This is a genomic window from Paenibacillus sp. NPDC057967, from assembly GCF_042887015.1.
Lineage (GTDB): Bacteria > Bacillota > Bacilli > Paenibacillales > Paenibacillaceae > Pristimantibacillus.
The window spans coordinates 575,998-806,683 of the sequence record NZ_JBHVQB010000001.1; the positions used below are offsets into that span (position 1 = coordinate 575,998).

208 protein-coding genes and 1 pseudogene (1 of these 209 cut by a window edge) are annotated in these 230,686 nt (G+C 51.6%); 60 read left to right on the top strand and 149 right to left on the bottom strand.

Annotation, left to right across the window (positions count from 1 at the left end):
* Window positions 1-170: 170 nt before the first annotated feature.
* Window positions 171-482: a hypothetical protein gene (locus ACFVSO_RS02395; RefSeq protein ID WP_387469708.1), complete on the top strand. Its 312-nt coding sequence runs from the start codon at window positions 171-173 to the stop codon at window positions 480-482.
* The gene (locus ACFVSO_RS02400; RefSeq protein ID WP_387469710.1) at window positions 479-742 is read left to right on the top strand and encodes a hypothetical protein; all 264 of its coding nucleotides are present in this window, start codon (window positions 479-481) and stop codon (window positions 740-742) included. Before ACFVSO_RS02395 ends, ACFVSO_RS02400 begins: the two co-directional genes overlap by 4 nt.
* A gap of 50 nt (window positions 743-792) precedes the next feature.
* On the opposite strand, the gene ACFVSO_RS02405 is transcribed toward ACFVSO_RS02400, so the two are convergent.
* The 3 genes from ACFVSO_RS02405 to galU form a co-directional block, all read right to left on the bottom strand.
* On the bottom strand, window positions 793-1,905 hold the full coding sequence (locus tag ACFVSO_RS02405; RefSeq protein WP_387469712.1) for a S1C family serine protease: 1,113 nt from the start codon (window positions 1,903-1,905) through the stop codon (window positions 793-795).
* 16 nt (window positions 1,906-1,921) lie between these two features.
* Window positions 1,922-3,169, bottom strand: a complete 1,248-nt coding sequence (locus ACFVSO_RS02410) for an FxLYD domain-containing protein (RefSeq protein ID WP_387469714.1) — start codon at window positions 3,167-3,169, stop codon at window positions 1,922-1,924.
* Window positions 3,170-3,319: 150 nt separating this feature from the next.
* Window positions 3,320-4,204, bottom strand: coding sequence for a UTP--glucose-1-phosphate uridylyltransferase GalU (galU, locus tag ACFVSO_RS02415; RefSeq protein WP_387469716.1), 885 nt, complete (start codon window positions 4,202-4,204; stop codon window positions 3,320-3,322).
* A gap of 245 nt (window positions 4,205-4,449) precedes the next feature.
* Here galU and trxB point away from each other — a divergent pair, with 245 nt between their 5' ends.
* From trxB to ACFVSO_RS02435, 4 genes are all read left to right on the top strand, one after another.
* The gene (gene trxB, locus ACFVSO_RS02420) at window positions 4,450-5,391 is read left to right on the top strand and encodes a thioredoxin-disulfide reductase (RefSeq protein WP_387469719.1); all 942 of its coding nucleotides are present in this window, start codon (window positions 4,450-4,452) and stop codon (window positions 5,389-5,391) included.
* A gap of 223 nt (window positions 5,392-5,614) precedes the next feature.
* On the top strand, window positions 5,615-7,543 hold the full coding sequence (locus tag ACFVSO_RS02425; RefSeq protein WP_387469721.1) for a glycoside hydrolase family 13 protein: 1,929 nt from the start codon (window positions 5,615-5,617) through the stop codon (window positions 7,541-7,543).
* Window positions 7,544-7,637: 94 nt separating this feature from the next.
* Window positions 7,638-8,570, top strand: a complete 933-nt coding sequence (locus ACFVSO_RS02430) for a LacI family DNA-binding transcriptional regulator (RefSeq protein ID WP_387469723.1) — start codon at window positions 7,638-7,640, stop codon at window positions 8,568-8,570.
* Between the two features lie 184 nt (window positions 8,571-8,754).
* A complete protein-coding gene (locus ACFVSO_RS02435; RefSeq protein ID WP_387469725.1) occupies window positions 8,755-10,026 on the top strand; it encodes an MFS transporter in 1,272 nt (423 codons plus the stop codon).
* Window positions 10,027-10,250: 224 nt separating this feature from the next.
* On the opposite strand, the gene ACFVSO_RS02440 is transcribed toward ACFVSO_RS02435, so the two are convergent.
* The 4 genes from ACFVSO_RS02440 to ACFVSO_RS02455 form a co-directional block, all read right to left on the bottom strand.
* Window positions 10,251-11,906: an alpha-amylase family glycosyl hydrolase gene (locus ACFVSO_RS02440; protein ID WP_387469727.1), complete on the bottom strand. Its 1,656-nt coding sequence runs from the start codon at window positions 11,904-11,906 to the stop codon at window positions 10,251-10,253.
* The gene (locus tag ACFVSO_RS02445) at window positions 11,903-12,739 is read right to left on the bottom strand and encodes a sugar ABC transporter permease (protein ID WP_387469729.1); all 837 of its coding nucleotides are present in this window, start codon (window positions 12,737-12,739) and stop codon (window positions 11,903-11,905) included. The genes ACFVSO_RS02440 and ACFVSO_RS02445 overlap by 4 nt, the downstream gene beginning before the upstream one ends.
* A complete protein-coding gene (locus ACFVSO_RS02450) occupies window positions 12,736-14,049 on the bottom strand; it encodes a sugar ABC transporter permease (RefSeq protein WP_387470535.1) in 1,314 nt (437 codons plus the stop codon). Before ACFVSO_RS02450 ends, ACFVSO_RS02445 begins: the two co-directional genes overlap by 4 nt.
* 95 nt (window positions 14,050-14,144) lie before the next feature.
* Window positions 14,145-15,449: a sugar ABC transporter substrate-binding protein gene (locus ACFVSO_RS02455; RefSeq protein WP_387469731.1), complete on the bottom strand. Its 1,305-nt coding sequence runs from the start codon at window positions 15,447-15,449 to the stop codon at window positions 14,145-14,147.
* Between the two features lie 525 nt (window positions 15,450-15,974).
* Here ACFVSO_RS02455 and ACFVSO_RS02460 point away from each other — a divergent pair.
* The 4 genes from ACFVSO_RS02460 to ACFVSO_RS02475 all read left to right on the top strand — a co-directional run bounded on the left by ACFVSO_RS02460 (window position 15,975) and on the right by ACFVSO_RS02475 (window position 21,437).
* Window positions 15,975-17,006: a LacI family DNA-binding transcriptional regulator gene (locus tag ACFVSO_RS02460; RefSeq protein ID WP_387469733.1), complete on the top strand. Its 1,032-nt coding sequence runs from the start codon at window positions 15,975-15,977 to the stop codon at window positions 17,004-17,006.
* A gap of 4 nt (window positions 17,007-17,010) precedes the next feature.
* A complete protein-coding gene (locus tag ACFVSO_RS02465; protein WP_387469735.1) occupies window positions 17,011-18,975 on the top strand; it encodes a glycoside hydrolase family 15 protein in 1,965 nt (654 codons plus the stop codon).
* A gap of 323 nt (window positions 18,976-19,298) precedes the next feature.
* Window positions 19,299-20,468 (top strand): acyltransferase family protein, encoded by a 1,170-nt coding sequence (locus ACFVSO_RS02470; protein WP_387469737.1) that lies wholly within the window; start codon window positions 19,299-19,301, stop codon window positions 20,466-20,468.
* Between the two features lie 531 nt (window positions 20,469-20,999).
* Entirely contained in the window at window positions 21,000-21,437 is a 438-nt protein-coding gene (locus tag ACFVSO_RS02475) for a Dps family protein (RefSeq protein WP_387469739.1), read from the top strand.
* Window positions 21,438-21,561: 124 nt separating this feature from the next.
* Here ACFVSO_RS02475 and ACFVSO_RS02480 read toward each other — a convergent pair whose 3' ends face one another.
* From ACFVSO_RS02480 to ACFVSO_RS02495, 4 genes are all read right to left on the bottom strand, one after another.
* Window positions 21,562-22,197, bottom strand: coding sequence for a fumarylacetoacetate hydrolase family protein (locus ACFVSO_RS02480; RefSeq protein WP_387469741.1), 636 nt, complete (start codon window positions 22,195-22,197; stop codon window positions 21,562-21,564).
* A gap of 87 nt (window positions 22,198-22,284) precedes the next feature.
* On the bottom strand, window positions 22,285-24,219 hold the full coding sequence (locus ACFVSO_RS02485) for an ABC-F family ATP-binding cassette domain-containing protein (protein ID WP_387469743.1): 1,935 nt from the start codon (window positions 24,217-24,219) through the stop codon (window positions 22,285-22,287).
* 187 nt (window positions 24,220-24,406) lie between these two features.
* The gene (gene fumC, locus ACFVSO_RS02490; RefSeq protein ID WP_387469745.1) at window positions 24,407-25,792 is read right to left on the bottom strand and encodes a class II fumarate hydratase; all 1,386 of its coding nucleotides are present in this window, start codon (window positions 25,790-25,792) and stop codon (window positions 24,407-24,409) included.
* A gap of 118 nt (window positions 25,793-25,910) precedes the next feature.
* Window positions 25,911-26,579, bottom strand: a complete 669-nt coding sequence (locus ACFVSO_RS02495) for a bifunctional 2-keto-4-hydroxyglutarate aldolase/2-keto-3-deoxy-6-phosphogluconate aldolase (RefSeq protein ID WP_387469747.1) — start codon at window positions 26,577-26,579, stop codon at window positions 25,911-25,913.
* 148 nt (window positions 26,580-26,727) lie between these two features.
* On the opposite strand from ACFVSO_RS02495, the gene ACFVSO_RS02500 reads away from it, so the two are divergent.
* On the top strand, window positions 26,728-27,930 hold the full coding sequence (locus ACFVSO_RS02500; RefSeq protein WP_387469749.1) for a winged helix DNA-binding domain-containing protein: 1,203 nt from the start codon (window positions 26,728-26,730) through the stop codon (window positions 27,928-27,930).
* Between the two features lie 272 nt (window positions 27,931-28,202).
* Entirely contained in the window at window positions 28,203-28,877 is a 675-nt protein-coding gene (locus ACFVSO_RS02505) for a methyltransferase domain-containing protein (protein ID WP_387469751.1), read from the top strand.
* Between the two features lie 527 nt (window positions 28,878-29,404).
* Here ACFVSO_RS02505 and ACFVSO_RS02510 read toward each other — a convergent pair.
* A complete protein-coding gene (locus tag ACFVSO_RS02510) occupies window positions 29,405-30,628 on the bottom strand; it encodes a multidrug effflux MFS transporter (protein WP_387469753.1) in 1,224 nt (407 codons plus the stop codon).
* A gap of 122 nt (window positions 30,629-30,750) precedes the next feature.
* Here ACFVSO_RS02510 and ACFVSO_RS02515 point away from each other — a divergent pair, with 122 nt between their 5' ends.
* Both ACFVSO_RS02515 and ACFVSO_RS02520 read left to right on the top strand, forming a co-directional pair.
* Complete coding sequence (locus ACFVSO_RS02515; protein WP_387469755.1) at window positions 30,751-30,921, top strand: DUF1648 domain-containing protein; 171 nt, start codon at window positions 30,751-30,753, stop codon at window positions 30,919-30,921.
* Window positions 30,922-30,966: 45 nt separating this feature from the next.
* On the top strand, window positions 30,967-31,242 hold the full coding sequence (locus ACFVSO_RS02520; protein WP_387469757.1) for a hypothetical protein: 276 nt from the start codon (window positions 30,967-30,969) through the stop codon (window positions 31,240-31,242).
* Between the two features lie 223 nt (window positions 31,243-31,465).
* Here ACFVSO_RS02520 and ACFVSO_RS02525 read toward each other — a convergent pair whose 3' ends face one another.
* Together ACFVSO_RS02525 and ACFVSO_RS02530 are read right to left on the bottom strand one after the other, a co-directional pair.
* On the bottom strand, window positions 31,466-32,647 hold the full coding sequence (locus tag ACFVSO_RS02525; RefSeq protein ID WP_387469759.1) for an MFS transporter: 1,182 nt from the start codon (window positions 32,645-32,647) through the stop codon (window positions 31,466-31,468).
* Window positions 32,647-33,459 carry an undecaprenyl-diphosphate phosphatase gene (locus ACFVSO_RS02530; protein ID WP_387470537.1) on the bottom strand — a complete coding sequence of 271 codons (813 nt, stop codon included), beginning with the start codon at window positions 33,457-33,459 and terminating at the stop codon, window positions 32,647-32,649. The genes ACFVSO_RS02525 and ACFVSO_RS02530 overlap by 1 nt, the downstream gene beginning before the upstream one ends.
* A 175-nt stretch (window positions 33,460-33,634) precedes the next feature.
* On the opposite strand from ACFVSO_RS02530, the gene ACFVSO_RS02535 reads away from it, so the two are divergent.
* The 7 genes from ACFVSO_RS02535 (at window position 33,635) to ACFVSO_RS02565 (ending at window position 41,831) form a co-directional block, all read left to right on the top strand.
* On the top strand, window positions 33,635-34,546 hold the full coding sequence (locus ACFVSO_RS02535; RefSeq protein ID WP_387469761.1) for a 3'-5' exonuclease: 912 nt from the start codon (window positions 33,635-33,637) through the stop codon (window positions 34,544-34,546).
* Window positions 34,547-34,909: 363 nt separating this feature from the next.
* Window positions 34,910-35,830 (top strand): DMT family transporter, encoded by a 921-nt coding sequence (locus tag ACFVSO_RS02540; RefSeq protein ID WP_387469763.1) that lies wholly within the window; start codon window positions 34,910-34,912, stop codon window positions 35,828-35,830.
* 145 nt (window positions 35,831-35,975) lie between these two features.
* Window positions 35,976-37,508: a PTS transporter subunit EIIC gene (locus ACFVSO_RS02545; protein ID WP_387469765.1), complete on the top strand. Its 1,533-nt coding sequence runs from the start codon at window positions 35,976-35,978 to the stop codon at window positions 37,506-37,508.
* 17 nt (window positions 37,509-37,525) lie between these two features.
* Window positions 37,526-38,365 (top strand): PRD domain-containing protein, encoded by an 840-nt coding sequence (locus ACFVSO_RS02550; RefSeq protein WP_387469767.1) that lies wholly within the window; start codon window positions 37,526-37,528, stop codon window positions 38,363-38,365.
* Between the two features lie 254 nt (window positions 38,366-38,619).
* A complete protein-coding gene (locus ACFVSO_RS02555; RefSeq protein WP_387469769.1) occupies window positions 38,620-39,981 on the top strand; it encodes an extracellular solute-binding protein in 1,362 nt (453 codons plus the stop codon).
* Window positions 39,982-40,058: 77 nt separating this feature from the next.
* The gene (locus ACFVSO_RS02560; protein ID WP_387469771.1) at window positions 40,059-40,967 is read left to right on the top strand and encodes a carbohydrate ABC transporter permease; all 909 of its coding nucleotides are present in this window, start codon (window positions 40,059-40,061) and stop codon (window positions 40,965-40,967) included.
* Between the two features lie 12 nt (window positions 40,968-40,979).
* Entirely contained in the window at window positions 40,980-41,831 is an 852-nt protein-coding gene (locus tag ACFVSO_RS02565) for a carbohydrate ABC transporter permease (RefSeq protein WP_387469773.1), read from the top strand.
* Between the two features lie 81 nt (window positions 41,832-41,912).
* On the opposite strand, the gene ACFVSO_RS02570 is transcribed toward ACFVSO_RS02565, so the two are convergent.
* The 10 genes from ACFVSO_RS02570 to ACFVSO_RS02615 form a co-directional block, all read right to left on the bottom strand.
* On the bottom strand, window positions 41,913-43,685 hold the full coding sequence (locus tag ACFVSO_RS02570) for a sensor histidine kinase (RefSeq protein ID WP_387469775.1): 1,773 nt from the start codon (window positions 43,683-43,685) through the stop codon (window positions 41,913-41,915).
* Window positions 43,682-45,250, bottom strand: a complete 1,569-nt coding sequence (locus tag ACFVSO_RS02575) for a response regulator (protein WP_387469777.1) — start codon at window positions 45,248-45,250, stop codon at window positions 43,682-43,684. The genes ACFVSO_RS02570 and ACFVSO_RS02575 overlap by 4 nt, the downstream gene beginning before the upstream one ends.
* A gap of 117 nt (window positions 45,251-45,367) precedes the next feature.
* Window positions 45,368-47,044, bottom strand: a complete 1,677-nt coding sequence (locus tag ACFVSO_RS02580; RefSeq protein WP_387469779.1) for an extracellular solute-binding protein — start codon at window positions 47,042-47,044, stop codon at window positions 45,368-45,370.
* Window positions 47,045-47,114: 70 nt separating this feature from the next.
* Window positions 47,115-48,011 carry a carbohydrate ABC transporter permease gene (locus ACFVSO_RS02585; protein WP_387469781.1) on the bottom strand — a complete coding sequence of 299 codons (897 nt, stop codon included), beginning with the start codon at window positions 48,009-48,011 and terminating at the stop codon, window positions 47,115-47,117.
* A gap of 32 nt (window positions 48,012-48,043) precedes the next feature.
* Window positions 48,044-49,015 (bottom strand): ABC transporter permease, encoded by a 972-nt coding sequence (locus ACFVSO_RS02590; protein WP_387469783.1) that lies wholly within the window; start codon window positions 49,013-49,015, stop codon window positions 48,044-48,046.
* A 283-nt stretch (window positions 49,016-49,298) separates the two neighbouring features.
* On the bottom strand, window positions 49,299-50,219 hold the full coding sequence (locus tag ACFVSO_RS02595; protein WP_387469785.1) for a proline dehydrogenase family protein: 921 nt from the start codon (window positions 50,217-50,219) through the stop codon (window positions 49,299-49,301).
* A gap of 663 nt (window positions 50,220-50,882) precedes the next feature.
* Window positions 50,883-51,542: a hypothetical protein gene (locus ACFVSO_RS02600; RefSeq protein ID WP_387469787.1), complete on the bottom strand. Its 660-nt coding sequence runs from the start codon at window positions 51,540-51,542 to the stop codon at window positions 50,883-50,885.
* Window positions 51,543-51,840: 298 nt separating this feature from the next.
* Window positions 51,841-53,241, bottom strand: coding sequence for an aldehyde dehydrogenase (locus ACFVSO_RS02605; protein ID WP_387469789.1), 1,401 nt, complete (start codon window positions 53,239-53,241; stop codon window positions 51,841-51,843).
* A gap of 89 nt (window positions 53,242-53,330) precedes the next feature.
* Window positions 53,331-54,692 (bottom strand): MATE family efflux transporter, encoded by a 1,362-nt coding sequence (locus ACFVSO_RS02610; RefSeq protein ID WP_387469791.1) that lies wholly within the window; start codon window positions 54,690-54,692, stop codon window positions 53,331-53,333.
* 201 nt (window positions 54,693-54,893) lie between these two features.
* Entirely contained in the window at window positions 54,894-56,777 is a 1,884-nt protein-coding gene (locus ACFVSO_RS02615) for an LTA synthase family protein (RefSeq protein WP_387469793.1), read from the bottom strand.
* Between the two features lie 125 nt (window positions 56,778-56,902).
* Here ACFVSO_RS02615 and ACFVSO_RS02620 point away from each other — a divergent pair, with 125 nt between their 5' ends.
* From ACFVSO_RS02620 to ACFVSO_RS02635, 4 genes are all read left to right on the top strand, one after another.
* Window positions 56,903-57,583: a response regulator transcription factor gene (locus ACFVSO_RS02620; RefSeq protein WP_387469795.1), complete on the top strand. Its 681-nt coding sequence runs from the start codon at window positions 56,903-56,905 to the stop codon at window positions 57,581-57,583.
* On the top strand, window positions 57,580-58,956 hold the full coding sequence (locus tag ACFVSO_RS02625) for a sensor histidine kinase (RefSeq protein WP_387469797.1): 1,377 nt from the start codon (window positions 57,580-57,582) through the stop codon (window positions 58,954-58,956). The genes ACFVSO_RS02620 and ACFVSO_RS02625 overlap by 4 nt, the downstream gene beginning before the upstream one ends.
* A gap of 77 nt (window positions 58,957-59,033) precedes the next feature.
* Window positions 59,034-61,271 carry an MMPL family transporter gene (locus ACFVSO_RS02630; RefSeq protein ID WP_387469799.1) on the top strand — a complete coding sequence of 746 codons (2,238 nt, stop codon included), beginning with the start codon at window positions 59,034-59,036 and terminating at the stop codon, window positions 61,269-61,271.
* A gap of 25 nt (window positions 61,272-61,296) precedes the next feature.
* Window positions 61,297-61,734 carry a hypothetical protein gene (locus ACFVSO_RS02635; protein ID WP_387469801.1) on the top strand — a complete coding sequence of 146 codons (438 nt, stop codon included), beginning with the start codon at window positions 61,297-61,299 and terminating at the stop codon, window positions 61,732-61,734.
* A gap of 227 nt (window positions 61,735-61,961) precedes the next feature.
* On the opposite strand, the gene ACFVSO_RS02640 is transcribed toward ACFVSO_RS02635, so the two are convergent.
* Complete coding sequence (locus tag ACFVSO_RS02640) at window positions 61,962-63,731, bottom strand: ABC transporter ATP-binding protein (protein WP_387469803.1); 1,770 nt, start codon at window positions 63,729-63,731, stop codon at window positions 61,962-61,964.
* A complete protein-coding gene (locus ACFVSO_RS02645) occupies window positions 63,728-65,485 on the bottom strand; it encodes an ABC transporter ATP-binding protein (RefSeq protein WP_387469805.1) in 1,758 nt (585 codons plus the stop codon). The genes ACFVSO_RS02640 and ACFVSO_RS02645 overlap by 4 nt, the downstream gene beginning before the upstream one ends.
* Before the next feature lie 119 nt (window positions 65,486-65,604).
* Here ACFVSO_RS02645 and ACFVSO_RS02650 point away from each other — a divergent pair, with 119 nt between their 5' ends.
* Window positions 65,605-66,000 carry a DUF4190 domain-containing protein gene (locus tag ACFVSO_RS02650; protein WP_387469807.1) on the top strand — a complete coding sequence of 132 codons (396 nt, stop codon included), beginning with the start codon at window positions 65,605-65,607 and terminating at the stop codon, window positions 65,998-66,000.
* 29 nt (window positions 66,001-66,029) lie between these two features.
* Window positions 66,030-66,785 carry an exodeoxyribonuclease III gene (locus tag ACFVSO_RS02655; RefSeq protein ID WP_387469809.1) on the top strand — a complete coding sequence of 252 codons (756 nt, stop codon included), beginning with the start codon at window positions 66,030-66,032 and terminating at the stop codon, window positions 66,783-66,785.
* A 74-nt stretch (window positions 66,786-66,859) separates the two neighbouring features.
* Here the strand turns inward: ACFVSO_RS02655 and ACFVSO_RS02660 are convergent, their stop codons facing one another.
* Window positions 66,860-67,543, bottom strand: a complete 684-nt coding sequence (locus ACFVSO_RS02660; protein ID WP_387469811.1) for a TIGR00266 family protein — start codon at window positions 67,541-67,543, stop codon at window positions 66,860-66,862.
* Window positions 67,544-67,795: 252 nt separating this feature from the next.
* On the opposite strand from ACFVSO_RS02660, the gene ACFVSO_RS02665 reads away from it, so the two are divergent.
* From ACFVSO_RS02665 to ACFVSO_RS02675, 3 genes are all read left to right on the top strand, one after another.
* Window positions 67,796-68,629 (top strand): aminoglycoside adenylyltransferase domain-containing protein, encoded by an 834-nt coding sequence (locus ACFVSO_RS02665; protein ID WP_387469812.1) that lies wholly within the window; start codon window positions 67,796-67,798, stop codon window positions 68,627-68,629.
* A 340-nt stretch (window positions 68,630-68,969) separates the two neighbouring features.
* Complete coding sequence (locus ACFVSO_RS02670; protein WP_387469814.1) at window positions 68,970-70,751, top strand: ABC transporter ATP-binding protein; 1,782 nt, start codon at window positions 68,970-68,972, stop codon at window positions 70,749-70,751.
* Window positions 70,751-72,592 (top strand): ABC transporter ATP-binding protein, encoded by a 1,842-nt coding sequence (locus tag ACFVSO_RS02675; RefSeq protein WP_387469816.1) that lies wholly within the window; start codon window positions 70,751-70,753, stop codon window positions 72,590-72,592. Before ACFVSO_RS02670 ends, ACFVSO_RS02675 begins: the two co-directional genes overlap by 1 nt.
* Before the next feature lie 85 nt (window positions 72,593-72,677).
* On the opposite strand, the gene ACFVSO_RS02680 is transcribed toward ACFVSO_RS02675, so the two are convergent.
* Complete coding sequence (locus ACFVSO_RS02680; RefSeq protein WP_387469818.1) at window positions 72,678-73,826, bottom strand: saccharopine dehydrogenase family protein; 1,149 nt, start codon at window positions 73,824-73,826, stop codon at window positions 72,678-72,680.
* Between the two features lie 133 nt (window positions 73,827-73,959).
* Between ACFVSO_RS02680 and ACFVSO_RS02685 the strand changes: the two genes are divergently transcribed.
* Window positions 73,960-75,018: a helix-turn-helix transcriptional regulator gene (locus tag ACFVSO_RS02685; RefSeq protein ID WP_387469820.1), complete on the top strand. Its 1,059-nt coding sequence runs from the start codon at window positions 73,960-73,962 to the stop codon at window positions 75,016-75,018.
* 99 nt (window positions 75,019-75,117) lie between these two features.
* On the opposite strand, the gene ACFVSO_RS02690 is transcribed toward ACFVSO_RS02685, so the two are convergent.
* The 6 genes from ACFVSO_RS02690 to ACFVSO_RS02715 form a co-directional block, all read right to left on the bottom strand.
* Complete coding sequence (locus ACFVSO_RS02690; protein WP_387469822.1) at window positions 75,118-76,692, bottom strand: alpha/beta hydrolase; 1,575 nt, start codon at window positions 76,690-76,692, stop codon at window positions 75,118-75,120.
* A gap of 21 nt (window positions 76,693-76,713) precedes the next feature.
* On the bottom strand, window positions 76,714-77,742 hold the full coding sequence (locus ACFVSO_RS02695; protein WP_387469824.1) for a FecCD family ABC transporter permease: 1,029 nt from the start codon (window positions 77,740-77,742) through the stop codon (window positions 76,714-76,716).
* The gene (locus ACFVSO_RS02700) at window positions 77,735-78,742 is read right to left on the bottom strand and encodes a FecCD family ABC transporter permease (RefSeq protein ID WP_387469826.1); all 1,008 of its coding nucleotides are present in this window, start codon (window positions 78,740-78,742) and stop codon (window positions 77,735-77,737) included. Before ACFVSO_RS02700 ends, ACFVSO_RS02695 begins: the two co-directional genes overlap by 8 nt.
* A gap of 36 nt (window positions 78,743-78,778) precedes the next feature.
* The gene (locus tag ACFVSO_RS02705; protein WP_387469828.1) at window positions 78,779-79,807 is read right to left on the bottom strand and encodes an ABC transporter substrate-binding protein; all 1,029 of its coding nucleotides are present in this window, start codon (window positions 79,805-79,807) and stop codon (window positions 78,779-78,781) included.
* 103 nt (window positions 79,808-79,910) lie between these two features.
* Complete coding sequence (locus ACFVSO_RS02710) at window positions 79,911-81,572, bottom strand: AraC family transcriptional regulator (RefSeq protein ID WP_387469829.1); 1,662 nt, start codon at window positions 81,570-81,572, stop codon at window positions 79,911-79,913.
* Between the two features lie 254 nt (window positions 81,573-81,826).
* Window positions 81,827-83,758: an FAD-dependent oxidoreductase gene (locus ACFVSO_RS02715; RefSeq protein WP_387469831.1), complete on the bottom strand. Its 1,932-nt coding sequence runs from the start codon at window positions 83,756-83,758 to the stop codon at window positions 81,827-81,829.
* Window positions 83,759-83,860: 102 nt separating this feature from the next.
* Between ACFVSO_RS02715 and ACFVSO_RS02720 the strand changes: the two genes are divergently transcribed.
* Window positions 83,861-85,057, top strand: coding sequence for an acyltransferase (locus tag ACFVSO_RS02720; protein ID WP_387469833.1), 1,197 nt, complete (start codon window positions 83,861-83,863; stop codon window positions 85,055-85,057).
* 73 nt (window positions 85,058-85,130) lie between these two features.
* On the opposite strand, the gene ACFVSO_RS02725 is transcribed toward ACFVSO_RS02720, so the two are convergent.
* The 3 genes from ACFVSO_RS02725 to ACFVSO_RS02735 all read right to left on the bottom strand — a co-directional run bounded on the left by ACFVSO_RS02725 (window position 85,131) and on the right by ACFVSO_RS02735 (window position 86,514).
* Window positions 85,131-85,259 (bottom strand): hypothetical protein, encoded by a 129-nt coding sequence (locus tag ACFVSO_RS02725; protein ID WP_387469835.1) that lies wholly within the window; start codon window positions 85,257-85,259, stop codon window positions 85,131-85,133.
* A 111-nt stretch (window positions 85,260-85,370) separates the two neighbouring features.
* Window positions 85,371-85,730 (bottom strand): Lin0512 family protein, encoded by a 360-nt coding sequence (locus ACFVSO_RS02730; protein ID WP_387470539.1) that lies wholly within the window; start codon window positions 85,728-85,730, stop codon window positions 85,371-85,373.
* Window positions 85,731-85,749: 19 nt separating this feature from the next.
* Window positions 85,750-86,514: an SDR family NAD(P)-dependent oxidoreductase gene (locus tag ACFVSO_RS02735; protein WP_387469837.1), complete on the bottom strand. Its 765-nt coding sequence runs from the start codon at window positions 86,512-86,514 to the stop codon at window positions 85,750-85,752.
* Between the two features lie 188 nt (window positions 86,515-86,702).
* Here ACFVSO_RS02735 and ACFVSO_RS02740 point away from each other — a divergent pair, with 188 nt between their 5' ends.
* The 3 genes from ACFVSO_RS02740 to ACFVSO_RS02750 are packed head-to-tail and all read left to right on the top strand — an operon-like array spanning window position 86,703 to window position 88,820.
* On the top strand, window positions 86,703-87,227 hold the full coding sequence (locus tag ACFVSO_RS02740; protein ID WP_387469839.1) for a PadR family transcriptional regulator: 525 nt from the start codon (window positions 86,703-86,705) through the stop codon (window positions 87,225-87,227).
* The gene (locus tag ACFVSO_RS02745; protein WP_387469841.1) at window positions 87,227-87,994 is read left to right on the top strand and encodes a CPBP family intramembrane glutamic endopeptidase; all 768 of its coding nucleotides are present in this window, start codon (window positions 87,227-87,229) and stop codon (window positions 87,992-87,994) included. The genes ACFVSO_RS02740 and ACFVSO_RS02745 overlap by 1 nt, the downstream gene beginning before the upstream one ends.
* A 52-nt stretch (window positions 87,995-88,046) precedes the next feature.
* Window positions 88,047-88,820: a MerR family transcriptional regulator gene (locus ACFVSO_RS02750; RefSeq protein WP_387469843.1), complete on the top strand. Its 774-nt coding sequence runs from the start codon at window positions 88,047-88,049 to the stop codon at window positions 88,818-88,820.
* A gap of 136 nt (window positions 88,821-88,956) precedes the next feature.
* Here ACFVSO_RS02750 and ACFVSO_RS02755 read toward each other — a convergent pair whose 3' ends face one another.
* Complete coding sequence (locus tag ACFVSO_RS02755; protein WP_387469845.1) at window positions 88,957-89,424, bottom strand: hypothetical protein; 468 nt, start codon at window positions 89,422-89,424, stop codon at window positions 88,957-88,959.
* Window positions 89,425-90,012: 588 nt separating this feature from the next.
* Between ACFVSO_RS02755 and tlp the strand changes: the two genes are divergently transcribed.
* On the top strand, window positions 90,013-90,228 hold the full coding sequence (tlp, locus tag ACFVSO_RS02760; RefSeq protein WP_387469847.1) for a small acid-soluble spore protein Tlp: 216 nt from the start codon (window positions 90,013-90,015) through the stop codon (window positions 90,226-90,228).
* A gap of 84 nt (window positions 90,229-90,312) precedes the next feature.
* Here the strand turns inward: tlp and ACFVSO_RS02765 are convergent, their stop codons facing one another.
* From ACFVSO_RS02765 to ACFVSO_RS02835, 15 genes are all read right to left on the bottom strand, one after another.
* Window positions 90,313-90,867, bottom strand: coding sequence for an NADPH-dependent FMN reductase (locus tag ACFVSO_RS02765; protein ID WP_387469849.1), 555 nt, complete (start codon window positions 90,865-90,867; stop codon window positions 90,313-90,315).
* 58 nt (window positions 90,868-90,925) lie between these two features.
* Entirely contained in the window at window positions 90,926-91,375 is a 450-nt protein-coding gene (locus tag ACFVSO_RS02770) for a MarR family winged helix-turn-helix transcriptional regulator (RefSeq protein ID WP_387469851.1), read from the bottom strand.
* 92 nt (window positions 91,376-91,467) lie between these two features.
* Window positions 91,468-91,890, bottom strand: coding sequence for a hypothetical protein (locus ACFVSO_RS02775; protein WP_387469853.1), 423 nt, complete (start codon window positions 91,888-91,890; stop codon window positions 91,468-91,470).
* 56 nt (window positions 91,891-91,946) lie between these two features.
* Window positions 91,947-93,017 (bottom strand): hypothetical protein, encoded by a 1,071-nt coding sequence (locus ACFVSO_RS02780; RefSeq protein WP_387469855.1) that lies wholly within the window; start codon window positions 93,015-93,017, stop codon window positions 91,947-91,949.
* A 12-nt stretch (window positions 93,018-93,029) separates the two neighbouring features.
* Window positions 93,030-94,436 (bottom strand): ABC transporter permease, encoded by a 1,407-nt coding sequence (locus ACFVSO_RS02785; protein ID WP_387469857.1) that lies wholly within the window; start codon window positions 94,434-94,436, stop codon window positions 93,030-93,032.
* A complete protein-coding gene (locus tag ACFVSO_RS02790; RefSeq protein WP_387469859.1) occupies window positions 94,433-95,170 on the bottom strand; it encodes an ABC transporter ATP-binding protein in 738 nt (245 codons plus the stop codon). The genes ACFVSO_RS02785 and ACFVSO_RS02790 overlap by 4 nt, the downstream gene beginning before the upstream one ends.
* A 103-nt stretch (window positions 95,171-95,273) precedes the next feature.
* On the bottom strand, window positions 95,274-96,947 hold the full coding sequence (locus ACFVSO_RS02795) for an alkaline phosphatase (RefSeq protein WP_387470541.1): 1,674 nt from the start codon (window positions 96,945-96,947) through the stop codon (window positions 95,274-95,276).
* A 258-nt stretch (window positions 96,948-97,205) separates the two neighbouring features.
* Window positions 97,206-97,364, bottom strand: a complete 159-nt coding sequence (locus ACFVSO_RS02800) for a hypothetical protein (RefSeq protein WP_387469861.1) — start codon at window positions 97,362-97,364, stop codon at window positions 97,206-97,208.
* A gap of 113 nt (window positions 97,365-97,477) precedes the next feature.
* Complete coding sequence (locus tag ACFVSO_RS02805) at window positions 97,478-97,600, bottom strand: hypothetical protein (RefSeq protein WP_387469863.1); 123 nt, start codon at window positions 97,598-97,600, stop codon at window positions 97,478-97,480.
* 210 nt (window positions 97,601-97,810) lie between these two features.
* Window positions 97,811-98,155 (bottom strand): hypothetical protein, encoded by a 345-nt coding sequence (locus tag ACFVSO_RS02810; RefSeq protein WP_387469865.1) that lies wholly within the window; start codon window positions 98,153-98,155, stop codon window positions 97,811-97,813.
* 72 nt (window positions 98,156-98,227) lie between these two features.
* Window positions 98,228-98,896 carry an HD domain-containing protein gene (locus ACFVSO_RS02815; RefSeq protein WP_387469867.1) on the bottom strand — a complete coding sequence of 223 codons (669 nt, stop codon included), beginning with the start codon at window positions 98,894-98,896 and terminating at the stop codon, window positions 98,228-98,230.
* Window positions 98,877-100,172 carry an MFS transporter gene (locus ACFVSO_RS02820; RefSeq protein ID WP_387469869.1) on the bottom strand — a complete coding sequence of 432 codons (1,296 nt, stop codon included), beginning with the start codon at window positions 100,170-100,172 and terminating at the stop codon, window positions 98,877-98,879. The genes ACFVSO_RS02815 and ACFVSO_RS02820 overlap by 20 nt, the downstream gene beginning before the upstream one ends.
* A gap of 138 nt (window positions 100,173-100,310) precedes the next feature.
* On the bottom strand, window positions 100,311-101,084 hold the full coding sequence (locus ACFVSO_RS02825) for a class I SAM-dependent methyltransferase (RefSeq protein ID WP_387469871.1): 774 nt from the start codon (window positions 101,082-101,084) through the stop codon (window positions 100,311-100,313).
* Window positions 101,085-101,184: 100 nt separating this feature from the next.
* A complete protein-coding gene (locus ACFVSO_RS02830) occupies window positions 101,185-102,177 on the bottom strand; it encodes an acetylxylan esterase (protein ID WP_387469873.1) in 993 nt (330 codons plus the stop codon).
* A gap of 98 nt (window positions 102,178-102,275) precedes the next feature.
* A complete protein-coding gene (locus ACFVSO_RS02835) occupies window positions 102,276-102,983 on the bottom strand; it encodes a helix-turn-helix domain-containing protein (protein WP_387469875.1) in 708 nt (235 codons plus the stop codon).
* Between the two features lie 261 nt (window positions 102,984-103,244).
* Here ACFVSO_RS02835 and mgsA point away from each other — a divergent pair, with 261 nt between their 5' ends.
* The 3 genes from mgsA to ACFVSO_RS02850 all read left to right on the top strand — a co-directional run bounded on the left by mgsA (window position 103,245) and on the right by ACFVSO_RS02850 (window position 105,637).
* The gene (gene mgsA, locus ACFVSO_RS02840) at window positions 103,245-103,679 is read left to right on the top strand and encodes a methylglyoxal synthase (protein ID WP_387469877.1); all 435 of its coding nucleotides are present in this window, start codon (window positions 103,245-103,247) and stop codon (window positions 103,677-103,679) included.
* A gap of 151 nt (window positions 103,680-103,830) precedes the next feature.
* A complete protein-coding gene (locus tag ACFVSO_RS02845) occupies window positions 103,831-104,442 on the top strand; it encodes a TetR/AcrR family transcriptional regulator (protein WP_387469879.1) in 612 nt (203 codons plus the stop codon).
* Window positions 104,432-105,637, top strand: coding sequence for an Acg family FMN-binding oxidoreductase (locus ACFVSO_RS02850; protein ID WP_387469881.1), 1,206 nt, complete (start codon window positions 104,432-104,434; stop codon window positions 105,635-105,637). Before ACFVSO_RS02845 ends, ACFVSO_RS02850 begins: the two co-directional genes overlap by 11 nt.
* Before the next feature lie 95 nt (window positions 105,638-105,732).
* On the opposite strand, the gene ACFVSO_RS02855 is transcribed toward ACFVSO_RS02850, so the two are convergent.
* From ACFVSO_RS02855 to wsfD, 16 genes are all read right to left on the bottom strand, one after another.
* Window positions 105,733-106,398 carry a GntR family transcriptional regulator gene (locus tag ACFVSO_RS02855; RefSeq protein WP_387469883.1) on the bottom strand — a complete coding sequence of 222 codons (666 nt, stop codon included), beginning with the start codon at window positions 106,396-106,398 and terminating at the stop codon, window positions 105,733-105,735.
* 294 nt (window positions 106,399-106,692) lie between these two features.
* Window positions 106,693-107,838: a Ger(x)C family spore germination protein gene (locus ACFVSO_RS02860; RefSeq protein WP_387469885.1), complete on the bottom strand. Its 1,146-nt coding sequence runs from the start codon at window positions 107,836-107,838 to the stop codon at window positions 106,693-106,695.
* Window positions 107,835-109,313, bottom strand: a complete 1,479-nt coding sequence (locus ACFVSO_RS02865) for a spore germination protein (protein WP_387469887.1) — start codon at window positions 109,311-109,313, stop codon at window positions 107,835-107,837. Before ACFVSO_RS02865 ends, ACFVSO_RS02860 begins: the two co-directional genes overlap by 4 nt.
* Entirely contained in the window at window positions 109,310-110,407 is a 1,098-nt protein-coding gene (locus tag ACFVSO_RS02870) for a GerAB/ArcD/ProY family transporter (protein WP_387469889.1), read from the bottom strand. Before ACFVSO_RS02870 ends, ACFVSO_RS02865 begins: the two co-directional genes overlap by 4 nt.
* A gap of 200 nt (window positions 110,408-110,607) precedes the next feature.
* Complete coding sequence (locus ACFVSO_RS02875) at window positions 110,608-111,717, bottom strand: GerAB/ArcD/ProY family transporter (protein WP_387469891.1); 1,110 nt, start codon at window positions 111,715-111,717, stop codon at window positions 110,608-110,610.
* Between the two features lie 32 nt (window positions 111,718-111,749).
* Entirely contained in the window at window positions 111,750-111,959 is a 210-nt protein-coding gene (locus tag ACFVSO_RS02880; protein ID WP_387469893.1) for a hypothetical protein, read from the bottom strand.
* Between the two features lie 21 nt (window positions 111,960-111,980).
* Window positions 111,981-113,165: a Ger(x)C family spore germination protein gene (locus ACFVSO_RS02885; RefSeq protein WP_387469895.1), complete on the bottom strand. Its 1,185-nt coding sequence runs from the start codon at window positions 113,163-113,165 to the stop codon at window positions 111,981-111,983.
* Between the two features lie 12 nt (window positions 113,166-113,177).
* On the bottom strand, window positions 113,178-114,755 hold the full coding sequence (locus ACFVSO_RS02890; RefSeq protein ID WP_387470543.1) for a spore germination protein: 1,578 nt from the start codon (window positions 114,753-114,755) through the stop codon (window positions 113,178-113,180).
* 112 nt (window positions 114,756-114,867) lie between these two features.
* Window positions 114,868-116,472, bottom strand: coding sequence for a response regulator transcription factor (locus tag ACFVSO_RS02895; RefSeq protein WP_387469897.1), 1,605 nt, complete (start codon window positions 116,470-116,472; stop codon window positions 114,868-114,870).
* Window positions 116,447-118,288: a cache domain-containing sensor histidine kinase gene (locus ACFVSO_RS02900; RefSeq protein WP_387469899.1), complete on the bottom strand. Its 1,842-nt coding sequence runs from the start codon at window positions 118,286-118,288 to the stop codon at window positions 116,447-116,449. The genes ACFVSO_RS02895 and ACFVSO_RS02900 overlap by 26 nt, the downstream gene beginning before the upstream one ends.
* Before the next feature lie 24 nt (window positions 118,289-118,312).
* The gene (locus ACFVSO_RS02905) at window positions 118,313-119,146 is read right to left on the bottom strand and encodes a carbohydrate ABC transporter permease (protein ID WP_387469901.1); all 834 of its coding nucleotides are present in this window, start codon (window positions 119,144-119,146) and stop codon (window positions 118,313-118,315) included.
* Window positions 119,146-120,027 (bottom strand): carbohydrate ABC transporter permease, encoded by an 882-nt coding sequence (locus ACFVSO_RS02910; protein WP_387469903.1) that lies wholly within the window; start codon window positions 120,025-120,027, stop codon window positions 119,146-119,148. Before ACFVSO_RS02910 ends, ACFVSO_RS02905 begins: the two co-directional genes overlap by 1 nt.
* A gap of 135 nt (window positions 120,028-120,162) precedes the next feature.
* The gene (locus tag ACFVSO_RS02915) at window positions 120,163-121,545 is read right to left on the bottom strand and encodes an extracellular solute-binding protein (protein WP_387469905.1); all 1,383 of its coding nucleotides are present in this window, start codon (window positions 121,543-121,545) and stop codon (window positions 120,163-120,165) included.
* Between the two features lie 271 nt (window positions 121,546-121,816).
* On the bottom strand, window positions 121,817-122,440 hold the full coding sequence (locus tag ACFVSO_RS02920; protein WP_387469907.1) for a hypothetical protein: 624 nt from the start codon (window positions 122,438-122,440) through the stop codon (window positions 121,817-121,819).
* Window positions 122,441-122,583: 143 nt separating this feature from the next.
* Window positions 122,584-123,543, bottom strand: coding sequence for an alpha/beta hydrolase (locus tag ACFVSO_RS02925; RefSeq protein ID WP_387469909.1), 960 nt, complete (start codon window positions 123,541-123,543; stop codon window positions 122,584-122,586).
* Between the two features lie 191 nt (window positions 123,544-123,734).
* Complete coding sequence (wsfD, locus tag ACFVSO_RS02930) at window positions 123,735-125,165, bottom strand: glycan biosynthesis hexose transferase WsfD (RefSeq protein WP_387469911.1); 1,431 nt, start codon at window positions 125,163-125,165, stop codon at window positions 123,735-123,737.
* A 168-nt stretch (window positions 125,166-125,333) separates the two neighbouring features.
* On the opposite strand from wsfD, the gene ACFVSO_RS02935 reads away from it, so the two are divergent.
* Window positions 125,334-126,179, top strand: coding sequence for an ROK family protein (locus ACFVSO_RS02935; protein ID WP_387469913.1), 846 nt, complete (start codon window positions 125,334-125,336; stop codon window positions 126,177-126,179).
* An 81-nt stretch (window positions 126,180-126,260) separates the two neighbouring features.
* Here the strand turns inward: ACFVSO_RS02935 and ACFVSO_RS02940 are convergent, their stop codons facing one another.
* The 4 genes from ACFVSO_RS02940 to ACFVSO_RS02955 all read right to left on the bottom strand — a co-directional run bounded on the left by ACFVSO_RS02940 (window position 126,261) and on the right by ACFVSO_RS02955 (window position 133,107).
* The gene (locus ACFVSO_RS02940) at window positions 126,261-126,944 is read right to left on the bottom strand and encodes a PspA/IM30 family protein (RefSeq protein WP_387469915.1); all 684 of its coding nucleotides are present in this window, start codon (window positions 126,942-126,944) and stop codon (window positions 126,261-126,263) included.
* Window positions 126,945-127,033: 89 nt separating this feature from the next.
* The gene (locus ACFVSO_RS02945) at window positions 127,034-128,368 is read right to left on the bottom strand and encodes an ABC transporter substrate-binding protein (protein WP_387469917.1); all 1,335 of its coding nucleotides are present in this window, start codon (window positions 128,366-128,368) and stop codon (window positions 127,034-127,036) included.
* Complete coding sequence (locus ACFVSO_RS02950; protein ID WP_387469919.1) at window positions 128,365-131,019, bottom strand: putative bifunctional diguanylate cyclase/phosphodiesterase; 2,655 nt, start codon at window positions 131,017-131,019, stop codon at window positions 128,365-128,367. The genes ACFVSO_RS02945 and ACFVSO_RS02950 overlap by 4 nt, the downstream gene beginning before the upstream one ends.
* A gap of 351 nt (window positions 131,020-131,370) precedes the next feature.
* Window positions 131,371-133,107: an ABC transporter ATP-binding protein gene (locus tag ACFVSO_RS02955; protein WP_387469921.1), complete on the bottom strand. Its 1,737-nt coding sequence runs from the start codon at window positions 133,105-133,107 to the stop codon at window positions 131,371-131,373.
* A gap of 222 nt (window positions 133,108-133,329) precedes the next feature.
* Between ACFVSO_RS02955 and ACFVSO_RS02960 the strand changes: the two genes are divergently transcribed.
* The 5 genes from ACFVSO_RS02960 (at window position 133,330) to ACFVSO_RS02980 (ending at window position 139,606) form a co-directional block, all read left to right on the top strand.
* The gene (locus ACFVSO_RS02960) at window positions 133,330-134,772 is read left to right on the top strand and encodes an ABC transporter permease (RefSeq protein WP_387469923.1); all 1,443 of its coding nucleotides are present in this window, start codon (window positions 133,330-133,332) and stop codon (window positions 134,770-134,772) included.
* A 14-nt stretch (window positions 134,773-134,786) separates the two neighbouring features.
* Window positions 134,787-136,295: an ABC transporter permease gene (locus tag ACFVSO_RS02965; protein ID WP_387469925.1), complete on the top strand. Its 1,509-nt coding sequence runs from the start codon at window positions 134,787-134,789 to the stop codon at window positions 136,293-136,295.
* Window positions 136,296-136,426: 131 nt separating this feature from the next.
* Window positions 136,427-138,256 carry an ABC transporter substrate-binding protein gene (locus ACFVSO_RS02970; protein WP_387469927.1) on the top strand — a complete coding sequence of 610 codons (1,830 nt, stop codon included), beginning with the start codon at window positions 136,427-136,429 and terminating at the stop codon, window positions 138,254-138,256.
* 99 nt (window positions 138,257-138,355) lie between these two features.
* Entirely contained in the window at window positions 138,356-138,814 is a 459-nt protein-coding gene (locus tag ACFVSO_RS02975) for a hypothetical protein (RefSeq protein ID WP_387469929.1), read from the top strand.
* Window positions 138,815-139,135: 321 nt separating this feature from the next.
* Window positions 139,136-139,606: a hypothetical protein gene (locus tag ACFVSO_RS02980; RefSeq protein WP_387469931.1), complete on the top strand. Its 471-nt coding sequence runs from the start codon at window positions 139,136-139,138 to the stop codon at window positions 139,604-139,606.
* A gap of 42 nt (window positions 139,607-139,648) precedes the next feature.
* On the opposite strand, the gene ACFVSO_RS02985 is transcribed toward ACFVSO_RS02980, so the two are convergent.
* The 3 genes from ACFVSO_RS02985 to ACFVSO_RS02995 all read right to left on the bottom strand — a co-directional run bounded on the left by ACFVSO_RS02985 (window position 139,649) and on the right by ACFVSO_RS02995 (window position 141,941).
* Window positions 139,649-140,098 (bottom strand): hypothetical protein, encoded by a 450-nt coding sequence (locus ACFVSO_RS02985; protein WP_387469933.1) that lies wholly within the window; start codon window positions 140,096-140,098, stop codon window positions 139,649-139,651.
* A gap of 205 nt (window positions 140,099-140,303) precedes the next feature.
* Window positions 140,304-141,380, bottom strand: coding sequence for a DUF1835 domain-containing protein (locus ACFVSO_RS02990; RefSeq protein ID WP_387469935.1), 1,077 nt, complete (start codon window positions 141,378-141,380; stop codon window positions 140,304-140,306).
* A gap of 78 nt (window positions 141,381-141,458) precedes the next feature.
* Window positions 141,459-141,941 (bottom strand): DinB family protein, encoded by a 483-nt coding sequence (locus ACFVSO_RS02995; protein ID WP_387469937.1) that lies wholly within the window; start codon window positions 141,939-141,941, stop codon window positions 141,459-141,461.
* A 201-nt stretch (window positions 141,942-142,142) separates the two neighbouring features.
* Here ACFVSO_RS02995 and ACFVSO_RS03000 point away from each other — a divergent pair, with 201 nt between their 5' ends.
* The gene (locus ACFVSO_RS03000) at window positions 142,143-143,702 is read left to right on the top strand and encodes a class I adenylate-forming enzyme family protein (protein ID WP_387469939.1); all 1,560 of its coding nucleotides are present in this window, start codon (window positions 142,143-142,145) and stop codon (window positions 143,700-143,702) included.
* Window positions 143,703-143,836: 134 nt separating this feature from the next.
* On the opposite strand, the gene ACFVSO_RS03005 is transcribed toward ACFVSO_RS03000, so the two are convergent.
* The 5 genes from ACFVSO_RS03005 to ACFVSO_RS03025 all read right to left on the bottom strand — a co-directional run bounded on the left by ACFVSO_RS03005 (window position 143,837) and on the right by ACFVSO_RS03025 (window position 150,815).
* Window positions 143,837-144,946 (bottom strand): threonine aldolase family protein, encoded by a 1,110-nt coding sequence (locus ACFVSO_RS03005; RefSeq protein WP_387469941.1) that lies wholly within the window; start codon window positions 144,944-144,946, stop codon window positions 143,837-143,839.
* Between the two features lie 73 nt (window positions 144,947-145,019).
* A complete protein-coding gene (locus tag ACFVSO_RS03010; RefSeq protein WP_387469943.1) occupies window positions 145,020-145,415 on the bottom strand; it encodes a ribosomal maturation YjgA family protein in 396 nt (131 codons plus the stop codon).
* Window positions 145,416-145,534: 119 nt separating this feature from the next.
* The gene (locus ACFVSO_RS03015) at window positions 145,535-146,269 is read right to left on the bottom strand and encodes a class I SAM-dependent methyltransferase (RefSeq protein ID WP_387469945.1); all 735 of its coding nucleotides are present in this window, start codon (window positions 146,267-146,269) and stop codon (window positions 145,535-145,537) included.
* 118 nt (window positions 146,270-146,387) lie between these two features.
* Window positions 146,388-146,975, bottom strand: a complete 588-nt coding sequence (locus ACFVSO_RS03020) for a GNAT family N-acetyltransferase (protein ID WP_387469947.1) — start codon at window positions 146,973-146,975, stop codon at window positions 146,388-146,390.
* A gap of 363 nt (window positions 146,976-147,338) precedes the next feature.
* On the bottom strand, window positions 147,339-150,815 hold the full coding sequence (locus ACFVSO_RS03025) for a choice-of-anchor I family protein (RefSeq protein ID WP_387469949.1): 3,477 nt from the start codon (window positions 150,813-150,815) through the stop codon (window positions 147,339-147,341).
* Between the two features lie 196 nt (window positions 150,816-151,011).
* On the opposite strand from ACFVSO_RS03025, the gene ACFVSO_RS03030 reads away from it, so the two are divergent.
* Complete coding sequence (locus ACFVSO_RS03030; protein ID WP_387469951.1) at window positions 151,012-151,512, top strand: DUF2062 domain-containing protein; 501 nt, start codon at window positions 151,012-151,014, stop codon at window positions 151,510-151,512.
* A 15-nt stretch (window positions 151,513-151,527) separates the two neighbouring features.
* Here the strand turns inward: ACFVSO_RS03030 and ACFVSO_RS03035 are convergent, their stop codons facing one another.
* The 4 genes from ACFVSO_RS03035 to ACFVSO_RS03050 all read right to left on the bottom strand — a co-directional run bounded on the left by ACFVSO_RS03035 (window position 151,528) and on the right by ACFVSO_RS03050 (window position 153,859).
* Window positions 151,528-152,094: a dihydrofolate reductase family protein gene (locus tag ACFVSO_RS03035; protein ID WP_387469953.1), complete on the bottom strand. Its 567-nt coding sequence runs from the start codon at window positions 152,092-152,094 to the stop codon at window positions 151,528-151,530.
* The gene (locus tag ACFVSO_RS03040; RefSeq protein WP_387469954.1) at window positions 152,084-152,647 is read right to left on the bottom strand and encodes a dihydrofolate reductase family protein; all 564 of its coding nucleotides are present in this window, start codon (window positions 152,645-152,647) and stop codon (window positions 152,084-152,086) included. Before ACFVSO_RS03040 ends, ACFVSO_RS03035 begins: the two co-directional genes overlap by 11 nt.
* 239 nt (window positions 152,648-152,886) lie before the next feature.
* Window positions 152,887-153,432: a DUF6199 family natural product biosynthesis protein gene (locus tag ACFVSO_RS03045; RefSeq protein ID WP_387469956.1), complete on the bottom strand. Its 546-nt coding sequence runs from the start codon at window positions 153,430-153,432 to the stop codon at window positions 152,887-152,889.
* Window positions 153,433-153,520: 88 nt separating this feature from the next.
* Window positions 153,521-153,859 (bottom strand): VOC family protein, encoded by a 339-nt coding sequence (locus ACFVSO_RS03050; RefSeq protein WP_387469958.1) that lies wholly within the window; start codon window positions 153,857-153,859, stop codon window positions 153,521-153,523.
* A gap of 249 nt (window positions 153,860-154,108) precedes the next feature.
* Here ACFVSO_RS03050 and ACFVSO_RS03055 point away from each other — a divergent pair, with 249 nt between their 5' ends.
* A complete protein-coding gene (locus tag ACFVSO_RS03055) occupies window positions 154,109-154,894 on the top strand; it encodes a carbohydrate-binding protein (RefSeq protein ID WP_387469960.1) in 786 nt (261 codons plus the stop codon).
* A 100-nt stretch (window positions 154,895-154,994) separates the two neighbouring features.
* Here the strand turns inward: ACFVSO_RS03055 and ACFVSO_RS03060 are convergent, their stop codons facing one another.
* The 7 genes from ACFVSO_RS03060 to aroC all read right to left on the bottom strand — a co-directional run bounded on the left by ACFVSO_RS03060 (window position 154,995) and on the right by aroC (window position 162,031).
* Window positions 154,995-155,744, bottom strand: coding sequence for an N-acetylmuramoyl-L-alanine amidase family protein (locus ACFVSO_RS03060; RefSeq protein ID WP_387469962.1), 750 nt, complete (start codon window positions 155,742-155,744; stop codon window positions 154,995-154,997).
* Window positions 155,731-156,969 (bottom strand): CapA family protein, encoded by a 1,239-nt coding sequence (locus ACFVSO_RS03065; protein WP_387469964.1) that lies wholly within the window; start codon window positions 156,967-156,969, stop codon window positions 155,731-155,733. The genes ACFVSO_RS03060 and ACFVSO_RS03065 overlap by 14 nt, the downstream gene beginning before the upstream one ends.
* Window positions 156,966-157,733: a M15 family metallopeptidase gene (locus ACFVSO_RS03070; RefSeq protein WP_387469966.1), complete on the bottom strand. Its 768-nt coding sequence runs from the start codon at window positions 157,731-157,733 to the stop codon at window positions 156,966-156,968. Before ACFVSO_RS03070 ends, ACFVSO_RS03065 begins: the two co-directional genes overlap by 4 nt.
* Window positions 157,734-157,884: 151 nt before the next feature.
* Window positions 157,885-158,664 (bottom strand): hypothetical protein, encoded by a 780-nt coding sequence (locus tag ACFVSO_RS03075; RefSeq protein ID WP_387469968.1) that lies wholly within the window; start codon window positions 158,662-158,664, stop codon window positions 157,885-157,887.
* Window positions 158,661-160,100, bottom strand: a complete 1,440-nt coding sequence (locus ACFVSO_RS03080) for a sensor histidine kinase (RefSeq protein ID WP_387469970.1) — start codon at window positions 160,098-160,100, stop codon at window positions 158,661-158,663. The genes ACFVSO_RS03075 and ACFVSO_RS03080 overlap by 4 nt, the downstream gene beginning before the upstream one ends.
* 3 nt (window positions 160,101-160,103) lie before the next feature.
* Window positions 160,104-160,760, bottom strand: a complete 657-nt coding sequence (locus ACFVSO_RS03085) for a response regulator transcription factor (protein ID WP_387469972.1) — start codon at window positions 160,758-160,760, stop codon at window positions 160,104-160,106.
* Window positions 160,761-160,975: 215 nt separating this feature from the next.
* Window positions 160,976-162,031 carry a chorismate synthase gene (gene aroC / locus ACFVSO_RS03090; RefSeq protein WP_387469974.1) on the bottom strand — a complete coding sequence of 352 codons (1,056 nt, stop codon included), beginning with the start codon at window positions 162,029-162,031 and terminating at the stop codon, window positions 160,976-160,978.
* Between the two features lie 180 nt (window positions 162,032-162,211).
* On the opposite strand from aroC, the gene ACFVSO_RS03095 reads away from it, so the two are divergent.
* Window positions 162,212-162,829, top strand: coding sequence for an NUDIX hydrolase (locus ACFVSO_RS03095; protein ID WP_387469976.1), 618 nt, complete (start codon window positions 162,212-162,214; stop codon window positions 162,827-162,829).
* 54 nt (window positions 162,830-162,883) lie between these two features.
* Here ACFVSO_RS03095 and ACFVSO_RS03100 read toward each other — a convergent pair whose 3' ends face one another.
* On the bottom strand, window positions 162,884-163,330 hold the full coding sequence (locus ACFVSO_RS03100) for a YdeI/OmpD-associated family protein (protein WP_387469978.1): 447 nt from the start codon (window positions 163,328-163,330) through the stop codon (window positions 162,884-162,886).
* Window positions 163,331-163,470: 140 nt separating this feature from the next.
* Window positions 163,471-163,866: a winged helix-turn-helix transcriptional regulator gene (locus ACFVSO_RS03105; protein WP_387469980.1), complete on the bottom strand. Its 396-nt coding sequence runs from the start codon at window positions 163,864-163,866 to the stop codon at window positions 163,471-163,473.
* 142 nt (window positions 163,867-164,008) lie between these two features.
* Between ACFVSO_RS03105 and ACFVSO_RS03110 the strand changes: the two genes are divergently transcribed.
* On the top strand, window positions 164,009-165,220 hold the full coding sequence (locus tag ACFVSO_RS03110; protein ID WP_387469982.1) for an MFS transporter: 1,212 nt from the start codon (window positions 164,009-164,011) through the stop codon (window positions 165,218-165,220).
* Window positions 165,221-165,283: 63 nt separating this feature from the next.
* On the top strand, window positions 165,284-166,126 hold the full coding sequence (locus ACFVSO_RS03115; protein ID WP_387469984.1) for an aldo/keto reductase: 843 nt from the start codon (window positions 165,284-165,286) through the stop codon (window positions 166,124-166,126).
* Window positions 166,127-166,386: 260 nt separating this feature from the next.
* Here the strand turns inward: ACFVSO_RS03115 and ACFVSO_RS03120 are convergent, their stop codons facing one another.
* From ACFVSO_RS03120 to ACFVSO_RS03160, 9 genes are all read right to left on the bottom strand, one after another.
* A complete protein-coding gene (locus tag ACFVSO_RS03120; RefSeq protein WP_387469986.1) occupies window positions 166,387-166,950 on the bottom strand; it encodes a hypothetical protein in 564 nt (187 codons plus the stop codon).
* Window positions 166,951-166,990: 40 nt separating this feature from the next.
* The gene (locus ACFVSO_RS03125) at window positions 166,991-167,968 is read right to left on the bottom strand and encodes an ABC transporter ATP-binding protein (protein ID WP_387469988.1); all 978 of its coding nucleotides are present in this window, start codon (window positions 167,966-167,968) and stop codon (window positions 166,991-166,993) included.
* Window positions 167,965-168,960 (bottom strand): ABC transporter ATP-binding protein, encoded by a 996-nt coding sequence (locus ACFVSO_RS03130; protein WP_387469990.1) that lies wholly within the window; start codon window positions 168,958-168,960, stop codon window positions 167,965-167,967. The genes ACFVSO_RS03125 and ACFVSO_RS03130 overlap by 4 nt, the downstream gene beginning before the upstream one ends.
* 25 nt (window positions 168,961-168,985) lie before the next feature.
* Complete coding sequence (locus ACFVSO_RS03135) at window positions 168,986-169,831, bottom strand: ABC transporter permease (protein WP_387469992.1); 846 nt, start codon at window positions 169,829-169,831, stop codon at window positions 168,986-168,988.
* A gap of 5 nt (window positions 169,832-169,836) precedes the next feature.
* Window positions 169,837-170,745 carry an ABC transporter permease gene (locus ACFVSO_RS03140; protein WP_387470545.1) on the bottom strand — a complete coding sequence of 303 codons (909 nt, stop codon included), beginning with the start codon at window positions 170,743-170,745 and terminating at the stop codon, window positions 169,837-169,839.
* 88 nt (window positions 170,746-170,833) lie between these two features.
* Window positions 170,834-172,414, bottom strand: coding sequence for an ABC transporter substrate-binding protein (locus ACFVSO_RS03145; protein WP_387469994.1), 1,581 nt, complete (start codon window positions 172,412-172,414; stop codon window positions 170,834-170,836).
* Between the two features lie 150 nt (window positions 172,415-172,564).
* Window positions 172,565-173,017 carry a MarR family winged helix-turn-helix transcriptional regulator gene (locus ACFVSO_RS03150; protein ID WP_387469996.1) on the bottom strand — a complete coding sequence of 151 codons (453 nt, stop codon included), beginning with the start codon at window positions 173,015-173,017 and terminating at the stop codon, window positions 172,565-172,567.
* A gap of 195 nt (window positions 173,018-173,212) precedes the next feature.
* Entirely contained in the window at window positions 173,213-174,985 is a 1,773-nt protein-coding gene (locus ACFVSO_RS03155; RefSeq protein WP_387469998.1) for a glycerophosphoryl diester phosphodiesterase membrane domain-containing protein, read from the bottom strand.
* Window positions 174,986-175,064: 79 nt separating this feature from the next.
* Entirely contained in the window at window positions 175,065-176,165 is a 1,101-nt protein-coding gene (locus tag ACFVSO_RS03160; RefSeq protein WP_387470000.1) for a branched-chain amino acid aminotransferase, read from the bottom strand.
* 319 nt (window positions 176,166-176,484) lie between these two features.
* Between ACFVSO_RS03160 and ACFVSO_RS03165 the strand changes: the two genes are divergently transcribed.
* Window positions 176,485-177,390 (top strand): LysR family transcriptional regulator, encoded by a 906-nt coding sequence (locus tag ACFVSO_RS03165; protein WP_387470002.1) that lies wholly within the window; start codon window positions 176,485-176,487, stop codon window positions 177,388-177,390.
* A 23-nt stretch (window positions 177,391-177,413) separates the two neighbouring features.
* Here the strand turns inward: ACFVSO_RS03165 and ACFVSO_RS03170 are convergent, their stop codons facing one another.
* The 10 genes and pseudogenes from ACFVSO_RS03170 to ACFVSO_RS03215 form a co-directional block, all read right to left on the bottom strand.
* Window positions 177,414-178,007, bottom strand: a complete 594-nt coding sequence (locus ACFVSO_RS03170; protein ID WP_387470004.1) for a TetR/AcrR family transcriptional regulator — start codon at window positions 178,005-178,007, stop codon at window positions 177,414-177,416.
* Window positions 178,008-178,167: 160 nt separating this feature from the next.
* Window positions 178,168-178,395 carry a hypothetical protein gene (locus ACFVSO_RS03175; RefSeq protein ID WP_387470006.1) on the bottom strand — a complete coding sequence of 76 codons (228 nt, stop codon included), beginning with the start codon at window positions 178,393-178,395 and terminating at the stop codon, window positions 178,168-178,170.
* A 134-nt stretch (window positions 178,396-178,529) separates the two neighbouring features.
* On the bottom strand, window positions 178,530-179,417 hold the full coding sequence (locus ACFVSO_RS03180) for an AraC family transcriptional regulator (protein ID WP_387470008.1): 888 nt from the start codon (window positions 179,415-179,417) through the stop codon (window positions 178,530-178,532).
* Between the two features lie 111 nt (window positions 179,418-179,528).
* Window positions 179,529-179,990, bottom strand: coding sequence for a PA14 domain-containing protein (locus tag ACFVSO_RS03185; protein ID WP_387470547.1), 462 nt, complete (start codon window positions 179,988-179,990; stop codon window positions 179,529-179,531).
* Window positions 179,970-180,728, bottom strand: a pseudogene (gene bglS, locus ACFVSO_RS03190) (beta-glucanase); the annotation flags it as partial. The gene ACFVSO_RS03185 and the pseudogene bglS, both read right to left, overlap by 21 nt.
* A gap of 61 nt (window positions 180,729-180,789) precedes the next feature.
* Entirely contained in the window at window positions 180,790-181,941 is a 1,152-nt protein-coding gene (locus ACFVSO_RS03195) for a family 16 glycosylhydrolase (RefSeq protein ID WP_387470010.1), read from the bottom strand.
* Window positions 181,942-182,172: 231 nt separating this feature from the next.
* Window positions 182,173-182,634, bottom strand: coding sequence for a hypothetical protein (locus tag ACFVSO_RS03200; RefSeq protein WP_387470012.1), 462 nt, complete (start codon window positions 182,632-182,634; stop codon window positions 182,173-182,175).
* 68 nt (window positions 182,635-182,702) lie between these two features.
* Window positions 182,703-183,344 carry a DUF2306 domain-containing protein gene (locus ACFVSO_RS03205; RefSeq protein ID WP_387470014.1) on the bottom strand — a complete coding sequence of 214 codons (642 nt, stop codon included), beginning with the start codon at window positions 183,342-183,344 and terminating at the stop codon, window positions 182,703-182,705.
* Between the two features lie 200 nt (window positions 183,345-183,544).
* Window positions 183,545-184,546: a phosphotransferase enzyme family protein gene (locus ACFVSO_RS03210; RefSeq protein WP_387470016.1), complete on the bottom strand. Its 1,002-nt coding sequence runs from the start codon at window positions 184,544-184,546 to the stop codon at window positions 183,545-183,547.
* A 123-nt stretch (window positions 184,547-184,669) separates the two neighbouring features.
* Window positions 184,670-187,312: a discoidin domain-containing protein gene (locus tag ACFVSO_RS03215; RefSeq protein ID WP_387470018.1), complete on the bottom strand. Its 2,643-nt coding sequence runs from the start codon at window positions 187,310-187,312 to the stop codon at window positions 184,670-184,672.
* Window positions 187,313-187,610: 298 nt separating this feature from the next.
* Here ACFVSO_RS03215 and ACFVSO_RS03220 point away from each other — a divergent pair, with 298 nt between their 5' ends.
* From ACFVSO_RS03220 to ACFVSO_RS03235, 4 genes are all read left to right on the top strand, one after another.
* On the top strand, window positions 187,611-188,192 hold the full coding sequence (locus ACFVSO_RS03220) for a TetR/AcrR family transcriptional regulator (RefSeq protein ID WP_387470020.1): 582 nt from the start codon (window positions 187,611-187,613) through the stop codon (window positions 188,190-188,192).
* Between the two features lie 61 nt (window positions 188,193-188,253).
* The gene (locus ACFVSO_RS03225) at window positions 188,254-190,089 is read left to right on the top strand and encodes an alpha/beta fold hydrolase (RefSeq protein ID WP_387470022.1); all 1,836 of its coding nucleotides are present in this window, start codon (window positions 188,254-188,256) and stop codon (window positions 190,087-190,089) included.
* 193 nt (window positions 190,090-190,282) lie between these two features.
* Window positions 190,283-191,191 (top strand): amidoligase family protein, encoded by a 909-nt coding sequence (locus tag ACFVSO_RS03230; RefSeq protein WP_387470024.1) that lies wholly within the window; start codon window positions 190,283-190,285, stop codon window positions 191,189-191,191.
* Between the two features lie 122 nt (window positions 191,192-191,313).
* The gene (locus ACFVSO_RS03235; RefSeq protein ID WP_387470026.1) at window positions 191,314-192,069 is read left to right on the top strand and encodes a DUF975 family protein; all 756 of its coding nucleotides are present in this window, start codon (window positions 191,314-191,316) and stop codon (window positions 192,067-192,069) included.
* Between the two features lie 65 nt (window positions 192,070-192,134).
* Here the strand turns inward: ACFVSO_RS03235 and ACFVSO_RS03240 are convergent, their stop codons facing one another.
* From ACFVSO_RS03240 to ACFVSO_RS03265, 6 genes are all read right to left on the bottom strand, one after another.
* Window positions 192,135-192,740, bottom strand: a complete 606-nt coding sequence (locus tag ACFVSO_RS03240) for a response regulator (protein ID WP_387470028.1) — start codon at window positions 192,738-192,740, stop codon at window positions 192,135-192,137.
* A 3-nt stretch (window positions 192,741-192,743) separates the two neighbouring features.
* Window positions 192,744-193,853: a sensor histidine kinase gene (locus ACFVSO_RS03245; protein WP_387470030.1), complete on the bottom strand. Its 1,110-nt coding sequence runs from the start codon at window positions 193,851-193,853 to the stop codon at window positions 192,744-192,746.
* Window positions 193,854-193,882: 29 nt separating this feature from the next.
* Window positions 193,883-195,037 (bottom strand): DUF418 domain-containing protein, encoded by a 1,155-nt coding sequence (locus tag ACFVSO_RS03250; RefSeq protein WP_387470032.1) that lies wholly within the window; start codon window positions 195,035-195,037, stop codon window positions 193,883-193,885.
* Window positions 195,038-195,247: 210 nt separating this feature from the next.
* Window positions 195,248-195,685 carry an NUDIX domain-containing protein gene (locus ACFVSO_RS03255; RefSeq protein ID WP_387470034.1) on the bottom strand — a complete coding sequence of 146 codons (438 nt, stop codon included), beginning with the start codon at window positions 195,683-195,685 and terminating at the stop codon, window positions 195,248-195,250.
* A 31-nt stretch (window positions 195,686-195,716) separates the two neighbouring features.
* Complete coding sequence (locus ACFVSO_RS03260; protein ID WP_387470036.1) at window positions 195,717-195,998, bottom strand: hypothetical protein; 282 nt, start codon at window positions 195,996-195,998, stop codon at window positions 195,717-195,719.
* 322 nt (window positions 195,999-196,320) lie between these two features.
* Entirely contained in the window at window positions 196,321-197,226 is a 906-nt protein-coding gene (locus ACFVSO_RS03265; protein WP_387470038.1) for a DMT family transporter, read from the bottom strand.
* Window positions 197,227-197,438: 212 nt separating this feature from the next.
* On the opposite strand from ACFVSO_RS03265, the gene ACFVSO_RS03270 reads away from it, so the two are divergent.
* Window positions 197,439-197,951 (top strand): GyrI-like domain-containing protein, encoded by a 513-nt coding sequence (locus ACFVSO_RS03270; RefSeq protein ID WP_387470040.1) that lies wholly within the window; start codon window positions 197,439-197,441, stop codon window positions 197,949-197,951.
* 106 nt (window positions 197,952-198,057) lie between these two features.
* Here the strand turns inward: ACFVSO_RS03270 and ACFVSO_RS03275 are convergent, their stop codons facing one another.
* The 6 genes from ACFVSO_RS03275 to coaW form a co-directional block, all read right to left on the bottom strand.
* Window positions 198,058-199,338 carry a methyl-accepting chemotaxis protein gene (locus ACFVSO_RS03275; RefSeq protein ID WP_387470042.1) on the bottom strand — a complete coding sequence of 427 codons (1,281 nt, stop codon included), beginning with the start codon at window positions 199,336-199,338 and terminating at the stop codon, window positions 198,058-198,060.
* A 208-nt stretch (window positions 199,339-199,546) separates the two neighbouring features.
* Entirely contained in the window at window positions 199,547-200,575 is a 1,029-nt protein-coding gene (locus ACFVSO_RS03280) for an ABC transporter substrate-binding protein (RefSeq protein WP_387470044.1), read from the bottom strand.
* 80 nt (window positions 200,576-200,655) lie between these two features.
* The gene (locus ACFVSO_RS03285) at window positions 200,656-201,429 is read right to left on the bottom strand and encodes an ABC transporter permease (RefSeq protein ID WP_387470046.1); all 774 of its coding nucleotides are present in this window, start codon (window positions 201,427-201,429) and stop codon (window positions 200,656-200,658) included.
* Window positions 201,359-202,201, bottom strand: a complete 843-nt coding sequence (locus ACFVSO_RS03290; protein ID WP_387470047.1) for an ABC transporter ATP-binding protein — start codon at window positions 202,199-202,201, stop codon at window positions 201,359-201,361. The genes ACFVSO_RS03285 and ACFVSO_RS03290 overlap by 71 nt, the downstream gene beginning before the upstream one ends.
* Before the next feature lie 224 nt (window positions 202,202-202,425).
* Complete coding sequence (locus ACFVSO_RS03295; RefSeq protein WP_387470049.1) at window positions 202,426-202,845, bottom strand: hypothetical protein; 420 nt, start codon at window positions 202,843-202,845, stop codon at window positions 202,426-202,428.
* A 133-nt stretch (window positions 202,846-202,978) separates the two neighbouring features.
* Window positions 202,979-203,794, bottom strand: coding sequence for a type II pantothenate kinase (gene coaW / locus ACFVSO_RS03300; RefSeq protein WP_387470051.1), 816 nt, complete (start codon window positions 203,792-203,794; stop codon window positions 202,979-202,981).
* Between the two features lie 296 nt (window positions 203,795-204,090).
* Here coaW and ACFVSO_RS03305 point away from each other — a divergent pair, with 296 nt between their 5' ends.
* A complete protein-coding gene (locus tag ACFVSO_RS03305) occupies window positions 204,091-205,005 on the top strand; it encodes a class I SAM-dependent methyltransferase (protein ID WP_387470053.1) in 915 nt (304 codons plus the stop codon).
* Between the two features lie 76 nt (window positions 205,006-205,081).
* Here the strand turns inward: ACFVSO_RS03305 and ACFVSO_RS03310 are convergent, their stop codons facing one another.
* From ACFVSO_RS03310 to ACFVSO_RS03360, 11 genes are all read right to left on the bottom strand, one after another.
* Window positions 205,082-205,930 (bottom strand): cupin domain-containing protein, encoded by an 849-nt coding sequence (locus ACFVSO_RS03310; RefSeq protein WP_387470055.1) that lies wholly within the window; start codon window positions 205,928-205,930, stop codon window positions 205,082-205,084.
* A gap of 184 nt (window positions 205,931-206,114) precedes the next feature.
* The gene (asd, locus tag ACFVSO_RS03315; protein ID WP_387470057.1) at window positions 206,115-207,203 is read right to left on the bottom strand and encodes an aspartate-semialdehyde dehydrogenase; all 1,089 of its coding nucleotides are present in this window, start codon (window positions 207,201-207,203) and stop codon (window positions 206,115-206,117) included.
* Between the two features lie 459 nt (window positions 207,204-207,662).
* Window positions 207,663-208,217 (bottom strand): GNAT family N-acetyltransferase, encoded by a 555-nt coding sequence (locus ACFVSO_RS03320; RefSeq protein WP_387470059.1) that lies wholly within the window; start codon window positions 208,215-208,217, stop codon window positions 207,663-207,665.
* A 78-nt stretch (window positions 208,218-208,295) separates the two neighbouring features.
* On the bottom strand, window positions 208,296-209,171 hold the full coding sequence (locus tag ACFVSO_RS03325) for a hypothetical protein (protein ID WP_387470061.1): 876 nt from the start codon (window positions 209,169-209,171) through the stop codon (window positions 208,296-208,298).
* Window positions 209,164-209,703, bottom strand: coding sequence for an RNA polymerase sigma factor (locus tag ACFVSO_RS03330; protein ID WP_387470063.1), 540 nt, complete (start codon window positions 209,701-209,703; stop codon window positions 209,164-209,166). Before ACFVSO_RS03330 ends, ACFVSO_RS03325 begins: the two co-directional genes overlap by 8 nt.
* A 273-nt stretch (window positions 209,704-209,976) precedes the next feature.
* Window positions 209,977-210,912: a TauD/TfdA dioxygenase family protein gene (locus tag ACFVSO_RS03335; RefSeq protein ID WP_387470065.1), complete on the bottom strand. Its 936-nt coding sequence runs from the start codon at window positions 210,910-210,912 to the stop codon at window positions 209,977-209,979.
* Window positions 210,913-211,101: 189 nt separating this feature from the next.
* A complete protein-coding gene (locus ACFVSO_RS03340) occupies window positions 211,102-212,454 on the bottom strand; it encodes an LLM class flavin-dependent oxidoreductase (protein ID WP_387470067.1) in 1,353 nt (450 codons plus the stop codon).
* A 42-nt stretch (window positions 212,455-212,496) separates the two neighbouring features.
* On the bottom strand, window positions 212,497-212,871 hold the full coding sequence (locus tag ACFVSO_RS03345) for a hypothetical protein (protein WP_387470069.1): 375 nt from the start codon (window positions 212,869-212,871) through the stop codon (window positions 212,497-212,499).
* Between the two features lie 66 nt (window positions 212,872-212,937).
* Window positions 212,938-213,771 (bottom strand): ABC transporter permease, encoded by an 834-nt coding sequence (locus ACFVSO_RS03350; protein ID WP_387470071.1) that lies wholly within the window; start codon window positions 213,769-213,771, stop codon window positions 212,938-212,940.
* The gene (locus ACFVSO_RS03355) at window positions 213,764-214,639 is read right to left on the bottom strand and encodes an ABC transporter ATP-binding protein (protein ID WP_387470073.1); all 876 of its coding nucleotides are present in this window, start codon (window positions 214,637-214,639) and stop codon (window positions 213,764-213,766) included. Before ACFVSO_RS03355 ends, ACFVSO_RS03350 begins: the two co-directional genes overlap by 8 nt.
* Before the next feature lie 13 nt (window positions 214,640-214,652).
* On the bottom strand, window positions 214,653-215,711 hold the full coding sequence (locus ACFVSO_RS03360) for an ABC transporter substrate-binding protein (protein WP_387470075.1): 1,059 nt from the start codon (window positions 215,709-215,711) through the stop codon (window positions 214,653-214,655).
* Window positions 215,712-216,101: 390 nt separating this feature from the next.
* Between ACFVSO_RS03360 and ACFVSO_RS03365 the strand changes: the two genes are divergently transcribed.
* Window positions 216,102-217,376, top strand: a complete 1,275-nt coding sequence (locus tag ACFVSO_RS03365; RefSeq protein WP_387470077.1) for a helix-turn-helix domain-containing protein — start codon at window positions 216,102-216,104, stop codon at window positions 217,374-217,376.
* A gap of 116 nt (window positions 217,377-217,492) precedes the next feature.
* Here the strand turns inward: ACFVSO_RS03365 and ACFVSO_RS03370 are convergent, their stop codons facing one another.
* The 3 genes from ACFVSO_RS03370 to ACFVSO_RS03380 all read right to left on the bottom strand — a co-directional run bounded on the left by ACFVSO_RS03370 (window position 217,493) and on the right by ACFVSO_RS03380 (window position 219,417).
* Window positions 217,493-217,666, bottom strand: a complete 174-nt coding sequence (locus ACFVSO_RS03370; RefSeq protein WP_387470079.1) for a hypothetical protein — start codon at window positions 217,664-217,666, stop codon at window positions 217,493-217,495.
* Window positions 217,667-217,820: 154 nt separating this feature from the next.
* Window positions 217,821-218,594, bottom strand: a complete 774-nt coding sequence (locus ACFVSO_RS03375) for an SDR family NAD(P)-dependent oxidoreductase (RefSeq protein ID WP_387470081.1) — start codon at window positions 218,592-218,594, stop codon at window positions 217,821-217,823.
* A 433-nt stretch (window positions 218,595-219,027) separates the two neighbouring features.
* Window positions 219,028-219,417, bottom strand: a complete 390-nt coding sequence (locus ACFVSO_RS03380) for a winged helix-turn-helix transcriptional regulator (protein WP_387470083.1) — start codon at window positions 219,415-219,417, stop codon at window positions 219,028-219,030.
* Between the two features lie 113 nt (window positions 219,418-219,530).
* Here ACFVSO_RS03380 and ACFVSO_RS03385 point away from each other — a divergent pair, with 113 nt between their 5' ends.
* Window positions 219,531-220,547 carry a zinc-dependent alcohol dehydrogenase family protein gene (locus ACFVSO_RS03385; protein ID WP_387470085.1) on the top strand — a complete coding sequence of 339 codons (1,017 nt, stop codon included), beginning with the start codon at window positions 219,531-219,533 and terminating at the stop codon, window positions 220,545-220,547.
* Here ACFVSO_RS03385 and ACFVSO_RS03390 read toward each other — a convergent pair.
* The 10 genes from ACFVSO_RS03390 to ACFVSO_RS03435 form a co-directional block, all read right to left on the bottom strand.
* Window positions 220,544-221,353: a response regulator transcription factor gene (locus ACFVSO_RS03390; protein ID WP_387470087.1), complete on the bottom strand. Its 810-nt coding sequence runs from the start codon at window positions 221,351-221,353 to the stop codon at window positions 220,544-220,546. The genes ACFVSO_RS03385 and ACFVSO_RS03390 overlap by 4 nt on opposite strands.
* Complete coding sequence (locus ACFVSO_RS03395) at window positions 221,325-223,040, bottom strand: sensor histidine kinase (RefSeq protein WP_387470089.1); 1,716 nt, start codon at window positions 223,038-223,040, stop codon at window positions 221,325-221,327. Before ACFVSO_RS03395 ends, ACFVSO_RS03390 begins: the two co-directional genes overlap by 29 nt.
* 120 nt (window positions 223,041-223,160) lie before the next feature.
* Window positions 223,161-224,816 (bottom strand): ABC transporter permease, encoded by a 1,656-nt coding sequence (locus tag ACFVSO_RS03400; RefSeq protein WP_387470091.1) that lies wholly within the window; start codon window positions 224,814-224,816, stop codon window positions 223,161-223,163.
* Window positions 224,813-225,919 (bottom strand): ABC transporter ATP-binding protein, encoded by a 1,107-nt coding sequence (locus ACFVSO_RS03405; RefSeq protein ID WP_387470093.1) that lies wholly within the window; start codon window positions 225,917-225,919, stop codon window positions 224,813-224,815. Before ACFVSO_RS03405 ends, ACFVSO_RS03400 begins: the two co-directional genes overlap by 4 nt.
* A gap of 40 nt (window positions 225,920-225,959) precedes the next feature.
* Window positions 225,960-226,991: an ABC transporter substrate-binding protein gene (locus ACFVSO_RS03410; RefSeq protein WP_387470095.1), complete on the bottom strand. Its 1,032-nt coding sequence runs from the start codon at window positions 226,989-226,991 to the stop codon at window positions 225,960-225,962.
* A gap of 249 nt (window positions 226,992-227,240) precedes the next feature.
* Entirely contained in the window at window positions 227,241-227,519 is a 279-nt protein-coding gene (locus tag ACFVSO_RS03415; RefSeq protein ID WP_387470097.1) for a hypothetical protein, read from the bottom strand.
* A gap of 370 nt (window positions 227,520-227,889) precedes the next feature.
* The gene (locus tag ACFVSO_RS03420) at window positions 227,890-228,702 is read right to left on the bottom strand and encodes a MerR family transcriptional regulator (protein ID WP_387470098.1); all 813 of its coding nucleotides are present in this window, start codon (window positions 228,700-228,702) and stop codon (window positions 227,890-227,892) included.
* A 122-nt stretch (window positions 228,703-228,824) separates the two neighbouring features.
* On the bottom strand, window positions 228,825-229,268 hold the full coding sequence (locus tag ACFVSO_RS03425) for an NUDIX domain-containing protein (protein WP_387470099.1): 444 nt from the start codon (window positions 229,266-229,268) through the stop codon (window positions 228,825-228,827).
* Between the two features lie 20 nt (window positions 229,269-229,288).
* Complete coding sequence (locus ACFVSO_RS03430; protein WP_387470101.1) at window positions 229,289-230,428, bottom strand: hypothetical protein; 1,140 nt, start codon at window positions 230,426-230,428, stop codon at window positions 229,289-229,291.
* A gap of 12 nt (window positions 230,429-230,440) precedes the next feature.
* Window positions 230,441-230,686, bottom strand: the end of a protein-coding gene (locus tag ACFVSO_RS03435; RefSeq protein ID WP_387470103.1) for a serine hydrolase domain-containing protein. It continues 759 nt past the right edge of the window; 246 of the gene's 1,005 nt are visible here — the last part of the coding sequence; the start codon falls outside the window, past its right edge — the gene reads right to left on this strand; the stop codon is at window positions 230,441-230,443.

Here is a 230,686-nt window from a genome sequence, read left to right on the forward strand (position 1 = left end):
TCATGGACACGGACCATGGGGGCCCGGAGGGCCAGGCGGACCTCATGGACACGGGCCCGGATCTGGCGGTCACCACGGCCACGAACCGCGACCGCTAGAGCTGTCTGACTTCCGGCCGCCTGGTCATCCTCCCGGACAGCACGGCTCGGGTCAGCATGGATCAGGGCAGCATGGACAGCACGGTTCAGGGCATCATGGTTCAGGACAACATGGACAGCACGGTTCAGGGCAACATGGTTCAGGACAACATGGGCATCATGGTTCAGGGCATCATGGTTCAGGGCAACATGGACAGCACGGTTCAGGGCATCATGGTTCAGGACAACATGGGCATCATGGTTCAGGGCATCATCCGCATCACCATGGGCCATGGCCTGGTCCGGGACCCTGGGGAGGACCATTTGCGCTGCCGCTGGCAATTCCCGTCCCTGTACCCGTTCCAATTGGACCAGGACAACAAGGATTCATATCGGTTGTCGTGAACGGAGGTAATATTTATCCTGCCATCTCCAATAGCTATACCATCGTCTTCCGTCCAGGCCTTACGATTGGCGGCGCACTGGCCGAATCCGGCGTGATCGCATTCGCTGCCGACGGCACGATCGTCACAATCAGCGGGTACCCGATTTCCGGCAATATCGGCTATCAGCTGCGGCTGAACGGACGTATCATTCCGGCTGCCAGCATCCATCTTCCAATCCAGCCATCCGATACCGTTACGGTAGATATTGTATACAGATAAGTGCTATCCATGAAAAACGCCGAGAGCCTCTTGCGCTCTCGGCGTTTCTATTATTTGCGAATCGCTTTTCCTTTGCCGGACAACAGCTTCAGCTGATCGTTCTCGTATCCGACCTTATACGTAACCTGATATTTGCTAAGCACATTCTCGCTGTTTTTGCGTTCATCGACCGACAGCACTGCTGTAACCGTCGCCTCTTCTCCGCTGCTCGATACATGCAAATTATCGATAACGACATTGCGGGTCGTCAGATAGCCCTCGCGGAACTTGATATAGCTTGTCCCTTCCTTCCAATTGCCGCCAAGCAGGGAATAAGCGTACACATAGTCCCGGCTGTTCAAGCTGTCGTAGAAATGCCGGACCAAGTAATCCGCCAGCTGATCCAGCGTCGCCTCCTGCTGATGATCCTCTCTGTCTTCGGCAAGTGACAGATTGGGCAGCATCTCCATCGGCTCCCGTGACCAGCCTTCCACCATCGCCAGCACACTTGAGATCGGTATGCTGAAGCCGATCGTGCCCTCTTCCAGACCGGCGGAATTAATGCCCAGCACGGCGCCTGTCTTCATATCGACAAGCGGTCCGCCGCTATTGCCCGGCGCGATCGGCGCGGAAATCTGATACAGATCATTGTACGTATAAGGCTCAATGTGGAAGCTGCGGCCGACCCCGCTAATGATGCCGGTCGTTACCGTATTCTGAAAGCCGAGCGGACTACCGACAGCCAGCACGTCATCCCCCACTTCTCCCCGCTCGTACTTGACAAGCGTGAGCGGCTCTAAGCCCGCCAGCTCCGGCACGCGCACGACAGCAATATCCGTGTCTGTGCTAATCCCGATAACCTCTCCTTCAAGCTCGCGCGCATCCGAGGTTTTCACTCTTACATGCCGCACGCCTGAGACGACATGAGCGTTCGTAATCAGATCGCCTTCATGATTGTAGAGAAACCCCGAACCTTGTGAGCCCGTATCCGTCTCGATCATAACGACGAGCTTCTGCGTCTCGAATATGACATCCTTCAGCAGCTTCTTCACTTCGCCCACAGCGAGCAAGGGAGCCCCCTCCAGTTGCTTCGGCATCTCCGCCCGTACGGCGTATCCGGCAGCTGTACCAGCGCCTATGATCAGGAAGGAGCCCAGAATGCCGATCCATATGCGTTTGTTCATTCTGCTACTCCCCCCTTTAATCCAGGTACCACTCTGCTTTATCCACCACAACGGTCGTATCTTCGGAATAAATGCCGTAGACGGTTGTCGTGAATGTCATCTGCTCGCCAGCTTCGATATACTCCGGCGTTACGGTTGCTTTTCCCCGGCTTAACACAGCACCGTCCTTGGACTGAACGATCACCTCAACAACGACAGAATAGATCGCTCTTGTGGCTATGTTCTTGAGCGTTCCTTCGATCGTCAGATCGCCGAATTCATCCAGCGTTTTCTCCACGCTTACGACTTCGACAGCAGACGTGCGGTTGATCAGATCCTCTTCCGCGGCCCGCTGCATCGCTTGCTCGATCCGCTGCTGCTCCAGCCGCTCGTATCTGGTCTGCTCGTCCTTGATCTTGTTGAGCAGCGCAAGCAGCTCCTTGTCCTCTCTAGCCCATGCCAGAGAGCGGTTCACAGCAGCGGTTGCTCCTGTGAAGTTTTTGCGGGCAAGCAATTGCTCGACCTCTCTGGCGGTAATATCTTGTATAGAGACGATGATCTGTCCACGAAGCTCGGCGGCTTCCTCTCCTATTAACCCATTCACAACGTTGAGCATCTCGCCCAGCTCTTTGACTGTCGTCAAAGCCTCATACTCTTTTGTAAGCTTCTGAAGCGTCAGCTTCATATTAAGCTCGTCCAGCTTCTCCCTGAGCTTGTCGTAGATCGGCTCCTTATGACCGCCAAACTCGGTTTTCAGCCGGTTCAGCCCCGTCTCCGCTTCATCGATCATGCCGATGGATAGCCTCGTCTCGATCTGCCCCGTCATCCGCTCAAGCTCCAGCACATGCTGAATAATCTCCACATCGGCGGCAAGCGCCTTGAAAGCAGGACGAGCCTCCAAGGCATCCTCCAGCTTCTCAAGCGCTACGATGTATTCGCCGCTCAGGGCAGCCGTCCTGGCTTCCGACTGAAGCCGAAGCACGGTCTCGTTCACGCCTTTTTCATATTGATAATATAGGATGACAGCCATAATGGCGACAAAAGCAAGCCCCGCAAGCGCAAGCGGAACTGTCCATCCGAGGCCTTGCTTGCCCTGCACCGCACTTGGCGTCGTACGTCCCGCAATGACGGCTTCCTCCGCCAGCTCAAGCGACGCCGCTCCTTCGGAGAGCGCCTCTTCCCAGTCGGCTGTCTCGATTATTCTATGGGAATGCAGCCTTCTTCCGCATTGACTGCAATATCTGGCATCCTCCGCATAGCTTCTTACGCAATGATGGCAATACACCTGCGTTCAACTCCCAGCCCTATCTACTTCTCTCTATGAATCCAGACTCTATTCTATAACAAATAGTAAATAATCTCCATTTTAAAATAGTGGAAGATATAAAAAAACGCCGCCCCCCGATCAGGAGACCGAGGTCGACGCCCCCTATCATCAGCCTTGGCTCATAAGGCCAAGACGCTCCAGCATATATTTTCGCACATCCGCAGCCAAATCTTCCCGTTCCAGGGCGAAATCGATCGTCGCCTGCACGAAGCCCAGCTTATCTCCTACGTCATGACGACGCCCGCCGAACCGGAAGGCGTCCAGCCCGATCGTCCGGTTCAGCTCCTGCAAACTGTCAGTCAGCTGAATTTCCCCTGCCTTGCCCGGCTTCGCCTGCTCCAGCAACGCAAAGATCGCGGGATGAAGCACATAACGACCGACGACCGCATAATTGGAAGGAGCGAGGCCAGGACCGGGCTTCTCCACAATATCCCGGACGGGCGCAAAGGGACTGGTTCCATGATCAATATCGACGATACCGTATTTATGAGTCTGATCCCACGGCACTTCCATGACCGCTACGACCGAAGTTTGCGATTGCTCATACGCATCCATCATTTCTTTCAGGCAGGGCTTCTGGGATGTCAGAATATCATCTCCAAGCAGCACGGCGAACGGCTCGTCTCCGATGAACCGCCTTGCGCACAACACGGCATGACCAAGGCCAAGCGGCTCTTTCTGCCGAACATAATAGATATCCGCTAATTGGGAGATCGCCCTCACAGTGGACAGCATCTCTTCGTTATGCCTTGCTTCTAGCTCCGCCTCCAGCTCCACCGACTTGTCAAAGTGATCTTCAATCGCCCGCTTATGTCTGCCGCTTATGATGACGATGCTCTCAATGCCGGACTCGACGGCTTCCTCTACAATATATTGAATGGCCGGCTTGTCGATGAGAGGCAGCATCTCCTTCGGCTGCGCCTTCGTCGCGGGTAGAAACCTTGTGCCGAGACCGCCTGCAGGAATGACCGCCTTTCTGATTTTGTTTGCCATGACTACGTATGCCCCTCTCTCTTCGCTTAGGAGTAGCGCCTTTCAACTATCATATCATTTCCGGGGGCCGGGAGCCATTGGAAGACGCCTATCTTATAGAATGACAGACGCTCATTTCCGCATATCCCCAGCTCTTGCATGAAGGTTCGATGAACTGTATTGACATTCGTTACAGTTTATAATAGCTTTGAATTATACAATGATGTTAAGACTCATGATTTCATATCATATTGGGGGATTATCCTATGCACAAGACGATTATCATCGGAACCGGCCCTGCCGGATTGACAGCCGCAATCTACCTGGCCCGCGCGAATATGGAGCCGCTTGTCATCGAAGGCTGGCAGCCTGGCGGACAATTGACCACTACAACGGAAGTCGAGAACTTCCCCGGCTTCCCTGACGGCATTCTGGGCAGCGAGCTCATGTCCAATATGCGCAAGCAAGCGCAGCGCTTCGGTGCCACGTTCAAGACTGGCTCTGTGAAGAGCGTTGATTTCAGCAAGCGCCCTTATACGCTGGAGGTTGAGGGGCTTGGCCAGCTGCAAGCCGACTCCATTATTATATCCACTGGCGCTTCGGCCAAATATTTGGGTATCCCGGGCGAACAAGACAATCTGGGACGCGGCGTCAGCACTTGCGCAACCTGCGACGGCTTCTTCTTCCGCGGCAAAAAGCTGATTGTGATCGGCGGCGGCGACTCCGCAATGGAGGAAGCAAGCTTCTTGACCCGCTTCGCGACAGACGTGCGTCTGGTCAATCGCCGCGAGGAGCTGCGAGCATCGAAGATTATGCAGGACCGCGCCCGCGACAACGAGAAAATCTCCTGGAGCCTGAACCGCACGCCGCTTGAGGTGGTTGGCGGCGAGATCGGTCTGAAAGGCCTGCGCGTTCTCAACAACGATACGGGCGAAGAGGAATGGCTGGAGGCGGACGGTGTGTTCGTCGCGATCGGACATACGCCGAATACCGGATTCCTCGGCGGACAGATCACAACGGACGAACAGGGCTATATCATCGTAAAGCCCGGCACGACAGAGACGAACATCCCTGGCGTATTCGCATGCGGCGACGTACAGGATAAGATCTACCGCCAAGCGATTACAGCAGCCGGCAGCGGCTGCATGGCGGCTCTCGACTGCGAGAGATATCTGGAGGCGCTGGCGCATGAAATGATAAATTCCTAATTTTTTTCGCCCAAGCTACTGGCGTAAAATGTACAATTAATGTATAATTATACCCGTTGAGAGTTCAAAATATAAAGGCACTGCTACCGCATACCTATTGTTCGATATACGCTTCGCGAGAGCGGCGCTGAACATTTTTAGGAAAAGGTACAACCTCGGCTGAGCAAGCAGAGGTTGTGCCTTTTTTCGTTTTTTCATCACACTTTTGGAAGGGGAAATCACCATGTTATTAGAAGCCATGTATCATCGTCCCAAGCAAAACTGGGCATACGCCTACGACGGACAAACCATCCACCTGCGCGTTCGTTCCAAACGCAATGATGTCACTCGCGTGGAAGCCATCGTCGGCGACAAATACGCCTGGAATCAAACGATCATCTCCGTCGATATGCGTCTGCTCAGCTCCGACGAGCGATTCGATTATTGGGAGACATCGGTCAAGCCGCCCTTCCGTCGTCTGCGTTACGCCTTCCGCTTCCATAGCGGCGAAGAAACGATCATCATGACGGAGAAAGAATTCACGCGCGAGCTTCCCGACAATCCGAACACGTTTTTCGACTTTCCGTTCATCAATCCGGTCGATGTCTTCGAGCCGCCGGCTTGGGTGAAGGATGCGGTCTTCTATCAAATCTTCCCGGAGCGCTTCGCGAACGGCAAGCCTTCGCTTGATCCGGACACCGTCGAGCCATGGGGCGGCAAGCCGACTCCGAGCAACTTCTTCGGCGGGGATCTGCAAGGGGTTATCGATCATTTGGACCATCTGAGCGGCCTTGGCATCAATGCGATCTACTTTACGCCGCTGTTCGAAGCGACCACCAACCATAAATACGATACGCAAGACTACTTGAAGGTCGATCCTCAATTCGGCAGCAATGAGAAATTGAAAGAGCTGGTGGACGCCTGCCACAAGCGCGGCATCCGTGTGCTCCTTGATGCGGTGTTCAATCATTCCGGCCGGACGTTCGCTCCGTTCGTGGACGCGCAGAAGAACGGCCAAAAGTCCAAGTATGCGGACTGGTTCCACGTCAGAGAGTGGCCGCTGCAAGTTGTGGACGGCGTGCCTAGCTACGACACCTTCGCATTCGAGCCGCTTATGCCAAAGCTCAATACGGAGAATCCGGAAGTGAAAGCTTACCTTTTCGAGGTAGCCCGTTACTGGATCGAAGAGATCGGCATCGACGGCTGGCGCCTGGACGTAGCCAATGAAGTCGACCATCAGTTCTGGCGCGAGTTCCGCCAGGTCGTCAAGTCGGTTAATCCGGAAGCCTATATACTCGGCGAGATTTGGCATGACTCCATGACATGGCTGCAAGGCGACCAATTCGATGCGGTCATGAACTATCCGTTCACGAATGCGGTGCTGGACTTCTTCGCTTACGGCACAATTAACGCCTCGACCTTCGCACACGCAATCGGAACCCAGCTTGCCGCCTATCCGCAGCAAGTAACAGAAGCGGCGTTCAATCTGCTGGACAGCCACGATACGCCGAGATTGCTGACGATCTGCGAGGACAATGTCGACAAGCTGAAGCTGGCCGCCCTGTTCCAATTCACGTACCCCGGCACACCTTGCGTCTATTACGGCGATGAAGTCGGCATGAACGGCGGAGGCGACCCGGACTGCCGCAAGTGCATGGTATGGGAAGAGGAAGATCAGGACCGGGAGCTGCTTCGCTTCTATCAGGATACGATCGGCTTGCGCCATAATCACGAGGCGCTTCGCTCGACCGAGCTGGCTTTCACTTATGCGGGACAAGAAGACGGGCTGCTGGCTTATGAGCGCCGCTCGGATGGCGAGCGTATCATTATTGCCCTTAACGCGCGCGAAGGAGCGGCAACACTCGCTCTCTCCCTCCCTTCTGCTGTAACGGCAGACGCCCTGCCGCTAGACATTCCGTTCCGCGGCTTTGCAGCCGCTGCTGAAGCGGCCGCAGATGCAGCTTCTACTGTAGCGATTGAAGAGGCTGCTGTTGTAGTCGAAGCTGCATCCAAAGCGTCGAGCGTGCCTGCAAGCCTGAGCTCCTCGAAGTGGACCGTCCTGCACTCCAATGTGGGAGCCATTGCAAAAGGCTCCGAGCTTAAGACAGGTGAAGACGCTCAGCTTCAATTGAAGCTTGACGGCTACGGCTTTGTTGTTCTGAAGCAAAAATAATGACTGTGCAAAGAGCCGTCTTGTCATAGACAGACAAGACGGCTTTGTGCCATAATCAACTTAAACGATTAAGTCAATGAATGGAGCTATGTTCATGAACAAATCCGGCGGCAAAAAAGCAACGATGAAGGATATCGCCAAAGCGGCTCAGGTATCGGTCGCTACGGTTAGCTACGTGTTGAACAACGTATCGGGCCAAACGATTCCCGGTGAGACCAGGCAACGCGTGCTGGATGCTGCTAGCGAGCTGAATTATGTGCCGAATCTGGCTGCCCGCTCCCTGAGTAAGCGGCAATCCGGGCTGGCAGGTATTCTCGTCAACCGCCAACCTGACGAGCAATGGTGGGAGCGCGCTGCTTATACTCCGTTCATCGATGCGATGGAACGAGAGTTGACCTCGCTCGGCTATCACGTCGTCTTATCCAGTCTGGATGCCAAGGCACCGAATATGGATATCATCGCGGAGAGAAAGCTGGATGCTGTCTTTGTGCTGGGAGCGCTGCAGGATACCTTCCATCAAATCTCCCGTCACTTTCCTACCGGAGTGCCGCTTGTCGCCATTGACAGCCCTATCGAAGATCCGTTGTTCTATCGCGTTCAATATGATTATGAACGAGCAGCATTAGCCGCAACCGAACAGAACAGCAAGCCTTGCAGCTTCCTTGTCGCTGACCGCGGTTCCATGGACGCAGCCGCTCAGTTAGGGACGCTGCTCTCCCTGCCTCCATCCCAAGTGCTGGTGTTGGAGACGGAGGATCAATTGCAGCCCTTTCTCGCCAGGCAGACAGGAGATGGAATCATCCTGAATGAATATGTCGGTCTGCTCGCTTCCCGGTGGATGAATCCAACCCGTTATACCGTTCTCTGCACAGCGGGAACTCCGGAATTGCTTCATTCGCTCCCCCGCTCTTCCTCTGTCTTATTCGAGGATCGGAAGCACCTTGCGGCGCTGGAGCTTATGCAGTCGCTGCGGAATGACAGTTATTCCGGTCCGCCGGACAAATGCGTCCTGATAAAGCCGCGTTAACACTTTTAATCCGGTTGCATATCTAGTTGCTGCTAACTCTGTTGTACTTGTTCGCGCCATCCCTCACACATCAACTCATGCAGAGCAGTCCGCTCTGCCTATTTCTTCAACTACTTAAACGTTTAAGTGTATATTAGTTTTACATTTTCCCTTATCTAAAATTGAGCCATTAGGAGGAGCTTCTATGAGCGAATTAGCAAGAAGCATGCCGGACCATCGTCCTGTTCAATCGGTGCCGGAAGCATCAAGCATCTGGCGCAATCGTACCTTCCGGACGGTATTCGCCAGCTATAGTCTGTCGCTGCTAGGCAATACCTTTCACAGCATTGCGCTGAACCTGTGGGTGCTACAGATGACGGGCAGCGCCAAGTTAATGTCGCTTGTCCTCATCACGCATCTGGTTATTAGCATGCTCTTCGGCTCTATAGCAGGAACGGTGGCTGACCGTGTTAATCGCCGCCGACTGATGGTTGCTACTGACTTATTCCGCTTTATCATCGTCGGAGGGATCGCTCTCTGTATGGCGCTCCCGGAAATCCCGTTTTTTCTTATCCTGCTCCTGACCGCTATTGTTGCCTTGGCCGGGGCGTTCCGAGGCCCTGCCTTCCAAGCCTCCTTGATTGAGATTGTTGGGAAAAACGGCGTTTCGCAAGCTGTAGCCGCTATCAGCGTATCCGACAACCTGATCCGCATTGCCGGATTTGCCGCCGGAGGAACCGCAGTTGCCATGTTCGGGGGCGTCTTTGCCGTGGCGATTGACGCCTCCACCTTCCTCCTGTCCGGCATGCTGCTTTTATTCGCCGGGCGCTTCCCTTATGCGGCGCCAGATCGGCAGGATAAGGTGAAAACCTCCTTCCGCACCGATTTTATCGAAGGCTTCCGCGTTGTCTGGAACAATCGTTTTGTGCGGGGGGCCGTCATGCTGCTGCCGCTCGTTATGTTTTTCTTTTTGTCCACGTTTATGCTGATTCAGGTCATGGCTGTGCAAGTATGGCAAGCTTCCCCGATTATATTCGGGCTGCTCGAAGCCTGCATTCCTCTTGGCTATGTGATCGGCTCTATTATCATTATGAAGTTCGACAAACGGATGCGTCATCGCGGCAAGCTTGCGCTTATTAGCATTGCGCTTATGGGGCCGCTCTTCGTAGCGATATCTCTGCTTCAATCCGCAGCTGCCGCGCTCCCATTAATCGGGCTGGTTGGCATACTGTTCTCCTTCAGCACAACGATTCTTTTCATTTTGCTCAGAGTCGCTGTCGATCCGTCCCTTCAAGGACGCGTGTTCGGCCTGCTTGGCACGCTGACTAGCATCGCCCCGCCTGTCGGGCTAGCCGTATTCTCCGCTTTGTCCGATCACTACGGACCGGCCATCATTATGACGTACAGCGGCATTGCCATGCTAGTCGCAGGGCTTGCAGCCTATATCGGCTTGCGATCGATGCGGGAATACAGCTAGTTATTGATTGATTCTACTAGTATCATGAATCGGATCAAATCAATGAACATGCCAAGCTTAGGCTGGTCTGCATTGATGATCAAGGCGACAATCAGCGGCAACCAACGCGCTATTCACATTTCTCTCAAACATGATCATGATCAATTCACAATCCATGGTCGCAGCTATCTATAAGCTGCAACATGACAAAGGGCATTCCCGCATAATCGGGAATGCCCTCTTCCTTATTTCAACACCGCCGTGCTGTATGGAGGAAGCGTCAGCTTCGTACCTTCAAGCTTCGCATCGTCCGCTGTGCTTCGGGCAAGTTGCGTAAACTCGCCGTACACATCGGAGGCAGCCAGCTCTGCTGTCTGCGCTTCGCCCGACAGATTATGAACGACGAGCACACGCTCCGTCTTCGTGACGCGAACGAAAGCACTCAGCTTGCCGCCCACAGTCTCCAGCTTATACTCCCCGATCGTACCATTGCGAAGAGCCGCCTCTTCGTTCCGCCAGCCGATCAACGTCCGGTAATGCTCCAAAAGCGAACCATCCTGCCCAAGCTGCGCCTCGACAGATACTTCTCCCGCTTCCTTGTTATGCTTGGAGGCTATCCACTTCGTCTGCCCTTCTCCGCCTGCGGGATCGCGATGCCACAGCATCGGTTCGCGGATATATTCATCCGGCTTCACGCCTTGCATGCCAATCTCTTCTCCGTAGTAGAGGTATGGCGTGCCAGGCAGCGTGAGCAGCAGAGCCGCCGCCATCTTCGCATGGTCGGTATTGCCGCGAAGCTCGCTCATGACCCGGTTCTGGTCATGATTGCTCAGGAACGGCGCATCGACGAATGTGCCGCCCGAAGACTTCTCATAGACTTTGTATGCACGCTCCAGCGAAAAGGCAAGATCAGGGTCTCTTTCGTTCCTCGTCCCCCCGATCAGCTTGTCGGCCAGATCGAAGTGGAACGCAGAGTCGAGCGCTTGATCGAAGTATGGCGCGATAATCGCCAGCGAGTCCCACACTTCTCCTATTAAATAGGCATCGGGATTGACTTCATTCATGCCTGTCCGGAACTCCTGCCACCACTTCTTGTTGGCAGCCTGCACCTCTGGCGAGCCCACTGTCGACTTAAAGTCGCCGTAAATATGCTTGGCCGCATCCAGCCGGAAGCCGTCAAGCCCTTGCTCCAGCCAGTACTGTCCGATCTTGATCATTTCTTCGCGTACCTTCGGTTCATCGAAGTTCAGGTCCGGCATGCCGTTCCAGAAGATGCCCAGATAGCGCAAGCTTCCGTAGCTGTGCCAAGGATTGCCGTCCACCGCACCATTCGTCTGCAGCTTGTCGCCGGCTTCGGCGAACGAATACCAGCTGCGATACGGGCTGCTCGCATCCGCAAGCGCCTCCTTGAACCAGGGATGCTCGCTGCTCGTATGGTTCACAACAAGGTCCATAATAACTTTGATATCCCGTTTATGCGCCTCGTCCAGCAATCGCTTCAGATCGTCCAACGTGCCGTATTCCGGATTGATCGCATAATAATCGGTTACGTCATAGCCATGATAGCTTGGCGACTCGTTAATGGGCATCAGCCAGATGCCCCCGATGCCAAGCTCCTTCAAGTAATCAAGCTTGGCCGTTACGCCGTTCAAATCTCCGATGCCGTCCCCGTCCGTATCGTAGAACGACCGGACGAAGATTTCGTAGTAGACCGTGCCCGGCTGCTCGTCGGCTTCGTAGGTTGCCTGCACCGCCGCATCTCCGCCCGCGCCCCCGTCATCCGGCAACGGCGAAGAATCGCTGCTGCTCGAACCGGCTGTACAAGCTCCAAGCGTCAGCAGTAGAACCAGTGCCGTCGCCAGCAAAGACGCAACCGTACTGCTTCTGCTTACGACGGTCATCCTTTCATCGCTCCGGCCGTCAGACCTTGCACGAGGAAGCGCTGCAGAATGAGGAACAGAATCGTAATCGGGATGGCGATAATGACGCTGCCAGCAGCAAACAGCGTAAAGTAGCTATTGGTCTGCGAGGCAATCAATTCGTACATGCCGACGGCCACCGTATAGTTGTCCTTTGATCGAAGCACGAGACGGGCGAATATAAAGTCACCCCATACGCCCGTAAACGACGTCAGCGCCACGAACGTCAAAATCGGCTTCGACAAAGGCATCATAATTTTCAGAAACACCTGCAGATGGCTGGCCCCGTCGATACGCGCCGCTTCGTCCAGGCTGCGGGGAATCGTATCAAAGTATCCTTTGACGATAAAACCTCCGAGTGCAGCCCCCGCCGAATAAACAAGAATCATCGCGATATGGGTATCCAGCAAATTAAGCTGCAGCAAAATGATGTATATTGCGATCATGCTCATAAAGCCCGGGAACATGCCAAGAATGAGCATAGCGCTGAGCATCGTCTTGCGTCCGCGGAACCGGAATCGGGACAACGCGTACATACTGAGCGTCATTAGAAATACGGAGCAAATCATCGTAAAAAAGGCGATTTTCAGCGTATTCATATACCAGATGTCGAACGTGTACTGCGTACCGGTAAACAGCGTTACGTAATGATCAAGCGTCCATTTTTCCGGAAAAAAGTTTTTGCTGTACAGGGACCCGCCTGGACGGAAAGAGGAGACGACAACCCATATCGACGGATAAAGAGCGCACACCGACAAGATGATCAAAATCAAATAACTGAGCGACAGCCGCACGAAGCTGTTTTTTTGACTCATGACAGCATATCCTCCTCTTTGAATGATTTGGTCCGGCGGAAGCTCCAGATCGAGATCGTCGCGATCATAATGAAGATCAGAATGCCGATAGCTGCGGACATATTGTATTTGTTATTGACGATCGTCAGATTGAACAGCCAGGTGACAAGCAAATCGGTCGAGCCCGCAAATTGATAATCCCCGTTAGCGGGACCACCTCCGGTCATCAGGTAGATGACGTTAAAGTTGTTGATGTTGCCTGCGAATTGCGTAATGAGAATCGGAGCCGTCGCAAACAGCAAATATGGCATCGTAATAATTTTGAACTTCTGAAAATTTGACGCTCCGTCCACTTCGGCAGCCTCGTACAGATCGCGCGGTATGGCCGTCAGGACGCCAAGCGCCAGCAGCATACTGACCGGAATGCCGATCCACATGTTGACGAGTATCAAGGTAACTTTGGCCCAAAACGGATCCGTCAGCCACGGCAGCCCTTCCAGACCGAAATAGGCAAAATATTGGTTAATGGGACCGAATTTGGCGTTAAACAGGTTGCGCATGACGAGCAGTGATATGAGCTGCGGGATCGCATACGGAATGATGAAAATCGTCTGCCACATTTTTTTGAATCGGATGCCCCTCGATTGAACGAGCAGCGCGACAAAAATGCCTCCAAAGTAACAAGTGACGGTGGCAAGCACCGCCCAAATGATCGTCCAGACGAGCAGGCCGTAAAACGTCTTGCTCCACGACTTCATTTGCAGCAAATCAATAAACGATTGGAATCCGACCCAGTCGACGAGCTTGGCCGGTGGTATATGGTTAGGCGCCGAGTAATTCGTAAACGCCAGCATAATCGAGAATAAGATCGGCATGATCGTAAAAAACAATACGCCGAGCACTGGGAGAGCCAGCATAAAATAAGGAAAATGGTTAACCGTTACATGATTCCACGAATTCGCAAAATCGCGTACCGCCTTGCCTTCGTCCCGCTTTTTTCCGTTTTGATATGCATCATAAATATTCAACGCATAAATCAACAAAAATACGAGGAACACCAGAATGACGATAATGCCCTCCAGCATCAAAAAAATGGAATGGTCGCCCTTGACCAGTTCGGTGGTCTTTCCTACCTTCACAAATTTCTGCGTCGTTTCCCCAAGCGTTACCAATCCCCAGATGGCGTGCCCTAGACGGGGAACCAGATAATAAAGCCCTAATGCTTGAACACAAAGGAAAAAAATCCCCTTCAGCCACTGCCGGTTGTACAGTTGGCCAAGCCCTTGCAGCGCTACCGAAAGTATGGCCGCGGTATTACGATGCCGCTTCATCATTGTCCGGCTCCTCTCTTTCATGAACGGAATGAACGGCTTCCCCGCTAATGGCGGGGAAACCGTACAGCATTCCAAGTTTGCATGTGCTGCTCTTAGTTCGTTCCGATGCTGTCCTTAATTTGAGCGACGGCATTATCGAGCGCTGTTTTCGGATCCTTGCCCTCATTCCATATTTCGGAAATCGCCGAAGTAATCGGATTCCATACACTGCCCATTTCCGGAATGGAAGGCATTGGAGTCGAGTTCTCAAATTGTTGAAGGAACGCTTTGACGATTTCGTCATTGGCAACCGCTGGATCACTAGCGGCTTCTTCATTCGATGGAAGCAAGCTGTTCATCTCAAAGTTTTTCATTTGCATTTCCTTTGTCGATAGGAATCGCGCCAGCAATTGCGCCGCTTGCGGATACTTCGAGTTGGCATTGACGTAATAGGCTTGAACGCCGGAGAACGACGTCATCGGATTGTCGCCGATTTTCGGCAGCGGAGCTACTCCGAAGTTAATTCCTTCACTCTTGTAATCGGCTAGCGCCCAAGGGCCGTTAAGCTCCATCGCGAGCGTTCCGTCGAGGAACAAGCCTTTTTTGATATCGAAGTCAATATCGCCGGTATTCAATGGAAGAAGCTTTTCTTTGATTTCCACCATCAGATTTGCGCCAGCAATCGCACCATCGTTATTTAAGCCGATGTCCGCGCTGTTCGTATTGTCGTCTCCGAACATGTATCCGCCTTGCGAAGCCAGGAATGCAAAGTTGTAGAAGAATTGCTGCAATTCCCAAGCAAACGCAAATTTGTTCTTGGACGGATCATTGAATGTTTCCGCAAAGGTGAAGATATCCTCAAACGTCGCGGGTGCTTCCGGGATCAAGTCTTTATTGTAGAACATGGCATACGTTTCAACTGAACGGGGATAACCGTACAAAATACCGTCGTAGGTAACCGCTTTGACCGTTTTTTCGGCGTTTTCGCTAACAACCTCTTCCTCGAATGCCGTATTCGGCAGCAGAAGTCCGGCGGAGGCAGCGCTGCCGATATGGTCGTGCGGGAACAGAAGCACGTCGGCCGCGAGACCTGCAGGTCCATCAGTCATCAGCTTGGCCACTTGGTCCGTATTGCCCACTTCTTCGAATTTGACCGGCACACCGTATTCCTTTTCGAACTCGGCGCCCATTTCCTGAAGGAATGCCGCTTGGTTGTTGGCGTCCCAAATAACCAGGCTCGCTCCGGCTTCAGGCGTCAACTGCGTATCATCGCCTCCCGAATTGCCTGGATCCTCCGTCGGCGTGTTGTTGCTGCCGTTTGCGGTCGGACTTGGGTTGCCGCCGCCTCCGTTGTTACCGCTGCATGCGGCTACGACAAACAAAGAAACGATCAGCGTCATGACAAACCATTTTTTCATTCTAATGATCCCCTTCCCCTGTACGTGGATATGTTCGAATGAATTCGCTTTCATATTCGTTGCGGCTTCAAACGTTCATTTTCATAAAATGCGGGTTTTTCCGGCATCTTATGCGATTCGCTATGACATTCAGCATGAGAACTCCGATATACGGAATGCCTTGCTTCATTCATGAAGCGAATATGCGCAAACGTTTGTACACTTTTCTCAAAAAATGGCGATTTCAATACATATCAGGATTGAAATCGCTTATTTTTCGGAAATCGGCTTTTTGAAAGCGTTCTATTCGTGTATTCAATATACAACATGCCCTATCATTTGTTAAAACGTTTGCACAGTTCATTTCGATCCATCTTTACAGAGAATACTCCGTTTTTCTTTCATTTAAACTCTATTACTCAGTTTTTCGTCATTTGTGAAAGTTGACGCCAGGATATATATTTACATATGAGCAAAAGTTGCATTAGGATGAACATAATATTCATTATTAGCGCAGTCAATTCAGGTTGCTCATTGGGGGCTCGCATGATGGTTACAATAAAAGACATAGCGAAGGCCGCGGGAGTATCGCCTTCCACGGTGTCCAGGGTGGTCTCGAACCATCCGCGAATTAGTAAAGCGACATCTATGAAAGTTAAAAAAATTATGGATGAGATGGGCTACCATCCGAATCTCATGGCGAAGAGCCTTGTGTCCAAGACGACAAGGACGCTTGCGATCATGCTTCCGCGCCCTGCCGAGGAGCTGTTCCAGGACTTCTTCTTTGGGGAGTTGTTGCGCGGCATTCTGACGCAATCCACGAGAGCGGGATATGACATGCTGCTTGCAGCCGCCACTTCTCCGCAGGATGAGAACGAAACGATCTCCCGTCTTGTTCTTGGCCGCAGAGTCGATGGCGTTATTTTGCTATCTGCGAGAACGAATGACCCGCTCATCGATATCTTAAACAATCATAACTTCCCTACTGTCCTCATCGGACGTTCGGAAGGCCATCAGAATATTCTTTCGGTGGACAATGACAACGAACAAGCTGCCTACGATGCAACCCAACATTTGATTATCCAAGGCCATGAGAGAATTGGCTTCGTCAGCGGACCGCCGAATTTGACGGTATCCCATGACCGGATGTCCGGCTATCGGAGAGCGATGCGCGAAGCAGGACTGTCGATGCGCTCTGAATGGATTGTGGAAGGCGAGTTCCTGCAGCAAAGCGGATACCGCGCCATGTCCTTCATGATGAGCTTGCCCGAGCGTCCCAGCGGACTTGTCGTCATCGACGATGTGGTCGGCTTCGGCGTGCTGAGAGGTCTTAATGAGCTTGGCTATACCGTACCTGATGACATCAGCCTCGTAAGCTTTAACAATATCGCATTATCCGAGCTTGCCACGCCGCCGATCAGCTCTATTGACATTGGCACCTATCAATTGGGATACACTGCCTCTCAACTGCTTATCCGTCGCATCATGGAAGAAGATATTCATCAACCTCGCATGATCATTCCGCACAGGCTGATCGTACGCGATTCCTCCATCCAAGCCGTAAACAAAAGGAGCTAAATTAATGACAAACAACAAGCCCTATTTGGTAGACGCCATTATCGGCAATTCCTCTTTCCTGGCCTCGCTTGGCCGCACCGGACGCATGTACCGGCTGTGGTGGCCGAATATTGACACGCCTCAGCATGTCGATGCCATGCGCACCGGACTGCAGGTCGAAGGTAAAGCGCTCACATGGTTCGACGGCGAGCAAGACGGCTGGCAGCATGAAGTTGCCTACATCAAGCGCAGCAATGTGCTTCGTGTGGACGCACGTTCTTCGGAGCAGCCGATTTCGGTGGAAAGCCTGCATTTTGCCGTACCGGAGAGCAATGTCATCGTGCGCCAGTACACATTCAAAAATGACAGTTCCGTTGCCCAAAGCTTCCGATTCCTGCTTCACTCCTGCTTCCTGATTAGTGAAAACGGGCTGTATAATACGACAATGTTCCAGCCTTCAGCCGATGCCTTGATTCATTTCCGCAACGGGTACTTTTTTTCGCTTTCAAGTGCAAACGTATGCGCAAAGTTCCAGGCCGGATTGTCCTGGGATGCGGTGCAAAACAGCGAGCTGAACGGCAATATGATCGATATGCGCCCTGATGGCGCAATGGCGTGGAATGTGTGCGACTTGCAGCCGGGTGCGAGTGTTACGATCCCTGTATACATTGCGGCGGGGCACAATGAGGAGCAAGTGCTTGAAGAGCTTGCGACGGCGAAAGGGAAAACAAGCGAGGAGCTTGCTAGTCTTACAAATGCATACTGGAACGCATACGTGGATGCTGCTGCGCCTTGTCCGATTGAAGGCGAGGATGTGAAGGAGCTGTATGAGCGCTCCTTGCTGATGTTCAAGCTCATGTCCGACGAGAAGACCGGCAGCATCATCGCCGCTCCCGAGTTCGACGAGAACTTCTCCCGCTGCGGCGGCTACTCCTTCTGCTGGGGCCGGGACGCCGCCTTCATTACGACTGCGCTGGACAAAGCCGGCCTGAATGAGCTGTCCGACCGCTTCTACGCCTGGACGCTGACCGCTCAATCTCCTGACGGCTCCTGGCAGCAGCGCCACTATCACGATGGCGGCCTTGCGCCTTCATGGGGCTTGCAGATTGACGAAGGCTCCTCCATCCTCTGGGGCATGTGGCAGCACTATCTGGAGAAACAGGATGTGGCGTTCGCCAACCTGGTATGGCCGTCTGTCGAGAGAGGCGCAGGCTTCCTGATGTCGTTCATCGATTCAGAGAGCGGCTTGCCGAAACCAAGCATCGATCTATGGGAAGAGCGTGAGGCATCCCATACGTACTCCTCTGCCGCTGTATACGGCGGCCTGACGTCCGCTGCGAGCTTCGCCGAGCTGCTGGGCCATGGTGCGCTGGCGAAGGACTGGAGAAGCGCTGCAGCCCGCATTGCGTATGTGATCATGGACGAATGCTGGAACGAGGAAGGCAGCAGCTTCTACCGCGGCCTTAACCTGAAAGTAAGCAAAGAGAAGTATGATGCTGCTGTCTCCGCTGGCTTCACCGGCCATATTGAGCAGCTCGACAAAGGTTACGAGAAGCATGTGCTGAAGCATGATCCGATCGTCGATATCAGCTTGCTAGGCATCTCTGTGCCATTCGGTGCAGTAGCTCCTGAGCATGATCGCATGCGCCGCACGGCTGACACGATCGAAGCGGCTCTGACCGTGCCGGGCGTAGGCGGGATCAAGCGCTATGAGGACGATATCTACATTGGCGGCAATCCTTGGATTCTGACGACGCTGTGGCTTGCCCACTACCGCGTAGCGACAGGCGACCTGGCCGCTGCCCGCAAGCTGCTGGGCTGGGTGATTGCTCATCGCACCGAGACGGGCTTGCTGCCTGAGCAGATCGACAAAGTAACCGGAGAAACCGCATGGGTGGTGCCGCTGACATGGTCGCATGCCATGTTCGTACTCACCATCTTCATGCTCGCTGAAGCGGAGCAGAAAGCTGCTGTCGCAGTTTCGAACTAATTGGATAGCGGAGGCAAGTTGGTCTGACCGACTTGCCTCCGCTATTTTTATGGCGGCGAGGGAACAAGTCTCGATCGAAGTGATTTCTTTATGCTTGTTAGTCAATTTAGAGAAACAACGGCAAATTAGTCACCCAACTCTATTTGTACCGTACTGTCAATATTTCGATAAAACTTCAGCTGCTAGCGACAAACAGATTGGTGGAATGGAGTTAACTGGATTGATAACACTGTAGCCATTGCATAGTTTGGATAATAATTCATTTAATGCTTTAATCCTATGTGGTATTCTTTACTATAAAAAGGACTACATAGGGGGACATAATGAATAATAGGTACGAGCAACTAGATTCAATTCGCGGCTTAGCTGCACTTACAGTTCTATTTGGACATGTTATGTATATTATTCCAGCCATAGCTGAAGGAATGGGAGATAGTTTTTTAGTAACCCTATTAAAATACTCACCGATTCATGCACTTTGGTCCGGTCATGAAGCTGTTATTGTCTTTTTTATACTTAGCGGCTTTGTCTTGTCACTGCCTTTCTATTCGGGGAAACAGCCAAGTTATTTACCATACATGGCAAAAAGATTTTCCCGAATATATATTCCATACATCATAGCGGTATTAGTTGCAATACTATCAAGCTCGTTTTTTTATTCAGGCAATGTGGCTTATGCAAGTTCTTGGTTTAACGGAATGTGGGGAAAAGATTTGACAGTAAGTAGTGCGCTTAATCATTTATTTTTGCTTGGAGACTTTGATCCAACTCCATTTAATACCGTTATATGGTCCCTAGTCCACGAAATGAGAATATCAATATTGTTTCCTCTCATAATGCTGATCATTCTAAAGTTAAACTGGAAGGCTGGTCTTGGTATTGGGTTCTTTTTATCGTGTTGCTTTGCTATATTGGGATTTCTACTAAAGCCGGAATATGGGACTAACATTTATATCACTCTGCACTATATCTTCATGTTCATCATTGGAGCATTGCTGGCTAAACATCGAGATTACCTTATTAACAAGTTCCAGGACATAGGAAGAAATTACAAGTTACTATTACTTTTTATTTCAGTAGGTGCTTACACATACCCGTGGTATTTTTATGATATCAAAATTCTACATCTTACCGTTATAAATGACTGGGTCGTATCCATTGGGGCTTCGCTTTTTATAGTCATTGGTTTATCTAGTCGTACTGTGGCATCATTTTTGGTGAAAAAACCATTGATATTCTTGGGAAAAGTCTCGTACAGCCTGTATCTTTATCACATTATTATCGTATTCTCATTAGTTCATATTCTAAATGATATTGTTCCATTGTATATTGTCTTACTGATTTCATTGCCAATTTCATTGATGTTTGCATATTTGGCTTGGCTATTGGTCGAACGACCATCAATGAATCTAGGCAGATCATGGGCCAGCTTTATTGTTAAGAGACAGCCTGCTCAATCAGTAAGCCAGCAAAGAGTACCACATAATTCATAACAAAGTGATTAAGATGGTTAATTTATAAATTACATAAAGCAATGATGTTTCTTGCAAAAAAAGAGGGCGCGTGGCAAACGCGCTCTTTTATGTACCATCGAAAGAAGTAACACAGTACAAAAAGAAGCAACTTATTCGTCCTTTGCTTCCAGTTCAGGAAGCAGTCCCATCCCTCATCTTCGTTTTCACACTTCCCGTCGTTTCAATCCTCCCCCATTCGGGTAATCAATAAAAGCGCCATAAACCATTATCAACAACCATGACTTCCCTGCACGCTTCTTAGCGTTTATCCAATAATGAGTATGAAAAAAGACTTTCCGCGTATCCTTGACAAATGACTATCACTTTGTAATAATTATAAATAAGGAATTGATCTAAATTACTTTATCCCCTTATATTCATTACCAGTCACCGTATCCCCTTTCCCGTTTTGGTACAAACTAGCGGGAGAACGAAACACGATACGACTTGTTAAGCTGAATGAATTCGTCATTCTACCATTGAAATTCAACTTACGAAAGGATGATTATCATGCATAAAGTACAACAACATCTGAACCGTCAAATCGCCAACTGGAGTGTACTTTATATCAAGCTCCACAACTACCACTGGTACGTCAAAGGCTCGCAGTTTTTTACGCTGCATGAAAAGTTCCAGGAATTCTATGAGGAAGCGGCACTTCACGTCGATGAAATTGCAGAACGTCTCCTTGCGGTAAAAGGCCAGCCAATCGCCAAAATGAGCGATTACCTGGAAGAGTCCAGCATCAAGGAAGCGGAAGGCAATGAGACAGCCGTCGAAATGGTTGATCAATTGATCAATGACTTCACTGTTATTATCGACGAGTTGAAGCAAGGCATGGAAGTCGCGCAGCAATCCGGTGACGAGACGACAGCCGACATGCTGCTCGCTATCCACACTTCGCTAGAGAAACATGTCTGGATGCTGAGCGCATTCAACGGCAGATAAACGCGGGGTACGCCCTGTATACAAACAGTTCCCCCAAAAAAAGCGGACCAGTTCACACTGGCCCGCTTTTTTCAGTAAATTAAATGGTTACTCTGAACTGCGTTGGATATTTGATATTCCGTCATTACCGCATCACAATTCGGCAATCGCCCAGCTTCTCTTCTGCCCAGATCGCTTCCAGCACATCGCCGTCATGAAGCGCCGCTACGCCTGCTGGCGTGCCTGTATAGATCAGGTCTCCGCCGCCAAGGCCGTAATGCTCTTCAATATAGTGCACAAGCTCTGTTATGCCGAACAGCATGTCTTTGGAGCAGCCGACTTGGACAGGTTCTCCGTTGCGCATCAGCTTGAAGGTGCTCTCTGCAAGCGCAGCCTCGCCCGGATATGGAATCCAGCGACCAAGCGGAGCGGAGTTTCTGAAGCCTTTGGCCGCAAGCCAAGGCTGGCCCTTCGCCTTCAGCTTGGATTGCACGTCGCGCAGCGTCATATCCAGTCCAAGCGTCATCGCATCGAAGCATTCGCTATCCGCCGCTCCCGGGCGATAGGATTCGCTTACGCGCAGTACGATCTCCAGCTCGAAATGCACCTCGCCGACATGAGCGGGCAATACAACTTCGTTGCCATCCATAGCCGCCACCGCATGGGACGGCTTCGTGAAGACGAGCGGCTCCGACGGCACCTCGTTGCCTAATTCGAGCGCATGCAGCCGATAATTGCGGCCGATGCAATAGATGTTCCGAATGCTTGTGTTGTTTGCCATGTCCGTATGACCACCTTGTCGTCTATATTGTGAACATCCCATTCCTTGATGAACAAACGTAATAACGGGTATACTCCCGAACTCCAACTAGCCGCGCTTCTGCGCTTCGATCTTCTCTGCGAGCTCATTTAGCTCCGTCCAGCGGTCCATCAGCGCCTCCAGCTTCTCTTCCGCTTGCTGTTGCTCAGCCGTCAGCTCTTGGAGCCTCGCGGAGTCGCTGCTGGCTGCCTCCATCGCCGCGGCAATCCGGGTCAGCTCTCCCTCGGCCTCTTCAATCCAGCCATCAATTGCTTCGAAGTCCTTCTGATCCTTGTACGACATTTTGAGGGCGCGTTCCCTTGGCTGCTGCTTGGACGCTTCTGTCTGACCGGCCGCCGCTGCACCTTTGCCGGCCCCCGCCTTGTCTACCGCTGGTTCTGCTTGCTCCCGCTTCGCCGCGCTGGACTGATAATCCGAATAATTGCCCGTATGATGCGTAATAACGCCGTCTTCAAACGCAATGATTTTCTCCACCGTACGGTCCAGGAAGTAACGGTCATGAGAAACCACGAAGACAACGCCCGGGAAATCGTCCAAATAATCTTCCAGCACGGTCAGCGTCGCAATATCCAGATCATTCGTCGGCTCATCGAGCAGCAGCACATTAGGCGCGCTCATCAGAACCCGCAGAAGCTGAAGCCTCCGCTTCTCACCGCCCGACAGCTTGGCAATCGGCGTCCACTGCATCGTCGGCGAGAACAGGAACCGCTCCAGCATCTGGCCGGCAGGAATGGCTGTACCATCCGCCGTCTTCACCTGATCTGCTTCCTCGCGGATATATTCGATCACCCGCAGCGTCTCATCCATCTCTTCACGCTCCTGGGAGAACCAGCCCAGCTTAACTGTCGGCCCCAGATCTACCGTACCGGAGTCCGGCGCGAGCTTGCCCGCAATGAGCCTGAGCAGCGTCGACTTGCCGCTTCCGTTCCGGCCTACGATGCCGACCCTGTCTTCAGGTACCGCTATGTAGCTGAAATCCGAAATAAGCGTGCGGTCCCCATAGCTCTTGGAGATTGCTTCGACTTCTACGATTTTTTTGCCCAGGCGTGAAGAAGCGACGGACAGGTCAAGCTTGCCGTCGGATGCCTTCGGCCCTGCCGCTTTCAAAGTCTCGAACCGATCGATGCGCGCCTTCTGCTTCGTCGTCCGCGCTTTGGCGCCGCGGCGAATCCAGGCCAGCTCGTTGCGCAGCAAATTTTGCCGTTTTGACTCGGAAGCAGCTTCGCGCTCCTCCCGCTCCAGCTTCAGCTCCAGGAAGCGGCTGTAGTTCGCTTGATAGAAATACGCTTCGCCGCGATCAAGCTCGATGACCCGATTGCTGACCCGGTCGAGGAAATACCGGTCATGCGTAATCATAAGCAGCGCGCCTCTGCGCTTCTGAAGCATCCCCTCCAGCCATGCGACAGAATCATTGTCGATATGGTTGGTCGGCTCATCCAGAATGAGCACATCGGACGGCAGCAGCAAAGCAGCTGCCATCGCAACACGCTTCCGCTGACCGCCGGACAGCGTCTCAACTTTGGCCTCATACTGCTGAATGCCCAGCTTCGAGAGAGCCGTCTTCGCTTCGTTCTCAAGCTGCCATGCGTCCAGCTCATCCATACGTTGGTTCGCGGCAATAAGCGCGGACTGAAGCTCCTCACTCTCAGGTTTCAGCGCAATGGCCTCCATCGCTACGGCATAGCCCTGAACAGCTCTGAGCTGGGGCGAATCGCCGCCCAGCACATGCTCCAGCGCCGTCTCTCCGGGCTGGAATACCGGGTCCTGCGCCAGCATCCGCACGACAACCCGGTTGCCGATGGAGATGGAGCCGGAATCCGCTTGCTCGACGCCAGCGATCACTTTCAGAAAGGTCGATTTTCCCGTTCCGTTGACGCCGATGATGCCGATCTTGTCGCCATCTTCTACGCCGAACGTCACATCCCTGAACAGTACTTTTTCGCCATACGTTTTCGTTATATGTTCAACTGATAATAAATGCATGTCGCTACCCTACTTTGTCCACATGATAGAGCCGCAAGAAACGGCTATCTGTATCATAGCACAGATCGACTTTCTTCCGCACCGAAACTGCCCTCTAAGAACGTCTAACACCACCCGTATCAAAAAAAGACCATCCCCTGAGGCGCGTACGCTTCAGGAGATGGCCACAATCTTTTCTATCGTTTAATTACCGCTTGCCGATCATGTTCTCAGGACGAACATACTCATCGAATTGCTCCGAAGTGAGAAGGCCGCTGGCAATCGCCGATTCCTTCAGCGTCAGGCCTTGCTTATGTGCATTCTTCGCAATTGCCGCCGCATTCTCATAGCCGATATACGGGTTCAGCGCCGTAACCAGCATTAATGATTGATCCAGGTTGCGTTTGATCACCGCTTCGTTCGGCTCGATGCCTACTGCGCAGTTGTCGTTGAAGGAAATCATCGAGTCCGCCATCAGCGCAACGGATTGAATGAAGTTGTACAGAATTACCGGCTTGAACACGTTCAGCTCGAAGTTGCCTTGGCTTGCCGCCATGCCGATTGCCGCGTCGTTGCCGATTACCTGGCATACCGCCATCGTCATCGCTTCGCTTTGAGTCGGATTGACTTTGCCCGGCATAATGGAGCTGCCCGGCTCGTTCTCCGGAATCGACAGCTCGCCGATGCCGCAGCGCGGACCGCTTGCCAGCCATCTGACGTCGTTGGCGATTTTCATCAGGTTCGCTGCAAGCGCCTTGATTGCGCCGTGCGTGTAGACCATTTGGTCATGACTCGTCAAGGAATGGAACTTGTTTCTCGCCGTAATGAACGTTTTGCCAGTCAGCGCCGTTACTTCCTCAGCTACTGCAACCGCATAGTCCGGGTGCGCGTTAAGCCCCGTGCCTACCGCTGTTCCGCCCAGAGCCAGCTCACGCATCGTATCTACGCTTTGAACCAGCATCGCGCGCGTATTGTCCAGCATGGAGTACCAGCCGCTGATTTCTTGGCCAAGCGTAATAGGAGTCGCATCTTGAAGATGGGTACGGCCGATTTTAACCAGATCGTTGAACTTCTCTGCCTTCGCATACAGCGTGCCGTTCAGCAAGTCCAGTGCCGGAAGCAGCCGGTCCTCTACTGCGATAACGCCTGCGATATGCATAGCCGCCGGGAACGTATCATTGGAGCTTTGGGAACGGTTCACATCATCGTTCGGGTGGATGCGTGTCGCGCTGCCTCTTGCTTCAAGCAATTGGTTCGCACGGCGTGCCACCACTTCGTTCACGTTCATGTTCGTCTGCGTGCCGCTGCCTGTCTGCCATACCACAAGCGGGAATTCGTCATCCCACTTGCCGCTCAAAATCTCGTCTACCGCTTCACCGATCACAACAGCCTTCTCTTCATCCAATACGCCCAGCTTGTGGTTAGCAAAAGCGGATGCTTTTTTCACGATGGCCATTCCGTATACGACTTCGATCGGCATACGTTCGCCGCTAATTTTGAAGTTTTGCAAGCTGCGCTGCGTTTGCGCGCCCCATAGCTTATCCGCAGGAACTTTGATTTCGCCCATTGTGTCCTTTTCAATCCGGTAATCCATTCAACAAACGACTCCTTTACCTAAGTAATATTAGTCCATGCTTGTACATCCTGTTTCTTTTATAACCCGAATCGCCACTCGAAGCAAGCGCTCCCAGACTCATCCGTGCCGGGAAGGACTAGACGCCCTTCGCATCCCGGTATGCCGCGATATAGGCGGCAGCTTTCTGCTCAATAATGGAGAAGTCTCCCGTCTTCACGGCTTCCTTCGTCAGATCGGAACCGATACCGACCGCAACCGCGCCGGCCTTGATCCAATCCTTCAGGTTGTCCAGCGAAACGCCTCCAGTCGGCATAATGTTCGCTTGCGGCAGCGGTCCTTTGATGGACGGGATGACGCTAGGCGAATACAGGTTGCCCGGGAACAGCTTCACGACGTCAACGCCAAGCTCAAGTGCCGTCTGAATTTCCTGAATCGTCATCGTACCCGGCATAACCGGAATCGCATAACGGTTGCACATCTTGATGGTATCGGCACTCAGCGAAGGAGCGACCACATATTCTGCTCCTGCCAGGATGGCAGCGCGAGCCGTCTCCGGATCAAGCACAGTTCCCACGCCGATAATCGCGTAATTATCAGCATCCGGCGAGACATCGCTGGAGTATTCTTTGGACAATTGCTCGATCGCTCTAAGCGCGAACGGTACCGTCATCGTAATTTCAATCGCCTTAATTCCGCCTTTGATGGCGCGGCGGGCCATCTCCGCTACTTCTTCCGCCGAATCGGCGCGCAAAACCGCAACAACACCCGCTTCCGTCAGCTGCTGCAGCACTCTAAGCTTTTTCATGATCCAATCCCTCTTCCCTTTATGTGGTTCTATGTTCGATAATAGACTTAACCTACGGCCCATTATAGACCTTTTCGGGAAGCGCATCAATCCGAAGACGTGCGCAACTTGTCATGCCGTGGAAAAACGATAGGTAAGGATGCGAGGAATGATGGGTGATATACTTCCGACTAACCGTACGCTTTCATTAAAAAGGCTGAACCGCGCGCTGCTGGAACGTCAGCTGCTGCTGCGTCGAAGCCGAATTTCTCCGCTTGAAGCGATCGAGCGTCTGGTCGGCATTCAAGCTCAAGCGCCGATGCCGCCTTATTACGCTTTATGGAGCCGATTGGACAATTTCGAACCGGAGTCGCTTGCGAATTTGCTGAGTAACAGGCAGGCAGTTCGTATTGCCCTTATGCGCTCTACGATTCATTTGGTAACCGCACGGGATGCCCGATTATTCCGGGCTGCGCTTGCCCCGATGTTGGAACGTACCATCATTAGCTATAACGGCAAAAAGCTTGGCGGGGTAGATCTGGCTCAACTAGCCCTGGCGACAGTCAAGCTTGCCACAGAGCAACCTATTACATTTGAAGAGCTGGGCAAGCAGCTGCAGCAGGATTGGCCGGGGCATGAGCCTTCCGTACTCTCTTCGACCGCACGCAACCTCGTTCCACTCGCTCAAATTCCGCCCCGAGGGCTCTGGGGGCAAGGCGGGGCTGCCAGACATGTGCCTTTGGCGCATTGGCTCGCGACCGGCCCTAACCATCAGGAAATTGGCGGAATCGGCGACTTACAAGAATATGCGAATGGCGGAATTAACAGCTCAGGTAAAGCTGGGGACGATATTGATGCAGCTATCAAGTCGATACTGTTCCGATATTTAGGTGCATTCGGTCCCGCTTCTGTTAAGGACATGCAGGCATGGTCGGGTATGACCCGCTTAAAGCCGTATATCCAGGAATGGGCATCGGAGCTTGAATGCTTCAAGGATGAAGCAGGCAATGAGCTGTATGATCTGTCCGGCGCTCCGCTTCCGCCAGAAGATATGCCTGCTCCCGTGCGTTACCTGTCCGAATTTGACAACATGCTGATTTCCTACAGCGACCGTACACGGATTATGCCTGCGGTGTACAAGTCAAGAATCATCACGATCAACGGTCTTGTCCGATCGACGTTTTTGATAGATGGCTTCGTTCGCGGCACTTGGACGATTGAGGAGAACAAAGAATCGGCGAACTTGCGGCTTCAGCCGTTCGAGCCCATTAGGGATGAAGATATGGAATCGCTCCGGGATGAAGGAGCTCGATTGCTCCATTTCGCCGCACCGGACAAGCAGCATCGCTTTTTAGTTGACCCTGTAAGTTGATCAGCGAAATAAATTAGAGTCCTCTATGTCACTTTGTAAAATGCGAAGCTCCTGCTCGATTCGCAGCCTGGATATGGCATGGATTTCATAATTCCATGCCATATCCAGGCTGCTACTCCACTGTTTATAGGTATAAACTATATAGATTATTTGTTTTATATATTTCAACTATGGCGATTAGACCGTTAAGATGAAGGTATCGAATCGATTCGACATCCAAAGGGCTAGTCTTTAGAAAAAATACGACTGTCAGATGACGAGGAGGGTTTCACATGGAGAACAATGTAAAAAAGCAATTTGATCAAGCCGCGCCAAGTTATGATGACAAACATGGTAAGCTGATCCCCTGCTATGAGGATTTCTACGGAGCTGCGGTAACTTGGGCAGATGTGGCTAATGATGCGCCTTATATTCTGGATTTGGGTGCTGGTACCGGCAGGCTCTCCGCCATGATGCTGGAGAAATATCCCGGCGCACATGTAACAATGGTCGATTTCAGCGAGGATATGCTGGAGAAGGCCAAGGCCCGTTTTGCCGGCCATCCCAATCTGGAATACATTGCTGCAGACTATTTGACCTATGAGTTTGAACGTTCTTATTGCGCTATCGTCTCATCACTCTCCATCCACCATCTGACTCATGAGGACAAACAGGTTCTATTCCGCAAAATCCATTCCATGCTGAAGCCGGGCGGCGTATTCGTCAATGCCGACCAGGCAGCGGGCTCCTCTCCCGCTTTCGTCGCCGAGTTCAAGCAGTTATGGCTTGAGGCGGTAACCGACACCGATCTGGAGCCGGAAGATATTGAGGCTTCGAAGAAGCGCAGATTGCTGGACATTGACGCCACACTCACCGACCAGTTGCAATGGCTGTGCGACGCTGGCTTCGCCGAGGTCGATTGCGTATACCGCAACCGCGAGTTCACGGTGTTTGTGGCCAGAGCTTGATGATGGTTGTGTCGGGATTAGCCGTGTGTCACAACGGTAATTCGCCATTTGGAGCGCTGAGGGACGTTTAATGGTTTCTCGCAACACTAATTCGCCATTTGGAGCGCTGACGAACGTTTAATGGTTTCTCACAACACTAATGTGCCATTTGGACCACTGACGAACGTTTAATGGTTTCTCGCAACACTAATGTGCTATTTGGACCACTGACGAACGTTTAACGGTTTCTCACAACACTAATTCGCCATAGGGAGCGCTGAGGGACGTTTAATGGTTGTCTCGCAACACTAATTCGCCATAGGGAGCTCTACCGAACAATTAGGCGTCTCTCACAACGCTATTTCGCCGACCCATCGCAATCCGTAACCGAGTCAGCGCCAATTTCCTGTAATAGTAGAACAAGCCGCGCCATTCCGGCGCGGCTTGTTCTACATACATACTAATTAGTCCATTCGACTTCCGACCGCATTCCTGCGTACATCTTCCACCGGCGATGGTGCAACTTCGGGTGGCAACCGTACACACAATTACTTCCGCTTCGTCAGCAACATGTTGCTGATGAAGGCTGCAAGCACGAGCGACGAGATGACGATAGCAAGCGGTACCGCCGTACCCTCGCCGCCAAGTCCGACGAGCGGCGCGGCAAGGCCGCCGAAGATAAAGGACAGCATGCCAAGCATAGCTGACGCGCTGCCTGCAGTTTGCCCTTGATCCTGCAACGCCAGTGAAGTAGTGGTAGCGGATGTGATGCCCAAGCTCGACACGACCAGGAAGAACCCTGCGACGATCATCGGCAAATCCAGCTTCAAGAAAGCCGTCGCAAGCAACAGCACAGAGCCGCATCCCGCCATTATAAGTCCGCTTATGAGCAGCTTGCGCGCTTCCACCTTGCCTGCCAGGCGCCCAGCGATTTGGCTGGCAATAATAATGCCGATCCCGTTCAGGCCAAAGATATAGCTGTACGTTCTTGGCGTGACGTTGTAGATTTCTTGCAAAACAAAGGACGAGCCCGAGATGTAAGCGAACATCGCAGCCATCATAAAGCCCTGCGTCATGGCATATCCCATGAAGACGCGATCGCCCGCCAGCCTGCGGAAGATCCGAAGCGTGTTGCTGAGGCCCCCGGATTGGCGGCGCTCCATCGGAAGCGTCTCTTTCAAGCCGAAGTAGATCGCGGCCATCATTAGCAGCCCGGACACGCTAAGAACCGCGAATACGCCTCTCCACGAAGTGAAGTTCAATATTTCCGCTCCGATCATTGGAGCGAGAATCGGGGCAGCCCCGTTAATGAGCATCAATAAGGCAAAAAACTTCGTCAGTTCTACGCCGGAATACAAGTCCCGCACGCTTGCACGGGCAATAACGATACCCGCCGCCCCGGCAAGACCTTGCACGAACCGAAGTGCGATAAATGTCCATATATTCGGAGAGATGACACATAGCAACGATACAACCGCATATACGGCTATACCAATTAAAAGCGGCTTCCTTCTCCCTGTCACATCGCTTATGGGGCCAACGATCAGTTGACCAAGCGCGATGCCGAGCAAGCAAGCAGTAAGACTGAGCTGCGCCACTGAAGCCGAAGCTCCAAGCTCTCCTGCAAGCGTAGGCAATGCAGGCAAATACATATCAATAGATAGTGGTCCAATCCCTGATAGCGCTCCTAATATCAACGCAATCCATAACCGCTTGGATCGACCGACTGGTGTAGTTGTCGCCTGGTTAACGGCGGACTTAGCGGTATTCATGATGGCAACCCTTCTCTCTTCTCTATAGCAGCACAAAAAACATAAGTCCAATTGTACTCCCGAAACTTTATTCTGACAACCGCGTAAAGGGATTAAACCCATTCCAGAAAGAAGTGATTTTCATGACCAATCGACCAATCATACCCATTTCTAGGACGAAGCTCGAATGGCTGCTCGACGGATTATCTCTGCTGGCTTTGGCAGTGCCTACTATCAATCTGTTTCTGGTGTGGGGAGATCTTCCGGCAAAGGTGCCAATCCATTTCAACGCGGCTGGCGAAGCGGACGGCTAGGGTGGTAAAGGCACTTCTCTGATCCTGCCGATCATCGGATTGCTCTTGTTCCTCGGGCTTTCGCTGCTGCGCAAAATCCCTCATCATTTTAACTATCCTACTGCGCTGACAAAGGAGAATGCAGAGAAAAAATACCGTCTCTCCATTCAAATGCTCAGCTGGATGAAATTCGAAATTTCACTGCTGTTCGGCATCATCCTGTGGAATCTCGTCCGTTCCGCGCAAGACCACACCAATGGCATGGGCTGGCTGATGCCAGTCGCTCTTGCTGCTATAATAGGCACCACAATCTACTTCACCATACAACTCGCCAAAAAGTAAGCAGATGCCGAGAAGCTTTCCCCCATGATGTTCGCGGCTTCCATGACGGGGAGACATTTCACCCGGTCAGGACCATCCCCCTTGCACATTACGACACGGATGCAAAGTTCCGGGTTGCCGATACTAATACGCTCATCCTCAGTGCAGCAATAAGCCACAACAAAAGAAGCTCGCCTCTCCCACTACAACAAGGAGAGACGAGCTTTTTGCCATGCACGCAGGATTAACCTGCCGACACTCCGTCCGCAGCAACACCTGAACGGCGCACCATGCCGTACAGAGCAACAAAGCCGGCTACGCCGACCAAAGCCATGATGGCTCCGGAGATGTACATCGACTGCGCGCCCAGGTTCTGGAACAGCCAGCCCCCGATGACGCCTGCCGCCATGCCAGACACACCGCCATAGATTAGCGCGTACACAGCTTGTCCCGAGGCGCGGTATTGCGCCGGCACTAGCAGCGCCGTAAGCTGCGTGCCGATATAATAGAAGCCGCCGAACGTGACACAGTGGAGCAATTGCACGAATATAATTTGCAAGCCGCTATCCGCGCCCGCCATCAGCGCCCATCTCAGCGTGAATAACAGGCTGACGAAGATCATGCAGTACATCATCGTTTTGGTATTGCGCTTCAAATAGCGGTCCAGCAGCAAAAATACCGGAATTTCAAAGATGGATGAGAAAAACGCCGCCCAGCCGATCATATCTGCTTGTCCGCCAAGCTCGGCGATATACAGCGCAATAAAGGTCTGGTTCATCGAATTGGGAATCGATAATACCAGGCCGAGCAGCAAGAAAAGCAGAAACGCCCTGTTGGCAAAGATGGAGCGATAATTCGTCTTCTCCGCCTTGACCGCAACCTTGGATTCTCCCTTCGGCAAACCCAGCGCGAACAGAATCGACATCAGCATCATCGCCGTATACAAAATCCATAACCGCTCGATGCCAATGTGTCCGATGACCGGACCGGATGCAGCCGCCAGAACGGCCCAGCCCATCGACCCCCATAACCGGAACGAGCCGAATTTGTATTTCGTACCCTCAATCGCATTCAGAATCAAGCTGTTGCTTTGCGAGAACATCGGCATTTGGAAAAAGAAGAAAAACAGCATCGCCGTATAAATAACCGTATCAGACTGTGCCAGAAAAACGATTTGCATAATGACCGTTGCGCCAGCCATCATAATAAGAATAACGAGCCGGATATTGCGGAATCGGTCACTTAAGTATCCCCATAACGGGTTGGCAACAATCGATACGATAGGGCCGCCTGCCAGCAGCGCGCCGATTTCCAGCGTCGACCATCCGATCTTTTGCAGATAGAGGGCAAAAAACGTGCTGTACACCGACAGAGCGCCATAGATAAAAAAGTTGAACGCCTTAATGACGTTGTAAGAACCTTTCATTAGAGGAATAGAAGCAACAAAATACCTGCCGCGAAGCAATAGTAAGCGAAATATTTCAGGTTGCCTTTCTCCATGATGTTCATGAGCCATTTCATTGCAAAATAAGTAAGTACGAGCGTAGCCAAGAAGGCAATCGCATAAGGGCCGACCAAGGATGACGAGATCGGATCACTGGAGAAGTCTTTCAGCCCCAATACGACACCGCCAAGGCTAATCGGAATATACAGCATGAAGGAGAATCTGAGTGCCGTCTCCTGTCTCATGCCTACTGCAATGGATGCGATAACAGTCGAACCCGATCTGCTGATACCCGGGATAAGCGCCACAGCCTGAGCCAATCCAACGATTAAAGCGTCCTTCGCGCTCAGATCGCCATCACGTTTTTTCCCTCTAAGGTTACGGATCAGCCATAAGGCAATACCCGTCACAAGCAGCGATATCGCTACCATCTTGGCATGCGAGAAGAGTCGCTCGATGTCCTCTTGAAACAAGAAGCCGATCAGGCCTGCCGGGATGGTGCCCAGCACAACATAAACAATAAACATAAAGTCCGATTTGTACTCCGCCTTGCGGGTACGGATGAAGCGGTATCCGTTCACGATCAACCGCCCGATCATCGCCCTGTAGATGAATAAAATCGCGATTAACGATGCCGTGTTCAGGAATACTTCGAATGAAAGTCCTTCTTGTTCCATTCCCATTAACTCACGGGCAATGATGACATGGCCGCTCGACGAGACCGGAATCGGCTCCGTGAAGCCTTGCACCGCGCCCAGCACCAAATACTTCAGCCACAAAATAAACTGTTCCATATGCTTTTTCGCTGCCTCCACTCTCTGTCTCTTAAGCTTTCTACCGTTCCTAGTATATACGATTTCCATAGTCATTGAAATTACAATACTGTCACATTGCTATCCGCGAGCTACGCATTCACGGCGCAAATCTGCTAGAATGAATAATGCATGCCATTAACCGGAGGTCATCGAATTGGATTACATCGTGTTGGACATTGAATTTAACGGGCGCAAATTCGCCAGCGATCTGCCCATGGAAGTTATCGAGATCGGGGCTGTGCGTCTCGACGCCTCGCTTCAACCTATAGACGAATTTACCGCATTTATTAAGCCGGTCTACTTTCCGAAGCTGAATTCCTTTATTCAGAAAAAGACAGGCATTCCGCAAGAATCCATTAATACCGCAGCCGGATTTCCGAAGGTCATTCGTGAATTCCTGGCATGGCTCGGCAAAAGCGAGCAGCCCGTGCTTGTTACGTGGGGCGGCGAAGACTTGAAGCGGATTGTGCTTGATACGCGCATGCATAAGATGGATGATGCCTACTGGCTAGCCATGCCTTATTATGATTTGTTGAAAGGCTATATCCGTGTAAAAGGCCTGACCAACGATGTCAGTGTGGAAGCCGCCTTAACCGAGCTGGGATTGTCTTCGGACGGTTCCGCGCACCGGGCGCTGGATGATGCCCGCATGACGGCCGATATCTTCCGCAGCGTATATGGTCAGCTGGACTTCAGTTATACGCAGCATTATAAGGATTTGTTCACAAACGCCAAGGAACGCAGGCTGGTGAAAAACGCAATCCGGCTGCTCCGCTCCCAGAAGCTGGAGCCGACATGGGAGTCATTTGTCCTGCACGTGCTGAAGGAGAAGGTGAAGCTGGATGATCCGCGCAAGGAAGCGGAGATGAAGAGCTACTTCCAGGCAGAGCTGGAGAAGCAAGCGAGCAAGCCCATACCTGCAGCCAAGCCGGCGAAAGCCATATCTTCTTCGCCAACCGATGCTCCTTCAGAAGATAAAGCTACCGACTCTAACCATTCTTCGCCACAGGACATACCCGCGCAAGCAACTGCCGAGACGGAGACATCAGATACAGAGCATCAATAGCAGCAATGGTCGCTTATAGATGAAAAAAGATCGCAGATCACGCCTCTTATCGGCGCATCTGTGATCTTTTTTGATTTAGCATACCTAGTCGTTAAACCTTTAATCAGAGGTTAGCATGAGCCTCATTTCGCAAGCATTTTTTAATTCGATTTCAGCATTTGTTGGCGCATATTTTGTGCAATCCGCACAATGCTCAGATTTGAATGGCTTCCCTGCCCTTTTCCCCAAAAATGCCTTTGACAGCGGGTGGCGGCGGGAGTATGATCTTCGTTGTATGCATGTTAACTTGGGGCCTTTATTCCCCCTTCCTACATCCTCTTAATAAACGAATTTATTGTGAAACGACTGGAGAGAGCATCACCTATGACACGCAGCTTGAAAGGCTTTACCGGTATTGAGCTTCTATATCTAATCGGTATTGTCGCCATATCTTTTTCGTCGATCTTTGTCCGGTGGTCTGAAGCCGATGTAGCGGTGATCGCCATGTACCGGCTTTATCTAACGAATATACTTCTGCTTCCTTTTGTATGGAAGTACCGTTCATCGCTGTTCCGGCTGAGCAAGCGGCAATGGGGCTGGCTCGCTGCTTCCGGCGCGATGCTGGCTCTTCATTTTCTGTTATGGATGGCATCGCTTCGCTATACGACCGTAGCTAGCTCGACCGTCATCTTGACGCTTGAGCCGCTTATGGTCATGCTGGGCTCGTACTGGCTGTTCCGCACGAAGGCCAACAGCATGATGTTATGGGGAATGGGCATCGCCATTGCCGGTTCGTTCGTGATTGGCGCTGGTGATTTCCGGTTGTCCGGCACCGCTCTGTATGGAGACGCCTTGTCCTTCTTCGGCACCGTCGCAGTCGCGCTTCATATGCTCATTGGCAAGAAGCTGCGTGATGACATGGATGCTTTTCCGTATAACTTCTGGGTATTCGCCTTCGCCGCATCCTTCCTCGCCGTCTATAACGTCGTTCAAGGGCACGCTTTCACGGGTTACGAAGCCCGCGAGTGGGGCATCTTCCTGCTTCTTGCAATTGTCCCTACGCTCTTCGGACATTACTTGTTCAACTGGCTGCTGAAGTATATGAACGCAACCGCCGTCTCCATGTCGGTGCTTGGCGAGCCTGTCATTGCCTCCCTGCTGGCATGGGTGCTGCTGAAGGAAGCACTGACCGCGTATCAGCTCGGAGCCGGCATCTTTATTTTGTTTGGCGTATGGCTGTTTCTTCGTTACGGAGACAAGGCCGAACCGCCTAAAGCCACACCTGTTAAGCAAAGTTTGCTTTGACAGGAACTAGGACAAAATAGTATAATTTTTGTGAATAATCGTATAAAATTCGAACGTGTTACCGCGAGGGCATTAGTTCAAGAAGAGATAGCGTTCTTGAGCTATGCCCTTTTTCTTTTCCATAAAATGGGGTGTATGACAACAAATGAGTTACATTCAGCGTATTGGTCGTTCATTTATGATTCCCATTGCTGTCATGCCTGCTGCTGCCATTCTGTACCGGTTCGGCAAGATCGAGTTCGACCATCCTTTTCTGATCAAGCTTGCAGCGATCTGCGAAGCCGCTGGCGGAGCGATCTTCGACCATCTTCCCCTGCTTTTTGCCATCGGCATTGCGATTGGCTTAACGCAGGGAAAAGGCGTTGCTGCTCTGTCCGCAGCCGTAGGCTACATGGTGTTCCAGGAAGTGATGCGCACGTTCGAAGTGATGCAATCCAGCGATCTGGCGGGGACGAATATGCAGATGGGCGTCCTTGGCGGTCTGATTACAGGGGGCATTACTGCCTACCTCTACAACCGATTCAAGGATATCCAATTGCCCCAGGCATTAGGTTTCTTTGCAGGCAGGCGATTCGTACCGATCATTACCGCTCTTACCATGACGGTGCTGGGAGGACTGCTCGGCTTCATCTGGATGCCGATTCAAGATGTCATCCAAGGCTTCGGACTATGGCTGGAATCAACGGGCGGCATCGGAACGTTCCTGTACGGTACGATTAACCGGCTGCTTATCCCTACCGGCCTCCATCATATCGTGAACCATATCTTATGGTTCCAGATCGGCGAGTTCGCGGAAGCCGGCGGGAAGATCGCACAGGGCGACCTGACACGGTTTTATGCGGGAGATCCTACGGCGGGCACTTATATGACGGGCTTCTTCCCGATCATGATGTTCGGCTTGCCGGGCGCCGCTATTGCCATGGCAAGATGCGCGAAACCGGAGAACCGCAAAGTCATTATGTCCATTATGCTAAGCGCCGCCTTCACCTCATTCCTAACAGGCATTACAGAGCCGATCGAATTTGCCTTTATGCTGGTTGCTCCCGCATTGTTCATCGTGCATGCCTTTCTGACGGGTTTGTCGATGATGATTATGCATCTGCTCGAGGTGAAAGTCGGGTTTGGGTTTTCTGCAGGCTTCATCGACCTTGCCATCAATTGGAGCCAATCAACTAACCCTTGGCTGGTATTCCCTGTTGGCGCCGCTTACTTTATCGTCTATTATTTTGTATTCTATATCCTGATCCGTGCGTTCAACTTCGCAACGCCAGGCAGGGCAGACGATAAAACGGAAGCGCTTGCGGAAGTGGGGCCGTCACCGGATGCCCCTACTCCCGAGCCTATTCACGAGGCCTTCTCCGAGGCCTCGGCTACCGTATCCGCACCTGCGGTCACGGCGCTTAGAACACCCAATATCAAGCTGATTGCGTACAAAGCGTCCGAAGTAACCGAGCTTATCGGCGGGTACAAGAATATGGTCGATATCGACGCGTGTATTACCCGGCTGCGTCTGACGCTGCATGATTCCGGTCTTGTCCAGGAGCAGAAGCTGCGTGAGCTGGGTGCTGCAGGTATCATCCGCATCGGAAAAAATGGCGTTCATATCGTCTTCGGGACGGACTCCGAGCTGATCAAGGAAGAGATTCTGAAGGCGCAAACCAACCAAAACGCTGATTGAATGGAGGGTAAGTGAAGATGGCCGCAATTGAAAGAAAGATCATTCATGTGCTTTCGAACAATGTCGTGATGACTAAGCTATCCTCCGGTAAAAATTCCATTGCATTCGGCAAAGGAATCGGCTTCAAACGGCAGCCTGGCATGGCCATTGGCGAATCCGAAATTACACAGGAGTTTTTATTGCATACCATGGAAACCATTGAACACTATGAACAAATCCTAAACAATGTCGATACGCGCATCGTAGGCGTGACGGAGGAAGTGATCGCTATGGCCCAGCAGCGGCTGGAGGGCGAGTTCTCCGAGCGGATTCACGCTGCGCTTGTCGATCATATCAACTTTGCCATCGAGCGCTGCCGCCAAGGCGTGCTGATTACCAATCCGTTCTCGTATGAGATCAGGCTCATGTACAAGGATGAATACGACGTAGCCTCCGAGGCAGTCAGCTACTTGAACGAGAAGCTGGATGCAGGGCTTCCCGAGGATGAAATTGCGTTTTTGGCCATGCACTTTCATGGCGCGCGCAACCGCGAGCGCGGTACGGAGACGCTTGCCGTCGTCAGGCTTGTCGCCAAAATAATGGACGAAGCGAAGGAGCTCGGCCTTTACTTCAGCGACTCCTTCTCCTCCCTCCGTTTTATTTCGCATCTCAAGGGATTGATTGACCGCGTCCGCAAGGAGGCGCATATCAAAAACCCGTTGCTGCACAAAATCAAGGTCGAATATCCGCTGTCGTACAGCCGCTCGCTCACGCTTAGTGCCATTCTGGAGGAGCAGCTCAAAAAGCCCGTTCCGGACGATGAAATCGGCTTTCTGACCTTGCATATTGAACGTCTGAACCAGCGCGAGCAAACCTGATTAAAAATAAAAGATTGACAGATCAGTAATTATTTATTAGTATTTGACACGTAAAACAAACCTCATACATTTCACGATAATGTGTTACCGAAAGGGCATTAGTTATCGAAGCAGGCAAGACGCGCTTCGTTTCTAATGTCCTTTTTTGGCATAAGGAAAGGAGGATCGTGAAATGACAGGCATTTCTGCAGCATGATTAACCCGCACTGCAAGCGCTTTCTACCACAAACATATTTTAAGGGGAGATTGAATCTATGAACACTTGGAAAAACAAGTCTTTGCTGGTCGCTTTGATTCTCGCGCTTACATTCAGCATGCTGGCAGCCTGCTCCGGCGCAAACAACGAAAAACCTGCACCTAGCAGTACAAACCAAGGAAGCGGCAACGGCGGCAATAGCGGCAATGGAGACGGTGGCAGCGAAGGTCTGACTGGCGACTTCGAAATTCAGTACTTCGTAGGCGGCTACGGCGACACTTGGTGGAAGCATGTCATTGGTGAATTCCAAAAGCAAAACCCGAACCTGAACATTAAACAAACGGCAGGCTCCCAAATTAACGATCAAATGAGACCGCGCTGGATTCAAGGCAACCCGCCGGATTTCGTCTACATCGACGGCGCAGGCTCCAACGAAGCGCAGATGGTTACCGACGCTCAACTGCTGGACCTGACCGACTTCCTGAAAGGCGCAACAAACGGTGACGGCGAGAAGATTCTCGACATCGCGATTGCGCAGCCAACTGATTACAACGGCAAAAACTTTACAATGCCGCTCGTATTCGGCTCATGGGGAACGTTCTACGACAAAGCTTGGTTCACACAGCAGGGCTGGGAAACACCGACCGACTTCGAAAGCTTCATGGCAGTGAGCGAGAAGATCAAAGCATCCGGCGTATCCCCGTACATCCATACAGGCGTATACCCTTACTACATCAACGGCGGACTGGTCAACTCCGCTATCGTATCGGCTAACGGCGGAGACGCTTCCATCATCTCCAGAATGGCAAGCCTGGAGGAAGGTATCTTCAAGAGCGAGCCGGTCATGAAGGCACTGGACAAAATCGTCCAAATCCGCGACGCTGGCCTGATCGATCCAGGCGCGATCGCACTGAACCATACCGATTCCCAAATGTCATTCCTCCAGCATAAAGCGGCGTTCATCCCGAACGGGCTGTGGCTGGAGAACGAAATGAGCAAAGACGTGCCGGAAGGCTTCGAGTTCGACTTCATCCCATCCGTTATGCAAGACAAAGGTGAGAAGTTCGTTGCAATTCCTTACACAGCATCTGTAGCCATCTCAGAGAAAGCGAAAAATCCGGAAGCGGCAAAAGCATTCCTTCAGTTCATTTTCACGAAGCAATTCGCTGTTGACTGGGCAGAGATGACTGGCGCCATCATGAACGTAAAAGCGGATCTGGAGAACTCTACGGCTGGACCGGTCGTGAAGACGGCTATGAACTACTTCAACAGTGACAACCTGGTTGTAGCACCAGCACTAATCGTTAATGCAGACGTAGAAACGGCTCTGCAAGACAGCATCATCGCCTTGCTGGATAAACGCATCACGACTGCAGAGTGGGGCGAGCGCCTGGAGAAGGCAGCAGCGGCAGCTAGATAAGCTTTAAATGCACGGCGGGCAGCGGCAGGTTCTCTCCTCCCTGCCCGCATAATGATTTCACAAGGGGCGTGTAAGCCATGACAGCCAAACCAACATCCCATCGACTGAGACGTTCCCTGTTCATTCTGGGATTTATATTGCCAACCTTCATCCTGTTCAGCGTTATTACCGCTTATCCGATGCTTAGAGGCCTTTATATTAGCTTTTTCAAATGGTCCGGTTATTCGGGCAACATGTCATTTATCGGTATAGACAATTATAAGAGGATGTTTAAAGACGAGATTATCGGCACAGCCATCTTCAATGACTACTTCCTTGTATTCTGGAAAGTCGTTCTTATCCTGGCAATCGCAACGTTCCTGGCCGTGGCGCTGACGCGCATGAGCATTAAGCGAACCGGTCTGTTCCGAGTCATCCTGTTCTTCCCGAACCTGATCTCCGTCGTCGTCATCGGCGTCCTGTGGAGATATATCTACAACCCGTCCGATATCGGATTTCTGAATGCTTTTCTGTCCTTGTTCACCAGTGAACCTGTGACGACGGTATGGCTGGGTCAGACCAATACAGCCATGTGGTCGATTCTCGCTCCTGCCGTATGGGCCGGCATCGGCTTCTATATGATTCTGCTAATGGCTGCAATTATGAACATTCCTGAGTCGCTGTACGAGGCATCGGGTATCGACGGCGCCTCCAGATGGCATCAGTTCAAGCATATTACCATTCCCCTTATCTGGGAGCAGATGAAAGTATCCATCATTCATATTGTCATCACAACGCTCAATGGCTCGTTTATTATCATCTTCCTGATGACCGAGGGCGGTCCCGATAACTCGACGCAAGTCATGGGCTCCTATCTGTACCAGATTGGCTTCCAGCAATACCATATGGGTTATGCCTCCGCAATCGGTGTACTCATTCTGACGCTGACGCTGATTACGTCCCTCATACTGAACCGCTTGCTCAAGCGGGAAACGATCGAAATGTAGGAGGCCTTGCACATGAAATTGACTAAAAAAGAATGGCTCGTCACATGGGTCGTCCGGCTGCTGCTCCTGGTATGGACGGTCGCGGTCGTATATCCCCTTATCTGGACGCTGCTCTCATCGCTTAAGGACAACAAGCAGTTCTACGGCAATAAGCCTTGGGTGCTGCCGGAGTTCCCGCTTCAATGGTCGAACTTCTCCTACGTATGGACAGAGTACAAGTTCGGTGTGTATTTCCTCAATTCCGTTGGTGTCACCTTTGCAGCTACGGCGCTTGCTGTCCTGCTCGCCGCCATGACTGCTTACGTCATCGCCCGTTATCCGTTCAAAGGCAGCGGCGTGCTCTACTTCATCTACGTCTCGGCGATGATGATTCCGCTTATCCTGAGCTTAATCCCGCTATTCTTCCTGCTGGATGGCATCGGGCTTACGAACAACCTGATCGGCCTCATTCTCGTCTACAGCGCAGGCGCCCTGCCATTCGGCATCTTCGTGCTAGTTGCCTTCTACAAGTCACTGCCGAAGGAAATGGAAGAGGCTGCCGCTATTGACGGAAGCTCTGAGGCAGGCACGTTCTTCCGGATTATGCTCCCGCTCTCCAAGCCGGGACTTATTACGGTAGCTATCATGAACATCCTGACCATCTGGAACGAATACATCTTGGGTACGGTCATCATGAATGACCCGCTGAAGAAAATCTATACCCTCCCTGTCGGTATTGCCGTTATGCAAGGCGAGATGCAGTACCGTACGGAATGGGGTCCTCTCTTCGCCGGATTGGTCATCTCCATGATCCCAATCATCATTTTGTATTCCCTCTTCCAACGTCAAATTACGGGCGGCATTACAGCCGGCGCCGTGAAATAACGATTGACCGACCAAAAAAACGTCAAGCGCAAGGCATGCTGCATGAGCAGCTTCCTGCGTTTGACGTTTTTTCATATCTTGCTATTCGTGTTTGGAATTGGCCGGCTTCTCTGTCGGAATCCGAATCAGAACCGTCGTGCCGATGCCGAGTCTGCTGTAGATGCTGACGCCGAAGGCCTGGCCATAATACAGCTTGATTCGTTGATGGACGTTGCGGATGCCATAACCTACGCTAGTGCTCTCTTCCGGATCATTCATCTGCTCCAGCAGCTCTGCGCTGATACCGACGCCATCGTCGATGATCTTGAACACGATATGATTATCCTCCAGCTCACCTACGATGCGCATATGAATGCGGTCTCCGCACCATGCATGCTCCAGCACATTCTCGATAAACGGCTGAATAATCAGCTTGATCGTGGAGTACGAAAGAATTTGCGGGTCGATATCGAACGTGACGCCCATTCGTTCTTCATATTTGATCTTTTGAATATTAATATAAGCTTTCGCTTGATCTAATTCCTCTTTGATGGACAACAGAATGCGCCCTTCATTCAACGACAGACGATAGAATTTCGCCAGATCGATTACCATCCGCTGCAGCTTGTCCAGCTCGCCGAATTTGGCCAGACGGCTAATTGAGGACAACGTATTGTACAAGAAATGCGGGTTGATCTGGGCCTGCAGCATATCCAGCTCCGCTTCTTTCTTATCCAGATCGGCCACGTAGACCTTATGAATGAGCTCGCCGATATTTTGGCCCATTTCGTTCAAGGCCCGGGAGATTTGGCTGAACTCGTCATTGCCTTTGAAGTTCGTCCGCTTATGGAAGTTGCCTTCCTGGAAGGAATCCAGGACAGACACAATCTTGTTCACTTTTCTGGAGAAATAATTAGATAAGAGCGCTCCCGATACGAAATAAACGACTGTAAAGATCAAGCAAATAATGAAAGTCATGAGCCGGACTTCCTTGATCTTCTCCTCGAAGATCGTATTCGGGATGACCGCGGCAACGTTCCAATTCAAGGATGGGATCACATTTTCAATGACCATATAATCCTTGAATTCTGCCGCATTCCATGCATCGCCCGAACGATAGGTGGACGATCCGGATATGGTTTTGATTTTTTCATTCTCGTCAATAACATAAATCGTCGCATCACTGCCAATTTTCGTATAATCAACCGCTTGGAACAAATCGGACAGATACACGCTCTGACGCATGAACCCTACTTCTTGCACCCTGCCTGCAATTTGCATATTTACGAGTCTGCGAAGCAGCGAGATACGGCCGAACTTCGCATCGTCCTCGATTTCCTTCCATACCATCGTCTCGCCGTAGACTTCCTCCGGATGGTTCAAGTACCATATTTTCGTATGAATACGGTCAATTTGATAAATATCATAAGGATTTTCCGAATTGCTTTTAAGCGGATCATCGCCTCGGTAATTTTTGTACATCTCCGGGAACAATTTGTTATGCAAATAAATCGACAGCCACGTATTCACGCTCGACGCCTGCTTATATGCTTCAATTTTGGGTACGAAAAAGTTAATCGTAGCCTCATAGCCAACCCAGCCCTCTTCAAAGTTCCGAAGCTGTCTGGCGATCGTATAGTCAAAGTAGAAAAAATCGGATACGCGAGTTACGTCTCCCGCTTTATAGGATACGTTATCGATCATTTGGCTGACTGTACCGTGCACGCTGCTTTCGAGCTGTTCGCGAATTGACTTTACATAGACGGAGTTAGCGAAGTAACTGATTACAATTACCGGAATAATAATAAATACGCAATAAGACAGCATCAGCTTGTAGCCGAACGGCAAGTAGCGGTATTTGCGCATCATTTTCATAGTTTTCTTCTATACTCTAACGGCGTTTTGCCATGATAGTCTTTGAATTGGCGGCTGAAGTAAGGCAAGTAACGATAGCCGATCAGGTTCGCTATTTCATATACTTTCAGGTTTGTATTGACCAAGAGATCACCGGCCTTATCCATTCTGAGCATGGATACATAATCGCTGAAGTTGGTTTTCATTTCTTCCTTAAAGATCTGTCCCAAATAGTTGGGCGAGAACGAATATTTCTCGGCTACATCTTTAAGCGTAATATTTTCATGCAGCCGTTGTTTGACATCGTCAATAATATCTTGAACAAGCTTCCAATTCTTCTTATGCTTCTTCGATTGCAGAATCTCCGACAGCTCGTACACTCTGTAGCGGAGCCACGAATGAATTTCATCAATCGTCTCGTAGCGAAGTAAAATATCCAAGCTTCCGAAATCCAGATTCAGCATGCGGAACAGGTCTTCGTTCATCTTCTGCAGATAGGCATCAAGCTTCATAAGCAGGAACATCGTGAAGTTCTGAATCGTAAACTTGGATCGCATGTTATTCGCCAGACTGTAGAGCAACTCCAGCTCATCATGCACCTTAACCAATTCGTAGTTCGTCATCGCTTCGAACAAAGCGTCGAGCTGAATATCCAAACTCTGCACATCTTTCATCTGCGTAGACTGTACCGCATCATGATAGATCATCTTTCCTTTGCCGTAAAACACCTTGTAATCTAGCGCCGTCTGCGCCTTACGGTAGGAATCCTTCAATTCTGTAATTTGTATAACCGCATCACCTACGCCTGTCGTCACAGAAATCGGTGTTTGTCCTGACACCTCATTGAACTTGTCTCTAAGCTTAGCCAGTTCCATGCCGTTTTCTATCAGAAGCGCCATACGTTTATCCGTTACTCTGCAAGAGTGCCGGATATCCAAGTCCTTGCATAAAGAAAAAAGGCCATTCCAAAAAGCATTCGATAATTCCGTCTCATCGAAGTTTTCTTCAACATTACGCTTGCGCATCCAATCGTCACGTTCGACCACGACCACTTGAACAGGCCATTTCAATTGATTAAATTGATAGTTTTCCAGGAGCGTATTCAAAGCGTCCTCACTCCAAGTGCCTTCCAGCAGCTGCAGCAAATACTCTGTCTTCACAATAGGGAACATCCGCTTATAAAGCTGTTCTGTCTCCAATTGCTTACGTTCCTCGTCCAGATCTGCCTGGAGCTTGCGCAACGATTCAATCAATTCATTATCATCCATCGGCTTGACGACATAGCTGCATGCATTGAGCGACAGTGCTTGCTTGACATAGTGAAAGTCCTGATAACCGCTTACAAAAATAATCTTAATCGTGGGATACAGATCAAGCGCTTTCCGCGCCAGTTCCAGACCTGACATATTCGGCATTCGAATATCTGTGATAAGAATATCAATCTTCTCTTTCTCTATCACTTCGCTTGCCGCAAATCCATTCGTCACGGCTGCGACGATTTCCATGCCAAGCTCCTGCCAAGGAATAAATGCCTGCATTCCTTTCAAATCCAAAATTTCATCATCGACCAGCAGCACCTTGTACATTTGCATCATCTCCAGATCCTCGGCTTAAATCCGAATAGTAGTGGATTCGGACAAAGCCATAATCCAAAAAGGGTATACTATAATAGTATACCCTTTCGGACAACATTTTTTAATTATTTACTGAGAAAGAATTTCCAAGTTTTTCTTCCACTCAACTGTACGCCATTCTAGCAACTCACTGTAGCCTGCTGCTTGAGCGTCTTTTTCCGCTTTGTCGAGGATGCTATCAACTTCAGCATCGTCTTTTGCCATTACGGATTGAGCATAAGCTTGAGTATAGATATCATCTACACGTTGTTTCACGATACCCAACTCGCTGTCCGGTTGTGGTACCAAGTTAATGAACTCAGTAGCATTGGATTGAGTAGGCCATGTGATTTCGCTTTGGTAACGAGCTGCCCAGTTTTGTTCAGCTGGAGGAAGCTTGCTTTCGAATTTCATTTTCGCTGGATCGATGTAACCAGTGTTACCGTTCCACATGATAGGGTCATGTGCTTTTTGAAGCTCTAGAACTTCTTCAGCATCGTAGTCGTCCGTGAAGATTGGGTGACCGTCAGCGTCGAAGCCTTTCCAGTTCTTTCCTTCAGGACCGAAGAACAACAGGGATTGACCTTCTGGACCCGTGTACCAGTCAAGGAATGCGAAGATTTTCTCTGGATCTTTAGCATTCTTCGTAATTACGTTTACGTTCCAACCAAGTGCTGTGTAAGTACCTGGGAAGATTTTGTTTTTGTCCAGACCTTCTTTGTGAATCGGCCAGATCATGAAGTAACCGGAGTTAGGATCTTGCTTCACCATTTCTTGGTGCGCGTTCATTGCAGTAACTGTTGGGTTTGCACCAGCAAATACTGCAACGCGGCCTTGCATGATTCTCTCTTCAATTTGGTCACGAGTTTGCGTGAACGCATCTTGAGTGATCAGTTTCTCTCTGTAAAGCTTAGCGATATACTTCTGTGCTTCACGGAACGTAGGATCAGTGAACAGCGAAGTCAGTTTGTCGCCTTGTGGTACAGCACGTACGTTTGCATGAAGATGTGTGTACGAAGCATTTTCTTTAAATGCTGTATACAGTACGCCAAGTCCTTGGCTATCTTTTGCAAGGTCTGGATCAAACGGAACTACAGTGTCGCCGTATTTAGCTTTTACAGCTACCAGGTAGTTGTACAGGTCATCCGTTGTTTCCAACTTAGGTTGACCCAGCTCGTCGTAGATCTTTTTGTTGATTACATAACCAGCGTTGCCATTCGCGCGGCCAGTGTACCAGTTAGGGAACTGGTAGAGCTTGCCGTCTTCAGAACGAAGCAGGTTAAGGTCTTTACCCATCCAAGTTTTCAGGTTAGGGTATTTGTCCAGGTAATCGTCGAATGCAACCAGTTGGCCGGCTACGCGAAGTCTCTCAACGTCAGCGCCGCGGTCCATCCACATTACGTCAGGAAGGGATTTGGAAGCGATCATTGTGCTCAATTTTTGCTCTGGGTTACCACCAGCAGAAATTGGAACGATGTTCAATTGTTTGTTTTCTTTCAGCCATCTGCCAGCAACTGTGCTGTCCCATGCAGGAACGTCATACCAGTTGTAGTGGCCGTACATGGAGAACTCAAGCGGTTCAGAACCGAACTCCCATACATCGGAAGGAGGCTCTTCAGAAGGCGTGTTACCTGGCGTGTTAGTAGCATTGCTCGACGGCGAAGGACTTGGTTGGTTCTTCTTGTCGGAGCTGCATCCAGCCAGTACTGTTGCCAATACAAGAATTGTGGATACGATAAGCAGCGTTGTCTTTCTAACTTTCGTCATGCTTGTACTACCCCTCTCATAGACTTTTTTTTATGTCCAAAGCGGTTAGCCGCCTTAAACCAACGGTAAACTACTCTTTCAGCGAGCCGATAAGCACGCCTTTTACGAAGTACTTCTGAACGAATGGATACACCATTACGATTGGCATTGTCGCAACCATCATCGTTGCCATAGTGAGTGACTTGGTTGTAATGGTTCTCATCTGGTCAAGTCGAGCAATGGACGCCGTGTCCATATTGCTAGACATATCCGTTACGATATTCGCATTCAGGATTTGACGCAGCATCGTCTGAATCGGTACCAAGTTCTCATTGGTAATGTAGATACTTGGCGTAAACCAGTCATTCCAGTGCGCTACTGCTGTGAATAGCGATAGCGTTGCGATAACAGGTCCGGATAGCGGCAATACGATTCGGAAGAAGATCCCCCAATTCGTTGCGCCGTCGATTTGAGCCGATTCTTCCAGGCCTACCGGAAGGCTCTTGAAGAAAGTTCTGAATATGATCATATTCCATACGCTAATTAGCGCTGGGATAATGAAAACCAGGAATTTGTTCATCAGGCCCAAGGAGCTGATGAGCAAGTACGACGGAATGAGTCCGCCGCCAAAGTACATCGTGAATACGAAGAAGAACATAAAGTAGTTTTTGCCGATCAACTCACGCCTTGTCATGCCGTAAGCCAGAATGGCAGTCATCAGGATGGCTGTAATTGTACCAACGACTGTACGGGCGACCGATACGAAGAAGCCGTTAATCAGTCGGTCATCCTTGAATACAATCTCATAGTTCTCCCAAGTGAATACCCTTGGCCAGAACGTAATGCCGCCTTTTGCAGTATCGACACCCAAGTTAAGGGATACGACAAGCGCGTTCCAGAACGGATAGAATGCGCTGAATGAAAGTACAATCAAGAATACGTAGATGAAAATCATCATGAGTTTATCGCTAAATCCCAATCGTGCCAAAGTTGTTCGCCTCCCTGTTCATCAAATTCCTACTACCACAAGCTGTTGCCTGATCTGCGAGCCAGATAATTCGCCATCGTGAGCAATCCAATACTGATAACAGCCTTGAACAGCCCCACCGCTGTAGCATAGGAATAGCGGAAGTTGGACAAACCTACGCGATAGACATACGTATCGATAACGTCCGAGACCGGCCTTAGCACCGGGTTATTCGCGAGCAAGAGGATATCCTCGAAGCCTGCGTTCAGAAGGTTACCAATCGATAGAATCATGAAGATAATGATAACTGGCATGATTGTTGGAATTGTTATGAGATAAATTTGTTTGAATTTGCTTGCGCCGTCAATATCGGCTGCTTCATAGAGATGCGGATCGACGCCTGAGATTGCCGCCAGGTATACGATCGAGCCAAAGCCAATTTCCTTCCATACGTTAGCCGAGATGAGAATCGACCAGAAGTATTCGGACATGGAGAGGAAGTTGACAGGCTCATCGATCAGGTTGATCGATTTCAGCAACATGTTCACGCTGCCATTCTCCGTGGATAGCATTGACATAACAAGGCCCGCTACGATTACCCACGACATAAAGTGTGGAAGATACGTAATCGTCTGTACGATACGCTTGAACATCATATGTCTGATTTCATTCAGCATAAGCGCCAAGATAATCGGTGCAGGGAATCCAATGATAAATTTCAATAAACTGATTACGACGGTGTTGCGCATAACATTATAGAACTCGGGTGAATCAAAGAACATCTGGAAATGCTTGAATCCCACCCAAGGATTAGCCCATATGTTGCCACCTGTAAAAATGTTGTAATCCATAAATGCGGTTAAAATTCCGTACATCGGCAAATAAGCGAAGACGAAAATGAGCAAAATACCCGGCCATACCATAAGCTGAATATCCCATTGCTTCAAAAAGCGCATAAAAATATTCTTTTTAGGCTTTGGTTGCTGATTCAACCGCGTCTGTTGCTCTGCTGTTGCTTGCGCCATTTGTATCCTCCTTGCTGCATAGTTGATAGTTTTATTGTAACGGACAGCTTCGGAGGGATACTATTTGCCTGATCAACAAAAAATGATACTTTACAACGATAATATATAAAACATGGTTGGGTAGACCCAGAAAAGTATAAGTTCTTCCCAGGTTTTCAAGACAGGGGCCGTTTTTTGACATATACAGCTATGAAAAAATAAAAAACCGCAAAATCCGAAACGGACTGCGGTCCATCCTATCGTTGAATAGTATCATAACTTTGCTTTACCCACGCAATGTTAATCATTTCCTCCACCAATTTCGGAGCACAAACCATACATTGGCCGGCCTTTCTGCAAGCCTTCTCATGAAATAACCGAACCAGTCCTCGCCGAACGGCACATACACCCTGACTTTATACCCTTGACCGGCAAGACTGTCTTGCAGATCTGCTCTTATGCCGTACAGCATCTGAAATTCAAAACGGTCACGCGCGATGTTCCGGCTTCGTATCCACTCCAGCAGACGATGAATCAGCGCCTCGTCATGCGTCGCAATTGCGGCGTAGCCGCCGTTCTCCAGATGGTTCTGTACCAACGTCTCGAACGAAGCGTCTACATCGGTTTTTTTAGCATAAGCCACCGCTTCCGATTCCTTATATGCGCCTTTTACAAGACGGATATTCGCCCCGCCTGCTCCCAGCCGCCTCAGATCGTCTGTTGTACGATAGAGATAAGCCTGCAGAACAATGCCGACATGTTCATAGTCCGCTTTCAATCTCTTATAGATATCAACGGTCTGCTGACAATGAGCATAATCCTCCATGTCGATGCGTACGAATCGATTCAGGTGAAGTGCGGAATCCAATATGGCTCTCATATGGCGTTCGCATTGCTCTTGGTCAAGATCCAGTCCCAGGCTAGTCAGTTTGAGCGACAGATTGGACTGCAGTCCCGCTGTATGCATCGCCTCAAGCGCCTGAAGACAATACGAGACAGCGCGCTTCGCTTCACCGATATTCCGAGCGTATTCGCCTAGATGGTCGATGGTCACTTCTTTCCCCTCTTGATTAAGCTTCCGCACTGCTGCTATCGCATCGTCCAGCTTCTCTCCCGCCACAAATCTGCGTGCTCCGAAAAACTGCATGCCATATCGCCGCATCAGCCTTGCTGCGCCTCTATTCTTGCCAATTGCCAGTAATAAGTGGCGAAGCAGCTTCTCCATTCTGATTCACCTTCCTTCTTACTAAATAGTTCTTCACAGCAGCTTCTTGCCAAAATGCGTCTCCGTCAGCTCCATCGTCAGCCGCACAGTTCTGCCGCTTACATCTAGACACATTCAGATGCATCTACACGCATTCAGACGCTTTCAGGCGCATTCAGCCGCAGAAAAAAATTTGAAGAGATCAAAATATTGGAGCAAGCCTGATCCCAAGCATATCCGTATACCGGTTGCCCTCTATATCCGTTATCCGCATGCCTTCTCCTCATGAGATCACAACCGGCAACGAGTCATAATTGCGTGGGCTGAAGCGTTCAGCCAACTCTAACTGCAACTCCAACGGCACTCCAACTGCGACTCAACTGCACCAAGCTGCAACTTTATCGACAATCCAACTCCAACTCCAACTCCTGCTTACCCTCCTCCATTTCGCTCCCCTCCACCAGCCTCCTTCATGCTGTTATAGTTCATCCTATTCAACAACGGCCCAGTCGGAAACTTTGCGCTGGCGAATGACATCGGCAGCCGTGTGACGACTGCTGGCGACTTTCGTACACTCTAAGCCGAGTTTTTCGGCTTGCAGCTGCTCGGGCGCGACGTTCAGGCACTCTAAGCCGAGTTTCTCGGCTTACGATAACTTGCTTCATGCGAATGCATCGCTTGTTCTCAAATCTGATTTCGTACCAGCTTAATTGCGCGTTCATCCAGTTGGTACTCTTGATGCCGAATACGGTCATCTCTCATTGGTTTCAGTAAGCTTTTTTCAGTCATAGATTTTAGAACGCCTCTACTCACATCAGCACTTCTACCTATCCACTCGCACACATCTGCAACCCTTACCGTTCGTTCGAGCAGAAGCGCATTCCGAACAACCTCGCGTTCATAAATCGTAAGTCCTTCGTCAGCTAAGTTTCTGTTTTTGCCCAGGAACTCATAAAGAGCACTTCTGCAGACTTCCGGCTTTTTGTTCATTTCATCCCATGTATAGGGATAATAAGTAATGCCTTTTGAAGCCATTGACCTTACCCGATTGCGTTCAAAATCAAAGCGATTGCGCGTGATGTTCTCCGCATGTGCCACAAAGCCCTCGCTTTCAAACGCGATGCGATTCGGCTCATAGTAAGCATCCACATACATCGTCACACCCGTAAAAGTTAGAAGCTCATACTGCATAATAAAGCCTTTAAATGAACCAAAGACCGGCCAAAGAACCTCCTTAAACATCTTCTCTTCGCCAGTCATTTCCTTCTCAAGCATCTCCAAACGCCTCCCAACTGCACCTTGCTTCTGTGCTTCAACAACATTCCGAAACTCTTTTTCGAACATCGTAATCCCTCCTTTAAATTCAATAAAAAAGCCGCCTACCTCCATCAAGGAGATAAGCGGCGTGTTCCTCACGCACATAGACCTGTATTTGCAGCAAAATAACACTAGTAATCATCTGTTACTGAAATCCGACTAATTTTGACTATAAAAGCGAAAATGCACCTCAATGACTAATCGCTATAAATGCCACGCCCACAGTCGTTCTATCTGTATCCTAACATCTCTAATGTCCCAGCATCAAGCCAGATCGCCAAAATATTGAATAGTACGAACTTGTTAAAACATTCCCGAAATAAGGCTACTTCAACACCTTGCGGAACAACTTCAGCTTGCCTTCGTATGGGGGGAACAGGATGCCCGGCTCGAACTTGGTGCTGCGCTTCAGCACGCTTTTGTGATGCGAGAACAAGTCAAAGCTATGCTTGCCATGGTAGCCGCCAATGCCGCTATGGCCAACTCCACCGAAAGGAAGGTGGTGATTAATAATATGCGAAAGCGTATCGTTCACGCATCCGCCCCCGAAGGAGAGCGTCCCCATCACGCGATCCTGCACGCCGTGATCCTCCGAGAACACATAGAGCGCCAGCGGCTTAGTTCTGCTCCGCACCTGAGCTATCGCGTCTTCTAGGTCCGAATAAGTGAGCATAGGCAGCAGCGGGCCAAATAATTCATCCTCCATCGAGGCCGCATCAATCGTGCTGTCCGCGGCATTCCCCGCATCAAGCAAGGTAGGCTCGATGTACAGATCATCCCGATCGATCCGTCCGCCATGCGCAATACGATTCTGGTCATGCTGCAGGATGGTTGCAAGCCGGTCGAACTGCCGATCATTGATGATTCGGCCGTAATCGGCGCTTGCTTGCGGATTGTCCCCATAGAAGGATCGGATAATCTCCTGCAGCTTGCGAACAAACGGCTCCTTCACCGACTCATGGACGATCAAATAGTCCGGGGCGATACAAGTCTGGCCTGCATTCATCCATTTGCCCCAAGCGATCCGCTTGGCTGCCAGCTCCAGGTTGGCAGTCCGGTCGATAATAGCCGGGCTTTTGCCACCTAGCTCCAGCGTGACCGGTACCAGATTGCGAGCAGCCGCTTCCATGACGATCTTCCCGACGGCGACACTGCCTGTGAAGAATATATAATCAAAAGGCGCATGAATCAGCGCCGACGTAATCTCCTTATCCCCTTCTACTACCCGAACATACGACGAATCGAAGGTGTCGCCAATCATGCGCGCAATTACCGCCGACACATGAGGCGAGCTTTCGGATGGCTTGATGACCGCGCAATTGCCGGCAGCGATAGCGCCAAGCAGCGGCTCCAGCACGAGCTGCACCGGATAATTGAACGGACCGACAATCAGCACCGTTCCATATGGCTCGGGAATAATCCGGCTTTTTGTACCGAATAAATGTAGCGGAGCCCTGACCTTCTTCGGCTTCATCCATTTGCGCAGATTTTTGATCATATAAGAGATGCTGCCGAGCACAAGCCCTATCTCCGAACCATACGCTTCCGTCTCGCTTTTGCGCAAATCCTTGTACAAGGCATCCAGCAAATCCCGCTCATAATGTACAATGGCCGATTTCAGCTTCTTCAATTGTTCAATCCGAAAAGCCGCATCTGCGGTCGCACCTAACCGAAAAAAACGATGATGCTCCTCTAGCATCTCCGTTACGCCTAGACTAGCCGCCATATCGCTCCGCCCCCTTATTTGCATCCGTCGCATGCGCTTCTACACTACTTAGTTGCATTCTCCGCTGGGCATTGCAATTCCTTCCTTGCCTAGCAACTAGTTGCCCCTTGAAGGTTTTTCTGGATACGCATAAGCCGCAGCAAGAAACCAACCGCAGCGAACGTAAGACCGAATATGATGCCTACCCAAAATCCGTAAGCGCCCATGTCTGTGTAAGCAGACAGCAAATAGCCGGAAGGCAAGCCGACGACCCAATAAGAGACAAAGGCAATCAGAAACGGCTTCTGCACATCCTTATAGCCGCGAAGGACGCCAAGCAGCGAAGCTTGAGCCGCATCCGAGATTTGATAAAAGATGGCGAAAATCAGAAATTGGGCAGCCAGCACAGCTACATCCGAATCCTGTGTATACAGGTAAGCGATCGGCTCGCGCAGGAAAAACAATACAATGGCAGATACGCCCATCAGTCCTACCCCGCCTCCTACACCCAGCAGGCTGTACTGCCTGGCAGCCTTCATCTTCCCGCTTCCCACAGAGTAACCGACCACGATCGTTAGCGCCATAGAAATGCTGAGCGGCACCATAAAGACGAGCGACGAGAAGCTAAGTGCAATTTGATGCGAGGCAATCGTGCCCGTATCAAAGAGCAGTCCCATAAGCAGCGTCACGACAGAAAATATACTGACTTCGAAAAAAATACTGAGTCCTATCGGAATGCCGATTGTAAAAATCTCTTTCCACGCTTTCAGCGAAGGCGCAGCCCATTCAATAAACAGTCGATACGAACGTACAGCAGGCACTTTGAACGTCATTGTGATGCTAATGAGCAGAATCAACCAATACGTAATCGCCGTTGCATATCCCGAGCCAATACCGCCGAAGGCAGGCACACCGAACTTTCCGAAGATGAACACATAGTTAAGCAGGATGTTAAACGGTACCGCAATTAGCGTGATGAACATCGAAATTCGTGTAAACCCTTGCGCATCAAAAAAGTACCGCAGCACATTGGAAGCAAAAAGCGGCACAATGCCGAACAGCAGCGCAACCAAATAATAATACGAAATATGGGCGACCTTATCATCCAAATTCATCAGTCCAATGACTGGCTTGAATAGGAAGCAGCCAGCTATCGCAACAACCAACGCTACCATAATCGAGACATACAGGGCTTGGCTAATAAACCTGGCAATACCATTCTGCTTGCCGCTGCCTACCATCTGGGACACAATCGGCGTTACGGCCAGCAGGATGCCGTTAATTCCCGTAATAATAGGCATCCACAAGCTAGACCCAATTGCCACGCCGGCCAGATCCTCCGTACTGACCCAGCCCGACATAATCGTATCGGTCAGATTCATGGCATACAGTCCTAGCTGAGTGACCATAATCGGCCATAGTATTTTTAATAAGAGCTTTGTTTTTTCGCCCCATGTTTCTGCGTGATACATCACTATTCCCCTTTATGACTGAATATTGCCTTATGCTTATTGGCTGCTTGCTTTTTGATATTTGTTGAAAGATTGTTTCACCTTCTTGCTGAACGACCGTTCGCAAATCAATTTATTTACTCTATCACGCGCTGATAGGAATGACAATAACCAAAGGCACCCTCCGTAACCGGAGGGTGCCTCGCTTCCATGCAAGCTACGCTAGCGTTTAGGCAGCAGCTTCATATATTCATCCGAGAGCTTCATCAGCTCCAGCACATAATCGTAGTCAGAACGGTACTTGCTGAAGTCTTTGACCGGCTCAAGCGTCTTCAGATCAATTGCCGTGCCGTCCTCAAAGCCCGTGCCCGGAACAAACATAATTTCATCGTTGAAGAACGTCCCGGTCGGCATGTAGTATCTCATGCCTATCACATTTTTTTTCGCGTTAAGCAAGTCCTTGCCAAAGACGGTATGGCCTTCCTCCTTCAAGGAAATGCCAAGCAGATTCGCAACCGTCGGCATCATGTCGACCTGTCCTGCCACATTCTCCATCGTCTTGCCTTCGATGCCGGGAACATGCACAAGGAGTGGAATATTGAACCGGCTTACCTGGTCGTGATAATTCACACCCAGCACTTCCTCTACCCAAGCCGGATCATTTTCCTTGGGTTGCAGGCCGAAGTGATCGCCATACGCAACGAGAATTGTATCTTCCCACATGCCTTTTTCCTTCAGGTTCTCAATAAAATCGCCGAGCGCTTTGTCCGTATAGTTGATCGCCGTCACATAATGGCCCATCTGCGTACCGCTTAATTCAGGCGGCAGCTTGATGTTCAGAAACTCTGATTTCACCCAGAACGGATGATGGCTGGACGTCGTTACGAATTGCGCGTAGAATGGCTTGCCTTGATCATGAAGCTCAGTCAGCCGCTCCAGACCAACACGGTACATCTCGCCGTCAGAGGCGCCAAAGCCGTTAAACTTGTCGTCCTTGAAGAACGGTCTATCGTAATATTTGTCAAATCCAAGGGCAGGATATAGCTTATTACGATCCCAAAACGTTACGTCATTGACGTGGAACGTATTTGTAACGTAATTTTGTTCTTCAAGCAGCCTTGGCATGCTTGGAATTTCCCGATCGCCGTAGCCTTTGGACATCGCAATCGCCCCGGTCGGATAGACACCGGTATTGGAAATAAACTCCGCATCGGATGTATTGCCTTGTCCGATTTGCTGGAAGGTGTGCGGGAAGTAGAAGCTTCCGTTTGCAATCAGGTCATTAAGGACCGGTGTTACTTCCTGCCCGTTTACTTTCAGTCCGATCATCAGATTCTGGAATGACTCGAGCTGAATGACAATGACGTTTTTGCCCTTGGCTACCCCATAAAAGTTCGGAGTGCCAGCTTCGACAGATCCGCCGTAGAAGCCCTCCTCCAACTGCTCCAGCGCTTGTCTCGTCTCATCGGTCGAACCGTTTTTGATCGCGGTGTTTTCTTTGTTTTCCTTGACAGCTGTTGCAATCTGATAATTCAATACACCCAGTCGCTCCGCCTGCACAAGCTCATTGGATATATCCAGATCCGAGCGGATATAGAAGAACGATGCGCCAATCGCGATAATAAGCGCAACACCTACATATACTGGTTTGGCTGCCGGACGGCTAGCCGATTTATCGCCTTTGCTTCTAAGAGATAGGATAAATAGGACGATCAGAATCGCCAAATCCAAGAACAACAGATAAAACTTCAATTCAATCGCTGATTCTACACTTTCCTTAACTTGCCCAACCTGGCCAAGTCCATGCAAGGCCGTATAAGTCGGGATGCTGCCGAAAAAGGAATAATAAACCGAGCATGCAAAGAGCAGCAGTGAGATGATGGCGTTGCCGACGCCCATGACCGCCGTCTTCCATCTTGAAGTCGTAATCAGCTCAAGGACGCAAAGCAGCACCAGCACCGCTGCCGCATCAGACAACAGCCTGTCTACTTGTACGCCTTCAAACGTAAATTGACGAAATAACGCCATTTTCAACATAATAAGAATAAAGGTTGCCCAGAACGGTGCTTTGCGGTAAACGTTCAATATTGTGTTTATTGTTCTCACTTCCTCATGCTCCCTTTCCAAAAAGAAAAACCGTCCCAATTGACGGTTTCACGTATCATAAATGTTAACACTATATTAACGTATTTCAGTAGAGAAATAAATAGGGAATGATAGGAGGCGCCACCATGAAAGTACATATCCTAACGGCAGACGACGATCCGCATATCCGGGAGTTGCTGGGGTTCTACCTGCGCAAGGAAGGCTACGCGGTATTCGAAGCGGAGGATGGTTCCGCCGCGGCCAGCCTGCTGGAGCATACACCGGTCCATCTGGCCATCGTGGATGTGATGATGCCGCTTAAGAACGGTCTGGAGCTATGCGAAGAAATTCGCCGCTACTATGATATCCCCGTTATTCTGCTTACGGCCAAGGGCGAACAGCGAGATAAAGCGAAAGGCTTCCTGTCCGGTACAGACGATTATATGGTAAAGCCGTTCGAGCCGGAGGAGCTGCTCTTCCGGGTGAAGGCGCTGCTGCGCCGCTATCAAATGGTATCTTCCGATATCATTACGCTGCAAGACACCGTTATTGACCGCAGAAGCTACGAAATTACGGTACAAGGCGAGCCGATGCAGCTGCCGCTTAAGGAGTTCGATCTGCTGGCCCAGCTAGCCGCGCATCCGGGGCAGCTGTTTACTCGCGAGCAGCTGTTGCGGCAAGTATGGGGCGACGATTATAGCGGCGACAGCCGCACCATAGATGTGCATATTAAGCGGCTGCGTGAGCGGTTTGCCGGGATAAGCAACGATTTTTCCATTACGACTGTAAGAGGCATCGGCTACAAACTGGAGGCTCTATCCAGATGAAGACTCTATACGTTCGCATCGTCGCTATCTTTATCCTTATCACAGTCATCAGCTCCATCTTGGCGTTATTCATTGCGAACGCCTACTATAACAACCGGATGAAGACATACACTCAGGATCAAGTGCTGCCTGTCGCAGAACAGGTTCGGGATTTATACGAAGGATCATCAGATCACGATATCGGGTCCTTCATGCAGCGCATAGGAACGATGGGCTACCAAATTTATTTGGTTGATAAAAGCGGGAGCGGACGAGTCTATGGCTCTCCCTTCAAGCATTCCCAATTCGATCCCAGCATTGCGGAAGCCGTTCTAGCAGGCACACCTTACCTTGGAATGCATGAAGAGCGGCGGTTTTTGGAGATTATGGGCTACTTCGAGAACAGCATTCGCAATACAGTGGGCCTCCCTCTCCAGTCGGGCGATGAGACCTATGCGATGTTCCTGCGTCCCGATCTGAAGCAGCAGCTTGGCGAGATCCGCATCCTGCTTGCTATTCTTCTCGGCCATGCTTTTATTCTTATTCTAGCCCTTATCGTCATATTGACCCGTACGATCGTCGAACCGCTGAAAGCATTAAAAGCCGCCACCCGCAACATCGTTGGCGGCGACTATAAGATCGGTCTGGATGTGAAGCGCCGCGACGAGATCGGTGACCTGGCAAGAGACTTCTCGCACATGGCCCATAGCCTGGAGCGGCTGGATGACATGCGAACCGAGTTTGTCGCGAATGTCTCTCATGAATTTCAAACCCCTGTTACATCGATTCAAGGCTTTACCCAAGCGATCCTGGATAACAAAACGACAGAAGAAGAGGAACGGCAATATTTGACGATCATTCATGAAGAGTCGCGGCGCTTATCCTCCCTCAGCAAGCAGCTTCTTACCCTTGCAGCGCTTGACAAAGAAACAACGCTAGCCCAAAGAGAGTCCTTTCGTCTTGACGAACAAATTCGGCAAGTGCTTATTGTCACCGAGTGGCAATGGTCGAAGAAGGAGCTGGAGCTGGTTCCCGAGCTCCCTGAAGTGATGATTACCGCTGACGAGGGATTGCTGTATCAAGTATGGATGAATCTGATTGCCAACAGTATCAAGTTCACACATCCCAGAGACCGTATATCCATAGCTATCCGCATTGACCGCCATATTGTCGTCACCATCTCCGATACCGGAGTCGGTATATCTGCCCAAGAGCTCCCCCATATATTCGACCGATTCTACAAAGCCGATCAAGCAAGAGGACGTGCGCTGGCAGGGAGTGGTCTTGGCCTCTCCATCTGCCGCAAAATCGTCGAACTTCACGGCGGCACTATTGAAGCTGCCAGCGAACCCGGCAAAGGGACCCGATTTATCGTTACACTCCCCTATTTGTAATACTCCGTTCATCATTCGTTCATATTCCTGTTCTACGATTAGCCATATCGCTAGAACAGGAGGTGTAATCAACACTCATGCATTCATTCCTTTATGGACTGGCCCGCTTTGTCAGCAGTCGAAAAGGCAGTGCTTGGATTATTATTCTTTGGCTTGTGCTTGCCATAGCATTGTCTTCCCTTGCGCCCGGTGCCAAGGAGCACGCCATCAGCAGCAGCGAAGACAGCATCCGGCATAATACTCCCTCGGCCATAGCGCGTGAGCTGACAGAGAAGCATTTTCCTTTGAATGACGGGCTTGTCGCCCTGCTTGTATTCCACTCGGATACCGCTATTACAGATGAACAGCGGGCATCTATTGCCGCGATCAGTGAATGGCTTTCTTCCGAACAGAAACCGCAGTATCTGTCCGGCGCTATGCCGTATCATCTCTTCCCGCCGGATAACCAGGATCGCCTGTATTCACAAGACGGCAGTACCATACTGCTGAATGCTGCTCTTGTGAAAGGAGCTGACTCCAAGGCAATCAGTGCTACGCTGGACGAGATACACAGCTATGCGAATACGGTCGGACTTCATGGAATGCGACTGGAGACGACCGGGCCCGCCGGAATCGCTTCCGATACGACCAAGCTGTTCCAAGACGCCGATATGATGCTGCTCTTCGGAACGGTCGCCCTTATTCTCGTTATTCTTGTCGTCATCTACCGCTCGCCCCTGCTTGCCCTGCTGCCGCTTATCATCGCAGGCGTCGTATATGCTGTCGTTGATCGGGTGATTGGAATAGCCGCATTGAATGGATGGATTGTTGTTGACAAGCAAGCGATCTCGATCATGATGATTCTTCTATTCGCCGTACTGACCGATTATTGCTTATTTGTGGTCTCCCGTTACCGGGAGGAGCTGGCGCGGCTTGGCTCCAAGCATGATGCGATGAAAGCAGCCATGATTGGTGTCGGCGAGCCTATTCTATTCAGCGGCGGTACCGTTCTGCTTGCCGTTATTACCCTATTCGCCGCTGTCTTCCAGCCTTATCATTACTTCGCGCCTGTATTCGCTATTGCGATGGTCATTATGCTGCTGGGAGGACTGACGCTTATTCCCGCCGTATTCACGCTGGCAGGCAGAGCAGCATTCTGGCCGTTCAAGCCGAAGCTCGCGACTGTGCAGAAAGAGCGGGAAGGGTTATGGACGAAGATCGGCCGCTTGGTCACAAAACGGCCCGCGGTTGTATCGATTGGCGTAGCCGGAATAATGCTTCTTTCAGCCGCCAACATGACCGGCATTTCATTTTCCTTTAACGTAATGAAGTCATTCCCGGAGGAGCTCTCCTCCAGGCAAGGCTTTGAGCTGCTCGAAAAGCATTTTCCCAAAGGCCGGCTTGCGCCTGTAACCGTGCTGCTCGAAAGCGGCAGCGGACTGGAGCTGACGGAGACGTTCAGGAACAGCCTGAGCCAACTGGCGGAGCGACTGAAATCGATGGACGGCGTCGAGAATATCACGCCTGACCCTGCAACCCTAGCAGCGGCGGGAGTATCCTCTTCCGTACCGCACGATTTTCTAGCTGCTGACGGCCAAGCGATCAAGCTGGAACTGACGCTGACGGAGCATCCCTATGAAGCAGAAGCGCTTGCGGCGGTAAAGCAACTGCGCGACTCAAGCGATCTTCTCCTTCAGGACAGCGGCTTTAGTCCGGGAAGCACCCAGCTTCATTTTGCTGGGGGAACTGCACAGCAGCTTGATGTTCGAGATATGAATCAGCGGGATATTCTTGTTGTGTTTTCCCTTGTAATCGGACTGATTTTCATTATGCTCATCTTCCAGGCCAGATCGATCCTCATCGCCCTTACGATGATGGTCACGATGCTTCTCTCCTACGCCGCATCATTCGGCATCGGCTGGGCTCTGCTGCACAACATGCTGGGGTATGAAGCCATTAGCTACCGCCTTCCGCTCTATGCCTTTGTATTCTCTATCGCGCTTGGCGTTGACTACAACATTATGCTCGTATCCCGAATTACGGAGGAGGCGCGCAAGCGCAGCTGGAGGGAAGCTGTCAAAGTCGGCGTATCGCGCACAGGAAGTGTCATCTCCTCTGCCGGCATCATACTGGCCGCAACCTTCTGCGTGCTGATGACACAGCCGTTGCAGGAGCTGTTTCTGTTCGGACTGATTATGGCAATCGGCATATTGCTAGATACGTTCATCGTTCGGGGCATGCTGCTCCCGTCATTGCTCGTGCTTCTGGAGAGATGGCTACCCGCCCATCGCCCGCTTATTCATAAAGGGCATGATTCCTATTCGAACCAAACTTAATTCAAGGACATGGAGGTTATTCTATATGTACGGATATTTATTATTTTCTCATTTGGCAGGTCTCATGGTATGGGTAGGCGCCATTCTGGCTGTCATTGTCATGCTGTTCATGCTGAGGAGCCAGCTCGGCAAGCCGGAGGCCAATACACTGTCCAAACGCATTATCAGCGTATTCAGCCGATTCGCCCACCCTTCAGCATTTGTCGTGCTCGTCAGCGGCGTTATTATGATTATTCAGCTCGATATGGGCTCGGACAAGCCATTTTGGCTCGATATGATGGAAAAGGCTGGCGGTACAATTATTTTGCTGTTCCTGATCGTTGTAGGCATCATGGGTGGGAAGCTTAAGAAACGTCTGCAAGCAGCCTCGGACAGCGTCTCCGTCTCATCCTATGTTACGTCGCTTGCGGTTTCCCTGATCGCTATTTTGGCTGTCGTTCTGATCGTGAGCTTGAAGCTGTAAGCCTGGCATACGACATGAATACAGAGAACCCTAATCTTACAACTGGTTTTTAGCGTGTTCTAGACTAAGCTCTGCAAATAACAATCGCTCAAAGAATCTCTACCTACTATATAAATAATCCTTGTTGGAGCCGTTATGAAAATAGCGTTATTGCAACACGCCAAAAACGCCGCTTGGAGCGGACGGCCAAGCCGTCTGCCCAAAGCGGCGTTCTTTTGACTCAAGGATTAGCGGCTCTCGTCGCCTTTCCATAATCGGCGGAACGATTCGCTGGAAGCCAACAGCTCATCCAGCTTCCCTTCCGCTTCAATTCTTCCGTCCTTCATAACCATAATGTGGTCGGCCTGTGCAAGTGCTGCCTTCCGATGCGAGACGACAAGGCAGGTTGCATCGCCGCGTTCTTGAAACAATCGTGTCCAGAGCTTCTGCTCCGTCTCGACATCCAGCGCGCTGGACAAATCATCGAATACATACAGCTCCGCTTCCCTGACCAGCATTCTTGCGGCAGCGGTGCGCTGTGCCTGACCACCCGACAGCTTGACGCCGCGCGGGCCGATAACCGTCTCAAGTCCAAGCGGCAATCCTGCCAGATCTTCCGTCATGACAGCCGTATGGATGGCCCTTGGCAATTCGTCGCCCTCATCTGCTTGGCCGAGAAGGATGTTCTCCTTTAGCGTATCGCTGTACAGCCTTGGCACCTGTGCGGTGTAAGCGCTGCGGGGAGGGATGAAGAAAGAGCCGGGGTCCTCCACCAGCTGACCGTTCCAGCGGACATCCCCGCTATCCTTCGGCAACAAGCCTAGAAGTGTCCGAACTAATGTTGTCTTGCCCGACCCGATTGGTCCGGTTACGACGGTAAAGGCTCCTCTTTTCAGCTTCAAATCAATATGCTCGATGCCCCGTCCTGTCTCGGGATACCGGTACGTTAATCCCTTCGCGGTGAGCTGCTGCAACTTGTCGCCTGACGACAGCGGCTCTGTGTTGGCCGAAGCCCCGCTGTCTTCCTTGCGGAGATGCAACGGCTTGAACGCCGTCAGCAGCTTGGCCGGAGCGCCCTGCAAGATCCATGTCAATCGAGTCAAGGCTACGCCCATCTGCTTGAAGTAGGTTAGGAACTTGCCGAAGTTGGAGATGAATTGCGTGACGAAGGTCAAGTAATAGATGAATAATGCAAAGTCACCTACCGCAAAGTCCCCGCCCCGCATCTTGCTCCCTGCCAGCAGCAGAATCAAGCCCGTTCCCAGATTGACCGTATTGGAGAAGATTGAATCCAGTCCCTCCGTCATCAGCTTATCCTTCAGCATCGTTTTGCGGCGAGTATCATTCAGCGAGCGGAAGCGGTCCACGACCCGCTTCTCCGCTCCGGCAACCTGAATGGCCTGCACGTTGCCGAACATATCGCTGATCGCGCCTGTCACCTGAGAGGTCGCTTCGCGGCTCGCGGAGCGGTACTTCTGCAGCCTCGTCGTCGCCAGTTGTGCTGCAATGACTACCAGCACCAGCGGCAGGAATACAAGCATCGTCATCTGTGCGTCAATACGAACGAGGATAAAGCAGGCAACCACCGCAAAGCAGGTCATGCCGAATACGTCGACCGACCAGCTTACCGCTTCCTCCGACTGATCCACGTCATCCCGGAAGTGGCTGATCGCCTCGCCAGGCGAGCAAGGAATTGCTTTAGCCCCCGGCTCCTTCAGCACATGCTCCAGCAGGTTGCGGCGGAGCAGCATGCCCATACGGAAACGAAAGTTCACATCTGTAATAAAGCCAATCCAGATACTTGCGCTTCTTGCGATCGCTGCGCCTAGCAGCAGCGCGATAATGGTACCTGTTCCGATTGCAACGGCGCCGCTCAGCTCAAGGGAATCGAAAAACATCTTCATTATGAGACCTGGGAAGATCGGCATCAGATAGATGATCGTCCACATCAAGGCATTGGCGATATACCAGCCCTTGCGGTAACCGATCAGCCGCATCATATATTGAAATGAACTCATACTGTCGCCTCCTCCAATCCCGCTGCGAGCATGAGGCTGAATCTCGAAGAAGGATCACTCGCCAGCTTGGTCCGCTCGCCGTGTTCCACTATACGCCCTTGCTCCAGAATCACGATGCGATCCGCCCGCTGAATCGTGGCAAGACGATGCGCGATAATGACACAAGTTCGCTCGCGCAGCAGCTTGTCAATCGCCTTCTCCAGACGATGCTCCGTAATGGGGTCAAGCCGCGAAGACGCCTCGTCCAGAATGACCAGTCCCGGGTTGTTCAGAAACACCCTCGCAAAGGCAAGCAATTGCGCTTCGCCTGCCGACAAGCTTCCGCCTCCCGAATCCAGCCTTGTATCGAGGCCGTCCGGCAACGAACCGTACCAGGAGGCCAAGCCCAAACCATGGAGCACTTCGATAATGGCCCTATCCTCAATGGCTTCATTATAGAAAGTCAGATTGTCCCGTACGCTGCCCTGTATAATCTCGATATTCTGCGTAACCAGCCCCACCTTGTCCCTGACTTCCGACAATCGGCAATCTCTGATGTCAATCCCGCTTAATTTAATGCTGCCTTGCTGCGGGTCGTAAAACCGCAGCAGCAGACGGCCGATCGTCGTCTTGCCGCTGCCTGTCCTGCCCAGCAAGCCGAGCACTTCGCCAGGCTTCAGCCCAATATCCAGATCGGATAGCGTAGGCTGGTCATCATATCCGAATGTGACGCGGTCGATATGTACGGCCAGCGGTCCGTCTGGCAGCGCATCTCCGCGTCCGTCCTGTACCTTGGGCTGGAGCGCGAACAGCGCCTTTATTCGCTGCAGACTTGCATCCGCTTTCTGCAAATCCTCAATCTGTGTTCGGATCTTCTCAATCGGCTTCGCCAGCAATTCCGTGTAGAAGAAGATCAGATAGACGGTGCCTATTGTAATGCTTCCTGACTTCCATAATACGGCACTAATGGCAAAAGCCATCGCATTGCCGAGCGCAAACACAATAATGGTCGTAATCCACATCGACGCAAATCCGAGGAACGCCTTTCTGCGCAGCGGAAGCATCCGCCGAAGCAGCGAATAGAATCGGCGCATGACGAAACCGGAAGCTCCATTCGCGCGCGTATCCTCCGTTCCTTCCAGATGCTCGCCGATAAAGCCGTAGAACTCCGCGTTGACTCCCCGCCAACTCTGCCAGACAGGAGCTGCATACTTGCGAATCCACTGGATTATGAACATCGCGAATACGACGAATAGAAGCATGCCCGCTCCGATCCACAGATTTTCGCGGAACAGCAGCACAATAATCCCAATCATCAGAATCAGGTTGCCGGCCAGATGAATAATAAAACTGGAGAAAAAATTGGCTAGGGCATTTACATCCCCATCTACCCGCTCAATCAGCGAGCCCGATGTGTTGGACTTGTGGAATGACATATCCAGCCTAAGGCAATGCTCTGCGAGATCGCCTCTCAGCTTATTGGTCGTACGCCATGCCAAATTCTCGCTTACATAAGTCGCAATGACGCTAATGATCTGTCCGACCAGAGAAAATCCGATAAAAATAAGTGCCGCATACATCAGCAGCTCCAGTGGTTGGTCTGACTGGGCCGTATCGATAAAATAACGGATAATTTGGGGGCTGATAAGCTGTATACCTATCGAAATAAACAACAATAGGGCAAGGCCGATCAATGTTGACTTCTGTGGAAGCAAGTAACGGCGTAACATACTGTAATAATGGCTGACGGATTCAGGCCCGGCTTTCTTCTTCATGATGGTTCCTTTCCTCTCTTGCTTGACAATCTTTTGTTGTATGCAAAAGACATGTTTGATATGATTTTTACAGATCAGGCACGCACGAATCGCCTGGTTAGACAAAAGGAGGAACCGCGTTGAGTCACTATCAGAATGACGACCAGCAGCAACAACAAAACTATCAATCGGGCGGCTATTCGCAGCAGCAACAGCACTATCAGCAGCCCCCGCATTTTCAACCTTATTATCAACCGCCCAAAACGAACGGAAAATCGATTGCCACTTTGGTACTAGGCATCTGTTCGATCATTATTCCTTATATCGGCTTTCTTCCCGGCATCGTAGGCATCATCCTCGGCGCATTGTCGCTCAAGGAGATCAAGCTATCCGGGGATCAAGAACAAGGACGCGGTCTTGCGATCGGCGGCCTAGTCTGCAGCATTATCGGCACGATACTTTGGGGGATTATCTCGTTGATCGTCTTGTTGGCGGTCGTGTTTATCGCTTCTGAAAGCAACAGCTATTATTACTAACGTTATACACGTAAGAAGGAGCCTTACCCATGACCACATTCATATCCTGGAACGTGAACGGTCTTCGAGCTTGCGTCAAAAAAGGGTTTCTGGATTATTTCGCTTCTACCGGCGCAGACTTCCTCTGTCTGCAAGAGACGAAGCTCCAGCTCGGACAGATTGACCTTCCGCTCGGAGACCAATACCGCCAATATTGGAATTATGCTGAGAAAAAAGGCTATTCCGGTACGGCGATCTTTACCAAAATAGAGCCCTTGTCGGTCTGGTATGGCCTGGAGGATAACGAAGAGTTCGAAGGCAGAGTCATCACGCTCGAATTCGAACACTATTATCTGGTTAATGTCTATACGCCTAATGCGAGACGGGATCTCTCTCGCCTCGACTATCGGCTGGAATGGGAGAATCGGTTCCTCGGGTATATCAAGGGACTCGACAGCCGCAAGCCTGTTATCATATGCGGTGACCTGAATGTCGCCCATCAGGAGATTGATCTGAAAAACGCCAAGTCCAATCATGGCAATTCCGGCTTTACTACGGAGGAACGCTCCTGCATGACACGGCTTCTTGAATCCGGCTTTGTCGATTCGTTCCGCTATCTCTACCCCGATCGCACGGATGCCTACACCTGGTGGTCGTTCATGCCGAAGGTGCGGGAGAGGAACGTGGGTTGGCGCATCGACTACTTCCTTGTATCTGAGCGGCTTGCCCCAACAATTGCAGATGTCCGTATCGACGCGGCCGTCATGGGCAGCGATCATTGCCCGATCGGTCTTACCCTCGAATAAATAGGTCCTTCTTCATGAGTACGGTACTCCCGTCTGGATGAAGAGGGACCTTCTTTATTCGCGTTATGTCTCGGTTATTTTGATGACGTCGGTATGTATCGCTGTATCCAATTGCCGAATGCGCCGGGATTCCGGCTCTGAATAAGAACAGTCCCTTCCCCGCGGAACCGGCAAACGAGCATCTCTCCGCTCTTCCAACTAGACACCCAGCCCTTCGAAGACTTCTCGATGCTGTAGGCCATCGTACTTGGCCATGCGACCACATGTCCGTTATCAATGACTATCTCTTCACCCGGCCCCAGCTTGACTTCATGAATGGCTCCGAAGGAGGATAAAAACACCGTGCCCCAACCTCTCACCTCAACCACGAAGAAGCCCTCGCCTGAGAACAAGCCCCTGCTCAAATTTTGCATTTTGGTACTCACTTCAATTCCGTCTGTCCCCGCCAGAAATCCGTCCTTCTGTACAAGCAGCGTATACGTTCCGTCCAGTTCTACGGCTTCTATATCGCCAAGCGTCTTGGGAGCCAGCGTCAGCTCGCCTCCGCCCCGGGCGGCGTTCACTTCCTGGAAGAAAAAGCTCTCTCCGCTCAGCATTCTGCCGAGTCCCCGCATAATACCGCCGTCCGTCGTGCCTCTTAGCTCAAGCGTTGAAGACATGGATACCATAGCGCCGGATTCTGCCTTCACGCGTTCGCCTTGACCAAGCTTCAGGCGAAGCATAGCGAAGGCGCCTTTGTTCAGTACCTCATATTGCAAGCCTTCTCACTCCTTTGAATGAATCTATTGTTCGTTCCCTGTTGTTGTTCTTATGCCTTTTCAGTATACCGGATAAACACGAACATGTGTATTTATTTCCATTGTATGCTCTTCTCGAAATCCAGACAAGGTAGAGATTGACTATAGCCTTTGTTTTACCTTGCGCGGCCAAGCCGGCTTGCTTTAAAGTTCAGAATATGAAACGCATACGGCAGCTTGAATACGCCAGCCGTAAGGAAAAGGAGAACAACAATGAAAGGTTTACATTGGGAGGACTGTCCGCCGGACATCAGGCGCCAAGCTCTCCTCATTAACAATTATATGTATGATTTCTTAGGGGATGCACTGATCGGCCTCTACGTTCACGGCTCCATATGCCTGGGCGCTTATCACCCTGGACGCAGCGATCTGGATATGCTGGCGGTCATCAATCGGCCGCTGACACCAGACGAGAGACATCAGCTCATGCTTGCCTTTCTGATGTTCCATCGTACGCCAGCGCCGGTCGAAGTGAGCATTATGCTGCATGATGATCTCAAGCTATGGAAGCATCCCGCTCCCTACCAATTTCACTTTAGCGATTATTGGAGAAAACAGTATGCGGAGATGGCCTATTGGGACGACCGCGGCTTCTGGTATAAGGATGAGCTCACCGACCCTGATTTGGCTTGCCATGTAACGCTTACCCGGCAGCTTGGCATTGCCTTGTACGGTCCGCCCCTTGCCGTTATCTCCTCAGCCGTGCCGGAGGCGCACTTTTGGGATTCACTGCGCAGCGATGCCGAGTGTCTGATGATTCCATCCACGACTGAGGATACGGAGATGCGAACGGTTGACGCTGCGGAGGCGATGGGCGCCCTGACATTGGCGCGCATCTGGTCCTACCGCGAGACAGGCCTGATTTATTCCAAGCTGGAGGCTGCCGAATGGGCGATGGCTCGTCTCCCGGAGAAGCAGCGTCCTATTATTAGCGGAGCCATCGACTTGTATTTGGGAATCATCCGCTCCTACTCATGTCCGATTCAACATTGGAACGAGCTGCGCACCCTGCTTCTTGCCTCTTGCCCGCTTTCGTATGCCGTCTAGGATCACGGGGCCTCCTGCCAGCTCGAGGTCCGTTGACGACACTTCTCGGCTTCTGTCATTTGAGTCATACGCCCAATCCACCGCTGCAATACTATAGCTACCACCCAATTCTGCAATTGTCATGTTCATACATGGATACACGTATCTCCTTTCCTAGTCCCATCCCGCACGTCAGTATCTGGGCTGTGGAAGGAAGCTTTGCAGAACTGGGCGGCGCAAGTCAGAAACGGCTTCGTTCGCATCTCCGTCTGAAGATGTATCACCATTCATTCCATAGGGGCTATTAAGTTCTGCCCATTTATGACATTATTGGTTATAGAACACTTTCGGAGGTGCGGGTTTGAATACTTCATCGAAGCAGGGATCCCTGTCTATCCTTATTCTTATGCTGAGACGCGCTAAGAAGCAATGGCTCTCCTATGCCGGCGTCAGCATGATCGCCATTGTCGCATCACTGCTTCCGGTCGGCTGGGCCGAGGCGATGCGGCGGCTCTTCGATGCGGCATATGCGCTGGACGGCAATGCCTTGTCGGTAGCGGCACTCTGGTTCGGGGCCATATTCGCCTCCGAGCTTCTCATTTCGTTCGTGCAAGCCTTCCTGATGCAGCGCTTATCCAACCGGACAACGCTCAATCTGCAACGCGATATCTTGAACGGGTTATTCATCATGCGGCTGGTGAAATATAACAGCTGGCATACCGGCGACAAGCTTCAGCGGATGAACCAGTCAGCAGTCAGCGCACAAGCCGGACTGAATGAGAAGCTGCCTGAGCTCGTGCAGAACGTTCTGTCCATCGTGTTTTTGTTCGCTTATCTGACTGTGCTGTCCTGGCAGCTTATGGCGGGCGCGCTTGTCGCCGCACTGCTCATACCGCTGTTAAGCAACATGCTCGGTAAGCCTATCCGCATTAATCAAGAGCGGACGAACACGGCTCAAGCCGAGACGGATGCCGCCTTGCTGGACCAATTGCAAGGTGCGGAGGTCACCCGCAGTTTCAATAGACGTAAGGATTTTAACCAGAAATGGGTACAGCAAGTGGAGATAACAAGGCGCCGCTGGCTTCGCACGGATATGTACCGCGCCGTCACCAATTCTGCCATTATGATTGGATTTCTCTTCGGACAAACCTATATTTTCGGCATGGGCGCCTGGATGGTCGTCCAAGGCACACTAGGCATCGGAGCAATAGCAGCCTTCATTCTCTCCTATGAGCGAATCATCTTCCCGCTTGCACATATTGCCAATACATGGGCAGCGGTACAGGATGCCATCGCCCATGCGAGCCGTGCGCTGGAACTGGCGGAACAACCGGCCGACTCCAAAGCCAAGCAATCCGGCAACGGCGATGAATCGCCGGAATGGACCCAGGATGCGGACATCAGCCTTGTGGGCTGTACGTTCCATTATGGCGACAACCCTGTGCTTCAGAGCTTCTCTGCGACCTTCCGCCACGGACAGAAGACGGCGATCGTAGGCCCAAGCGGAAGCGGCAAGAGCACGCTCCTTAAGCTGCTGCTTGGGCTGTACCCGCCGGATGAAGGCATCATCCGGCATGGCGCAACCCCGCTTCATGAAGGCAATTGGAAGCAGTGGCGCGACCATGCGGCTTATTTGCCGCAGGACTCTGTAATTCTCGATGCTACCGTCGCTGACAATATCCGCATCGGCAAGCTGGATGCCACGGACGAGGAGATCCGGCAGGCCGCCCTGCTCGCCAATGCGCATTCATTCATCAATGACTTGCCCGGTGGATATGAGCATCGTCTGGGCGAAGGCGGCGGGCGACTCTCCGGCGGACAAAAGCAACGGCTCGCGTTAGCCCGGGCCTATATCCGCAATCCGCGCGTGCTGCTGCTCGACGAACCGACAAGCGCACTCGATGCCGCCAATGAAGCGGCCATGCAGGAAGCGCTGCGTACCATCGCCAAGGGCCGCACCGTCATTGTGGTTGCCCATCGTCTCTCCACCGTGAGGGATGCGGATTGCATCTTATATGTGGAAGACGGGCAGTGTATGGAATCTGGTACGCATCATGAGCTGATGCAGATGCAAGGCCGCTATGCTGCACTCGTTCAAGCGGGCGACTGGCAGGACAACGATACCGAAGGGAGGACGGCTTGATGAAACAAGCGCCGCAGCTAAGCGCCACTCCGCGCCTCCGGGAGCTTATTCCGCTGCTATGGAGCCGGCTCGGCAGCAGCCGAACGTTATTCGTACTCGCGATTTTTCTCTGCCTGACCGATCTGGTCATTCACCTCCTTATTCCGATGATGATGGAATTTTACTTTAATTTCTTGGAGACGGGTGAGCTGGACAAAGTAAGAAACTTGCTCATCGGCTTTAACATCGGCCTGCTTGTGCTGACTGTGCTTGGACTGATCGGGCACTATCTCAAGCAAAACAATATGAGTATCCTTCACCGCAACGTTGCGCTTGATCTGGCCGATCATGCGCAGCGGCTGCCGCTGGAGAAAGCGCAAGCTTCACATTCCGCCGATCTGCAGCAGCGAATTTACTGGGATTCGAATAAAGTTACTCTCCTGCCGGTCACGATCTTTAACAATATGGGTACCCAGGTTCTCATGCTTATCTTTGCTTGCATCTATATGTTCACGCTGCAATGGCAGGTAGCACTCGGTGTCATACTGCTCATGCCCCTATGCCTGCTGGGGAGCCATCTGCTGCGCCATCGGCTGATGAATATCGGCAAGCGGGTAGCGGATCAAGAAAGCGTGCTGAAGCAATGCCAGCAGGATGCCCTTCAAAGCATGGATATGCTGAGGGCCTTCGATGCCCAGGAATGGATGACGGAGCGATTCGTTCATGAACGCCAGAAGCTTAACGACCTGTATATGCGCAGAATGTGGTGGCAAGCGCTTGTCCAGACACTGTCCGTTACGTCCGCATTACTGATCGCATGGGGTACCATTCTTGTCGTCGCCTGGCTTGCCGTAGAGGGCAAAATTCATATCGGAGCACTAATGGCATTCTTCATTCTCATCTGGAGAGTTTATAATCCGCTGCTCGCACTGGGGCAGCTATGGGGACAAATCCAGGAATCCAAAGGCGCCGCCATTCGAATCGCCAGCATATGGAATGCAGAGAAAGAACCGGAGCATAACGGGGAAATCAATAGTTCAGCAGACGATCAGGAAGCCAGTCTAACTTGGCACAACGTGCAGTTCGGCTACGATGAGCATGCGGGAATTCAGGAGGCCGAGAAGCAGGCACCTTCGGACGAAAGGGCGTCAATCCCTCCTCTGCTTGACGAGTTCAAGCTTGCGCTGAGACCAGCTTCGTTCATGGCAATCGTCGGATCAAGCGGCTCAGGCAAATCTACAGTCGCCAAGCTTGGTGCCGGTCTTCTCTTCCCTACCGCCGGCACTGTAAAGGTATGCGGAGCCGCTACCATAGAGAGCGCGGAGCAAGCCAGGCAATTTGTCTCCTATGTGCCGCAGCGTCCTTATCTCTATGCCGGGTCGATCCGCGACAATCTGCTTATGGCGAAGCCGGAGGCAACCGAGGAGGAGCTGATCGAAGCGGCGATGATCGCGGAAGCCCATGGTTTCATTCAAGCCTTGCCGAAAGGCTATGCTACCGTCATGAGCGAGCATGGCAATTCGCTAAGCGGAGGACAGAAGCAGCGGCTGGCTATTGCGAGAGCGGTCCTCGCCGATCGGCCTGTCTGGATCTTCGACGAAGCGACCTCCGCACTGGATCTGGAGACGGAACGCAAAGTGATGGAGGCCATTCTCAAGCGTTCCAAGGAACGCGGAAGCTCCGTGCTCGTCATCGCCCACAGGCTGACGACCGTTCAAGAAGCCGATACCATTGTCGCCATGGAGAACGGCGCGATCGTCGAAGCCGGAACACATGCCGAGCTGCTGCACCGGGAAGAGGGACTCTATCGCAGTCTATGGCGGCAGATGGATGGCAGCCGCGCCGCCCTGCATACCGCATAACGCATAACGCATCAGACAGCATAACCGCGCAGCATGACGTCGAGGGACGTCCTGCTGCGCGTTTTTTTTGAATGGATGAAAGCTGCTATGTGCCTGACTGCCGAAGGACTTTCCAATCTCGCTTTAGCTCAGCCCCGTCAATCTCCGACCTGAGCCGATGTGCTCCGTGTCTCCATGCGTCTTGCGTAGCCAGTCGCAGCAAGCCGCTCTCTTCCTCGAGATGGAAGATTTCCTCGGAATGATAGACGCCCGAGGGCGGTTCGCCTGTGTATAATAATTGCGCCGTTGCCGCTGCGGCGGCGGAGGTTACCGCCCCTTCCTCCCGCCCTGTCAGCAGCGCGCTGGAGCAGACCCTTTCGCCTCCTTTCGTCCCGAGCGTATCTACGCGTACGGCATATCGATCTGAACCGAAGCTGAACCGATCGAAGCTATCCGCCAAAGCTGCTTTGATACCGTCCTTGGCCAGCAAACCTGGAAGCCCGATTGCCGCCATCGCGCCAAGGCTGCTCGTTACGACCCGGGAATCAAAGCACAGCCTTGTCGACACATTCACCGTCCCAAGCGTATCCGCCAGCGTCAGTTGATCAGAGAAGGGAAATCGGTAAGCCGTTCGTCTGCCGCTAATTCCGAAGTCCGCCTTCCTTCCCTCGGTGAATGGCCGTTTCTTAACAACTCGGCCATTCTCTCTAATCTCGAAGGGCGCGCCCACGAAGCTGTCGATCGTCCATTCAATTGCGGCCCTGCCATGCTTCTCTCCAAGACCAAGCATGATGGAGATTGCGATATCGGTCACCTCGTCCAGTTCAACTGCCGTCTCCATCGCAAGCAAATTAGTCATCCCCGGAGCAAGTCCGACGCTGCATACAGCGGTGGAGCCCGCCTCCCGGGCTATGGCGTCCAGCTTCTTCAACTGCCGCAAGAATGGCGCCTTCGCCGATATATCTACATAATGCGTTCCGCTTCGCAAGCATGCTTCTGCCCATGCCGTATCTTGCTGATCCAGGCACATGATGACTAGCTTGACCGAGTCGAACCAGTCTTGGCTTGGCCTCTCGTTCACATTTAGCGCCAGAGGTCTTATTCTCCCCCCTGTCTGATCGCAATAGGCTTGCGCTTTCTTCAAGCTTCGGCCTGCCGCTATTACCCTGCCGGGAAATAAACGGCCCAGTCTCATGCAAATACCGCTCCCTACATGTCCGTAACCGCCCACCACTACAATATCCGTCTTCTTCATATTTACAACCTCGCTTTCCTTTCCAACGATGCTCCCTTACAATGTAGTAAGAATTATTCTCAATTATAAGGCTATGCCCTTATATCGCTATCCCATATTCATGGGATTGTTGGATTGGCAGAAAGGAACCGATATGGCCTCTTACTCAAAACGCATAGAAGCGCTGCGCATCCATTCGCCGCTGGCCCGCAGCTTCCGTGAGGGCTTGCTGCCGCTGCTGCGTGAGCTCCTGCCCTTCGATGCGGCGTGCTGCACCTCCGTCGATCCCATTACGCTGCTGTCTACAGGAGCTATGACCGAAGAAGGCATAGAGCCTATTCACAGCAAGCTGTTCGAGCTGGAGTACGGAGCGGATGACATCCATGCCTATCATCTGCTAGCGAGCACCCAGCCGTCCATCGCCTCCCTGCAGCTCGCTACAGAAGGACAGCCAGAGCAAAGCATCCGGTATCGCACCATCCTGGAACCGGCAGGCTTCATCGACGAACTCCGGGCCGCGCTAACCGACGACGGGGCATGCTGGGGCTTCTTGACGTTGTTCCGCTCCGCTCATGCCCCTCCCTTCGAGCAGCATGAACTGGATAGAATAGCGGATATTGCCCCTGTGATTGCCCGCGCGCTGCGGACCTATACGCTGACTGTACCGGAAGCCGCATCGCATAAGTTAGCTCAGCAAGAGCCTGCGCTCTTGGTTCTCGACGATGCTCTGGCTCCCCACTATGTCAATGGGATCGCGGATGAATGGCTGGCTTACTTACGCGAGTGGGAGCAGCTGCCGGAATCCTCCATGCCGAGGCCACTGCAAGCTGTATGCGCCAAAGCGGCAGCCGCCCTTGGCAGTGAAGCCCGCACTACCGTCCGTATTCCGGACGGCACCTATCTGACTCTGCGTGCGATCCGGCTGGACGATCGGCGCGGGGAGGCCGGTCGCTACGGCATCGCCGTGCAATTCGAGCTTGCGAAGCCTTCCGAAATTCTCCCCTTGCTCGCCAAGGCGTATGCGCTGACTTCCCGGGAGATGGAAGTTGCGGAGCTCATTTTCCGCGGCTCCTCGACCAAAGAAATTGCCGCCAAGCTGCATATCTCCGCCTACACTGTCCAGGATCACTTAAAATCGATCTTTGACAAAACAAACGTGAACAGCCGGCGCGAGCTGCTCTGGCAGCTATTCACCCGGTTCGCGCTAGATTAGCGCATGAGCGAGAGAATCCGGCTGGCAGACCGACATTCAGGCTAGTCGGCAGCCAAACGTTAAAAAGGAGCAAGCGGCCCTCTTGACCGCTTACTCCTTTTATTGGATAAACCTCAGCAGCTCGCTTACAAGCGGGGGCAATACCGATACATGCCCCTCGTTGTCGAACTTCCGGTAGCAAAGCTTGAACCGCTCTCCTGCATACGGAAGCATCAGCTCATACAGCCGCTCCGCATCAGCGACCATCGACGGTTTCTCGTCCGACCCGATGCCAATAAGAAGCGATGCCTCTATTTCTCCGCTGCGCAGCTTGTCCTCTACTTCCGGCCATCGCTTCAGCAGATCATGCCCCTTCCACCAGATGGAGGGACTACCCGCAATATAGCCCTGATAGGAACCGGGGCGGCTGAAAAGCATATGCAGGGCGAAGAATCCGCCCAAGGAATGGCCGAACAGCGTCTGCCGCTTCCGGTTAATCCGCACCATGCCTTCAATGACAGGCATTAGCTCATCCTCGATGAAATCAGCGAATGCTTCCGCACCGCCGACCTCCGGCCAAACGGAGCCATCCGGCCTGGCAGGCAGCTCGGACAAGCTTGCAGGAATCGTATAGTCGTAGAATCGCGGCCCCGATACAATCGGCTCCTCCGAATCATAACCGATCGCTACAATAACTTGAGGCTCCATCCCATGCGGCTTGCGGCCTTGCAGCCTCATCGCTTCCGCCAGCGTACCGAATGTAGCGTTGCCGTCCAGCGAGTACAGAACGGAATAGCCCTCCTCCGGGGGAGCAGTCTTGGGCTGCCACAGAAAGATATGGTATTCCCTTCCTGTCTTCCGGGAGCGGATCGCGAAGCGGCGAGTGCCCGGAATGCTGTACTCCTCTGTGCTCTCTTCCGATTCGAACGTTACAGACGGCTTGGCAGCTTGTTCCACATGAACGGGGAACAGCCATGACAGCGACCGGAGCAGATGCTCCGACATGTAGAGGCTGTCATGCGTCCCGCCCTCCCTCAGCTCGAAGCGCAGCTGCTCGGCAGGAAAGCCCTTTTGCAGGAACAGCTCTGACGCTTCTACGGAATAAGGAACCATATTCCTCTGAATGTTAGATTTATAGATGCCTTCGCAATCGCCCACCGACATATAAACCCGCAGGGAATCCGGCAGCGCAGGCTGCTCCTTCACGAAGGACATCACGCCCTCAAACCAGAATGAAGCCGACAGAATTCCCAGCCGCCCGAAGACATCGGGCCGCCAATAACCCGCGAACAGCGAGATGAGTCCACCGAAGGAGCCGCCGATAATGGCTGTATGCTCCGCTTCCGGCTTGGTTCGATACCTCTCGTCAATATAAGGCTTTAATCGGTCCGCAAGCTCATCTACATACTGGCGCCCCTTGCCGCCGAAGGGAGGATAGCTGTCCAGCAGAGGCGGGGCCGGCCAAGGCGTATATTCCTCATTCCGGTTATGCGGCTTCACACCGACGAACAGGATTTCTTCCAGCTTCTCCTGAGCGGCCAGATGGTCCAACTGATTGGACACCATCTCGAACAGCTCGCCGCCGTCCTGGACGTAAGCGACAGGAAATCTTCTGTTCGGCTCCCGATGATACGAAGGCGGAAGATAGATGAGCAGCTCCCGGCCCAATGCCTCTATACGTTGAAAATGAATCATGCTGGTCCTCTCCTTTTCTCTCTAGCTCCTTGAACGGATTAACAGGTAGACAAAATACGGCACCCCGATCACCGAGATGACGATACCGACCGCAAGCTCGGCAGGAGCGAATACCGTCTTTCCGATAAAGTCGCCGACAACCACCATAGCCGCTCCGATCAGCCCGCTGATTGGAACGATGGAACGATGCCGCAAGCCGACCAGACGTCTGGCGATATGAGGCGCGATCAAGCCTACAAAACCGACGCTGCCCGATACTGCAACACTTGCGCTGACCAGACCGATACTGCAAGCAAGCAGCACATTCTTCTCCCGCTCGACAGGAACGCCGAGGCCGGTTGCATTATATTCGCCTAACTGGAGCATATCAAGCGTGCGCGCTCTCCACCACAGAACAGGCGGAATCAGGATAAGCCAAGGCAGCATAGTAGCAACGAACTTCCAATTCGCGCTATAGATGCTTCCTGCCAGCCATACGGTGGCCATCTCAAAATCATTCGGATTCATCTTAAGCGACACGTACATCGTAATTGCACCGAACCCTGATGCAATAGCGATGCCGACCAGAATGAACCGTTGCGGGTCCAGCCTGCCCTGTTCCCGGGCGAACATATAGATTAGTGTGGTCGCTAGAAGACCGCCGATCAATCCGAACATAGGCATCATCATAACTGCAGCCCAACCGGTTGCATTGACCGTGCCTTGGAAAAAGAACATGAACAGCACCACGGCCATGCCCGCGCCCGCATTAATGCCCAGAATACCGGGATCGGCCAGCCCGTTGCGCATGACACCTTGTATGACTGACCCGGCCATGCCAAGGGCAAAGCCTACCAATATTGCAAGAACGATTCTGGGCAGCCTGAACGTAACGATGACCAGATCATGCTCCCGGCTAGACTCCCCGATACGCAGCAGCGTCTTCAACACGTCCGCAACCGACATGTCGAACATCCCGTTCGTAAGGCTCAAGTAAGCCCCGAACACCATAATTGCGACCGTTGATGCCGCGACGAGCCAGAACCTTGCAGGCGATTGCCGCTCAAACATGCTTGCCGCCCCCTCTCGTCTTGATCAGATAGAGAAAGAACGGTACACCAAATAGCGCCGTCACTACGCCGATCGGCGTCTCGAAGGGCTGGTTGATAAATCGGGACAGGACATCGCATAGCGCCAGGAACAATGCGCCAAGCACGCCCGATACCGGTATAATCCAGCGGTAATCGACGCCTGTCAGGAATCTTGCAATATGCGGAATAATAAGACCGACGAACGCAATCTTCCCTGCCAGCGCAACGGCTACACCTGTGAGGATGACCACCGATAAGATGGCAAGTCCTTTGACAAGTACCGTTCGCTGCCCAAGTCCGGCTGATACGTCATCCCCGAGCGACATCACTGTAATCGAGCGGGACAAGCCAACCGCCAGTGCCAGACCGACAACCGCAAACGGAATCGCCAGCTTGATCAGCTCCGGGTCCATCTGATGGAGCCGGGCATTGTACCAGAAGCTAAGCCCCTGCGAAATTTGAAAGTAGCTTGACATGACGGCCGACAGCCCGCTCAAAAAGGTTCCGATTATCGTACCCAATATAGCCAGCTTAACAGGAGACATACCGCCTGGAATAAGCGAGGCGATACCAAAGACAATGCCCGCTCCAATCGCCGAGCCGATCATCGAGAAAGCAATTAAGCTTACAGACCCACCGCTCGGCACAAAAATCATGGCGATTGTGACTAGGAAGACCGATCCGTCCGAGACACCCATAATAGCAGGTGATGCCAAATAATTCCTCGTCATGCCTTGCATCAAAGCGCCAGATACCGCGAGAAATGCTCCAATAAGCAAAGCTCCGATCACTCTCGGCAACCGGGATACATGAATGATTTGATGATCGACATTGTCTGGATCAAAGTGAAAGACTGCATCCCATACCATCTCCGCAGAGATGCTTTTGGCCCCGAACGATATGGATAACCAGATCATGAATATAGCGGCTGCCGGCGCCATCACGAGGATGACAACCGGCAGCGAACGTTTGTGTCGCATAATAACACGCCTTATAGATTATTGATGGAGAGAGTCCTAGTTTTTCAGCTTCTCAACTGCAGCCTTCAAGAACTCGATCTTGCTGTACGCCGTACCGCCTTGTGCGAGCGGATCAATTACGTTGACAAAAGCCTTGCCGTTCTTGAATGCAGCCGCGCTCTTCATAATGGGGTTAGCTTGCAGCTCTTCAAGCGCATTCGGCGTATCCTTGTTCTCATCCGGTGAGAATTGAAGGAACAGATAATCCGGATTCATCTCGGCAAACTTCTCGACAGACAGCGCTTCTTGCGCTTTCGCCGCCGCAATCTCAGCCGGAACGGCCAGACCTAGCTCTTCATATAAGCTTGGGTTGAAATACACATTCGCCGGGTACACGTACATTTGACCGCCGCGAAGACGGACAACTACTACCTTCTTATCCTTCAGGCTATCGCCCACTTCAAGCTTGGCCGCTACAAGGTCTGCTTTATATTTGCTGATCTCTGCTTCCGCCTGCTCTTGCTTGCCGCTAAGCTCGCCCAGCAACTTCAGGTTGGCTTCCCAATTCGTCGAAACGTGGGAATAGAGGATTGTCGGTGCAATCGCCGACAGCTTCTCTGCCGCTTCTGGAGGGAATTTCGTCGAGCCGAGAATAACATCCGGCTTCAGGGACAGAATCGCTTCATAGTTAGGCTCTGTTTTCTCTCCGACAGAAACCGCATTTTTTGTAATCGATTCGAACAGCGGCGGGAATACGCCAGAGAAGCTATTGGCACCGACCGGATTCACATCCAGCACGATGGAATCCTCCATCGCTTCTACCGCACCGGCAATGACGATGCGCTCTACCTTAGCCGGCAATTCATATTCCTGGTCCAGATACGTTATCTTCTGAGTGCCAGACTCCTCTTCCTTGGCAGGCTCTTCGCCGCCCGTTCCATTATTGCCTGCTGCCGTGTTCTGGTCTGTCTGGGCAGCTCCCCCTTGTCCGTTCGCCGGCACATTACCCTCTTTATTACCTCCGCATGCTGTCATAATCGCCGCCATAGCTACGATCAGCAGAATGCTCCATATCGCTTTTTTCATCGTACTGTATTGCTCCTCTCTTCTCCTCCGTAATTGATAATGAATATCATTAGCAATTATAGTGGAAGAGTTTTTGCATGACCATGGACATTTTCCTGTTCCGTTATGGACGATTTCCTGTTAGCAATGAAGCCATGTCCTCCAGCATGCGCACTATCGCAAGCGGGCTATATTCCCGCCATGGGTCGGATTCAATCAGATGCAGCTTCCGGTTAACCACATGCGGCAGCGACATCCATTCTGTGGACTGCTTGACGGCAGCCCAGTGCTCCAGCGTCTCCGACTCCTGACAGACGAGCAGCAGCACCAGGTCCGCCTTCAATCTCGACAGCTGCTGCAGCGTTACCAGCTGATTCTCTTCCGGCTCTAAGCTTGATTCAGCAGGCAGCAATCCAAGCTCGTCATACAACACATCCTGAAGACAGAAGCTATTGTGAACATAGAGCTTATCCTTCAGCAGCTTCAGCGAAAGCACTTGACAGGGGTAAGGCTTGGCTTGAGCCCTTATGCTGGCCCGTAGAGACAATGATTTCTCCTCGAATTGCTGAAACCACCGCTGCGCCTCCTGCTCCTCGCCAAGCCATTCTGCCAACCGTATCAGCTTTTCGCGCCAGCCGCATCCGTCCTCCGGCATCTCGAATACAGGTGCGATCGCAGACAGCCTGTCCTTCTCCCATTGCTCCAGATTGTAGTTGCTTACGATGAGCTCGGGTCGTGCGCTCTCTAGCTTGGCAATATTGGATTCCTTATAATGATTCTGGCGGTACGCATCCAAATGAACGGGAATATCGGCTCCGTAGCGGTCGTAATAACCTCGGCTCCACTTCAGATGAAGCGGCGCAGCGAATGGAACGATGCCAAGCGCAAGCAGATATCCTGTCAGCGACGTCGAACCATATGCGGCAACCTTGCGGCCGCGCTTCTTCATATAAGCAGATGGAGACATACCAGCAATTTGCTTGAACTTGCGGCTAAAATAAAACTCATCCGCATAGCCGACCTCATGAGCGATGTCGCGGAGCAACCGGTCGGAACGCAGCATCAGCATCTTGGCTCGGTTAATTCGTACACCCGCCAAATAATCCATTGCGCTCACGCCATACGTTTTTTTGAAAATGTCGACAAAATATTTGGGACTTAGCTCCGCAATCCCGGCAAGACGCTCTATTACAATCTCTTCGTTGTAATGATCGTCGATATAGGCCCGTACACGCTCCAGCGCTCCCCGTGTGCCCAACTGCCGATCCTTTCTGCCCGTAGCGATCAGCTCGTACAACAATTCTTCGCAATCCAGACGAGCCCGCCATCTCTTCATCGCTTCCCCGCTTGCAAAGTGATCCAGAACCGACCGGCTAAGCGCAGCGGCATGGCCTGGCGGCCCGATCATTCGTCCGTCCAATTGCTCGAAGAGTCTCGTGGCAAGTCGCTGTTCGTCCTGTTCGGCATCCAGATGCGGGCGCTCCTCACATGCCATCGCAATGTCCAGTCTGATCAAGCAGACAGAGAGTTCCCCCTTCTCTTCCGCTTCCAGGCCAAAGGTACTCTCCGGCGCGCATGCGTAGACATGATCCGGCTCCAGCTCCACGCTGCCATGCTCTCGTCTCAGCTTGCCATATCCGCCTAGCGGTATAATGAACGTCCCGTTTACAGTTAGATGCTGCTTAATCAGCTCATCTGTAGCCCCCGTCAACAGCTCTACCGCCCTCAGCTTGACGCTTAATCGGCTTACATCTATGTCCCATTTCGAATCAAATGCCGAACTCAAAAAGACCACCCCAATAAACGATAATGATTATCATTGTCGTCATTGAGTATATCAAACCTGGGGCTATATGAGAACCTTATCTGCTGAAAATAGGGCATCCCAATCTTTCCATTCCATTGCGAGAAAACAAATTTATTCTCTCTTGCTCTTTACGCCATCCAGCAAACCCATGCACTCAGGAGCAGCATGGGCCGTCGTACATGCGCATCGGCATAATAAAAAGCCTTGGACCAACTAGGCCCAAGGCTCTTCTCTTATTCATATATGACTCCGACATAATGCTGCACAAGATCACGTACGAGTGAGAATGTCTCCCCATTCGTCAGCTTATTGGGGTCGGCAATCGATTCAATCGTCTCCGACGCCAGCCAATCCCGCCTCTTCAATTCATCCAGCGCGGATTCGCGACTTGCTTCTACACCCGCCGTAACGGCAGCCGCGTAGGCCAGCTGATCCAAGGTGAGCGGAAGCTGGCTCGGCTCCTCCAGTCCCTCTAACGCTGCATACGGATTGCCCTTGAAGAAATCCGGATGAACCGTCTTCACCATCATCATGCTATTCGAGAAATGTCCGGCCATCGCCCCGGCGTCAAGCTGGAACGCTTCGTTAAAGTCGCCGCCGAATGTGAGTAGCATGCTAACCGCCGCGAGCAATCCCTTGTAGTGCTTATGCTTCATATAGTCGGGCTCCTTGAAGCTCGTATGAGTAAGGTCCATCCCCTGCTCGGTCAGCCGACCACGCAGCTCAGCGATCGCTTCCTCGGACTTCGACAGCTCGCGGAAGGTCATGCCTCTCTCCGCCGCCAGCTTCACTGCAGCGCCTGCTGCTTGACCGGTTGCCATGCCTAGCGGAATAACGCGTGCGCTGCCATGCGGGATGCTGTCGAAGCTGGCTGCGCGTCCTACAACGAGCAATTGGTCCACCTCCAGCGGGACCAGCGAGCGGAACGGAACGCCGTACTGCTTGGGCGCTACGATAATGGCTCCCCTGTCGACAGAGTTAATCCGCTGAATGTCCACTTTATAAGAGCCGTAGGCTATAGCGTCCCAGAAATCCCGATTGTCGACCACATCAACGGCAGTCAGCCGGTATTCTCCCTGCATATGCCGCGTCTCCCGAACGTACAGCTCCGGCGCTGTACCGGCAAACTCGATGTTCTCCAGCTGCTTGTACGTCTTGCGGAGATACTCCGTAATAAGCGGCGCTTCCTTGCTGCCGATCTCCAGCGCTTCTTGTACAGATGCAGGGTCGAGCGGATCGATATCAAAAATATGCATCGCATTGATGAGCACTGTCTCATCGTTCTCCCTGCCGACGTTAAGCGCCCGGATGCCTACGCGATCCGGATTGGACGAGACGTAATCCCGTGCCGCCTTGAAGCCCCATGCGCTCATCTTGTCGATGCCCGTGCCGTCGCCGATCGTGGCGAAGGAATCCCATACTTCCTGCGTAACCCCGCTCAGCCGGAAGACGAGCGTAACAGCCATCTGATCTTCCGGTCTGCCGACATCGGCTCGCCCGATCGTATAAGGCACGCCCGCCGCAGCCGCAATATCTCCATCCTGCGTCGCATCAATCACGGCCGCAGCTCCAATCTGCTTGGCGTCTCCCTCTTCAGTGACGATATTTAGGCCGGTTACCCGCTTCGCCTCTCCGGAATCGAGCACGATCGGCTCCATAGAGCGAACCTTCATCAGCAGATCGATATTCGGCTCCGCCAAGATCATCCGATAGAAGACATTGGCTGCCGTATGCGTATCGAACGAGGTGCCCTCGATCTGGTCATACCACTCCTGGAAGATGCCCTTGTTCAGAAAATGATGTTTGTCAGAGAGCTTCGATTGCTCCGGCGAGTAATTCAGATCAAGCGAATTGAGCCAGCCGATCGTCATGAGCCCGCCCAGTATATCCCGATCGCGTCCGTCTGCAAGCAGAACGGACAGGCCGCTACGCGCAGCAGATAATGCTGCTACAATCCCCTCCGGGTCGGTGCCCGCCACAATGACATCGTAATCAGGCTGAAGCTCCCCCGCCGACTCCACCTTAATCAGCGCTTGCCTGGGATTGGAATTACTCGTATCGGTCTTCTTCTGGTATAGCATCCACCCCGCCGCCCCTGCTGCCGCCAGCAGGCAGAGGAGAAGCACAGCGACAGACACTGTCACTTTCTTGTTTCTTCTCAGCATAAAGCCTCCTTCTATATTATCCCTTGACTAAAGTTGACTTTTCATCCAATAATGGGTCTAGGTTAATCTGGGAAATCTACTAATCGATTAGGAGAATCCGTTATGGAACGTGCGATCGTTGCTCAGTTGAAAGGAAGCCGATTATCCGAAATCGACCTCGTGCGCGCCATTGCGATTATCGGCGTGCTTGCCGTTCACGCCACTTCCTTCTCCACCGTCGAGATGCTCGCCTACCCGAATAGCTATCCCGTCTATAACTTCATCAATATATTTCTGAAATTCGGTACGCCCGTCTTTATCTTCCTCAGCAGCTTCGTGCTGTTTCTGAACTACTACCATCGCCCCTTATCCAAGGAAACGATTCTCCTCTTTTACAAAAAGAGATGGATTCACATCATTATACCATATCTTGTATTTTCGACAATCTACTACCTATTAGTCTACTTTACCCGAGCTCCTGCTGATCTTCCTGCCAGCTTTTTGCTGGATTTTGCGCACAAGCTCGTAACGGGAACCGCGTATTCCCATCTCTATTTTGTGTTTATCAGCATTCAATTCTATCTGCTCTTTCCGATTGCGTTATGGTTGCTTCAGAAATGGCCTAGGTTACTGCCGTGGATCATTCCGTTCGGTCTGCTTCTGCAATGGCTCTTCTTCGGCTTGAACGAGCGGATACCTATTCCAAGCGTAGGCAGTTGGGCCTTTTCTTATATCAGCTTCTATCTGCTGGGAGCCTATTGGGGTATTCGCTATCCAGCGATTAAGCAGTGGAGCGTCGACAACCAAGGCCGCATCTCGCCTATGCGCCGATGGGTGATCGCTGCCTTCGGTCTCGTATGGCTACTCACCGGACTGTGGCATGCCAGCGTATGGTTCGATCTTCGAATGGCTGTGATCGTCCGGCCGCTCTATGTATACACCTTGCTGTGGAATGTCTATACGATCTTGTCCGCTCTTCTGTTCCTGTGGGCTGCCGCCAAGCTGTTCAATCGGTTCAACCCGGACCGCATCTGGCTGGCCAGGCTGAGGGAGCTTGGCTCGTTGTCATTCGGCATTTATTTGATCCACCCGCTCATTCTTGCGGCTTACCGCATGCTTCGCCCGGACGGCGCATCAGAGACAAGCCTGCATCTCTGGTATGGGGGCGGGTTCCTTCTGGCGCTGCTTGGCTCATGGGCAGCAGTATGGTTCGCGCATCGGTATCTGCCTGCAGTGTCCGGTCTCTTCTTCGGCAAAAACGAGCTGCGAACGCTGCGAGACGAAGGTATAAAGACAAATGCCACCTCCACCAGTACATAGCCTGATTCAAAGCAGCAAATAAAAGCCGGTCCGCATCATCAAAGGCGGACCGGCTTGCTTATAGCTGCTTTATTTATAGTAAAACGCCTTCTGCGCCTTGCTGCTGTTCCTGTGCGAACTGGGTATTGTTGCGACCGGTAAAGACAATGCTTAACAGGCAGCCCAATACGATGGCAAAACTTCTTACGATGCGCTTGTCCATGTTGTCATCTCCTTTGTCCTTGGCCTATGAGTCTATCTTATAGGAAGATGAAGATGACAACCATTGATCTAGCTTTCAGTTGCATGACAATATTGTAAGACTGCTTGAGCGCTAGTACCCTACCTCTACAGAGGCAATGACGACATAAGCCAGATCATTGGCATCTTGCTTGTCTGGAAGCACAATGCCGCTTGTCGTCAGCATGCCTCCATCTACCACTTCGAACGTAACCAGGCCATAGGGTAGCTTCTCCTTTATTGCTTCAAGGTCCAGCTTATCCTTATCGGCAGGCACAGCCAGACGAACATTCACTTTCATCCGGTTCAAGTCCCCGTCAGGCAAGACGGTGCGAATGCCCGGCATGGAATTATGATGGATTGCATTCTGCACGGCTCGAATCGCCGCTTTGGTCACATTTTGCCCATGCAGATCAATGCCCATTCCGATCTCAACAAACATAAGTTGCTCCATTGCCATTGTTGTTCTCCTCCTATTGCGATGTCCAGCCGCCGTCTACCAGCAGCAATGTTCCTGTTACCAAGTCTGCGGCAGGTGAGGCAAGATAAACAACCGCGCCAGCCACATCATCAATCGATCCGATGCGCCCAGCCGGAATGCGGGAGAGCACATTCGCACGGAAGTCCGGGGTATCGAGCCTCTCTGCTGTTCCCGGCGTATAGATGAACGTCGGCCCAACCGCGTTAATATTGACACCCCGGCTCGACCATTCCAGTGCCAGCACCTTGGTTAATTGATTCACGCCGCCCTTCGACGCGCAATAAGCCACACCTTCCGGAATACCGACGATACTAACCTGGGAGCTGACGTTGACGATCTTGCCATAGCCTTGCTCCAGCATATATTTTCCCGCCGCCTGACAGCAGAAGAAGACGCCCTTCAGATTAACGTCGAGCATAGCGTCCCAATATTCCTCCGTCACATCCTCTGCCAGCATTCCTTCGCCAAGCCCTGCGTTGTTGACCAAAATATCAATGCGTCCGAAGTCGGCCGCAATCTCTCCGAATACCTCTTTGATTTGAGCCACATTGCGCACATCCAGCGCATAAGCCGCCGCTTCCCCTCCGGCTTCCTTGATCTCATCCATTAATGATGCCAGATCCTCTTTCTTGCGCGCTGTCGCCGCCACCTTTGCTCCGGCAGCCGCCAGCGCTTGCGCCAGCCCGTAACCGATTCCTTTGCTCGCCCCCGTCACAATGGCGATTTTGCCTTCAATACTGAAATTTGGCCCCTTCATCTCACCGCTCCTTTGCCCTCAATTCACCATAGTTTTGTATGTGGTCCCGCTACAGCACATTTTACCATACCCCTCATTCCGTAAGGGCGTTCTTTCCATTTTTCAAATTTGTGATTGACATCCTTTAACATAAGAATTATATTTAATATATCAAATTGATATATCATCACGATATATGGAGGACTTTTATGGTTGAACAAGTGATCCTTGGCATGTTAATGGAAGGCAAGATGAGCGGCTACGATATTAAGAAAACGACAGAGCAAACCGTCGGACTCTACTTTACTATCAGCTACGGAAGCTTATATCCCGCCCTGAAGCGGCTTGTCGAAGGCGGCATGGTGACCGAGGAAGAAACGAACAACAGCAAAAACAAAAAGCTGTACGAATTAACGGAGGCTGGGCGGCAGAGCTTCCTTAGCTGGCTGCGGGAGCCCCTGCAATCGAACCGGCGCGAATATTTGGTGAAGATTTTTTTCTATGATTATTTGGATCAGGATATGCGGGTGCGGAATCTTGGACTATTCATGCATGAACAAACTGCGGTGCTGTCGCGCATTGAAGCCGTCGAGCGGATCGTCGCACAGGAGCTGACCCAAATACCGAACAAAGACGATTATTATTACCGCATGTCCGTCATGCACTACGGCCTGCAATTTTACCGTATGGAGCTGGATTGGCTCAAGCAACTTATCGAAAAGAGGGAATTCTGATGCAACTGACCAGTACGGAAACACCTATCGCAAAAAGACCTTATCTCATTCTGCTATGGATCGAGCTGGCTCTCATTATCTTTGTCGCAGGCGGCAGCGCTTATGTGTCCATTGCCGAGCTTACGCATCCGGCCGCACCTTTCCTTGGATTTATCCCGCTCGCCCTGTTCCTGCTGTTCTTTCTCATTCGCAAGAATCGCGCCCGGACCTATTACCTGACCGGGATATCCGCAATCAAAGGAAGGCAGTGGCTCGATTACGCGCCCCTTTTGCTTATCCTGATTGTGCTGCTCATTTCCAATAACGGCTTTGCGGCAGCGCCAGCTTCAACCTTCGTCTACCTTCTGCTTACCCAACTTCTGCTCGTGGGATTCGTGGAGGAAACGTTGTTCCGCGGCATTCTGATGCGGGTGTTCGCGCATAAGGGCATTATGTACGCCGTCATCATCTCCAGTGTATTCTTCGGCATTACGCATGCGCTGCAAGCGCTTGGCGGCCAGTCGCTGGAGGATACGCTGCTCCAAATCGTATACGCATTTGGCATCGGCTTCATGCTGGCGCTGCTCGTCGCGAAGCATAGAGCGGTGCTGCTGACGATTCTCTTTCATGGCTTGCATAATTTTATTAACATGACGGGAAACGAACCAAGCACGCATCTGTATGACTATATCGTGCTGGCGATTATCGCCGTTTATTGCTTATGGCTGCTTCGTTCCGTACGCAAGACTCGCCCCGCAAACCAAAGGGTTGCGCCTTCCGTTACGTGAGGAGATAAGATGGGTTCATACCACAATCCCGATAAAGGAAAGGCGGATGAACATGACCAAGGAGTCCAAGCCCTACACGGTGGGAGAGTTTGCGAAGCTGACAGGCCTATCGATTCGGACACTTCACTATTACGACGAGATCGGGCTTCTGAAAGCCTGCAAAGACCCGCATAGCGGACATCGGCATTATGGAGATGACGATATTGTCATACTGCAAAAAATCGTAACGATGAAATTTCTGGGCTACAGTCTGGAGGATATCCAAACCCTGCTCCGGCATCCCCGCTTCGACACCAGCTTGCTGGACTCATTCTTCGCGCAGAAGGAAGCGCTGGAGGCCCAGCGCAAGCGGATCGATGCTGCAATCAAAGCCATTACCAGGGCAACGACCTTGCTCGAGGACAAAAAGGAAGTCGACAGCCCTATTATGATCAGTATCATTCAAAGCATTCAGACTGAAAATGAGCAGCGTGAATGGCTGGAGCAATTTCTGGAGCCTGGTATGGTCAACGGACTATTCGATAGACCTCTCGAGGAGCAGGAGCAGCTCGACAAACAATATGTGGACATTGTTCATGAAGTCAGACGCCTCTTCGGCCGGCCGGTCGACGATGCGGAGGTTCAGGCCCTCATGCAAGAACAGCTGAACACCAGCTTGAATTATGTTGGCACCGATAACGTCCAGGATCTGACGGTGCTATCGGAGATTAATGAGGATCAGCTGAAGGTGCTGGAAGCGATGATGCCCTCGCCGTTCACTCCTGAGGAAGATCAATGGCTGCAGCAGGCGATGGACTATTTTATGAGGAAAAACGGGATGGTCTAAGGTACCGATTCACTGCACCTGAATGTGTATAAAAGCATAACCGTATCGGGTTCTATATTAAAACCCGCGATTCGCTTAACCGAATCGCGGGTTTGTTCGTTATTTCTATATCGTTGGCCTGTTCACTCCGTTTAGATCATTCTCTGAACAAATAATAATTCGAGAATTGGATGCCCCGCAGGATCGGATAGCCTTCCGAAATCTCGGCTTTCATCGGGTCGATATCCTTTATCTCCCTGGTGATGTAGTTCAGGAAGCTCGGAATGGTCACATGCCTGATGCCGTTGCCGAAATCAATCGTAGATTTGGCGGTGCCGACAATCGCAATTTGTTCCACCGTTGACACTTCCGTATGGAGATAAAGATTATATTTTTCAATCGGGATCGCAAACTTCCGGGTAAATCTCTCCACGCGTATCGCATTGGAATCGGCATCCATGGAAGCCTCTATGTGAATCAGCTTATTGGATTTATAATCAAACGCGACCACGTCCATCTCCCCGCCATATCCTCCGTTTGGACGCTTATCATATTTAATATTGCTTCTGACGAAATATCCCGAATACGAATACCATTCATACGCAAGCTGCTCCAAAAAATTCATGGTTAGTTGCTCCCCTGTTTATTGAATGATGACGCCTCATTCGAACGACTTCTATTCCCGAAGGTCTTCTTGGCAATCCTAGCAAACTGATCAATCCATAGTAATGCAATTCCAGCGTGACCCTTGGTATCGTTACCATACACATCAAGCAACGGCCTGTTTATTTTGAGGAAAATGGACCCCTTGCCCCTATGTCATAAAATCCCTCTTCTTCTATGTTCGTAATGATACACCCAAATTCCTCTAAATATATAATCGGCTAAACGAACCGAAAATAAAAACAAACCTCTCCGTGTGGTCTGGTCAGGTTCGTTATGAGTGATTGCAAATATTATTGCTGCAAAATGATGCACAGCATCCCTGTAGAAATAGAACCTAATAATTACAATTTTACCATTTTAAAAGAAGTTAGGCAGCTATACTTTTGTACAGGTAGGATGTATGACCGAAAAGGATTCAAGCAAATAGATCCAGAATCTCTTGCCCGTGCGTATGGCATCAGACTAAATTTCAGCCCATCTACGTATAAGAGCAGCGTTTGCAGTTCATTCTAAAGGAGGATTTTGAAACGAATGGGAGGAATTGAACATGGCAAAACCGGACAATCGCTCTGATAATGCAGAGCATCTGCAGCAGCATATCGACAACACAGAGCAAAACGTGCAGGAAACCAACCAGTACTTGGCTGAGCACGCTGAAGAGATTTCGACTGTAGAGAAACAAAACTTGCAGGAGAAAAATGAGCGCCGCCAAAACAGCATCCAGGCTTTCGCTTCCGAACAGCAAGACGAGCAAGGACAGTAGAACGGTTTGAAGCGGTCAAAAAAATCCCCCGCCCACTCTACACAATCCTGTGCGAGTGGGCGGGGGATTTGCTTACCCATGTTATTAGTTGAAGCCTTTCGAATGGCGGTTGTGCCACTTGATGAAGTTGTTCACAACTTGATCAAGGAACGCGATCGTCGGCTCATGTGTCAGTTCGCCTTGAGCGTTGAATTTCTCATGAGCTGCGCCTACGTACACTTCGTTGCCAGGCAGCAGCGGCGAGTTCACGCCAGGAGCGAACAGGATGTCGCGCAGATGCATTTGCGCCTTTACCGTACCTAGTTGACCCATCGATGCGCCTGCGATCATGGATGGCTTGCCAACTAGCACTTTCTCTCCTCTGGACAGCCAATCGATCATGTTATGAAGAACGCCGGAGATCGAGCCGTTGTATTCAGGCGTTACCCATAACACGGCATCCGCTTGTTTCACTTTATCGATAACCGATTGAGCGCCTGTCGGCGGCACTGCTTCGATATCCTGGTTGTACATTTCAACTTCGTTCAGCGTTACAATTTCAATATCCAGACGGCCTGCGTAGCGTTTTTGCATATGACGCGCCAGGTTCAGGTTGTACGATTCTTTGCGCACGCTACCGATAATTGCTGCTACTTTCATCTTGTTTCCCTCCAAAATAGTTTATCTAGTTGATACATCAACCAAAGGGGTCAGACTGCTAGCCTTGCGGCATCTGAGAGGCAAATTGCACATTCTCGCGAAGCTTCGTAAGCAAGCGAATAAGCTCTTCTTGCTCTTCATTCGTGAAACCCCGTTCGAACAGCTCCCTCGTCGTTTTCGTGATCATATCGATATAACCGCTAAGCGAGCGGCCTTCATCTGTCAAATATACTTTCGTGCATCGACGGTCATTCGGACAGCCTTGCCTCTTGATAAAGCCCTTCTTCTCCAGACTGGCCAGCATACGGGTCATGCCGGACTTGTCTTTGCGAAGCTGGTCCGCAATCTCGATCTGTGTCAAGCCCTCTTGCTTCAGCAGGAGCGCCATCACCAGATGCTGTTCGGGCGCCAGCTGATATTGGCCCAGCCGATGCTTCAAGTAATTCGTAATTTCAAGGTCTATCGTATGAATGATCACGCCGACATGCTCCGTCCCTTGCTCGTTCATCGCATACCGCCTCATTTAGTTGATATATCAATTATCTTTCGCCAGTATGCCAGATTTCATGACTCCCTGTCAACTTTTCGGACCTTCTTATTTCAACCAATCCTGCTAAATGTTCGCAAAGCGGGCGGCTGTGCAGCTCGCTGGCGCACTCCGGCTGAGCGTGTGCAGCCCGGCGAGAGCTGCAAGCCGAATTTTTCGGCTTGCAGCTTGTTCGCGCGGCTCGGCGGCTGCTCTAAGCCGAGTTTCTCGGCTTGCAGCTTGCTCGCGCGGCTCAGCAGGCGCTCCAAGCCGACTTTCTCGGCTTGCAGCATGTGCGCGTGGCTCGGCAGGCGCTCTAAGCCGACTTTCTCGGCTTGCAGCTTGCTCGCGCGGCTCGGCAGGCGCTCCAAGCCGAGTTTCTCGGCTTGCAGCATGTGCGCGTGGCTCGGCAGGCGCTCTAAGCCGAGTTTCTCGGCTTGCAGCATGCTCGCGCGGCTCGGCAGGCGCTCCAAGCCGACTTCCTCGGCTTGCAGCATGTGCGCGTGGCTCGGAGGGCGCTCCAAGCCGAGTTTCTCGGCTTGCAGCTCGCTCCCTACTCCTTAATCTCTTCGAACTTGGCATCATATAGGCGGAACATCGTTTTGTAGCCGGACTCGTCGACTTTGACGCCGACATCCAAACGGCCCGTCAGCTTGAGCGGCTTGTTCGTGTAACGCAGCTTGGAGCCATCTTTGACGAATACGATCATAATCTTGTTCCAATACGTCTCATCCCCGTTATCGAACGGACACTCCGCGCCTGGCTCCGGTATGAGCAGGAACCAATTCTGGTCGAAGGAAAGCACCTCGCCCATAAAGCCTTTAATTTGAACCGTCTTCCGGTCATCAGCCAAATCCCAGAACCGGTCAGAAGGCGTCGTCTGCTCCTCATTATCGAAAAATTCATTCCATCCAATTTGCGGATATTTGCCGGAAGAGCCTCCCGCAGACGTTGGCTTTTTGCCTGCACCTGCATCCGATTTCCCGTCTGCTCCAGACTTGGCCGGTTGCTCCTGATTCGAACCATTCGAAGAAGCCGAGCTACCTTGCCCGCTTGCCCCTTTGCCATTTGAACCATCCGATGCAACAGTTGTCCCTTGATTCGTCTTTTGACCAACTGATGTCGTACCTTTATTATCCGAAGCCCCGCTCGGGAGCTCCGGCTTGCCCGAATCCGGCTGTGCTCCAGTCTGAACATTCGCACCCGCTCCAGCAGACTTCCCGCTGTTACTCGTACCCTCATTCTTTTCACCAACTTTAGTCCCTGTCTGACTGCTTCCCGTTCCCGTACTATCGTCATCTAGAAGAGTCGCAGTCGTTTCATTTGTTTTCCCCTCATTCTTGACTTGCTCTTTGGCTTCTGTTTGCTGATTTCCGCCAGAAGCCGCCGTCTGAGTATTTTCAATAGAGTTGGACGCTTGACGATCTTCGCTGCTCCTGCCATCCTTTTCACCGATAACCGAATTTTCTCTAACAGCATCTCCACCAACCTCAGCAACTACAGCATCACCGAAGGAGCCTGTATTACCAGTCACAGTCTTGGCCGCTCCGCAGCCGCTAAGCATGACCATTGCAGCCAGTAATCCGATACTGGCACGAACAACACGCCTACGATAACTAATCATCCCATTCCCTCCTTAGTTTCTGAATAGAGTAAGCGCATCTGTCCGGTACACACGGAATGCCGGTCCGATGGATGCAGCGATACCCAGCAGCAAAGCGGCTGCAATCAATTGCCATTCACTCGTTGCCATCTGCAGCGGTTGCAATTGAACCCCCGTCTGCGTAAACAAGTAATCGCCCAGCCACAAGGCTGCCAGCCGGCTTACTAAAAAGCCCAGCACAATACCCGCCGCCGTGAGTGCTACACCTTCCCCAATCAGACAAGAAAGAATATAAGCTCTCGATTTACCGATTAATCGAAGCAAGCCCACATCGCGCTTGCGCTCTTGAATAGAAGACATCAGTGCCAATAACAGCGTCGAAGCTGCTAACAGAGCGCAAATCAACATAACGATCATCAAAAGCTGCGAGCCGCTATCCACCACATTCAGCACATCGGCAACTGCCTTGCTGGAATAAACCGCCTGAACGTTGTCAAGAGCGTCATATTGGAGCTTCAGTGTCTGTGCGCTCATCAGCGATTCCGGCTTAATCATGATCGCCGTAATTTCACGCTGAGCTTCATTCGTCTCATGAACAGCCCAGGCATAATCCATGGTCGTGAAGATTGCCCGGTCATCCGCCGTATTCAACTTGGGCAATATGCCGACCACGGTATAAACAAAGCTTGCATGCGCATCCCCATGATGGTCCGAACCAGCGGCAGACTCTTCATGCCCTTCACTGGCGTGTTCAGCCTCGGAATGTTCGGTCTCTGCATGCGCATCCCCATGACTATCCGAGCCAGCGGCAAAATCCCCATTTCCTTCATTGGCATGATCAGCCTCCGAATGTAGGGCTTCCGCATACTCTTCCTCCGCATGATGCTCATCAACGGATTCCTCATATCCGTCCTCATCAAGGTCGCTCAGATCCACATGGGCGACCAGTCCATGCGCCCCGCTGAATGTGTCTCCGACCTTCAGATTCAGCGCCTTGGCTACAGCAGCCCCGACTGTCACTTCTCCAAGGTCGCCGTACAACTTCCCGGTAGCCAAGCTGCGATCCTCGTAGCGCGTCAGAAAATAAGCGGGATCTATGCCCACAATCGGGAATCCATTATGGCTGTCGCCAGTGGTCATACCGAATGCGGCATCAGCTTCCCCGCTCTCGCGAATTTCCTCCAACAACCGATGCGGGATGTTGCCCGTAGGGGCGCCCACCCGGTAGAAGGTGTTCAAGACGAGTTGAGACTCGCTTCCGTCCGCGCCAATAACCAGCTCGAACGGCCCGTACCCTTTTTTCGCTCCTTGCTCGACGCCGTCCTTGCTCATTAGCAACAGCGAAAACAGGGCTACCGTCACGGTTACCGCAATAACGGTCAATACCGTCAGAAATCCCCGATGCTTCACGTTGCTCCATACATACATCCATCCGCTCACACCCGCACCCCCTCGGCTCCAACGACGGAACGTCCCGTCGACAGAGGAGGCTGCTGAATACCGCCCAAACATTTATTGATGCTCGCAAAATCGAGCCTCGTCTTGAACAGCTCCGCCAAATGGCGGTCATGCGTCACCGTCACAAGCGTAGAGCCACTCTCCGCGCATACATCCAATAGAAGCCCCATAATGTCAGCAGCCGTCTCCCAATCCAAGCTTCCCGTTGGTTCATCCGCCAATATAAGCGGGGGGCGGTTAATCATCGCCCGGATAATGGCCACCCGCTGTTGCTGGCCTCTAGACAGCTTAGAAGGCAGCTGGTTCATCCGCTCTCGGAGCCCTACCCGCTCGAACCATCCCTCCAGCAGTGTCATCCGCTCCGCTTTTCCCATCGAACGAGGCAGCACCAATTCGACGTTCTGCCTCACCGTCAGCGATGGCACCAAATAAAAGTCTTGAAATACATAGCCGACCATTCCGGCCCGATATGCATCCCGCTCCGACTCCTTCATCCCGCTTACGACATGCCCGCCAACCTCAAGAATCCCTTTGTCCATAGACAGCACGCCGCCTAACAAGTGGAGGAACGTACTTTTTCCACTGCCGCTTGGACCCAGCAATGCAATCGCATCACCGCTTTGAGCGCCCCACTCTTCAATATCAATAATGAGCTGTGCGCCTTGCTGGTGAGGGAATGACTTCTGCAAGCCCTTTACCTTAATCATGTCCGCCATGCCCGAACCTCCCTGACCTCACCTTGCTTATTCATCCCAAACAGCAAACAGGAGAGCAACGCTCCCCTGTTTGCGATCTCATTCCTTCAAGCGAAGCGAATGCTTATTTCACGATTCTTTCGGATAAGACGTCCCAGGTCATCTTTTGGCCAGTCAGTGTGTTGAAAGCTTCAAGCGGCAGGTACAGCTTGCCGTTGTCCACGTCGCTCGCCAGATTGGAGGCAGCACCGTTAACGGTTACTTGCTTGCTGTCCAGATTAACCGCAATCGTATTGCCGTTATGCGTAATCGATGCCGTACGGTTCGACTCATTCCATACCACTTTCGCTCCAAGTGTCTCAGCAAGCGCTTTGGCCGGGTACAGCACTTGGCCGTCTCTTGTAACTTTGAATTTCGGGTACAGGTACTTGGCTTGCAGCTTAGCCGTTGCATCAGCCAGGTCTACACCGATGACTTCAGCGGAAGCCGTTGCGATGCGCGTATTGTCGATTTGGCCTTTCACCAGATCAGCGATTGGTCCGTACGCCCATACGCCTACATCGACTGCGGAGTGGCCATGGCCGCTCCATCCAATCAGCAATCTTTTGCTAATAACCGCATTGTAGCCGCCTTCCTGTGCATAGGAAGAACCATCGCCTGCCAGAATGTATGCCGCTTCTTCATCCGACAAGTCCTTAATCCATGTGTTGGCATGTACAATTGTCTTCACTTCTTCAATCGTTTTGGCTTCTTTCAGCTTGCCTGCGATGAATTCAGACGAATTAATTTGCTGATCCCACAGGTCCAGATTCAATTCGTAAATGTTGTCGCGGGACAGGGACAAGCCGCCAGTCTCATGGTCAGCCGTAATGACAACGGATGTGTTGCCGTCCTTCTTCGCGAAATCCAGCGCAACCTTTACGGCTGCGTCGAAATCAAGCACCTCTTGAACTGTCGTCGGGAAGTCATTCGCATGGGAAGCATGGTCGATGCGCCCGCCTTCGATCATGACCGCAAAGCCTTTCTCTTCTTTCGAAAGAATGCTCAGCGCCTTGTTCGTCATATCCGCTAGCGTTGGCACCGCATCCGTACGGTCAGGCACGTAGGAGACATGGGAGCCGCCGAATAATCCAAGCACTTTGCCATTGTCAGCGCCCAGCCCGTTAAGGCCTGCTTTATCCGTCACATAGTCGTAGCCCTTCGATTCGAAGTCCGCGATAATGCTTTTGTCGGAGCGTTTGCCCTTCTCATCCTTGCTCAGGAAGAAAGAGCTGCCGCCGCCCAGAAGCACGTCTACGCCGCTCTCCAAATATTGCGAAGCGATTGCCACTTCATTGTCGCGGCTTCTGACATGTGATGCATATACAGCTGGTGTAGCATGCGTAATACGCGCCGTAGTGACGAGGCCAGTCGCTTTGCCCGACAGCTCAGCCGCTTCGAGGACAGATGCGAATGGAACAGCTACATCTTCATTAGAAATACTAATTGCCGCGTTATATGTCTTGTTGCCTGTTGCAAAGGCCGTACCTGCGGAAGCGGAATCCGTTACGACGCCCGATACGATTGTGCCGCCGTCTTCGCCGCGGTCTGCATACGTCGTCGCTTGTCCGACGTAGATGCTGTCCAGCGTCAGGTGATCGATACCTTTGTTGTACATAAGATAATTGCGTGCCGCACTCACTTGCGCAGGACCCATGCCATCGCCGATGAGCACAATCAAATTCTTCGATGGGGAGGCTTTGACGGGAGTCACATCTTCAGCGGATACCGCCGATGCGGATAATACGGATAATGCCATACAGCCTGCGAGAATAGCGCGTACTGCTTTTTTCTTCAACACAATCTCCTCCAAATCGAATACAAAATGTCTAGCAGAATTAGTTCCAATTATGAGAGGAGAATATAAACGGCATATTATGCAGGCGTTAAGAAATAGTAAAGGGTTGCACGGGCTGCAGCCTAATGGCGGACATCACAAAAAAACATACGGTCCTTAAGCAGGGGGGCTTAAGGACCGCATGTTTATGAGGGGGGTTTGGAGAACGTATAGTTAATGTTATACTGCGTAATACCAGTTCGTATCGAGGCCGGTCACGGGACAGTACGGAAACTTATCCCCTTCCTTGAGCGCAGTGCGGCGGCCTGCTTCGCAAATATAGTCGCCTTCTTGCTGAACATATTCACCTGTTCGGTATGCCGTATCTGTTTGACTCATGGACATGCACCTCTTTCGTTTTAGTTGGCAAGCCGCCGCCGGTTCCGAAGGTCCTGCAACGACTTGCTTGATCTTCCTTAACCCTATTCCGCCAGTTTGAAACAGCGAACCCATTATTTTTTAGATCGAGAAAATGATTGGAGCGCGTGACCGATCTTCTGGCGTGCCGTTTTGTTCTTCAGCAAATAAGTCGCACCCATACCGATTGCCGCAAACAGCCATTTTTTGCCCTTCATCGTCATGACCTCCTTTTCCTTTGTTAGCCATGAATACCCCGAAGTTGGATGGGCTAATCAGCCAGCCTCCTGTAATTCCTGCGCAGGCCCTTCGAATACGCCAGCGGCCGACCCACGACAAAGAGACCGCCCGGCGCTTCCCGCCAAACGGTCTCTTCCAACTAATAGGTAACAATAGCCTAACAAGGATAGGCTTTGTGAGTCCTTAACTTATAGCGGAATCCGGTATTCCGAATTCAGTTCAATAATATGCTCGCCTTCATTGTACACCCAGCTGAAGTGGAAGGCATTGCCTTCATAGCGGGTCCGCGTTCGTATATCCGGTACGATTGTGGAGTCCATATGGCTTATAATGATCTCTTCCATCTCCCGCAGCTTCCGCATCGTATCGGCCGCAAGCGCCTCGGCTACATCCTCTGGCTGCGAATGAAGGAAGTAGCGAAGTGCGATCTCCTCATACGATAATCCATCCTCCAGCACATAACCGGACTTGTTCAACACTTCCTTGACCGTATTGATCCAGTCGGTGACCAAATCCATCGTAATTTCGTACATGATGTATACCCCTATTCCCATAATCGTTGCTTTGTTTACCCTATCATAACCGAACAAGGGCATGCAACAAAGCTAGAGAAGTCCGTCCCACTCCGCATGAAATTGGGCGACATACTGCTCCATGTAGCGATGCCTCTCCTCGGCAATCGCCTTGGCGGATGGCGTATTGATCCGATCCTTGAGCTTCAGCAGCTTCTCATAAAAGTGATTGATCGCCGTACTGCCTTCGTTGCGGTACTGCTCCTTTGTGATCGAATCACGCGGCTTAATGCCCGGATCATAGATGGGATCGCCAATCTTGCCCGCATACAGGAAACACCTTGCAATCGCAATCGCCCCGATCGCATCCAGCCGGTCCGCATCCTGTACCACCTGGCCCTCCAAGGTGCGCATCGGCGGGTTCAGCCCCGCATTATATGACATCGTCGAGATAATCTCGATTACATGCCTGCGATCCTCCGCTGCAACAGGTTGGCTCTCCAGCCAGTCCTGCACCCGGCGCAGTCCGCTTTCCTTCGAATCGTTCAGCTTCTCATCCGCCACATCATGCAGCAACGCGGCAAGCAGCGCTACGAACCGATCCGCACCTTCCGCATCGGCAAGCCGCTCCGTCATCTTCGACACGCGGTGGATATGCCACCAGTCATGCCCTGTATCATCCTTCTCATGAAATGCTTTGGCAAAGGCCACAGCCGCCGCAATGAGGTCGTCTTGCTGCGCTTTATCCGTGATGGCCGACATCCTCGTCACCTCTTAATCGAACAAAATAAGATAAGATATAGGATACCAAAAGCAGCAGCAATGGCACAACTGAGATCAATACGCGGAATGTCGTCTCAGGATCATTACCCGGGTTTTCCCCGCTCTCATAACCGAATATCATGCCCACAATGAGGAAAGCGAGCGCAGAGATCAGGCCACTGGAGCGCGTAATAAAGCCGCTGACTGCCGTGTAGACGCCCTCGCGCCTGCGCCCTGTCTCCGCGAAGTCGCGGTCGATGATCAAGCTATTGACGACAGGCGGCGTGACAAGGAAGCCCGCCAGTCCGAAGCCGACGATAATGCCGGCTAGAATGCCGCCCAGCAGTGTGCTGCCGAACCAGAGCGGAATGACCGACACCGCATAGGCCAGCAGCGACAAGCGCCATGCCTTGACAGGGTCCAATCTTTTAATAATCCAGAACCAGACAACAACAAGCGGAATAACCGACACGAAGATGGACGCAAGCAGAAACGTAACCATATTCTCATCCACACGAAGCACATACTTCGCGTAGAACGGAATCATGGAGCTTAGCAAGCCGTTGACCGTCTGGGCGAATGAATTGGAGATATTGAAAATCCAGAACGGCTTATTCGTCAGCGTGGCGGCAAATGATTCCTTCAATCCCATCTTCGGTGTATCGCGATAGGCTGTATCCTCCTGTGTGAAGCGCATACATAGAATCATAAACACAACAAACATCAAGCCGAAGATGATCGACATGTTTCCAAAGCCAAGCGCGTTGAACAGAATCGGCGCAACAGCAGAACCAATCAAAATAGCCACGATCTGATAACCCTGCTGAATAGCGGATGCCTTCTTGCGAATCGTATCCCCGCGGAACAACTCCGGGAATAAAGCGCCGTAATTAACCCATAGAATCGTCGCAATCGCCTCATAGAACAGAAGGGCAATAAGGAACCAGGTGAACAGCCCCATCTGACTCATGCCGTCCGGTGCGCTGAATACAAACACAAAGGCAATCATAAACAAAGGTATCGCCGCATAAATCCAAGGTTTTCTGCGCCCGTACCTGCTGTTCGTCCGGTCCGAGAAGTAGCCGGCCAGCGGCTGATTCACTGCATCCCAGATCATGAAGATTGTTCTGGCGAGCGTAGCCAGAGCAAGGCCCAGCCCAAGCTTATCTACATAATAATAGCTGTAAAACGTGCTGAACGCATGACTGGGAATCATCATCGCCAGCATGCCGAACGCATACATCCACGGCGAATTGATCGCCTTTCCTTGTCCCATACCGCTTCACCCGTCCCGTGAGAGATTGACATTACTTCCTTCAGCATACTTGTATTGCTACATCCTGGCAATAAAAAAATCGACATGCCAAGCTCGTCTTATGAAGAAGAATGTCATCTGCTCATAGGCCTCAATCCCCTACTTCCACGCACGGAAAATCATAAACGTACCGTCATGGCCCAGCGGCCTGCGGTCATAGCCGCCATATACCGCAATATCCTTGAAACCAGCATCCTCCAGCATCGCTTGAAACTCGTGGCGATAATACCAGCGAAGACGCGTCTCGGAGAAATACGTCTCTGCAAGAGCGCTGTTCTCGTATACTTCGTAACGATTCCACTGCACTTGCACCTGTTCGTTGAATTGAATCTCCGAAGCTTGGTTCAACAGAATGGCGGCACCGTCTTCCCGTTCGCCAACACGTCTGACCGACCATTCCTTCTTGGAGACGGAGAGCTGCTCCCTCGGAATGAACAGCGGAATAATGAGCTGACCACCAGTTTCCAGATGTACATGCATCAGCTTCAACGCGCGCTTGGCCTCTTGCCTTGCCGTCACAAGCATAAATGACGCCAGAGGGATGAATATGGTGCGATAGACATCCGCCAAATCCATACGTTCCATGAACTGATCATGCAAGACGGGGGACAAGCCAAGCTTCTCTCCTTTGGCCAAGCAATGCTCGCGCATCCGGGGCGAAGGCTCCATACCGTGAATTTCGTAACCTTTCTTCAAGTATGGCAACAGCAGCCTGCCCGTACCGCATCCGATCTCCAGCGCAAGCCCCGGCGCCTCCCGCATGCAAGCTTCATAGAATGCCGTATCTTCGAAGCTCTCTCCCGGGAACCATATATCATAGGTATCCGCAACGATTCCTTCATAGGAAGTGCGATCCAGCTTTTCGATCATCATTACCGCCCCTCTTCCGATCATCATTACTCATCCATCATAACCAATGAATGAAAACGGAGGAGTGGCCAGTTTAATTTAACTCATTTTTTACCAGCGGCCATCAATGGAACCAGTCCCCGAACATTTCTGCCAGATAAGCCAGCTTCTTCTCCCTCTGCCTGGAGCCGCCGCCTTCATGCCCATTGAACGGATAGATGACAATCTCCTTGTCGCTCGTAATCCGGTTATAGGTGGCAAAGTACATCCGTGCCGGACAAGTCTCGTCCTTGAGCGCAACGGATGCGAGTACGGGACAACTGATTTTATCGGCCATGTTCATCGTGTCAAAATAGCTCAGGTTATCCATCACAACATTCGTCTGCTCCGGATGCTTCTTCAAATAGTCGGCTATGCTGGCGAACGCCCCGTGATTGCCCTCTACGCGGGCTGTCAGGTTGCTGTTGCTCGGCACATCGACCATCGCAAGCTTGGGCCGGCTGTCCAGCGCCGCTACAGCCATGCCCAGCGCGCCGCCCTGGCTCCCGCCTTCCACTACGATACGCTCCGGATCAAGCTCCGGCTGCACGCAGGCAAAGTCAATTGCCTTCAAGCAATCCATATAAGCGCTGCGGTAATAATACTCCCGCTTGTCATATATCCCCTTGCTTGCGACATTGCTCATGAAGCCGTGAGAATAATGGGCGTGATTGCCCGTCCCGCCACCTTGATCACGGCAATCGATGGATAGCACAGCCATCCCCAACATCAGCCAATGCATGAAATCGGAGGGTTCACCCCGGTTATGGGAGAAGCCATGATAATGAATCAGGCACGGCAGCCGTTCTCCAGAATCTCTACGCGGCAGCAACAGCCAGCCCTTGATGCGAGTATCATCCATTCCCTTGTAGGCGATGTCGTATACCTTCACTCCCCTAATGGGATAGGCCAGCTCCGCTCTTTCCAGTTGCAACGGAACCTGCCGCGCCTCTTCCAGCGTCTCTTGCCAGAACGAATCAAAATCATCCCGCTTCGTCAGCGGCGGACGATAATCGTACAGCTCTCTTGTGACTTCTTCCATATAACCCACCTTGTCATCCCCCCAGCCAGCTTTCAACTAATAGTCTCATCCTAGCACGTATAACTAAAAAAGGCTCCCCCGGCAATCGGAGGGCCCAAGCGGCGCTTCTATTCTGCTTCTATATAGCGGCCCTCTCAGAAGTAAGCTCGTCTGGCCGCAATACTGACAGCTTCCGTACTGGACTGCGCGCCCAGCTTCTCAAAGATCACTTTCTTATGGTGATTCACCGTCGATTCCTTTATCTTCAGCTTATGCGCAATAGACTTTACGGTCTGTCCCTCCGAGATAAGTCTGAGCACATGAATTTGCCGATCGGTCAATACCGGCTTATTCATCTCGTTCTCAATATCGGGAATGCTGCGCATATGCATGGAGATCAGCTTGGCAATCGCAATGAGCTCGCTCTTCAGCTCTTCATCGACGGTAGAGACGTCCAGATAGCCGAGCAGCACGTCGCCCGCCATCATCGGCATCGCGTAGCAATGCCACTTTTGGAAGAAGGGGCTTTCATGCTCCTCTGGCTTCAAGTAGACGGAGCTGCGCCGCTCCATCGCCTCGGAGATGGCATTGACGCCGCAATTTTCCCTGGTGAACACAAGACCTAGCTTTATCGGAGTCTGCTCAACCAGATCCTTCATCTCCGCGCTGTTATCCATGGCCAGCAATTCGCCTTTATCATCGGTTAATAGAAATAAATATTCACCGCTCAAGTGCTCCTTCACCACTTGAATCGATTCCAAAAACGTGCTCGTCCATACATTCATTCGTTCATTCCCCAACCTCCACGAACGCCGGGCCTCATCCGATGTATCGGCTGCCGCTTCCCGCGCATTCCATATCATGAAACGCTCGTCCTTCCTAGTCTAGCCTATCTTTTAACCGCTTTCAATATCTGGAAGCGGTTAGCGATCGTCAATTTTCCGGCGGCGTAGCAGCCTATTGATCCTGATTGGAAAGGCATAATCATTTCAATGTCAGAATATCTAACACAATTGAAAAATAACACTTCATTTTTCGAATATTATGTTATATTATATAACATATACGTTACAGAACGGAGCGGTCGATCGACACGACTCCATGCCAAGAGGGAGCGGTGCTTCATGAAGATTGCCTTAATCGCGCATGATTCCAAGAAAAACGAGATGGTCAACTTTGTTATCGCCTACAAGCATATTTTCGAAAAGCATGACATCTACGCCACCGGCACGACGGGCTTGCGCATCATGATGGAAAGCAATGTTGCCGTTAACCGGCTGAAGTCCGGCCCGCTTGGAGGCGATCAGCAGATAGGCTCTATGGTCGCATCCAACGAAATCGATCTGGTCATCTTCCTCCGCGATCCTCTTGTCGCCCAGCCGCATGAACCTGATATTATCGCGCTTCTGCGCCTGTGCGATGTGCAATGCATTCCCCTTGCTACCAACATCGCAACAGCCGAGCTGCTCATCAAATCAATGGAGCGCGCAGACTTTGCATGGAGAGACGTCGTAAAACAGAAGTATAAGTGCGTAGCCGCTACCGGCACAGAAGGCTAACCACTCCCCCTCTATCCCCCTTTTAAAACAGCCTGCCGAATCGATCATCGATTCGGCAGGCTGCTTTTTGTTTGCCTGAGCTTGCATGGAAGCCCGAAATAGGATACACTATTTTTGAATTAGAGTAATTACTCTAAAATGGAGGTAACCCATGAGCCGCACAAAAGAACGAATCCTGCATATTGCGATCGGGTTGTTCAACACGGAAGGAACCGGACCCGTATCGACCAACCATATCGCCGATGCAGCCGGCATCAGCCCCGGCAATCTTTATTACCACTATCCCAATAAAGCGGCTATCATCCGCGCTATTATGGACGCTATGTATACCGATTGGAATGCCGTATGGGAGCTCCCTTCCGACCGCGAGCCCGGCCTTGCTGATCTGCAGAGCAAGCTGCATGACAATTTCGAGCTGCTCTGGCGTTATCGCTTCTTCTACCGGGAAGCTATCGCTCTGTTCCAGCAGGATGAGGAGCTGAAGAGCCGCCATATCGCCATGACGAAGCAGCGTTTCCTTGAGCAAGGCGACTTTGCCAAGCGCTTCATTGCCGCAGGCGTGCTCCATTCCTTTCGCGATGATGCCCATATCGAGCAGACGCTGACCGTCTGCTGGATGATCGCTATGAACTGGCTATCCTTCCTGGAGATGAATGGCGTGGAGATTAACGAGCAGCAATTTGCCAAAGGCGTCTCTCTCATCGAGACATTGCTGGCGCCTCATATGTCGCATGCTAAGGAGGATGATGAAAATGGATCCTAAAGAAACCACCGCCCAACCGCAAGTATCACGCCGTACCTTTCTCAAAGCTGCCTTGGCGGGTGCCGTCGTCGTCTCCGGCGGCACCGTATGGAAGGCAATCGATCAAGGCGTGTTCTCCGCAGGGAAAGGCCCTGCCTATGAAGCTTGGCGGGATTGGGATAGCGCCATGGAAGAGGCGCCTCATCCCATGCCCTTAATCAAGGCAGCCATTCTTGCCGCCAATGCGCATAATGCTCAGCCTTGGCTGTTCCGCATCACGGATGATGCCATCGATCTCTTTGCCGATGTGTCCAGAAACTTGGGCTCGATGGACCCTATGCTTCGTGAGATGGATATCAGCCTTGGCTGCGCTCTGGAGAATTTGACTCTGTCAGCACGCGCCAACGGCTATACACCTGAGGTAATACTGATGTCCGGTGAGCATGATCAAATTCATGTCGCCAGAATCGTATTAACGCCCGGAGAGAAGAGCATCTCCGATCTCTACCGGGCCATCCCGTCCAGACATACCGACCGTTCCGCCTTTCAGCAGAAAGCAGAGCTGCCTCCAAATTTGCTTACTTCCTTGCAAGGACTCATTCACCCGGATGAGAAGGTCACTCTTGCATGGCTGCAGGACGAGCCGCTGAGGTCAACGATGGGCGACATCATTATAAGCGCTACGGAGGCTATCATTTCGGATGCTGAACAGTCCAGAGACAGCCATCGCTGGTACCGCCATGACCGGGAAGTGCTTCATGCCATGAAGGATGGCACAACACTAGATGCAACCGGCAGCCCACCGCTCACACGGGCACTCGGCAAGCTGTTCCCGGTATCCGAATCTACATCCAATCAATATTGGCTCAAGTCGACAAGGGATACGCAGGTTCCGACTGCCGGCGCATTCGCATGCCTGCTCATCCCGAATCGGGATCGCAGCAGTCTGATTAAGGCCGGCCGCGTCTTTCAGCGCATGCACTTGTGGGCGGCTGCGAACGGATGGGCAATCCAGCCGATGAATCAGCCGAATGAACGAATAGACCGGGAGCAAGCCATGAACCTTGCACCCAGCTTCAGACAGGCTATGGAGAAGCTGATTCCGCTCCCGGGCTTGCATAACATCTTTACATTCCGCATCGGCTACCCGGCTAACGACCCCATGCCCAGCCCAAGACGTCCGGCTGAGGATGTGTTATGGAAAAGCTACATATAGCCCGCCTCACCCACAACGAAAAAGAACCCCGGCGTTGGATAGAAACGCCGGGATTCTTTATTCTGCTTGTATTCAAAAGTCCATTCGACACTGCCCTACATGACCGCATCCAGCTCATGCATCGGTCTGATCAGATTCCGCTTCATCCACTCGGACGCTCCATCCGAATCACGGCGCTCCAACGCTTCTATAATCTTCGTATGCTCCTCGACGGAAGCCAGCGTAGCCGCGATTGGCTGCTTTAAGAATACATACTTGAATCTGCGGATATGAATTTGCAGCGAGGCGCTGAATGATGCCACATAACTATTATCGCAAAGCTCAACAATGAGATTATGGAATTGCTCGTCCAATTCCATGGCGGGATAAGGCTGACCGGCTTCAATCGCCTGCGCGAACTCCGCATTCAGCGCCTTCAACTGCTCGATTTGCTCCTGCGTAACAAGCTGCGCCGCGCTTTCTGCTGCCAGCGCATGGAGCGCCGCAAGCGTCGGATACAGCTTTTGCAAATCCTCGCGTTCTATATTCGTAACTCTGGTCTCCTTGCCCGGTTGCAGCGTAACCAGCCCCTGCATCTCAAGGAGCTGAAAGGCTTCCCGAATCGGCGTCCGGCTGACCGCTAGAGATTCGGCAAGCTCGGCGTCAATCAGCTTCTCGCCGGGAAGCAGCGTTCCTTCTATAATCCAGCGCTGGATTTGGGCAAAAGCCCGCTCCTTGGCCGATAATCTGGCCGGTGTTGCAAAGTTTTTTGGTACTGGCATGACATAACCACCTCAGTCTGATTCACTCATATGCAATATATCGGATATCCGGCAATGATGCAACATAATCGGCCGGCAGAAAGAAAGTGAAGCGCGCAGGCCTCCCGCTAAATCAGCTATCCACAAACAGAACCCGCGTCCCGTCTGCCCCCCTTTGCCTGGACTTATATAGCCTGTATCCAGCTTCTTGGGTAAAGCTTATCAGGGTTGCGGGCTCCATTTATGCTGAAAAGCCATTTCTGCACCAGGCTCCATTTATGCGGCTGTCCGTATCCATCACATGTGGTTCCTCATTCAAGGCTTGGTTCCTTTATACTTGCCTGTCGTCATCAGATGGACGCGAACATCAATTTTCTTAATGGAATCGTTTTTCAAAAAATTCGGCTTGCCGGCCGTAATTCGGCCGAATTCCTTCGGCTTGGTTCGATATAATAGTTGGCCTAGCTCGAAAGGATCACACTTCATGCTCAAACCGTTCCGGTAGGTCAGCTCGATCTCCTCGCGGATATCCTCCTCTGCATAATGCGTCAGCTTTTTCAGATCGGTATCTTGCACCATCTCCATGACGTATCCATCGGTATCTACCCGAATATCAAATTTGGGCTCTCCATCCTCCATATACGGGCGAATGCGCATCTTTGGATGCTCGAACATGATAGTCGCCACTGCCTCGCCGTCCCTGTCCACCTCTATCGGTGTACGCTCCAGCCGCTCATCGGACCATCTAACCCCGGTCAACTCATCTGTAGACATCCAGCCAGTCATCTTCATATCGCGGAAGAAGTAGGCGCCGGAGATCATGAACATCTCCTTAGGCTTCTTATCCTCCGTCCAATCCACAGAATCAAAGTCGATGGACGGTATATAAGCAGCCTGCCCTTTTTCATTCAAATAGGCAATAATCTGATTGCCGGTAACCGGGAGTACGATCGATTGCACAGAGCTCATCTGCGACGCAGTGAACATGGCAGTATCAAGCGGCGACAAATTCAAAATCGATTTCTTCGTTAAAATATCCTTGATCGGACGTTTGGTGCCATAGACGAGCACATTGTAGCGAACCTCCCGATACCGGTTCACCGTTCCATAGATGTTGTTAACCCCCATTTTCATCGCACTCTCTGACATCACCGCTACCTTGACATGCCCCCAGAACATTCGAAGCTGCGCTGTTCTGCCGACATCCGTCAGCGCGAGTGCCAGCGTATCCCCTTGCCCCTCGCCTACCCAAACCGGAAAACTCTTGCCCAAGGCGATCTGTTCAGTTCGGGCGACTGTGGCAAAATTGAGGATTTGCGCATAGGCAATCCACTTTCCGTCAACGTAATCAATGCCGATTGCGGTCGCGTAAGCCATATTTTGCACCTCCGGCAACCGGGTGCATCCTCCGGTAAGCAAGCAGATCAAGATGCAGATGCCAATCTGCTTAGCCCGCGTCATTTCTCTCCCCCTCCCTTCTGACTATCTGAATCAATGGTATCAAGCACGCTAGGCCGCTTCTTCATCAAGCTATAAGGCAGCCGGAGGAAGGAAACAACCAGCTCCTTCACGTTAAGAGGGGACAATGGCGACAAATAGGGAACGCCAAAAGATCGCAAGCTTGCCATGTAGCTGGTAAGCAGCACGATGCCGAGAATGACTCCGAACATGCCGAGCAGCGCAGACAAGAGGAAAAACACAAATCGCAATATGCTAACCTGCGAACTTAAGGTTTGATTGACCAGCGTTACGCCCGAAACTGCCGTGATCGCTCCGACGACAACGACGGATGGCGACACCATCCCTGCGCGGATTGCAGCATCGCCGATAATCAAACCGCCGATCGACGTCAGTGTCTGGCCGATGGAGCTAGGCAGCCTGACACCGGCTTCCCGGAATATCTCCAGCAGCGTCAGAAGCAGGAACATCTCCATATGCGATGATAACGGAAGGCCAAGCCGTGATACGGAGATGGTCGCCATCATGCGGAACGGAATTTGATCCTGATGGAAGGACATAAGCGCAACCCATATCGCTGGAAGAAAGATGGAGAGAAACAAGCTGATCCCCCGAATGATTCGTGCGAAGGATACGTAGGTGTAATTGAAATGAGCATCCTCTGGCGATTTCAAAATGAGTGACAGGCCGGCTGGCGCGATCAATACCATTGGAAGCCCATCCACCACAAGCACAGCCCTGCCCGACAGCAGGCTATTCACCGCATAATCCGGACGTCCCGTAAAGTCCATGGTCGGCAGCAGCTTCAAGGTCGAATCCGACAACATCTCTTCAATTTGGCTTATGCTCATAATGCCGTCCACATCAATCGTGCTTAACCGACTTCGAATTTCTTCAACAATCTTCGGATTAATAATATCCCGGAAATAGAGCAGCCCGACACGCGTGCGCGATCTCCGCCCCAGGATAACCTCTTCTACCTGGAGCGACTGGGATCTGAGCCTTTTCCGAATTAGCGCAATATTGACGGTGATGTCCTCTATAAAGCCGTCTCTCGGACCTTTGACCGATATTTCCGTGCTTGATTCGTACGGCTGTCTCGTCGGCTTGTCCGCTATGCTCATATTCCCCATCACGCCGTTATCCAGAAACAACAGAACAAGCTGTCCATCGAACACAATCTCGGACAAGTCGTCATCCGTCTGAGCCTCTACTTCATGGATTGGCAGCACGCTCGACAAACGATCAATCGGATCAGAGAACGATCCATATTCCGCGTAGATTCGATTCAGCTCAGGAAGCACGAAGCGGCCAATATCAGACGATCGGGTAAGTCCATCCGCATAGACCATAACAACCTCAGGACTGCTCTGGCCCCCGTACCTGCAAGTCTGGATAATGACATCGGATGATCCCTCGAACAATGTCCGCAGTCGTTCCTCGGTCCATGGCTCACTCTTCTCGTGTCCCTTGCTCAAGTCGCTTCCTCCTTTTTGGCAGATCCCCAAATCATAGCCACAAGCATCCATATGAACGATAATGCCAACAGAATGATGAGCGATATCGGCATATAGTACTTGTACATCCATATATAGAAGGCATACTCATTCACCTTAAACTGAGTCAATACGATATAGCTCAGCATGATGATGCCGATCGCCCAATATTTGCTCCGCTTGCGCTTGATCTGAAGCAATTCTACCAAGAGATAGACCGATAAGCTGATCCTGATGCTTGCTCCCGAAAGCCATTGGAAGATAGACAGGAAGTCAAGATGCTCGATGAACTGTCCGATCTGCACAAGCCGCCACTGTTCATAGGGCGAAGTCATCTGATGCGAAGCTTCAACAGGTCCGAACTCCGTAATTGCACCAAGCAGAGGCCCCAACGTAATGATAGTTGAAAAGGCGCCATATACGAGCAGCTGCCACAGCTTGATTTTTTTATTCAAATGATGCTGCAGCAGGATGATAGCCAGCAGTTCTACATACCCGGCGCCCGCATACACGACGCCGTCCATGACCGGCTGTACACCATTCTCCAGTATGGGCTTCAGCAGTGAATAATCTTTATGGGGACCGTTAAACGCACTAACGAAGATGCCAAGAATGGTAACGATCGGAAGCAGAATACCGGAAACAACCGCAATGACCCGAATGCCCCACAACGTAATCGCGGCACAGAACAGGATGAGAAAGCTCACCATCAGCATTTTGGGGGTGAAGGGCAAATAATTGGTCGTCGTCCATGTAGCCGTATGGATGGTCGTCATCCCGCCTATCATATACATTTGAATAATGATAGGAATGACAAGCAGCCAAGCTACAATCGGCGATATGCGGCTGGAGAGCCATGACTTCCAGTGCTGCTGCCCGGAACGTTTCATAATGAAATACAAGAGCGGCATCCACAACAGGAACAGGCCGCCCGATACGAGCGCCGTAATCCAGGAATCTCTTCCCGAAGCGTCCAGAATCATCGGATTCACGACGACGTGGCTGGCGAGACCATTGGCCAAAGAAAACATCATAAAAACTTGAGGAAAATTGATCTTGTCGACGTTATTCTTCATATCCCGCTCCCCTCTTCACGCTATCCTACCGTCCCTCGCATCCCTTATTTATGCCCTCCCCCAATATTTTCTATGCCAAAATCATGAAACAAGCCGCCCCTGTGCGGGACGGCTTGTCATTCAATTAATGAATCAGGTTCCAGCAAGAAAAGCTGTCGTAAAGATGTCCATGGCGTCGTCCTTCTCCTTCAACAATGAGATCAGGAGCTGGCGGCTTTGCCTTTCTTTTTTCTTACGAGCAGACCGATAAGAAGCAGCAGCGGAACAAAGAAACAAAACACAAGATCAAACCAATTGTAATATCGTTTTAGAATTTGATAATACACCGTTATGTTAGGCGTGCCGACGACAGTCAGAACCAACATAATCATGCCAAGCGGGATCGTTAGCATTCTGCTTTCACGGAGCCTCAGCCAATGCGCCAATCCGCTTGTAAGGGCAAAAAACAACAGCAGCGTTTTATAAAACACGGTGATAATCCATAAAAAGGCCAGAATCGCTTCCAAACGTTCAAGAAAGTTGCCGACTGCTATTTTCTGAGCCAGCACGAACGTCGGATAATATTTGGTCTCCATTAAATTCGGCCCCAGCACGAGCACGCAAAGTCCGACCACAATGAACAGAAAGAGGCCGCCAGCCGCAAAGCTCTTCATAATAGGCTTGGTCAGCTTCTTGTCGGTCGCTACATAAGGAACGAGCGCAAGCAAGACTACCATCTCTACGAATGCGACGGATACGACCGGGATGGCGCCATCAACAATAGGCCATAATCCTTCGGCTGCGATCGGCTTTACATTCTCAATATTAGCCTGGGATAGAGACAATATGGCCAATACCATAAACAATGCCGTGAAAGCCGGGAACAGCAATTCCCCCATACGAGCAAAAGCCTCTATGCCATAACGATACGCTACAATAACAACCGTCAAGAAAATGAGGATTATCGCGTTCACAGGCGTCTCCGCCATGAGCTGTGTCGTCATGAATTGGCTAAGCTCGCTTACAAGCGTTAAGCTGCACATAAAGAAGTTGAACAGAAACAGCAATCCCACAACGCTGCCTAACCATCCCCCTAACGCTCTGCGTGAAGCGTCAAGGAGACTGTCTCCTTGCATTCGATTTGCAATCGCAGCGAAGAATCCCCCTAGCACAAGACCAACTGCATAAGCGATAAGCATGGATATCCACGCATTCTGCCTTGCCGAGGACGCAATAATCGTCGGCAAGATCAAGATTGAATCTCCGGTCAGGCCCAGGATGATTAAAATTTGGAATTGCCTGACGGAAATTTTCGCATTTGTGAATTCCAAGTTGTTTCCCCCTTATAAGGCGGCATAAACGATCACATCACCCAACCGAACATCATCTTAACCAGCAAGAACGGATTAGGGAGGCTGACTTCCATAACCAACGCGCCATAAAGCGCAACACCAATTGCCAATAGTACGAAGAATATAGCAAGTTCAAGCTTGTGACCCCTATGAATGAGACGGGGCGCTTCCAGCCATATTGCAGCTGCCGCAAGGGCGAATACGCCAAACAATGAACTCATCAGCCTCACCTTCCTGCATACTTACTTCTTCAGTGTCGTATTTCCCGTCGTGCCCGTCTTGCGAATAAACACCTTAATGTCGTACTGAATCTCCGCTTCAGGGAAATATTTCTCGTTCCAGTCGTCCCTTACACGCTTCCAGTAAGCGGGATGATCCTTGCCTAATTGATTGCCGAATCCGAACACATCCGATTTCAATTCCTTTGCCCGCTTGACCGCCGCCATGGCATTGGACTCGATGGATAATGCAGAATCTTCTTCCAGCTTGCTTATCGCAGCCGGGTCTGTCAGGTCTATATGTGTGCAAGGCATATTGACGACCGCAGCCTCCGTTCTTAACTCAATCATGACTACGGGCATGCCGTCCACCAGTTTGGTCTTCATCTTGGTTTCCGAAGACGTGATTTCGATCCCGATATAATGGCGTGAGCCGCATGAAAGCTCGATCGTTGAGCTCCTTAGATTATCCGTAATATCCGTGTAGCCTTTACTTTCCTTTTCATTCAACCACCCGACTAGTCGATCATCCTTGAACACGGCAATGCCTTTATAGCGGTATCTTCGTGAGGGAAGGAATGATTTCACATTACGCGGAGAGTCCCCCGCCGCCGGATCGCCGAATAATTGGATTCCCGTCAACGCAAGCTCATAGCCGTCGCTTGACAGACGGTCAAGCACCTCATCCATCGTAATGGATACCGTAGGCGCCCATAGCTTCTGGGAGTTGCGCAGCGATTGAAGCATGCTGTACGTAGGCAGTTTCTCGATAGGGGTATACAGCTTCAGCACATTCTCCGCCCTTGTTCCTCTGGCAACAACCAGATTAAAGTCCATTCGCAGCTCATTATCTCTTAAAATATTGTCAATAAAATCATGTACCCCTTGTTTGGCGAGCGCCTCGCTTACAACGTAGAGCTGCAGATGGCCAAAATACATCTTCCGAGGCGCCTCTGCCGTAACCGCTCTTGCCGCCTCAAACACCGTCTTGCCTCTTCCTTGAAAAAGCGATCCCGGCGGACGTTCACCCGTTTTCTTCTGCGCCGATATTTCGCTTGGACTCACAACTTGGAAGGAAACGAGATACTCCCCTTCCTCCCAATCCAGGCCTACTCCGAGCACGATCAAGATCTCGTTCAGCTCGCGCCTGCTCCAACAGCCAGTAAGCATGGCCAGGCAAAGCACGATAATGGTTACTCTGGTCCACATGCTTGCTCCTCCTTACCCACGCCTCCGTATCCGCGTGCTGCCAGTCCCTTCTGAAGTTCCGGGACGCTTGAACATGAGCCATCTCGGCAACCGGACAAGTGTATCCTCCAATTCAACTGCCCTAAAAGGCGAGAATGGAGACATAAACGGCTCTCCGAAGGAACGAAGAGCGCACAAGTGGAGCAGCAGCACGAATAAGCCCATAATAACGCCGAACAAACCGAAGCTCGCGGCTACTGCCATAAATGCAAAGCGGAGAATACGTACCGGGATCGACATGCTGTAAGCCGGCAGCGTAAAGGTAGATATCGCCGTTACCGATACGACGATAACCATGGCAGCAGAGACAATGCCCGCCTCCACCGCCGCTTGTCCGATCACGAGCGTCCCGACGACGGAGACCGCCTGGCCGATTGCCCGCGGCATGCGCAGCCCCGCTTCGCGCAGAATCTCGAAGGTGAGCTCCATGACAAGCGCTTCAATAAACGCCGGGAACGGGACGCCTTCGCGCTGCGCAGCAAGGCTGAACAGCAAGGAGGCCGGAAGCATCTCCCGATGAAAGGTCGTAATCGCAATGTATAGCGACGGCAGCAGCAACGAGATAAATACACTTATAAATCTCAGTATGCGCAGCAGGCTCGCATAGACCGACCGCTGATAATAATCCTCCGTCGATTGAAAAAACGAAACAAACTGAGTCGGGACGAGCAGCACATTCGGAGTACCGTCGACCACAATGGCCACTTTGCCCTCCAGCAGCTGGGAGGCAACATTATCAGGAAGCTCGGAGTTGAAGACTGTCGGGAACAACGAATATTTCCCATCCTCAATGAGCTCCTCCAGATAGCCGCTGTCCAGCACGCTGTCGATATCAATAGCTCGAAGACGCTTTCGCGTCTCTTCAATAACCGATGGCTTGGCAATGCCGTTCATATACATTAACGTTACGTCCGTCCTGGTCATACGCCCGATCGACATCGTCTCCAGCCAAAGCCGAGGGTCTTTAATTTTGCGCCGGATTAAAGAGGTATTGACTCGCAGCGTTTCTGTGAAGCTCTCGCGCGGACCTCTAACGGAGGTCTGGTTCGTCGATTCGGTAACGTCGCGGCCCTTCCAATGGCGAATATCCGCCCGATAAGCATAAGTTGCCTCGTCTATTAGAATAATGGCTTCACCTGACAGCAGATTGCGGTACAAGTCGGCCATATGGGTAACCGTACGTATAGAGCCCATGCCGAACAACATCTCCTCGGCAATGCTTGCTATGTCTGTATCCTGATTTCCCTTTGTCCGGCTGGCTTCCTCCTCATGTCCACCATGCTGAACGGAACGGGACAGCAAATTAGAAATAAAGCTATTGATTACAGCGGAGTCGGACAGGCCGTCCATATAGACAACCGCAGCCGCAACGTTATCCGACCCCTCACGTCGCATCTCCCGGATCACGACATCATCACTGTCGCCCAGGTCCAGCATGATCCTGTTCATATTGGCTGAGACCTTCGGTTCAATCGGCAACGATTCGTATTCATCCCAAAGCCGGTCTTCTTGCTGATGAGTCCTATTACGGGCCGCTTTCTTATGCTGCATAGGCACGCTACCTTCTCCTGTTGATCATCTCCTCCCATTATGACCATCGGCATATGGAGCTAAACGCAAAAAAGCCTTGGCGCAAGTTATGCGCCAAGGAGAATCTCCTCTACTACCTCTCCACCTGATGATGCTCGCGATACTCGGATGGTGTCATGCCAGAAAACTTTTGAAATACTTTCGTGAAATATCTGCGCTCCGAATAGCCCGACACCGAACCGATTTCCGTTACGGTTTTGTCCGTCGTCAGCAGCAGCGACTGCGCCATCTCCATACGAAGCCGGGTAACGTACTCGACGAATGTCTCCCCGAAGTGCGACTTGAACAGCAGACTGAAATAACTAACGCTGATCCCCAGATAATTGGCCAGCTCCTCAACCCCCAGATCACCCGACAGTCGCCTATGGATATAATCCTTTGCAGATAACATCAGCACCTCGGCTGTTTTTTTGCTAAAGGCCTTATCCATGGCATCATCCACCAGTTCGATGATCATCTCCATCACATTTTTTACGCTAATGCTATGCTGAAGCTTTCGCCATATCTTCTCTTCCTCCTGTGGTGCAATCATATTCATCTCTCTCAATTCACGAAGCAGATGAAGCAGCAAATAATGGAGAACCTTCTCCGCACAGTAAAGCTCTTGTTCCTGCTCCTTAATGACACAATGCTTCAAATCCATCAGTGCTTGGCTCATCGCACTCTGATCCAGCTTCCTCATTTTTGAGACAATGACATCCACCGCCCGCCAAAGGGACGGGTGTTCACTCAGCTCGGCATTCGCAGCTTTATCTCTGGCACAAACCAGCTTCCAGTTGCCGGCAGACTGCAGAAGCATCCGCTGCAGCTTCTTGTACGCAGACTCCATTTCGGTCATCCTTATTCCTTCAGGGTACGCCACGAAGCTGATCGGCAGCTTCATTCGCTCCTCTATGCCTTCCCGCAGTCGCTGCAGCCGCTCGTTCGCATGGTCTGCGCGGATTCGCCAATTCGCGCCTCTTTCTCGCTGCTCAATCAGGCACCACTCTCCTTCACGCAGCTGCATGACCGCAACCGGGCATCCGTCAGCTGCCACCAGTTGCCTCAGCGTCCCCGTAATCTCAGCATTTCGGCTTCTTCTCTCTTGATCCGACCATTGCAAGGAAAGCTCGGCATATTGATCGATATCGGCAAGATAAAGCGAAAACCAGAGACGATCGGGCGCCATTCCATGCTCCGGCAGCCATACACTTTCACCTTCTGTATGGAGGCCCAGCAGGGCATGATAGAGCTGCTTTTCGTATGCCATACTTGCCATACGACCCCACCGCTCTACCTCCTGCAACCGATCCTGCTTTCGGGTACGGATTTGTCCGCATACTTGACGCACAGATTGCTCCAGCTGCTCATAATCGATTGGTTTTAGAATGTAGTCGCGAACCCCTCTTTGAAGCGCTTCCCTTGCATATTCGAATTCCTGATAGCCCGTCAGCATAAGAAAGTCGCATTCCGCATCGTCCTTGCGGGCTTCCGACAAGAATGCCATGCCGTCCATGACCGGCATCCGGATATCGCATAGCACCAGATCCGGCTTCAGCTCCCGGAAGTGCTGGAGCGCCTCCTTGCCGTTGCGCGCAAGCGCCGCCACCTCGATCCCCATGTCCTCCCATGGCAGAACAGCCTTCAAGTTAAGCAAGATCGGCAATTCATCATCAACCAGCATGGCCTTTAATTTCATGGTTATCACCCGGTCCCGTCTTTGGTAGGATGCACTGCACCTTTGTCCCGTCCCCCGGCATCGAGCATATGAGAAGTCCGTAGGTCGGGCCATACTGAATGCGAATCCGATCCGCGACGCTGCGAATGCCGAGTCCCCTGCGCTCCGGGTTATGCTCTGCGCCGCTTTGGTTCGGAATCAGGTTGTTATCATCCGATGCCATATATTGAAATCGGGCCAGCATTTCGCCGTTCATCCCGATGCCGTTATCCTCCACCGTTACCCGTATGCGCTCACCGTCGGAGCTAGCGCGAATCCGAATGCTCCCCCTCCGTTCCAGACCGTCGAATCCATGCTGAATGCAGTTCTCGACAAGCGGCTGAAGCGTCAGCTTCTGGAGCGTACAAGCAAGCAGGCTTTCGGGTATGTCAATTGAATAATCAAAGCTGTCGGCAAAGCGGAACTTCTGAATTTCCAAATAACTGATCAAATGCTCGATTTCCTGGCGCAGCGGAATTTCTTCCTGCCCCTTGAAGCTGATCCGCAAGATGCTCGCCAGTCTCAACACCATCTGACTTACCTTCTTGCCCTCATTCTGTACCGCAAGCACATTGATGGATTCCAACGTATTAAAAATGAAATGCGGCTTGATCTGCGTCTGCAGGACACGCATCTCCGCGCGATTCTTCTGCTCTTGCTCCTGCCTAATCCTCTCCAGTAAATGCTGGATGCGCGCGATCAAGCTATTCAATCCGCTGGCGAGCAGCCCCAGCTCATCTCTACCCTGTACGGCCATCCGTATACCTAGCTCGCCTTCTTCCACTCTCCGCATGAATCGTACGACCCGAATAATCGTCTTCGCGATCCGATTGACCGAGAACAACAGGAAGAACATGGCGAGCAGTACGGTAATGGTGAGCAAGGCCGCCACCCATCTTGCGTACTGGTCGATTTGACTCGATAACGAGCTCCAGGAGGCGACAGACACCAAATGCCAGTTCTCCTTGTGCAGGCTGACGCTGGACACGACGCTATCCTCAGATTGAAATGCCTGCCTTGCGCTTAGAAATGACGGATTAAGCTGAAAACGATTGTCGGTATAGTCCGCAATTGCCTCGCCATTCATTTCCTGAGAGCTGTCGTACAGGATTTGGCCATCCCTGTTCACAATGAAAAACCGGGTGCTATACCGTTCCTGATTGAAGCGAAAATACCGGAATACGGCATCAAGGGCAGAGTTTTTGGTCTGAACAAGCAAAATCCCCTTGTCCTCCAGCGTCTCCAGGTCCTTGACCACGCGGATTTGGGTAAAGATAGGGTCTGAGCTCGTCAGCTCCGGATACTCATACGGCCCCACCCACAAAGGCAGGCCGTCGCGGCGGCGCACTTCCGCATAAATCGGATGCTCCTTCAGCTTGGAGAAAGGCAATGCTTCGAAATAATCTTTGGAGTAAATCGGAATAACGCGGTTGTCCTCCAGCGGATACATGAGCGCGAAGCTAACGGAGGGATGGTTGATCAGCAGACTGCGGAAATTTTGCTGTATCTCATTCAGCTCCAGCATATGAATCTGGGATAAGTGCTCCATGTCGTATCCCTTCTGATTCAGCATCTCTTGCAGCGCCATGCTTGCAATCGTACTGTCCGTCACCTTGTTCATCTCGCTGAATACGAACTCGACGTTCTGCCTGAGCGCCCGCAGCGTCAGCTCCGCCTGCTGCGCATAATTTTTCTCCACTGCCTGCGATATAAAGTAATACGCGGCTATGCCAAGCAGAAATAATGGCAGGATGATCAAGGCAAGAAACGCGGCAAACAGCTTGAAGCGAAGCGACATGTCTCTCTCCTCCCGCCCTGGCCCCTAGCCCTTCACGCTTCCGGCCGTAATGCCTTCAATGATCTTGTCTTGCAGGAATGCATACAGAACAAGGACAGGCAACACGCTGAATACAATGCCCGCGCATATATACGCGTAATTCGTCTGGTATGCGTCCCGAAAGCCAACCATGCCCGTAGGCAAAGTACGAAGCGCATCCTTGCTAATAAAGAAGTTGGATAATAAGTATTCGTTCCATACACCAAGAAAGTTCACAATAAATACGGTAACAAGCGCTGGAATCGTGACGGGCATAATAATCCGGAAGAATAGACCAATCGACCCGAGCCCATCCATAATGGCCGCTTCCTCCAGCTCACCCGGTATCGCTTTCATGAATGCAGCGATCAGAAGCACGCTGATCGGAAGCGCTCCTGCTGTGTAGGGCAAGAATAATGACCAGTGTGTATTAAGCAGCCCCAGATCGGATACGAGAATATATTGCGCAATGAACAATACATTGCTCGGTATAAGCATGCCAATCAAGACAACCTGATAAATCACTTTGCTCGTACGAATCAGCCGCATGCGGGTCAGCGCGAACGCCGTCGCAGCTGAGAGGATAACGCCCGCTACGCCCGATGTCAGCGACAGATAAGCGCTGTTGAAGAAATACGTGCTGATTTTGGCCGACACCCATGCATCGATATAATTTTGAAATACCAGTTCAGTCGGGAAGCCGAATGGATTCTCCGCAATATCAATATTGTTGTCCTTCAGGGAAGAGAAGACTACGAAGACAAAGGGGATCAGCACAGCCGCAACATAGATCATGAGAACGATATGCGGCAGCGTTCTTCTTGCCTTAGTGAGCAGCATCAATAAGTCACCTCTTCCTTCGTGCGGCCAAAGGTCAATTGATACAGGGCGGTTAATACAAGCGCAATGACAAAGATCAGCAGCGCGAGAGAGGTGCCGTAGCCGTATTCGCCGTAGCGAATCGCTCGGTTGACCATATAGGAAGCCATAACCTCAGTCGAACTTACAGGCCCTCCTTTAGTCATGACAAGCACGATATCTACCACTCTCATGGCCCCTGCGATAGACAGCATGACAATTACGGAAATAATGGGCTTGATCAGCGGAACGGTGATGCGGATCGCTCTCTGGAAGCCTCCGGCTCCATCGATCTCTGCCGCCTCATTCAATTCTCGCGGAATTGCCAATATAGCAGCTAATACCAGCACGATATAGAAGCCCATCCACTGCCACGCATTCGTAATGAGAATAGCCCATAACGCGAATCGCGTATCCGCCAGCCAGTAGATCGTATCGATGCCGAACAAGCCTAGAAACTTGTTCACGATGCCGGCCTCCGGGTTATAGATGAATTGCCATAGAATGCCGATAACAGCTGTGGATAGAATCGCCGGCACGAACACCGTTGTTTTGTAGAAGCCTTGAAGCCGCTTCACGCTTCCAATCAGAATAGCGAAAAAGATTATGATCGGGACCTGTACGAATACGGAAAAAAGAATGAAATACATATTGTTGACGATTGATTTTTGGAAATAAGAATCTTGCAAAGCGGTAGTGAAATTATGGAACCCGATATACTTCGGCGCGTTCAGGCCGTCCCAATCCGTAAACGCGTAATATGCCGATGAAAGCATGGGATAAATTGTGAAGAGGAAGTACATGCCGATCGTCGGAATGACGAACAAGGCGTATACGTACGGATTTTTCAAGGCGCTTCTCATCTTCAATCCTTTCTCCTTCCTACAAAATATAGCCTGTTGTGCCTGTGCCGATTGCAAGAGGAGCCCCTCTATGTGCGGGAAGAAGACGCCGCCCACAGGGAGCGGGCCGCGCCTTCATTTCGTTCATGTGCGCCCTTACTTGCCAGCCTCCGCGTCAAGTATTTTCTGAATCGCGTCGCCTGCCTGCTGAGCCGTTGCTTGCCCCGCAATAATGGCCTGGAGCTGCGTCTCTGTCTCGGTATAGACCTTCGACGGGATGCTGATCTCAAAGTGGGAGAAGGCGCCGCCAGAGGCTGCCGCTACATCCAGCACCTGCTTCACAACCGGGTCCTCTACCGTGCCCATTACTTCAGGCGAAAGCTTCATAGCCGGCAATACGCCGTCTTCCAGCAATCCCCGAAGCTGCATGTCGTCATTGTACAGGTTCTTGATAAAGGCCTTGACTGCCTTCAGCTCATTATCATCCAGAGTCGCTGAGAAGCCATAGCCATTGCCGTAGTTTCCGTTCACATACGTCTGATCGCCTTTACCCCCTGGAACAGCCGGGAACGGAACATAACCCACGTCTTCCGGCGTAATGTTTTTGGTCAGCTCCTCATTCTTGAATGCGGATGAGCGCCAGCTACCATCGAACATCATGCCTGCTTTGCTGTTGAGGAATTCATTCAGCATCTGGTCATAGCTGAGGCCTAGCTCGCCTTTCGTGAAGTACCCCGCTTTGACCCATTCCTCATACTTCGAGTAAGCGGCTACAATTTCTGGGGAGTTGAACTTCAGGGAGCCGTCCGAGACGCGCTCTACAAGCTCATGGCCCGCATAACGGCCAATCAACGTATTCACAAGCATGTTAGGCACCCATGCCGCCTGCGACCCCATCGCGAACGGGGTAACGCCCGCTTCCTTCAGCTTGGCCGCTGCTGCCTCCAGCTCCTCCAGCGATGTCGGTGCTGCAATGCTATGCTCGGCAAACAGCTTTTTATTATAGAAAATACCTTCGTTATTGCCTCCGATCGGGAGGCCGTATATTTTGTCCCCCACCATGAATTGGCCAAGGTTCAGAAACTTGTCTTTGATGCCCAGCTCATCGAGAATCGGCGTCAACTCCAGCAGACGTCCTGCCTTTGCGTACTTCTGGGCGTCGCCCATGCCGCCGAACAAGTCGAAAATAACGGGCGGATTGCCTGCTGCCATTTCCGCTGGCAGCTTGGTGTAGCGGTTCACCTGATCTTCGACCGCGTCCAGCTCGAATTTCAAGCCTGGGATCTCTTCCTCGGTTTTCTTGACGACATCGTCGAGCAGCGCCTTGCGGAATTTCTGTGCGTCGCCGATCTGGATGTGACGGAGCGATACGGTGAAGGGCTCCACCTTATCCGGTTCGGTTGTCTCCTTATTGCCGTTATTGGTGCTTTCCCCGTTGCTTGGCTTCGGATCATTCTTGCTTCCATTACCAGAGCAGCCGGCGAGTACAAGCGTGAAGCCAAGCGCAAGAATCAACAGCAACTTAAGTCCCTTAATCATCTTCTTGACCCTCCCATAACTACTTTTGATGGTGTTGCCTCTTCATTATAGAAGCGCTTACTTAGGTCGAATAGGTGGATATTTCCACAATTAGGGACAAAAACATCCACTTTAGAAGAGGGTGCATGCCATTGAGAATTTAAGTTCAACTTACGAATACGGGTAGTTTTTGCTGCCATTTAGCTGATGACGATATGGGGTCAAATAAAAAAATCCTCCTACAAAGTAGAAGGATTAAGGCAACTTATGGATATAAGAAAAGCTTATGCCGTTACAGAATCAGCTTGGCGAATACGCCTGCCAATACGAGATACAGCGTAATGGCTGCAATGAAATAAGAAGCGGTCTTCTCCTTGCTGATTCCGCTATCTACGAGCCCTCCTTGCAAGGAAAGCGCCAGAGCGGATAACAGCGTAATCGACAGTACCATCATCGACAGTGTGAAGTGGAACGACAAAATGCCTGACAGCAGAAAGCCTGCTCCTGTTATGTACTGAATTCCGCCAATTCGAATCACAAAGAGCTTCCATGCCGGCTGCACACCGCTTCTCCACCATCCCGCCAGCCATAATGCCGCAAGCAGCGCAACGAGCGACAGCAAGCCCAACAGGAACATGCGGCTGAAAATCGCAAATGAAAGCGAGTTTGGCGCAAACAATCCGCCGAAAGGTATTGCGCTGTAGAGCAGCCCGGTAATTTTGTTCCCCAGTATTAACACCCAAATCAAATAACCTACGAATGATACCGCCAGCCCCAATGCTCCGTAAATCCATTCCTTCGCTGTCAGCTGCAAGCTCTCCAGCGGGTTCTTGAGCAGGGTTAACAGCTTGTTCCGTTCCACTTTTTTGAGAGAGTCTGTTACTTCAGTAAAAGCATGATTGCTTTTCGGATCCATGCCCATCCTCCTAATCGTCATTTGGCACTATTGTACCGTACGACTCTCCCATCCGTATATTAAAAATTGAAATTTTTTGAGAAATTCCGACAATATTCCTTATATAACGGGGTGAATCATCCTATAATCGTCCATCCGGAGCATTATTCCGGCCAGCCTTCTTTTATGTACAACAGCTCCAGCACCGCTTCCGTTACGGCTTGCGGCCTATAGATCTGTATGGAGTGCCAGCTGTCCTCGACAATCGTCTGCTTCACCTTGTTCGACAAGAACAAGAGCGGCTGCTGATCCTGCTTCCATTCCTCGCTTTGCTTGCCGGCCGTCAATACCAGGACAGGCGTACCGGAGTAAATCGGGGGTGCACCCTCCAATTGTAATGCGCTCTGCTCCATATGCAAAAATTCCTCGTAAGCCGCTTGATACGCATGGTTTCTGTAGCCCGCCGATATAGCGGCAGCTTGCAAATGAGCCGGAAGCCCGTTATGGCCGACATGCTTCTTCAGCAGGCGCGGAATGCCAAGCGGAGACAGGCAGTATCCCCACTTGTACAGGCGTTCGTTGGCATGCCTCACTTTGGCCCTGGACTCACTTCGACGTGAGGGAAGGAAGCGACACTCATGCGCGGCATCGACAAGCACGATGCCAAGCACATCATCCGGATAGCGGGATGCGAACAATCTTACGATCATGCCTCCGAACGAGTGTCCGACGAGCAAGTAAGGCGGCTTCAAGTGGAGTGCCTCCAGCAGACGCTTCAAGTCGTCGACATAGGCCTCGCATGTCGGCTCCCCCATCGGCTGCGGGCTCCAGCCGAAGCCTGCCCGATCATAAGACAAGATCGTCGAATGCCGGGACAGCTCCTCCTGAACCAGCGACCAACCGATGGAGCAGCCGCCCATACCAGCCTCCAGAATAACGGTAGGCCCTCCCTCTCCCGTCACATGGGCATGCAGCTTTCTAGTGCCAATATCGACTAGCCGGCCTGCAGGCTTACAGATGCGGAGAGAGCGCCGGGAAGCCGCCGTTTGGAACAGCGTAAGCGGGAACAGAATCGTGGCAAGAACAGCGCGTATCCATCTATCTTTGCGAGCAATAAGAGTCATCCTATATCTACACCCCTTACCCAGTAGAATGATCGTATCATCCTCTTCATCGTAGGGGAAAAGCGATTTTCAAAAAAGTGTTACTTTGATTCGCAAAGTTTCATATTTTCACCGCTCGTTTCGTGACATAAAAAAAGGGATACAAGCCCGTTACCAGCTTGTATCCCTTCCATCGTATCCATTCATGCTGCTTATATCGTGTCTCTCCGTCTTAATCTTGAACAGATCTGATAGATGACCCATACCGCTCCCGTCACCAGCATCATGTCGAAGATCGCATTAAACAGGAACAGATGCTTGCCCATATCCGCTTGACCGTCGCCGACAATTGGAATGAGGAAGCTGAATACCCCCGTCAGCCCTAGCAAAATAAACAATTCGACTGCCGCGCGACGCTTTCTGTCCGCACTTCTCATCCATTCCCAGGCTGCAGCCGCGAAATAAGCTAGACCGACAACCGCAATGAACCATAGCTGATTAGGCAAAATCCTCTTCTTGAACTCACTCCAGCCGCTATATTGATACGACAGCACGCCTGCCGTTTTTCCTTCGCTCTTCTCGTAATTGCCCAAATAATAAGGGCGAATCATCATGCCGTTCTCAGCAGCATATTCCATATTGCCGATTAGTCTGCCGGGATTCTTGAGATAAAACCACAAAACATCGGCATGCGAGATCCGATCGTAGAAGTCTGCCTTCAGAGATGGATCATTCTGCTTGATTGCCGTATCCGCTTGAAAGTAGTTCGTACCTGCAAGCACGGACAAATGAGCCGGGAGACCAAGCTCCTTCAAGTCTCCCTCGACGTCAGGTGAATCCTTCAGCACGCCGAAAAATACCGTTTGATACGTATTAATATCTTTGAAGTCCTTCGGAGCCGCGATATACATCGCAGCTGAGACAATTAGGGTAAGCACGGACAGGGATAAGCCGAGCTTGCGCCATGCCTTCTCCTTCTTGAGCGTAGCGTAGCGCAGACCAAGCAGCGCAAAACCAACGCCGACCGGCGCATTCTGCGTCTTCGAGCATACCAGCAGCAAAGCCGATACAAAAAACAGAACCAGCACGGCTCGCGAAGGCTCCGACTGCTTCGTCAGCATCAGTCCGAACGTCATCGTCAGCAACAGGAATACGAGCGATGCCGGCTCCCCGTATAGCGAGTTGAAGTAAGCCAGATAAGCAATATCAAAAAATACAAACAGGATGAGCCCTGCCAGCGCAATTCCCGTTATGATAGATTTGGTTTTGTTAAATTTGATCAGCAAATAGCTCGCCGTGATCAGCAAAAGCGCATACATAGCGCCCAGCACCCGGATATCAAAGGCTTCTCCGTTGAAGAGCTTGGCGATACCTCTGGCCAAGGCTACCAAAATCAGCTGCGACGTCAAATAAAAGCCGCGGAAAAACTCATCGTAAGCGAAATTCGCATGAGCAAAGCGGAAAAACCGGTCCTCATAAGACTCATTGGCATCATAATAATTTAATCCGATAGAACCCATAATACGAAGAAAATCCCCGTTATCCGCAACACCAACGAATGTTCTTGCGAATAGCAGCACAATAACCGCAACGATAGCGGCAAGCAGAAAAATCCGCTCGACGTTAAGCCATTTTTTAAACATAATCACCAATCCTATTACAATAGTTTCTTGCAATTGCATCATGCCGCCGCTAGATTCGAAATCCGGTCTCATAGAAGCATGTAGAACAAATTGCCAAATATAACTTATATATGGTAGCATGTTATTCGAATGATTTCTAGTTTCGCATGTTTAGGAGGAGTTATAAGAATGAATCCTTATGTAGGCATCGAGATTGACGGGAACCATATGGTCCTGCTTGCAGACACGCCGGAAGGCTTACTGAAACATTCGGTCCCAACAGGCAAAGAGTGCGAGCTGGCACACCTGCAACGAGAGGTTGAGCTGTTCGTCCAGCGCTTGCCTTATTCGCCGAAGGGAATCGGCATGGGAATGCCGGGGCTTGTCGCCGGTCATGACAAGGTAGAGCTGAGTCATGTCGTACCTGCCCTGAACGGCGTCACAGCCGGACAATTCTCCACCCCATCGAACCTCCCGGTCGCCTTCATTAATGATGTGAAAGCGGCTACACTGGCAGAGGCGGCCCACCACGCAGACCGCGATACCGTTGCTGTCGTTATGATCGACACGTTCATTGCATCCGGTGTCGTCGTGAAAGGAAACCTGTTGCTGGGCGCAAAAGGCTGGAGCGGTGAATTCGGCTACATGGTCATGTCGGTTGACGGTGAACCGAAGTCTCTGGATCTGCTCGCAAGCGGCTACGCCATCACGAACCAAGCCGGCGTGGACAGCGAGACGATCCGTCAGCAGCTGGAGCAGAATGATGCGGCTGCCTTGGAGACCGTGCGAAGAGCCGGAACCTATCTGGGCTATTCACTGGCGAACCTGATTCACCTGTACAACCCGGACGTGCTGGTCATCGGCGGCAGTACGCCGAAGTACAAAGGTTATATGGAAGCGGTCATGTCCGCACTGGAGGCCCAGGCGCTTCCCGAACTGCTTAAATGCTGCTCCATTGAAGCGCCAAGGGTGGAGAGCCATTCCATGGCTTACGGCGCAAGGGAATGGATACAGAAGCTTGCATCTGCTACATAGGAACTTATACTTCATCCTTCCAATAATAACAAAAAGCCCGGCCTATGCCGGGCTTTTCTATTTCTTTGAATGCTTGATCCCCTAGGACTTCTGTCCCTCGATCTCCGCTTTAAGCGCTGCAAGCTCGTCGTCGATCTCGGTATGTTTTGCATCCTTCTCCAGCTGATCGAACTTATCGTCAAGCGACTTGCCTTCGTTGGCAAGCTCGTAAGCGGCGTCTGCCTGATCATGCATTTGCTTGATTTTCTCTTCCATACGGGTGAATGTCGCGCCCAGGTTGTCCACGCCGACGCCGCTCATCGTTTTGTTGATACGCTCTTGCGCTTTGGCCGCTTCAGCTTGGGCGATCAGCGAGCTGCGCTGCGTCTTCATCTCCTGAACCTTCGTCTTCATTTCCTTCAGCTGAGCACGCAGCTTATCCGCCGTCGCTTTCGCACGGTCATAGTTCACTTGAAGCGCGTCGCGTTTGTCCGCATGGCGCTTCTTGTCCGCCAGCGCATCGCGCGCCAATGTCTCGTTGCCGCTTGCCAGCGCTTGACGGGCCTGCTGGTCACGCTTGCCCACAATCTCAGTCGCTTCCTGAAGCTCGCGTTCGAACCGCTTCTCCACCGCAATCTGCGAAGTAACGGCAGCCGTTACCTTCTCGATATCCTCATCCAGCTCACGCAGCACTTGATCGATCATTTTCACCGGATCTTCCATTTTGTCGATTGCCGCATTAACATTTGCCTTGCCTACTCTGAACAGCCGCTGAAAAATACTCATATCCCTTGCCTCCCCATTCCATCCATTAGTATACATTGTTATACGCTTCTGCCAGCCGAATGGTTTCATTTGGCTATACATTCCCCGTATTACCGAAGTGCAACTTCCTTCTTCTTCTGTTCCGCCAAATAGGCCTTTAAGATATTGATCTCTTTCCCGAGCGTTCCTCTAATTTCCTTCTCCGCTTCTTTGATGATCGCGTCTGCGTTCCGCTCGCGCTCAATCCCCTGATTGATCACTTTGGACCATATCGCCTTGGCGGGCACATCAATCGGTGTGGGCACTGTCTCCATCATACGTTTAGCCAGTATTTCGTTCAAGGCATACAGGTTTTGTCCGCCAAAAAAATCGTTTTTGCGCGTCAGGCGCTCTGCCTGTCCTCTTGCCGGGTAATACGACGGCACGCTGTTGCTATTGATTGCCTTCATGCTCCATTCCGTCACACAATATTCGATAAAGGTATAAGCCCATCGTTTGTTAGTCGCTGATGAAGGCATCATAAAGCTTGAGCTGTTGACCCAGCCGTACAAATTGAACGGCAAGCGCGTCTGCCTCCATAACCCAGCCGTCTCCGGCGCCCATAGCTCAATTTGATTGGCGCCCCATGTTCCCATATAAAGCATTGCGACCTTGCCCTTCTTAATCGCTTGCGAGCCGAACTGCGTCCATATGTCCGAAGACGATATGAGACCTTCATTATAGACAGTCTTGGCCAGTTCGATCGCCTTCCGGGTTGCGTCCGTATTTCGTCCGAATTCCATATTATCTACGAACATCGGCTGCGTACTGTCGAATAACTGGATGACATCCATCGGCCAGAGCGCGAGATAGCTGTTGCTTTCTTTCAGCGCGCGCGCAATACGGAGCCAATTCTCCGGATTCTCCATATACAAGCCAAGCTCATCCGGGTCCGACGGGAAGCCGTGCTCCTCCAGAATGTCTGCGCGATAATAAGTCACCATCGGTGAGCTGCCGGACGGAAGCCCGATCAGCGAGCTGCGGTCGAACGACAGATTGCTGTTCCATAGACTTTCGCTGAAGTCGTCTTCATACTGGCCTGCGCCATAATCCAGCAGATTCTCCAGACCCGTAATCGCGCTGAACTGTCCAAAGTGCTCGCTGTCAGCTATCATAACATCCGGCGTCTTCCCGTCTGCCATCGCCTGCTGGTAAGCGTTCACATAGGCATCATTCGAAAAGGTCTTCACATGCACCGTCACATTCGGATGCTTGATCTGGAACGCTTCTATGATAGGCTCCCAACCGCCATAATAGGACCAGAACTCGAGCTCTACCGGGTCCTTGGACATATGGATGGGTGTCGCTCTCAGTCGATCCTCATCATCCTCCGGAGCTACTACAGTCTGATCGCAAGCCGTCAGCGCGATCAGAATCGCTAGAACGATTAATCGTACATTTCTCATGCTTCCGCCCCTCGTCTCTGAAAAGGTAAGCTGCGCATCTCGTTCCGGATGTAACGCTCGAATTGTTCGCTGCGAAGCGGCTTGCTGAAATAATAGCCTTGCAATTCATCACAATGCAGCCCTGCGAAGAAGGTTCTTTCCTCCTCTGTCTCAATCCCCTCCGCCACGACTCTCAGCCCCATGCTGTGTGCCAGTTCAATTACCGCCCGTACAACGGCTGACTTGCGCGCGTCATGCTCCGCATCCTTAATGAACGTGCGATCCAGCTTTACGATCGAGACCGGAAGACTCTGAAGCTGGCTTAACGACGAATATCCCGTGCCGAAATCGTCAATGGATATCTGAATGCCAAGGCTCCGCAGCTCAGACAGCATCTCAATGACACTCTCCATCTGCCGGATAAAAACGCTCTCCGTAATCTCGATGACAACCATATGTGGATCGATTCGCGTCTCTCTTAATATTTCGACAATGTTCTCTACCAGATTACGCTGGTCGAAGTGCTTGGCCGACAAATTAATCGAGACCGGCAGCAACGGGAAGCCTCGCTCCTGCCATTTCTTCGATTGCCGGCATGCCTCCCTGAACACCCACATGTCGATATCCAGAATCATGCCCGAAGCCTCGGCCAGCGGAATAAATCTGGCGGGAGGAATAAGCCCGATCTCATGATGCTCCCAGCGCACTAGCGCCTCGAACCCTATCGTTGCACCCGTATTCGGACATACCTTCGGCTGATACACCAGGAAAAACTGTTTGTTCTCCAGCGCCCGCCGTATCCCGTTCTCCAGATGCATCTTATCGTTCATCGATTGTTCCATTTCATGATCGAAGAAGTGGTAGCTGCTTCGCCCCTGCTCCTTGGCCTTGTACATCGCCATATCCGCTTTCTTCACGATATCATCAATGGTAGAGCCATTCTCCGGATACAGGCTGATGCCGACGCTTGTCGTCGTATAAATAACCGATTCATTCAACTCGAATGGCATATTAAAGCAATCGCATATCCGCTCTGCAAGCTCCACAGGCGACGAAGGGTCGACATAATGGAGCACGAATACGAACTCGTCCCCGCCTAACCTGAACACATGGCATTGATCCTCCGCAATATCGGTAAATCGACTGGCCACCGCTTGCAGGAGAACATCGCCAGTCGCATGTCCCAGCGAATCGTTAATTTGCTTGAACCGATTCAAGTCTACGAACATGACGGCAAACCTCTGGTCGCTATGGCCGGAATCAGCCAGCATGGCCTCCAGTGTCTGCTGGAAGTGATGGCGATTCGGCAATCCGGTCAAATTATCGAAGTAAGCCATGAGGTGAAGCTGCTCTTCCGAATTGCGCAGCTGTTGGTTCATCCGCTCGGCATCCTGCAGCATTAACGATAAATTCGTGGACATATCCTTGAAGTTGTGAACAAGCGAGTCGATCTCCAATATTCCGCTATTGGGCCACTCTAGCGGCACGCCTGTCTTCAGCTTGATCGGCAGATTCGTCGTGGAGCCGGCAAGCTGCCGCAGACCGCGGCTCAGCCAGCGATTGATGCCATATGCCAATATCCCTGCCACAAGCACGCTGCCAAGGGTATATAACAAATGATAGATATATTCAAGGAAGATCTGTTCCTTGAACGACTCTACCGGTACGCTAACCGCAATAGAGACCGGAACATTCTCGAGCTGAAGCCGATAGACATAATTGGCATCCCGCCATTGCTCCGTAGGCATAAGCATGATGCTCTGCTGTTGCGGCATCTCGATGCCGAAGTTATCCGCGATGGGCTGTACGGTAACCACCTTCTGATGGTCAACTTCCCTCTTCAGCGATGTGGTCGCTAGCAAGTTGTCGTGCTCGCCCCTCATCGTAATATCGAACAGCTTTTGAGATGTATGCCGATTAATGATTTCGTTCAAATAACCAATCTGAATCACATGATGAAGACGGACGCCCAATTTATCGTCATCGCTCCACTGCGAGAGCTCATCGGATATGCTGGAAGCGGTATTGCTGACGGTCTGGAGTGTCGTGTTCGTAGAAGAATGATAGGAGTTCCAGCCGCTGATGATCATAATGACCAGAAACGGCAAGGCAACAATCGTAATCGACAAGTGAAATAACGCCCGGCTGAACGGAATCGGCTTATGCTTGTCCTCATCGAGATTCAACCATCTTCGAAGCGGCAGATAATCGACCAATATTTCCGATATGAGCGCATTGAACATGCCGTTGGCTGCCGTAACAGCCAGTAGAAGGATAAATTCTGTCGTGGAGAAGGGGCCGGACAAATAACAGCCCAGTAGCGTAAGCGGTGTGCCCAATATGATCCAGAAGGCTATCCCGGGGACAAGAACGGGAACCTGCTTCCTGCGCTGCCAGATCCCGATCCAGCAAGCTTCTACCAGGAAGATGACCATATAGAGAGGTGCATTGAAAAAAAGCACAGCAGAGCTGTAGGTGACGACCCCGGCGGCTAAGCCGATGCGAAGACCGAAGAGACGAATAAGCAGGAGGAGCATAATATTCGTAAAAGCAAATGTAATTCCATAAATCAATTGAAGCTGCTCCGAGGCGCTGATCAATGCCATTATGATAATGCCTGCAATAAACAGCGTGCTGCGTCTGGTACGGGAGCTGTCTATACGTCTCAACATATGAACACGGCCCTTTCAAAACGAATCCTACACTTGCATAATAGCACCAGAGACTACTCTCCTAAATCATACCATAATTCGTTAAAGTAGACACGGGTTATGTTCATCACCATCAGGGAGATTTTTCTATTATTTCTTGTTTAGGAATTCCTCTTGAAATGATAGACTGCCAGCTTGTCCGCTGTGTCAGTCCGCGGATATAAAAACAGTTCCAGACCGATTATGGTCTGGAACTGTTCTTTGGTCCGATTAGCGGTGAGTGGCACCGCTATTTTCGTGTTTCTGCCCAATTAGTGCAATTAGTGGTGTGAGCCACAACTATTTCGCCTTTTGGAACAGTCCCCAAATCGCTTAACTTTTAGCAACAGCTACCCAATGTCCCTTCGTTACTTCTATAAATTCGGAGCGCTCCAGTCCGTATGGATCGGCTTTGGATGCTTCCGTATTCAGGATCAGCTTCTTCTGCGACTCCACTTTGGGGTCTGGTACGGGAATGGCGGACAGCAGCGACTTGGTATAGTCGTGGAGCGGATTGGCATACAGCTCCTCGCTCTCCGCCAGCTCTACAATCTTGCCGCGATACATGACCGCGACCCGGTCGCTAATATGCTTCACCATCGACAGGTCATGCGCGATGAACAGATACGTTAATCCCAGTCGCTGCTGAAGCTCCTCCAGCAGCTTCACGATCTGAGCCTGGATCGAGACGTCCAGCGCCGATAGCGGTTCGTCACAAATAATGAACTCCGGCTCGACGGCAAGCGTACGCGCAATACCGATCCGCTGGCGCTGGCCGCCGGAGAATTCATGCGGATAGCGGAGCGCATGGGAAGCGTTCAGGCCAACCATCTCCAGCAGCTCCTCCACCCGCTTCTGCCGCTGCGCCTTGCCCGTGGACATGCCATGCACGTCCAGCGCTTCGCCAATAATATCAATGACGCGCAGCCGTGGATTAAGCGAAGCGTACGGGTCCTGGAAAATAATCCCCATATGGCGCCGCATCTTCTTCATCTCGTTCCGGTTCAATTGGTGGAGCGGAATGCCCCGGAAGAGCACCTCGCCGCCTGTCGCCTCGTGAAGCCTGAGAATCGTCCTGCCTGTCGTAGACTTGCCGCTGCCGGACTCGCCTACAACGCCAAGCGTCTCCCCTGCCTGAATATCGAAGCTGATATTGTTGACTGCTTTGACAATCTGCCCTTTGCCGAGGTCAAAATGCTGCTTCAGTGAACGAACCTGCAGAAGCGGCACATCATCCTCCTGATGGATAAAGCTTGGCACCGCCTTCGGCTTCTTCTTCTCGTCCAAACGCGGCAGCGCGTTCAGCAATCTGAGCGTATAAGGATGCTGCGGATTGGAGAAGATCTCATCCGTCGTCCCCGTCTCCACGATCTCACCTTCCTTCATGACCACTACACGGTCACACATCCCCGCCACCACGCCAAGATCATGCGTAATCAAAATAATGGATGTGCCAAGCTGTTTCTGGATATCCTTCATCTGTTGAAGAATTTGGGCTTGTATCGTCACATCCAGCGCAGTAGTCGGTTCATCGGCAATCAAGAGGGCCGGTCTGCATGCCAAAGCGATCGCAATCATAACCCGTTGGCGCATGCCGCCGGAGAACTCATGCGGATATTGATAGTAGCGCGCTTCCGGGTTCGTAATGCCGACCAGCTTCAGCATCTCGATCGCTTGCTTCCGTGCTTCGGCCTTACCCAGCTTGCGGTGCTTGATCAAGCTCTCCTCGATCTGATTGCCGATTCTCATGGTCGGATTAAGTGAGGACATCGGGTCCTGAAAGATCATGCCGATATCTCTGCCGCGGATCGCTTCCATCTCGGCATCCGACTTGTCGGCTAGGTTCTGTCCTTTAAAGTACACCTCTCCGCCCTTCACCATAGACGGCGGCGAGGGCAGCAAGCGCATAATAGTGCGGGCGGTCACGCTCTTGCCGCTCCCGGACTCGCCTACGATACCCAGCGTTTCTCCTTCCTTCACCTCGAAGCTGACACTGCGGACAGCCTCTACTTCCTTGTCACGCGAATAGAAGGAAACGGATAAATCATTAACTTTTAATAATATATTCATGTTGTCACCCGCATTGTTATGATTTTCCATTATGAAAAATGGTTTCGTTCATCGCTAATCCATCGTTATTCTTCTCTATTGCATATTATATAATGTATAATATAGATTGTGTATTTACCAATAATAAGGATGTTGACTTTTCGAAATCCTTAAAATAAAATCTACTATATTGATCGGAATAATGCAATTAAAAAATCCTGGAATGAAAAGGAGCGGACTTGCTTGATAGGGCACGCCACTGCAACCGGGAACGGCATGGCTGAGAGAATAGCCGCCGTCTACCGCAAAATGTTACTACATCCGACCTATAGGCTGCTCTTATTGCTCGCGGGAGCGCCCATTTCCGCCATCGTATACATCTTCTATCAATATCGCAGATCCGCTCAGGGTTATCGCGGTGTGATCGAACATACGAGAAATGAACTGCTGCAATCCGGCTATCGGGACAAGATGTTGGCCGAAGCGAAGGATCAGCTTCAGAGAAAGCACCGTTTCTTCGGCAATACCGTCAGCGATAAGCACATTGAGGCTGAAGCAGCCAGAATCGCCGATAAGAAATTCGAAGAACGATTGCAGGAGCGTCTGCAAGCTAGGTTGAACAGCGACAATGGAACGCAATATTCCTTTGGCGACACGTTCCAGCGGCTCATTCAGCAGCCTCTCTTCTTTGCAATCTCGCTCATCATCGGCTTTCCGATGTATCTGCTTATGGCGGTGTATGCCAATCCTTATTTGAAATATATTGCGGAACGCCTAGTTATGGCGATCTTCGTCATATTCGGCGTTGCGTTCGTCGTATTCACGATCCTGTACATTTCGCCGATGAATCCGGCCACCAATATTTTGGGCGAGACGGCAACCGCGGAACAGATCGCAGCCTTCAATCACTTGTATGGACTGGATCAACCCTATCTCACCCAATTATGGAATACGATTAGGGGCATACTAACGTTTGACCTGGGCAAGTCGTTCGCGGGCAATGAATATGTATCGACCGCCATTGCGAACAAATTTCCGGTTACACTGACGTTGACAGTCATCTCGACCTTGATTGCGGTGCTGATTGCATTGCCTATCGGTATCATATCGGCTACGCGGCCAAATTCATTTTTTGACTACACCTTTATGTTCATTGCTTTGCTCGGACTATCCATTCCGAACTTCTGGCAAGGCTTGATCTTTATTCTGAACTTCTCAATCAAGCTCTCATGGCTGCCTGCGACGTACAATCCTGCCAATTGGCTGTCGGCCATTATGCCGATCGTCGTGCTGGGGACAGGGCTAACTGCCGCCGTTGCCCGGATGACCAGGTCCTCTACGCTTGAGGTTATCCATGAGGATTACATTACAACTGCCAAGGCGAAAGGCCTTGCTCGCAGACATGTGCTTTGGAAGCATGCTGTCGGCAACGCCCTGATTCCGATTATTACAGTCATCGGCCTGCAATTCGGCGCTATGCTGGGCGGTGCAGCGGTGACGGAGAAAGTATTCAACATTAGCGGTATCGGCAGCTACATCGTTGACAAGCAATTTATACCCGACATCCCCGCTATTATGGGCGGCGTTGTCTATACTGCAATTACGATATCTATCGTCAATGTCATTGTCGATCTTCTGTACGCCTTCTTTGATCCTAGAATCCGGTCCAAGATGAAACAATACTAAAGCAGGTGCTTCCCGTGACAAATTCATCCATCACCAAGCAAGAAATACGCTTCAGGCTGAAGTCCAGCTCGGAATACGGCCAAGCCAGCTTTGCCGGCATCGTATCCCTGGCACTTGCCATTGTATTGCTGCTGAACAGCTATTTGCCTGCCGAAGGAAGCTTCAAGCCTGCCGTGCTTGCTGTAAGCATCGTTTATCTGTTCTTTACGCTGCTGCAATTCGCGGCTTGGTACTTCATTCGCAAAAACTTGATGGAGACTGGCGAAATCAAGCGCTCTACAAGGGCGCTTGGGTATGTGCTGATGCTCAGCCTTCTATCTGCGAACGTATTCGTAGCGACTACCGCCTTCCAGCTAGTCAAGCGGAAGAAGAACGCCTCCTATACGCTTGCGGTCTATACGTTCATCACAACGCTGCTCGTATTCGCCGTATCTGCGCTGAATGTATTCAAACCATATGTGGCGGACAACTTTATTCTCGGCATGCTCTTATTAATCGTTTCCGCAGTTATTCAGTTAGTCAGCTTGCTCCTTGTTGCAAAATATGGCGCCCGGGATGTTCTGCCTCGCTGGCTGGGACTTATCGCATTATTATTGATTCTGACTTCCCTATCAGGCAATCTGTTCGCGCTTGGCCTTGGGCTTCTGCTTTTCTCCAAGCTGCGCGACAGGGACTATACATCCGGCTCCAAGCTGGGCGATGTGGTTGCGAAGCTGTCCAGAAGCTCCACTTCCATGCTGGGTCTTATGTTCATCCTGTTCCTGATGACGATATCCATTACAAGCTATTGGACCTTTGACTACAGCATGGCGATTAACAACAATTACAGCAGTATTCTTCAGCCGCCCAACCTGGCTCATCCGCTCGGCACGGATAATTTCGGCAGAGACCTGTTCTCGCGCATCGTGTTCGGCGCCCGAATCTCCCTTATTGTCGGCTTGCTGTCGACGCTCATTCCGGTCATCATTGGCGGCGCGCTGGGCGCAATTTCGGGCTACTACGGCAGGCAGACGGATAACATCATTATGCGCGCGCTGGATATCCTGTATGCGATTCCCGGCTTCCTGCTGGCAATTGCGATTATCGCAGCTTTCGGTGCCAGCACCGTCAATCTGATCATCGCGCTTAGCGTAGGGGCCATTCCGACCTATGCCCGGACGATGAGAGCGAATGTCATGCTCGTCTCGACACTAGAATATGTGCAGGCTGCACGAGCCTTCGGGTCAAGCGACCGCATCATTCTGTTCAAGCATATCGTCCCGAACTCGCTCGCTCCCATGATCGTCAAGTCAACGCTAACAATCGGCACGGCCGTCATCTCGACGAGCAGCCTCAGCTATCTTGGACTCGGCGTTGAGCCGCATATCCCTGAATGGGGCAATATCTTGAAGCTGGGCAGCGCTTATCTGGAGACGCATGCGTTCACCGCGATCTATCCGGGGCTTGCCATTATCGCGCTTGTGCTTTCGTTCAATTTCCTTGGCGACGGCTTGCGCGACGCACTGGACCCTAAGCTCGACTAGAGCAGGGATGCCTTAACCTTTCGTAACCTCATTCATGTTCCATCGACTTCTACGTTTCGAAACCAGGACCGGACGATGAATGAATGTGAGTTAACATACACCATCTTTATATATTGCAGGAGGGGAATACCATGAAGAAAAAAGGCAAATTTGCCGTACTGCTGCTGCTTAGCCTTATGATTGTACTTAGCGGCTGCACCTTGTCCACCAAGAACGACACCAACGAGGTTCCGACTCCAACGGACGGAGAGCCTGTTGTAGACGGCACTCCGGTAACGATCGAGCTGCTCGGCATGAGCGCGAACGAAGCAGATCTGAATATTGTTCGCGACCAACTGTCGAAAAACGGTTTTAACGTCAAGCTAAACATGCAAGCTGACTATGGCAGCTTCAAGGCACAGCAAGACGCTGGCAATTATGATATTGCCCTGTCCGGCTGGACAACCGTAACCGGCAACCCTGACTATGCGGTTCGCTCCCTGTTCAAGACTGGCGGCGACTACAGCATACTGGCGGACTCCGAGATCGACGCTTTGGTCGACAAAGCTTCAACCCAGACGCCTGAAGAGTTCCAAGCGACTTACAAGGAGTTCGATCAGAAGCTGGTCTTCGACAAAGCTTATATCGCTCCGCTGTACAGCTCGCTTAAAGCGCAAGCTTTGAACCAAGACGTGCTGAACCTGGACTCCGTTCGTATCTCCAAGTCGCGCTCCCTTCCTTGGGAGGATGTAAGCTTCAAAGATACGGCGAAGAACGCAACCGAATCTCTGGTGCTGCAATCGACCATGCCTACACTGACGTCCCTTGACCCGATCAAAGGAAACGACGGCTCCATTAACATCATTAACACTAATTTGTACGTTCGTCTGCTCAACCTGACGGATGATGACAAAATTACATCGGAAGGCTCCTTGTCCTACAACCATGCCATTGCCGATGGTAATTCCGATTACTACTTTATCCTGCGCGACGACATTAACTTCGCACAGATCAAAGACAAAAAAGCAGTAGATACAGGCGAGCGCGTAGGCGCGGACGATGTTATCTTCGCTCTGAACCGCGCGAAGGACAAAAACTCCGTACCGGATCACCGTACGTACACGCTGCATGAGCATATTCAAAACGTTGAAGTGGTAACGGATATCGCTGCCCTTGAAGGCGTGAACGTATCTGGCGGAGGCGACAGCGTAAAAGCCGCTCTGGAGAAAGATCTTCCAACCAAAATCTCCGCGCTTGTAGGCGACAAAAACCAAGCAAGCACAAAAGACGGCAAGTACCAAGTCGTGAAGCTGACAACGACAGTTCCGTTCCCTCAGGTTCTGAACTATCTGGCTCACCAATCGGCCGGTATTGTATCCAAGAAGCAAGTGGAAAGCATCAACACGTACGACGTTGAGAAGTTCGACGTGAACAAAGACATTCCTTACGGCGACCAAAACACCGTGACGGAAGGCAGCCAGTACAACAACACGCTGTACACAAGCGGCCCTTACATCCTTTCTTACAAAAACGATTACGAAGCCATCTTCCTGAAAAACCCGGCTTACATGCCTGGCACTGACCATGAGCCGAATATCAACAACATCAAAATCCGCTTCATCAAAGACGCTGACAGCGCGCTTGCCGCACTGCGCAGCGGCGAGATCCACCTGTTCTACGGCATCAGCGAGACGAAGTTTGACGTTGTGAAAGGCGACAGCAAGCTGGCTCTTCAAACATTGCCGAGCAACGCGGTTTCGTACCTGCTATTCAACACGAAGAACCGTCCGGTAGCGGAGAGCGCGGATCTGAGAAAAGCCGTTCTCTACTCCATCAATCAAGACGAGTTCCTGGCTTACTACGGCGGCAACAAATTTAAAGCCGTATCCACGCTTAGCCCGCTCGTGAATACAGGTCTTGAGCTGAAAGCCGACGCGGCTAAAGTGAAAGAGCATCTGAACGCATACAAAGCAAGCAAATAAGAGGCAAGAGCATGGAAAGAGACTGCATCCGTCATCGCTGATGGCGGAGAGGTCTCTTTCTCCTATTGATCTAAAAATTAATTAAGGAGCGATATGAACATGGGAAAAGGAACGAAGCCAGAGGCGAAGCTGTCACAGTGGGACGCGCTTTCACTTGAATCGCTGAAGACACATGGCTGGACTGACGATGAATTGATTAATCGCGTGCAGACGGGCAATCTGCCGAAGGACGACAGCAAGTTCAAATTCGATTATGCGGGATTGGCCACGCTCGCGGCAGAGCAAGCCTTGACCTTCACACAAGCCGTTCGTGACGGCTATCAGATCAAATTCAATACCATTCGCGGCATTCATAGCTGGATCTTGATCGTATTCGGTCAAGAAGCGGAGCTGGCACTTGAACCTGGAGCCGAAGCGGTCATCGCTTCCTTGTCAGAGGAAGAAGCAAGCCGCCTGGAATCCGTCCTCTCCTTCGGCTGGACGCTGAACCTGCAAGAGAATGACGCTTCCGCAGCCGAGGGCAAGCAGCTATATCAGATCGTGCCTGTACAGGGCTAACGACTCTACTACCTATTAAAATGCTGATCATAAACCGGACAACCTGCGGCACATGCAGAGTGTCCGGTTTTTCCGTTATCTCCATAACCATATTTTTGAAGCTGTGCTATACTGAACTTTAAATGCTATCAAAAGGAGTGTCCTACCATTTCAGGATTTGCACGCAGATTAATCGGTTATTTCTTGATCTTTTTATTTTGCTTCTGGTTAACGTCAATCGGAACTCCCAGACCTTATGTTTACCTCATTTTAATTGTGCTCGCTGGCTCCTTATTCGTCCCGTTTTTCTACTCACTGCTGCGGGAGACCCGAATCGACCGATTGGAGAAATTTTTAATCAAGCAGCATAAAAACCCGGATCTCCATATCTGTTATTTGATGGCCAACAACCGGACAGCTGAAGCCGAAGCTCTGCTGGAGAAGCTGCTGGCCAAGCATAAGAACCCTGCCCGAAGAGCTTTGTATACCGCTATGTATGCTTCGCATCAAAAAAATATAGATGCAATCAAAGCAGTACTTCCTGACATACCAGCCGGGCAATACCGATCGTATTATGAAGCAGCCATTCATATCGGGGAAGGCAATCTGGAGGAAGCCCGCAGCATGACCGCAGGCGTATCCAAGACGTGGATGAGAAACAGCCTGCTAGCGGAGATCGAGCTCGCCAAGGGCAACCGGCAACAAGCAATCATGTATGCCCGTCAAGCTTGGCAAGGCTGCAAAGGCGTACAGCGTTATGTCTCTTATAAGACTTATGAGCGTGATCTGCCTGAAGCGCTCGCCATTACATAGTGAATACCCAACAAACAACCGCCTGGATTCAGGCGGTTGTCGCTATTCTATGGGGATCGCAGAATCTCCCCTCTTCTGTCTCCGGTTCAACCAGAATCCCAGCGATACCGGCAAGGCAAGGTAGAACGGATAAGCAATCGTCATCGCAATGATGATCAGTCCCGTAACAGGAGCCGGCCGGTCTCCTTGGTGAGACTCAGGAAACAGTTGAGCAAACAGGTACACGAACAATACAAAATAAGGGACCCACAATAGCAAAGACCAATAACTCGAGGTTCTGCCCTCCAGCCACTTCCACACCATTGATGCAATTAAGATTGGCGCTAGCGCCGCTAACCCGATATTGATTCGTTCTACGCCGTCTACAACCGCGCCAAGCTCCCACTCCCCTATTCTGCTTATGCGATACACATTCACCATTAATTCGGTGCTTATAAATATCAATGCGCCCAATATCGCGCTGATTGCATTCAATTTCCAGAAATACTTCATCCGCGTCTCCCTTCTACCTATGCCGCCTATACAGGATGCAAAGCCCGGTGCCCAGCGATTCTGTCATTCTGTCTATTCCGTCTCCTCAAATGCTTGATTCTACAAAATCGGAGGTTCACTTATACAACGCTTGGAGGAAAGAAATGGTTGCTATTCTCTCTGCTTTCCTATCATTCTAATTCACAGCACAGAACAAAGGACCGCCCTATTCCGGCGATCCCTTGACTTCCGGCGCGTACGAAGCCGGACTTCTTACACTATAGTATCTCATAGCGCGGGGCACTCCCTTAATCTGAAGCTTCCCCCTATAGATGAGCTCCCGGAGCCGGTACTCCAGAAAGCTGTCATCTGCGTACTGCTCACAATAGCCGAGCGCTTGTCCGATAACACGGGCAGCCTTCATGAAGTCCCGATTGCCGCGTTCCCGATGGAGCTGCTCGATTGTCGCCATCAAATAATCGTCATAATAATAGTCGGGAACGGATTGAATCCCCTCCTGCTCCCAAATGCGCAGAACCTCTTCCGTCTGCTCCAGCTCCAGCCATTCCCGTGCCAGCTCGCTGCGCCTTGCAGCGTCCAGTTGCTGCTGAGCTCCCGCTTTCCATACCTCGGCCAGCTTATCGTCGGGAATTTCGCCTGAATGAACGTAGCGGATACTTAGATCAGGACGATTAAATAGCTTATAGCAGGTCTCTGCCGCCGCAATCGTATAGCAAGCCTGGGTCATATCCTTAATCAGGTAAGCCGCATGCCGCAGCCCCGTCTGCTCATAGGCATTCCCGCTGCTCCATAGCATAATCGACGCATCATGCGGAATGGCAGCCAGCTGTCTCCTTACTTGCTCCGCACGATCATAAGCGTCCCTGTTGTCATCCTCCGCATTAATATGATCACGCAGCCACTCATCTCTGCGGGCGAGCCCTTCCGTCTCATGGAGCCGCCAGAGCGGCCCCATCGCATAGCGCTCCTGCAGCACGATGATCTTGTGTTCCGCCTCCAGGCCCAGCTTGCGCAGCGCCAGCTTCAAGCTGCCGGCGAACGAATCCCCGCACACGATATGTACATAACGGCTGCTGCTGTCCGGCTCCCAGGAACGAACGCCATACTGAGCCCTATGCACAAGCAGCTCCTGCAAATTCATCATATCCTCGACCAACTGATCCGTTGATTGCGGGGTGTCGTTCACCATCTCCGCCCTCAGCAGCAAGTGCAGCATATGTGTCCTGGCTTCATCGGACGAGATACGGCTGATCGCATCCTTTAACCTGTCCAAATTCGTCATTGTTCGAATCATCCTTCACGGTTCTTACTTCTCCGTATAATGCCTTTGCCCCATTCATTCGAGGGCGTCCGGGCGACGCTACCGATCACCGATCTGTCTCTGATGGTGCATATCATGCTCGATAAATTCTTCTGTAATATAAATTAAAGAATAAGGCGTTCCGGTATGAGGGCATAAAGCCGTTCCATTAGCCGTGATGGGAAGCTCCAGAAGCTCATCTCCGATACTCTCCAGCAGCCTGCATAGCTCCAAGCGGGTTGACCTGAATTGTTCGATCAGCTGCAGCTTGGTGATGCCAGAGCGAGCATGCGCATAAGCCCCCGCATTAAAGGAATCAAAATCCGGGAAAACAACTCCCTGCCGCTGCAATGCGTCAGGCACCGCTGTTGTAATGAGATAACGGTCCCACTGGGCCAAATGAGCGATAATTCCCGCAATCGAAGCCTTTCCTTCGGCAATTGGCGCGAACCATTCCTGATCTGATACTTCGGCCAGTTTATCCACCCGTTCCGTTAAGCTGGCAAAACGGTTAATAATAGCTTGGTTGCAAGTCGAGATCATCTCATCTTCCTCCTATAATCATCATACTACTAGTATAATATGGGAACGTATGTTTGTAAAATAGTCCGCCCGCTTGTTACATTTTATAAAGAAAGGTTCAGCTTTCAATAAGCAAAAATAATTGGCCACTCCACTCGGAACATGTTACGTTCATATAACCAAGTATAACCATATGCATAATTTGAGATTGGAGGGTTCTTCATGCTGTTGTCCCGCATTATGCCAACTAGCGCAAGTCATCCCAATCGAATCGCGATGAAGCAAGAAGGCGAGACACTTACCTATGAACAGGCATGGTATTATACCCGGTGCGCGGCGCATGGTCTGCGCGAGCTTGGCATCCGCCCCGGAGACCGCATCGCCTTAATCGGCCACCCCTCACCCACGCTTGCCGTCGCAGAGCTTGCAGCCGTCGCCATAGGCGCGATTCCGGTCGCGCTCTTCCCCGGACTTGCGCCGTCAGAGCTTGCTCAGATGCTTCAGGATGCAGCGCCCATCGCCATTGTCCATGATGAATGCCATACCGATCTTCGTCCGGTCCTGGCAATCATCAACGACAGCCTTGGTCGGGAGCTTATCTCCATTAGCTGCAAGCCGGGAGCCGCTCCCTGCTCCATAGCAGGCTTTATAACAAACCAGCCGCCGCTCGAGGATAATCATGTAGCATTGCCAGATGACATCGCTATGATCATCTACACCGGAGGAACAACAGGCCGCTCCAAAGGGGTCATGCATTCGCATCGCTCAATCAGCAGGTGGTCCTTCCTGAACCCGGAGCTAGGCAGCGGGCACTATCCTTCCAAAGTATCCATCGTATCGAATCAGGCACATCTGACAGGACAATTTGTTCTGTGGACGACACTCTATGAAGGCGGCTGTCTGCTCTATCCCGAGCACTTCCCGCTTCGCGCGGAAGAGGTGGCCGATCTGATTGAGCGGGAGTCTATTCAATCTCTCGGCACGGTAGGCCTGCTGTTCCGCGATCTGGTCTATCTGGACGGCAACGCAAACAGGCAGCTTCAATCCGTCCAAAGGATTTCCTGCGGCGGAGCACCCATCAGCGAAAACACGTTCCGCAAGGCACGCGAAGTATTCCCGAATGCGCAGCTAATCGAAGTGTACGCCCAGACGGAAAGCGGCCAATTCATCAGCTTTCTGTCCGTAGACCAATGCTTTGCAGAAGGCAAAACCGGTCGGCTGCGATCTGTAGGAAGACCGTCTGATCTGGCGTCCTGGGGCCAGACTCCCTTCCAGGTTCGAATCGTAAATGATTCAGGGCAGGAGCTTCCGCAAGGCGAGACAGGAGAAATTGTGTGCCAGGGCGGCGGCATGATGCTCGGATATTGGAACAATCGGGAGGAGACAGACAAGGCGATCAAGAACGGATGGCTGTATACGGGCGATATAGGCTATTTCGACGAGGATGGATTTCTTTATCTGACCGACCGCAAAAAAGATATCATTATCGTCGGTGCCTCCAACGTATACGGCTCAGAGGTTGAGGCGGCTCTCGGCTCACATCCGCATATCGGTGAGATTGCCGTTATCGGCACGCCGTTGGAGGAAGAAGGTGAGGCCGTTACAGCATTTATCGTCCTGCGTGACAGCTCATCTAAGATAGACTTGCAGGAGCTAAGGCGCTACGGCTCGGGTCGCTTGGCTGCTTACAAGCTGCCTACCCGCCTTGCCGTCACCGCGAAGCTGCCTCGGACACCGGTCGGCAAGATCGACAAAGCTGCCCTCCGCAAGCTCTGCTTGTAAGGAATTCACGCATAATCTACTAATCGCCACTTCAAATTCCTTCACCCCGGCCACAAAAAAAGCAGCGTCCCCGTACCCTTACGGGGGTGCTGCTTTACATTTACCCAAGCTTGCTGTTAAGCATCTCCTTGGCCTTATTCTAGACTTCCGCTTTCTTCAGCCTTAAACGCTTCATTCAATACTCCGAAGGCTTCCTCCAGCTTAGCCTTCGGGACATCGGCATAGCGATCGCCAATGCTCACTTCGAAATAAATGCCGCCTGCCTTATGCTCCCGTATCGTGCTGCACAAGCCAATTCCAGTCTCCTGCGCTACACGGATAAAGGCGGCTTCCAGCTGTGTCTTCTGCAAGTTCGAATGGACATGGAACATGTTCGACACAGGCACCTCCGGCCTTACACAAAGCGCGCCGCATGTGCGATAGTATCCCGCAAGCTCAACAGCATCCCGGTAATATTGCGCCATGCGCGGCAGCCGCTGCTCCATATAATAATCCGCGGCGACAATATACGGATATAAGCTGATCAAATCGCCGCCATGCCTTCTCTTCCATACTTTAGACTGCTGGACAAAGCTTCTCTCTCCCGCCAGCACAGCACCCGCGATCCCGCCAATTCCTTTGTAGACCGAGATATAGACACTGTCAAACAACGCGCATACTTCCTCAGCAGACTTGCCATAGTAAGGCAGCACTTCAAGCAGCCGGGCTCCGTCCAGATGAAGCAAGATGCCTCTTTGCCTGCAATAAGCCGACATCGCTTCAAGCTCCTCATATTCCGGCAGTTGGCCGCCAATCTCCCGCTGCGGAAGCTCCAGCAGCACGACCGATACATCTTCGGGCAGCTCCTTAAGATCGCGAAGCAGGACTGGACGATTCTCGTCCGCCAGCAGAATCGGCTCCAGATGATGAAGCTCCTTCAGCCCGTCCTCTTCATGAATCTCCAGATGGCTTAACGGATGGTATGCGATCTTCTTTGAGCCCTTCTCATCGCTCCATAGCCGCAGAGCGATCTGCTGCGCCATCGTCCCGCTCGGAAAAAACACCGCCGCTTCCTTCCCTAATAGCTTGGCCATCTTATCCTGGAAATGCTCGATTACCTTGCCCGAGCCATACATATCTCCATTTAGCGAGTCGTCTATATTCGCGAATGCTTCTTTCAACACCTGCGCATTCCGCTTGCCGTGTCCAATGAGTGGGTAGGTTGATTCATTATAGGCCGTGAGCAACGTTATTGTCTTCTCCATTAAGCTGTCCTTCTTTCGCATGATATGTATGTATGATAGCAACGCAGCCCGTCATGCGCAAACTTCACCCTTATCATTTAGCCTGACTGGAGCGGACCAATCGATCCGCAGCATACACGATCAGAATGCCAATCACGTATCTGATTAAATCGACGAACAAAAAACCTCTGCCTAATACAAGTCCGCCAAGCTTCGTCTCCCTGACGGCATGAATCCAATCAGCCTGATACAACTGACTGATCTCAATGGCGAAGCAGAAGCCAATACTGCATGCCACCGCCCACCCCAGCCTTTTATGCGCACCTATGACACGAAATCCGCTATAGATCATAGCCGCCCACAACGCATCGCCGGCATGCAGCGCCACAAATTCCGGCATATAGCCTGCCCATGTCCTTGTAGCAAGTCCGGCAGCAAGCATAAGCACAGTCACACCGACGTAGATCAACCTGTCTTTACTATGACTCACGAGTATCCCCCTTCAAACCTAGAATAGCAGATACTTCCTCTCCCGCCACCCAGCCAGGCAAGGAGCATAGAATGCCAAAAGACCGCGCATCACGCGGCCTTCTCATTATTCCAACTTTTCTATGCCTTCACTGCCGCAATGAGCAGAAAAATCGGCCGGCGGGCCTCATCCTTCATCTCGGGATACTGCAGCAGCGCCGCCTCAGTCGGCTTCGGCTCCGCGACCTTCGTAATGGCAAATCCGGCTTCAATCAGATTATTCATAAATGTCGCAACTGTCCGGTGGTACTTCATGACATCATGGCCCAAAAACCGGGCTTCTCTCAGTCCCTCTTCCTGATAATCGTCAAGCGGCCAGTGCAGCCTCTGCCCCTCCGGACCATAATGCCAATCCTGCTCTGCCCGAGCTGTAAAGACGGGATGCTCTACGGAGAAGACGAATGCTCCGCCCAGCGCCAAGCTTTGATAGACCTTGCGGCAAGTCAGCTCGATCGACTCCACATAATGAAGCGCAAGCGAGCTCAGAATGACGTCGAATTGCCCTTCTTCAAAGTCGAAATCCTCAATGGCCAGCCGGCGATACTCAATATGCGGATCGTCGGTCATCTCCCTGGCACGCGCCAGCATATTGTCGGACAGGTCGACGCCAACTACGCTCTCTGCTCCCATCTCTCTAGCATAGCGGCAATGCCAGCCATATCCGCAGCCGAGGTCGAGCACCCTTTTACCTTCAAGATCGGGCAGCATTCCCCGAAGTACAGGCCATTCCCCTGCCGCTTCCAATCCGCCTACCGAACGCGCCATCTGACTATATTGGTCAAAGAAACCTTGATCATCGTATTTGTTCTGTTTCATCCGTGGCGATCCTCTCTATTCTTCCAAATTCAATTCCAATAGCCCATGCTTACTTTATCATTAATCGCGCCATATAGAGCGGGTATTAATCGGTTTAAAAAGAAAAATCGGCCTATTCTTATACAAACTCCGCTCCGCGTACCTTCGCATAGATGCGCGTATGGCTTAACTTGCCGTAGACATCGCATTTCTCATTGCGAAGCGTGCCCTCCAGTGTAAATCCGAGCCGTTCCGCAACACGAATGCTTCTCTCATTGCTCGCATCAATACGGATTTCAATCCGGTTGGCCTGCAGCTCTTGAATCGCAAATTCCGTAATGCGCTCTACCGCTTCCGTCATATAGCCTTGCCCGCTATGCGGTGTATTCAACCAATAGCCAATCTCGAACTTCCGCGCTTGCCAGTCAATCCGGTGCAGACCGCTGCTCCCGATGAATTGCCCGGTCTCTTTATGAATCACATACATTCTAAGATCGGACCGCTCCAGATAATGAATTCGGCCTTGCCGTGAGATGACTTCCGATTGCTCCTCCGTCGGCACATTCCGCGCCCAAGGCATCCATGGACGCAGCTCGTCGATGCTGGCTTGCACAGCTGCGTTGACCAGAGGGCCATCATCAAGCAGCGGCGCCCGTATAATGAGCCGTTCGCTCTCGAACCGTTCAGGAATGGAGATTAGAATAGGATTCGTCGATTTCATATCCATGGATAAGCCTCCCTGTTGCAAGAATTCCAACTACTATATCGCATGTGCTGATGGCTTTCAAGATGAAATGGATAGAACTTTTAATGGCGAAATACCAAACTGCGCAAGAAATGTTCTTCCGATCGCTGTTGTATCCAGATTCCCCTATTGAAGGCCCAAAGGTAGGAATCCGGATACAAAGGCGCACGCTTCGCTTCTCCAGAACATTCCTTGCTCCGTTTTGTCTCGGCCATGGCCATATCGTAAAAGAATGACAACCAAAAGCACAAAATGGCGATGCCAGGAATTGATCCTGGGCACCGCCACTCGTTATTACCGCTATTTTGCTAAATGAAGAAATCCGTTGAAGCGGAATAATCTACTCTATTCCTTCACGAAGAACGATACGATCTTAGCAATCTCCGCTCTGGTAATGGTCGCCTTCGGATTCAGCTCGCCGTTCGCATTGCCCTCCAGCACGCCCGCTTGCGTCAGCGCCTTGACGGCTTCCACGGCCCATGCCGATACATCTGCTTCATCGGTGTAAGGCGCGCTTGATCCCGCCTGGCTGTCAAGCTTATCCTTCAGCGCACGATACAGCAGGACGAATGCTTCCTCACGCGTAATCTCACTGCCCGGGCGGAAGGTTCCATCCGGGAATCCAGAGATGATGCCCGCCGCGCTCAAGCTGCGTACATCTGCGCTGTACCAAGCTTGCTCTGGTACATCATCGAATGCTGCCTCCGCCTGGTCCGGCTTAAGACCCAGCAACCTGTTCAGAACAGCCGCATATTCCGCTCTTGTCATCTTCTGATCGGGCTGGAAGCTGCCATCCGGCTTGCCGAGCAGGATGCCTGCCTTCGCCAGCTTGCCGATCACATTCTTCGCCCAGTGCCCGTTCACATCGTTGAAGACAGGCGTCTCTGGCGTAGGCTCAGGAGTTGGCTCCGGCTTCTCCGGCTCTGGCGTTGGTTCCGGTGTCGGCTCCGGGCTTGGCGTGCTTCCGCCGCCGCTTGAAGTTACCGTCACGACTGCTTCCGCGCTGCCGTATCCGTCAGCGCTGATGGCTGTAATGACCGCTTTGCCTGCGCGAAGCGGACGGACTGTGCCGCTCGCATCCACCTTCGCTACCGACTCATCGGAGCTGGACCATGTGACGCTTGCTTCTCCCTCTGCCATCGGCAACACCTCGGCAGCCAGCTTAACCGAAGCGCCTCCCGCCATTAACGATGCAGTCTTGCGATCCAGCGTAACCTTGGTGACCTCCAGTTGGTATACACCTACCTTGCCGCCAACTTCGTATGCGACAAGCAGAAGCGGCAATCCAGTCGGGCTAATCGTGGCGGGGATAAATTCCAGTCCTTCCGGCCCGGTATCCGTATCCAGGTTCACCTTGCCGCTCTCATTCAGAAATACGCGGGAATTCGTATAGTTCACGAAAGACGGCGCATGCGGATCGGTCACATCATACGTCATGAAGCCGCCGACACGCTCCAGACCGATAAAGGCCATCACTCTATTGCCGACGATACCTGTCTTAATATCCTCCGGCTCAGGTCCTTTTTTCGTGCTGCGATCGTCCATTGTAATTTTGCTGTTGCTGACATTGAAGAAATCGGGATATCTCTGGCCGGTGATCGTTTCAAAATCGCTGCCGCTGTCATACACCAGCTCCATCGTGTCCGCATTAAAAATCGAGAAGGAACGTCCGCCATACAGATAGATGCCATCATGTCCCATATCCGATACGACTTCGACACTGTCATATTTGCTTGTGCCGTTCAGGAATTTGTAGGCGTCGGAATCCGGGTTCAGTGAGCCCTTCATCGCTCCGATTGTGCTGGCGTTCGTGCGGCCCGGCCACTCTGTTGCATCGCCCTCATTTGCGGTGAACAGATACGTCTGGCCGTTGATGGTGTGGGAAGCGATTCCGTCCGGCATATAGATGCCCTGGAATGGAGCATTCTCCAGCAGAATCGCGCCATCGCGCTGCAGATCCAGCGCATTGGCTGCATCGCTGAAATCTTTGAAGCCCAATCCTTTCACCGCATCCACTTTTTTGCCCGCAATATCAATAACCGCAATTGCATTGTTTTCTTGAAGAGCTACATACGCTTTCTTGTTGTCTTTGGACAACGCGATATATTCCGGCTCCAGATCGCGGTATGCGTCTTCCTTCGTACCTTTGCTCTTGATGCGGCCGTCAGCAGGATCTGCTGCACCGCGAATGTGTACCAGATCATCGATGACCGACGGATCACTGAAGTACACTTGCGTCGATTGTCCCGTCTTCGTATCCACAATCGTAACGCTGCCCGGAGGATCTTCCGTGCCCAGACGCGGCTCTGCTTCATCTGCCGTCAGCACATAACGGCCGTCCGGCGTCGACTTGATCATATCTGGCTGTATACCTGCCGCATATTCTGCGATCAGCTTGCCGTCATAGTCCAAGGCAAGAATTTTTCCTTTCTTATTCGGGTCCGCTTCCTGTACGGCGACGTAGATTCGCTTGTTCGCCGTATTAATATCAACGCTCGTCAAATCCCCGAATGCAAAACCGTTCTTCTCAGCCAGCTCTTTCACCAGTACGCTCTTCTCCTTTTGAAGAGTGCCGGTTGCATCGCCCAGATTGACAATATCCAGACTTGGCGGGTTCGCAGCGCCATTAACCAGATAGAAGCGTCCATTGTCGCTGTTGAACTTGACGATTTCGGCTACACCGCCATCCGCATTGAATTGCCCCACGGCATATTCACCGATTTTGGAGATACCAATTTGGTCCTCCACGACAGCCTGATACGCCTGAACATTCAGCGCCAGCTCCTTCGTTGCTACAGAGGCTGGTGTCCCGCTATCCTTAACAGTTACGGTCACCGCATAGCTGCCGGTTGCCGCCGCTGTGCCGCTAATGACACCCTCTGTCGTAATGGTCAGACCCTCTGGCAGTCCAGTAGCTTCATATTCGTAAGGAGCTGCTCCGCCCACCGCTTTAACCGTTACAGAATAGGGCTGACCAGCATAGGCCACAGGAAGAGAAGCGGTCTCCCATACAAGCGGATCAGGCATATTCGCCCAGTCGCCATCGGAGCCATCACGCGGACTAATGGCCGCCAGCTCTGCACCGACCGCCGTCTCATAGTCGACTTGCTTGAAATCCGCTTTGTTGTTGTCCGAATCCTTGAATTCCACGCGGCGCACCGCTTTTTTCTTGGAGGTTCCTTCTGTGGAGCCTGTCGGATAATCCGTCTCGTAGCCGTCAATCGTGCTTCCCTTGTCATTGCTCGCTGTGCCCAGCATATCTACGTAACCTTCAGGCTTCGACTGATACGGATTGATATCGCGTACATCATCAAGCGGCAGCTGGTTGCTCATCAACACAACCTTCAGCCCTTTATTGTTAAGATAACGATCCCACTCCAGGTCGCCCTTGTCCGACAAATCTAGCTTCGGACTTGCGGAGCCGGTTGGTTTGCCTTTTACCAAATAAGACGATTTCGCTTTAATGACGCCCCTCAGATCAAGCTTCTGCCAGCCCAGCGTCGGTCCTGTCTGCGCATTGCTCCCGCGATCCGCATAATGAAGCGACCAGCCGGACAGATCGATATCTTGCTCAGTCGGGTTAAACAATTCAATGAAGCCATGCGACACAAGCACGCCTGCATCCTCTGCAAGGCCCGCTCCATATACCTGATTAATAATGACATGGGGCACTTCCGCATTATAGCGGTTGCCTGCTTCATAAGGCGTGCCCGGGGTAAGGCCAGCGTCAGGCTCTGCCGCCGCAACTCCCGCCATGATAGAGCCGACTGTCATCTGCGCAGCTAGCGCGAAGGTCAACACTCTCTTCGTCGTCTTGTTCACTCTTCAATCACTCCTAGCTATCGTTGTTATTCATAGTCTAAGGAGCAACTATTTGTCCATTGTTATCGATTGAGTTAAACTATTGTAAAGCCGTTAACAAAACGTTAATCAAATATGAAAACCCGTATACGTTAGGCCTCCTCTTCTGCTACACTACTACTAATATTCCACATCTTGTCTGCAAGGAGCCACCCATGTGCTGCATAAGCTAAAAACATACTTGACCTATTACGGCATACGCATGCTACGCATTAAAAAAGGCGATCATCGGATCGCCATTGGATTTGCAATCGGCTTCTTCCATTGCTGGTTCCCTACCTTCGGCATCGGTTTGCCGTTGTCGATTGCAATGGCACGTCTGGTACGGGGCAATATGCCTTCAGCGATATTAGCGTCATCGCTCGGTTCCGTTCTGTGGCCGTTATTATTCTATATGAACTACTGGACAGGCCATCTCGTGACCGAGCTGTTCACTTCGCCATCATTCGACCTGGACGACGTGATCAATGAACAGATGCCGGAGCCCGATTATGTAGAGACGATCGGTCATTTCAAGGATGTTAGTGATATCGGTCTGGACTTTCTAATTGGATCGATCATAAACAGCATCCTGTCTACGATTATTTTATATGCGGTATGCCGGCTGCTCGTGAGAAAGTACCGCGTTCCGCTGCTCAACCTGCTTCGACGCAAATAAGCAGCTCCCGCGCAGCTATCGTGTATACCGGAGTCTCACGACACCAGAGCAAAAGACTTGCGTATCTGTCAATTGCAGCTTCTTGGGTGCCGCAAGCACCGGAAACATCCGCTTGCCTCCTCCCAAAATAACCGGAAATACATACAGGTGAATTTCGTCGATCAAGTCAAGCTCCATAAAGGAGGCTGCCAGTCCCGGACCGCCCACCGACAGGTTCTTGCCTGGCTCCTCCTTCAACCTCGCAACTTCTTCAGCTATATCCTCGCTCGCCAGTGTTGCATTCCAGTCCACTTCCTTAAGCGTCCGCGAAAACACGACCTTCCTCATATCGAGCCATAGACGAGCATAGGCCAGCTCTTCCTTGGAAGCCTTCGGATTGTCCCGTGCCGACGGCCAATAACCAGACATATTTTCATACAATCCGCGACCGTACAGATGGATATCTATGTCCTTCTCTTGCTGGTTGAAATGCTCGTGCAGCTCTCCGTCCGGCATCGACCAGCCAATATCGCCATCCGGACCTTCGATATAACCGTCCAGCGAGACCGACAGCGCATATATAATGGCTCTGTTATGATCCATCCCGGTCACCCCCAATGATGCGGTAGCGCAGCAGCACATTGCCTGAGAGATAGCTCTCTGTGTGGACCAACTGCAAAGGGACCTGTGGGTGGATATTCCGGAATAACGGGATGCCATGGCCAAGAATGATCGGCACAACCGTTAATTGCATTTCATCGACCAGTCCTGCACGGAGCAAGGATGATGCCAGCAACCCGCTCCCAAGCACCGCCATGTCTTGTCCCGCTTCCCTCTTCAGCCGCTTGATCTCTTCGCATGCATCGTGTGATACCAGCCGGGTATGCCGCCAATTCGCCGAAACCAGCCTTTTGGAGAAAACAATCTTCTCTCGCTCATTCATGACCGAAGCCAGCTCATGCTTTGCCGTTGGCCAGAAAGCCGCCATTAGCTCATACGTCACCCGTCCGAAGAGAAGCAGGTCAACGGATTGCAGAAATAAGCCCGCATAGGCCACATAATCCTCATCCGCACGATGCCAGTCGATCTCTCCTTCCGGTCCCGCAAAATACCCATCCAGCGATACCATCTCTTGTACAATCAATTTTCTCAACATGCATGACTCCCTTCCTCTGCTCAAAGTTATGGTTAGCTCCATTATAGAGGAGCCGCCTTGCGCATACTTCTTCTTGATTGCGGAATTGTCTCCTTACTTCCGGATTACCGGCACCCACAGATCAACCGCTATCGGAAGCGTGACAGCGTGCATATCGCAGCATGTTTTCAGCAAACCATGCAACATCAATCATAAAACCTCCGGGCGCGCCTGCAGTGGCATGCTCGGAGGTTTTATGATTAATCCCAATTTATAATGTTTGTTCTAATCCACGACTCAAGCTCCGTGCTCTCGATCCGGTACGCATGGTTCACGTCACTTGGATGAAGCTCAATTCCGCCGGAAGGTCCGAACAGAATCAGCTTCACCTCTTCGCCGTCCTGAAATGTCATGACCCCTGAACCCGAGTAGCCGTAACTCGTGCCAAGATCGAACCGTGTAAGCGCCGCTTCCTTCATCATCCTGACAAGCATATCCCGTTCCTCAGCCGTGATGCTTATTCGATTATAGTCAAAAGATATATTCGTCACTTCACCCGCCTCAATCCGCTCCTGGAACTGCTTCTCCCACTTCGTACTGACAAATCCGGACGAACAGCTTGATACAATAAGGATGATGCCAACAATGACGCCAATCACACCCGTGATCCGGTGCATAGCAAGAGCCGCATCGCTAGGCTCGGCATCCTTGAACTTCCAGCCGACCGATATATACCAGACAGACTGGGGAGATACAGCTGATATGACGCCAAATATAATCAAAATAAATCCGAACAATCCATTCATGTCAGAATCTCCTTTGCCCTAGCGCATTGCTTTTCTTACGCATAAGGACAGGGAAATGTTCCAGCATTTTCTCTTCTCTTTCCTATTATTATGCCATCACCTCAACGGTGAAGCCTCCTGGAGCCTCCACATAGAACGTCCATGCATGTGCTCTTTCGGGCGGATCGGCGCTGAAGCCGTCATCGATTAGCCGCTTATAGATTTCATTCACCTTCTCCTCGCTCTCCTGGCTAAACCCGATATGAAACGTAGAGGGGTACTTCACTTCTTTCCCTTTCATTAGCGTCAGTACCATTCCATTATCGTCAAACAAAGCCGCGAAGGACCGCCCGCGCTCCCCTCCAAGCTTAAGCCCAAAATAGGTTATCAAAAAGTCTTTTGCCGCTCCTACATCCGTAACCGTAAGATTAAGGTGATTCAGCTTCATCCGATCCACTCCTTTGGCATCATCATTTGCTTTCTACTTTATTATCGTACATTGATGCAAATGATAAGCTTCGAGTGAAACAGAGTGATAATCCGGCGAAAACACCGTCACGCATAATTAGCCTTTTGGAGAAGCCCGCCCCTCTATCTCAAACGTGACAGATTTGTATCCCCGCTATACTAAGTGCAAATCTGCAAGCATATAGTTATATCGCTATACCACAAAATCCATTTTTGGGAGGAATTGTTCATGCGCAAAAAAATGACAAAAATGACCGCATCATGGCTTGCACTTGCTCTGCTTATGGTTTCGCTAATCGCCCCGGCTGCAGGCGCACAATCCGGCGCTCCGCTTCAAGTATCCGCACAAGGTACAGCCTGGGGAATCGGCACAAGTTTTGAAACCGCTATCATAGATTTGCGCATTACGAACCTATATGTGGACCCGGCCAGAAACAATACGATTTCCCCGTGGGTGCTTCAATTCGATTTCAACGGCAACATTGAATCCGTTGCAGGAGCGGTCATTACAGCAAGGGATGGAAATCGCTATACGTTAAAGGGTGACACGGACACGGATATCTACTACGGTGAAACACTGGAGCTGCGCATCACAACTACGCTGAATGGTTCCTCATCGGCTTCCTTCCAGAACCTGACGCTTAAGCCCGAATCAATCGCGGCTCCTTGGCGTTGGCTCGGCACGTATAATGTCAATGACATTGTGGAGTATAACGGCATCTTTTACAAAGCGATTCAGGCCCATACCGCTTACGCGACGAATTGGACCCCTGATCAGACGCCAGCGTTATGGCAGCCGGTAAGCGTCGAATCCTACTCTTATTCCACATCTGTCGATGTCGAGCTGAACATCATCGAATCTTGGACATTGGGAGGCACTTATACGGCGGGTCAAGTTGTCTTCCATGATGGCTCGTTCTACAGCTGCGTGCAATCCCATACCGCCTATGCCCCGAACTGGTATCCTGGTCCGCAAACGGCAAGCCTGTGGAAGAAGGTCTCGCTGCCCATTTAACAATCGGATAGAGTAATAAGCAGTGCATCGCACAAAAAGAGACAGGTCGTCGGGATACGGCCTGTCTCTTCTATATCAATAATATAATGATTGCTACAACTTATTTTTGCTTGCCTTCAAAATAATCCTTCAATCCGTCGACGATCGATTGCGCAACGCGGTTCTGCCAAGCATCGTCAAGCATATTGGCCTCTTCCTGCGGGTTGGTCATAAACCCGACCTCGAGCAGTACTGAGGGCCGCTCGCTACCGACGAGGACTCGCCACTGCTCCTGCTTCACGCCCCGGTCAGGGAAGCCCGTTGCCCCGACCAGCTTGTCATGAATCGCGTTCGCGAGCGGGATGCTGATTAACGAGTCGTAATACGTCTCGGTCCCTTTAATGCTTGGGTCTGTATACGTATTGCCATGAATGGAGAGAAACGCATCCGCCTCCAGCTCATTCGAATAAGCCGAGCGTTCATCCAGCTCCAGGAACGTATCGTCATTCCGCGTCATGTAAGGATCGAACTTAGGGTCCTGCTGAAGCAAGGCGTATACCTTCTTGGCGAGCGCCAAGGTGTAATCCTTCTCCTCCGCTCCGCTTACCCCGTTCGCGCCGGGGTCCTTGCCGCCATGACCCGCATCGATCACGATCGTATATCCGCCCCTGTTGCCCGCAATCGTCACCTCGCCTCCATCACTCGCCGGCGGCGCTAATGCTGGATCTACAACAAGCTTGCCTGGAGAATTAAAATCATATTGATTCAAGAAGATCGCAATAAGTGCAAGGATACCGAGAAGAAGAAATAGATTGCGAAACCTTGGCTTTTTGCGATAGGCCGGATTTGGTCTCGTATTAGGATTCATCATTCTGTTCGCTCACATCCATCTGTGACATCGTGTCCTGATAAGAACGTTCCATTCTTGCTTTGAACGCATCTGACAGTTCAAGGCTGTTGCTATAATCCTCAGCAGGTAGAATCCGGTAAGCAAAGGTCTGTTGTCCCGGCTCCATATCCCGGTACACCCATGTCGGTACATAATCGACCTTATGGATTTCCGTTGCCCCTGTCTGCTTGTCCTTGCGGATCTCGAATTGAACAATGACGCCGTCTTCCGTGAAGACATTGTCCAGCGTCTCCTGACGCTGATTGGAGATAAAGTTGCCCATCGAGTAAACGACGAATGTCTTGCGGTCTCCGCTCTGCAGCCATTCGGACTTCTGTATGACATGAGGATGACTGCCCAGTATAATATCTACGCCGAAACTCGACAAGCGTTGCGCCAGATTAACCTGCCCGCTTGACGGCTCGCGCTCATATTCGTTACCCCAATGCAGCGAAGCAAGGATAAGGTCAGCCCCTTGCTCCTTTACGTAAGCAATATCCTCCTGAATCTTCGCCTCATCTACCTTATTCATCATCGCATCCAGCTCCTCCGCGGTCAGCAAACTCTCCAAGCCGTTCAAGCTCTCGGTATAAGACAGAAATGCGAGCTTGATTCCCTTCACTTCTTTGAGCAGCACTCTTGTATCGGGACGGCTTGCATAGGTGCCAACCGTGGCGAGACCGCGGCTCTGAATCGTCTCCAGCGTCCGGATGACACCCTTCTTCCCCGTATCCAAGCTGTGGTTATTGGCAGTCGTCAAGATATCAAAGCCTGCCTCCTTAAGCGCATCCACCGCTTCATCCGGCGAGTTGAACCGGGGATAGCCTTGATGCTTGTACGGATCAGTACCAGCGGTCGTCGTCTCGAAATTGGCGATAGCGATATCCGCCGCCTCGATGATCGGCTTCACTTGTTCAAAGACCGGCTTAAAATCGTAGCCGCCCGTTGCCAATCTTGCGCTTTCCAGCTGGGCATTGTGAAACATCACGTCGCCCACAGCCGCCAGTTGAATAGACTCGTACGCCCCCTCCTCGTTCACCACCGGCACAGATGGTTCGGACGGTTCAGAAGCCCCCAATCCGCTCGCACCCTCCGTCCTCAAATGCTGCAGCCAGCTAGCAGCTCCGATCGCAATGCCGATCACGACTACAGCCGCGATCCCCCTAATCAGCCATTTTCTCTTCCCGTTCCCTCTCCTGCTCCTCATGGCGCCTTGTTCCCATTAGTATATTCTTCATACGTCAGCCCGCTGTCGAATACTTTCGTTGCAAGCTCGACGCCCAAGTACCGGATATGCCACGGCTCGTAGATATAACCCGTTATGCCCTCTTGACCTTTGGGATACCGGATGATAAAGCCATACTGATGAGCATGCTCTGCCAGCCATCGACCCTCATCCGTCTCTCCGAATTCCTCCGTCAATCCCTTGGACACGCTGTCACTTGTCACATCCATCGCAAGCCCCGTCTGATGCTCGCTCTGTCCGGCCCTCGCGCTATAGCGGTTAGCCGCCGCTTCTCCTTCCCTGCTTACATAATCGGCGAACAAGGCTTGCTGCGTCTCGTACGAACGATAGCCCGACCGGGCATACAGCTTGTACCCTTCCTTCTCCGCGCCGGCGAACAGTTCCTTCAGCGCCTCCGCCGCTTCCTTCCGAAGTTGATTCACTTCTGCATTCTGCAAGACGGTCGGCACTTCAATCGCAACCAAGTCGTCTGGCGCATAAGAACCCTCCAAGGGATGCGACTTGTTCACCAGCGCCGCAAGAGCAGGATCGGCCGTTGTTTCTTCTTCCTCACCTTGCGAACCGGAAGGATTGCCGCTGGTGACCGGTTCAACCTGGGACGAGCCTCCCGCCTTCGTCCCGCTCGCCCCGCCCTGCGCCTCATCCGAGCAAGCGGCTGTCATGGTGATGGAGAGAGCCATAACAGCCGTCCATACTGCCATATACGTCCATCTTTTTTTCCTCATATCGGGTACTCCCTTTCGTCTTTCGATGTTGACATGCTGTTAGTGTAACGGAGCCAAATATGAGAAGTGAGATCAACTTGTAATGGAGTTGTAAAATTTGCGGGCAGAATCGAAAAAAGAGACCATCCAGAGTCTCTTTCTTCCCATCATCCTATTGCTTATATTTTTCCTCGTACAAATAAGACGCCTTCACCTTATTCATCAAAAATTGCAGTACGGTCATCATATCCTTGTAAAACCCAATGCCTTTACCTGTATAAGCATTCAGCAATACGCTGAGCACCACCTCGTCGCTGCCCTTTTTCATATAATAAAACTCGACGCTTCCGCGATAATAGAAAGTATCTCCAAGCTCCAGGTCGCTGAGCTTGTATTCTCCGATCCCCTCCACAAACGCATGGGCGTGGCTCTCAAGTTCTTCACGCGAAAGCTCCTTCTGCTTAACCATACTGAGATCATTCACCTTCGATAATCCCAGCACTTCCCCGTCCTTCGCATTAATGACGACGCCGTATACATCCGAGGAATCATAAATGTTCAAGACGTTGGCCATATAGACCCCGCTCGCCACTTTCTTCAAGGGCTCCTTGTATTCCACCAGAAATTCGCGGTCCATCTTAACGTTCAGGGTGGCATCGGCAAGCAGCGACTTGATGCCTTGCTGATCCATGAAGTACATCTCGAACATAATATCGTCGAGCGACAGATTATGCTCAAAATACTTGTTCACCGCATTCATGCTAAGCGTCTTGACCGTCTCTTCGGATAATACGCCATTGTATTCCACTTCTTCGCCCGGCTTCTGCTCGGGAATCTTTTTCACCATAACCGTATCCTTCGGTATGCCTGTATAGAAGGCCGCACAGCCGGACAGTGCCATACTCGCCAGAGTGAGGCTCACGGCCAGCGCCACATATTTTACGATTCTCACGGCTTCACCTCGCTCCCTTCCTGAGGCTGCGGAAAGACGATCCGAATCGCCGTGCCCGCTTGAACCTCGCTGTCCACTTCGATCTCCGCATGATGAATACTCGCTATGCTTCGGCATATGGACAATCCCAGTCCCGCGCCGTTATTATTGCGCGTCCTGGCCTTGTCGGCCATATAGAAAGGCTCGAATATCTTATCGAGATGCTCCCGCGGGATGCCGCTTCCCTCATCCGCAACTTCCAGCACACAGCTGCCGCTGCGCTCCAGCGTGCGAATGACCACCTTGCTCCCCTCTCCTGAAGCCTTAACGGCATTGTCCACGAGATTGAAGATAACGATCTTGATCAGATCCTTCTCCAGCGGAAGCCGGCAATCCTCGCATTCCAGCTCAAGCTGTATCCCCTTAGGGGCTACAATAGGCTTGAGCGAAGGCTCCAGCTCTGTCACAATATCCTTCAAATTATCCGGCTTCATCTGGAACTGATGATCCTTCAGCAGAATCAAGTCCATCAGCTTGGTCGCCAGCGCCTCAAGCCGCTTGCCCTCACTATAGATGGCGTTCAGGCCTTCGAGGAACGTTGTTTCGTCATATTTGGTCGATCGCATATAATTGGCGTATCCGATGATCGAGGTCAGCGGCGTCTTCAGCTCATGCGTAATGTTGTTAATGAACCGCTGCTTCTCACCGTTATTGCGCTCCAGTTCGTTAATCTTATCCTCGACGACCGCAGCCATCTCGTTGAAGTTCGTCGCCAGCACGCCGATCTCGTCCCTGGATTTCAACTGAACCCGTTCCGAGAAATCACCTTGCGCAATCTCCTTCGCTGTACGGACCATCGTCTCGATCGGCTTGGTAAGACCTTTGCTGATGAAGAACATGACGATAATATAGATCAAGCACGCTACAATATCCATTTGCGCAAAAAACGTGTATTGATCCATCCGCTCGGTGTAGAGCGGAGTCACGTCCTTGATATACGTGAAGATATAGCTCTTCTGGTTAATATCCATTACATTTGCCGTGAAGAGCAGCGTACGCTCGCCGATATCCCGCAATATATATTTGATCTCGCCCGGCTCCAGCTCCTTGCGCTCCTCGCGCGCAGCGGGCATCGAAAAGTCCAGGTTGCTGAATACGGTCTTGTCCTTGTCATCGGCAATCTCCAGATAGCTGCCCTGATCGCTGCTTCGCCTCACGAACTCATTCGCGATATTCGTAAGAACAGTCTTCTCATAATCAATGGAATCATAAATGCGCAGAATCGGCACAACTGCATTCACGCTGGAATTAATACTCATATTGGCGCTTAGCGTATTGTTAATCTCCTGCTGAAGCATCTTGCTATGATTGCGCTCAATGACCATGATGGATGCCGCATTAAATATGATGACGAAGGTCAGAATGGAGAACAGGCATATTTTTTGCCAAAATTTCATCCGCTAATCCTCCAGCCTGTACCCGATTTTATAGATCGTCTTGATTTGATCCTGCAGGTTCAGCTTCTTTCTGAGCGACTTGATATGCATGTCCACCGTCCGGGTCTCTCCATAGAAGTCGCCGCCCCATACTTTCTCAATGAACTGTTCCCGGGACAGGGCGATATTTTTATTTTTGAGCAAAACAAGAAGAAGATCGAATTCCTTGGGGGTCAGCTCGACAACTTCCTTGCGGACCGTCACTTCCCGCTTGTCCACGTGGACGTCAATATCCTGAAACGTGAGGATGGCCTCCTCCTTGCCGTATCGCCGAAGCACCGTCTCCATCCGAGCCAGCAGCTCGATCGCTTCGAACGGCTTGACCATATAATCATCCGCTCCCAGCTTCAGGCCATTCACCTTGTCGAAAACGGCGTTTTTGGCGGTAAGGAAAATAACCGGGATGTTCATTGGCCTAATCTTCTCCATCAGCTCGAAACCGTCCATCCGCGGAATCATGACATCCAGCAGGATGAGATCGAATCGGCCTCCCCTCACCCTCTCCAGCGCCTCTACCCCGTCATAGACCTGTTCCGTCTCATAGCCGACAAGCGTTAGATTCATCTTAATAATATTGGATATATGAATATCGTCCTCGACGATCAGAATGCTTTTCTTCATCTCGGTTCCTCCCCGCTCCTTCCATCCGAGCCGGCTATCCCTATTGTATAGGAGCAGCGGCACCGGCTGGTGCATCAATTTCTTCCACTCTTCCTCTCAACATAGCATAGTTGGAGGAGCTGGGGAAAGTCCACCGGGAATGCAGGCACAGCAAAAAGCCCGGCAGCGGCTTCTCGAAGAAGCGCTGTCGGACTCCGGCTTGAATCATTAAGATATTACCCGTGTAATGCTGCTTGTCTCTTGTAATGGTCTTCCAGAACGAGACTGGCCATCGCTTCAACAACAGGAATAATTCTCGGACAGATGCAAGGATCATGTCTGCCCTCCGTACGAATCTCCCGCTCCTCGCCCTCTTTGTTGATCGTCCGCTGAGGAGACGAAATCGACGAAGTCGGTTTGACTGCTACCCGGAAGATGATCTCTTCGCCTGTGCTGATGCCGCCAACGATGCCCCCTGCGTGGTTCGTCAGGAATCCGTTCTTGTCCATCGCATCGTTATGCTCGCTGCCCTGCATGGATGCCGCTGCGAAGCCCTCGCCGAACTCTATGCCTTTTACCGCTCCAATGGAAAGCATCGCCTTCGCCAGCTCAGCATCCAGCTTGTCAAAGGTAGGTTCGCCAATACCAGGCGCTACCCCTCTGATCCGGCATTCCACGATACCGCCGCAGCTATCGCCGATTGCCGATAGCGCTTCGATCTTCTCCACCATCTTCACAGCCGCTTCCGGATCGCAAGCCCGTACAGGATTCTTCTCAATAATGCTCTCGTCAAAAGTCTGGCACTTGATGTCGCCAACTTGAGTCGTATAAGCGACGATCGATACCCCTCTGCCTTCCAGCGACTTTCGGGCAATAGCCCCTCCGGCAACCCTGCCTGCCGTCTCTCGGCCTGACGCTCGGCCGCTGCCGCGGTAATCCCGGTGTCCGTACTTCTGATCGTACGTAAAATCGGCATGCCCAGGGCGGTACAGCAGCTTAATATCGCTGTAAGCCTCCGGTCTCATATCCGTGTTCTGCAATTGAATGCTGAGCGGAGCTCCTGTCGTCTTGCCTTCGAATACACCGGACAAGATACGGATCGTGTCGTATTCCTTCCGCGGAGTGGTAACAGAGGACTGACCCGGCTTTCTGCGGTCCATCTGCACCTGAATATAAGCCTCATCTATTTCCATTCCCGGCGTTACTCCGTCGACAATGACACCGACCGCTACGCCATGGGATTCGCCAAACGTCGTAATTTTGAACCGTTCTCCGAATGTGCTTCCCGCCATAGTGATTCACCTCGTTAAATTATTTTCCTGTTCTTATTGTAGTCAAAGATTTGCAATTAATGAAATCACAATTTCCTATAGCAGCTATAGATTCAATCTATAACACCATGGACTGGCAACTTTTCCAAATGGATGAGCGTTTAATTGGTATTCAATGAATAGAGGAGGAGCCATCAAACCATGGAAATCAAATGGCTGGAATGGGCGAAGCAAATTCAAGGCATTGCGCAAACAGGACTTACTTATTCAAAGGATATCTATGACATCGAACGTTATGAACAATTACGACAGCTTAGCATCGACATCTTATCTAGCTATACGGATACGGGGACGGATAAAATCAAGCTCACCTTCGCCAGCGATACGGGTTATGCGACACCTAAGGTCGATGTTCGGGCTGTTGTATTCCGGGATGAGCAAATCCTGCTCGTCCGCGAAAAGCTCGACGGAGCCTGGGCGCTGCCAGGCGGCTGGGCCGATATCGGGCTTTCCCCCTCTGAGGTAGCGGTCAAAGAGGCTGCAGAGGAGTCCGGCTACCTCGTCAAGCCGCTCCGGCTGCTCGCCGTACTCGATAAGAAGTTTCACGAGCATCCGCCTGAGCCTTACCATGTCTACAAGCTGTTTATCCTATGCGAGATTGTCGGCGGCGAAGCGCTAAGCGGCATAGAGACAAGCGAGGTTGCGTTCTTCGGCATCGACGAATTGCCTGAGCTGTCGCAGGAGCGGAACACGGAGGCGCAAGTTAAGTCCATGTTCCAATACTTGATCAACCCCGATCAAGAGATCGTTCTGGATTGAACCTACGCGCTCGATAGCCGATTCGCCATTCAGCAATCTACTCATGTGCGCGCATCAGACATTGCCCTCTTTCAGCGATTCCACCGCTTTGCGAATGCGGCGCTCGCGCGTCTCCGCGGTCTTCGCCTGACCGATCTGGTACACGATCCGATTCTTGTTGCTATAGCTTAGTCCAGCAAAAAAAGCAGCCGCCGCTTCCTCCTGAGCAAGCGCCGCCGCAAGATCGTCAGGGACTACAATCTCTCTGGTCTCCGTATCCAGTGACAGCTCCACCTCCACTTGATCGCCAGCTGCAACTCCTGCGCCCTGACGATTCTCCGCGCTAAGCGGCAGCATGAATTTGCCGCCCATTACGGCAACCGTGCTGCGATACGAATAACCGCCGATCGTCACGACAACGGGCGGTTTCTTCCCTTTTCCCAGAGACTCTACAACCTCACCCGGTATCTCGAAGCCGGTCGCCGTCTTGCTTCCCAATATGATCTCCGTCTTGAACCTCATCAAGCATTCTCCTCCCATAACTTGTACATATCTCTTGCCGCTTTATCCAAAAATAACGACAGCATCCTAACCGAAACGCCGGAAGCTGCGGCATCACTCTCTATTGCCGTTCTTATGCGCTTGGATCGCCGTTCTGCTCTCTACCCGTTCGGCTTGTCTTTATTGTTCAAAATATTATCCTCCAGAACGGCAAACTTGTCGCCGTATTCCCGGATAATATGGAGTTCTCCCCAATTGCACAAGGCATCCAGTATGGAGCGAAGGCTGTTGCCGTATTCGCTAAGCTCATATTCAACCTTGGGAGGCACCTGATTATAGACGATCCGGTTCACGATTCCGTCATCCTCCAGCTCCCTAAGCTGCTGTGTCAGCATCTTCTGCGTAATGCCGGGCATAAGGCGCTTCAAGTCGCTTGTCCGTTTCTTGCCATATGTAAGATGGCACAGGATGACGCACTTCCACTTGCCGCCAATGACCTCCAGCGTCGCTTCGACCGAGATGTTGTATTTTTTCTTAAGTACCGCTTCTTTGGCCATTCTTTCTCCTCCTTGCCATATGCTATGGGTACTTTTCAGTGCCTATATCACTTGAAAGTACGTACTGTTCATTTTGATCTGTGTCATTGATAATAGCACTTACCGGCCGGATATCACAATATGACAGAGTAGGAGTGGACCCATGACAACAGAGAAAAAAAGAAGCACCCTGGCGCTGCTCGCTTTGGCTGTCAGCGCCTTTGCAATCGGAACAACCGAGTTTATCAGCGTGGGACTGCTTCCGCTCATTGCCGATGACCTTCATATATCCGTCACCACCGCTGGGCTGACCGTGACACTATATGCGCTGGGCGTTATGTTCGGAGCACCGGTGCTTACGTCCATGACCTCTCAGGTGCCCCGGAGGACGCTGCTCTTCTGGATTATGATCGTATTTATCGCGGGGAATATACTCGCCGCCACCGCAGGTAGTGTGGCTGTCCTGCTTACTGCGCGCATCATATCGGCATTAGCGCACGGCGTCTTCATGTCAATCGGCTCCACGATCGCCGCGGACCTCGTGCCGGAGAATCGCCGGGCCAGCGCAATCTCCATTATGTTCTCAGGCTTGACCGTCGCCACTGTAACGGGCGTGCCGCTAGGCACCTTCATCGGTCAGCAGCTTGGCTGGCGTGCGGCCTTTGTCGCGATTGTCGCGGTAGGCGTGATCGCTTTGCTGGCGAATATGCTGCTTGTCCCATCCAATCTTCGGAAGGGAGCCAAGGTGCGGCTCGGCGACCAATGGAAGCTCGTAACGAACGGACGGCTGCTGCTTGCCTTCTCCATTACGGCTTTAGGCTACGGCGGCACGTTTGTCGTCTTTACCTATTTATCCCCGTTGCTTCACGATATAACCGGATTCAGTGAACGGTCCGTAGCCGTTATCCTCTTGCTCTACGGAATCGCTATTGCCATCGGCAATGTCATCGGAGGCAAAGCCGCCAACCGCAAGCCGACCCAAGCGCTATTTTACATGTTCGCGATTCAGGCGGTGGTTCTAGTTATACTGACGTTTACCGCACCGTTTAAAATCGCTGGACTAATCACCATATTCTTTATGGGCTTGTTCGCCTTTATGAACGTTCCGGGGCTGCAAGTCTACGTCGTCATGCTCGCTGAGCGCTTCGCGCCCGAAGGGAAGGATGTGGCTTCCGCGGTCAATATTGCGGCCTTCAACGCCGGCATTGCACTCGGCGCTTACCTCGGCGGTGTTATCACCGATACCATTGGCCTCATCCACACAACCTGGATCGGAGCCATTATGGTAGGAGCCGCCGTCTTGCTGACGGGCTGGGCTCGTATTCTGGACACACGGGACCAGGCGTCAGCGCCCGCTTCTCAAAGAGTCGCTTAATTAGCAGCACTCATCGTCTATACATTCACTTCAACTCATACAACTTACTGGAGGAATAGGATCATGATAAAACATTTGCAGGATACGGTAGCATTGCACAATGGCGTCAACATGCCTGGGTTCGGACTTGGTGTATTTAAGGTAGAGGAAGGACCAACTGTCGTTCAAGCGGTGAAGGCCGCAATCGCGCACGGCTATCGGAGTATCGATACAGCCGCCATCTACGGCAACGAACAGACCGTAGGTCAAGGCATTCGCGAAGCATTAGCGGAGAACAACTTGACGAGAGACGATATCTTCGTGACATCTAAAGTGTGGAATGCAGATCTGGGATATGATGCTACCCTGGCCGCTTACGAGACAAGCCTCCAGAAGCTGGGACTCGACTATCTTGATCTCTACCTCATCCACTGGCCCGTGCAAGGAAAATATAAAGACGCATGGCGCGCGCTGGAGAACTTGTATGAAGCCGGCAAGGTAAAGGCAATCGGCGTCAGCAACTTCCAGATCCATCACCTACAAGATGTATTGGCTGATGCGAAGATCAAGCCGATGGTCAATCAAGTGGAGCTTCATCCGCGCCTCACGCAGAAGGAGCTGCTGCACTTCACGAGAGAGCATGGGATTCAACTGGAGGCGTGGTCGCCGCTGATGCAAGGCGAACTGCTCGATAACGAGGTATTGACCGAGATCGGGGCGAAATACGGCAAGTCCGTCGCACAAGTGATTCTGCGCTGGGATGTGCAGCACGGCATCGTCACGATTCCGAAATCGATTAAGGAGCATCGCATTATCGAGAATGCCTCCATCTTCGACTTCGAGCTGAGCCCGGAAGACATGACGCGCATAGATGGGCTGAATCAGAATCACCGTGTCGGTCCAGACCCAGACGATTTTGATTTCTAATGCGAATCATTTTTTAATCATCCAAAGTTCTATGAAAGACGCCACTCCTTGCCGGGAGTGGCGTCCTTGTCATATGCTTCATCATCCGGCACAATACTGCATGTTGCGCTTACGCCGCCCGCTTCTTACGTCCATTAACAGAATCTCCGATGTAACATAAAGAGGGTCGCAACGGGCCATACCGACCATCGCAACCCTCTATCCTATAATCATCTCTGTTAACTATGCATACATATGATTTATCGTTTGTTTCGTTCGCCTCAAGCTCCTAATGAACTCAAGTACGACTCAAGCTCCGAGCGGATCACAAGCGTCAATTGCCTAGACTTAGCAGCATCGTTGCCCGGAGCCTCTGATGAAGCAGAAGCTTCCTTTAGCACAGCTGCGGATTCATCACCCGCTAACAAGACTTCCCTGTCCAGCACTACACTACCTTCTAGAAAAGCCCAGTTGCCAGCTATCGTAGCGTTCAGCAGCTGCAGCTGCCCCTCGCTCAGCTTCACCTGCTCAATCAAACCAGGCGATGCCGTGAAGTCCACTCCCGCCTCCAGACCGAACCGTTCTTTCAGCCAAAGCTGTACGCCGCCGGGTGTACTAAACTTGATCCGGTATCCGAATCGGATGGCGTCTTCCAACCGTTCGTTATGTTCATGGGCATAGGATACAAATTCATCATAGCTGTAATATTGCGCCTCAGCCACCTGCAAGGAAGTAGTGTCGCCTGTAACAGCACAACTCAGCAGTTCCTCTTCAGAAACGCCAAATCGGCGTGCACGCTCTAGCAGAATTGCGGTCTGCTGCGATAGTTTTACACGGTTGCTCATCCTAGTCCCTCCTTCTACTCTTTCTTATCCTTAGGTCCAATCAATGATGCAAATGACAAGCCGCAAAATGTCCGGGGGCAATTTCGAGCAATTCCGGCTCCTCTTCGCCACAACGCCGAAACGCAAATGGACAACGCGTCCGAAACTTGCAGCCAACGCCGGATTCCATCGGACTTGGCAGCTCGCCCTGCAGTAGCCGATCAGCCGCAAATGGCACCCTTGGGTCAGGTACTGGAATAGCGGCCAGAAGCGCTTGCGTATAGGGATGCGCAGGACGGGCATACAATTCCTCACTAGTCGCGACTTCCACCAGCTTACCCAAATACATGACACCGATGCGATTCGAAATATGACGCACCATCGATAGATCATGCGCGATGAACAAATACGTCAAGCCAAGCTCGTCCTGCAAATCCTCCAGCATATTCACAACCTGAGCCTGCACTGACACATCAAGTGCCGAGATTGGCTCGTCGCATAGTACAAATTGCGGATTGGAAGCAATGGCTCTTGCGATACTGATGCGCTGTCTCTGGCCGCCACTGAATTCATGCGGATACCTTTCCATATGCTCTTGCTTCAGCCCCACTTTGCCAAGCAGTTCGACTACCCGGTTACGGCGCTCCGAGCGGCTAAGGTCAAGATGGATTTCCATCGGCTCGCTAACGAGCTGAAGCACATTCATCCCGGGATTCAACGAGGAATAAGGGTCCTGGAAGATCGCCTGCATCTTCTTGCGATAAGGCTTCAGTTGCTTCTCGCTCATAGCAGCCAGATCGACTCCATGATATCGGATTTCCCCGTCGGTAATATCGAACAGACGAATGACACTGCGTCCCGTCGTCGACTTGCCGCAGCCTGACTCCCCCACCAGACCAAAAGTCTCGCCGCTGTCGATATGGAAGCTGACGTCATCGACCGCTTTAAGCACTTTCGTCGTTTTGCCGAAGAGCGACTTCTCTATCGGGAAATGCTTCCTCAATCCGCGAACCTCTATTAAAGGTGTATTGCCGCTCATGCCATCCCCTCCGATCGCTCGCATAGCTTACCTGCCGAGTGCCAGCACATCGAGCGATGGCCTGGCTTTGATTCAAAGTAAGGCGGCAACAAGAGGCACTGATCCGTCGCTTTTGAACATCTTTCCATGAATGGACAGCCTGATGGAGGATTCAACAAATTCGGCGGCGTGCCGTCTATCGGAACGAGCCGCTCACGCTTGCCTTCCCGCGGTTTTGGAATAGAGCGGATAAGCCCTTGCGTATAGGGATGCTGCGGCGACTCGAATATATCCTCTACTCTTCCCTCTTCCATAATCAGACCGCCGTACATAACCATAACACGCGAGCACACTTGCGCTACAACGCCGAGATCATGCGTAATGAGCAGCACGGAGGTGCCTGTTGTACGGCACAGCTTCTTCATTAGCTCCAGAATTTGTGCCTGGATCGTCACATCAAGCGCTGTGGTCGGCTCGTCGGCAATGAGCAGCTCCGGGTTGCAGGAAAGGGCCATCGCAATCATGACACGCTGCCGCATTCCGCCGCTGAATTCATGAGGATACTGGTCTATTCTGGTCTCTGGCGAAGGAATACCTACTTCTTCAAGCCACTTGATCGCTTGGCGGCGTGCTTCCGACTTACTCAGCTTTTGATGGCGACGCAGCACCTCGGTCAACTGGGAACCAATCGTAAGCACCGGATTGAGCGAGGTCATCGGGTCCTGGAAGATCATAGCGATCCGATTGCCCCGTATCGTCCTCAGCTTCGCCCCAGACATCCGGGTTACGTCGTCTCCGCGCAACTTCACTTCACCGCCAACGATCTGACCGTAGGGCGGCATAAGCCGGATAAGCGATTTCGCCGTTACGCTCTTGCCGCTTCCCGATTCCCCTACTATGCCGACCATCTCCCCTTCACCGATCGAGAAGCTGACGCCTCGCACAGCCCGAACCTCGCCGTCTCGGGTAAAGAACGAGGTGCGCAAATGATGAACAGACAACAACTCAGCCATGCTCCTCACTCCTCTCGTTCATCGTTTATTGCCGGTTCGCTTTCGGCTCGAATGCGGCGCGGAATACGTCACCCAAGTAATTGAAACATAATACCGTCATCAAAATAAGCAATCCTGGGAATAAAGCCAGCGTCGGATGATCCCCGATATGGCCCTTGGCATTGTTCAGCATGCTTCCCCAGGATGCATGCGGCGGGTTAATACCCAGCCCCAGGAAGCTCAAAGCAGACTCCATCATAATCACTCCCGCTATATTAACCGTGGCGGCAACGATAATGGTCGGAACGATGCTTGGTATGATATGCCTTGTAATAATTCGGAACGCGCTTTGGCCCGAAACCCGGGCATACAACACATACTCCCGTTCCTTCACCGATATCGTCTCCGCTCTCACAATCCGCGAGATGGACATCCAGCTGAGCAGCCCAATCATCAGTACAATCGTTACGATATTCGGCCTCATATAAGCATTCAGAATGAGCATCAGGAAGAAAGTCGGTACCGACATCCCGATATCGACGCTCCGCATGAGCAAGCTATCCGTTTTGCCGCCGAAATAACCACTGATCGCCCCTACTGTCGTCCCGATCACAAGCGATACCAGCATAGCAAGCACGCCAACACTAAGTGACACTCTAGCGCCATACAAGGCACGCGCGAAGTAATCGCGCCCGTTGTCATCCGTTCCGAACCAATGGTCCGCACTTGGCGGCAGCAGCCGCTTGTCCAAATGAATCGTGTTGGGATCATGTGCCGCCAGCGGCGCGGCCAATGCAACCACTATAAGTATCGCAAGTACAATCAACGCGATCAAAGCCGACTTCTGCTCCAGAAGCTGCTTCGTAAGAAGGCGCCATCTCATCCGGTTCATCCTGTTCACCTCATCGATTTAATGCGGGGATCAACCACGCCGTACAGTACATCCGCAAGCAAGTTGCCGAAGATCAACAAGAAGGACGACATCATCGTAATGCCCATAATCATCGGGTAGTCCAAAGCGAAGACCGCGTTAATGCCGAGCGAGCCCATGCCCGGCCATGAGAATATACTCTCGACGATGAACGCTCCCGTAATGATCTCGGGCAAGGACAAGCCGAGTATCGTAATGACCGGAAGCAGTACGTTGCGCAAGACATGCCGAAACAAGACCGTCATTCTCGTAGAACCGAAAGCGTATTGAATCTGTACGTAGTCTTCTTCAAGCTGACTGATCGTACTGGAACGAATATAGCGCATATAGACCGCAATGTTCGTTATGCTGAGAACGAGGCACGGCATAATGCCATGCAGAATAACGTCCCACACAGAATTCACACCGATCGTTCGCATACCGATGCTTGGCAGCCAGTTCAGCTTCAAGGAAAAGAAATAAATAAGAATCATCGCAAACCACAGGCCTGGCAGCGAAATACAGATATAGGCGAGCAGGCTGAGCACCCGGTCAATGAGCTTATTCTTATTCAGCGCCGAGATGAGTCCGAATAGAACGCCAATAATAAGAGAGAGGACAAGCGACGAGCCCATCAGACCGAGCGTCGCCGGAATGCGCTCCACGATCAGATCAAGAACCGGACGGTGATTGATTAAGGAATAGCCCAAGTTTCCAGTCAGTACGTTCTGCAGCCAATAGATGTATTGCTGATACAAGGGCTGATCTAGTCCCATACTGGCCCGAATTCGTTCCACATCCTCTGGACTCATGTTGGGCGTAACGAACGACATCACGGGATCTCCGGGAGAGAGCCTAATTAGCGCGAATGATACAAGGGATATAAACAGCAGCATCGGAATAAGTTGAAGCAATCGTCGCAATATATACTTTCTCAACTGTTACTCCTTCCGGACAGCGCTGTTTGCCTATCCGCTTTAGTCATTACTCTTTGTACAGCTTGGAGAAATCATCGAACAGCACAACCGACTTCGGTACCGCTTCATCCAACCCGCCGAATTTCGAATCAACAGCGATAATCGTATTTCCGTAAGCGATCGGATATGTGGATACTTCCTCTGCCGACAGCTCCTGAATTTGCTCATAGAGCTTACCGCGCTTCTCCGCATCCGTCTCGACAGCAGCCTCATGCCACATCTGATCGAATTGCGCATTCTTGTAATGCGAATAGTTATACGCCGCGTCGCTTAGATAAAGCACCTTGTAAGCGTCCGGCTCGAAGCCCATGCTGTAACCGCCAAAGGACATATCGTAATCGGTATTGTCCTTGTTCAGTGCTTTCTGGCCAAGCGCAGCCCCATCCAGCGGTATCAATTCAACCTGAATGCCGACTTCTTTCAGTTTCTGCTGAAGGTAAAGCGCCATATTGGTTTCCGGGGTGCTCGCATTGAAATAAGCGAATCGGATGGTCAATCCTTCGGCACCTGCAGCTTTCAGCATGTCCCTGGACTTGTCCGGATCATAATCATACGTTTTCACGCCGGTCTTCAGATGAAGCGTTCCCGGCGAGAAGATCGACGTTGCCGGAATTGCAAAATCAGTGGAAGAGAAGCCGGCTTTAATCAATTCCTCTTTATCAATCGCATGGACGATGGCCTGACGCACCTCTTTATTTTTCATGACATCGATATTCAAATTGAAGACCATCGTCGTCACGCCGCCAGATGGGAACATGAGGATGTTGGCTTTGCCGGAGGCATTCACTTTGTCATAGTCCTGCGGCTCGATTCTCAGCAGATTCAGCTCTCCATTCTGAAGCGCCAGCACCGCTGAACTATTATCCTTTGCCACACGGAAGGTGATGGAATCCAGCTTTGCTTTCCCATCGTGATAATGGTCGGAGCGCTCGACAAGGACATATTCGCCGGCCCGGTATTCCTTAAACTTGAATGGCCCAGAGCCTACCGGATTGTAGTTCTTCTCGCTTTTCTCTAAGTCCGCTTCACCTTCGTAGATATGCTTCGGAATGGGGCGAATCTGAACAAGGGAGCTCTCGAAAGCAGCCGATGCTTGGGGCAATACGAATTGAACCGTACGATCGTCTACCTTGCTCACCTCGATCGGCTTGCCTTCCAACACGAAAGAGCTGCGGAAATAGCTGTGCTGGCTCTCGTCTAATAAGCTGTTGAACGTAAAGACAACATCATCGGCCGTCAAAGCTTGTCCGTCATGCCAGAGAAGCCCTTCTCTCAGCTTCAGTGTGAACGTTGTCAGATCATCCGAAGCCGTCAGGCTTTCGGCCAATACGAAAGTCTGCTTGCCGTCATTCACGCTGATTAACGGCGCGAACAGGGCATTGCCAATCGTAAGGGACATGCTGTCTCCCGCATAGATGGGGTTGAACGTCTTCGGATCGTCTTTGATTGCAATAATCAAATTGCCTCCCTCACCTGATCCAGAGCTTCCCTGATTGCCGTCTGCCGCAGGCTTGCTGCATGCGCCGGCCACAAGCGATAGGACCAGCAAGACTACTAACATCATCCATGAACTTTTGTTTTTTTCCATCTTTCTTCCTCCTAGTAGATCAAAGAATAGGTACAATCGACTGACACCAAGCCTCTAGTTGTCCAGCAGGCAAGAATACCCCATAATTCTAAGATGATTACTTGGTTAAACGGTAAAAAAAAGTTCATATCACGCTTATGTATAAGCCGCTTAGTCTGTCTTTTCCCGAAGCACATTGTCCAGAATATGCTCCAGCTTGTTCAAGCCGTTCACGATGTCCTCCAGGTCCTGCTGCGATGCATTCTTCACGAATAGCTGCTGGAAATCGGTTACATTCGCCCGAATATCGTTCATGCGTTCATTCGCCGTCTCGGTGAGCTGAATCTTGACGACTCGCTGATCCTCCTTCATTCTGACACGGGTTACCAGATCCATGTTCTCCAGCCGCGAACAAACAGCCGACACATTGCTGTCCACCATATTCAGCGCAGCGCCAATATCCCCTACCCGCAGAGGTCCTTCTTTCTCAAGCAGAAGCAAAATATTAATCGTTGAGCCTGTCAAATTGTGCGGAGCATAGAATTGATTAATAATTTTCGAGTGCTTCGTATCGATTACTCGCAGCAACCCGCCAATCTGAATACAATAATCAACTAAATTCATGGCGTCTCCTTACATGCTTCCATTTATTTATCATGATAAATATTATTGCGATAATTAAATAGTAAATGCTCCCTTCGTCCCCGTCAATCCTTTTCCTATATTTATGTTACAAAAAAAGACATCCCCCCAGAGTTTAACCTGAAGAGGATGTCTTCCTTTCCTTGCTATCACGATAACCATCCGATAAGGCAAGGCTTAAAAATTAAGCTCCACCATCGACTGTGCCAGCACCGGATAGTCCGTAATGATGCCGTCAATCTGGAATTTCAGCACTTCCTTCATATTGCGCCTCGTATTGACCGTCCATACCCACACCTCGCGGCCAGAGGCATGCGCTTGCTTCACCAGCTGATCCGTCAGCATCACTTGCTCGATCGTATAGAAGTCGACGTCGAGCGCAGACAGATTGCCGAGCGCAAAGTATAAGATCTGCCCGATCTTAATATCCGGCGCCAGCTCCCGAATCTGCTTCAGTGAGTAGCTGTCGAAGGACTGGATATAGACCTCCTGCTCCATGCCGTAAGCCTGAACCAGACTGACTACCTCCCTGACCAGATCGTCGCCAGGTCCGTACGGCTTGAGATCAAGCAGCAGCTTGATGCGCCCTTGCGCTTCAGCCAGCGCGTATGCCAGCGTTGGAATATGGATCGATTCCAAATTCTCATCCTGCCCGATGGCCAGCCGGCTGAGCTCCTCATAGGTCAGCTCGGATACGCGCTCAGGTACGCCAGCCATCCGGCGCAGGCTGTAATCATGATGAAGCACGGCTATGCCGTCTTTGGTCATTTGAACGTCAATTTCCACCGACTGAATTCCCTTGTCAATCGCCGCCGTAATGGATGGAATCGAGTTCTCCGGAGCATTCTCCGCATCGCCGCGATGCGCCGAGATCAGTACATTCCATTTCGCGTAGACGAGACTGTCATTGGCTCTAATCCCCACATAAACAGCCAGCCCGATGTAGACGACCGCAATGGAGGCATAGATGAGGCTCGTCCGCTTTCTCCCCCTCAGGAAGGCAGCGAATCTCTGCTCCAGCTTGCCCAGTCTGCTCTGGTAGATATGCAGGTGATCCTTCGGCTTCTCTCCCTTCGTATGTCCGAAATAATAGAACAGACGCGTCAAGAAGATAATATTGATCGGCATAAGAAGCAGTGCGAACATATAAGTCAGAATGGTGGACAGCGTCAAGGAGTAGTGGTTCGTAAATGCCTTAAGCACATTCATATCCATCCAAGCCGGCAAATAGGAAAGCGACGAAATCGCCAGGAAACCTGTGCCGAATACGACCGCATTCAGTACGAACAGCCAGAAGAAAAGCTGAAGTCTTCTCCCCCTCGTCAAAGCTTGGCTGCTGCGGATCGCTTCGGTAATGGACTTGCCCTCCAGCACGATATAATGGAGCACGAATATCCAGCGCAGCACGGTGTAAAGCACAACTAACATAAGCAGGACATAAACGATCGTCATCGTGTAAGAGGCGTCGAGCACCCGGCTTTGCATGAAGATCGGAAAATTAAACAAGGCATAGAAAGAAGCCGATAACGGCGAATCGATAAAGGGAATCAGCACCAGCAAGAATACGAGCAGCTGGACAATACCGAATCCAAGCAGCCGCGGCGTCTGGCGCAGCGTCGTGAGAAGCGCATCGGCGATATTGACCTGCTTGCCGAAGTAGCGTTGCTGAACAAGAATGACGAGAACGCATAATTCGATGAACAGCGCAAAAGAAGCGACCAGGCCGATCATGACAAGCCCAAGCACTCCTTCATAGGTGTAGCCCAGCCGGTATACCTCGCTGTTCAGCAGCGAGCCAGAGCCGACTACGGTTAATATTCGGTTGAAGATAAACGTAATAACCGGAATGATAATGATGCTCGTAAGCAGCATATACAAATATTCAAAGAGCAGCAGCTTGGTGTATGAGGTTCGGAAATCGCGAATGCTTCTGCCGAGCAACCTGAGCATGTGAATTCATCCTATCTGTAGAAGATGGTTACACACCCATTATACCCTCCAAGCCGCTGCTCCTTGAAGTGATTTTTCATTAACGTACGGATTCGTTCTTGCCAGCGCCTACTTCTTGCGTCCAGCCGAACGGATCTTCCACCGTTCCATACTGAATGCCCGTTAGCGTATCATACAGCTTGTTCGTCAGCTCGCCTGTAAGGCCTTCGCTGATCACCAGCTTCTGGCCGCCCCAGTTCACCTCGCCGATTGGGGAAATAACAGCAGCCGTTCCCGTGCCGAATGCTTCCTCCAGCAAGCCTTGCTGAGCCGCTTCATAGATCTCGTCAATGGACAATCTTCTTTCTTCCACCGTGATGCCCCAATACTTCAACAGCTGAATAACGGAGCTGCGCGTGATGCCCGCAAGAATGCTGCCGTTCAGCGCCGGAGTCACGACCTTGCCGCCGATCTTGAAGAACACGTTCATGCTGCCAACTTCTTCAATATACTTATGCTCTGCTCCGTCCAGCCACAGCACCTGCGTATAGCCTTGCTCCTTCGCGATCTGCTGCGACTTCAAAGCCGCGGCATAGTTGCCCGCTGTCTTGGCTTCGCCTACGCCGCCGACCATCGCACGTACATAATCGGATTCCACGTAGATTTTCACGGGATTCATGCCTTCCGGATAGTACGCTCCTACCGGAGACATGATGATAATAAATTGATAGTTCTCGGATGGAGCGACACCCAGTGTTGCCTGGGTTGCGATTACATAAGGACGGATGTAGAGCGATGTTCCGGACTCTGTCGGAATCCAGTCGGCATCGACTTCAATCAACCGCTCCAATGCCTCAACAGCCGTGTCGATATCCAGCTCAGGTACGCTCATGCGATCGTTGGATCGATTCATGCGGGCGAAGTTATCGCGAGGGCGGAACAAGCGAATCCGGCCATCAGCGGTCTTGTACGCTTTCAGTCCTTCGAAGATCGTCTGGCCGTAATGAAACACTTTGGCAGCCGGGTCCAGTACGATCGGCTGATACGGGATAATGCGCGGGTTATGCCACTCCCGCTCCACACTGTAATCCATAATAAACATATGATCCGTGAAATGAATGCCGAATCCAAGCTGATCTTGCGGCGGCTTTGCTTTCTTCTGTGCAGTCGTTTCTACGCTTATCGATAGGCTATGAGTCATGAGAGTCCAGCTCCTTCGTTCCATACATTGTGATTGAATACTATCATCTTCTGAGGTATATATAAAATATCTAAACTATTCATCATCCATACCTTTAAAGTATGTCAAAAAGGTTGTTCAAAAAGGTTGTTCAAAAAGTCCACTTTTGATCACGAAGCAGATCAGGAAGCCGACTCGACATCGAATATGGCATTCAGCTGGAACTTCCGGTGCTCACGTAGCTTCCACTACGCTCCGCTCCTCATTTCCTAGCTTCATCCCATCTTCTCGGTGCTGAAAACCGGACTTTTTGAACATACACTTAAAGGAGAACATGACGATGGACATCCGGCAATTAAAATATTTTCTCGCTATCGCACAGGAAAAGCAAATTACACGTGCAGCCAAGCTGCTGCATATGGAGCAGCCTCCCCTGAGCAGGCAGCTCATGCTAATGGAGGAGGAGCTCGGAGCCCAGCTGTTCGAGCGCAGCCGCAAGCAGCTTACTCTGACCGCTGCCGGAGAGATGCTCAAGGAACGCGCAGAACAATTGCTGCTGCAGCTTGACGAGACCATAAAGGAGGTGAAGGAGATCGAATCCGGTGTGCGGGGCACCCTGTCGATCGGGGCCGTCGTATCCTGCGTCTCCATTCTCCCGAAGCCGATCCAGCTGCTGCGGGAGTCCTATCCCCAGGTTACCTTCAAAATTTCCGAAGGCGACCACTTTATTATGGGGCAGCTGCTGGAGAAACGATCCGTCGAGCTCGTTATCTCGCGGCTTCCGTTCGAAACGAATATTTTGCCGGGCAAATTAGGGGTTCTCCCGCTGCCATCCGATCCCTACGTAGCGCTTATGCCGTCATCGTGGGCTCCGACTACGACGGACAAAAGCATCAGCATGGAAGAGCTTGCGACTTATCCGCTGCTGACGCTGAAGACGGACAAAACCACGCGTATGCATGAGCAGGTGGTCAACGAGTTCAGACGGCACGGCATCGAACCTACGATCATATGCGAATGCTCCAGTGTCGCCATTATCATGTCGCTCGTCGCTGCCGGGATCGGAGCTACCGTCTTCCCAAAATCGACGCTTTCGTCGTTTCCGCTGGAGGCAGTGACGATGCTGACGATACGCGATGCCGACTTCCAATCCGAAGTTGGTATCCTATGGCTGAAGGATCAGCGCCTGTCGAGACGCGCCCAGCACTTTATTGAGTGCTTGCTGTCGGCGGATTCGGAGGGCTGAATGGAACTTTCATTCAGCTCCGATTAAGCCCGCTCCCCCACCAAGCCGTAAAAAAACATCTCCATTAGCTGATCGATATAGGCACTTGGGTCCCGGCCATGCTTCTCCGCCCACAGCCTGCCCAGCTCATTCTGGTACATGCCAAAGTACATCGCAATCCCTTCGTCCGATTGCTCCTTGCGGATGTATCCTTCCTGCTTGCCCAGCTCGACATATTGCCGAAATAAAGCCGCAAGCTGCTCCTCGGCATAACGCTCCATATCCTGCGCCATTCCGGTCCGCTCAGCAGACGAGGTCTGCTTAAGCTCTTCCGTCAAAATCTTCACGTTGCGGGCTTCAAGCGTCATAATTTCCTTCGTCTTCTCCGGAAATGCAGCCTCCGACGCCAAAATGGCCCGGTACCGGGCCAGCTGCTTGTCCATCCAATGACGCAGCATAGCTGCCGCCAGCTTTTCCTTTGTCCCAAAATAATTATAGATTGTCGCGGGAGATACTTCGGCCTGCTCCGCGACTTCATTGACGCTTACGTTCTGATATCCGTGCTGAGAGAATAGTAGATTCGCAGCTTGAAAGATTTGCTCAATCTTCCCATTTCTCCTGCGCTCAAATCCATTCATAGCTTCACCTCTTCTTTAGTTTACCTAAAGAAATAGAGTATCTCAACCCAATTAGTACAAAACTATACTACGCCAACTTCATCTCATCCGCGAGCCATTATTATGCCGTCCGCAGTGTCAAGCGGTTCGATACCCGATCCGCTGCGCAATTTCCCTCAGGCTAGCCTTGGCCCTCTTCCTTATAATGAACGACCGCTCCCGGATTCGCATATATGATTTTCCCCGATTTGGAGACGGGATAGACTTGATCATCCAACCACAGCTCCCCTGTGCCGTGTACGATAATGAATAATGTACAGCTTTCCAAAACGAACTTCTCCTGAGGAACAGATCCCTGTAATTTGGAAAGCTTAATATTTTCCAGTGTGTAGACGTGCTGATTTCCCATATCGCAACTCTCTCCTACGAACAAAGTCCTTCCTCTTATACTAAAGGATTTACCCCGTGATTACACTGGTTTCTGATTGGTATACGGGCAGGAGGTCGGATTGGAAATCAGCCCAATAAAAAAACCAGTGCAAATCACTGGTTTAGTGACGGCTGCTTGCGCGAAGCCTTCGGCGTCATGCCGACATGCTTCTTGAACAGCCGATTGAAGTTGGTGAGCGAGCGAAAGCCGCATTCCAGGGCGATATCGGTCACCTTCATGCCGCCCCCCTCCAGCATTGCCACTGCCTGCTCCAGCCGAATATGGATAAGGTACAGCAGCGGCGGCATGCCGACCGCCCGCTTGAAGATTTCGCTGAAGCGAGACGGGCTCAGGTAAACCAGAGACGCAAGCTCCTCCAGCGTCCAGGAGTAGGCATAGTTCAGCTCCATTGTCATAATGACCTGGCGCATCTTCTCTAGCTGCTGCTCACTGATGCTCGGCTCCTGCTGCAGAGCGCCGTCCACCCGGCATTCCCGGTTGACAATAGCCAGAAACCGGAGCAGCAGCGAATAGACGATTGATCCATAGGAGCGCCGCTCCTGTTCATGCTCCTGCTGCAGCTCCATCAGAATGCTGCGCAGCTTGTCCATGGACGGATGCTCGCGATCGATCAGATTCGTAAAGCATTTGCCCACTTCCCGGAACGGGCTAAGCAGCTCGGAATCGAACCTGAGATTGCGTACGAACCAGGTGGGATCGAACGTAATTACCGTCATGACAAGATCCTTGCTTTCGTATGCACAGTGCAGATCATTGGAGTTAATCAACAGGATATCTCCTTGCTGAAACTCGTACTTCTGGCCGTTGATCATATAGTAGCCCGTTCCCGACTTGATATAATTAATCTCCAGCACGTCATGCCAATGCAGCTTCTGATACACATTCGTAACCCCGATCGTATCAATGACGAATACCGGATAATTTTTGTCCAAAATCACTTTTTCCTTCGGAATGGCTTCTTCTCTCATCATAGCTGGCATCGCAAGGCCCCCCCGTTCTATCTCTTCTAACAGGAACAGCTGTCCCGGATTCGACACATCGAACCGGGACAGCTTGGTGACACAATCTTACACGAATATGGTTCACTTCATTTAGTTCGGATAAAGCCTGCTTTGCGGAATAATTTGCTTCGACTGGGATGCCGATGACCAGGATAGCTTGGCAATAGCATCTTCCGTATTATCAAAAAATTCCAGCTTAATATCGTATTTCTGGCCGGCTGTCAGATAGATGGAGCCTGACCATTCGGTCTCGGCCTGATCAACCCACTTGTCGATAATAAGCTGATTGTTCACCCATAATCGGAGACCGTCATCTGTGCTCGTATGGAACGTATAGTTGCCTGTATACTGCGGCTTCACTTTACCCGTCCAACGAACGGAGAAGGTATCTGCGCCCATCGAAGAAATCGGCGCTCCGTAGCCCCAATCGAAGTTCACCGTCGCATCAACTCTTGTTGTCTTCAAGGATGTGAAATTCATGTTGTCGTAGTATTGAGCAGTTAAGCCGGTGCCATTGTCCGTTGGCAGCTCGCTTGCCGGCGTGAACTTGATCCAGTCATAATACGCTCGAACCGGCGCTCCCGGATAGTTGAACTTACCCGTCCATATCTCTGCCGGGCCAGACCCCGACCATAGATTAACCATGATGTGGCCGGGACTGGTCGGCAGCGCGCCTCTTGATCCGTTCTCTGTATGCACGAGAACTCCGTCTACGTACCACTTAATGTAGGTAGGCGACCACTCGAACGCATAGTCATGGAAATCAAGCGAAGCATCGAAGCCCAGATCGATAATCGTGCTGTGGTGACCGACACCATTGGTGAAATAGTTCGTCTCCAGCTTGGTTGTGTCTTTGCCCAAAATTTCAATATCAATCTCGTCATTGGATGTGCCCGCCGCTAGGCCGGAATACGTAAACAGGCTGGTTACGAGCCCGGTACCTTTCGCTGCCTTCATCCGGGCTTCCACTTTGCCGTAGCCGTACTTCACATTCGTGGCGTATTCACCTGAAGCATAGTTCTTGCCAGAGCAGCTTGCGGGACATCCCGCATTATCCAACCGCAAAGCCATGATGCCATTCGAAAATTCCTGGTTAGCCGCCTTCCAGCCGACACCGAAGTCGACACCGTTGGCCCAGCCGTCCGAAGTGTAGAACATGCCTGGATTCGTCCCGTTCAGCGGTTCAAGAAATGCAACGTCAGCAGCCGAAGATGAAATCGGCAGGAGCAATACTGCAAGCATAGCAGCAGCCGCAAGCAGGGCTGTCATTCTTTTTCTGATAGGCATCATCTTGTTGTTCATGAATACACACCTCTTTCTTGGAATGTGATCGATGGCGCACTAGCGCTAGTTAAGGCAAGCTTCTGGAAATCTTAATGGATTGGTTCTGTGCGTCCCGCTCCACCTTGGCTCCGACCGCATCCGCCAAAGCCGTAAGCGGCACGTAGGCAATACCGTTCCGAATCGTAACGGGTTCAGCCAGCGTAACTTTCTCGCCATTCACCGTAGCAGTTTTGGAGCCTGCCTTGAAGATGAGTTTTGCACCCGATGCAGCATCAGTGACGTGAATTTCCTGCTTCGCGCCGTTCCACTCCACCTTTGCATTTAGGGACTCCATCAGATAGCGCAGAGGCGCCATCTCAGTCTGGCCGATACGGTAGATTTGCGGCTTGTTCGGGTCTTCCACTTGCAGCTCGACCGACTGTACTTCGCCTTGCGGCTGCTCTGCTTTCGTATACGCGATACGGTCAAACTCAGCGACCAGCGTCTGACCATGATGCGTATAGTCGCCCGCCCAGCCGTTCGTCTTGGTTGCCGGCCACACGTTGGCAATGATATGGCCCGGCGTAGACGGCAATTCGCCTCTCTCGCCCGTCTCGGTGTGAACCAGCTTGCCGTCTACATACCACTTGATGTAATCCGGCGACCATTCGAAGGCATAGTCGTGGAAGTCATCTGCCGCATCAAAGCCAAGCGGAATAATCGTGGAGTGCATGCCTACGCTTTTCGTAAAATAGTTCGTTTCCAGCTTTGTCGTGTCCTTGCCCAAAATCTCAACATCGATCTCATGCGCCGTGCCATCCGGATCGGTTCCATACGTGAAGAAGCCTGTTACGACGCCTACTCCTTTTACCGCTTTCAATCTGGCTTCGAATTTGCCGTAGCCATACCGCTGAGTCGTCGCATATTCTCCTGATGCATAGGGCTGACCGGAGCATAAGGCCTGATCATCCACACAAGGCTTGTCATCGAGCAGCAGCTTCAGCTTGCCGTCCTCGAACACGACATGGTCGTCTCTCCACCCGTTTAGGAAAGTGCCTCCATTGCTCCACCCATTCGATGAGTAGAAACGGTCGGTGTCCTTCTTGTCGAGGTGATCCTCGAAGTTCGTACCGAGAACTTCCGGCGACGCCTCTTCTGCCATTGCTGTGAGCGGCATAAGGAGCGCCGCTGTTGTGAAAGCGGATACAAATAGCGTTGTCCATCTACGTCTAAGCTTCATGAATCGTCATCCTCCTCCTTTTCACTTTTTGAATCAGAATCATCAATCAACTTAATCCTACATGCTATCGCCTCTGTGATCTCAGCCATTCCCACCATAAAACTGCACTATTTAACGGATCTTTGAAGAAAGTGTAAAAATGGCGGGACAGAAAAAAAGCCGGACAACAGGACATCCATTCGTCCTTATCCGGCCTTCCACGGTGCTGATTATTCCTTGCCTAATTAGCTTCTAAGAATCCTTCTTGTGAAAGCAATACATGAAGAGCAGTCCAGTCGCAACACCAAAAGATTCCAGGCTTAATGGCGACTGCGGACTGGATGCCGGCAACAGCCCGTCGACTGCGTTAATCAAGGGAACAACGTTGTAATGCAGCTGGGAGAGCATGGCAGGCACAGGGAGCAGCAGCAACGGGAGCACAACGATCAGGAACAAGGCCCAGTTGAACCTCCACCTCCCCTGCTTGGCACGAATGTGAAAAAGCCGAATCACACCAAGCAACAGACCTAGCAGCATGGGCAACAGCATGGGTACAGCTGCCGCTGCAACATGCTTCAGCTGCCTTTTCCCTCCTAGAGGGAAGAACGGATGGTACTGGACGGACGCGCTCCAATTCGCAATATAGGTGAAGAGATGCATCAAGCCAAATATCGCGATTAGCAAGCCTGCATATGTCGCTATTTGTTTCATCATCTTCGGTACCTCCTGCTTGGTGATAAGATGCCTTCCGCTCGTCCTCTCCCCCATCGCGATGATTCCTACTATGCTAGCCGAGGCGGCTCCTTGAACACCGTTCGATTAATGACTTCCGCCACGAGCCATAATCCTATGATCGAAATATAGACCGATACCGTGTAGCTGGTCGTAAAGGTTAAGCCAAATCCCTTCTGGAGCAGGTTCAAGGATAGATGAGTGACCGCGTTGGTAAAGCAAAAGACATAGCTTCGCACCATCCACTGCCGATGGCTGTTCACCTGTTTCTTTCTAATTTTGGATATCGCGATAATGGTTATAATGGGCCAAGCAATATTTAATAGGTTAAACGGGATGCTGGTCGCCTTGCCGCCGGTAGAATAAGGAGCCATATAGCCCGATGTGATATCTACGATAAGAATTGCAATCAGATAAGCGTATCCGTTCATTCGATGAAACTTTTTGAACTTCTTCATCACAGCGCTTGAAAAGTTGACCGCCCCTGCTAATAACGCGATACAGGCAAAAGCCACATGAACATACATCACATTCAGCCATAGAGGCAGTTGAAGCGTACGCTTCAAATCCATCTTTTGACTGAGAAATCGATCCGCAGACGGATCATAGATATAATTCGCAATTACCGCATACAGCACCGCACCGATTGCCGCTGCGATAACTAGCTTGTATAGAAGCTTTGATTTGAACATATAGAATTGAGCCTCACTTCATCATGCATTCAACCGTACAAGTCCCATCTGACGTAACCCATTCTACCTTAAGGCACGGGCTGAGTATAGTATGGTTGCTGATGAAGCGATGGAATATAGCAAAAACACTGCCGCCGGGTGCTCCCCCGCCCTCGCAGTGTCGTAAGGCTAATTCAGCTCAGCCACAGCTAGTATGAACTTCAGAGCCAATACGAATCGAGCAATGTCTTCAACGGCTGTTCATGCTCCTTCAACCACCGATCCCTGTCGCGAAACTGGTTCAGTATATAGGTGAAGTTGGATTCAATAGGGACACCCGCATAATGCTGGCCGATGTAAATATGAAGAAGCGCGATGTGATAGATTCGGGTCAGATGTCGTAGCTGGACAATCTCTTGGGCTGAGCTCTTGCAGAAAGCTGCGTAGCTTTTGACGAAAGCCTCCAGCATGCGCCACGAGCCGTCCGTTAGCTGCAGCACATGATTCAGGCAGATGGCAAGCTCCATGCACCTGGCATCCATCGCGATAAAATCAAAGTCCAGTACCCCGCAGATATGATGGTTCTTGGTTAATAGGTTGAAGACAAGCAAATCATGATGAACCAACTGCCAAGGCAATTCATTTAATACAGACTCAGCCGATTCAATCGATTCGACCATCTCGGTATAAAACGTAAGTTCGCCATCCGATATCGAAAATGGCGGCTGAGCGAAAAACGTCTGGACCGCATCCCGGTCTGCAAGCGGATGAAGGCTGTAGAAATTGGAAAAAGCTTGCCCCTTATAGGCCAGCTTCTCGGTTGCAACGGTGCTGAGCACAGCAGACATTTCGCCGACAACTCGCCCGAACTCGGCCGCATGGCTTTCCTCAGATAATGCAGGCACGCTACCCTCTATGAACGAAACCATCACGCCAAGCGTTCCATCTGGCAGCTCTACGTATTCATCTCCCTTGTGGGTAGACAAGAAGGCCGGTACTTGAAAGGACAGATTCGCATGATTCAGATAGGAGGTAATTCTCGCCTCCAGCTCCAGACTTTCTTTGCTTTTGGTATGGCGATTATAGATTCGGGCTATATATTTTACATCATTAACCTCTATAATTCTCGTCAGATTCGTAAGGCCAAACGGTACCGGCTTCATCTTGCAATGGGAATGGTCTTTAAAATAATAGCTTAGCAGCTCGCGTATTTTATCCTCCATATATATCCCCTTCCTATGCCCCAGCAACCGGCAGGCTTACGCTTCTTCTACTTTGCAAACAGGGATTGCAACCTGTGCAATCCCTGCTTGATACGTTCTTTTCTCAGAATATAACAATTTTGGTTAGTTGTACACCTTAAATTCCCTGATCGACCACCAGTTGGATGCCGTGCCCGTCTGTACAACCTTGATATACCGCGCATTGGTCTGTGCGAATTGGGCCGTTACGACTGGCCCGCTGCCCGTGCCGCTCGCTATAGCGTTTCCATAGCTCACGCCGTCTTGCGACACATACACCTCGTAGCCCCGCGCATAATCGTCGTTGCTGCCTGTTGAATCCATCACAATCTTGCTAAAGCTCTGCGAGTTGCCCATGTCGATCGTCAGTGATTGTCCTGGAGCCATAGGCGCCCCAGCGCTCCAACGCGTCCCCATATCCCCGTCAAGCAGATTGGCTGCAATGTCTCCGCTTGATGGCGTTGAAGCGGCAACCCAGCCGGAACGGGAGAGCTCTGCTCCTGTGCCGCCGCCATTGTTGCCACCACTGCCATTCGTATACACGTTCAGCTCCCGAATTGACCACCAGTTGGATGCCGTTCCGGTCTGCACGATCTTGATATAGCGCGCCGACTGTGCAGGGAAGACGGCTTCCACAACCGGCCCGCCTCCTGTGCCGCTCACTGCTGCGCTGCCGTAATTCACGCCGTCGCTTGATACATAAACCTCGAAGCCGCGAGCGTAGTCGTCATTGCTGCCTGTTGAGTCCATCACAATTTTGTTGAAGCTCTTTGCCGATTTCATGTCGATGGTCAGCGACTGCCCTGGAACCATTGCAGTGCCTGCGCTCCAGCGTGTTGCCATATTCCCATCGAGCAAGTTCGCCGCCGCGTCACCGCTTGAAGGCGATGAGGAAGCCGTCCAGCCGGTACGGTCGAGCGCAGTCTCTACGCCTCCGGGGCCTCCCGGTCCGCCTGTACCCGTACCGATAAATGCATTGACCGTCTGCCTCATGCCCTCCGCAGGCGAATTCGCGTAGACGCGGCCTCCCAGCTTATTGATGACATGCGTAATTTCGCTGCCCGGCGTTCCCGCCAGCCATATCGAAGTCGCATGATGAACCTTGACGCCCGTCGTATCCGGCACTTCGATGCCGCTCTCCAGCTTCACAGGCGCATCTCTGAAGAAGGAATAGACGCCGAGTCCCCATACCTCGTGATCCGTCACATGATCGGCTACCTTATAAGATGCGTAGCCGTTCACTGTTCCGTTCTGGCTCATCCATCCTGCCTGATCCGGCACGTCGTATGGAATTTCGGATTGATAGAAGTAGACCCGGCCTCCATTGCCGTTCCATAACGTCTGGTATTCATGATGATGCTCATTGAACAAGCCGTAGATCGTCACCTGATTGCCGTTCACGACCAGACCGTTCTTCGATATATTGTCCGTCCAGCCTACACCAGCGCCATGGTCAGCACGCCAGATCCAAAAGTGATCACCGATGACGTCATTGCTGTTAATAGTTAAGCTGGCGTCGTTTTTGCCGATGGCTGCTCCGCCGATCCGGAAGAACAGATCATGCAGCGAGGTCGGATTGGCCGCATGGCTCGCGTTGCTGCCGTTTGGGCCTACTTCCAGCAGAGAAGTGGAAAGAACGGGACCTGCGTCTAGCACCAGCCCCGCTACCTTCACGCCGTCTACATCAGCCACCTTCATCGTCACTTGTCCGTTCGTCGGGATGAGCGTCGGCAGACCAATGCCAAGAACGACCGTATTGGCGCGGTTCACCTGGATCGTCTCGCTCAGATGGTAGATGCCCGGGGTGAAGATCAGGTTTTTGCCTTGGCTGAGTGCCGCATTGATGTTGGCCGCTGTCGCCGTCTCCGGGCGCGCGATGTGGAACGTATCGATCGACAGTGATTCGCCCGGCGTGGAGCCGTTCACCCAGCTGACGCCCTTCCGGTCATGCTGCAGTGAAGGCACGAACACGCGATACTGCCCTGCACCGTCGATATACAGATACGGCTTCTCGCGCAGTATCGGCGCCTCTTCGACGACGGTGTACGGCGGGTCCGGGAATTGGCCTGCCGGCGGATTGGTGTCGCCGACGAATACCATATTCCATACGCCGTTCGTCCAGTTGCCGTACTGGCTGTTGCGCGAGAACCATTGCTGCTGCGAGCCCGGCACGATCGTGCCGTTGACGACAGAGTCAGCCAGCAAGCCGCCGCTCGCCCAGCCTGCATTCCAGTTATTGTCGAAGTCGAACAATTGCAGCTCGCCGTTAATGTTCAGCCGGCGCAGCGGCGCTGCCTGTGACACAGCGATGCGCGTCATGCCGCTTGCCGGAGTGATCGACAGGTTCTCGATCGCTCGCCAGAAGTTGCGCGTCGCGTTGCCGTTGTCCCACTTGGCGTCGACGTTAAGCGCGCCGCCTGTCAGATTCACTTGCCCCGGGTTTTGCCCGAGTCCCGCAACATGCGTGAAGAAGCCTACTTTCATATCCATGTTGTACGTGCCCGGCTTGAAGAGAAGCGCATATCTCTGATTGCTGAATTCATTGCTCTCTTGCTCATTGAACACCGCGCCCGTTACCGCCTGAATGTCGGCAGCCGGCATGGATGGATCAAACACATATACGTTCGGGCCAAATATCGTCTGATTCGCCGTCGAAGGCGACGGCGCTGCTTCCAAGCGGTCGGGAGACACAACATACGTACTGACGAGAAGCGCTAACGTTGCGATTATAGCTATCCACTTTTTCAAAATGAATTCCCTCCAATGGTTATGGATTATGAATCGATTCCAACGAATCTTTCAATTGTTGCTTGCCTGCTCCTCCTTTCCGCGTGATGGGCGAACGAGACAGCGTCCTCGCCCCACTCTCGTTACTCAATTGCACACTGAACGAAAACGCTTACATTAATCATAGTGCGATACGTTTTTCTTATACAGGTGGAATAATTTAGATGAATGGCTGAATTCTTTAGATTATGGCATGCGGGAATTGGAATGATGCAGGAATGATTTGACACCCTTTTATTAGTACTGTATAGTTCTAATCATGAAAAAGAACACTACCCCAAGCAACCGAATGATTGTCATGCAGGTCGCAACTGCCCTGTTTTTGGAGAAGGGTTATCAGACCACCAGCATGGACGAAATCGTAGCCGTCAGCAAAGTGTCCAAGACGAATATCTATTATCATTTCAAAAGCAAGGAGGAGCTCTTGGCCGCTATTGTCGATCAAATGATTAACCGGTATACGGACATGATCGATGAGATCGCAGCCCAAACGGATTGGCCGGTAACGGATCGAATTAGCCGCTTCGCCGCGCTGCTTACAGAGCAGACGCCAAACAGCCTGGGCGGTTGCCCGTTTCTGACCCTGTACGTTCAGACCTCGCATGATTCGGAGGTGGTCCGAGAAGCGATCGGGGCTTTTTTCCGCAAACAAACCACTACCATGGAGTCGCTGCTTCAGGAAGGAATGGACCGCAAAGAAATACAGACGGCCCTCCCGCTCCCTCAGTTAGCTGCTCTGCTGGTGTCGACGATTGAAGGAGCGCTATTCTTGCAGCATACTCAGAGGGACCCGGCGCTGCTGTCGACCATTCTTCATACTTTGGCAACTATGCTGAAGTAATTTTTTTTGCCCATGATTAGTACTGAACAGTACTAAAAAATACTTAAGGAGGTAGATAACAATGAAAACCGTATTTCTGACAGGGGGCAGCGGATTTATCGGACGGCATGTTCTGGCACAGCTAATTAAGGCAGGACACCAGGTGTATGCGCTTGTCCGCTCTAAGCCAAAGCTGCTTGAGACGATGAGGAGCTTGGGATTGGATGACTTCTCGTCGATTACACCGCTTCAAGGCGATCTCACCAAACCCGCTCTCGGTCTAAGCTGCGAGGATCAAGAGCAATTAAGGCGAGTAGATGTCATCATTCATGCCGGCGGACCGATGGATATTGTATTGCAGGCGGAAGAAGCGCAAAAAGTATTCCGGTATGCCGCCGCCGAAATGATTTATTTGGCCTCAACCATTCAAGAGGCAGGTGCCCTCAAGCACTTTATACATGTCGTCGGCTTCAAATCGCCACATTCGGAACAGCATGACCACCTCAATCTCCATGAGGATCATCGCCATAAAGCTCCTCCTTATGAACAAATGAAATTTGAAGCCGACCTGTTGATTCGGCAGAAGCTTGGTCAATTGGGGGTGCCGTTATCCGTTATTAATCCAAGCGTCGTCATCGGAGACTCTGTTACAGGAATAACCGAGCAAGTCGGCGGACTTGGCATACTGGTCAACAGCGTGCGCAGAGGACTGATGGCACTTGCCCCAGGCGGCAAGACCTATTGGCTCCCCCTCGTCCATGTCGATCATGTGGCGGCATGTATTGCAGCTCTAGCGCAAGAAGAGCATCCTGTGAACAACACGTATTTCTTATTGGATCAGAAGATGGGCAGTCCCGACATGATGGAGCTTACCCGGCTAATTGCCTTGGAATCAGGTGCCAGAGGTCCCTTGGGCGCGATGCCTTATCGCTGGATCAAAGGCTTGCTGAATCTTGGCATAGACAAATGGCTGAAGATGCCCAGGGAGTCAATGGATTTTATCGTCAATTCCGAATTTCCGCTTGCCGCCAAGCTGGACTTGGAAGCCAAACATGATCTTCAGTTATCTGTCGTTCCGTCCACCTTGCCTTTTGTCGTTGCCGATTTGGATTTCCGGATTTCACACGGCAACATGCAGCTCCCACATCCGTTCCGATTCAGCAGGCGGGCGAATCTGGCGACGATTGAAAAGGAAGGCCGCGGAGCGCCTATCATTCTTCTGCATGGCGCCTTCAGCTCAGCCTATCTGTTGCTGCCGCTGGCCCAGCATCTCGCCAACACCTGCGAGAATCCGATCTATTTGGTAGATTTGCCCGGATTCGGACGTTCGCCTCTCCGCCATAACACGACACGGTTAGAAGGGTTGGAGCATGCCGTCAGAGAACTGCTCATGAGCATTGACTCGCCAGTCATCCTTGCCGGACATTCGCTTGGAGGTTATCTCGCTGCCAAGATGCTGGATCACATGCAGGAGCGCATCCAACTGGCTCTGCTGCTGCAGCCCGTATTGCAGCCTCTCTCTTCTAAGTACAAATCCGGATTCTGGACTCGTTCCTTATTGCCATTCACCTCTAAGGCCGCGCTAAAGGGCATGATGCTGAAGGAGCAAAGCTTTGCTCGCGAGCAAGAGATTCCCGGGGAATATATGAACTATATCTATGATGATCTCAAATCAGTCCGAGTCAGGACGAGCACAGCAGAGGTTATGTCCGCGCTGGCGAAGCCGGAGAGCTTCAACTTCTCCCCTAGCAGCTGGGACGATCACAGACTATCGATCTTATGGGGATCGCATGAGCGCAGCTTTCATATCCCGGAGCTGTACGGGAGATTCCCTGTTGCCCGCCTGCCCTATGCCCATCAGTTCCCGATATCCCATCCTGCAGAAACGGCGCGCTGGATTCGCGAGAGGATGGAATAGCAACCAAAGAGCAGCGTTCTGAATACAAGAATCTATTGTGCTGCTCCAGCTGCATTGTATATAATCTCCCTAATAACGAACTTATGGAGGGTTCCCATGCTCAAAGAAAAAATCCCTTGGTAAGCCCGTGCACCGCCTCCTCTCGCATCATTCACGCTATCACATTCCAATAAGAGTCGAGAGGATGACGTACATGTGGCCACAATCCGTAGATTGGAAAGACTTAACCTTTGGTGTAGAAATCGAGTTTGTAGGAGGCCAGCCGGAGCAATGTGAGTTATTGCCAGGCTGGATCATGTCGCTGGAGGAGCGGCAGCTTGACGAGACCGGATTGGAGTCCGGCAGCGAGCTGAAGCCTCCTCCGTTGCTATGGACGGACCGGGAGCAGATCCGCATCATGCTGGATCGGCTTCAGGCACAAGGCGCTACAGCGAATTGGAGCTGCGGCCTTCATATCCATGTGGGGCTGGCGTCCTGGGGGCAGGATATCGTCCCCCGTCTTCTGGATGCGGCGCTGCAATGCCAGGAGACCATTCAGAAGCTGCTGACAACGAGTCCTCATCGCAGAATCTTCTGTCCGCCCATCACACCGGAGATGAAGGAACGCTATGAGGCTTTGCCTCAGGAGGAATCCGTCCGCCATTTCGGACGCCCACAATCCCATCGATGCGGCATTAATACGGCAGCCTGGTTCGATATTCAGACCGTCGAAATCCGGTACGCGAATGGCTCGCTGGACTATGAAGAAGTCCTTGCAACCGTGGAGCTTTGCCTTCGATTCGTTGCTGCGGTCGGAGAAGGACGCTCGTTATCCAGTGATTTCAAAGAACTGGCTGCGCAGCTTGGGGCGCCTCTGACTGGATATCCGCCTCCATTGCCGCCGCCAAGATGGTTCGAAGAGAGAACCTGGCTGGAGGACAGCCTTATCCCGGTCTTAACCTCTATGGCAGCGGAGCTTGTACAAGATGGCGAGATCCATCATATCCTGCCCGTGCCGGAAGGATTTCTGCTGGCGGTCGAAGATCGTGAAGGGCAGCTGTCCACATTCATCATTCAGCCGCCTGCGGCGGAGTGGAAGGTCGTTCGTCAAATCGCAGAGTAGGGAATAAAGCCATGTCGCACCTAGCGGCATGGCTTCTTTACGACGACCTGGCATATAAGTGGACTATAACCGTATGGCATTTCGTACGATAGAGGATAGAGCGGACAAAGGGAGGAAGGTCAATGTGGGAACGCAAGGAACTGAAGGATAATGCCAAATATGTGCTTAGAACCTCGTATTGGAAAGCTTTTCTGGTCAGCCTGATTTTAGGCTTTGTCAGCGGAGGAGTCAGCACTCCGAATGTGAACTTCAATTACAGATCATCGGATTCATCTTTCGATTCTCAAACCGAATGGATCGACTGGGGACTATTAGCGCCTTTCCTTGCCCTTGCGGTCGGTTTTATCCTCATTGCCATTTTTCTCTTGCTAGCTTTTAGAATTTTCCTCGGCTTTCCTCTTGAAGTCGGTTCGATGAAGTTTTTCAAGCGATCCGCAGAGCAGGACGTGAACCTGAATCATCTGGGATATGCCTTCAATGGACAGCGGTATTTGGATATTGTGGTGGCCATGCTATGGAGGGGTTTCCTTAATTTCCTGTGGTATTTGCTGCTCATTATTCCAGGCATCGTGAAATCCTACGCCTATAGCATGGTCCCGTTCATACTGGCGAACAACCCGAATATCGGATTCAAGCGATCCGTTGAATTAAGCAATCAAATGACAAGAGGACATAAATTCCGCATCTTCGTCCTGGATTTAAGCTTTCTTGGCTGGATCTTCCTGGGCCTGCTGGCTTGCGGCATAGGTGTCTTGTTCGTCATGCCTTATATCAATGCCACAAAAGCAGAGCTGTATCTCGCATTGCGCAAAGAAGCGCTTGAGCGCAATCTGACGACGGAAGCAGAGCTTCGGCTTACGCCCCCGCCTCTCTTATAGATCGCTTCGCTCACTATGCACAAGGCCGGCAACCCATAGAGGGTACCGGCCTTGTCAGCGCTATCCTATATCCATCCACGATCATGCGCCTTCTCCGTCGCCTGCTGCCTCGTCTCGACACCCAGCTTCTGAATCGCCGTGGACAAATAATTGCGAACGGTCCCATTGGTCAAATACAGCTGCTCCGCTATATCACTCGTGGACAGCCCCGATCTGGACAGCCTGAGCACATCGCTTTCCCTATCGGTCAGTGGATTCTCCTCCTTCACAAAAAGAGCTGTTGCCAGCTCCTTGCTGATGACATGCCCGCCAGCCATCACCTTGCGAATGGCATCAATTAGAAATTCAATCGGCTCATCCTTAAGCAAGTAACCCTCTACCTTTAGGTCTCGGGCCTTCTGCAAAAAGCCCGGGCGGGCGAAGGTGGTCACCATGATGATTTTAGGCGTTTGTCCCTCCTGCTTCAGCTTCTCCGCAAGCTCAAGACCGGACAGAAACGGAATTTCAATGTCCAACAGGCACAGATCCGGTTCACATCTGCGAATCACCTCCAAGGCTTCTATGCCGTCTTCCGCTTCTCCTACTACATCGATGTCGTCTTCCAGGGATAATAGCGATCTAAGCGTCCCTCTAAGCAGCTTCTGATCTTCAGCAATTACGATTCGGATCACTTCTTAACCCCTCCCATTATTCATTAGCGGAAGCTTCAACATCACGGCCGCGCCCCTGTCGGGATTGGCTGACAGGTAAGCATCTCCTTGCAGCATAGCCATCCGTTCTCTCATGGATTGCAGGCCATTTCCTTGGCCTTGCTGGTCCAAGCCTTTGCCATTATCGATGATTTGAATATAATAGTGCTCACCCTGGACGTAATGGGTAAGCGTACAACGGGTCGCTTCGCTATGCTTGATGATATTGGTTACTGCTTCCCGGAGGGAGAGCGCCACCATCGTCTCGGCTGCATCGGATAACGGCCTTACCTCTTCTTCCGCTGCGGTCATGTCGATATCGGCGTCCCTCAATAGCTCTCTGGACCGTGCGATCTCCTTCGCCAGAGAGACGAACCTCATGTCAGTCACCAGCTCCCGCACTTGCTTCAGCGCGTAGCGCGATGTGTCCAATATATCGTTCAGTTCATACTTCGCTTTCTCCGGGTGTTTATCCACCAGCCTGATTGTCAATTCGCTCTTCAGCTTAATCATTGTTAGCGTCTGTCCCAGCGTATCGTGGAGGTCTCTAGCGATCCGGTTCCGCTCCTCTTCCTGAATATAATGCTCCAGCTGAGCATTCGCGATATCCAGCTTTTCCTTAAGTTGCCTCGACTTTTCCTTGGTATGGATCACAATAGTCGACGTCAGTTGCATGATCATACCCGCGAAGAACAGATTCGTGAATAGCGCAAAAGGACTTCCCGCATAGAGCCAGCTGTGCGTCAGATACATAATCACGATGCCCGCCATTCCACCAGCCATCACCCATAAGCGCTTCGTGCGGCCTAGCAGATCGGCAAATACAAATCCATAAAGCAGCATCCAGTTCGAGATATAAAGGCCGAGCACAACCATCAAAGCGCACCAAACGAGACTGGCCCCAAGAAGGCGCCAGTCCCGATACCATAAGCCAACATAGAAGGATGCCAGAAACAACAGGAACACTGCTATTCTCCCAACAAGAGGAAACGTATGGCTCGCAATGAACACATGATAGATAAATGCGACCACGACCAGCATATCGATAATTAAATATTTCTCAATCTGATCCCGGGGATAAATCCGTCTCCACATGGTTGCCCAACACACCTTATCTGTTCAGTCTAATTTTTCGGCTTTGCGATCAAGCCCGTAGCGAATCTTCGAGCCGATTCCATCGGGCCAAGCTTGAAGCGTCCCAGCCACATGTAAGCGAACAACATCTGAACGCAGCTGATCGCGAGCCATACTCCTGCTACTGCTGCCGGATTCAACTTACCGCCAAGCCCCAGCCCCCAGCCGTAGAAGATCACACCGGAGATTATATTTTGCAACATATAGCAGCTAAGCGACATTTTTCCTACTTGCTCCAATCGAGTCCATAACCACAGCTTTTCGCTGCTTTCTACCAATCTCGCAATTAGTCCGAGATAGCCGAGCGCTAGAATCGGCGCGAACAGATAGCGTACAGGCAGATCGAAGTAGCCGCCGGGGACGAATAGGAGCATGTTAAGCGGGATGCCCAGGCAGAGCCCCCATTGCAGGAGCTTTCTCCGCTTCTTCCTCCCGTCCTCATCAGCCGCAAAATAACCGGATCGCATCATCCGTATGCCGAGCAAGAACAGGAAGATATTCATTGGAATGACGAACAGGGCTTCCGTCCGAAGCATGAAGAATTGAGACAAGCGGTACTCCACTTGCTGCAGCCAGCTGCCATCCTTATATAATAACACCGTGCCATTCATATCGCCTAAACTCACATTCCCTCCGCTAATGCCGAGCAAGACGCCGCCTGTTAAGAGAAGGAGCATAACCGCTCCATGAAACCCGCCGAATAGGATCATCGCTTTGCGAATGGCTTTATCCCCGCCCTTAATAATAAAGGCTGTGATGACAGCCGTTATGCCATAGCTCATCAAGATGTCATATTCCATTACCAATGTAAAGTGGATAAACCCCTCCGCCATCAGAATGACGGATGTCCAGATATAGACGCCAGGCCACGCATTGCCGCGCCTTAAGGACTGCTGATACTTCATCTCCAGCCCGACACCGAACATAATTGTCAGCAAGCCCAGAAGCTTCCCGTTCACCAGGAACAGCACAAATACGCGCACAAATTCCTGAAACGACGTCCACCACGCATCCACGTTAAAGGTAAGAATGTAATTCAGGTCACCCAAATAAGCGAATAGCCATATATTCGTACCCAGCGTACCCATTACTGCAAAACCTCTCAATATGTCGAGCAACCGCAATCTTCCGCTTTTTTCCGCCATGCCAATCCCCTCTTCATTCCATTAGTACCTTTATTGTATGGATGTAGGGATGACCGCGATATTCACAGCAGTCAGCAGTTGGATATGACAGTGTCATATTGAAGAGGAAGATTCGAGCGGACGGCACGCAAAATAAAACAACCGTACTCCACAATGGGGTACGGTTGCCGTATATGATCACATTAGCCGGAACTTTCCGCCCTATTTCATTTATCTAGCCAATTGCCTCACCTTGTCCAGATGCTCGCCCAGATTGCTGTACAGGGGTGGACAGGCCTCCATATCTATCCAAAAATAATGAAAGATCCAGCCGTTATCCTCGTCATTGCTTTGCACCACATGGGTAAAGGCTTCCGGGGCAGCTGCTTCGAGCTGATAGTAATATCGATGAACATGCTGCTTCAACGTCTCGGAGTAGTAGGAATACTCGCCAAGCAGGATGATATTGTTAAGCTCTTGTATGCCCGATTCCTCCATAATCTCTCTCCTAAGCGCGTCAAGCAATGGCTCGTTCTCCTCTACTGTCCCGCCGGGAACCTGCAAGCCCAAATCCTCATAATCTTGCTCCCGGAAAACCAGCAACTGCAATTTCCCCTCATGTATGCGAGTAAGGTAGGCTGTTACTTTATAGACCATATCCGCTTTCATCTCTATGCACCTCGTTTCGAATTTCATAGATTCACTTCTGATTGACGGCTTTCTCCAGTTCCATGATGCGGGTTCTTAGAAAAGTGACTTCATCCTCCAGCGCTTCTCTCGTCCTGCGGGTCAGCAGCGTCACCAGGATCGCCAGCACACTGACCGCGATGACTGAGAAGGCTCCGAAAAAGACAACTTCCCGATCGAGCAGACTGCTGCCATCTATTAACAAAATAAGTCCATAACAAGCAAAAACAATGATGACGATGCTGATAATGGTGCAAACTGCTGCCAATCTTTTAAAACCCGTCTCAGAAAACATCCCATCTCTCCTCTTACTCTTTTTCTCTCATCATCCAATATATTCCTGGCTGACTATATTAACGCTTCATAGGGCATGAAGGTTTCAGGGGAGCGCATGTTTCGCTATCAAGTCACCCCCGAGCACGGAATTGAGGTATCCAACATATCCGGTAACCCGCCCTATCCACGACTTCTCCTGGTTCCATTTCTACGATCCTCACGGCAACCGACTCCATATTTATCGATACTAAAATAGAACAAAGACCCCTTATATTAGGGGTCTTCTTCACTGTTATGGTCTATCATGCAGTTGATTATTTAAGTCTAATGGTGTAGCTATGCTAGTTAACGACTTCCGATGCCCGCCTGCCCGGTTTGCGATTTACGAAATAGATGCTGACCAAAATACAGGCCAGTCCGGCGACAAGCGTCAGCGTAAGCGGCTCATGCAGGAATAAGGTGCCTGCCAGTATCGCCACGACGGGAATAAGGAACGTGTAGGAGGCCATCTTGCCCGCTTCTCCGGAATCCATTAATTTGTAGAAGACCAGCCATCCTATAGCGATGACAAAAACCGAGATAAACAGCAGGCTGCCGATGAAAGCGGCATTCCAGCGCACATCCCCCCAGCTCTCCACTCCGCTGCCTGTCGCGGTCATGAGCACTCCACCAATCAGGAGCTGTAGCGTAACAAGCCAGATCGGGTCGACGCTGCCGCTTTTCCGCTTCACATAGACCGTCCCCAGCGCCCAGCTCAGCGCGGAGCCAAGAGCAAGCAGGACGCCCTCTACCGAGATATGACCGGACAAGCCCCCTGCCCCGGTGCTGATAATGCCGACTCCGGCGAAGCCGAGCAGCAGGCCCGTTACTTTCATGCCGTTCATCGACTCTCCAAGCCACATCCAGGAGAATAGCCCGACCAGCACCGGCTGGAGGAACACAATCGCCGAGAACAAGCCGGACGGCAAGTAGTTAAGACCAATGGACTGAAGGCCGTAATACAGAATGATATTAACGATTGCAGAAATGACATACACCGGCCACGTTCGGCTGAAATTCAGCTTCTTGTATCGCGGCAGGGCGAACATAAGAAGCAGAATACCGCCGAGCAGCGTTCTCACTCCCGAGAACAGCACCGGCGGCATATAGGCTAAAGCAAACTTGGATAAAGGCCAATTGATTCCCCATACGAGCACGAGGAACAGAATTAGCAAAGCCGTATTGGCTTTGGACAGTTGTTGTTGCATGATGCAGGACTCCTTGTTGTAGGTTCACATGAGGTTTGAACGAGCCGTTACATCCATCATCATACTCCTGTCCCCTAACCGAAGCAACTATTCTTGCAAAGAAAAACTAGAACATACGATCCTGTTGGATTATAATGGAATAGAATTGACCAAACCTCTCTTGCGGCGCCCTGCCGAATGCGGAGGACTAACCCCTTTCAGGAGGAATTCGAATGGAATTTCGTATGGTAACCAAACCTGGCTTTGATGTATTCGGCTACGCCATCCGCACCCGCATGGCGGACGGACAGAACCATCGTGACATTCCGGCATTCTGGCAGCGTTATATGGAGGAGAAACTAGGGGAAACCTTGTACGAACAGGCTGTCTCGATGGCAGAGTACGGCATCTGTGATGACTTCGATATGGAGGCAGGTGAATTCAGCTACATCATCGGGGTTGAAGCCAGAGACGGAGCCGAAGCGCCCGAAGGGACGATTCGCCGCCATTACCCGGAGCAGACCTATGCGGTGTTTACGTCTCCCAAGAGCACACATGAGCAATTTTCCGATTCCATTCAGCAAACTTGGGGTTATATTATGGGGGAATGGCTCCCCAAAGCCCCTTATGTGCATGCGGCCGCTGCCGAATTCGAATATTATGACGAGCGCTGTTGGCAGGATCGCAACGAGCTGCTGGAGATGGACATCTATATTCCGGTACAACCCAAAACCGGAGAAGCGTAATGCTTAATGGCGTTCCCTTCATTGTTCACACATAAAAAACAAGGTGCCATTAAGACACCTTGCAAGAAAAGGAATCAGGCTGGGCTTTTCGCTGCGCAGCCTATTGCTATTTATACCGGAACTGTTCAATTCCGCTTTGCAGAGCAACGGTCATGTTTTGCAATTCGTTGGAGGCAGCCGCAACCTCCTCTACCATCGCATTCTGCTCCTGTACCGATGCCGAGATCTTGCCCAGCTTGTCCGCATTTTCTTTGGCGGCATCCGCGACCTGCTCCGCGTCGACGAGCATCGTGTTCATTTTCGTGGACTGAGTATCCATGAGTGCGGCAATGCGATCAATCGCTGTCACGGTTCGGTCGACCGATTGCGCAATAAGCTGCAGATGGCCAATCGTTTCGGTCGTTTTGGACGCTCCCGCATGCGTATGCTGCGCTTGCAGCTCCATACGGCTGACCGCCAGGCTCAGATCGGTATGAATGGCTTCGATCAGGTTGCCGATGTTTTTCACTTCCAATGAGGTATGGTTCGCCAGCTTCCTAATCTCGATTGCTACGACCTGGAAACCTTGGCCATGCTCGCCCGCATGGGCCGCTTCAATCGAAGCATTCAACGCCAGCAAGTGGGTTCTGGACGAGATTTCCTCTACGGCGTGAATGATATCGCCGATCTGTTCCGCACGCTCCCTAAGCTTTGTCATGATAATGGACGTTTCTTCCCCCTCCGCAGCGAGTCGATTCATCGTCGACGACAACGCATCTACCGACTCGTTACTGCTGATCATGGCAAGCGACATATCCTTCGCATCCTGCTGGGCAGCCTCCGTACAAGCGGACGCATCGGATGACAGTCCAGCTATATCCTGAATGGATGCATACATCGCATCCGACAATTGAGCCTGTGTGTCCGTATTGGAGGAGATCTCTCCTACACGCTCCGTCACCACAGTCAGCAGCGTTGCTACCTGCTCCAGTGCCAATCTCAAATGCTCCACTTCCGTGCCTGTTGCCTTGGAATGCGTATCGATATTGGCGATAATGCCCCTAAGGCTTGTAATCATCTGATTGAACGAAGTCGCCAGCTGCGACAATTCATCGCCCGACTTCGGAATCGTCACGCCTGCCTTGAGGTCTCCCTTGGCCGCAATATCCGCCGCCTTGTGAAGATCGTTAAGCGGCTTGACCAGCCATCTTGCGGTCAGCCACCCCAGAAACCCCGTCCAGAACACGCCTAACCCGAAGGTCAAGCTTGTAAAAAGCCATGACTCCATATTCGGAGCCAAATAATCCTTCAATACAAAAATAAAAAATGCGCTTGTCCCATATGTAGCTGTTGCCACGAGACTGATCCCTGCCACAATTTTGGTAACCAAGCTTGTTGATATCTTCATCTGACAGCCCTCCGCAAGTGAATATTGTACCCGCCTTGCTACTTACCCTGATCCATTATGACCTTTCTCCCGGGCAAGAACTGTGACGAAAGTCACAAAAGAAGGTCAAAACAGGAAACAATTTTTGAGCCATTCGTCACAGCGTAATCCTTTTGCGCATAAAAAAACACCGCCGCAAGGGCGATGTTTAAAGCGAGCTTAGGCTCTATTATTTTCCGTTCTTAACCTCATCCAATATGGACAGATCCAGGAACTTGCTCAGATCTAGCGTATCGACTGTTACATCCTTGATGTAGCCTGCCTCGATCGAGACTCTTGCCATCTCCTCAATCGCTTCCTGGCTTACGTCGGATGTTAATCTCATATGGGACAAGGCAGCCTTGATCAGAGCTACATCCAATCCTTTGCCGCTAAGCTCGCTCAGGCGCTTGTTGATCAGCTCATAGGATTCATCCGGGTTGGCTTGGATAAATTCAATAGCCTCCAGGTTCGCTTTCACAATCGCTTTGGCGAGGTCTCTATGCTCTTTGATGAACTTATCGCTTGCTACCAGAATAACTAGCGGGTAGTCGCCGTTGTTCGGCGGAATTTGATCCCAAGGCACGATGACCTTGCCGATGCCTTCCTGCTCGATCTGCGTACCCCACGGCTCTGGAATAAGCGTTGCATGCACTTCGTTCTGACGAAGAGCGACCAGTGTATCGGACGGTGCGCGCGCTACGATCTGAGCGCCAGAGCTGTCAGTCGTAACCGGGACGCCCTCTTGCTCCAGCAGCAGACGCAGCGAAATTTCGTTCGTGCTGCCTTTAGTCGGAATTGCAATGGTTTTGCCTACGAGATCTTTGACCGTCTCCACACCGGAATCCTTGCCTGCGACAAGTACGGCACCGCCGTTATCCGCGCCGGAGATAACCCGGAAGTTGCTGCTCTTCAGAAACTGGTTCGTCGAGGGACCAGGGCCAACATAACCGATATCGATCTGGCCTGTCGCAATAGCAGTCGAGAAGTCGGAGCCGTTATCAAAGGCTTGAACCTCTATCTTCACATTCTCGCCAAGCTGCTTCTGGAAAAACTCCTTCTCCAGGCCAATATAGCCCGCTGCATGCGTCACGTTCTTGAAGATACCGAGCTTCACCGTTACTTGATCCTTGGAGCCCGAGCCCTCTGACTTCCCGCCGCAAGCCGCAAGCGTGAACACCAGAACAAATGCCATAACCAGTATGCCGATCTTTCTCATAGACAACCCCTTCTCTCTCCCTATATGGACATGAATAATTTCTCTTATTCCGACTAATTATATATGATTACTGTTAAATGTCAACTCTTACTATTGCTTTCCAATCCATACCTAACGAGCAGCCGATCCTCCAGCTTCTTGAAGCAGAAGTGGTCAGATAATGTACCCAATACTGCGATAATGATGACGACATTCAGCATTAAGGCGGTATCACCTAAGCCCCTGCCGTCTTGCAATAATTGGCCAAGTCCAGCGCCATTGGCAATAAGCTCGCCCGCTACAAGCGCCCGCCAAGCAAACGCCCACGACACCCGTACGCCCGTCATCAGATGCGGGAACGCCCCCGGAATGAGAATCTGGGTAAACATGCGCCAGCCGGTGCCGGTACCGAGCGTTTGAGCTGCTCTAAGATAGATGGGAGGAATGTTCTTGATCCCGGTTCTGGTCGCTATGGACATCGTCCAGGTCGCACCTAGCGCCGTGATGAAGATAACGGACACATCATTGAAGCCGAACCATATAATTGCAAAAGGAAGCCACGCGATACTCGGAACCGTCTGAAGTGCAATGACCAGAAATCCGATCGTATCGTCGATTGCCTTGAACTTCGCGAACATAAAGCCTAACAGCATGCCAACAGTGAGGGAGATCGCGAACGCGATGAACAACCTTCTAAGCGAGTTATAGATGGCGTCCAGAAGTTGACCGTGGGCAATGCCGGTATAGAACGACTCCACCGTCTGGAACAGAGAAGGGAACTTCCATGATTCCCAGCCGATAAGCCTATATGCCGCCTCCCATGTCACCAATATCACGATTATGAATATTGTTCTTCTTAAAGCTGTAGTTGACATCGTCCATTTCCTCCTTGATCACTTTCTCCATCTCATCCGCCAAGCAATCCATAACCGACCGTTCCACATGATGAATGAGCGGGTCGGCGCTGTCTCTCGGTCTTGCGGCTTGTACCGTAAATTCCTTCTTGATCGTGCCAGGCCGAGTGGACATCACAAGTACTCGATCGGACAACATCACAGCTTCCCGAATGTTATGCGTAATAAAGAGAATGGTCTTGCCTGTCTTCATCCATATATCTTCAAGCTCCTTGTGCAGCACAAGACGGGTTTGCTCGTCGAGTGCGGCGAAGGGCTCGTCCATAAGCAGAATCTTCGGATTCATAATAAGCGCACGTGCAATCGCCGCACGCTGCTTCATCCCGCCGGAGAGCTCATGCGGATAACGATCGGCGAATTTGCCCAGATGGACATAGCGAATCTGCTCTCTTGCCCGCTCCAGCCTCTCCTTCTTCCCTACCCCTTGCTGCTTCAGTCCAAAAGCTACATTTTCCAGCACAGTCATCCATGGGAACAAGCCATGCTCTTGAAACACGACGACCCGGTCCGGACCTGGCGCCTTAATGCTCTCGCCGGACACCCCGATGGAGCCCTCGTATTGCCGGTCGAAGCCGGCGATCAAATTCAATATTGTCGATTTCCCGCAGCCGGACGGACCAAGCAACGAGACGAACTCGCCTTCTTTAATGGTGATGCTCACATCATCGATGGCCTTAAAGCGGCTCCCGTCACGCTGTTGAAACTGCTTACTCACGTGGTCAATGACAATCATCGTGTTGAACCCCATTTCATAAAAACTATATTTCTTTATAATTCTTATTGGTTATGTATGAATTGTCAATTAGAAATGTAGAAAAAGCTGTTAGAAAAGGACAAAATACCTTTTTACTCATTCTGAACAATGGCAAATTAACGATCGATTGCACAGCAAAAAACCGCCAATGCTCTCGTTACCGAGAATACACCGGCGGCTTTGCCGCTACTTGCCTGATTCATTTATTCAAGACCGAATTGGGCCTTTGACTGCAGTTCTTCGCCTAGAAAGCTGAAGCTTGCGGATGCTCCCAATTCGCCGGAGCCTTCATACATGACAACGAACACATAGAGATCGCTGCCCTTCTTGCCGCTTTCTGCCATAACCTCGCCTTCGCTGCCGACAATCTCGATAATTTCCTCATAGGTCATACCGCTTTCGATTTTGGCATACTGCTCCTTTGTAATAAGTCCGCTTTTCGCTTCCGAATCGTTGTCCGCAGGCGGTGCGGATTCCGTGGCAACCGGACTTTCCTCAGGCTTTGCCGATTCCGTCGCAGCCGGGCTGTTCACCGGTTCACTCTTACCGTTATTGTTCGCGTTGCTGCAAGCCGCAGTCGTAAGAATGAGACTGGCTGCGATGATGAGTCGAATGATCTTCATAGCTCCTCCTATATCTGTGCAGGTATATATTTCCTTGTCACAAAAATTATAGGCCATCACTATCGTCCATTATCAGGTGCAAAGTAACTAATTAAGGCATCCTTTGCCATGCACACATGGAGCTCAAGTCCCATTAACCCCCAAGCTGCAATAGCGCTCCAGTCGCTCCGCAATACTCTCCGTTCTCCAGAAACATCGGTGTGGCGCCACGTAGTCTTGTGTAGCCCTCCACCGCGTCTTTCAGAAGCTCATTGCGAATAAAGGATGATCCGATGAAGACCACTGTACCGGCTCCAACTTGGCCCGCTGCAAGCACGCTCGTCGTGGCGACCGTCTCCCCCACAAGTCCGATGACAGAGGACAACAAATCGCTTTTGGTTAGTTCGCCCATGGCTGCGAGCGAGCTCAGCCTGCCGAAGTTGCTCGCCGTCAGTTCCCCCGGAATTGGCGGCTCTGCCCCTTCGTAGATATGCCTGACCTTCAGGTCGATCTGCTCCCGCGAGCCGTTTGCCGCTAATTGGACCAGCTCGTCAAAGTCGGTAAGTCCCGTCAACGCATACGACAAGCCCATAATCGTTCCGCCCCCGACACCCGTCCCCCCTACCCGCCGATGAGTTTGCTCCGACAAGTAGTGAATCGAGGTCCCGGTCCCGACATTCGTCAGAATGAACGATTCAAGCGGCACTCCTTTTTCCTGTAAAAGATAACGCACGCCCCGGTGAGTCGCTTCAAACTCTACGATCCCCGTCTGTGGCCGAACTCCGCAGGCCTCTAGCTGCTTGGCTTTGCCGCCAGTTACGCAAATTTCCGACGGGCCGCACTTTAGAATCCAATCCGCCGCAGCCTCTATATGAGATGACGAAAATGTCCGAAAGCGAATGGAGCCAGACTCCTCTTCTATGTATGCAATCTTAATTAACGTGCCGCCAGCATCAATGCCCAGCTTCATCCTGTTGTTCCCCCTCATAACCCCAAAGCCTCTATATCCAAAAGAATGCAATCATTATAACCTATTCCGCACAAAAAAACGCCTCTCCGACCAGTTCACTAGTCTAAAAAAGGCGCTGCCAGCTTCAGAATCCCATACGGGCAAACCGTAGAAAGATATAAAAAAATCGCCGTAAATTGTGGCGATCTCATGAACTTTTTATTTTTCACCTCTTTATTATACCATAAAATTACATAAAAATCAAGTGTTGTTTCATCTTTGCGCTGAATGCTACAACTGAATAGAGGTGATTTGAAATGGAAAAACAAAGCTTAACCGCTCTGGTCAGCGCATTTGCCAGAGCCTATCATGCCAGGCATAACGAGGTGAAAGTGTTCGACGACTCTATTGCCAGACAACTGATCAGCGACGAGGAATATGCAGGCATAAGCGGCAACATGGCAAAGGCCGCCGCTTTCTTCCGTCCGGAATTGTCCGGCTCCCCGGAAGATGCGCTGCGCGAGGTCGTCGACCATCAGCTGTCCCCGACGCCGCTTGGCCGGGCAGCCTTCACCGAAGAAATGCTCGAAGCGGCTGTGCGGCTTGGCGCACGGCAATACCTCATTTTCGCCGCGGGCTACGATACGTTCGCTTACCGCCAGCCGGCATGGGCAGCGCCGCTCCAAATCTTCGAGATCGACCATCCCGCAACGGCTGAAGACAAACAGAGGCGCGTATCGGCCCTTCCAATCGAGACGCCAGCTAATCTGCACGGCATCTCCGCTGACTTCCGCGAGCCGAACTGGCGAAGCCGTGTGCTGGACTGTCCCGCTTTTGACCCGATGCGCATCAGCTTCTGCAGTCTGCTTGGCATCAGCTATTATTTGACCAAAGAGGTATTCCGGCAATTGTTATCCGATATCTCCTCCATGCTCCCGCGCGGCAGCAGCATCGTCTTCGACTATCCCGATGAGCTGACGTTCACGGAACAGGCAGGCGATCGAGCCAAGATGCAGGTCATGATGGCAGCACAGGCAGGCGAGCCCATGCTGGCCAGCTACTCCTATACGGAGATGGAGCGCATGCTGGAAGAAGCCCATTTGCTCATATACAAGCATCTGCAGCCTGATGAGATTACCGCCCAGTTGTTTCAAGCTTATAACGACAGTCAGCCCGAACATGCGGTTATAGCATTCGATCATGTTCATTATGTCTTGGCGGTCAAGCAATAATACGCAGCACGCATACGGTACCTTTAAGCTCATGAGAAGAGGGAGTCAACGCTCCCTCTCTCTGGTTTCGCTGAAGTTACAGTTCCTGACCGTCCTCCGACGTAATCGCTCTTGTCTCTTCCACGGTTCCGAAAGGATGCTCCGGCGGCGCATAGATAACATAGACCTTCAGCGGCTCGACGCCAGTATTGGTCACATTATGCCACTTGCCTGCGGGTACCATGATCGCGTAGTCCTCGGAGGCTTCCGCCTGGAAATCCAGCCGGTCCCTGTGATCGCCCATCTGGACCAGTCCTTTTCCTTCCTCGATGCGGATGAACTGATCGGTTGTCGGATGGACTTCGAGGCCAATATCCTCGCCGACCTTGATGCTCATTACCGTCACTTGCAGATGCTGCCCTGTCCAAATGGCTTTACGATACGCATTGTTCTGCTCGGTGACCTTCTCTATGTTGACGACGTACGGATGGCCGCCCTGGTCGGTGGCCCGTTCCCGATCCAATGCAGCAAATCGTACCGCATTCTCTCTCTCCGCCATTGAAGCCTTTAAGAAGAGATGCTGAACGTAAGGATAGGGAGTAACAGAAGCCAGTTGACGGTAGTATACGCTGCCCTCCAGGCTAGCTCCGAATGCCATCTCCGCTCCTTCGCCGTAGCTGTGGAACGTCGTTCGCTCAGCTACATACGATGGCGACACCCCTGTCATCGAGCGATAAAAATCGGAGAACTGGCTGAACTGCGCATTCGCGTTGTCCACTGCTTGATGGATAAGGGCTCTCTGCTGCGGGCTAGGTGCTGTATGGGCCAACCGGTAATAGAAGTCAAGGATTGAAGCTTGTCTTGTCAGGCTATCATGAATCGCTTGAATTGCGGCTTGCGCCGACTCCTGCGGGATACTCGTGGTCATGCGGGGAAATTGATTCATCTCCGGGCGTTCCCTCCATAGGTTAATACCCGCATTATATGCCCATAGCGGAAGAACGTTCATATAATCCTATCTACGCGTGACCGTCAGCAACAAAAAGAACAGGAGCTATTCCGATGAGAATAGCTCCTGTTCTTCTATTGTTGCATGCTCTCGAGCGAACTCAGTGCAAATCTATCTTCGATTACGCTTTAGCTTGAATATATCCTTCCGCCTTCAGCAGCTCGGCGATCAATACAGCGCCGCCTGCCGCGCCGCGAAGCGTATTGTGCGAGAGACCGACAAACTTGAAGTCGTATAGGGAATCCTCGCGCAGTCTGCCTGCGGATACGCCCATGCCGCCTTCAATGTTGCGGTCCAGGTTCGTCTGTGGTCTGTTCTCTTCCTCGAAGTAGCTGATGAACTGCTTAGGCGCGCTTGGAAGCTCCAACTCTTGCGGACGGCCCTTGTAGGATTTCCACAGCTCCAGAATTTGCTCCTTCGAAGGTTTGTTCTCGAACGATACGAATACAGTAGCCAAGTGGCCGTCTTTTACCGGAACACGAATGCACTGTGTAGTAATATGCGGCTCGCTTGCTTTCACAATCGCGCCGTCTTCCACGCTGCCCCAGATGCGAAGCGGCTCCTGCTCGCTTTTCTCTTCCTCACCGCCGATGTACGGAATGACGTTGTCGAGCATTTCCGGCCAGTCCGTGAAGTTTTTGCCCGCGCCGGAGATCGCTTGATAGGTCGAAGCGACAACCGTCTTCGGCTTGAACTCCTGCAGCGCATGCAGCATAGGCACGTAGCTTTGGATGGAGCAGTTCGGTTTTACCGCGATGAAGCCAGTCTCCGTGCCCAGACGCTTGCGCTGAGCGGCAATAACGTCCAGATGGCCCGGGTTGATCTCAGGGATTACCATCGGCACATCCGCTGTCCAGCGGTGAGCGGAGTTGTTCGAGACTACAGGAGTTCCTGTCTTCGCATACGCTTCTTCCAGCGCCTTAATCTCATCCTTCTTCATATCTACTGCGCAGAAGATAAAGTCAACGTCAGCCGCGACTTCTTCCACTTTGGAAGCATCCTGTACGACGATGGACTTCACATCCTCCGGAATCGGCGTGTCCAGCTTCCATCTGCCCTGTACGGATTGCTCATAGGTCTTGCCAGCCGAGCTTGCGCTTGCGGCGATTGCCGTTACTTGAAACCAAGGATGTCCATCCAGCAGCTGTACGAATCGCTGCCCTACCATTCCCGTACCACCGACAATGCCAACTTTCAGTAATTGTGTCATAAGATTTATCTCCTCCTAAGTAGTATCCACTCGTCATGTCTGTCTTATTATTACATGTCATCTGCTATACTTTCGGAACAACAAAAAAATCCCACCCCCAAGACTGCTGTCAGTCTCAGGGACGAGATTGGATTCTCGCGGTACCACCCTAAATTCGCGTATATGTCGCCATATCCGCCTCTTCAAGTACGGCATGAACCAGGCATGCTTATACTCTAGCTCTGTAACAGGAGCTCCTGGCACACCACCCCCTGTAATTCTTACAGGTTCCGATGCGCTGCTCTGAGTCTTTTTTCGATCATGGATTCTTTGCTCCTTTTCAGCTGCCGGAGCTCTCTGCGAAAGAATGGGCCACCATCTACTTCTCTCTTCGTCGCATTTCTTGTGATTTATCTTATCAAGTATCAGGCCCGAGGTAAACCTTCTTTTTCAAAAAAGTAAAAATTTTTGTGCATTCGCTTAGTCAAATAGCAAATACCAGTATATCGCAACCTCTGTACGATTCTTATTCAGCCCGCGATATACGCGTGTATCGAATCCGCCGATGACAAAGCCGCAGCTTTCGTACAGACGGCAAGCGCGCACATTATGATTTTGCGTCTCCAGCATAATGCCAGGCATACCGCCTTCTCGCGCCCATTGTATGGCCTGTTCCACAAGCCGCCGGCCTATGCCCCCGCCTCTTTGCTTCGCATCCACCGCGATGTCTTCGATCAGCGCATACCGGTTCCAATTCCGCTTCAACAGGATGCGCCCGACAAACTGATTCCCGGCATAAGCCACGTACATGACCTGTTCGGGATTATCGATATAGTCGGTCGAATCCTCTTCATCCGTCTCTTCTTCTGCCGCTGTCTCTGCATAGCTTTTCACGTAGCCGGGCATTTCTTGCACGGTATAACTGATCTCCCCGTCCGTTACAGACAGGACAAGGGTCGAGTCTACTGTAAAGCGATCGTCGATGTCCTTCCACGTATCGCCATCCTCCATCGTCAGCCTTCGAATATCGATCATTACGTTTCCCCCGATTTCCCTTCAACCACAATCATAAGCACATTTTACCGCATGCAAGGCATGTTTTGAAGGATGGGCTTATGGCTCATTGACCAAGTTGGCTGTAACGACAGTTTGGGATAATTCATTATTGCTGACTTTGACATGAATAGATCTCGTCGTAATATTGCCATCGCGATCTGTAATGACAATCGTTATGGTATCCTGCAACAGCTCTTCAGGATAGCCTTCCAGTTGAATATGGCCTATCCCCGACAGACTGCCCGCTGCCATCTCCCTCTCTTCTTGTGATCCTGAAGGCGGCGGAGTAAGCCCCGCCCCGAGAAAACGAGAGAAGTTATCCTCTGCTGCCCACTTGTACAAATTCCACGCCGTCCAGAAATACCATATCTCACCGTAGTCTGTAAAATCCTCTTCAAAGGTCATCGTCATCTTTTTATCATACAGCAGATTGTAATCGGCAATTGAAATCTTCCGCTCCTCATCAAAGGTTTGATAGTATTCGAGGTTCCAATATTTCTCGTGCTGCGTCTTTGTCCAATCAGCGGCGTACAGGTATTCGTTTACGGATGAGATTTCGATTTTGGCGATATTGTCGCCTTCGATATAAAATTCCAGGCCCGGACGAGAATCGACGTTGCTGACCGTTGTACTGAATTGATCTGAAGATTTCTGACGGTCTGCGAGCTTGAACGTATGCGCCTCTTCACCGACTTTAAGATGAATGGCGTATACTGGCGCTGTTCCTCCAAAAGGACCGCTCAAGAAAACGACTACAGCCAACATAAGGCATAACGCAGGTGCAGCCCACCATATGTAACGACGCCTCGCGGGCCGCTCCCCGCTCGCCTCCGAGGACTGCTTGCGGTTTATGAGATGACTCCGCATCCTCTTCTTCTGAGACTCGTCTGGCGACATATTTTCAAATAATGAAGTTAGTTCCTCTCTACTCATACCTATCATCTCCCATCTGCAATTTCAGTCGTTTCCGCCCGCTTCTCATCTGCGACTTCACCGTGTTAGGATTCAGCTTTAACATAACAGCGATTTCGGCTACTTTATAACCTTCGTAATAATACAGGTACAGGAGCAGTCTAAGCGTCGATGGAAGCTTGCGCAGGTTGTCCTCCAACTCGCGGGTTTCAACTGTTGCTAGACCAGCTAGCTCCATCGTGCTGGGATCAATATCCACCACTTTTTTCTTCCACCATTTGCGGTGCATATCACGGCAATGGTTCCGGGCCGTCACAATTAACCATGCTTTCTCATGATCGCTATTGGCGAACAGCCTGCCGTTTTCCATTAATTTGACGAACACCGACTGCGCCGCATCTTCCGCATCCTGCTTGTTGCCCATAAGTGAATAGCAAACCCGGAAAACCGTGTCGATGTGCCGGTCATACACATCAAGGATTGAACTTTCCACGCCATCAGTATCATAGGATACGACGTTGTTGTGGCGTGCGACTAACGAGGATATTTTCACTCTGCTTCCTCCTTTCTCCCCTAACACGATTCAGAGGGCAGAATGGTTTTCCGTGCATCCGCAATATTTGAACTTTTTGTGATTACTGGGAATAACTCTCCTTTCCATTATGAACGGTTATTGGAAACTCATCTACCTTCATATCTGAAAATTGCTAATGCGTTGACGCTTCTGAAAATAAAAAAGGCCGCAGCAGCTAGCCTTATGGCTAACAGATGCAACCTCTACTATTATAAGATTCGCTGCGACTAACCCGAATTTAATGGCATAACTTTAAGCAGATTCTGCCTCGGAGGCTTGCCCCTCGGACGACTTGTAGCGAGCTACGCTGCGGCGTCCGTCAATGCTTACGGGCACGTCGCCGTCAATGGTCACACGGCGTACGACGCGATGCTGGTCGCCATAATCGTTGACCGCATAATGCTGCGTCGCCCGGTTATCCCAGATAACGACATCCCCTTCAGCCCAGCGCCAACGAACCGTATTTTCCAGTTTGGTCACATGATTTTGCAGCAAGTTAAACAGTTGATTGGAGTCCGCCTTGGACAAGCCGATAATTTGCTTCACAAAGTGACCTAGCAGCAAGCTGCGCTCACCTGTCTCGGGATGGACGCGTACGACTGGATGTTCCGTCTCATAGACGGTAGACCGGAACACATCTCGATGATATCGCTGAGCTTCCTCGGAGATCTGATTGCGCTGGGCCGCATAATCGTAATCATTGCTATGGACGGCCCACAGTCCGTTTACCAACTGCTTCAGATCGTCAGGCAACTGTTCGTAAGCGGCAGCCGTATTCGCCCAGACCGTGTCGCCTCCAGCTTCGGGGATGACTACTGCCCGCAACACCGATGCTTGCGGATAAGCATCCACGAAGGATACGTCTGTATGCCACGAGTCGGCTCTGCCGCCATGAGCGGAGTTCAGCTCCAACACATATTCCGTGCCTTGCTTAATCGGAACGGTAGGATGAGCAACGGGATCGCCAAGCTGATGGGCGAAGGCCTCTTGTCCCGTATCATCCAAGTGCTGCTGATTCCGCAGGAAAATGACCTTGTACTTCAGCAACGCTTCGCGTAGCTCTGCCAGCGTCTCCTGCGGCAAATCGCCTCCCAGTTGAACGCCTCTAATCTCTGCTCCAATTCTTCCTGCAACCGGGTGGATAGATAATGCCGCTTCCTTCTGAATCGATTGCTCTGCTTTGCTCATCTCATAACCTCCATTTGGTTCCCTTGTATCAGGGGATAGTGTAATGCGTCATGTTTCATGCGATCTATAGTCGATCATTCGTGGTTGTCAGAGTTAATGATGTTGCTTGCTCTTGCTGCAAGGCGGCATCCTTGGCTATTCCAAAAGAATCGACCTCCGCAGACCACCTCCAACAAAGACAGCCTTCCATTACTGCGAAATAGCCGCAGTTGTCGCAGTATGCACAGCCGGGTGATTCGGCCTCCGCAAGCCCAGATTGCCGCGCAGCGTATCCCCCTCATATTCGGTGCGGAACAAGCCTCTGTGCTGCAGCTCCGGAATAACGCTGCCTGCGAATTCATCCAGGCCGCCCGGCAAGTAAGGCGGCATCACATTGAAGCCGTCCGCGCCGCTTGATAAGAACCATTCCTCGAGCTGATCCGCGATTTGCGTAGCCGTACCGGCAAACGTCCGGTGGCCTCTGCCTCCCGCAAGGCGGTGAAGCAACTGGCGAATCGTGAGCTTCTCCCGCTCGGCCAAATCCACAACTAGCTGGAAGCGACTCTTATTGCCGTTGATGTCTTCCAGCTTCGGCAGCTCAGGCAGCGGCCCATCAAGCGGATAGGTGAACAGGTCGACGCCCAGCATATTGGACAGCTGATTGAGCCCATATTCCGGCACCGTCAGCTCGTTGATCTCCTGCTCCTTCTCCTTCGCCTCGCTCTCCGTCGCGCCGATAATCGGGCAGATGCCCGGCAGAATCAACAGCTGGTCAGGCGTTCTGCCGTAACGGAGCAGCCTGCCCTTCACATCCGTATAGAACAGCTGCGCCTCTGGCAAGGTTTGCTGCGCCGTGAAGATCGCTTCTGCATATTGCGCGGCGAACTCCTTGCCATCCTCCGATGAGCCCGCTTGAACCAGCACAGGGTAGCCTTGCGGCGGACGTGAGATATTAAGCGGTCCCCGCACTTGGAAGTGCTCCCCATGATGCGAGATCGGCTGCACCTTCTGCGGGTCGGCGAACACGCCGGACTCGCGATCGATGATGAGCGCGTCATCCTGCCAGCTGTCCCAAAGCGCCGTCGTCACATCAAGAAATTCCTTGGCCCGCTCATAGCGCTTGGCATGCTCCGGATGCGTATCCCGATTGAAGTTCTGCGCCTCGTGTATACTGCCCGACGTGACGATGTTCCAGCCCGCGCGGCCATTACTAAGATGATCGAGCGAAGCGAACTTGCGCGCCACATGAAAGGGCTCATTGTAAGTGGTCGAGACGGTGCCGATCAGTCCGATGCGCTCGGTGACTGCCGCCAGCGCCGACAGCAGGGTGAACGGCTCCAGTCCCACGAATGCTCCATGCTTCACATGCTTGTTGATCGCCAGACCGTCAGCGAGGAAGACGGAATCGAACTTGGCCGCCTCCGCCGTCTGGGCCAGCCGCTGATAATGCTTCAGATCGTTAATCCGCTCCGGCTCAGTCCCTTTGTACCGCCAAGCCGCCTCATGATGGCCGACATTCATAATAAATAAATTCAAACGCAATTGCCGTTTTGGTTTACCCATTCTTCCTCTACCCCTTCCCAATTGCCGGCTTCATGAGCCGTGTTATACGATTTGCAGGTGCGTGAAGATCAGCTGCGCTTGCTCTAAGCCGAGTTTCTCGGCTTGCAGATGCTCGAAGCTCTGCTGCGTACGCTCTAAGCCGAGTTTCTCGGCTTGCAGCTGCTCGAAGCTCTGCTGCGTACGCTCTAAGCCGAGTTTCTCGGCTTGCAACTCCTCGCGGCTCTGCTGCGCTTGCTCTAAGCTGAGTTTTTCGGCTTGCAACACCTCACGGCTCTGCTGCGCTTGCTCTAAGCTGAGTTTTTCGGCTTGCAACACCTCACGGCTCTGCTGCGCACGCTCTAAGCCGAGTTTTTCGGCTTGCAGATGCTCGAAGCTCTGCTGCGCACGCTCTAAACCGAGTTTTTCGGCTTGCAACACCTCGCGGCTCTGCTGCATATGCTCTGAGCCGAGTTTCTCGGCTTAGAGCTCCTCGCTTCACCGAAACTAATCTCTTGCGTTCTGCTTCCAGCCTGTCAGCCGCTTCTCCAGCGATACGAGCACATAGTTCACGATGAGCCCAATGACGGAAATCGTAATGATGCCCGCGTACATCTCGGTAATTAGAAAGCTGAACTGCGCGTACTGAATCAAGTAGCCTAGCCCCGACGTCGCACCCACCATCTCTGCCGCCACTAACACAAGAATAGAGCTTGCCCCCGCCTGCCGGATACCGACGAAGATCGTAGGGATCGAAGCCGGTACAATCACTTTGCGGAAGAGGCTGACTGCATTCAGCCCCATAGAACGGGCTGACTTGATCAGCAGCGGGTCCACATTCTTCACTCCGCTGATCGTATTAAGCAGCAGCGGGAAGATACAAGCGTAGAAGACAATCGCCACCTTCGACGTCTCGCCAAGACCGAGCAGCAGGATAAATACCGGTAGTATAGCGAGCGCAGCCGTATTGCGCATCAGCTCCAAGAACGGGTTCAAGTATTCAGCGACCGGCTTCCACCATCCGATCGCCAGACCAAGCGGAATGCTGACCGCGATAGCTAGCGAGAAGCCCCCGATAGAGCGTGTTAGACTCGCTGCCGTATGGTCCAGCAGATCGCCCGACAGCAACAGCTGCCACCAGGTAGCTAGCACCTGAGAGATTGGCGGGAAAAAGGTACTGTTAACGATCCCAAGGCGTGGCGTAATCTCCCAAATGGCCAGCAGCACCACAATTACGATTGAATTTTTGAATAGCTTGCTCAGAGCGGCAAACGACCAGCGCACAGCATCCAGACTTTTTGCCTTCGGCCATACCAGCTCCCCTGCCCTTCCGTTAGCCATGTTTGGCCACCCCTTTCCTCGTGCCCGCCGATTTGAAGCTGTCCAGCGTCTTGCTCTTCTCCTGCTCCTGAGCGCGAACCACCTCATCCTTCAGCAGCTCCCATATTTCATGGCGCAACCGGACGAACTCCGGATTAGAGCGCAAATCCTCTTCACTGGTGCGGGATTCGAACGGAATATCGATCACTTGCTTGATCCGACCCGGACGGGAGGACATGACCGCAACGCGTTGGCCGAGATATACGGCCTCTTCAATCCCGTGCGTAATGAAGATAATCGTCTTCTTCGTTGTCTCCCAAATGCGCAGCAGTTCGCTCTGGAGCGTCTCTCTCGTCTGAGCGTCCAGTGCCGCGAACGGCTCATCCATCAGCAGCACTTCGGGATCGTAGGCCAAACTGCGCGCTATCGCCACTCGTTGCTTCATCCCGCCCGACAGCTCATGAGGATAGCGGTTCTCGAAGCCGGATAGTCCGACAAGATCGATATACTCCTTTGCCCGTTTCCTTCGTTCCTCGCGACCTACGCCCTTCGCCTCCAAGCCAAATTCCACATTGCCGAGCGCTGTCTTCCACGGAAACAAGGCATATTGCTGAAAGACGATTCCCCGATCCAGATTGGGACCGGTAATCGGCTTGCCGTCGAGCAGAATGCGACCGCTATTCGGCGTTGTCAATCCCGCCAACAGATCAAGCAAGGTTGATTTTCCGCAGCCGCTTGGACCAACAATTACCATGAACTCCCCTTGCCGAACCTCAAGATTGATATCATGCAGGGCCGACAGCGGCTGCGCGTCTTCCTTCAGCGCGCCCATATTGCGCTTGATGCGAAATGACTTTTGCACATGCTCAATGCTTATTTTGACAGTCATCGCTCGCTCCCCCTTATTTGTTGAAAGGATTAAATTCATTCGTGAACAGATCAGACGATTGGTAATCTCCCGCCTTCAGCTCGCCTTCATTAACCAGCCAGTCGATCCACGTCTGGAATTCCTTCTCCGCGATCAGGCCGCCTTCACCGGCGACGCCCGTGCTCTTCCAATACTTGACCGTATCCTTGTCTTCCTTACGGTCCCGCTTCTGGATGATGCTCTCATATCTCGCGATGACTTCTTCACGCGGAGTATTGCGCGCCCACTCGATTGCTTTGGCTGTCGCTTCTATGAACTTGCTCACGGTTTTCGGATTCTCTTTAATGAATTTGTCCGTAAGCACATAACTACCTGCGCTGAAGTTGCCGAACAGTTCCTTGTCAGTGAAAAGCGGACGGATGCCGCCCCTCTCCAAAGCCTTGTCGCGCAATAGACCGCCCAGTGTCGCTACATCGATCTGATTGGCCCGAAGCGTCTGCTCCGATGTAACCGGAGGCACGACCACAAGCGCTACCTGCTTGATCTCCTCTGCCGTCAGGCCCTCTCTGTGCAAATATTCCTTAATGACAAACTCATGATGAGCGCCAAGCGTGTTGACCGCGATTCGTTTGCCAATCAAATCTCGCGCCGACTGGATCGGGCTGTCGTCGAGCACGTAATATCCCGTCCAGGTATTGTCATCTACACCGTAGTAGCTGATAACCGATTTGATTGGCGCTTTGGCGGCAATCAGCTTGACGATAGCCCCATTGAACGCCCCGCCAAAATCGGTATCGCCAGTCACAACAGCTTGAATATCCTGCGGTCCGCTAATCGTATTGCCGATAAACTTCAGCTTAAGCGGCGCCAGATAACCCAGATCCTCGGCCAGCTCCGGGAAAGTGACCGCTCCCACGCTGCCTTGGTAACGAAGTTCAGTAATCTCCAGCTTCTCGCCGTCTGCCGAGGCTGATGCAGCAGAGTCTGACTTGCCCCCGCATGCGCTAAGCATGAGCACTGCAGCAAGCAGCAGCGGCAACAGCCGAATTGTACGTTTAAGTGAACGGTGCTGAACCCGCATTGTTTTGATCATGATATCCCCACTCCAATTGTCGTATTATTCTGTCTATTTATAAAAGAGCTCTTCCCGCCGCTGGCAACAGTCTACTCGTTATTACGCCCCAAGAAGATGCGGCAACAATAGAAATCCCTCATGACTTCCCAGCCGGGACTCATCTGCTTGCTAGTCATCGGCCTTCCCCCTTCGCTCAAACTCGGTTTGCGACTTTTTTCTACAGTCACATATATACACTTATTCCTATATACTTACTATGTTTAATTTCTTATAATTGACTATATGACTCCTCATTTCATGTGTCAACGGAGAAAGAGCAAGTGACCATGAATGACCATGAATGACCATGAATGACCACGAGTAACCATTTTGAAGCGGCGGCAAGTTGCTTGAAGGAGGGCGTATCCGATGTCATTACAGCAGTTTAATTTGCTTACTTTGCATGAGGCGATGGATTTGCTAGGCATCAGCAGATCCACCTTCGACCGTTGGCGGAGACACAAGCAGCTTCCCTTTCGCAAGATCGGCAAGGAAATATGGATCGACAAGAACGAGTTGGAGACGTGGATTCATCGTCATGCAACTATTCTGCACAACGCGGCCATGTTGCAGGAAAGCGTAAAGAACATGCCAAGCAGACATCAGGAAATTCAGGACAGCGAGGATGATCCGAATAAGAGCCTCGGCTCTGCTGCCGATACTCCCATAATCGTCAACGTAGGATATCAAAGCCGTTCCGCGCAAATCTGGACTTCCTTAGTGATGAAAGAGCTAGGCTGGTTCGAGGAAGAATTGTCCCGTACGTTGCCGGGGAGGACTGTTAAGGTGCAATGGAGCGATGCGCCTAACGGACCGGAGCTTGTCCAGGGAATGATCGGCGGACATATCCATATCGCCTCGCTTGGGGACTATCCCATTGCGCTATGCTCTTCGCTCGGCCAGGTCCTTCCCTCCTTCCGTCCGGTCTTACTCGCTTGCGACGGCAAGACGCAAGGGGGACAAGGGATCGCTCTCGTCATTCGCAATGATATAGAGCTAAGGACCACCTCCCATATCGAGAGCCTGTCGATCTCCGCAGTCGCCCAGTCCAGCTCTGGCGGGCGCATGGCTAATATCCTTCGCACCTTCGGCATTGAAGACAGCCAGGTTTTGCATAAGGAGCTGGATGATAGCATCACAGCCATGATGCGGCAGGAGCTGTCCGGGAGCGTGCTGAATGAACCCTATATCAGCCTAGCCAAGCATCACGGAATAGGTCGGGTACTGGCTCAAGAAGAGCCGGGAGACGACTTCCTGACCGGCATCGTCGTCGACGAAGCTTGGGCAAGCCGCTATCCCGCCGTCATTGTGGCTTATCTCAAAGCACATCTGCGCGTGCATCAATTTGTACGGTCGTCCCCGCTTCGGGCGGCGAGCATCATCTCGCGACGCCAGGGCATACCAGCCGAAGTCGCCGCCTCCATCGTAGCAAGCGTACGCTGGGATTCAGCCCTGTACGATAAAGAACTAACCAGCTTGAACCGGCTGAACCGGGAACAATCCCGCAGCAATGGATGGCTTACAGCCGGGCATGGCATTCAGTACCGTTTCGAATACCTATATGAAGCGATGGAAGCTCTGCGGCTTCCTGTTCCAGGAACCGCGCTGCTACATGAAGACTGGGGCGCTCGTCAGCTGTTTTAGCTCTACTCCTTATTTAATCGCAAAAGATCAATCGCAGAAAAAGCAAAATAACCAGTCGCCATTTAACGGCGGCTGGTTTTAGTCAGTTTATATGAATATCACTTCATTTTTTAGCTTTATTTTTGAAAATCATATGATTTAATCATTTTTGCTATACCTTTATAAGTCAGCCCCCAGATCATGGGGAAGAAGATAATTCCAATCATTAGGAGGCCAAGGAAGAAGGCAACTGTAAGAAACACCATACCTACCAAAGTTGCTAATATAGCAACTTTCCCCTCACTATACACTTAAACTTCCTCCTTCTTTTTTAGTTCCATCATATTCCATATCGCATCTGGTGTCTATTTTCACTTTAAGAAGGGTTAGGGCACCGGCACAATTGCATGACAAAAACCCCAGACATAAGGCCTGGGGCTTCATCCATTCATATGCTTATAGCATTTATTGATTCATCTGACCGCCGTCAACGGTGTAGATGGATTGAGTAACATAGGATGAGTCGTCGGACAGCAGGAAGATCGCCACATTGGCTACTTCTTCCGCTTCGCCGTAGCGGCCCATCGGCACGGCTGCGCCAAATGCTTTTCTTGCTCCTTCGGCATTCTGAGGCACCGTATTTTTTTCGATCTGGCGCATCATGCGGGTGTTAATAACACCAGGCGCTACAGCATTCACGCGAACGCCGAATGGCGCTGTCTCCAGTGCAACTACGCGAGTCATCCCGATCAAAGCATGCTTGGAGCTGTTGTAGCCGACAAATCCGGGCGAGCCGATCAGACCAGCGCCGGAAGCGGTGTTCACAATGCTGCCGTAGCCTTGCTTTTTCATAGTCGGAACGACGTATTTCAGACCAAAGAAAGCGCCCTTCACATTGACATTCAGAACCATTTCAAAGATTTCTGTAGGATAGTCCTCTACATTGGCTGTAATGCCCTCAATACCGGCATTGTTGAAGAAGCCGTCGATTTTCCCGAATTTGTCGAGCGTAGCGTCAACGTACGCTTTAACCTCATCTTCCTTAGCTACATTCGCTTGCAGGGCAATCGCTCTGCCCTCATCTAGGCCCAATTCCGAAATAACGGCCTGTACTGCATCCAATTTCAAATCGACTAAAGCAAGACTTGCTCCTTGCTCAGCCAATTTCTGTGCGGTTACTTTACCGATTCCGCCTGCCGCACCGGTTATAATAATGACTTTTCCATCGAATTTTCCCATATGAATAAGCCTCCTTTAGATTTATACCCAAGACATCTTAGGATTCGCCGCTATTAGGCTCTATATCCGAATTTACATACCCATCTCGTACTTTGTATCAAATAAAACTTTAGTAGCTGTCTGCGCAGGACAACCTTACAAAAACACTTGTCCCAATGGAGTTGAAGCCATTGCAACTTGTGCGATTTTGTTCACATCTTTATTGTACTACCTCGCACTTCTTGAACAAATCATTAGATTAGGAGCAAGTGTCGGATTCATCAACACTTCTGGCGCAAATGTCGGATTTGGAAGTGAATGCTCTCATAAGGGAAGAACCGATAAACGGGTTGCTTGTTGTAACGGGGATCTAGCGGTGTTCAATAAAAACGGCCAGAAGGATGCTTTTTTAGAAAAAGCGTCCTTCTGGCCGTATCAGCATGTCTATAAAATCTCAGCTCTCCAGTTGGCGAACGGCAGCATTCTCTTCGCCAAGCTCATAGCTCTCTCTTGCCTTCTGAACCGATGGATAATGCTCGGCTGCCCACTCCTTGAGCATCTTCATGCAAGGAATAAGCGTCTCCCCTAGCGGGGTCAACGTATAATCCACAATGGGCGGTACAGACGGCGTAACTTTCCGTGCAACCAGACCGTCTCGCTCCAGCTGCCTCAGCGTCTGCGTCAGCATTTTTTGCGAGATGCCCTCTATGCGCCTCTTGATCTCTCCATAACGAATGGTTCCGTTTTCGAGAGAGTAGATGACAAGCGCGGTCCATTTGTTCGAGATGATCTCCAGGACATGGGTGTAGCTGCATGCTGTATGTGAAATATCCGCAGGCTTCATAACCTCCGCCTCCCCTCACGCACCTTCAGGTTCGTAACCGACTTTAAAGTGCCGTCTAGCACCATCTTAGTTCATGAATTAAGGTGTGTCTATACCCCTATAAGGAGTGAGGAATGATGAAAGCATACGTTATCCAAGGAGGCTTTGGCCTCGATCATGTCACTGAAGCAGATCTGCCGATCCCGTCCCCGGCAAGGGGTGAAGTGCTCATTCGAATGAAAGCCGTGTCGCTAAATGCGCGCGATATCGGAGTCATCGACGGCTTCTATAACCCTGAGCTGTGCGAACCGCTCGTTCCGGTATCGGATGGTGTAGGCGAGGTTATTGCGTTAGGAGAGCATGCTGTCAAGTTCCAAATAGGTGAACGAGTAAGCCCGATCTTCACCCAAAGCTGGAGATCTGGCGAGGCTACGCGAGAGAACTGGATCACTTCGCTAGGAAGCCCGCTTCAAGGCTTGCTTGCGGAATATGTTGTCCTTCCCGAGGAAGGTCTGGTTCGCGTCCCCGAGCACTTGACGGATATCGAAGCGGCGACGCTGCCCTGCGCGGGAGTGACGGCCTGGCATGCCATTGTCGAGGAGGGCAAGGTGAAGGCAGGAGACACCGTCGTCGTCCAGGGAACCGGAGGCGTCTCGCTCTTCGCCCTTCAATTTGCCAAGCTTCAGGGTGCCAAGGTCATCGTCACATCAAGCAGTGATGCCAAGCTGGCTCAGGCGAAAGCCTTAGGTGCCGACCACGGCATCAATTACAAGAGCAACGCGGAATGGGATCAGGCCGTACTCGCTTACACCGAAGGCCGCGGAGCCGATCATATCGTCGATCTCGGCGGCGGAGCAACGCTCAATCGCTCCATCTCCGCATTAAAGGTCGGCGGCCAGATCAGTATCGTCGGCATTTTGTCGGGAGCGAGTGTCGAAGGCCTTGCCATCGTACCAGCCATCCTGAGAAGAGCAAGGCTTCAAGCGATCAACGTAGGCAGCAGGGACATGTTCGAGCGGATGAATGCCGCCATCGCCCATTACGAGCTTCGCCCTGTCGTCGATACCGTCTATCCGTTCACGCAAGCGCTCGCAGCACTCGGCCATCTGGCGAAAGGATCGTACTTTGGCAAAATCGCCATCCAGTTTTAACCGTTCGCATCATGGTCCTCCTTCACCCCGTGGCCGTACGTCTCCTGATAGTAGCTAGGCGTACAGCCCGCGTATTTTTTGAAGATCGCGATAAAATATTTATAGTCCTTGAAGCCGACCTCGGCAGCAATCGCATAGACCTTTTCGTCGCTGTGCTGAAGCATCTCCATCGCTTTTTGGATGCGATAGCGGTTCAGAAAGTCGTTGAACGTATAGGTCGTCTCGCTCTTGAACTTCTGATTCAGGTACGTCGCGCTGACCTCCAGCTTCTCCACCAAATCCTTGATGCTGATCTTCTCCTTATAATGCTCCTGCACATATTGAAGCATCTTCGACACGTAACGGGACGACTTGCCCGGCAACTTCACCACCGAAGCCTGCTGGGCTTCTCCGCTCCCCGTCCCGGATGTCTTCATCGCGGCGTACTGCTGCTTCATCTCCACCTGGCTCTTCGCACGCTCCAAGGCGGCCAGCAGCTGCTCCTGCTCCAGCGGCTTGAGCAAATACTCCGTCACGCCAAGCCGAATAGCCGCCTTGGCAAGCCGGAATTCATCGTAGCCCGACAGGATAATATAGCTGCATGACGCTCCTTCTACACTTTGCTCGATCATGGCTATGCCATCCATCAGCGGCATATTGACATCGACGATGACGATATCCGGCCGAAGAGCGGCAATCTGCCGCAGCCCTTCCTCTCCGTTCTCCGCTTCACCCACCACGACACAGCCCGCGCCCATCCAGTCAAAGGTAAAACGGAGTCCCTTCCGAATCATCTCTTCATCTTCCACCAGCAGCACCTTGAACATCCGCTTCCTCCTTCCGGTACGGCAGCACGAAGGTCACAGTCGTCCCTTCGCCTTCGACGCTGTCGATCCCTATACCGTAACGATCTCCATACATCAGCACCAATCTTCTATGCAAATTATGAAGGCCGATATGCGGCGCCCGGTTATCCTGCGACAGCATGATAGCCCGCACCTCCGCGAGACGCTCTTCGCTCATGCCGCCCCCATCATCCTTCACCTCAATAATCAGGTCATCATCCCTCACATATCCGACTACTGAGATCGAGACAGATTGACGCCGGCGATACCCGTATTTGATTGCATTCTCAATAACCGGCTGCAGCATCAGTCTAGGCACGAGCCCACCCTTCGCCGCTTCTCCTACCTTCTCCTGATAGCTAAGCCTGTCCTTGAATCGCATCTGCTGCAGCTTCATATAACCTGCAATATACTCCAGATCAGTGCCGAGCACGACTTGATCCCGCTCATTGCCGATACTGTAGCGCAGATGCCGGGACAGCGTCAATACGATATCCTGCGCCAGCTTGTCGTCTACGACAATGGCGTACCTAAGCATCTCCAGCACGTTAAATATAAAATGCGGATGAAACTGTGACTGAAGATGCTTCACCTCAATCACCCGGCGCAAATCCGACAGCTCCTCGTTTTTGGCTACCAGCTCGTTAAGCCGCCGTAGCATCAGATTGTATTGATTCGCCAGCGTATCGAATTCGTCTCCCGTTCCGATATAGACATACGCATCCATATTGCCGGACTGCAATTCTCGGACCGCAAAGGTGAGCTTATCCATCGCGCGTGACTGGCGAGTAGAAATGAGGCGGGCGGAATACCGGATCAGAATCCATAGCAGCAAGCTCGCAAGCGCAAAGAAGACAGCCAGTGACAAGTAAGCCGCATGATTCCATTGAGCGGCGCTGAGCGTATAGATATGCCACTGCGAGGCAGGCATATATGTTTCCTTGCTGTAATACCGTCCCTTATCAATCCGGACAAAGCCCTGCGGCTCGCCCGCCAGGCTATACTTGTTCATCATCCCGCGCGTCAGATTGCTCGTCGTTGCAATAATATTATGATAAGAGTCCGTTACTGCGGCTATTTCATTGTTTTGCACAAAGATAAGGTTCTGAAAGTCTTCTTCATACAGCTGATAGATCAAGTAGCCGGCAACTCCGCTGCCGCTTGGAATCGCTCTCGCAAAGGTGTAGGCCGTATACCGGTCCTGTGAAAAGCGAATATGATTCGTCTCCGCAAGTGAAGACAACCCCTGCCTGTTCATCTTGCGGACGATGGCTTGCAGCGCCTGATCCGTCGATTCCGAGCCGTAGTTTGCGGAAGACGCCAAAACATCACCGTCGGGGCTAAGGATATGCATGATGCTTTTCACCTGCTGACGGCTATTGAAGCTGTAGAACCGTTCAAATAACTCAGGCCCCCCTTGCCCCGTCTCCACAAAGGAAATGACCGCTCCAAGCTCAGCGGTCGCATTCATCTCCTTATCGTAGGAAGCGTATACACTCTCCATAGCGGACTTGATCTTCTTGCCGGCATCCGCCGTCTGGCTGACCAGCAGCAGACGTGAGTTGATCATCATGAACAGCAGGAAGAGGACGAACAGAATCGAGATTGGCACTAGCGTATGCAGCAGAAACATCCGGCGCAGCGAATCTTTGAAGCTCCCTTTGGCCACCCCGCCTCTCCCCTTTCATGCGTCTCCTATTTTTTGCAGCTTACGGAAAGGCTATGCCTAGATGTCCTTCTCTGAATGGACAAAAGGCCGGAACTCGCTTGCGCGAGCCCCGGTCCGGACTTACATGGTCACTTCTTTTTTGCCCGACAGCTTGAAGAACAAGAGCAGCGAGATGACGGTGATGACCGTCAGCATCGTAGATAATGCGGCGGCTACGCCGTAATTGCCCCGTACGACTTCCGTATAGACAGCGACGGTCATCGTTCTCGTGTTCCCGGTGTAGAGAATAATCGAAGTGCTTAATTCAGTTATAATGCTGATCCAGCTTATAATGGCGCCGGCGAATACGCCGGAGATCATCATCGGAACGGTAATCTTGAAGAACGTCCTCATGGTCGAAGAGCCCAGACTGATCGCTGCTTCCTCAATGCTGTCATTCACTTGATGCAGCACAGCTGCGCTGGAGCGAATCGTATACGGCAGGCGCCGGATGGTGAAAGCCGCGATCAGAATGACGACCGTTCCGCTGAGTACCAGCGGCGGCTTGTTGAATGTCACCAGCAGCGCGATACCGAGGATGGAGCCCGGCACAATGTACGGAAGCATCGTGAACGTATCCAGCAGGTTGGCAACCGCACCTTTGCGCTTCACTGTTACATACGCGATAAGCATAGCAGATATCGTAATGATCACAATCGTAATGCCTGCAATCATAAACGTATTATAGATGGAATCGCCCACCTTCGAGAAGGCGGCACGGTAACTGTCCAAAGAATAACCGTCTACAAAAATTTTGCCCGATGTCTTCTGGAAGGACGTATACGCCACATAAGCTTGCGGCATCATCGCCAGAATCGTGAACAGGTAGACATAGACGTGAGCCGCTACATTCGCAAAGCCCTTCAGTTTCTTGGGTTCAATCGGATTCAGCGCGCTCATGCTGTAGGACTTCCGGTTCGCTACGAACTTCTGCAGCAGGAACACAGCAGTCGCGAACACCACAACGATAACGCTAATGGCGGCAGCGAATCCGTCATCCCCGCCGACTTCACTAATAAATTCATTAAAGATCAGGACTGGCACCGTGCGGAAGCCCTCGCCGATCAGCATCGGCGTACCGAAATCCGCGAAAGCTCTCATGAAGACGAGCAAGCCGCCAGCAAGCAGCGTCGGTGTAATCAAAGGCACGAGAATCTTCCACATCTTTTTGAGACCGGTACAATTCATGCTTTCCGCAGCTTCCATAAGAGAGTTATCGACATTCTTGAGCGCCCCGGATACATACATGAAGATGAGCGGGGACAATTGCAGCGTCAGAACGAGCAGAATGCCGGTGAACCCGTAGATGTCAGGCATGCGGAAGCCGAAGACATCGTAAAAGAATTTCGTAATGACGCCACTGCGTCCAAGCAGCAAAATCCAAGCGTACGCGCCGATAAACGGAGCGGACATCGACGAGATCAAGATCAGGATGCGTACCGTACCGCTGCCTTTGATCTTGGCAATCGTCATGATGTAGGCAAGCGGACCGGCCACCACCACTGAGAGCAGCGTTACGCACACCGTCACCTTTATACTGTTCCAAACGGCGTTCATATAATAGGCTTTGCTGAAAAACTTCGTGAAGTAGTCCAAAGAAAACTCGCCTGTTGAGCCGTCGAAGAAGCTTTTGATCAGCAGCATAAACAGCGGCAAAGCCAGGAAAATCAAATATCCGGCAAAGATAACAAATGTGATGAGAGACCAGATGTCCCACCGTTTCATACGGGCGTTCATTGTCCTGTCCCCCGATTAAGGTTGCGCTCTCCTGCGGCGTCATAGATATTGATCGTTTCGGTGAGGATAGCGAGCCTTACGGTCTGCCCAATTTCTGCTGTTTCGGCTGCAGTCGATTGCTGGATAATCTCAACCTCCTGCCCATTATCGAGCAGCACGATCAAGTGTGTGTTGAGGCCCAGGAAGACGTTATTCACAACTTTCCCCGCGAGTCCTTTGCCATCCTCAGACAGCACGAATTCCTCCGGCCGTACGGAAAGTCTAACATCGATGGACTGCCCGGACTTCACCAATGTCCCCAGCTCTGGTATCGACACTGCATAATCACGTCCGACGCGAATGACTGCGCTGTCATCTTCACCCGTCTCCAACTTGGCGTCAATGACGTTTGTCCGTCCGATGAAGGTTGCGACGAACAGATTCGCCGGTCGCTGATAAATTTCTCTCGGCGTACCGATCTGCTGGATAACACCGGAGTTCATGACCGCAATACGGTCGGAGACTGCCATCGCTTCCTCCTGGTCATGCGTCACATATACCGTCGTAATGCCTACTTCGCGCTGAATGGACTTGATCGCATTACGCATATCTACGCGCAGCTTCGCATCCAGATTGGATAGCGGCTCATCCATGAGCAGCACGTCTGGATTGATGACAATGGCCCTCGCCAGCGCTACACGCTGCTGTTGGCCGCCCGATAGATTTTTGGGCATTCTATTTTTATATTGGTCGATTTGCACCGTATACAGCATCTCGCTCACTCGGCGCTGCTGCTCCGCTTTCGCTACCTTGCGGTTCTGCAGGCCGAACGCGACGTTATCCGATACGCTGAGATGCGGGAAAATCGCGTAATTCTGGAATACCATCCCGATGTTCCGCTTCCCCGGCGCAACGTCATTCATGACCTTGTCGTTGAAGGCAAGCGCCCCGCCTTCAATGCTGTTAAAGCCCGCCACCATACGAAGCAATGTTGTTTTCCCGCAACCCGAAGGACCCAGAAGGGTGAAGAACTCACCCTTCTTGATGTCCAGATTCAGCTCGGGGATAACGGTGGTGTCGCCATATTTTTTTACGATGTCTTGGAACGATATCGCAACGCTCATGTTATGCACCCGCTTTCCTATTAATCCGTTTGATCTTGTGTTATTTCGCAATTTGTGTGAACAGGTCTGTGTAGCGTTCTACAATGGATGGTTTGTTTTCTGCGACGTAAGCTACATCCTCTTGAATCACATTGATCTGATCGATTGGCGTCATGAAGTCGCTGATCGCCGCGTCGGCGCGAAGCGGACGATTCGTTGTTTGTTGTCCAATCGCGTCTTGGCCTTCTTTCGAGATCAAATAGTCAATGAATTTTTTCGCATTTTCCTGGTTCTTGCTGCCTTTCACGAGGCCTGTACCTGCATCCAGGAACACAGCGCCTTCCTTTGGAAAGACAACCTTCACCGCAGCGCCGTCCTTTACATAGCTGACTGCCGGATCTTCATAAGTCAGGGCAACCACATATTCGCCATCGGCTACACTCTTATGAGCTTTGCTGGAGCTTCCCGCGATTTTGCCGTCAATGTTCTCTAGCAGCTTCGCGACATAGTCCCATCCGGCATCGGATGTATAGTCGCCGCCGATTGCTTTCAGCATGTTGGTTAGCTGAGCGAAGGCCGAGCTGGAGTTAGCAGGGTCCGCCATCGCAATCTTGCCCTTCAGGGCCGGATTCAGCAGATCTTCATAGCCGTTGATTTCAATATCGCCCGCCAGGTTCGTGTTCACCAGCAATACGCTGCCGTCCGATACGACGGGTGTCATAACTCCCGATTTGTTCTGATGGCCCTCTAGCAGATCCTTGTCGTTCGCCGAGACGTATTCCTCGAACAGGTCTGCATTGTCGTGGTACAACGCGAAAGCGCCTCCAAACATGACGTCAGCGTAAGGATTGGCTTTCTCCGACTGAATACGCTTGATCAGCTCACCGCTGCCTGCAGACACCAGCTCCACCGTAATGCCTGTCTGTTTCTCGAACGATGGGATAAGTGCATTCAGCATAGCTTCGCTATTCGGCGTATAAACGACCAGCTTGTTCGAGCCGCCCGATGCGCCGTTGTTCGAGTTGCCGCCGCATGCCGCGAGTATTGCAACCAACATTGTTAGAATAATTGACGTGCTCAACCACTTTCTCATTATTCCTTCACCCCTTGTTTGAATGTAGATTCATTCTAATCCGAATGTAAGCGCATTAAAATCCTATTATTCAACACAATCATCTAAAATTCGCAACTATTTTACGCTTTGCGTTACTATATATTACATCGAAATAAGGATTGAACTTCGAATTGCTTGTTTTATATTGTTTGTATTTCCAGTGAGGGATAAACGAATAAAAAGCCGGCTCCGGCAATGTGCCGAAACCAACTTTTTAGGCAGAAATGTTTAATTCGAGGCTTTCGTTCGCCAATAAACAACACCCGCAATGATCAAATGGACGGTGAGCAATACACCGAGCAGCATCAAGGTGACAATATCGGCAATGCCGCTGTATCCTTTCTGAAAAAAAGTAAATTTGATCCCCGTACCTGCAAGGCATGCCACGATAACAAGACAAGGAAGCCATATAAACCATTTTGGAACTTGCGGTCGTAATGCCCATATATAATACAATACAGACAACATCCCAATGACCAACATAGCGAGCATCCAATATTGGCTCATCCCGTTACCGACCTCCTGTCTCTATCCAGTCGTTGCTGCTGATGCGTGCGAAACCTATTTCTTCTGCTGCATGCCGGGCGTCTTTGCTCTCTAGTCTCTCTATGCATTCATACGCCCCTTTTGAATGGCAGATTTAACTATACTTTACGATAGGTGGAGCTTAATTGTTTCTTTGTATGCGAAAAAAATCCCGCAATCGCGTTCACAATGAACATGATCGCGGGATGAGATTATGCTGCTGAGCATTTAGTGTTGTCTGGCAACGTTAATGCCGACCCACACCGTTCAATACGGCGTGAAGGTCCGCATGAGGTGTTATTATGCGTGAAGCGGCATCCTCCGCTTGAACCTCACCTAATCATCCGGTTCGCTACTCAATCGGAATATAAATATCCACTTCCGAGCTCTCGGACTCCGGTCCGTGGAACCGCTCATCGTAGCGCTCAAAGTCGATGCCCTTAGTCACTTTAAGCCCTTGCAGCGGCAGCCATTTGCCATAGATCAGCTCATACGTCTCACCCATGCTTTCCGTCTTCCCTTTATGGGTGAACACAGCATAACGCTGAGCAGGTACGTTCACTTTGGTCATACCCGCAGGAGGCTGCTCCCCATCCGCTTCATAGCATGCGACATACGTGAAATCTTCACAATCATCCATCGGAATGCAAATGCCATAGCTCACCTTTGGTTCCCGTTTGCTCTCGATCTCATGTTCGCGCGGGATAAATCTTTGCCACATCGAAGGGATATCCCCTTCGCTAGACTGGCTATGCCATTCCATCCCCACAATAGTAAACGCTTCTTTCTCAATCACTTTTGGTTCCACAGGTATTCCTCCCGTATTCGTCATATACTCGACCATACGATGAATGTCCTGAAGCTGCCTATTAAGGGAACCCATTTCGTCTTGAATGGCATCCGCACGCTGCTGCAGAAGCCCTTTGATGTAATCGGCATCCCCCAGCGTACCGCTGCGCTTCATCTCCTGAATGGAATCGAGGCTTAGTCCCATCGACCGGAGGAATAGAATCGCACGCAACTCCGGCAATTGCTCGGGAGCATATAGACGGTAGAGGTTATCCTCTCCCACTCTAGCCGGTGTAAAAAGCCCAATTGCATCATAATGGCGAAGCGTCTTCGCTGTGATGCCATACAAACGCGCAACAAGTCCAATCGTCAGCATATCCCTTACATCCTTTCATCGTGGCCGGTAATCACATCCTACAGCCTTGCCCTTGGGGCAAGGTCAATACCTGTTTCACAAAAAGTTTTCCGCTACAAAACAATCCGCATGAATTAAGCCGTTCACTTGAACTCCCTAACATAAAGCGGCTCCGCGAGAGCCAGAAGCTGCAGGCGCAGGCCATCGCCTTCGAGCTTTGCGATCAGCTCGCGAGCCGTCTCCAGGTTCATTGTCACCCGTCCCGTTGTCTCAAAGCCTTCCGGCAGCTCCCTGTACTCCCGGATTCTCGCCATAACAAAAACCGTGTACGTATCCGTGCTTTCCCAATACCAGGCGGCGAACGGAATCCTACGTGCTTCCAGTACAATTCCGGCTTCTTCCACCGTCTCCCGGTCCAGAGCCTCATCGATATCTTCATCAGAGTCAAGCCTGCCGCCGACCGTCGTCAAAGCCCCTTCATACTTGTCCCATACAAATACGATCGAGCCGTCTTCCGCCACCGGAATGCTATGGATTCCCGCAATTCTTTTATCCGCAGGATACGAGCCATTCAATGGAATAAGCATACATGCCTCCTGAGCGTTCATTATTCCACAACAAAAACTCGACGGTAAAAATAAAACCCGCTTGCCAGATCCTCATCTTCGAGCAGCTCGCTTGCCATCGCATCCCGCCAGTAAGCAGCGAGCGGCAGCATCATATAGATAAAGGGTTCTCCCCCGCATAAGGCATTCCCGCCATCTCCGCCTTTGACGAGGCATTCGGAGTCAACGATCTCATATTTGTACGGATCGTATGCGATCGTCACTCCCAGCCCATTCGGCTGCTCCAGCACGTTTTCCCCGGTTTCGCTGAGATGCGAGTATCGCCCCTCCTCGTCGAAACGACCGCCGAATGGGAATAACGTACACTGTCCCAATCCGCACAGATACTCCCACTGATCCTCCGTCGGCAAAGCGAAGCCTTCCGCCTGAAGCTGAGTCTGCAAGTCCTCCCGCGTTGTGTAGTCAAAGGCGTAGACGCCATAAACCATCGGATCAGCCTCGCTTCGCTGAAAGCGGCATGTCCCGGAATACTCGGTCATCACGGACTCTGTATTGAAGTCGTACAAATAGTTCTCAACCTGCTCCAGAAAGTCATCCTCTATCTGATGCTCTCTCTTCCCGCGGTCCACATATCCGACAGGCACAAGACCGACCTCATTCAGCTCGCACTCCACGATCATCGGCGGCAAATCGGCTGTACGAACGGGAGAAGTATGCTCGTTGATATAGGCGTTCAGCCCCTCCATGCTGTAGAACGCTTGAAGCTCACTAGCCGGTTCCGCTACAGCTTCAGCTTCCAGCTCCGCAACCCGTCTCTCAAATTCGTCTACATGTTCACTATTCGATGCCTTGGCATCGGCCAGCTGCTTCCTCCACCATGACAGCGGATCAAGCACCTCTTCGAATCCGTCATCTATCTCCTGTCGCGTCCGTTCATCCATCCCGTCGATGCCGCCATCCCAGCCCAGCACGACGGACTTTTTCCCCGGTACGAATACGAATTTCCGTCCCTTCCAATCCAGCAGGGCCGTTTCGCTCATGACGCCATGCGCCGAAAATACCTTTATCCCCTCAAAATCAAAAGGAGCCTGAGTCTCAGCGAGCAGCTTCACCACCCGCTCCTGCTTGTTTTCGGAAGACAGCTCCGCCCATTCATCCGCATAGAGTCCATCCAACTTCATAAATTCACTCCTTTATGTCCCAGCTCTCAGAAGATCCGCCGCCAGATTGGCGAAGGTTCTAATTTCGTCTAAATAATGATAACCCTCCGGGTTGCTCAGCTGATTGTACATGCGGACGACAACCGCATCAAACTCCGGCACAACGATACATACGCAGCCCGTAATGCCTAATATCAGATAGGAACCAACCGGCAAATGCTCGCCTAGCTGATTCAGTGGAGTGTCATGCTGCAGCCACCAAATAAACCCGTTGCGAGG

Coding starts and splice junctions, on each gene's coding strand:
- ACFVSO_RS02395 (WP_387469708.1), top strand. CDS start 171: ATGGACAGCACGGTTCAGGGCATCATGGTTCAGGACAACATGGACAGC.
- ACFVSO_RS02405 (WP_387469712.1), bottom strand. CDS start 1,905: ATGAACAAACGCATATGGATCGGCATTCTGGGCTCCTTCCTGATCATA.
- galU (WP_387469716.1), bottom strand. CDS start 4,204: ATGGCAAACAAAATCAGAAAGGCGGTCATTCCTGCAGGCGGTCTCGGC.
- trxB (WP_387469719.1), top strand. CDS start 4,450: ATGCACAAGACGATTATCATCGGAACCGGCCCTGCCGGATTGACAGCC.
- ACFVSO_RS02425 (WP_387469721.1), top strand. CDS start 5,615: ATGTTATTAGAAGCCATGTATCATCGTCCCAAGCAAAACTGGGCATAC.
- ACFVSO_RS02430 (WP_387469723.1), top strand. CDS start 7,638: ATGAACAAATCCGGCGGCAAAAAAGCAACGATGAAGGATATCGCCAAA.
- ACFVSO_RS02435 (WP_387469725.1), top strand. CDS start 8,755: ATGAGCGAATTAGCAAGAAGCATGCCGGACCATCGTCCTGTTCAATCG.
- ACFVSO_RS02440 (WP_387469727.1), bottom strand. CDS start 11,906: ATGACCGTCGTAAGCAGAAGCAGTACGGTTGCGTCTTTGCTGGCGACG.
- ACFVSO_RS02445 (WP_387469729.1), bottom strand. CDS start 12,739: ATGAGTCAAAAAAACAGCTTCGTGCGGCTGTCGCTCAGTTATTTGATT.
- ACFVSO_RS02450 (WP_387470535.1), bottom strand. CDS start 14,049: ATGAAGCGGCATCGTAATACCGCGGCCATACTTTCGGTAGCGCTGCAA.
- ACFVSO_RS02455 (WP_387469731.1), bottom strand. CDS start 15,449: ATGAAAAAATGGTTTGTCATGACGCTGATCGTTTCTTTGTTTGTCGTA.
- ACFVSO_RS02460 (WP_387469733.1), top strand. CDS start 15,975: ATGATGGTTACAATAAAAGACATAGCGAAGGCCGCGGGAGTATCGCCT.
- ACFVSO_RS02465 (WP_387469735.1), top strand. CDS start 17,011: ATGACAAACAACAAGCCCTATTTGGTAGACGCCATTATCGGCAATTCC.
- ACFVSO_RS02470 (WP_387469737.1), top strand. CDS start 19,299: ATGAATAATAGGTACGAGCAACTAGATTCAATTCGCGGCTTAGCTGCA.
- ACFVSO_RS02475 (WP_387469739.1), top strand. CDS start 21,000: ATGCATAAAGTACAACAACATCTGAACCGTCAAATCGCCAACTGGAGT.
- ACFVSO_RS02480 (WP_387469741.1), bottom strand. CDS start 22,197: ATGGCAAACAACACAAGCATTCGGAACATCTATTGCATCGGCCGCAAT.
- ACFVSO_RS02485 (WP_387469743.1), bottom strand. CDS start 24,219: ATGCATTTATTATCAGTTGAACATATAACGAAAACGTATGGCGAAAAA.
- fumC (WP_387469745.1), bottom strand. CDS start 25,792: ATGGATTACCGGATTGAAAAGGACACAATGGGCGAAATCAAAGTTCCT.
- ACFVSO_RS02495 (WP_387469747.1), bottom strand. CDS start 26,579: ATGAAAAAGCTTAGAGTGCTGCAGCAGCTGACGGAAGCGGGTGTTGTT.
- ACFVSO_RS02500 (WP_387469749.1), top strand. CDS start 26,728: ATGATGGGTGATATACTTCCGACTAACCGTACGCTTTCATTAAAAAGG.
- ACFVSO_RS02505 (WP_387469751.1), top strand. CDS start 28,203: ATGGAGAACAATGTAAAAAAGCAATTTGATCAAGCCGCGCCAAGTTAT.
- ACFVSO_RS02510 (WP_387469753.1), bottom strand. CDS start 30,628: ATGAATACCGCTAAGTCCGCCGTTAACCAGGCGACAACTACACCAGTC.
- ACFVSO_RS02515 (WP_387469755.1), top strand. CDS start 30,751: ATGACCAATCGACCAATCATACCCATTTCTAGGACGAAGCTCGAATGG.
- ACFVSO_RS02525 (WP_387469759.1), bottom strand. CDS start 32,647: ATGAAAGGTTCTTACAACGTCATTAAGGCGTTCAACTTTTTTATCTAT.
- ACFVSO_RS02530 (WP_387470537.1), bottom strand. CDS start 33,459: ATGGAACAGTTTATTTTGTGGCTGAAGTATTTGGTGCTGGGCGCGGTG.
- ACFVSO_RS02540 (WP_387469763.1), top strand. CDS start 34,910: ATGACACGCAGCTTGAAAGGCTTTACCGGTATTGAGCTTCTATATCTA.
- ACFVSO_RS02545 (WP_387469765.1), top strand. CDS start 35,976: ATGAGTTACATTCAGCGTATTGGTCGTTCATTTATGATTCCCATTGCT.
- ACFVSO_RS02550 (WP_387469767.1), top strand. CDS start 37,526: ATGGCCGCAATTGAAAGAAAGATCATTCATGTGCTTTCGAACAATGTC.
- ACFVSO_RS02555 (WP_387469769.1), top strand. CDS start 38,620: ATGAACACTTGGAAAAACAAGTCTTTGCTGGTCGCTTTGATTCTCGCG.
- ACFVSO_RS02560 (WP_387469771.1), top strand. CDS start 40,059: ATGACAGCCAAACCAACATCCCATCGACTGAGACGTTCCCTGTTCATT.
- ACFVSO_RS02565 (WP_387469773.1), top strand. CDS start 40,980: ATGAAATTGACTAAAAAAGAATGGCTCGTCACATGGGTCGTCCGGCTG.
- ACFVSO_RS02570 (WP_387469775.1), bottom strand. CDS start 43,685: ATGAAAATGATGCGCAAATACCGCTACTTGCCGTTCGGCTACAAGCTG.
- ACFVSO_RS02575 (WP_387469777.1), bottom strand. CDS start 45,250: ATGTACAAGGTGCTGCTGGTCGATGATGAAATTTTGGATTTGAAAGGA.
- ACFVSO_RS02580 (WP_387469779.1), bottom strand. CDS start 47,044: ATGACGAAAGTTAGAAAGACAACGCTGCTTATCGTATCCACAATTCTT.
- ACFVSO_RS02590 (WP_387469783.1), bottom strand. CDS start 49,015: ATGGCGCAAGCAACAGCAGAGCAACAGACGCGGTTGAATCAGCAACCA.
- ACFVSO_RS02595 (WP_387469785.1), bottom strand. CDS start 50,219: ATGGAGAAGCTGCTTCGCCACTTATTACTGGCAATTGGCAAGAATAGA.
- ACFVSO_RS02600 (WP_387469787.1), bottom strand. CDS start 51,542: ATGTTCGAAAAAGAGTTTCGGAATGTTGTTGAAGCACAGAAGCAAGGT.
- ACFVSO_RS02605 (WP_387469789.1), bottom strand. CDS start 53,241: ATGGCGGCTAGTCTAGGCGTAACGGAGATGCTAGAGGAGCATCATCGT.
- ACFVSO_RS02610 (WP_387469791.1), bottom strand. CDS start 54,692: ATGTATCACGCAGAAACATGGGGCGAAAAAACAAAGCTCTTATTAAAA.
- ACFVSO_RS02620 (WP_387469795.1), top strand. CDS start 56,903: ATGAAAGTACATATCCTAACGGCAGACGACGATCCGCATATCCGGGAG.
- ACFVSO_RS02625 (WP_387469797.1), top strand. CDS start 57,580: ATGAAGACTCTATACGTTCGCATCGTCGCTATCTTTATCCTTATCACA.
- ACFVSO_RS02630 (WP_387469799.1), top strand. CDS start 59,034: ATGCATTCATTCCTTTATGGACTGGCCCGCTTTGTCAGCAGTCGAAAA.
- ACFVSO_RS02635 (WP_387469801.1), top strand. CDS start 61,297: ATGTACGGATATTTATTATTTTCTCATTTGGCAGGTCTCATGGTATGG.
- ACFVSO_RS02640 (WP_387469803.1), bottom strand. CDS start 63,731: ATGAGTTCATTTCAATATATGATGCGGCTGATCGGTTACCGCAAGGGC.
- ACFVSO_RS02645 (WP_387469805.1), bottom strand. CDS start 65,485: ATGAAGAAGAAAGCCGGGCCTGAATCCGTCAGCCATTATTACAGTATG.
- ACFVSO_RS02655 (WP_387469809.1), top strand. CDS start 66,030: ATGACCACATTCATATCCTGGAACGTGAACGGTCTTCGAGCTTGCGTC.
- ACFVSO_RS02665 (WP_387469812.1), top strand. CDS start 67,796: ATGAAAGGTTTACATTGGGAGGACTGTCCGCCGGACATCAGGCGCCAA.
- ACFVSO_RS02675 (WP_387469816.1), top strand. CDS start 70,751: ATGAAACAAGCGCCGCAGCTAAGCGCCACTCCGCGCCTCCGGGAGCTT.
- ACFVSO_RS02680 (WP_387469818.1), bottom strand. CDS start 73,826: ATGAAGAAGACGGATATTGTAGTGGTGGGCGGTTACGGACATGTAGGG.
- ACFVSO_RS02685 (WP_387469820.1), top strand. CDS start 73,960: ATGGCCTCTTACTCAAAACGCATAGAAGCGCTGCGCATCCATTCGCCG.
- ACFVSO_RS02690 (WP_387469822.1), bottom strand. CDS start 76,692: ATGATTCATTTTCAACGTATAGAGGCATTGGGCCGGGAGCTGCTCATC.
- ACFVSO_RS02695 (WP_387469824.1), bottom strand. CDS start 77,742: ATGTTTGAGCGGCAATCGCCTGCAAGGTTCTGGCTCGTCGCGGCATCA.
- ACFVSO_RS02700 (WP_387469826.1), bottom strand. CDS start 78,742: ATGCGACACAAACGTTCGCTGCCGGTTGTCATCCTCGTGATGGCGCCG.
- ACFVSO_RS02705 (WP_387469828.1), bottom strand. CDS start 79,807: ATGAAAAAAGCGATATGGAGCATTCTGCTGATCGTAGCTATGGCGGCG.
- ACFVSO_RS02715 (WP_387469831.1), bottom strand. CDS start 83,758: ATGCTGAGAAGAAACAAGAAAGTGACAGTGTCTGTCGCTGTGCTTCTC.
- ACFVSO_RS02720 (WP_387469833.1), top strand. CDS start 83,861: ATGGAACGTGCGATCGTTGCTCAGTTGAAAGGAAGCCGATTATCCGAA.
- ACFVSO_RS02725 (WP_387469835.1), bottom strand. CDS start 85,259: ATGGACAAGCGCATCGTAAGAAGTTTTGCCATCGTATTGGGCTGCCTG.
- ACFVSO_RS02730 (WP_387470539.1), bottom strand. CDS start 85,730: ATGGAGCAACTTATGTTTGTTGAGATCGGAATGGGCATTGATCTGCAT.
- ACFVSO_RS02735 (WP_387469837.1), bottom strand. CDS start 86,514: ATGAAGGGGCCAAATTTCAGTATTGAAGGCAAAATCGCCATTGTGACG.
- ACFVSO_RS02740 (WP_387469839.1), top strand. CDS start 86,703: ATGGTTGAACAAGTGATCCTTGGCATGTTAATGGAAGGCAAGATGAGC.
- ACFVSO_RS02745 (WP_387469841.1), top strand. CDS start 87,227: ATGCAACTGACCAGTACGGAAACACCTATCGCAAAAAGACCTTATCTC.
- ACFVSO_RS02750 (WP_387469843.1), top strand. CDS start 88,047: ATGACCAAGGAGTCCAAGCCCTACACGGTGGGAGAGTTTGCGAAGCTG.
- ACFVSO_RS02755 (WP_387469845.1), bottom strand. CDS start 89,424: ATGAATTTTTTGGAGCAGCTTGCGTATGAATGGTATTCGTATTCGGGA.
- tlp (WP_387469847.1), top strand. CDS start 90,013: ATGGCAAAACCGGACAATCGCTCTGATAATGCAGAGCATCTGCAGCAG.
- ACFVSO_RS02765 (WP_387469849.1), bottom strand. CDS start 90,867: ATGAAAGTAGCAGCAATTATCGGTAGCGTGCGCAAAGAATCGTACAAC.
- ACFVSO_RS02770 (WP_387469851.1), bottom strand. CDS start 91,375: ATGAACGAGCAAGGGACGGAGCATGTCGGCGTGATCATTCATACGATA.
- ACFVSO_RS02775 (WP_387469853.1), bottom strand. CDS start 91,890: ATGCTGCAAGCCGAGGAAGTCGGCTTGGAGCGCCTGCCGAGCCGCGCG.
- ACFVSO_RS02780 (WP_387469855.1), bottom strand. CDS start 93,017: ATGATTAGTTATCGTAGGCGTGTTGTTCGTGCCAGTATCGGATTACTG.
- ACFVSO_RS02790 (WP_387469859.1), bottom strand. CDS start 95,170: ATGGCGGACATGATTAAGGTAAAGGGCTTGCAGAAGTCATTCCCTCAC.
- ACFVSO_RS02795 (WP_387470541.1), bottom strand. CDS start 96,947: ATGGCATTATCCGTATTATCCGCATCGGCGGTATCCGCTGAAGATGTG.
- ACFVSO_RS02800 (WP_387469861.1), bottom strand. CDS start 97,364: ATGAGTCAAACAGATACGGCATACCGAACAGGTGAATATGTTCAGCAA.
- ACFVSO_RS02805 (WP_387469863.1), bottom strand. CDS start 97,600: ATGAAGGGCAAAAAATGGCTGTTTGCGGCAATCGGTATGGGTGCGACT.
- ACFVSO_RS02810 (WP_387469865.1), bottom strand. CDS start 98,155: ATGTACGAAATTACGATGGATTTGGTCACCGACTGGATCAATACGGTC.
- ACFVSO_RS02815 (WP_387469867.1), bottom strand. CDS start 98,896: ATGTCGGCCATCACGGATAAAGCGCAGCAAGACGACCTCATTGCGGCG.
- ACFVSO_RS02820 (WP_387469869.1), bottom strand. CDS start 100,172: ATGGGACAAGGAAAGGCGATCAATTCGCCGTGGATGTATGCGTTCGGC.
- ACFVSO_RS02825 (WP_387469871.1), bottom strand. CDS start 101,084: ATGATGATCGAAAAGCTGGATCGCACTTCCTATGAAGGAATCGTTGCG.
- ACFVSO_RS02835 (WP_387469875.1), bottom strand. CDS start 102,983: ATGATATGGAATGCGCGGGAAGCGGCAGCCGATACATCGGATGAGGCC.
- mgsA (WP_387469877.1), top strand. CDS start 103,245: ATGAAGATTGCCTTAATCGCGCATGATTCCAAGAAAAACGAGATGGTC.
- ACFVSO_RS02845 (WP_387469879.1), top strand. CDS start 103,831: ATGAGCCGCACAAAAGAACGAATCCTGCATATTGCGATCGGGTTGTTC.
- ACFVSO_RS02850 (WP_387469881.1), top strand. CDS start 104,432: ATGGATCCTAAAGAAACCACCGCCCAACCGCAAGTATCACGCCGTACC.
- ACFVSO_RS02855 (WP_387469883.1), bottom strand. CDS start 106,398: ATGCCAGTACCAAAAAACTTTGCAACACCGGCCAGATTATCGGCCAAG.
- ACFVSO_RS02860 (WP_387469885.1), bottom strand. CDS start 107,838: ATGACGCGGGCTAAGCAGATTGGCATCTGCATCTTGATCTGCTTGCTT.
- ACFVSO_RS02870 (WP_387469889.1), bottom strand. CDS start 110,407: ATGAAGAATAACGTCGACAAGATCAATTTTCCTCAAGTTTTTATGATG.
- ACFVSO_RS02880 (WP_387469893.1), bottom strand. CDS start 111,959: ATGAGTTCATTGTTTGGCGTATTCGCCCTTGCGGCAGCTGCAATATGG.
- ACFVSO_RS02885 (WP_387469895.1), bottom strand. CDS start 113,165: ATGTGGACCAGAGTAACCATTATCGTGCTTTGCCTGGCCATGCTTACT.
- ACFVSO_RS02890 (WP_387470543.1), bottom strand. CDS start 114,755: ATGCAGCATAAGAAAGCGGCCCGTAATAGGACTCATCAGCAAGAAGAC.
- ACFVSO_RS02895 (WP_387469897.1), bottom strand. CDS start 116,472: ATGAAATTAAAGGCCATGCTGGTTGATGATGAATTGCCGATCTTGCTT.
- ACFVSO_RS02900 (WP_387469899.1), bottom strand. CDS start 118,288: ATGTCGCTTCGCTTCAAGCTGTTTGCCGCGTTTCTTGCCTTGATCATC.
- ACFVSO_RS02905 (WP_387469901.1), bottom strand. CDS start 119,146: ATGCTGCTCACTAAGGCAAGAAGAACGCTGCCGCATATCGTTCTCATG.
- ACFVSO_RS02910 (WP_387469903.1), bottom strand. CDS start 120,027: ATGAGAAGCGCCTTGAAAAATCCGTACGTATACGCCTTGTTCGTCATT.
- ACFVSO_RS02915 (WP_387469905.1), bottom strand. CDS start 121,545: ATGATTAAGGGACTTAAGTTGCTGTTGATTCTTGCGCTTGGCTTCACG.
- ACFVSO_RS02920 (WP_387469907.1), bottom strand. CDS start 122,440: ATGGATCCGAAAAGCAATCATGCTTTTACTGAAGTAACAGACTCTCTC.
- ACFVSO_RS02925 (WP_387469909.1), bottom strand. CDS start 123,543: ATGACTCTTATTGCTCGCAAAGATAGATGGATACGCGCTGTTCTTGCC.
- wsfD (WP_387469911.1), bottom strand. CDS start 125,165: ATGTTTAAAAAATGGCTTAACGTCGAGCGGATTTTTCTGCTTGCCGCT.
- ACFVSO_RS02935 (WP_387469913.1), top strand. CDS start 125,334: ATGAATCCTTATGTAGGCATCGAGATTGACGGGAACCATATGGTCCTG.
- ACFVSO_RS02940 (WP_387469915.1), bottom strand. CDS start 126,944: ATGAGTATTTTTCAGCGGCTGTTCAGAGTAGGCAAGGCAAATGTTAAT.
- ACFVSO_RS02945 (WP_387469917.1), bottom strand. CDS start 128,368: ATGAGAAATGTACGATTAATCGTTCTAGCGATTCTGATCGCGCTGACG.
- ACFVSO_RS02950 (WP_387469919.1), bottom strand. CDS start 131,019: ATGTTGAGACGTATAGACAGCTCCCGTACCAGACGCAGCACGCTGTTT.
- ACFVSO_RS02955 (WP_387469921.1), bottom strand. CDS start 133,107: ATGAATATATTATTAAAAGTTAATGATTTATCCGTTTCCTTCTATTCG.
- ACFVSO_RS02970 (WP_387469927.1), top strand. CDS start 136,427: ATGAAGAAAAAAGGCAAATTTGCCGTACTGCTGCTGCTTAGCCTTATG.
- ACFVSO_RS02975 (WP_387469929.1), top strand. CDS start 138,356: ATGGGAAAAGGAACGAAGCCAGAGGCGAAGCTGTCACAGTGGGACGCG.
- ACFVSO_RS02985 (WP_387469933.1), bottom strand. CDS start 140,098: ATGAAGTATTTCTGGAAATTGAATGCAATCAGCGCGATATTGGGCGCA.
- ACFVSO_RS02990 (WP_387469935.1), bottom strand. CDS start 141,380: ATGACGAATTTGGACAGGTTAAAGGATGCGATCAGCCGTATCTCGTCC.
- ACFVSO_RS02995 (WP_387469937.1), bottom strand. CDS start 141,941: ATGATCTCGACTTGCAACCAAGCTATTATTAACCGTTTTGCCAGCTTA.
- ACFVSO_RS03000 (WP_387469939.1), top strand. CDS start 142,143: ATGCTGTTGTCCCGCATTATGCCAACTAGCGCAAGTCATCCCAATCGA.
- ACFVSO_RS03005 (WP_387469941.1), bottom strand. CDS start 144,946: ATGGAGAAGACAATAACGTTGCTCACGGCCTATAATGAATCAACCTAC.
- ACFVSO_RS03015 (WP_387469945.1), bottom strand. CDS start 146,269: ATGAAACAGAACAAATACGATGATCAAGGTTTCTTTGACCAATATAGT.
- ACFVSO_RS03020 (WP_387469947.1), bottom strand. CDS start 146,975: ATGGATATGAAATCGACGAATCCTATTCTAATCTCCATTCCTGAACGG.
- ACFVSO_RS03035 (WP_387469953.1), bottom strand. CDS start 152,094: ATGGATCATAACAGAGCCATTATATATGCGCTGTCGGTCTCGCTGGAC.
- ACFVSO_RS03040 (WP_387469954.1), bottom strand. CDS start 152,647: ATGTTGAGAAAATTGATTGTACAAGAGATGGTATCGCTGGATGGGTAT.
- ACFVSO_RS03045 (WP_387469956.1), bottom strand. CDS start 153,432: ATGAATGGATTGTTCGGATTTATTTTGATTATATTTGGCGTCATATCA.
- ACFVSO_RS03050 (WP_387469958.1), bottom strand. CDS start 153,859: ATGAAGCTGAATCACCTTAATCTTACGGTTACGGATGTAGGAGCGGCA.
- ACFVSO_RS03055 (WP_387469960.1), top strand. CDS start 154,109: ATGCGCAAAAAAATGACAAAAATGACCGCATCATGGCTTGCACTTGCT.
- ACFVSO_RS03060 (WP_387469962.1), bottom strand. CDS start 155,744: ATGATGAATCCTAATACGAGACCAAATCCGGCCTATCGCAAAAAGCCA.
- ACFVSO_RS03065 (WP_387469964.1), bottom strand. CDS start 156,969: ATGAGGAGCAGGAGAGGGAACGGGAAGAGAAAATGGCTGATTAGGGGG.
- ACFVSO_RS03070 (WP_387469966.1), bottom strand. CDS start 157,733: ATGAGGAAAAAAAGATGGACGTATATGGCAGTATGGACGGCTGTTATG.
- ACFVSO_RS03080 (WP_387469970.1), bottom strand. CDS start 160,100: ATGAAATTTTGGCAAAAAATATGCCTGTTCTCCATTCTGACCTTCGTC.
- ACFVSO_RS03085 (WP_387469972.1), bottom strand. CDS start 160,760: ATGAAGAAAAGCATTCTGATCGTCGAGGACGATATTCATATATCCAAT.
- aroC (WP_387469974.1), bottom strand. CDS start 162,031: ATGGCGGGAAGCACATTCGGAGAACGGTTCAAAATTACGACGTTTGGC.
- ACFVSO_RS03095 (WP_387469976.1), top strand. CDS start 162,212: ATGGAAATCAAATGGCTGGAATGGGCGAAGCAAATTCAAGGCATTGCG.
- ACFVSO_RS03100 (WP_387469978.1), bottom strand. CDS start 163,330: ATGAGGTTCAAGACGGAGATCATATTGGGAAGCAAGACGGCGACCGGC.
- ACFVSO_RS03105 (WP_387469980.1), bottom strand. CDS start 163,866: ATGGCCAAAGAAGCGGTACTTAAGAAAAAATACAACATCTCGGTCGAA.
- ACFVSO_RS03110 (WP_387469982.1), top strand. CDS start 164,009: ATGACAACAGAGAAAAAAAGAAGCACCCTGGCGCTGCTCGCTTTGGCT.
- ACFVSO_RS03115 (WP_387469984.1), top strand. CDS start 165,284: ATGATAAAACATTTGCAGGATACGGTAGCATTGCACAATGGCGTCAAC.
- ACFVSO_RS03120 (WP_387469986.1), bottom strand. CDS start 166,950: ATGAGCAACCGTGTAAAACTATCGCAGCAGACCGCAATTCTGCTAGAG.
- ACFVSO_RS03125 (WP_387469988.1), bottom strand. CDS start 167,968: ATGAGCGGCAATACACCTTTAATAGAGGTTCGCGGATTGAGGAAGCAT.
- ACFVSO_RS03130 (WP_387469990.1), bottom strand. CDS start 168,960: ATGGCTGAGTTGTTGTCTGTTCATCATTTGCGCACCTCGTTCTTTACC.
- ACFVSO_RS03135 (WP_387469992.1), bottom strand. CDS start 169,831: ATGAACCGGATGAGATGGCGCCTTCTTACGAAGCAGCTTCTGGAGCAG.
- ACFVSO_RS03140 (WP_387470545.1), bottom strand. CDS start 170,745: ATGCTGCTGTTTATATCCCTTGTATCATTCGCGCTAATTAGGCTCTCT.
- ACFVSO_RS03145 (WP_387469994.1), bottom strand. CDS start 172,414: ATGGAAAAAAACAAAAGTTCATGGATGATGTTAGTAGTCTTGCTGGTC.
- ACFVSO_RS03150 (WP_387469996.1), bottom strand. CDS start 173,017: ATGAATTTAGTTGATTATTGTATTCAGATTGGCGGGTTGCTGCGAGTA.
- ACFVSO_RS03155 (WP_387469998.1), bottom strand. CDS start 174,985: ATGCTCAGGTTGCTCGGCAGAAGCATTCGCGATTTCCGAACCTCATAC.
- ACFVSO_RS03160 (WP_387470000.1), bottom strand. CDS start 176,165: ATGACTCATAGCCTATCGATAAGCGTAGAAACGACTGCACAGAAGAAA.
- ACFVSO_RS03165 (WP_387470002.1), top strand. CDS start 176,485: ATGGACATCCGGCAATTAAAATATTTTCTCGCTATCGCACAGGAAAAG.
- ACFVSO_RS03170 (WP_387470004.1), bottom strand. CDS start 178,007: ATGAATGGATTTGAGCGCAGGAGAAATGGGAAGATTGAGCAAATCTTT.
- ACFVSO_RS03175 (WP_387470006.1), bottom strand. CDS start 178,395: ATGGGAAATCAGCACGTCTACACACTGGAAAATATTAAGCTTTCCAAA.
- ACFVSO_RS03180 (WP_387470008.1), bottom strand. CDS start 179,417: ATGCCAGCTATGATGAGAGAAGAAGCCATTCCGAAGGAAAAAGTGATT.
- ACFVSO_RS03195 (WP_387470010.1), bottom strand. CDS start 181,941: ATGAAGCTTAGACGTAGATGGACAACGCTATTTGTATCCGCTTTCACA.
- ACFVSO_RS03200 (WP_387470012.1), bottom strand. CDS start 182,634: ATGATGAAACAAATAGCGACATATGCAGGCTTGCTAATCGCGATATTT.
- ACFVSO_RS03205 (WP_387470014.1), bottom strand. CDS start 183,344: ATGTTCAAATCAAAGCTTCTATACAAGCTAGTTATCGCAGCGGCAATC.
- ACFVSO_RS03210 (WP_387470016.1), bottom strand. CDS start 184,546: ATGGAGGATAAAATACGCGAGCTGCTAAGCTATTATTTTAAAGACCAT.
- ACFVSO_RS03220 (WP_387470020.1), top strand. CDS start 187,611: ATGAAAAAGAACACTACCCCAAGCAACCGAATGATTGTCATGCAGGTC.
- ACFVSO_RS03225 (WP_387470022.1), top strand. CDS start 188,254: ATGAAAACCGTATTTCTGACAGGGGGCAGCGGATTTATCGGACGGCAT.
- ACFVSO_RS03230 (WP_387470024.1), top strand. CDS start 190,283: ATGTGGCCACAATCCGTAGATTGGAAAGACTTAACCTTTGGTGTAGAA.
- ACFVSO_RS03235 (WP_387470026.1), top strand. CDS start 191,314: ATGTGGGAACGCAAGGAACTGAAGGATAATGCCAAATATGTGCTTAGA.
- ACFVSO_RS03245 (WP_387470030.1), bottom strand. CDS start 193,853: ATGTGGAGACGGATTTATCCCCGGGATCAGATTGAGAAATATTTAATT.
- ACFVSO_RS03250 (WP_387470032.1), bottom strand. CDS start 195,037: ATGGCGGAAAAAAGCGGAAGATTGCGGTTGCTCGACATATTGAGAGGT.
- ACFVSO_RS03255 (WP_387470034.1), bottom strand. CDS start 195,685: ATGAAAGCGGATATGGTCTATAAAGTAACAGCCTACCTTACTCGCATA.
- ACFVSO_RS03260 (WP_387470036.1), bottom strand. CDS start 195,998: ATGTTTTCTGAGACGGGTTTTAAAAGATTGGCAGCAGTTTGCACCATT.
- ACFVSO_RS03265 (WP_387470038.1), bottom strand. CDS start 197,226: ATGCAACAACAACTGTCCAAAGCCAATACGGCTTTGCTAATTCTGTTC.
- ACFVSO_RS03270 (WP_387470040.1), top strand. CDS start 197,439: ATGGAATTTCGTATGGTAACCAAACCTGGCTTTGATGTATTCGGCTAC.
- ACFVSO_RS03275 (WP_387470042.1), bottom strand. CDS start 199,338: ATGAAGATATCAACAAGCTTGGTTACCAAAATTGTGGCAGGGATCAGT.
- ACFVSO_RS03280 (WP_387470044.1), bottom strand. CDS start 200,575: ATGAGAAAGATCGGCATACTGGTTATGGCATTTGTTCTGGTGTTCACG.
- ACFVSO_RS03285 (WP_387470046.1), bottom strand. CDS start 201,429: ATGTCAACTACAGCTTTAAGAAGAACAATATTCATAATCGTGATATTG.
- ACFVSO_RS03290 (WP_387470047.1), bottom strand. CDS start 202,201: ATGATTGTCATTGACCACGTGAGTAAGCAGTTTCAACAGCGTGACGGG.
- ACFVSO_RS03295 (WP_387470049.1), bottom strand. CDS start 202,845: ATGAAGATCATTCGACTCATCATCGCAGCCAGTCTCATTCTTACGACT.
- coaW (WP_387470051.1), bottom strand. CDS start 203,794: ATGAAGCTGGGCATTGATGCTGGCGGCACGTTAATTAAGATTGCATAC.
- ACFVSO_RS03305 (WP_387470053.1), top strand. CDS start 204,091: ATGGAAAAACAAAGCTTAACCGCTCTGGTCAGCGCATTTGCCAGAGCC.
- ACFVSO_RS03310 (WP_387470055.1), bottom strand. CDS start 205,930: ATGAATCAATTTCCCCGCATGACCACGAGTATCCCGCAGGAGTCGGCG.
- asd (WP_387470057.1), bottom strand. CDS start 207,203: ATGACACAATTACTGAAAGTTGGCATTGTCGGTGGTACGGGAATGGTA.
- ACFVSO_RS03320 (WP_387470059.1), bottom strand. CDS start 208,217: ATGATCGATATTCGAAGGCTGACGATGGAGGATGGCGATACGTGGAAG.
- ACFVSO_RS03325 (WP_387470061.1), bottom strand. CDS start 209,171: ATGAGTAGAGAGGAACTAACTTCATTATTTGAAAATATGTCGCCAGAC.
- ACFVSO_RS03335 (WP_387470065.1), bottom strand. CDS start 210,912: ATGAGCAAAGCAGAGCAATCGATTCAGAAGGAAGCGGCATTATCTATC.
- ACFVSO_RS03340 (WP_387470067.1), bottom strand. CDS start 212,454: ATGGGTAAACCAAAACGGCAATTGCGTTTGAATTTATTTATTATGAAT.
- ACFVSO_RS03350 (WP_387470071.1), bottom strand. CDS start 213,771: ATGGCTAACGGAAGGGCAGGGGAGCTGGTATGGCCGAAGGCAAAAAGT.
- ACFVSO_RS03355 (WP_387470073.1), bottom strand. CDS start 214,639: ATGACTGTCAAAATAAGCATTGAGCATGTGCAAAAGTCATTTCGCATC.
- ACFVSO_RS03360 (WP_387470075.1), bottom strand. CDS start 215,711: ATGATCAAAACAATGCGGGTTCAGCACCGTTCACTTAAACGTACAATT.
- ACFVSO_RS03365 (WP_387470077.1), top strand. CDS start 216,102: ATGTCATTACAGCAGTTTAATTTGCTTACTTTGCATGAGGCGATGGAT.
- ACFVSO_RS03375 (WP_387470081.1), bottom strand. CDS start 218,594: ATGGGAAAATTCGATGGAAAAGTCATTATTATAACCGGTGCGGCAGGC.
- ACFVSO_RS03380 (WP_387470083.1), bottom strand. CDS start 219,417: ATGAAGCCTGCGGATATTTCACATACAGCATGCAGCTACACCCATGTC.
- ACFVSO_RS03385 (WP_387470085.1), top strand. CDS start 219,531: ATGATGAAAGCATACGTTATCCAAGGAGGCTTTGGCCTCGATCATGTC.
- ACFVSO_RS03390 (WP_387470087.1), bottom strand. CDS start 221,353: ATGTTCAAGGTGCTGCTGGTGGAAGATGAAGAGATGATTCGGAAGGGA.
- ACFVSO_RS03400 (WP_387470091.1), bottom strand. CDS start 224,816: ATGAACGCCCGTATGAAACGGTGGGACATCTGGTCTCTCATCACATTT.
- ACFVSO_RS03405 (WP_387470093.1), bottom strand. CDS start 225,919: ATGAGCGTTGCGATATCGTTCCAAGACATCGTAAAAAAATATGGCGAC.
- ACFVSO_RS03410 (WP_387470095.1), bottom strand. CDS start 226,991: ATGAGAAAGTGGTTGAGCACGTCAATTATTCTAACAATGTTGGTTGCA.
- ACFVSO_RS03415 (WP_387470097.1), bottom strand. CDS start 227,519: ATGAGCCAATATTGGATGCTCGCTATGTTGGTCATTGGGATGTTGTCT.
- ACFVSO_RS03420 (WP_387470098.1), bottom strand. CDS start 228,702: ATGCTGACGATTGGACTTGTTGCGCGTTTGTATGGCATCACAGCGAAG.
- ACFVSO_RS03425 (WP_387470099.1), bottom strand. CDS start 229,268: ATGCTTATTCCATTGAATGGCTCGTATCCTGCGGATAAAAGAATTGCG.
- ACFVSO_RS03430 (WP_387470101.1), bottom strand. CDS start 230,428: ATGAAGTTGGATGGACTCTATGCGGATGAATGGGCGGAGCTGTCTTCC.